The following is a 230686-nucleotide window of genomic DNA, read 5'->3' on the forward strand; positions in this document are numbered from 1 at the left end:
GTACACGCAACAAAATAGAATACCTTTAGGGAATACTACCGTGGATGTATTGAAACATCTCTATTCTTTGTGGAAATTCCCGATTGTTTTGCAAGCAATCAATCCTGAAAATGAGAGCACCGAAGAGTATCATTGTCCACCGTTGAATAGTGCATCAATTTAACGATGAAATCCTTCAATCTCAGGAAAATGAATTTTTTCTTTTTTGGGAGTCCGTAGTATATGAACACTTACACTTAAACGGTATGACTCTTCATCAGGATCTTCAAGGGGTTCTAGGTTGAGCTTCCAAGGATTTAGACAATGGCTTATGTTTATCTTGGATATAAACAATATCATTGATCAAACAATTCAAACAATTATGCGATGTAGCTCCATGTGCTCCCAGCTTAGCTAGTCTTAGCTGAACCTTTGCTGTTTCAAAATCGGGCGGTTCTTTATTCAACTCCGTTGTTACCAGATCTAAGGCATTATCTATAATTTTTTTATTTGCACTACCCATTCGAAACTTAGAAAACCATTGCCCCTTTATGTGGGCCGCATAAGCTTCCTTTATACCTATAACGGCTTCTTTTAGGGTATTCAAGTCTCTTTTATCTACACTGGTTCCGCCTACACTTAAATTTTTTACCGCCTCAGGAAGAACTGTCCTCATCGCCCTCAACGGATGGGCCGCTAACCTACCTTTTTCGGTACAAAAAGAAAAAGTATTTCCATAATATTGTTGAACGGGTGTCTGACTGACTACATCTCTATCCAATCTATAATTACAAAATTGACTAAAATGAGAAGGGTGTTTATCACTCAACCAACGACCATGAAGTGAATCGAGAGGCGCCGTATTAAAAGTTCGAACATGTAGGCTTCTTGATTCTCTTAAGTCTTGATCTTCGGCATAAGCTTTAGCTCCTACATATTGAGCTAAGTGTCCACCCAGAGAATGTCCTACTAATATTATTTCTCTATTTGGAAATTTCTTTTTGGTTTCTGCATAAAAATCAAAAGCCGCTGCCTGTAATTCTATTCCCACTGTACCAGTCAATATTAAATTCATATTAGAAAACATATCTCTAATTGAATCTGTTCCTCGGAAAGAAATGATGACTGGTGATTCATCATCGTTTGGTTCAAGACGAACGGCGGTTAAACCTCTAGAATGTTTTACATCAGCATTGGTTTTCGCGGTAATGCAGTATCCCGAACTATTAATATCAGTTTTTAATTGCGTTGTAGAAACATATCCCTGACGATGCTCTATTCGCAGAGAATTGTCCTTTCCCACAATGCGATAAGCAATATGTGCTGCACTGAGTAATAATCCAATGGTACATTTTGACATAACATCTTCCGAAATATATAAAAGGTATCGTTAGTGGGCAAAAAGACAACTAGATGTCTTTTATATAGTCTAACACATTGGTAACAAATTAATCAAAGCTCGCACAATTTATGAATCAATTTTAAGATGGATAACGAATATCTGAATCCCAGGTTAGGATACGTATTTACCTGGGATATACAATTTTTTATTTATTTTTATCTTCTTCGATAATTTCGGTGCTGGCGTACATTTTAATCGCACCCTCAATATATGGGTCTATATTAAACACAGCCCCAAAAGCTTTAGCCGCTACTTCATTCTTATTAAGATACCAATCACTTGTGTCATCAGCATAATATTGCACAACCATGGGTTTAAATAGTGCATAGGCAGTCCCATCATGTTGTCGTGTGCCAAGTCCTGCACCCACAAAATATTCATTCCCTTTGAGGGCTATATTAATCAGTTCCACAGCTTCATCTGGAGTACTGGGTGTATTTGCTTCGACAGGAATAGAATCAGAATAAACTTTGACCGTAACTGCTAATTTATCTCCATATTCATGCACACGGTTGATAAAAGAGGCTAATGCACGTGCTTTATCCTCATTACAAACTGTAACTTTAATTTCCATTTCAAGCCCATCACCAGCTAAATTACCTACGTGTACACAAGGATCTGCATTTAAGGTGGCACTTAACTGATTGTTTAATAAGTACCAAGGAGGGAGAAGCTTCCCCGCATTCACAACGAAGCTCATACTGCTTAAAAATATACCCAGAAAAAGCCCTACTTTATTTATTGCTCGATTCATCATTACATCTCACATCATTAAAGAAAAACAATCACCTCTATGAACTATATCTTACCCATATCTCAGAAACTCCATCCTTGACTCAGTGTCCCACCGGCCTACCACGAATGAGCCGTGGGAGGCAGGTGAACTAGTAAGCAATCTAGATTATTCTGATGCCATTTCAATAGCAAAAGCCAATGCCAACTTAGAGAAATTAGTCATATGTTCAAGACTTAATCTGTCCATGGTATCTTGAGAACTATGAATGTAGGGGTTGTGATCTTCAAAATTAGACTCACATGGGAATGCAGCTGGAATACCTACTTCATCCCAAGAAGCATGGTCACTGCAACCATAGCCACACTCTGAATAGGCAACGGGAACTTGAACATAATTGTTGATTAATTCGGCTACGAAATTACTTAAACTCTTATTGGTGTAATCAGTAAATACCCACATTGTTGGGTCTTCGGAATCCACTCGATATCCAGTCATATCAAACTGAATGGCCGCTTTTACGGGAATCGAATTATCCATAAAATGCTCAACTACATATTGAGAACCGACCAAACCTCGCTCTTCAGCTGCATACCAAATAATATAAATTGGGCGCTTAAAGGTTGTTTTAGAGGACAGCAAAACCCGAGCCATTTCCATAATTGATGAAGAACCACTACCATCATCTCCAGCCCCTGGCATACGGCCATCCAGTGTATCCATATGCGCGCCAATTACAACAGCTGGTGCATTAATGTCTTTACCAATCACGGTCACTAATGAAGGTTGCTTATAATAAGTGCCTGTTTTCACAAAAAATGTGGCTGTATCAGTGCGACCGTTGGCTTGGGCCATGTCTTCAAAAGTCTTTTTTAGCCAACGTGCAGCATCCACGCCTGTATCTTTGGTAGCGGAACGGTTATGAAACGAAGTAAGTTTTGTCAAAGTATTCCAAATATTAGCTGGAGTTACATCCTGTAATGCCGCATTGACTTCATCCTGGTGTTTAATTTCATAAACTGTACTTTGTGGCTGTAATTTTTTAATTGTTTTTTTCTGTAGAACTCGTTGCGCAGATTGTTTTTTTGCTTGCAGTAAAGAACCAATTATATGGTGGCTGACATTCACAAAACGGCCACAATTTGCTTCATCTGCCAAATGAGTCAGGGCATCTACATCAGCTGCAGCGATATCAATAATCTTAAATTGTTTATTTTCTGCTAAAACCTCATAAGGAGTAGCAATTTTTGCAGCAAGACATTGAGGCACTTGTAACTGCTCATGAACAGGGGCATTAGCTGCCAAAACATTCGCACTTGCAAGCGCTGAGCCCAGTGCAATATAGGTCATCCATTGATTCAAACGCATTTCTACTCCTAAGTTAAAATTAAATTTTAAATATATTTACAGCGTGAAAACTCACTTTACCTAAATTCGGCAGTTGAATCCACTGTTTAATTTAAGTTTTCTTCACTAAAAAAATAGCCACATGTCTTTTTTTTAAACTTATCGCTATTGATAATCATTTTCATTTGGGATAGAGTTGAACCCCAATCCATTAATTGAGCAAATAAATGGCAGTAACAAAAAAAAGATTCAAAAAAATTCCTCGTTACCTTGCTCTGGCTTCTCTTACTGTAGGCGCCAGTTTAATTCTTGGTTTTTTAAGTTTTGGAGGGATGTATGCCTTATATCCCGCTTTATCTCTGGCATTTGCTGCCTTTGGGCTCTCAGTTGCCTATGAAGGTGAAGTTTATTTACAAAACATAAAAGGATCATTCAAAAAACTTTTTAAAAGTAATTACCTGGAGAATCATTTAGCTAAAGAGTATTTGCTTGAACATTTTCCAGAAAATACCGATTCTAAAGAATGCCCTCAGTTTTTCAAAGATTATGAGACTCAACTCAAACTGCTGAGCGAGTTTAACCACAAACACCTCGATAAAGAGAGCAAAAAACACAAAAAACAAATCGAAAAAACTTTGTCGGACATGGAAAAATGGTTCGCATTACAATTATTTGCGACCAAGAAAAAGGAAACAGAGAAATTATCCGTTTATACAGAGCGACTAAGAGACTGGCTTAAACAACGGGGACAAAGTGAATGGCAAGAACGCCTAGAAAAACGCCAATCCACTTTTAATTTTGTTAAAGGCTTTAGTCTTCTTGCTGCAACGTTTATGGGACTTGGTAGCACCTACCTCATTGTTGAAGCCTTTAGCGTGATTCCTTTAATGGCCATGATTCCTTTTGCTTTTTGGCCAATCCTGGTTGTTCCTATGGCAGTAATTGCTGGGGCGGCTTATGGGATGTTGACTTATAACACGATTACCGATCTCATTAACAATGACACCATAAAAAAATGGTACACCAAACTAAGAGATGATCTGAGCGAAGGCTTAACAACCCGTAACCTCTTTATGGCTGCCCTAGCTATATTCTTAGTTAGTTTAGCCATTGCACTTACTGTTTGTACTGCAGGTACTTGGTGGACGGTGGCAACAAGTGCTCGCCCTTTATTTGAGTGGATGAAAAAAATTCCCAGTTTTGTTATGGGTGTAATTAACCCCTTTATCACGGGCTTATCCGCTATTTCTTTTAATGTACAAAACTCTTTTGAATCACTAGAAATGATGTATGAGGCATTGAAAGCCGATTCTGAAAATATAGTGAAGAGTACTTACAAATCACTTTCTTCTGGACTTACCCATATGTGGGAGACAGAAAATTGGCTGCAGATGCTTAACCCATTTCGTATTCTATTAAAATTAACAATTACCCCCTTACGCATTCTCCTTTTCTTTGGTCATTTAGTCAGCGTTGCGCTAACCTCAGATCGCATGCCTGGGGTTCCTCAAATAGTGGCTGCGCTAGTAGCAATTATTAGTGAAGGTTTTGAAGATGCCCACTATTTCGTTGGATCTAATTCTCATAAGAAGAAAACCCTGCTGGAGGAGCGCCTAGATTCTGAAGCGGAAAACGAACATGGGACTGACATTCCAACACTACTTCTTAAATTTCTAGCCTCTCCTATATATTTTCTTGCAGCCAGCTGGGATTACTTAGGAAGTAAAATGAACCCAGCTCCGATTGACTCAGAGCAGGATTCACAACCCAAGGCACTCAGTTTTTCTCAAGCATGGAATAAACAATTAGGAATTCCAGCGGAAAACGAACAGGATACCGACATTCCAACCAAATTTCTTAAATTTCTACCCTCCCCTGTATATTTTCTTGCAGCCAGCTGGGATTACTTAGCAAGCAAAATAAACCCCGCCCCGATTGAATTTGAGCAGGATTCACAACCCAAGGCATTAAGCTTTTCTCAAGCATGGAATAACCAATTAGGAACTCCAAAAGGGGTCCATATTTCACTGGAAAAAGATGCAAAACATCCTTCAAAAGAATGGAATATTGAACATACTGTGTCACTCATAGAAAAATATGAGCGCAAACACTTAGACACTGTGAGTATTAATCCTAAAGTAGCAGCGGATAAAAAAGAACAATTAAAACAATTAAAAAGTAAAATTCGTGCCACTCTTTCTGATAATTCTTCAGTAAACGATGTACTTAATCAGGCCAAAGATAATCCTATTTATGCTCAACCTCGACTATTTGCTTTACGAAAAGGTGGTAAAACTACAACCCAAGAGTTCATGGATGCATTACCGGAACGCATTAATGCAATGTAATAGTTGATTCATAATCCAATGATCCTCCGTGTATCGCCCTATCTTCTATAGATAGGGTGGCTCAACAGCTCTAATATTAGCTATTGGAACTATCGCGTTTCTATGCAAACATAGTCACCTGATATCGAGTTAGTTCGGTTTAACAATTAACCATAACGTTTTACCAATACCATGTTTGGAGTACTATTTTGAAAAAAATTCTGTATCATGCTATTGCTGTATTTTTCCTATTTGCTGGGGTCAGCTTTGCTGAACAACGGAGTGTTGCAATTACCATTGATGACTTACCTCTTATTAAAACACCCTATGAAACTTTTGAAAAAATGGTTAACAGCCTTGTAAAACATCAAGTTCCAGCAATAGGCTTTATGATTGGTAATCGGGTTAATGACGAAACTATAAAACAATTTCAGGTATTTAAACAAAATGGATTGGAATTAGGAAACCACAGTTACGCCCATTTGAAATTAAAACGGGTTTCTTATGACGATTACATTAACGATCTCATTAAGGCTGATAAAGTCCTTGCCCCATTTATGTCACAGCCAAAATATTTTCGTTACCCCTATCTTTCGGAAGGCAAATTTTGGAAAAAAAGTGTTATTCGCCACTATTTAAGTAAAAATGATTACACTATTGCTCCAGTGACCATTGATAGTAAGGATTTCGAATTTAATTCGAAATTAATAATGCTATTGAAACAGAATCCAAATGCCTCATTAACTGAGTTTAAACAACGCTATCTTGAATATGTCTGGCAACGCACATTATCGGCCGAAAAAAATACACCCGGAAAACAAATTTTACTCATCCATGCTAATTTGCTGAATGGTTATTTTTTAGATGATTTACTGCACATGTTTGAAGAACATGGCTACCACTTTATTTCACTTAGTGAAGCATTGAAATCGGCATAAAGATGTACGGCTGGGCTCACTGGTCAACTTAAGAGTGTTGCCAGGGTAAAGTGAAGCGAAACCTGGGCCCCTAGCACATCCCGAGTTACGGCTTACGCCTTCATACAGTTGACGAAACTAAAATTTTTGTCATTCCCTCACGGGAATGACTCCATATATTCAACAGCTCTTAGTTACTTTGTAGTAGCAGTTCTTTGGCATGGGAGCGAGTTTGCTCTGTTATTTTCAACCCCCCCAACATGCGTGCTATTTCATCAATTTTTTCGGTAGATTGCAGTAACGAAATATGGGTAAACGTCTCTTTATTATCACTTCGCTTTTCAACCATAAAATGGTTATGAGCGGCAGCAGCAACCTGAGGTTGGTGTGTCACACAAAATACTTGCAAACGCTCACCTAATTTACGCAGCATTTGCCCAACTAAAGCAGCGGTAGCCCCACCAATACCAACATCAACTTCATCGAATAATAAGGTAGGGGTAGTACCTTGTTGGGCAGTAATCATTTGGATGGATAAACTAATTCGCGAAAGCTCACCACCTGATGCCACTTTACTTAATGAATCCAGCTCCATCCCCGGGTTAGTACACACCTTGTATTCCACTTTATCCAGGCCATGGAGTTGCATTTTTTCTAAAGGAGATAGTTCAATTTCCACCCGGCCTTTAGGCATACCAAGCTGTTGGATACTGGCTGTGATTTCTTTCGCCAGTTTTTTTGCCTGTGCTTGCCGCACTTCTCTTAATTTAAATGCAGCTTTTTCATAGGTTGCAACTAATTGACAATGGTCTATTTTTAATTTTGCTAATCTGCTTTCGCCATCTTGCAGCTGATCTAATTCGTTTTGTAAGTTTCGAGCATGCTCATGGAGTTGACTGCTATCAATATGATATTTACGCGCGAGCTGATGTATGGAACTCATACGGGTTTCGATTTCATGTAATCGCTCTGGATCCAGGTAAATACGCTCCGCAAATTGTTGCATCTCATCAATCGCTTCCTCGCACTGAATTAGTGCCCCATTAATCAACTCCACAGTATTTCTGATTTGAGCTTGTTCTTGTGGTAATTGACTCAGGGAGTGCAAAATCTGATTTAAACTGGTACAAATGTTGGGTTCATCCTCAGAATTTAATAATCCATTAATTTGCTGACTTTTTTGCAAATAATCTTTTGCATGATGCAACATTTGATGTTCTTGATATAAAGTCTCAATTTCATTTTCTTGCAAATTCAACGCTGATAACTCATCAATTTGAAACTGTAGTAATGCAATTTTATCTACTTGTTGTTCCTGGCTTTGCAATGCCTCTATTTCTTGATGTATTTTGTGACATTGTTTGTAGAGTTGGGCTACTTCTTCAAGTAATGGATGATTTTTGCCATATTGATCCAACTGCTGACGATGTGTTCCATGGTGCATTAATGTTTGATGCTGATGTTGTCCGTGAATATGGACCAGCTTTTCACTGAGTTCTTTTACTTTTTGTAATGGAAATGGTTGGCCATTAATATAGGATTTGGAACGACCTTCGGCATAAATCACACGCCGCAAATATATTTCACCATCATCACAAGGAATATCGTGTTCAGCAAGCCATTGGGCAGGTTCCGAACCTGGCCCCACAAAAAATCCGGCGGTGATGTCGCATTTTTCCTGGCCAGGTCTAATAACCGAAGCATCTGCTCGATCACCTAAAGCAAGCATCAAAGCATCGATCATAATGGACTTACCTGCTCCTGTTTCACCAGTGAAGGCAGTCATCCCTTGAGTAAAATCCAACTCCAAGTGTTGTACAATTGCAAACTGTTCAATGCACAAAGTGGTGAGCATGTTCAATCCTATCCTTGATGTTTAGATTCCCAACCAAGTTTTGATCGTAATGTATCATAATAATGATAATCAAGAGGGTGTAGCAGACGTAATTGATGATCATTTTTTTGAATAGCAACTTTTTGTCCGGGTTTGACCATTCTTGATTCATGACCATCACAACTCACTCGCAAATCGGCCTCATTAAATTGGCTGATATGCAGTTCAATTTTAGCTTCGCCGTCAATAACCAATGGACGTGAACTCAAACTATGGGAAAACATAGGCACAAGCACGATGGCATTCAATTGTGGATGCATTATTGGACCACCCGCAGATAGCGCGTAGGCAGTAGAACCAGTCGGTGTCGATAGAATCATACCGTCGGAGCGATAATGACTCACCAATTGTTGATTGACATGTACTGAAAATTCAATGAGATGTGTTTCTTGACCACGACCTAATACTACGTCATTGAGTGCATCACCCTCAAAATAAGTATGATGTTCATCGTAAATTCGAGTATGTAAAAGAAAACGCTTTTCTTCTTCATAATCGCCTCGAAGAACTGCACCGAGCTGCTTTTCCAGTTCATGAGGCAAAATGTCGGTAAGGAATCCCAGGCGTCCGCGGTTGATTCCTATTACGGGTGTATCCACTTTAATCGCCATGCGGGCCGCTGACAGCAAACTTCCATCACCCCCGACAACAATGATCAAATCATTTTTTTTCCCCATATCTTCTCTGGGCAACACGGGAATTTTCACATCAAAGCCCGAAGCGGTATCAATGTCTTGATAAATTTGCACGTCTTGCTTTTCCAGAAACTCAATCAAACGGCCTAAACTTTCATTTACCCCTGGATTGGCTCGGTGCTGACGTGCATACAAAACGATCCGTTTAAATTTATTCTTCAATGTTTGCTGTTCTTGATGCTTTTTTTCGTTCATGTTCTTTCAATGATTTTTTTCTTATTCGAATCGAATCAGGAGTAACTTCCACTAATTCATCATCATCAATAAATTCCAATGCCTGCTCCAAAGTTAATTTGACTGCAGGAGTTAATATAATGTTTTCGTCGGAACCTGAAGCACGAATATTAGTTAATTGCTTTTCTTTAGTCACATTCACAACTAAATCATTATCACGGGCATGGATTCCAACAATCATCCCTTCATAACAAACTGTTTGCGGCTCAACAAATAACCTACCACGATCTTGCAGGTTGAACAAAGCAAAAGCACGAGCCATTCCTTGACAATTGGCAATCAAAACGCCATTTGCACGCTTCCCAATTCGTCCTTTAATGGCCGGACCATAATGATCGTAAACATGATACATTAAACCTGTACCGGAGGTAGAAGACAAGAATTCATTATGAAAACCAATAAGGCCTCGGGTAGGAATCATATAGTCAAGGCGTACTCTTCCTTTGCCATCAGGAACCATATTTTGTAGTTCACCACGACGCTCACCCAGCTTTTCCATAATCGAACCCTGGTGATTTTCTTCGACGTCCACAGTCAAATGCTCATAAGGCTCTTGTTGCTCACCATCGACTTCGCGAATAATCACTTCTGGTTTACTAATCGCTAATTCATAGCCTTCACGACGCATCGTCTCGATGAGAATGGATAAATGGAGTTCACCACGACCAGATACACGGAACTTATCAGGATCGTCACAATCCTCAACACGTAAAGCCACATTATGCAATAATTCTGTATCTAAACGCTCACGAATTTTTCGCGAGGTCACAAATTTTCCTTCCTGGCCTGCAAAAGGCGAATCATTCACTTGGAAGGTCATGCTAATTGTTGGCTCATCAACAGAAAGCACCGGTAATGCTTCGACCTGATTAGGATCACAAATCGTGTCAGAAATTTTAATGCCTTCAATACCTGTAATGGCAATAATATTGCCCGCACCGGCCTCTTCAACTTCAGTACGCTCAAGGCCTTTGAAACCTAATAATTGCAATAATCGACCAGCACGAATGTTGCCGTCTTTATCAATAATCTTCACTGCGGATTTTGCTTTAATTTGTCCTCGAGTAATACGACCTATGCCAATCGTACCGACATAAGATGAATAATCGAGAGAACTAATTTGCATTTGGAAAGGACCATTCGCATCCACTTTTGGTGCTTCAACTTCATCAATAATGGTTTGTAATAAAGCACTCATGTCGGTCGCTTCATCTTCCAAATTCAACTTAGCATAACCATTTAATGCAGAAGTATAAACTACAGGAAAATCCAATTGTGCATCTGTTGCACCCAAATTATCAAAAAGATCAAATACTTGATCCATAACCCAATGTGGTCTTGCTCCCGGACGGTCGATTTTATTAATCACTACAATAGGATTTAATCCACGGGCAAACGCTTTTTGAGTCACAAAACGTGTTTGTGGCATAGGTCCGTCAACTGCATCAACCAGCAACAACACACTATCAACCATCGATAAAATACGCTCAACTTCCCCACCAAAATCAGCATGTCCTGGGGTATCAACAATATTAATTTGATGCTCTTTCCAATATACACATGTATTTTTGGCAAGAATGGTAATGCCTCGTTCTTTTTCTAAAGCATTGGAATCCATTACGCGCTCAACTTTAGGCGCTCTCTCATTTAATGTACCTGTTTGTTGCAGTAATTTATCTACTAACGTGGTTTTACCATGGTCAACGTGGGCGATAATAGCAATGTTGCGAATCTGATCAATCATAAATAACCTTTGAAGGAAAAAGCAGAGTATTTGTTCATAGTTTTGACATTATACATCAATAAGCAGCTAAAACCTATCAGCTTCTTGTATTTTAGTATAGCAAACTCAAATTCCCCCCCCTATTAATTTGTAGCCGGGTGCCGAGTAGCGCAAGTAGGGAATACCTATTGCAACTCAATAACTTGCTTTATAACCTACCAATTTTTTTTTAGCTGCTAAAATAAAAGAGAGGGGTAAAAAATAGGGAGTAATTATGAAACAATTAATTTTACATCCCACTGACATTAGCCAATGGCATGCTTTGGTTAATGAGGCGCAAGCTGCGACACAGCTTATGCTCACTGAAAATACTGAAAGTTATTTGGTATTTTTATTAATGCGTTTTTCTCAAGGACCTAAACTCATCGAATCCATTGTTGCACTCGATTTTCTTGAATCCATAAATAGGCCCAAAACCCTGCAAATGGAATTACTACGCGATGTAGGGGATAAAAGCCTACTCTGTTGCGGTCTATTTCCCGGAATTGCAAAAAGGAGACACGTCAGTCTTGAGTATTTTTCGGAAATGGGACAAGCCGCCTATTTGACTATTGGTGAGTTAGAAGGGAAACACTCAACGGATCTATACACTCAACTCAGCGAGCAATTTATTAGATTACAACATGTACTGCAAGCCATGCGTGGGGAATGTGTGGAGCTCATTCAAGCGGATAAAGGAATGCTATCTTCAATAAAATTTACTTTACAATAATTGAATTCGTAGCCTAAGGCAGCCCGGGTTGTAGAGAATAATTCTACTTGGGGTACGACTTCACACCCAGGCCACCCATCATCATCCCTTATGAAATAACATCGCTACATCAATGGGATCAAACGTATATTTTTTATTGCAAAAATCACATCGAATCGCCACTTCACCTTCTTCTTGTAACAATGCTTTTGCATCGTCCTCACCTAAAACGGCCAATACCTGTTTCATTTTCTCCAGACTGCACCGACACTTGAATTGAGTTTTACGGCTATCAAATATCCTCAACTCCGTTTCATGATAAAGACGATAAAGTAATGTCTCATTATCCAATGTAAGTAATTCATGCTCACTCACTGTTTGGCCTAATTGCACTGCATATTCCCAGAATTGCTCTCTTTGTACGGTATCTTCACCCGGCATTAACTGCAGCAACATCCCAGCTGCGGCATTATCATTCACGGCCAACCAAACTCGTGTGGATACTTGCTCGGATTGAGCAAAATAACTCATTAAATTTTCGCTCATGGAGGTTGACTGAATGGGAACCATACTTTGATAGGAGCTTGTTTGATTGTATTGATTAATGGTGATTACCATCTGGCCTTCAAGGAAAGCTGTGGCATATTCCTTGGTTTCCAAATGCTCAATAAATTGGGCAAAAGCCCTCACATTAAACTCATGGTCACACTGAACCAATAATAAAGGAAGCCGCTTATCTCCCTGAAATTGTAGATTTAAACTGCCCTGAAACTTAATACTGGATGCTAACAGAAGACAAGAAACAATCGCTTCTCCTAACAAATTTTTAACCATGGGTGGATAATCCCGCTGGCTCATAATATTTTGGTACGTATTTTCAATATGAACAATTTCACCACGAATATTGGCATGTTCAAAAATAAAGCGTTGAAGCGTGTCGGATTCTTTCATAATGGGCTCAAATAAAATTACGGCAAACGAGGGTCAGCTATACAATATTCTAGATTGAATCACCCTCTTTATTTTTAATCATCGAAGCACAGCATACATACACGGTATGAGAGTGTGAGAGCACAAAAAATAAGGGATGCGCCAAAATAGGGAGTGAAACTGACCCTAAATAAAATCTCGTGACTGTGCAAAGTATATCATAATTTTTTTGTATTTTTTCCTGGAGAAAAAATGATTTTGAACTATGCTTTTAAAACCTCCCTCCGAAAATATTAAAGGATTAATCATGAGAGATAAAAATATTCTAGCCCCTTTATTTAAAACGATTGATAAAGTCGTTTTTGGTATCGAAGAACCTAAGGAACCAGAAACTAAACCTGAATTCATTGAAATTGATACTGAAGAAGAATTTGACGTCGAACGCTCTATAAATTAGTAGTTGATTCACAATGCCTAAGCGGGCAATAATCGCTCTTTTTTGAGCGAGTCCTTTTAAGATGTTGAATAGCCAACAAATGGCAGCGGTACGCTATATAGATGGACCTTTATTAGTTCTTGCTGGAGCTGGAAGCGGTAAAACACGAGTAATAACGCAAAAAATCGGCTATTTAATTAACACATGTGGCTACGCCGCCAATACAATATGTGCCGTAACTTTTACGAACAAAACAGCCAATGAAATGCGTGCTCGCGTTGCCGCCGTTCTGCCCGCAGCGAATCGTCGCGGTTTAAAAATAGCAACGTTCCATACTTTGGGATTAAGCATTCTCAAACGTGATTATGCCTTATGTGAACTGAAAAAAGGATTTTCTATTTTTGACAGCGAAGATTGTTTGCAAATCTTACGCAGTTTTTTACCCGCAAATAAAGCAACCGAACGAGAATTCATTTTCCAAATCCAACAGCAAATTTCGCGCTGGAAAAACGACCTTCTTACGCCAGACCAGGTTATCAAAAACAGTCCGGACACCCCTTTTTATGAAGAAGCCGCTCTATTGTACCCCCGTTATCAGCAGGCGCTTAAGGCATATAATGCCGTTGATTTTGACGATTTAATTCGTCTCCCTGTCAGTCTTCTTAATGAGCATTCTTCCGTATTAGATTTTTGGCAAAACAAAATCCGCCATTTACTGGTGGATGAATACCAAGACTCAAATACAAGCCAATACCTTTTGGTAAAAAAATTAACTGGAATCCAAGCCCGCTTTACGGTGGTAGGCGATGATGATCAATCAATTTACGCCTGGCGAGGTGCTAAACCTGAAAATTTGAAACAATTGCAGCATGATTATCCGCAATTAAAAATAATAAAGTTAGAACAAAATTACCGCTCGACCAATATTATTTTACACACGGCCAACCATCTTATCGCTAATAACCAACACCTATTTGAAAAAAAACTATGGAGTGAACTTGGTCATGGTGAACTCTTAAGAGTGATCCGTTGCAAAGATGAGAATGACGAAGCAGAACAGGTAGTTGCTGATTTAATAAGCCACAAACTACGAACCAGAACGGAATATGGAGATTATGCAATTTTATATCGTGGCAATCATCAGTCACGTGTATTTGAAAAAGTACTCCGCCATTATAGTATTCCTTATACTATTAGTGGAGGACAATCATGGTTCGCCAAAGCAGAAGTTAAAGACGTGTTTGCCTACCTAAAACTTTTGTGCAATGAAGCTGATGACGCTGCTTTTTTAAGAGTAATTAACACCCCAAAGCGTGGCATTGGCGAAACCAGTCTTGATTCACTGGGGCACTATGCACAAAGCCGAGGGATTAGTCTTTATGCCTCCGCAGACCATCTTGCGCTTAGTGAACATGTTGCAGAAAAGCCTCGAGCGGCATTACAAGTTTTTAAATCATGGATTGAAGAAACAAAAAAACGATTAACCATGGGCTCGATTATAGAGCACTTAAAACAGATGGTAGAAGACAGCGGTTATGAAGCCCATATCTATGAACAATGTGATACTCCTGCAAAAGCACAAAAAAAGATGGACAATGTCTGGGAACTAATAGAGTGGGTCGGGCGTTTATTAGCAAAAAAACCCGAGCAAACATTAGCCGAGGCGATTAATAAATTAATTTTGATCGATATTCTTGAACAAGCAGATGAGCAGGATAACGAAACCTTGCAGCTAATGACCTTACACGCATCCAAGGGCTTGGAATTTCCTTACGTTTATCTGGTCGGCATGGAAGAAGAATTATTGCCGCATCGGGTAAGTATTGATGAAGACCAAATTGAAGAAGAAAGACGCTTAGCATATGTAGGCATTACCCGTGCCCAAAAGGGATTATGTTTTACCTTAGCCAAACAAAGACGTCGTGCGGGCGAATTACAAGATTGCTTACCCAGCCGCTTCCTGGAGGAACTACCCCCAGAACATTTGGAATGGTTTGGTAAAAATGTGGAACGTTCTGAAGAACAATCAAAAAATTTGGCCAAATCTCATTTAGCCGGATTAAAAAATTTGTTAGGTGAGTCCTGATTTGTATTTATAGAATCAGTGACGAGTAACCTAGAATAGTTATCCTTGAAATTTGATCTTCTTGTCCGCAAGATCTAGGAATGAACTAAATCACTTGATCCCGCGGACAAGCCGCGGGACGTTGGAAGAAAGTTAAGAAACCTTAATTTAAAAATGCTGCGGCGCCCACTCCAACGCTACCATTGACTCATCCCTATTTGCTATACTGAACTTATGAAAAAAAATATCATCTTGTTCATTATTTCGTTTGCTATGTTTATGGAAGCGGTTGATACCACCATTATTAACACCGCAATTCCAGTGATGGCGCAGAGTTTAAATGTCAATCCCATTGACTTGAAATTAGCACTAATCAGTTACCTTTTGAGCTTAGCAATCTTTATTCCGATTAGTGGTTGGATTGCCGATAAATTTGGTATGAAAACTGTTTTTATCGCAGCCATCGCTGTATTCACTTTAAGTTCAATTTGGTGCGGGTTTACTAATAACTTAGGACAATTAATCTGTGCACGAATCCTTCAAGGCTTGGGGGGTTCTCTCACCATCCCTATTGGCCGACTCATTATTTTACGAACTTGTGAACGACATGAATTAATCGCCAAAATGAGTATCGTGGTGATGGTTGCCTCATTGGGCATGATGCTTGGACCATTGTTAGGCGGAATTATTACTTATCGCTTTTCTTGGCGTTGGATTTTTTGGGTTAATATTCCTTTCGGAGTACTTGCTGTAATTTTATCAAGCAAATTATTACCCTCTATGCCCCCTCGCCCAGTTCCTCCACTTGATAAACTAGGCTTTATTCTTTTTGGCAGTGGATTAGCTACCTTAACCTTTGGTTTATCCATGGTTAGTGAGTCAACTGCTTCAACCGTAGAAATCTTTACTGCCTTCATGATTTCATTTCTTTTATTGGGTGGATATACCAAACACTCCTATAAAAGAAAGCACCCTATCGTTAAAGTAGAGCTCTTACGTACCCGTACATTTTGTATTTCGGTTGTGGGCAATATATTAGCTCGCCTGGGTTTTGGCGGCGTCCCCTTTTTATTGCCTTTGCTGTTACAAATTGGACTCGGCTATTCGCCCCGCCTATCTGGCCTGCTGCTCGCGCCGATCGCTTTGGGCGTTTTATTAGTAAAACCTTTATCCTTTTCTATACTACGGTGGTTTGGTTATAAAAATTTATTAATTTTAAATACCATCCTTGTGAGTCTTTCTCTTTGGTCTTTTTTCTCCATCAATCAACATTCATCCACATACAGCATCGCATTTTTAACTTTTCTATATGGATTTCTTATTGCACTACAGTATACGGGCATGAATTCTTTGGCCTATGCCAACATTACTGAAAACAATATGAGTGCCGCAACCAGTATTATGAGCACCATTCAACAATTAGCCCAAAGTTTCGGTGTTGCCATATCAGCAATCTTACTTGGTATTTTTACCTCTATGTATTCTGTAGATAATGCGCTATCCGTTGAGATATTCCATGATACGTTTCTTATGCTAGGAGCTCTTACTTTTTGTTCAGGAATTATTTTTACTTTTCTAAAAAAAGAAGATGGTCTTGAGCTCATTGAAATCCCTGGACAATGAGTCCTTCTAATTACTTTAATAAGTTCTGCAAATCCACTGACTCACAACAAAAGGCTAAAAGATTCCAAAGTATTAGAATTTTTAGTCAAAATGCTCTATGATGTGGTAGCATTATTTGCTGTTTTTGCATTAAATGTAAAAAAATTTAAAAATATTTAATAAAAAAACAGCACAATTAATAAAATAATGCTACAATGTCCTGGTAACAATTTAGGAAATTAACATGTCAGAAAAAATTCGCGGTACAGTAAAGTGGTTTAATGAGTCCAAAGGTTTCGGTTTTTTAGAAAGTGGCGGTAAAGATTATTTTGTGCATTTCAGTGCAATTCTAGGCACCGGGTTTAAAACTCTTGCTGAAGGTGCAACAGTAATGTTCAAGCCAAGCAACGGACAAAAAGGTCCTCAAGCTGAAGAAGTTGAAGTAGTCTAATTCATTTACTGAAACTCCCTATTCACTTAAATATGAGAATATTTTAGAGGATAGGGAGTTTTTTATTTAAAATTTACCCCATTAAGTCAAACTCCCCCGATAATCAATATCTTTGCCCAATATTTTTTGCTGGTTTTTCACTCACTATGATACACTCTCGCAAAAATTGTGTGATTTATTATGTCCTTATATTCTCAACTTTGTACCCTGATTGATGCACAAGAACCCAATCAATTAGTGGAGTTTTTATCTGAAAATCCTCACCTCGACTTAAACCATATAACCCCAACAGGTTGTTCTGCTTTATGGTTTGCAATGTACCCTAAAGAAAATAAACAACCATCTGAAGAAATCATTAGACTTCTTATTGAAAGCAAACGCGTTGATACAAGTCAAATGCTGTATGCTCAAACTATTCGCCATGTAGCCAAAGGTTCAATTCTTGAAACAATTGAAAACTTAGGAAATCCCTGGCAAGCATCCGAACAGCCATTAGAAAGTAATGCCGAACCCGTAAGCAACGTCATGAAAGAATACCAGACATTTAGTGCCCAGGTTCTAAAAAATTTGATGCAAGAGAATATCGTTTTATTTAATAAATATCTTTATTTTTATCAACTTAAAGGAACACCTTTAGGAGAGGAAGAGACAGCCCCTGTCGATGAAAAATTGAAGGAATGGGTAACCGAACAACATGAGATTTTTAAAAAAAGTTACCCTTTTAATGATAATCTGCCCTTTGGTCCTGAGAAAGGTTTAAGTGATGCATTATTTCCCTCACTTAAAGCATTAAGTGCTCTGGCGAAATCGTTACAAAAAGGTGCAATATCCTACTATAGTTGTTTGTTACAATATGAAAAACAACCCTATATCGATCTCTTTCATTATCAATCAATCGATGATTTGATCGAAATCATCTGCAATCAATTAAAAAATAAACTCGCCACAAAGCAATACTTGGCAGTATTACAAGACTATCCGTTGATTTATGAGTATATAGAACCGTTTTTAGAAACAGAAAGAAAGGATTTTTTAATAAAACTTTGGGCCGAAACGCTCACTCTTGTAAAAGAAATTCAAGAAATTAATAGTGAGTATGCTTTTCTAAATATTTTGGGAGCCGAATTTTTGGCCCTATGCCCAACCTTGCAGCAATGGTTCATGCATCTTAATAGAGAAGAACGGTATCAATTCCTTAATGATTATGTGCTTAAAATTGGAAGACTGCAGAAAAAAGAACTCATTAATTTTGCATGTTATTGGAGCATCGCAAATCAACATCTTACGCATTTTGATTTGCAGTTACCGATTCAATTGCACCATCTGGATTTGCGTGGACTTGATCTCTCAACTCTTGATTTAACTCATATTGAATTAAGTCATTGTGATTTACGTATAACTAATATCGCTGACAATCCTACGCTCAAAGAGTCTCATCTTGCCAACAGCAATCTGATAGAAGATGAACTTTGGGTGTATGCGTGCTTGCAGCAAAAAATGCCCCTTATTCATTATTTTTTAAACAAAAATCATAACGACGCCTTTCTTACCACCCCCCTTGGCGATTCAAGATCTCCACTATTAATTCGCTTAGCCGCGGCGGGGTGTACTGAAAGTATAAAAGCAATTTTAGCGAAAAATAACTCGCTTGCCGTATTAAATGCTGAAAACGAGGAGCATGAAACCGCCTTGATGGCAGCTGTTCGTGAACACCAAGCTTCAGCGGTAGCAGCCCTACTTGCAGTCGACCACAATCCTGAAACAATTAAACCAAACCTATGTCCTGCATTTGATTATGCACTACAACTTGGTAATCAAGACGTGATTCGTGAATTTTATCGAATCAACATGATTTATCCGAATTCATACAGCCAACTCTATCAGGCTGAAGATGACGACCTAAGCAATGCAAAACGCTTACTGCTTGACTATACTAAGAACGACCATTTACTTTTACGCTGGTTGCATGGGCATTTTATGCGAAATCATGTAGCCAAGGTGACTGCAATAATAAAAAAAATCAGTGATAATGAAATTACCAATATCAATGAGTTATTAAATGAGTTAAAAACCATCGAACTGGTCCGACACGATGGATCATTGGCCCGCAGAATTATGTTTATTGAAGAAAGTAACAAGCTCATTCCTGAAGAATCTTCTTGTTTAATAAGAAGTTGGGGTTGTTTTTGATAATCAATCAGGTATAGCCTAAGTAAGGCTGAACATACAAGGAGTCGTAAATATGAGTAAAAAAATCGCAGTTATTGTAGGAAGCTTGCGCAAAGAATCCTACAATAGAAAAATGGCAAAAGTACTTATTTCTCTGGCACCTAAATCTCTAAACCTTCAAATTGTTGAAATTGGTGATTTGCCCCTATATAACCAAGATCTAGATGACGAAAACAGACCGCCCGTAGCTTGGGTCCAATTTCGTGAACAAATGAAAACCTACCAAGGTGTGCTCTTTGTTACCCCAGAATACAACCGCTCTGTTCCTGGAGTGCTTAAAAATGCAATTGATGTGGGTTCTCGACCCTACGGTAAAAGCATTTGGAGCAAACTCCCTGGCGCAGTGATAAGTGTTTCTCCAGGTGCGATTGGAGGATTTGGCGCCAACAATCATTTAAGACAATCATTTGTCTTTTTAGACATTCCAACCCTTCAGCAGCCTGAAACCTATATAGGAATGGCTGGAGATTTGTTTGATGCGCAAGGAAATATTACCAAGGAAGACACTCAAAAGTTTTTGCACAAATTTATGGAAGCTTATGCCAATTGGGTTGAACTCAATACCAAAGGTTAATACACAAGAAATTGTAGTCCTGGTTAAAACACGAAATTTTGGCAGCGAGTTATCCCTGCCAACGTGTTATTCCTACATCAATATTAAACAGATCAAGTATTCGACCTACGCTGTAATTAATAATGTCATCAATTGTTTCTGGTTTGGTATAGAACGCAGGCGTTGCTGGACACATAATCGCGCCCTGTTGGGTCAAAGAGACCATATTTTGTAAATGCCCCAAATGTAATGGTGATTCACGAGGCATGAGTACTAATCTTCTACGTTCTTTTAAAGTCACATCTGCTGCCCGACCAATAAGATTATCACTCGTTCCATGCGCAATTTCTGCCAAAGTTTTCATCGAACAAGGAGCAATGATCATTCCCATGGTCTGAAAAGAACCACTGGCAATACTTGCACCGACATCATTCCACGAATGATAAACATCAGCTAATGCCTTTACCTCGGTAAGTGACAAGTTGCTTTCATATTTACGCGTCAGTTGGGCTGATTTACTCACGATCAAATGAGTTTCAATTGATGTAGGGCGTAATAGTTCTAAAAGGCGTATTCCATAAATCATGCCTGAGGCACCAGTAATTCCAATAATTATTCGCGGTGTGCTCATAAATAGTTCCTCGTAATTGAATCCTATTAGGTTCTCAGACATAAAAATAGTATAATTATTTCACATAATAGAATCTTCACAAAGTAAAATAAGTGGAAAATACTGGCATAAAGAGGTACATTGCAGGGACTCTATTCTTTTTGGTGTATTTACTACAGATAACGGAGCAGGCATATAATCCATGACGAATAATTATGAAGAGTTTGAGCAACGCAAACAAGATCACATCAAATTAGCCTTAATGCCTGAAAATCAAACCGCAGAACTCAGTACTTTCGAACGCATCAATCTAATCCATGACGCCCTTCCTGATTTAAATTTTGATGAAATCAGTATTAAAAGTTCCCGATTTGGCCAAGCAGTAGAAAAACCCTTTCTCATTAGTTCCATGACAGCAGGCCATCGCCGAGCAAAGCACATCAATCACAACCTCATTGAAGCCTGTGCGTTGAATGGTTGGGCTATGGGAGTAGGCTCACAAAGACGAGAACTCACGGATCCCAAAGCAGCTTTTGAATGGCACGGTTTACGCCGGGATTTTCCTCAAGTCCACTTATACAGCAATCTAGGAATCGCCCAATTAATCACCACATCACTATGTGATATTCAACGCTTAACTGATGCTTTGCAAGCGAATGGATTAATTATTCACTGCAACCCCTTACAAGAGTGCATGCAACCTGAAGGAACAACAACCTATAAAGGAGGCTGGCAAGCCTTAGCTGAATTAGTTAAAAAACTACCTTTACCCATTATCGTTAAAGAAACTGGTTGTGGATTTTCTCAGGCCACGATGACCCGTTTGAATGATATTGGCATTGCCGCAATTGATGTAGGAGGCTTGGGAGGAACTCACTGGGGACGAATTGAAGGACATAGAGCAATCCATGACCCTATTCGCCAACAAGCAGCGATTACATTTCGTAACTGGGGAATTGATACTGTAACCTCTGTTAAACAAGCTGCCGCCCTAAAACCTACTTTCGAAATTTGGGGTTCAGGCGGTGTTACAAACGGCTTAAACGCTGCCAAGCTTTTTGCACTGGGCGCCTCAACCGTGGGTTACGCAAGACCCTTGCTTGAAGCCGCATTGGAATCTTCGGAACAGGTTAGTCTATGCATGCAGACAATTGAGTATGAATTAAAAGTTGCAATGTTTTGTACTGGGAGTAAGAATTTAAGTGATTTGCCCCAAAAATTGGGTTAATACAGTGATTTATATTCCCCTTTACAAAATTTAGCTCTGCTATTAAAGACAGGAACTCGTGCGCATGTCATTCGGAGAGGCCTGAATCACGTCCTCCTGAGGAGTGTACGATGGATCTCCTGATTGTCGGATTAATTTTATTCTAAAGCTCATACGCTACTAATGATTGCATACTTCAGATCTATGTTCTTCATGACAATAAGTCTTCCTTAATCTCTAAAATTTTGACCTGCTCTGAGGCATATATATCGTAAAATTGCCGGCTGGCAATCTTCGTGTAATGAACCCCTTCTAAATAATTATTTAAAACCTCAGGAGGAAATCGCCAAAGTTTCGAAAAATCAAATACATAGTTGGGCGTCCTAATTTTTTCTCCAAAATGATTTTGACCAGGAGCAGAATATAATACATATTCCCCAGGCTTTAGTTGCGTTGGAAATAAATAACCCGCAGAAAATAAACCAAAATAAACGAATCCTTTGGCAAAAGGAACATCCAATACGTGCAGATCCTTTTGTAGTTCAGTAACAATTGTATAACACTTAGGGGTTACATACAGACCACTGAAAGGACCCGGCACATCCACTTTTATCGAATTTTTATAGAGCGCGACCCCGGTATAATTTGCTCCATAAATAAAATTCCATTGAAAAAAAGCAAGCTCCATGAGTCCAAAAATTAAGACCGCTCTTGTTGCAAAATAGTGTAATGAATTTACGGCATTGAAATATTTTTGGAAAATAAAAAAGATAAATAAATAGGTTAATAGAGTAGCAGGGAAAAAACCTATAATCCAATTCATATCAAGCATGTGTGCCGTTACACTAGTTAAAATACCGGCTGCTAAAGAAGGGAGTCCAACAAAGAAGAATAATTTTCTAGCTTCTACATCTTTTCTTAAAAAGATTAAAAAGATAGGGAAACTCAAAAATCCCGTGTAGTTTAGAACAAAAAATGTATCCGTATGGATAGCGTGTTGAATATTAACTTTAAATAAAGGAATTACGAGGATACTGAAAAAACACGTTAATAAAATGAACCAATATTTTCTACCCATATAAGCAATAAATAAGATACTTAACGCAATCAGAAAACTGATTAAATACTTAGAAATTATTCGATGAGTCAACTCGAGAGATTTATCAAATATATTTTGGTTAGAAGATAAACTAAGACGATGTAGAAAATCTAAAAAATTATGCAGATCTTGGGTTGAAACCTCAAAATGATAAAAAATAATCCAAGCCATTGCCAAGCCTGCAAGACTAGAAATCAAAAAATGAAAAAGGAAAATTTTTTTTGAATGCTGACTGAACAAGCAGAAAATCAGATAAAAAGGAATAAGGAAAAAAAGAAATGTAGGATAAGCCATACAGAGAATGAGATTAAGTAATGAGAAAACGACTAAATGGCTTTTTCTTATGGGCTCAATAAATTGAAAACTAAAAAATTGAAAAAGAATATTTGCCCATAGCAGCGTAGCCAAGGTATCGTAATGAAAATTATTTATACCAAAAGGATGAAATATACTCATCCCAAAAAAGATAAAAAACGATAAAATAAGGGGTAAGGTTTTTCTTATTAGTATGAAAGTATAAGCACTAGTAAAGAATACAAAAACAATATAGCTATGCCTTAAAAACAAAATAAGTTCATTATTTCCATGATGCAACCATAAACTTAATTTTACTAAAGGATATAACAGTAATCCAAAGGGAATAAATGCAGAGAAATCATCAATAAAAGGACGTTGACCTTTAATAAAACGAAGTGATGTGGCTATAGGCAGACTTTCATCGCTTAGAGGTCCTACAAAATAACTAATAAAAATGAGCAATGCGCAAAAAAATAAACCGGTAACGAGTATCAAGTAATAATCCATAGTTAATTTTTTTTGCATTGGTTCTCCTTACAATGTCTCCTCTCCCACACTTGAGTGTGTATCATATAATTGACACATCTCAAAGAAAAGCGATTTTCTTTTTTGTTCATAGAGACGAATACTACTGAATGAACTTCATTAATAATTGCCTATAAAATAGGCTCGTGTTAAATTACTACAACAAAAATGCACTGACTTCTAAATTAACTCAGATTATTTATCTTGTTATTATTTTGGAATGTATAAATTGATCCAAAGGTATTTCTCATGGAACTCTATCAAATAGATTGAATGCCTTTTAAGCTACTGAATTTCAATTACAGGATGTAGAGAGAAAATGAAAGGAATCGTTTTAGCTGGCGGTAGTGGAACCCGTTTATACCCTTTAACTAAAAGTGTATCCAAGCATTTGCTACCTGTTTATGATAAGCCTTTGATCTATTACCCTTTATCAGTTCTCATGCTTGCGGGACTTAGGGATATTCTCATCATTTCTACTCCCCAGGACATTCAAAATTATATGAATTTATTAGGCGATGGAGCTGATTTTGGCATCCGTTTACAGTATGAAGTCCAGCCTAAACCTGAAGGCATAGCTCAGGCATTTATAATTGGTGAAGATTTTATTGGCAATGATGGGGTTTGCCTCATTTTAGGCGACAATATTTTTTGGGGCCAGGGATTTACTTCAAAACTCAAAGAAGTAGCCTCACGCACCATAGGCGCAACGGTATTTGGGTATCAAGTTAATGATCCGAGCCGCTTTGGTGTTGTAGAGTTTGATGAAGACTTAAAAGTAAAATCGATAGAAGAAAAACCAGAATATCCCAAATCACATTTTGCTGTCACTGGATTATATTTTTATGATAATAATGTGATACAAGTCGCTCATGATGTACGACCTTCTCTTCGCGGGGAACTAGAAATTACCAGCATTAATCAAACTTATCTTGAGCGTAATATGCTGAATGTTGAGTTGCTTGGTCGTGGTTTTGCCTGGCTCGATACAGGCACTCATGATAGTCTTCTTGAGGCTGCCTCATTTGTAGAAACAATTGAAAAAAGACAAGGATTTAAGGTTGCATGCCTTGAAGAAATTGCGTGGAGAAACGGTTGGTTAAACGATCAAGAAATCTCCAAAGCTGCTTTTGCTTTATCAAAAAATAGTTATGGAGAATATCTCTTCTCTTTGTTAAGAGAGCCTTAGATGATCCAAAAAATTAATCTAAATTGGATTGTTTTTTGCACTATTTTTTTGATTTTGCTCACGTGGCTTTTTCTTCACTTCATATTTTGAGCTTTGATATTATGGACTATCCAGAGTTAAACAAGAGCGTACGATTGCCAAAAAAAATTGCTATTCTGCAATCTAATTATATCCCTTGGAAAGGGTATTTTGACATGATTGCTGCTGTTGATGAGCTCATTCTTTTTGACGATATGCAATTTACTCGACGTGATTGGCGGAACCGTAATCAGATCAAAACATCACAAGGTCCCCAGTGGTTAACTGTTCCTGTGAAAGTTAAAGGCAAATATTTTCAAACCATTCGGGAAACTGAAATTGATGGTAATGATTGGGCACCAAATCATTGGAAATCATTAATGCAAAACTATAAGCGGGCACCTTATTTTGATGAAATTGCTGCTTGGCTTGAACCTCTTTACTTAAGCAACTCATATACGCATCTTTCGGTATTAAACCACCAATTTATAAAAGCCTTATGCCATTATCTAGGGATAACAACCGTTATTAGCAATTCATGGGATTATAATATAGTAGAAGGGAAAACGGAGCGATTAGTCAATTTATGCCTGCAAGCGGGAGCTGCTGAATATATTTCAGGACCCGCCGCCATGAATTACATCGAAGAAGATGTGTTCACTGCACAAAACATTAAACTTACTTGGTTTGACTACTCTGATTATGATGAATATCCTCAATTATGGGGTGACTTTATCCATCAAGTGAGCATCCTCGATCTGCTATTTAACTGTGGTAAAAATTCATCAACTTACATGAAGCATTTAAAAACATGAAACTTTCAATTGTTACTACCCTCTATAAATCTGAGGCATTTATTCATGAATTTTATCAAAGAGTATCGCATATCGCGCAGAAATTCGCGGATGATGATTATGAAATTATTTTTGTAAATGATGGCTCACCTGATAAAAGCTTGGAACAAACAGTACTACTTTCAGAGCGTGATAATCATGTGGTCGTTGTCGATCTTTCACGTAATTTTGGCCATCATAAGGCCATGAGAGCCGGACTGGAATACTCCAAAGGAGACTATGTTTTTCTAATTGATAGTGATTTGGAAGAGGAACCCGAGTGGCTAATCCCGTTTTCTGAACAAATGTCAGTTGCACAATCTGATGTAGTTTATGGTGTGCAGGAACATCGTAAAGGGGGTTGGTTTGAACGGTGGAGTGGGGAAATTTATTATGTATTCTTAAATTGGTTAATCAATATTGATCATCCTAAGAATATAACCACCGCTCGGTTAATGACAAGACGATATGTGAACGCTTTGTTAAGTCATAAGGAAATCGAATCCGTTATTTCCTGTTTATGGGTTATCACTGGATTCAAGCAGTGTGCTTATACAGTAAATAAACATACAAAGAGCACGACCACCTACAGCTTTTTTAAAAAAATTAATCATATGATCAATGCAGTCACTTCTTTTAGTGCAACACCGCTGCATATGATTTTCCTATGCGGTATTTTCGTTTTTTTCGGAGCTATTTGTTACGCATCCTTTCTGATTATCGAACGTTTTTTGATGGCAACTCCTCTGAATGGTTGGACCTCCATCATGGTTTCCATTTGGTTATTAGGGGGGATGATTATCTCGTTTATAGGAGTAATAGGAATTTATTTGGCGAAGATATTTTCTGAAACCAAACAACGCCCTTATGTAATTATTAGGAATATATATGGAAAAAGTGATTGAGGATATTAATACAAAATATGAACGGTATTACGCGAGCAGAAGCAGTTTAAAAGTTTATCCAACTGAGTTTGTGGTGAGGACCATGCTCGCGAATTACCCGGGTTTAAATTTTATAAAACCAGTACCAGGAAATAAAATTCTAGACGTTGGTTTTGGCGATGGAAGAAACACTACTCTTCTTTGTGATCTCGGATTAAATGTGAGTGGCATCGAAATAACCCAAGGAATTGTCGAGCAAACGCAAGCCAGACTAGCAAAAATGGGATATAACCCCGATTTGCGTGTTGGCAGAAATTCCTGTATTCCGTTTGCTGATGCTGAATTTGATTATATTTTAGCATGCCACTGTTGTTATTATTGTGATGAAAATCAAACTCTGCTCGATAATCTTAATGAATATTCTAGAGTATTAAAGAAAGATGGTTATCTAATAGCATCTGTTGCCAATAAGGCCTCTTATATCTTTGATAATGCTCAAGAACTTGAAGATGGAACATTAACTATTGCCCAGGATCCTTATAACAATCGCAATGGGTATCGATTACAAGCTTTTGCAAATAAACATGAAATTGAAGCCTATTTCGCCCCCTTATTTAAAAACTTCTCTTTCGGCTCTGCTGATAATGATTATTATGGGATTACTGAACGTGTATTTTGGGTAGTATGTCAAAAGAGGTAATAAATGAAAAAAAATTTCCACTATTGCTGTCCTGAGTTTCAATGTGAGCGTGCGATTCTATCCAGTCAAAACGATGGATTACATTGTCCTAATGGGCATTTTTTCCCGTATATTCAAAATACAGATGCACCTATTTTTGCGTGTGATGCAGATAATGCAAATGATTACTCCCAAAATGATGCAGTAACGATTCATGACAATTCGTTCCAGTGGGTTTTTCAAACTTTTGGGACAGATGAGTCAACTTTAAGAAAAAATTTGGTTTCTCGTTTGAATTTGTCACCAGGCCAGACCATTCTTGTGACTGGAGCAGGCTCTGGTAATGATATTCCCTTTCTTGCCAAAAACCTTAGTGGAAAAGGAACAATTTATGCGCAAGATATTTCCAAACAAATGCTCATTGCAGGCATAGAAAAATACAGCTCAAGCCTCAATGAGTTTGGTGTGGAAGTATTTTTCTCAGCAAGTGATGCGACGAACCTCCCTTTTGAAGATAATTTTTTTGATGCGGCTTATCACTTTGGCGGCCTCAATTTATTCTCTGATATTCAAAAAGGGATTTCGGAAATGGACCGAGTGGTTAAGCCTGGTGGACAAGTACTCATTTGTGATGAAGGAATAGCTCCTTGGCTTAAGAAAACCGAGCTTGGAAAGATGCTCATTAAAAATAATCCACTGTATGCCTATGAAGCCCCTTTGGCTCTTATTCCCCCCAATGCCAGAGCTGCTAAATTATCATGGGAGCTTAGTCATTGCTTTTATGTCATTGAGTTTACGGTGGCAGATACTCCACTCCCCATTAATATCGATGTCCCTCATATGGGTAAAAGAGGGGGTAGTATTCGATCACGCTACCTGGGACAGCTTGAAGGTGTGGACCCAGTTTTAAAAGATAAAGTGTATGCGATGGCAGAAAAACTCGGCATAAGCAGAGTGGAATATTTAGAACAATTACTTAAAGCGGGTTGTGAGTTGTAAATTGATTTTGGAGAAAAAATGAAGGATCGTCTCAAACATGCAATACCATTTAATTGGCAAAAAACAGGATTAGTTTTTCAACCAAATATGCCAGGTTATACTCATGGATCACATCCTTGTGCAATTCACTACAAAGACGACATTTTTATCATTGCATTTACATGTCGTGATTCAAAAAGCCGCTCAAATATTTTCTTATCTTATGCAACTGTGTCAGATGGACACATGTCGCTTATCGGCACACCTAAATTAGCCCTGACTCCTGGAGCCCCCTGTTACTTCGACTGCGATGGAGTAATCAGTGTTTGTTTTGTGACTAATAAGGACCAACATTATTTATATTATGTAGGATGGCAAAACCTTCCAGAAGAATTATGGATTTGTGATACAGGCAGAGCAATTCTAAATAAAGAGAATCTCACCCTAGAGAAAGAATTCTTAGGGCCTGTTTTAGGCCGAGATAAACATAACCCTCTTTTTGCAGCAGCAACCGCCTTCCATATCACAGGAGATATTTGGCATACCTGGTATAACTCCGGCATTAAATGGGAAAAATTGGAAAATGGGTGGCACCATCATTATGGTATCCATCATGCTCAATCGCACAATGGCATCGACTGGGTTTGTGACCCAGGAATGTGTATTCCATTTGCAGATGAATATGAGTATGCTTTTGGCCGCCCCAGCGTTTATTACAACGAGGGAATCTATTACATGTGGTTTGCTCATCGCGCCACAAAAGATATTGCGACTTATCGAATCGGTTTTGCTTCATCCTCTGACGGATTGAAATGGAACCGTAACGATAATTTAGCAGGTATTGATGTATCCTCTGATGGCTGGGATAGCGAAATGATTTGTTATCCTTATATTTTTGAGCATCGAGATCAGCTCTATATGCTTTATAATGGCAATGATTACGGAAGAACCGGGTTTGGCCTGGCGGTACTGGAGGATCTACAGTGAAAAAAATTATTTTTGCTGGTAATGCAATTACAGCTAACATTCTGCATGGTTACCTGTCACAAGATGCACGCTATGAAATTGTAGGGCTTACAGTCGATGATGAGTTCATTGAAAGTAATGGAGTTCATGGAATTCCCTCAATCCCTTTATCTAATCTTGCTTCTGCTTATAACCCGCAAGACCACTCTGTCATCATGGCTATGGGATATAACGACATTAATCGTAGTCGTGAGTCAATGTTTCATCGTCTTAAAGCAATGGGCTATCGAATCGAGTCTTATATTCATCCGGATGCTAAAGTTTATACCCAGCAACCTATTGGAGAAGGATGTATTATTTTACCCTCAGCGGTTATAGAACCCCACGTCAAAGTAGGAGCAAATAGTATGATCTGGGCTAATGTAACTCTGGCTCATCATTCCAGCATAGATGAGCATTGTTGGGTTGCATCTGGAGCGGTGATTTCTGGGCAAGCCCAAGTGAAACGCAATACATTCATAGGAGTTAATGCAACGATTGTTAATGAAATAGTGGTTGATGAGTACTGCATTATTGGTGCTGGGGCTTTAATAACCAAAAATACAAAACCATCAAGTGTTCATTTAGCACGTTCTGGTGAGGAACTCCGCTACTCGTCCCAGGACTATGTGAAATTTTTTGGAGTTTAAAAACATGAATAAGCGTTTAGTTTCAGTTTTAGCCAATGTCTTTGGTTTACGTGCGGATGAAATAAAAGTTGAATTGACTAAAGCAAATTTAGGAAGTTGGGATTCGCTAAAACAGATGGACTTAGTAGTATCGCTCGAGCGAGAGTTTAATATTGCTTTAGAAATACCTGACATTATTAAAATGGATTCTGTTGGACAAATCATTGACGTTCTCGCAAATAAAGGAGTCGATCTTGGAGCTTAAAGGTGCGATTGCCCTGGTTACCGGGGGTGCAAAAGGACTAGGACTGGCAATCGCTACTTATTTACATGAGTGTGGTACAAAAGTTGTTATCGCGGATCGAGATACCCAGGCTCTAGCGGCTCTGCCCCAAGGTATGGAAGGATATGTTCTGGATGTGACGCATCCCCTCGAAGTAAAAAATGTGATACAAGAGATTATCACCCGCCATGATCGCATTGATATTTTAGTTAATAATGCGGGCGTGATCTTTAGCAAGCCGATGGTGAACATCATGAATTCGCCTGAAATCATGCATGATTATGAGAGCTTTCGTCAGTGCATCACAATGAACTTGGACTCGGTATTCATTATGACCTCTGCGGTAGTCGAGCACATGGTAATGAAAAGAGTAAAAGGAGCCATCGTAAACATTAGTTCAATTAGTGCATGCGGTAATGAGGGACAAATTGCTTACTCTGCCGCAAAAGCAGGAGTTAATGCGATGACTGTCACCCTGTCTAAAGAACTGGGTCGACTGGGTATTCGTTGCAATGCAGTGGCACCAGGTTTTATTGATACCGAATCCACGCGCCAGGCACTTAACGAATCCATAATCAAACACATTCAAGCCAATACCCCACTGCGAACACTGGGGCAGGCAAATAATGTAGCTCAGGCAGTTGCCTCGCTCATCACTAATGATTTTATGAATGGTGTGGTGCTGGATGTTAACGGTGGATTGACCATTTAAATGATCCGATTAGAAAAAAAAGAGTACGCTCCAATATATCAACTTTATTTAAGTAGCCAATTTTTTTTCCCATTAATTGCAGCGGTACTCCTTGATGAACAAGATGGGGTGGTCTATGTTAATGATCAAGGCACCCCCTCCCAAGTTTATGTGGAACATGCTTTTGGGTTTGCTCAAGTATTTGGTAACACTGATCCACTCTTTGAGCATAAATTAGAGCACTATTTACTCCTCGATAAAAATTTTCATTCCGATAAAGTTCGTCTGTATGCTCCTTATGCTCCCGAGTTTATAGTACAACCTCAATACGAGTCGCTGAGATCTTATAGACAACGTTTCGTGCTCGGCGCTGAATATCAAATGGATAAGCCAATCCCCTTGAACCAATCAGACAAGATAAGTTACTCAGAAGTGAATCAAACGAATATTAATCTTATTGAGAGTACATTTGGTTTGGTATCGCGATTTTGGCGGAATGCTAATGATTTCATTCAAAAATCAAATGCTATTGTTATTTTTTATGAGGGAGAAATGGCATCAATATGTTATGGCGCCGCGCAGGCGAATAACTGTACTGAAATCGATGTATTGACCTTAGCTCATTATAGAAATTTAGGGCTTGCAAATAAGGCGGTTGTTTGTTTTATTACTCATTGTTTAGAAGCAGGATTAACTCCCTTGTGGGATTGTTTCACTAATAATTCTGGTTCCATGATGCTCTGTAAGTCAGTAGGTTTTAATGGTATGAATGATCCTTATCTCTTTTTTACCATCAATAAATGAGAGGGTAAAAATGATACAGCGCTCGAAAAAGGACTCTTACGATTTTGAAGAGAAGATATGAATAAATATTACCATAATTTAGGTGTGTTATTTGATGATGTTGTATTAGAGAATGCAACGCAACCCGCTCTTCGTTATCCCGAACAGTCGATTAACTATGCAGAATTAATGGACTGTGCTCAACGATTAGGTGCTTTTTTACTTTCCAAAGAAATGCGGCCTGGTGATGTAGTTGCAATTGGGAGTAGTAAACACTTTTTGACCTATGCACTGATGATCGCATCAATTCGATTAGGTATTGCTTACGTCAACATTGATATTGCAGCACCTTTAGCTCGCAATTTACCTATTCTCCAAGTGAGCCAAGCTGCATTTTTATTCTATGATGATCCGGCTTGCAGCAACCAGATGCACGACTTAGCTAATGCAAGTAAAATTCAAGCGATTGAACTTAAACCGGATATCCTTCCATCAGTTACTCCGAGCGCTCGAGAACAACAAATACAGTTAATGAAAAAAATTGATGGCTCCACTATCGCCTATGTTATGTTCACTTCAGGTTCTACTGGAATTCCTAAGGGTGTTGCGGTAACGCATCAAAATGTACTGCATTTTATCTCTTGGGGTAATCAGTATTTTCAAATAAACAATCACGATAATTTTGCCCATTTAAGTCCCTTGTACTTTGATAATTCAGTCTTTGATTTTTACGTAGGATTATTTTCTGGCGCTTCATTAAGTCCGGTGCCGCGTGAGTTATTGACCAAACCTTATGAACTTGTCACTCATGTAGGCAATATGGAATGCACCATTTGGTTTTCAGTCCCCTCCTTATTAATCTATCTGGTCACCATGAAGGCAATGGAAACCAAAACACTTTTAAAATTACGTCATATTATTTTTGGTGGCGAAGGTTATCCCAAAACAGAATTAAAAAAACTTTATGATTTGTTTTCCAGACAAGCAACATTAGTAAATGTTTATGGACCTACTGAATGTACGTGTATTTGTAGCGCTTATAAGTTAAGTGCGAATGATTTCACACAGCTCAATGGGCTTCCTCCCTTAGGTACCCTCAATCCAAACTTTGACTATCTTATTCTTGATGAACACGATAAGGAAGCGACGGAGGGTGAACTATGTCTTTTAGGACCTAATGTTGCGGCGGGTTATTTTAACGAATTGGAGCGCAGTGCAAAATCGTTTATTACGCTTTCCGAACCACAACGTTTTATGAAACGCATGTATCGCACTGGAGATCTTGTTCAAGAAATAGATGGAGCTTTACATTTTATTGGCCGAAAAGACAACCAGGTGAAACACATGGGGTATCGTATCGAATTAGAGGAAATAGAACATGCTCTGGTAAAGTTTACGCAAATAAATCAAGCGGCTGTTGTTTATCATCGAACCAATGTTGCCTATGGCAAACTGATTGGTTTCGTAGCCAGTGCTGACGATGTTGATGAACAAGCCCTTTTAGTGGATTTAGGTGAATTACTACCAACATATATGATCCCAAGCCGCATTATTGTAAGAAAAGAATTACCTAAAAATCCAAATGGGAAAGTAGATCGCCAACAACTTCTTTTACAATGTGCGGATTAAGAATGAATCGATTAATACAAAAATTTCCGGGCCTATATCAATTCATTCGATACGGTGTTGTCGGCGTGATTAATAATCTCATTGGTTATCTCATTTATTTACTCGTCACTTTTTTTTGGCTTGAACCCAAAGTAGCCATTACTCTTTTTTATCCCATAGGTGCGTTAATAGGTTACTTTAGCCACTTCAAATATTCATTCGCTTACCAAGGAACACATCGGTTTGCCTTAATACGATATGGGATCGCCCATTTTATAGGCTACGGGATCAATTTTATCATGCTGCTACTTCTTGTAGATAAACTTAAGTTTCCGCATCAAGCAATTCAGGGGATCGCTATTTTTGTAGTAGCGTGTGCCTTGTTTCTGATGTTTCGATATTTTGTTTTTCCACAGGTACGTTATCAAAAAGTAAAGCCTCGAAATTTTGAGGTTGTATCGTAAATTAAAGATGAACAGAAAATTACCCTATTATTTGTTCAAATGCCCATTTGAATCTCATCCTTTCCTTGTGAGTCTACTTTTGTTTGGCCAATATATTCACCTAATGCTTAGACCTCTTTGGCTAAAGAATTAGACGCAGAATAAGAAACGGATGCCGGAACTTCTGCTGAGGATTTTTTCCGTTTAAGCCGCATAATGGGTTCTTCAAAATATTTAAATGATAAACCCGAAATACCAATAGTTAGAGCGGCGCATAATACATAAATAAAAGCAACATACCAAGCATTATCATGCGGTACATAATTTCGAATAAACCATATAGTCAAAAATACCACGATGGGATGGAACATATAAATTCCGTATGAAATAGTTCCTAAGTAATTAAATATCTTATTTTCATATTTAAAAAAACTTCGCGGATTACATGAAACATTAAGAATTAACGATAAAAATACGAAAGGGACAAAGGATGCTTCAATGAAGTGGGATACACCCTTAGTGTTACAATAGATTAACCAAGCAATGGATATATAAGTACATAGTTGTGTCACGGGATTAAAAATAATATTTAGTACTCTTTTTTTCTGGGTAAACAATAGCCATGCCCCTAATGCACCAACGGCCATATTTTCAATTGGGAAAAGGCGAACAAGAAATCTCGCAAATAACGTCGTGAATTGATTTGAATAAATATGAGCAATAAATGAGGGTAAAACAAATAATTCCAAAACTAATTTTATTAGAATAAATAAAACAATCATCACCAGTATCGATCGTCTGAATCGGATAAGAAGTAACGGCCATATTAAATAAAATTCATTTTCAACACCCAAAGACCAGATATGAGAGGCTCCATTCACAATATTGTCTACTAACCCAGCAATATTAGGAATAAATAATAGAAGTAGAAATGTTGATAGCGGATGAATGGGTTCATGGTATGAGGGAATCAATCCATAAAAAACTAAAAACATTAGAAAACTTAGCCCTACTATTAAGATCTGTAAGGGGGCTATACGTAATATACGACCACGGTAAAATTTTTTTAAATTAATTTGATCAGTCTGGTTTTGTTCTTCGAGTAGACGGTAGGTAATTAGAAAACCACTCAATACAAAAAATAGTAATACAGCCTCATGTCCGGATAATAATAAATGATTATATTTAGCAGCATTTTGAAAACCAAATAGGCTTAAAAACACTCCTGTATGCTGAATAAATACACATATTGCAGCAATAGCCCGCAACCCATTAAGCCCTGGAAAAAAGCGATGTTGTCCTTGTATCTTCATTGATATTCCATAACTGTTGATTATTTTTTATATACATTATTAAACATCTTGCTCTGTGAAAACGGTAACCGTTTCAAATCATAATAAAAGAGATGTTTGTCGAATAAAAAAACTTCCCAACAAAAAACATCCCGATAAAAAATGAACACCGAATACCGTGTAGGCCACTTTAGCTTTCCAATCTATGGGTTGATTCAAAAGACAGACTGCCGAAAATAAGAATAAAATATAACACGATGAAATTAATCCCCAGCCGTAATTACCGTTAGCCCAGTTAGGATATTCGGCTAGAAAAGAAAAAGAAGCTACTGCCAAAAGGAATGTAAGCCAAGCTAAAGTTAAGTAAAAATCAATTTTATTAAAATAAAAGAACAGTACACATAACGGAAATGCAATTGATAAAATTAGTGAGATCATTATATGTGGGGAAAAATGCGACCAGACTAAAAAAGGGGCAATTATTGTTTTAGAATTGTGTAAAGGAACACTGCTATCTACAAAAGTAAAATACCATTGGTATAGTAAAATGAGGATCGAGGGAATGGCAACCAAAGCGCATTTAACAAATGCTCTAAAATAATGGTATGACTTCAGGTTTAAAATCAAAATAGTCATACATAAAATCGGTAAATAAGCCAAAGAATAATTTGGTTTGCACAATATACTGATGAGACTAAGAACACCCATTATCAGAAATGAAGTTAAACGTTCTGAGCGGATCTCTTTAACGGAATAATAAAATAGTAATAAATTAAAAGGCATAGCCAAAATCAAAGTAGAATTATGCCACTGATTAGGTACAATATTCCCAATCACAACATGATAATTATTTATGCAAACTGGCACTTCTTTACAATTATAATAACTAAGTACTGGCATAACAAAGATTAAGCCCAAACAAATTAAAGCACATACTTTTGGTGGGGCAGGACAATTATTCTGTAAAATTTGATAAGAAATAATATACTTAGCGGCTGTCAGCAGGGCAAGCATCAGAATTGATGCGTAAGCAATATGAGCATACTGCTCTGAAAAACCACTTACAATATAAATCAGCCTGTACCAAAGCGAGTACACTGGAAAATGATGTGTTGTAGCTGCATCTACAACAGCTTGTGCATGCACATGTAGGTCACTTACCCAATGAATATTGCTTCCTTGCCAAACTGCAAACAAAAAGGCACAGTAAAATACTAAAATGCTAACCATGAATATGATAAAAAAACCGAAATACAGATCTTTATTCTTTAAAACTGGAGAAGTACAAACCAATCCGTTGGCACGATAATTCATAAACTATCCTGAATTTCTAGATGATGAGAAAACGCTCTACTCTAACATAAGTAACAAGAATCCCACAAAAAATAATCACAGTCCGACTTTATATTTGGTTCTGGGATTTTAAATATATGTGTGACAAAATACGTTTTAGGCAATTTTTTAGCATAAGTACTGAAAGGCTTTAAGGATTTTATGAACGACATCGGATTCAATCGACCATACAAAACTGGTAAAGAGTTGCAATATATAGCAGAGTCTCACCTTAATAACCAGCTTTCTGGAGATGGACTGTTTACCAAACGTTGCCATACCTGGCTTCAAGAACAGACCGGCAGCTCCAAAGCCCTGCTAACTCATTCCTGCACGGCCGCGTTAGAGATGGCCGCTTTATTACTGGATATAAATCCTGGTGATGAAATCATCATGCCCTCTTATACGTTTGTATCCACCGCCAATGCATTTGTGTTACAAGGAGGAAAACCGGTCTTTGTTGATATCCGTGAGGATACACTGAACCTTAATGAGAACCTTATTGAAGCGGCCATTACGTCACGAACTAAAGCAATAGTCCCGGTGCATTATGCCGGTGTTGCCTGTGAGATGGATGCCATCATGGATATTGCTAAGCAATATGGTTTAATGGTGATTGAAGATGCTGCCCAAGGAGTAATGGCGAACTATAAGGGTAAAACTTTAGGGGGTATTGGTGACCTGGGTGCATATAGCTTTCATGAGACTAAAAATATCATCTCTGGAGAAGGTGGCGCTCTTTTAGTAAATAACCCAGATATGGTTATGCGAGCAGAGATCATTCGTGAAAAAGGAACCAATCGCAGTCGATTTCTCCGTGGAGAAGTTGACAAATACACTTGGCAAGATGTTGGCTCATCCTTTCTACCAAGCGATATGATTGCGGCATTTCTTTGGGCTCAGCTTGAAGATGCAGAACACATTACCCAACAACGTTTAGGGGTTTGGAACTATTATCACCAGCTTCTTGAGCCATTAGAGACAGCAGGTATTCTTCGTCGCCCTATAGTGCCCGCTCATTGTCAACATAATGCACATATTTACTATGTACTTCTCTCTCCTGGAACCAACCGCCATACAATTCTTGCTAAGCTCAAAGAAAAAGGTATTTATGCGACATCCCATTATGTGCCATTACACTCCTCACAAGCAGGTCAGCGCTTCGGTACAACCCATGGGAACTTGACTCTTAGCGATTCGCTCTCGGAGAGAATACTTAGATTACCATTATGGATTGGCCTAACATCTGCTCAACAGGAGATGATTGTTGAGCAGCTTCGTTATGCTATAAATAATTAAGTTTTAAGTGTTCCAGATACCATTGAACAGTCTTTCTTATCCCTGTTTCAAATGACTCTTGAGGTTTCCAGTTCAATTGTCTGGTTATCTTGGTCGCGTCAATGGCATATCGTTTGTCGTGACCCGGTCTGTCTTCTGTAAATGTAATTAAATCTTTAAATCGAAATCGACTAGATCCCTTCATTTCTTCTAAAGCATCACAAATAGCGTGTACAACCTGGATATTTTGTAATTCGTTATAACCTCCAATATTATAAGTCTCTCCCACTATTCCACAACTCACAACTTCTAATAACGCTTTAACATGGTCCTCAACATACAACCAATCTCGTATTTGATTTCCTTTCCCATAGATAGGAATAGGTTGTCCCGTAAGTGCATTTTGAATTGTTTGCGGGATTAGTTTTTCTGGATGCTGGAACGGTCCATAGTTATTGGAACAATTAGTAATCAGGACAGGTAAACCATAAGTTTTATGCCACGCGCGAACCAGATGATCGGAACTTGCCTTACTTGCAGAGTAAGGTGAACTTGGTGCATATTTCGAATTTTCGCTGAATAAAGGTAACTCTATATTGGAGCTTTGGTGATCCTCTGGATGAGGTAAATCACCATAAACTTCATCCGTAGAAATATGGTGAAAACGAAAACTATTCTTTTTATCTGGTGTCAAAGTTTCCCAATATTCTCTTGCTTGCTCCAGTAAATTATAAGTACCCACTATGTTGGTTTGAATAAATTGAATGGGGGTTTTTATGGAGCGATCCACATGAGATTCTGCAGCCAAATGCATGATAATGTCTGGCTTAAATTGAGTGAAAATTCGTTTTATCGCAGACTCATCACAGATATTTTCATGTTCGAATCGGTAACGAGGATGATTCTTTACTGAATAAAGAGCCGCGGGGTTAGCTGCATACGTTAAAGCATCGATATTAGTGACAAAGTGCTCAGTATGATGGATCACATGTCTAATAAGCGCAGAACCAATAAATCCACTACCTCCAGTGACTAAAATCCTTTTATTGTTTGACATGAGTGAACCAATTTTTTAAAAGTAAATGATACAATTCTACAGTTAAAAGAAGTTCAATTGAAAGCTTAAACTGCTATTAAAGGTAGCCTGGGTGCACAGTTCAAGAGATCACTTTTAATTACGCTGCTTTTTCTTCATGTGGCACGATAACTATTTTTTTATTAATGCTGCCATCGGTAATTGTTCGACCAATTTTTTGATTATTATACAGGGTAAACGCATGGTCTTTATCAATATTTTTGAGCAATACTTCATTTTCAGCGAGATAGGATAAAACATAACGGAACAGATTATGGGACGATTTTATACGGCTGTTATATTTTCCATCATATCCGTCACCCCATAAAATTGATAAAAACGCCCCTTGTCGTTCGATAACATCTTCTGGATTTTGGATCCCCTCTCGAGTACATTGTTTAAAAATATAGGGACCATGATCGCCTGCAATAATAATTATCGCGTTCTTATCTCTCGCGCGAATTGTATCCACCATAGCCAATACAAATTGTGACGTAGATGTGATTCGTTGACTGTATTTTTGTATTTCTTCTGCTTCATTACAATGATTAATTGTCTCAGAATTAGTGTCTGAATGAGCAGGAAAAGTAAAGGCATGGATATAAGTAAAATTAGGATGGTCTAGATTCAATTGCTTTAATTTTTGAATGGTTTCTGTAATGAACGCATTTCTGTCATTATAGGCAAGCTCGTTTGGGTCAAAGAATAAAACCTTTTTTTCTTCTTTAAATAAAGCACTAACATTTATAGGAGATAAAAAACTAATTATTGATAAAACCTTTTCTTTGATGCTGCTAAGAGAAGGTCTTAATTTATTGGTAACATTAAAATAGCAAAGGTCTGCTGAACAATTATCTAATAAAAATACGTCCAACTCATGCATGATATTTATTTTATAACCATTATCTCTAAAAATATCGTACAATTTTCCATCATTTAATATGTGACGCAAACGTAAAATAGGATCCACCTGATACCCATGTAGCTCTTGATATTTATAGCTTAGGTTAAAATACGTAAATAAAGCATATTGGGTTGCTTGCAAGGAAGTATAGAAATCCGGGTAATGAACGAACCCTTTTTGTTCTAATTCGCCAAGAAATTGATGATGATCATTTTTTATGCCCAACGTCTTTAAACCATTAATACTAGTTAAGCTGTCTGTCAGGATAAAATATATATTCTTTTTATTTTTTAATACGATTTGTGCTTGATTGTTGCTCTTTTCTTTAGAAGCCTCAAAAGTTAATTTTGGCGTAATAATTTTCCCTAAATTAAAAAGATTAAGAATCAAAAAAATCATAACAAACATTTTTCCCTGCTTTTCAAATAGAAAAAATCCCAGGCAAAAAAATGCTGCACCAAAAAAAGAATAAAGAAGCCATTTTGAATAAACCGAATTATTTTGCAAATAAACCAAATAAGGTAACTCTGGATTATTAAAAACAGAATGCCTCATCATGATTAAAAACAATATCAGCAAGATTCCATAGGTTATTTTTAAACTCAGGTGCTCATTAATTCTCAAGACATTTTCGAGAAGAAACTTTGAGAATAAAAGTCCAATTCCATTTACAAATAATAAAATTAAAAATGAGATAAATATCTCAAATAGAGAAAAACTATTAAAGTTATTTGATGCATAAAACAGTAAAGGGTAAAGAAGCACCAGTAACATTAGTGCATATAAGTTCGAGCTTTTTTTCAAAAAATTGCTCATGATCTTAAGAGTTCACTGCTTTGAGTAAATACAACGTTCGGTGAGAATTTTGGATTTGTTTTTTATTTAAAATATCAAAATTTTTCAAACATTCTTCTTCAAAAGCCTGTTGATTATAAAATGCAAATAAATGTTCAAAACCTCTTTTACGAGCCAATAACTCCTTAACCCAAGAGTCTTCAGGAGAAATGAATTCAATAATTAAATAATTAGACATTTTTTTGAAATAATTTAACACCATTGAGAACGTACAATTATTCGATATGCACAAATGATGAATCAATGCCAATGCCATAATGCAATTAATTTCTTTATTGATAATGCGGCTTGAAAAAGAATCTCTCTCTTGATTATCAAATCCAATACTCGGAGTGGGATTAGTAATATCAATCACTAAAGGAATTATGGAAGAGACATTGGTTGCCCTGTTGATTAAATAATTTTGATCAACCGCTATAGGATCGATATCGGTACTAATAACTAAATCCTTTCCTTCAGCTATTAACCTTGAAAAATGACCATTATTTCCGCCCACATCCCAGATTGTTTTCGCTTCAATAAGCGATATCCATTGAGAAATAATTTCATTTTTTTCTTTAAATGCATCTTCAGAATAATTAGTTATTTGATAATAATTGCTCCATTCAGTCTTTTTTTCCAAATAAGTTAAAGACTTGATAAAGCTTTCCATGTAGTTTAACAAACCGATCAGTTTGGATTTACTCAAGGATCTAACGTTTTCCGATTCTACAGAAGTATTATTAAATCGCTTAAGATTTTTAGCATGTAAATGCACATTTAATTTAATAAATGGTGAGAAATGAGTACTCATGGGAAGCATGCTGCTCACCAAGTCTAAAGGAAATCCATCGATGTAATTGCTTAATGCCTTAGAAAAATTAAGCGATTTATATTTCATTAAGAGTAAAGGCGCTAAAAAATGACGACAGAATTGCCCATATGCTCCCCAAGGTTGATTTTCCTTATAAAACTCAAAAGACAAGGTATCAATGAAAATTGGCTTTCCATTTAATAACTGAATATTAAAACTGGAAGCATCTTTTAGGCACATACCATAAGATAAAGCACGTTTTGCAATATCTAAAGTTAACAAAGCAGCCTCTTTCAATAAATGAAATGGCCATTCATAAGGGTACGTAATAAATGGTATTTCTTGGGGATTAATAATAATCCTCTGTTCTGAATTCTCTACGAGTTGATGGCTGATGAGCTTATTACTTTCACAGAGTTCAGCATATAAACCACTTTCCATTAAGTGCGAATATTGTTGAAAATACACAGGGAAAATAATTCGCTGGATTTTTTTTAGTTCATTATTAAATAACACAAAACCACTTGGGTCGCGGAATGAAGAAGGAACCTGAGTGGCTGCTTGTGGAATCTCCATGATTTACATCCAAAAATTAAGAGTTTTCAATTTCCTTTTTAGGAGCGGGTTGTTTTTTTGAGAATAATTTGCGAAAAAACGCCAGAACCAATTCTTTGATTCGATTAAAGAACATAGCGACCACGCCAAAAAATGCAACAAGTGATTGGATCAATAAACTTCCAGTTCCATAATCAAAATAAGCATAAGCACCTTTAATGACAAGAAGATTCAATATCATTACTTGAGTGATCAAAAACATTACTTTTTTTATTTTACTTATCTTAAATGCTTGCATTATTGACTAACTATACTTTTAAAAAACGCTACTTTAGCTTTGGCTTCTTCTTTTGTCAAACAAATAAACTTTCAATGTAACGTCAACTATGGGATCTCATAGTTCATTCCATCCGGAAAATCTTTTACTGTTTAAGCCTTGTAAGAAATAGTTCAAAAATTTATGATCTATTGACCCTTCTAAGTATAGGACTACTGGAGAGATTATTGTGCTTAAGCGTATTTTCGATATTATCTTATCAGGTGCATTATTAATAATGTTCATGCCGATATTAGTTATTGTTGCATTATTAATACGTTATCATCTAGGCTCACCGATCTTTTTTTATCAAAATCGTCCAGGATTACATGGAAAAACATTTCGACTGATCAAGTTTAGAACAATGAAGGATTCATTTAATAAAAATGGCGAATTATTACCCGATAAAGATCGCGTCACTCACTTGGGTCATGTTTTAAGAGCGTGTAGCTTGGATGAATTACCCCAGTTATGGAATGTTTTTAAAGGTGAAATGAGCTTTGTAGGTCCTAGACCTCTATTAATCGAATACCTCTCCCTTTATAATAGCGAGCAAAAAAGACGTCATGATGTAAAACCTGGCATTACTGGTTTAGCTCAAGTTAATGGCCGTAATACCCTAAATTGGGAAGGAAAATTTGCATTAGACTTATGGTATGTGGATCATCAGTCTTTTTATTTGGATATTAAAATTTTAATGATGACCATAAAAAAAGTATTGATGCGAGAAGGAATTACAGGTCAAGGGAGTGTCACCAACGAAAAATTTACAGGTAATAATCCATGAAATCTCTTGCTGTTCTTGGTGCTGGTGGACATGCTAAAGTTGTTGCTGATGCAGCTCTGTGTTCAGGTTGGCAGAATATTGTTTTTTTTGATGACCGGTGGCCGAACATTGACCGAGTTGGGGCATGGAAGATTAATGGGAATACTCAATCCTTTCTATCCCAGGCCTCTGAATTTGATGGCCTAATTGTTGCAATCGGCGATAATTCCATTCGCATGGAAAAAATGACGTATTTTTTAAATGAAAAAATTCCATTAGCTACAATTATTCATCCCTCAGCAATAATAAGTCCTTCAGCTAAAATAGCAGAAGGAACAGTCGTTTTTGCCAGAGCAGTATTAAATCCTGATTGCACGATTGGGGCCGGCACGATTATTAATACAGGGGCAATTATTGAGCATGACTGCACTATTGGGCATGCAGTACACATTTCGCCTGGAGTCAGTTTAGCAGGGAATGTGAGTGTAGGTAATTTAAGTTGGATTGGTATTGGCTCTTGTGTACGACAATGTATTAAAATTGGCTCAGAAGTAATGGTAGGGGCAGGTTCGGCTGTCGTTAATGACTTACCAGACTATTGTACCGCATTTGGCGTACCCGCAAAAATTTATAAAAAAAATTCAAAGGATTAAATATGTTAAATACAGCATTTTCACCCTGGCCTAGTTACTCTGAAGAAGAAGCAGAGCGAATTCATCAAGTTCTTCTCTCAAATAAGGTAAATTATTGGACTGGAAATGAATGCAGGGAATTTGAAAAGGAATTTGCTGCTTGGGTAGGAACAAAGCATGCTGTAGCATTAGCAAATGGCACTGTGGCACTTGATGTCGCCTTAAAAGCGATTGACATAAAAGCAGGGGACGAAGTCATTGTGACCTCTAGAACCTTCATCGCTTCTGCTTCATCTATAGTAACTTGCGGTGGCACTCCTGTATTTGCAGATGTTGACGAAAACAGTCAAAATATTACCGCCGAGAGTATTCGTGCTGTGGTTACTCCAAAGACTAAAGCAATAATCTGCGTTCATCTTGCGGGCTGGCCTTGTGATATGGATCCAATCCTTGAGTTAGCAGAAGAATTTAATTTATATATTATTGAAGATTGTGCCCAAGCTCATGGGGCTCAATATAAAGGTCGTTCAGTTGGTTCAATAGGCCATATAGGCGCCTGGTCATTCTGCCAAGATAAAATTATGACTACTGGCGGTGAAGGAGGCATGGTCACAACCAATGATGAACAACTCTGGTCATCCATGTGGTCGTATAAAGATCACGGAAAATCTTGGGATGCCATATATAATGAGCCTATTGAACCTGGTTTTCGTTGGGTACATCGAAGCTTTGGTATGAATGGGCGAATGATTGAAATTCAAGCCGTTATCGGACGCTTACAACTCAAAAAAATGCCCACATGGCAGCAACAACGACTAGGGAACTTAAAACAAATCTATGAAGTAGCATCAACTTTAAAAGGATTAAGAGTTCCTCAGATTCCTGATGAAATTGTTCATGCAGCTTACAAATGTTATGTATTTGTAGAGGAAAGCCAGCTGGCCGAAGGCTGGGATCGTGATCGCATTATAAAAGAAATTAATGCGCGCGGGGTTCCTTGTTATCAAGGTTCCTGTTCGGAAGTTTATTTAGAAAAAGCGTTTGATAATACGGGTTGGCGTCCACATAACAGACTACCCGTAGCATCCAAATTAGGTGAAACCAGCTTGATGTTTTTAGTACATCCAAGTTTATTAAAATCAGAAATTGATAAAACCTGCCAAGTTCTTACTGAAGTGATGGAACAAGCAACCCAGGTGTAAGGTGTATGGTGTATGAACGAATTAACTGAAACTATTGATATTAATATACCCTCTCATGAAATAAGAAGCAGTCAATTTAAGCTTGCTGCTATTGACTTATTCGATGCCATAAAAAAGTGGAAGCTATGGACCTATTTAGGCTGGAATGACATAAAAATCCGTTATCGAGGTTCCGTATTAGGTCCTTTTTGGATCACGGCGAGTATGCTGGTTATTATTGTAGCTTTTTCAGTGGTATACAGTCAGCTGTTTCATCAATCAATAGCAGATTATGTTCCTTTTTTCACAACCGGATATCTAGTATGGGTTTTGATTTCAGCAGGACTTGCAGAGAGTTGTAACACATTTGTGGAAGCATCTCTGCTTATTAACGAAATCAAGCTGCCCTACATTTTATATGTATTAAGGTTAACTTGGCGTCATGTCATCATATTTTTTCATAATGCCTTAGTCTATTGTGTTGTTATACTTTATTTTCAAGTACCGCTCCATTGGGCGATCCTGTATGTGGTTCCTGGCTTATTTCTAATTATCTTAAATTTAATTTCGGCCGGCTTAATCTTGTCGATATTGGGTACAAAATATCGTGATATTCCTCCCATCATTAATAGCTTAATTCAAGTAATGTTTTTTATTACTCCTATTTCTTGGAATGCAAATTTACTTCCAAACTCCGCCATCATTGTATTCAATCCATTAAATTATTTTATTGATTTAATTAGAATGCCTTTGCTAGGACAAGCTCCTAATTTGGTGACATGGAATACCTGCATTTCAATCACTATAGTTTTATCTTGCATTTCATTTGTCCTGTTTGCTCGATTCAGAAGAAATATTCCTTTTTGGATTTAATTACGGAGTGCGTTGTGTCTTTTATTGTTTGTAAAAATCTTTCACTCACATATCCTGTTTATGATATTGATGCACGTTCTTTAAAAAGAGGTATTGCCAACATTGCAACTGGGGGCCTTTTAAGTAATGGGAAAAGTGGCAAACTGCAAGTGCAGGCTTTAAATAATATTTCTTTGAACTTAAAAAAAGGAGATCGTTTAGGATTAATAGGTCATAATGGGGCAGGAAAATCCACCTTACTTCGAGTTCTCTCCGGTGTTTATGAACCATTGCAAGGAACGATACACATTAAGGGAAATATTGTTTCGTTAATCAATATCAGTGTAGGCATGCAACCCACACTTACGGGTTATGAAAACATCCGTATGCGAGGACTAATTCTTGGCTTATCCAACGATCAAATAAAAAGCATTATTAAAAACGTTGAAGAATTTACAGAACTTGGTGATTTTCTTTCAATGCCCGTTAAAACCTACTCCAGTGGGATGATGATTCGCTTAGCATTTGGTTTATCAACTGCATTAGTTCCCGATATTCTACTTGTAGATGAAGTAATTGGGGTAGGCGATGCAAGCTTTATTGAAAAAGCAAAAAATCGTATGAATGAATATGTAAATCAATCCAATATAATGGTACTTGCATCTCATTCAAATGAAATCATCAAACAATTTTGCAATTGTGTACTGTGGCTAGAGCATGGAAGTGTAAAAATGTTTGGTGACGTCAATTCAGTTATGGATGTTTATGAAGGAAAAGTACAACCCGCTTAAATGGGTTTTGTAACCCGGGTGAAGCCCCAGGCCGTAACCCTGGAACTATTTGCAAGGAAAACGCGGATTCCTCGCTTCATCCAGGCTACAATCTAATATGTCTTTATTTATCAACTATGAACTATTTAGGGTTCGTTTTATCTTTATTTATGTTGAGTCAATAATGAACAATTCGTTTTGGTGAGACCCAACAATAAATAAAATGGATTAATTCTAGTCTTTTGATTTAAGAGAACGCTTCTCAGCCATCCGCCCTATGCGAGAATAAACTCGATAGAGCAACATCTTTGATCGAATGACTATTTGTTTCCATGGGCGCCATCCCAAATCCCATCGAGGAAGAAGCCAAATATCCAGAACAAAAAAACGTAGGGAAACAAAAGAACCTAAAATACTTAATAAGAGAAAACGATAAATGGTTTTATAGAGCCGATAACCCGTTGGCGTTCGCTCTATATAATATTGATAAAGTTTATTTAAATCACTCACCGTGGAATTTAGTGTAAACTTCTCAAGCATATAGGCTCGCCCTGCCTCTCCAAGTTTTTTTGCTGTTTTAGGATCTCGCAATAAACTTAAAACTCCTTTTGCTAAATCGACAGGATCGGCAACATGAACCTGGACACCTGTTTTTCCATCAATGACGGTATCAACCAAACCACCTACCCGAGTTACCACGGTAGGACACTCCATCAACAAAGCCTCGATTGTCCCACCGAGGTTCTCATTTAATGAGGCTTGTATTGATACATCCAAATCCCGATATATACGAGGAATATCCTGGCGATGTCCTGTAAAAATCACGCTATCTTGTAATCCAAGTTCTGCAACCAATGCTTGCATGGATTGCAGCACTTCCTGTCCTGTTTCTCCCCAGCCACTGCCAATCAAAAGCAATTTTGCATTTGGAAATTCTTTAAGAATCAGTGGAGCCGCACGAATCACATCCTCATGGCCTTTAATTGCTTTTCCATGTAAAAAAGGTGGCGTCCATCTATTTTTTCCTAATTTTGGATAAAAATAGGCAATCATTCCAATTAACGGTGTTTCTTCTGGCCAACCAAATTCTTCTCTCAGGCCTGCAGGGAGTGTTGCTTCTGCATCAAAACGTCGCTCATCAGGACTGTAATAAATGACATGAAGTCGATGTTCTGGAACACCCATTTTCAGATAGAGTTGTTTGGAATAATTACAAGAAGGTATCACAGCCACATCCATCCAGGAGGTTGTTTTATCAATCCATCGAGGTGTATCAGCTTCAAGATGAAAAGGACCGGCAATCATGGAAAGTCGAATAGGCACATCTGCAATCCAGCTCGCAATTCGACCAATAACCATTGATGGAAAAAGATGCGTTTGGATTACATCAAATCTTTTTTGTCTTAATAATTTAACTAATTTTAAGATCTTTTGAGGTAAAAAGAATATGTCAGTGGGACGCATGAAATCGAAATCTGCGGTATAGACAGGAATGTTTTCTGATTTAAAACGGTCAACCAAGGTGCCTGAATCCCCGCTTAAAATTACAGAAACCTCATACTGATAAGTATTCCGAAGCTCACGTAATTGTTCAAAAGCCCATGTTCCTCCTTCCGTGGTTGAGAGCACATAGCAAATTTTTAGTGGAGCCATTCTAAAACATACCCTATTTCTTTTACTAAAATTTGAAAAAAGCCATTATCAATGATAAGCCTCTATTGTGTAAAGAACTTTAAGAATAGGGGCCGTACTACACGCTATAGACTTTCCGTCTATCTCTAGCTATCGGTGTTTCTTGATTGGAAATCAATGCACAGAGGATAGGTTGTTTCCAATTTCCGAAAATTACATAATCTATTGCCAGAGAAGGAGCTGATAAAATACTTATCCAAAACTAGTTGTTCCGCCCAGATGTAGGTCTCTCAATTCTGTTTACTTGCCATAGTAACTGTATTATTTGTCGTGTTACCGGTTTGCTCCAAAACATACTCTTTGATAAAAAAATTGCTATTCAAATTCAATGGAGTATGGTATTTTTACGAGTGGTCAAAAGACCGCTAAATACGCGATTAGGATGCGTGCGCTGTTAATGTTAGTGTTATAGATTTCGACAATGTTTAAATGGATTTTTTCATGACTGTAAATACTCTTTGTGTTTTTGGAACCCGCCCTGAAGCCATCAAAATGGCCCCTTTGGTTCAAAAGTTAGAAGCATCGAAAATTATTCAAAATAAAATATGCATTACAGGCCAACATCGACAACTGTTAGACCCACTGCTGGCACTATTTCACATGAAACCAGATTTTGATTTGCAGGTAATGACAGCGAATCAGGATTTAAGTAATCTCACATCAAGGATCCTAACAGGTCTGACCGATGTGTTTAAAGAGTATCAACCGCAATTAGTACTTGTCCATGGTGATACGACTTCCGCTTTGGCGGCTTCATTAGCCGCTTATTATCAGCGTATACCAGTAGCGCACGTCGAAGCAGGATTACGAACTAAAAATATTTACTCACCCTGGCCTGAAGAGGCCAATAGAAAATTAGCGAGTTGTTTAACACATCTACATTTTGCACCAACCAAACTTTCGCGTAAAAACCTTTTAGAAGAAGGGATTCCTGATGAGTGCATTTTTGTCACAGGAAATACTGTAATTGACGCCCTTTATCAAATTACGAACCAATTGGATGCAGAACCGGTTCTAAGTTTGCTGCTCAAAGAAGAATATTCATTTTTGGATACTGCAAGAAAAATGATTCTCGTAACAGGCCACCGACGAGAGAATTTTGGTTCAGGCTTTAAACGAATTTGTCAGGCCTTGGCAGAAATAGCGAAACGATTCCCGGACGTTGATATTGTTTATCCAGTCCACTTAAACCCGCAGGTTCAAGCCCCAGTTAATTCGTTATTAACCGGAATTAATAATATTTATTTAATTCCCCCCGTAGATTATTTACCTTTTGTATATCTGATGCGTAATGCCTATTTAATCCTCACAGATTCAGGAGGAATCCAAGAAGAAGCACCTTCTTTAGGCAAACCAGTACTCGTTATGAGGAAAACAACTGAACGACCTGAAGCAGTTCTTGCAGGGACTGTAAAATTAGTAGGCTCAGATGTAGATGAAATTATTAATGGTGTAGAGCAGCTTCTTTTAAATGAAAACCTGTATAAACAAATGAGCCAAGCACAAAATCCATATGGGGATGGAAATGCTTCTACTCGAATTGTCGATATTATTACCCAAGTTTACGGTAATTCCACAAACCCAAATTTAAATAGTAAGGAAATGAATTATGCTGGATGAAAACTCTAATAAACTTCAGCCATTTAATCAACAATATTTGCTTATGCATCAACCAACAGATGACCGATCTCATATTGATTTTTTTAATTTATTCTCAGCTCTGTTCAAAAGGAAAGCTTTTATACTCGGGATTACAGGCCTCTGTACTCTTGGTGCTATTTTAGCTGCTTTTTTACTTCCGAAGACCTATGAAGTTAGATCAAATTTAATTGAACCTTATCCATATCAATTTCAAAAAATAATACTAAATACTGATTTAGATATTAAGGGAGGCTTATTATTTAAAAAGTTTGTCAAGCGCTTATCGCAAAAAAGTAATATCATTTCTTTTTTGCAGGAAAATAATATAGTAATCCCTAAAGACAAAGAGTCCCAGATATCCAAAGAAAAACGCGCTCATTTGTTGAACAAGGCAGCCGAAAATTATAAGGTATTTATCATTAATCACTTTAAAGGAGACATAAAAGACAACTTTAAAGATAATAGCCAAGAGGCTGAATTAGTCACTCTTTCACGAAGCCTCGATTTACAAGGGAAGGATAATAAAGCATATCTGGCCTATACGAATCAAAAAGTATTAGAAAATCTTATCTCCACACAACAAGAAGTCATTCAAAGTAAAGTGACCAAATTAACAGAAAAGATAAATACCCGTATTGGTAATGTGACTGCAAGCCGAAACAATGAGATCAAACGACTCATTGAGCAACAGAACTTATCCATTGCTCACTTAAACAACAATATCAATGCGCTCACTAAACGTGACCAACGCGATCGGCAAATTCGCTTACAGGAGTTAAATCAAGCATTACAGACGGCTCAACTTCTGGGAATTAAGTACCCTAACCAATTTCAAGAAATAAAAAATCAAAATGTGGTGGTCGATGTGGCGTCGAATCATAATGATCTTTATTTAAAAGGATCTACCTATCTGAAGAAACAAATTGCTCTTCTAAAAGAAAATACTCATACATTGAAATATGAAAAAAAGCTTTCTGCACTTCAGGAACAATTAGACATTTTGAAAAATAACGCGACAATTGCTGCATTACGCGAACGCAAAGATGATACCCCCTATACAAATAAAATCGAAAAGCTCCAAGCCGAACTAAACCATTTAAACACATTAAACTTCGATGTGAGTGGCGTAACGCTATATGCTATGGATGGTCAACCCTTGATTGACTCCAAACCCATTAAACCTAAGAAGGGATTACTTATCGCCTTAGGATTAATGATGGGATTCTTATTGTCATGCGTGATTGTACTTTTTCAGGATGCAGTTAACAGACGCAATAGCATGAAACTAGCATCCTAGTCCTTCCAAATTAGATTCTGTTCATTTCGATGATACAGAATCTTTATTAGGTATGCTCTTAAATCAGGTGTCTGGTGACTACAATGAAATACAATGCTGACTTTTCTGCGAAATATTTAGAGTTTATTTTATGGATCTTTTTTTTAGTTGGGGTTGCCTCTGCTCTTATTTCTTATGGGTTCGAGTTAAATTCTGAGGTAATCATTTCCTCGTTTTATTGTTTTATTATTGCTACCTTCCTCGCAAGTTATAAGTCAGGTAGTGGTTTCTTCTCTGCTTCAGTCGTTTGTCTCCTTGCTTTTTTCTTTTATTCTATGGCAGTTCCTCTGCATCATCTGTTTTATGGTGATTATAATGAAAGCGGTGTTTCTTTCGTAACAACAATGTGTGTAGTGGGACTTTTAGGACAAATTTTTGGCTATTATGCTATTGGAAAACCCCGTTTTATCGGGATTAACAATGGCAAATATGAATCATTTTTTGGTTTTTTTATACTTTCCCTTGGCATAGTAATACTAATTGCTGCAATTGCGGGCACAGTAGGATTTTCTGCTTATTTTAATGCTGGATATGCAGGTCGAGCCCTTTTAAAACGCGAGGCAGGCCCCTTGGAGTTGGGTTTATATTATTCAATTATTGGTTATCTATTTATGGTTCATAGCTGGTTTTATCAGCCTTCCAAGAAAAGAATAGTATTAGGCCTCTTTTTGCTATCCTTTTTATTATGTTTTGTTGCTTATGTTAGTTTTCTAGGTATTCGAAGACCCAGTTTTTTCATGGTAATTTCCTTTCTATTCATTTATTTTCTGAAAGTCAAAGGTAGAGTACCGTTACTCATTGTATTAACATCCTTGTTTTGTGCTTTTTTATTTGGAATATTTGCAAGTTTCAGACAAGTTTTATCCGATCACGGCGCCTCATCAGCATTGTCTTATGTCTTAGAGAATTTTAATCTGGCATGGTTAGACCTATCAGCCAGTGAACTCGGCGCGCCATTTAGATCAATGCTCGATGTAGACCCCTGGTTTTCTGACAGCTTTTTGTGGGGCCGCAGTTATGTTGATGCGGTTATTAATCTGCTTCCTTCTTCTATAGGAAAATTTAGCGAAAGTTTAAGCGTTAAATACACTCATGAGTTTTTCTCCCCCGAATATATTGCAATTGGTGGCAATATGGGATTTTTCCCAGTCGCTGAAGGCTATTTAAATTTTGGGGCGGTAGGGGTATTTTTAGAGTTCTTCTTTGTGGGAATGCTCATTAAATACATCGAAAATCAAGCGATAAGAAAATCAAATGTCGTGCAAGTAATTGTCTATGCAATCATGGTACCTTGGTTTTTCTTCTTTTTAAGAAGTGATCTTGCTTCTTTTTCAAAATCATTTTTTTATTCTGTAATGCCAGTCTTTTTTGCTTATGGCTTATATTGCCTTATAAAGAAAAATCCGCAAAAGCATAATTCAATTGAGGTATCAACATGAAACAATTAATCCAGGATATGAGTCATGGTAAATCATCAATAATAGAAGCTCCTGCTCCAATGATGGATGATAATAGTATATTAATCGCTACATCAACCACACTGATTTCTGCCGGAACAGAGCGCATGCTGCTTGATTTTGGTAAAGCATCTTATTTTGGAAAAGCGCGTCAGCAGCCTGAAAAAGTAAAAATGGTTTTGGACAAAGCAAAATCCGAAGGCATTTTAACCACTTTAGACGCTGTTCGCTCCAAGCTATCCCAACCAATTTTACCTGGATACTGTAATGTAGGTGTTATTGTTGAGGTAGGTAAACATTGTAAGGGATTTAATGTTGGGGATCGCGTTGCTTCAAATGGCTCTCACGCTGATTTAGTTAAAGTACCTGCAAATCTATGTGCCAAAATTCCTGATAATGTAGATGATGAGACAGCTGCCTTTACTGTCTTGGCAAGTATTGGCCTACAAGGTATACGTTTAGCACAACCAACTTTGGGCGAAGCGTTTGTAGTCATTGGCGCAGGGCTTATTGGTATGCTGACGATTCAATTGCTTAAAGCTCATGGCTGCCGTGTATTAGCAATCGATTTTGACGAAGAAAAATTAAAACTTGCGCAACAAATTGGTGCCGAAACCTGTAATCCAAGTAAAGGAGAGGACGCCGTCACTGCAGGAATGGCATTCAGTCGAGGTTTTGGCGTTGACGGAGTAATTATTACTGCATCTACAAAATCAAATGAGCCACTACAACAAGCAGCACGAATGAGTCGTAAGCGGGGTCGCATTGTTTTAGTTGGTGTTATTGGTCTTGAATTAAATCGAGCTGATTTTTATGAAAAGGAATTGAGCTTTCAGGTTTCTTGTTCTTATGGTCCTGGTCGCTATGATCCGTTGTATGAAGAAAAAGGATTTGATTATCCAATTGGTTTTGTACGTTGGACAGAACAACGTAATTTTCAAGCCGTCCTTGATATGATGGCAAGTGGCCAATTAAATGTGAAACCATTAATCAGCCATCGTTATACCTTTGAGGAAGCATTACAAGCGTATCAGGTTTTGACGGAGAATAAATCGGCATTAGGTATTCTAATGCACTATCCAACTGATAAAAATCAACCCATTAAAAACGAAGTCCAATTAAAAGCTAATCCTGTTTTTCATGCGAGTAAACCAATATTAGGTTTTATAGGCGCAGGAAATTATGCCTCACGAGTGCTAATTCCGGCTTTCAAATCTGCAGAGGCCCAATTACATACCTTGGTTACAGCAGGAGGAGTAAATAGTGCGATTCACGGTGAAAAAGCAGGCTTTTCTTTTGCCTCTACTGACACAGAAAGTATATTCAACAATGCAGAAATTAACACAATGGTTATTGTGACTCGCCATAATACCCATGCTGAATTGGTAACTAAGAGCTTAGCTGCTGGTAAACATGTTTTTGTTGAGAAACCTTTAGCACTCAATTTAAATGAACTTGCAGAAATTGAAGCCACTTATCATACCGCTCATTTATCAAATAAGAAGCCACATTTAATGGTAGGCTTTAATCGTCGTTTTGCACCACAGATACAAAAAATCAAATCGTTATTGCAATCGGTCAATGAACCAAAAACATTTCTCATGACGATGAATGCCGGCGCAATTCCTGCTGAACATTGGACTCAAGATAAACAAATTGGTGGTGGTCGTATTCTCGGTGAAGCCTGTCATCTGGTTGATTTAATGCGATTTTTGGCCGATTGTGAAATTACTTCCGTACAAGTCCAATGTATGGGTGAAAATCCTGCAGTAAAAATTACTGAAGACAAGGCAGCAATTATCTTGGGATTTGCTGATGGATCTTTTGGGACAATTCATTATTTAGCCAATGGAGCTGCAAGTTTTCCCAAAGAGAGGATTGAGGTGTTTGCGGCAGGAAAAATTCTGCAACTCGATAATTTTCGCAAATTGACAGGATATGGTTGGCCAAACTTTAAAAAGCAAAACCTGTGGAGGCAAGATAAAGGACAAGAACAATGTGCCCGAGCATTTTTAACTGCCATAGAAAAAGGTCTCCCAACCCCTATTCCTATAGAAGAGATTTTTGAAGTCTCTAGAGTAACCATCAACATTTCTGACTTATTATCTACAAAATGAGAATGATAGGAATCAAAGCGAAAACACTTTATGCATTAGGCGTTATCAATTTTTTACGGGTAGTACATTATCGATTTCGTAAAAAATTGATTCGTCATGATGCACAAACCATACTACCTCAAGGTACGTTTTTCTCCGAAACTGTCCCTTCCGAGAGCCCTCTTATCGCTACTAAGAGTTGGCAACAACAGGCACACTATTTTGGTTATCAATCAATTCCCATTACGGATAATGCACCAGACTGGCACTTAAATCCGTTCACTGGTATCCGTATGGATGCAACTAAACCATGGTGGAAAATCCCAGATTTTGCTGCACATTGTGGCGATATCAAAGTTATCTGGGAAGCCTCGCGTTTTGATTGGGTATTAGCATTTTCACAACAGGCAAAATTAGGCGACCAAAACTCCTTAAAAAAATTAAATGAATGGTTGAATAATTGGTGTCTACATAATCCGCCTTATTTCGGTGTGAACTGGAAATGCGGACAAGAAGCTGCAATTCGAGTGATGCATTTGGCAATTGCCACCTTAATTGTTGAGCAAATCCAACAACCTTCCCAAGCACTAATTGACTTAATCCATGTGCACCTCCAACGTATTGCATCTACTTTGAGCTATGCAATTGCGCAAGATAATAACCATGGGACTTCAGAAGCAGCGGCTCTTTTTATTGGAGGTAGTTGGCTGGAAATGCTTGGTATTAGCAATGGGCAGAAATGGAACCAATTAGGCCGCAAATGGTTAGAAAATCGAATATCGCATTTAATAGAAGCAGATGGTAGCTTTAGTCAATACTCGGTGAATTATCATCGAGTACTTATGGACACCCTTTGTATGGTTGAAGTTTGGCGACGAAAACTTGCTTTACCTACCTTTTCTGAAAAATGGCAAAGTAAATGTTCTGCAGCTACTTTTTGGTTGTTTCATATGGTAGATGAGCAAACTGGAGATGTACCCAATATTGGCGCTAATGATGGTGCGAGGTTATTACCTTTAACAGAAAGTGACTATCGCGATTATCGGCCCTCTGTACAGTTAGCCATGGTCTTGTTTAATCATCAACAAGCCTATACGAAGAATGGGACATGGAATTATCCACTTCAATGGCTACAAATTGCCATTCCCAACAAAAAAGCGGAATCATTGGAAAGTAAACTCTTTAATAATGGAGGTTATGCCCTACTAAAACGTCCTTCCATATTTCTTTTGATGCGTTATCCGCGATTTCGTTTTCGTCCAAGTCATGCAGATGCAATGCATGTCGATTTATGGGTCAATAGTGTCAATTTACTTCGTGATGCGGGGACCTATAGCTATAATACTACCAACGAATGGCTTAATTATTTTCCTGGTACAGCGAGTCATAATACCATTCAATTTGATAACCGAGATCAGATGCCTCGCCTAGGTCGTTTTTTATTTGGGAATTGGTTAAAAACCTACTCTCTTAAACCCATAACAGAAACAGAGCAATGCAGTACTTTTGAGGCAAGTTATAGAGACGATTTTGGTGTAACACATAAGCGTTCCATCGAACTTAATGACCATTGCTTAAAAGTAAAAGATATCATACATGGCTTTAAAAAAAGCGCAGTCATTCGGTGGCGGTTAATCCCCGGAGATTGGCAGGTTCACAACCGCTCTCTAATAAACAAAACGCATATAATTAAGGTAAATACCAATATCCCTATTAAACGTTTTGAGTTAGTAAATGGGTGGGAGTCCCGTTATTATCACCAAAAAGCGAACCTCCCCGTTTTGGAGATTGAAGTAGAACAATCAGGTGTCATAGAAATGGAATACAACTGGTATTGAAAGTTATATTCGATATATGTTAGCTTAATCATGTTAATGAATAACAAACATTTTTTTAAACTGGATGGTATATATCCCATCAGGTAGATATAAAAGATTTGATATTGTAAAAGGATTTTGGAATTGAATCATATCCCTACACATTGTACACAGAAACGAATAAGTTGTGGCTTTCTTCCAATGCGTAAACCTATCCTTCATCCCTTTTTCCAGAGAGAACTCCAAGATCGGTGTATTCTTATATCTAGAAAAAGCAACAATACGATCAAAAATTGCTCTTGGTTGAATTTATTTAAAACACGTAGACAAATGGCATTGTAAACGAGTGATGAATACTAAAAATATTGGAATCTTTAGAGATCCAAAGTTTACCATTGATTTTGAGGTGAATTGATATGCATGTTCTTTATTTTCATCAACATTTTTCTACTCCAGCTGGCTCAACAGGAATTCGCTCCTATAAAATGGCCAAAAAGCTGATTGAGCATGGACATACGGTGACTGTTGTTTGTGGTAGCTATAAAGGGGCAAATACCGGGTTACTCAACCCTTTTAAAAATAGGGTACGCGAAGGTAATGTTGATGGGATCCACGTAGTAGAGTTTGATTTGGCGTACGCCAATAAAGATTCCCTTTTAAAACGAACTGTCACTTTTTTAAGATTTGCTTATTCAAGTATGAAGTATGCTTTAAGGGCAAAATATGATTTAATTTTTGCCACATCAACACCACTAACAATTGCCTTGCCAGGTTTAGTAGGTAAATGGCTTCGCAGAAAACCTTTTGTTTTTGAAGTTAGAGACTTGTGGCCTGAGTTACCTCGTGAAATGGGGGTCATCACTAATCCTGTCATTTTAAAATTAATGGGCTTAGTCGAGTGGATGGCTTATAAAAGTGCTGACGGGCTAATTGCATTATCACCAGGCATTCAAAAAGGGATTTTAAGATTTAGAAAAGATGAAAAACGCGTCACCATAATCCCCAATGGTAGCGATATTGACTTATTTGCCGAGTCACTTAAATCGATACGACCTAAAGGTGTTGAGGAACATCATTTAATGGCTATTTTTGCCGGCACTCATGGTGTAGCCAATGGTCTTCAATCCATCATTAATTCCGCTAAAATATTAAAAGAAAGGCAATGCGACGACATTCGATTCGTTCTCATTGGTCAAGGAAAACTGAAGGATACTTTAATCAAACAGGCGAATGAATTTGAATTAGATAATATCATTTTTTTAGATCCTGTGGATAAAGATCAACTATCTCAATTACTGGCTTGTGCGGACATTGGTATGCAAATTCTAGCGAATGTCCCCGCCTTTTATGATGGCACATCTCCTAATAAATTTTTTGATTATATTGCTGCAGGTTTACCGGTGTTGATCAATTACCCCGGCTGGCTAGCAGAGAAAATTTCCAGTACAGGTTGTGGGGTGGTAGTGGAACCAGACAACGCTGAAGCATTTTGTGATGCACTAATCAATTTATCAAAAAATCGACATCAACTTTCTCAAATGGGTCAAGCAGCTTTGATTCTTGCTAAATCACAATTTGATAGAGACTTGTTATCAAAAAATTTTGTGACGTGGTTAGAACGTTGGGCTTAAAATTAGGAATATATTATGTTTAATCAGTATACTGTGCACCCCGACTTTGAAACAGTTTCAGTTATTGGATTAGGTTATATTGGACTACCCACTGCTGCAGTGATTGCTTCAAGAAAGATTCATGTGATCGGTGTAGATATTAATGCATCTACTGTGGAAACCATTAATAAAGGGATGAGCCATATTGTTGAACCTGACTTAGATATTTTGGTACATGCCTGCATTACTGAGGGCTATCTACGTGCTACAACCACAGCTCAACCTGCCTCTGCATTTCTAATTGCTGTCCCAACGCCCTTTATGGAAGGAAATCAACCCGACTTAAGTTATATTGAGTCAGCAGCAGCACTCATAGCACCCGTATTAAAGCAAGGTGACTTAATTATTTTAGAGTCCACGTCTCCTGTAGGTACTACCGAGCAAATGGCCGAATGGCTAGCTCAAATACGCCCTGACTTAACCTTTCCACAACAATGCGGTGAAGAGGCAGATATTAGAATTGCTCATTGTCCTGAGCGTGTATTACCAGGGCATATATTACGTGAACTTGTTCAAAATGATCGAGTCATTGGTGGCATGACTGAGGCTTGTTCGGCTAAAGCACAAAAGTTCTATGAAACTTTTGTCGAAGGTGAGTGTATAATTACTGATGTACGCACAGCAGAATTATGTAAGTTAACTGAGAACAGTTTCCGTGATGTTAACATTGCCTTTGCCAATGAATTATCCATTATTTGTGATAAATTAAATATCGATGTATGGGAGCTTATCTCCTTGGCAAATCGTCACCCCCGAGTCAACATCCTACAACCAGGACCAGGTGTTGGAGGACATTGTATTGCCGTCGATCCGTGGTTCATAGTAAGCAGCACCCCAAAGGAAGCCACCCTTATTAGAGCTGCAAGAGAAGTTAACGATAGCAAACCGTTATGGGTTTTGGAAAAGATCAAATTAGCCCTCTCCAATTTTTTACAAGCATACCCCAACAAAACCGTCAAAGACGTGGTTATTGCTTGTTTAGGGATTACATTTAAAGCGGATATTGATGATTTACGTGAAAGTCCTGCCTTGGCTATTGTGAAAAATATTGCGGCTTTCCATGCGGGCTATACAGTGGTTGTTGAACCTTATATTGACACGCTTCCAAAAGGGTTAAATGGAAAAGTAGACTTGCAAGATATGGAGAGCGCATTAGTCGAGGCTGATATAGTAGTATTATTAGTCGATCATAAAGTATTTGCAGCTAAAGACACTTTAATTAAAAAAGATACCATTGTTATTGATACAAGAGGAATGTGGTCAGGACATAATAAATGAAACATATTATAAAATTTATCGCATTATGCATCCAAAAAGGTCAATTGGCCTGGTCAAGATTAATAATGCATGTATATAAAACGAGATTTCGCCGTTGTGGCACCCAAGTTATTTTTGATCCAATCACATCCACGCTATCTTATGACAGTATTGAAATTGGCGACTTTGTTTTTATAGGGCATGGGGCAACGATGGCATCGTCCAAGGAATATCCCATCGAAATCGGTTCCTATGTTATGTTCGGACCAAATGTCTCCATTTACTGTGGTGATCATGAAATGAATCAAATTGGGACACCGATGTATTTTATGAAAAAAGATAAACAATCCACACGCTCAGGGAAAGTCGTTATTAAAAATGATGTTTGGATTGGAGCCAACGCGACAATTCTCAAAGGGGTAACGATTGGTGAAGGAGTAGTCATTGCAGCAGGAAGCATTGTCACTAAATCAGTACCAGATTATTCAATTGTTGCAGGAATACCTGCCAAAGTGATAAAACAACGATTCTCTGAAGAAGAGTTACAACAGCATAAACAAAAAGTAGCTGAATGGAGTTTGAGTTGATACGCGAATCGATTTATGTTGTCGGTGTTGGATGTTCCCGATTCACCCAAATAGCATTAGGCGCCATTCTTGCAAATAGGCTGGGAGCCGATAGTTATGGATTATTTATATTGTTCCTGACCGCAGCCAATACCCTTAGTAATTTTTCTTTAATGGGCGTTTTACCTCGCATTTTATCGCTTCCCCTTGATGCCAAAGAAGATGCAATTATATTACAGTACAGCGGTGCGATGACCCTTCTTTTCTCATTTGTGATTGTCGGATTATTAGGTTATATGGGTATTTTATTTAACCCTGAGCAATATTCCCTAATATTCTTTGTTAGTGTCGTGCTTTATTGTATAGGCTATTTTTTCATATCGTTGGCAGCCGCACTACTTAATCGTTCAGGTTCTCATGAAAGCGCAGGTTATTTATGGATTTTTGTTAATATTATGGTATTAGCTTTAGTGAGCATTCCTCTGTTTTTAAAGGATTACAACCTCTTTTTGATATTGCTTGCTTCAAGCTGGTTAATCACAGGCTTTTTAGCTTGGTTAAAAGTAATAAAAAATCATCATTTTAAGTTTGATAAACAGGTTATTCTAAATAGTAATCTGCTTAATATAATCTATAAATCACTCCATAGTGGGGCATTCGGATTACCCTTTCTTGCGATATTTTTTATGCTAAATCAACACATTGAATTTAGCTCTAATGAGTTTGAAAAAGCAGCATTTTTTTTAGGATTCCAGCTGTTTAATATCATAATATTTATTCCAGGAATACTCGGTGGTGTTTTTGTACCGCAATTAAGTCAAGCGACCCATAATACACAAAAGCAGTTGATTACTCGTCTAAGTCTCGTTTACTTGATTATTGGTTTGTTTTGGATAACGGCCATAGGATTATTTTCACCGTTTATCTTCCATCTTTATGGAATAAAAAACACCTTTGAATCAGAACTAATAGTCCTACTTTGGCAAGTAGCGGGAGTTTTGGCGGCTATGGGGGCAATTCAAAACCAACTTCTAGTTTCTCGCAGTCAGTTCGTGTTTCTGCTGATCGGTAGTTTGGTATGGGCACTCATTGTACTTATTGTTAATTGGCAATTCCAAAATCCAATGTTTGGTTCTGTTATTGGTGTTTTATTTGGTTACTTGATCTTACAGATTTTGTATTGGTACAAGAATAAAAGTTATTTTTATGGTATTGCTTATGAAGCGTAAACAGATTAATTTTTTGGCGAACCCTCATAGTCCACATGTTCGACATTGGGAGGACCTGCTAAATTCTGGCAATTATGAAACGTGCATCTACACGGCGCATAAAATCAATCAAACAATGATTGTAAACGCTCCGGTCAAGGAAATCCTACCAAAAATATTTAATCGTATTCCTATGGCGATAAAATATTTAATATCTGGATTATCACTAAGATTTAGTCGTTCTAAAAGTAATGATACTTTTTTTCATGCGCACAATACCTCAGGTTATGGTTTAATGGCGTATTTATCTGGTAGACCTTATATTCTTACTACATACGGAACCGAGATTTTTAGCACATCGAGTAAAAGTAAAATTTATTCTTTGCTTCTTCGAAAGATATTAAAAAATGCTATGGCTATTACCTCTGCTTCACCAAGTATGACTGATTACCTAATCAATTATTTTGGTATCGAACGCTCTAAAATTCATGAATTCAGCCTAGGGGTTACCAGTTCATTTTGTTTTTCACAAGAAAAGCGAGATAAGATTAGGAATGAATTACAATTAGGAAGTTCACCAGTATGGATAGTTAATCGGCGCATACGCTGTCAATATCATACCCTTGAGTTAATTGATGCTTTTAATCGTTTTAGGAATGAAACAAATACGGGTTTTCTTATTCTTCTTGAAGGTGATTCTGAAGCGAGTTATCTGGAAAACGTTGAACAGTGTTGCGCTCAAAATCCTTATATCCACTTAATTAAAGGTTTTATATCACAACAAGAAATGTCCTATTATTTATCTGCAGCGGACTTTTCGATTTCAGTACCAGAAACAGATCAATTATCAAGCTCCATTCTAGAAGGAGCTTCTTGTGGAGCCATACCACTTCTTACCAATTTGAAATCATATCAATTAGTTAGAGAGTTTAGTAAGCTTTTTGACATTCCCGATCCAAATAATAGTCTGAATTATGATCCGATATTTTTTGAGTCTTACAAAATGTTTTTAACCGAAGAATACACTACATGCCGGGCCAATATGTTTAATAAAATTAGCTCCTTTAGCATGAATAATATTGTTCCTAAGGTTATCCATTTATATGATGCTACATCCAGCGCGTTACATTCGAATTTATAAACATAAAGGAACATTGACTCATCTATGTGGTGTGAAATCTAGAGCGCTTTTTTAATTAACCTTATTCTGGTTAGCTTGTCGCAATAGCCAAACCTCTGATAGAACAATAATTAAACATGCTAATCGCCCCCGCAACTGCTAAAAGCATCGGAATGAAAAAGCTAAAATTGATTCCTGTAAACTCAATAACGAGCACAATTGCAGTAATGGGCATTTTTTGAGCCGCAGCAAGAAATGCTGCGCCACCAATAACGGCAAAAGCAGATATTGAGATACCCGGCCACAAATGACTCCAAAGGATGCCCAAAATGACGGCCATTAACGCTCCATTTGCAAGAGAAGGAGTTAATATTCCACCTGAAGCACCTGCTTGCACGCTAGTACAAACAATTAAAAGTCTTAGTATTAATATTACGGCTGCAATACCGAGGCCTAACATATTTCCATCAAATCCTAATTGAGCTGCAGATCGACCGTTCCCTAATATCTGTGGAAAATAAATAGCTAATAGGCCGATAATAAAAAAATTGAAGAGGCAGGATATGATGATTTTCCAATTTCGCGGCGCCCGACTTTTGGCTCTATTGGTAATCTCTTTAAACCAATAAGCAGAAACACCAAAAAGAGGACCAGCAAGAATAGACCAAACAACTATTGAAGAATCAAGTATTAAAACCGGTATATGATACATCGCCTGATTACCAAGCCCCATCCAAGCTATAACCACTGCAATCGAAGAGGTAGTAATGGCAGGAATCACTGCAAACCAACGAAAAGTACCAAGTAGTACTTCTAAAGTAAACAGAGCACCACCAAATGGAACATTATAGACAGCAGCCAATCCTGCGCCCGCAGCACAGGCCACCAGTACTTGGCTTTCTTTAGGATGTAATTTCATTTTATTGGTCAACCAACAGGCAAACGTTGCCCCTAGTTCTCGAGGAGCTACTTCACGTCCCATTGGTGAGCCCAAAGCAACCGTAATTATCTGCAGCAACACGTGCACTATAGTAGTCTTTATGGGCATATAGGGTCTGGGTGATTTAATTGCATTAGCAATACTCACCAAAGGCCGGCCATAACGAAAAACTGCCCACCAACCCCAACCAGCAATGAGACCACACAATATAAGAGCAATCACCCTTCGTGAGGCTGTTGAACCACTAACAACATCGAGGAAACGCTCACTTTCAATAATAGGAAATACCGTGTGCTGATAGGCTAAGTGTTGGATAAAATGCAATAATAGGGCTAAAAACATCCCACCGAAACCTGAAACAATCCCGATAACGATTGTGGCAAAAAAAAGATGATGCCATCGGGATGTTAAATGCTTGGTCATGAACTACTCCTTAATTCATAACGGGATCTGATCGTTTAACCTTCCTGCAACCTGCAATTGATGAGCAACAATACGTGCCAGGTAGTCAAATTCAATATTAACCTCTTGTCCTTCTTTTAAGAAACTAAGGGTTGTATTCAGCAATGTGTGGGGTACCAGCATTAATTTAATGCGTTTGTCGGCCACCGAATTAATTGTTAAACTCACCCCTTCAACAGTAATACTACCTTTAGGTATTAAATACAACATTGCGTTTGCATCAAACCCACTTATCTCTACTTCAATAAATTCATTAAGATGCATAATAGAATAAATTTGAGCAATCGCATCTACATGTCCGCTTACGTAATGTCCCCCAAAACGTGTTGATGAAAGCATAGCCCGTTCTAAGTTGACTTCATCGCCGATTTTGAGTCGCCCTAAAGTAGTTCGCTGCAAAGTTTCAGGAGAAACATCAAAACTCAAGTCGCTAAGTCCAGTAGGCAATAAAGTTAAACAGACACCATTTACAGCAATGCTTTCACCTGTTTGTAATTGTTTAAAAACAGACGAAATACTCAACCGGTTTGCACCATCATGCTCCGTGTTGGCAACCACTATACCTTTACTTTCAATAATTCCGGTAAACATCGATTTCTCTCATTCCTGACTCAAATGGGTTCGCCGCTCTTGCATGGTTTCAGCACTATTAATTACTGTTTGCCGACAAATTTCTTGCATCACTGGGATTTCTTTCAGAGGTCTTCCTTCATGGATGGTATAGGCAATCAAAAAACTATCGCGCCATATTTTTTCATTTCGTTTTTCTTTGGATTTCATCCATAAAGCTATCCATAAAAAGTGAAACTGCCATCTATCCCGATTCAATTCCATTTCCTCAGCAAAGACAGCCTCCATAGCCTCTTCCATCCGGCATACTCTAATCCCATCAACAAAAGTACTGTTATGATTAACGATTTTATCTACCAAATGATTTTCCAGATACCAAGATTCAGTAAACGATTTGGTTTTGAGCCATGATTTTGAACGTCGTAAGGATCCGGAAATCACCTCTTGAGTAAATGGCGTAATTTGTATGCTTAATTGTTCAAAAAGATAATCTAAATCCAACCTTGAAGGACGTAAGCGTATCCCCAATTGCTCTTGAATTTCCAAAAATTGGACATTGGGAATCTCGCCTTTTTCTATAGCGATCGCTAAGAAATGCTCCACCATCATCTTGAAATAAGATAAATCCACCTCACGCAAAGTTACATTTTCATCAAAAGCCTGATTGTAATAATCTTTCACATCTTTTGATGACAGTGAAGGTGTTATCCACGCATCCTTAAGGCCTAACTCATACTTTAATAACAAACCACAAAGTCTGTTTTTTCTATTTTTACGAACATGTAGAAATACGCCCTGTGACCCGGAACCATCAACTTCAGTAGCTCTAATATTCACCTTGGCTTCTTCAGGTTCTGGTGCAAATACCACACCTTGTTTGCGTTGAATTTTAATCCAAGAATCAAAGAGAGCATGATAACTCTCCGGATACCAATATTTGATCGTCTTTAAACGTGAAAGGGATATCGATGATAGAGTAACCATGCCTATAATTTGACTTAGGGTGTTCACAGCAACTTCGCGTACTTCAGCGTTGGGATGTAATAAAATAAGTAAGGCGATATCCGCACCTTCTTCAATGTTATATAAATCCACCATAAGATCGATAAAAAAATCAGCCGGCATTGCATAACTTTGAGCGAAAAAATTTTCAGCGATTTCAAAAACATTAAGATCTGCTAATTCATGAATTAAATCTCGAATTGCTTCTAGATGTGATATTGGCTCACCTTCTTGAATCGCTTCTTCCTCATCACTGGCAAGTTCGTAATAAGCATTTTTTAAATCTTCAGTCAATTCAACGTGTGATTCATAAAAAGAATTTAATACAGGCAACCAAAAACTCAGTGTATGTTTGCGAAAATTGATCATTTCGGCTAAGTGATTCATTAACTCAATTAAGGTTTTTGCAGTGATCTTATTGTTGGATTCGGCAGCGCCTTGTAATTGAGCGACACATATATCCAAAGCAAAAATACAGGCAGAATAAACTGAAAGTCCTTCATCCAGTTTTTCTTCCAAATTACTAATGATATCCACTAATTTAAAAGCAAGTTCGGGCTGTTGGAAAAATAGAATATATAATTGGGGATCTGGCTCCGCATTTTGCTCAATTAAGGTAGCCATTTCGGTTAGTAAATTGTACAGCTCTGAGGAATTACTGGTCATATTTTTTTAGGTACCTGTCTTGCTTTACCCTTTTCATCTATGGCAACAAAAATAAAAACGCCTTCGGTAACTTGATACGTTTCATTTTGGGTAGCAGGATGCGCCCATACTTCAACACCCAGCGTCATAGAGGTATTACCTTGCTTTATCAGGGTGACATAACAACTCACAAGATCACCGACATGGACGGGTTTTAAAAAATTCATAGAGTGAATGGAAACAGTAGCAACACGCCCCAATGCTATTCTTTTTGCCAATATTCCTGCAGCCAAATCCATTTGTGACACAATCCAACCACCAAAGATATCACCATTAGCATTAGTATCGGCAGGCATTGCCAAAGTCTGGATAGTAAGCTCTCCCTTGGGAATGTTGGTCATGATTCACCTATGTTATACAAGATGCAGCCTTATGGCGCGTTGGTCAGCAGAACTCGGGATTGAACATTTTATTCTGAACCGAAAACCAAGATCCACATCGATCACCCGACCAACGCATCAAGTTTTTAATTACGTTTTAATTTCGCTAAGGCATCCGCCATTGCTGTATTAAATATGGTTTTTTTAGCTGGCTCAACTTTTTTAGCCTCTGGTTTTTTCTTATGCTCAGCTTTTTTAACTTGAGGAGGCCTTTTCACGTCAGATGCTCTTGCAATTTTTTTAGCGGGCTGACTTACAGGCTCGTCTTCCAATTTCATGCTTAAACCAATACGTTTTCTTTCTTTATCCACCTCAATAACCTTGACTGTCACAATATCACCGGCTTTTACTATAGTCCGTGGATCAGAAATGAATTTGTTAGTCATTGCGGAAATATGCACCAACCCATCTTGGTGTACTCCAACATCCACAAAGGCACCAAAATTAGTTACATTACTCACGACACCTTCAAGGATCATTCCTTCATGCAAATGTTCGATGTCTTCAACACCTTCCTTGAATTGTGCCGTTTTAAATTCTGGTCTTGGATCGCGACCTGGCTTTTCCAGTTCACGCAACACGTCTCTTATTGTAGGTAAACCATATTGCTCATCAACAAATTGTTCAGCATTCACACTGTGTAATATTTCTTTATTACCGATCAGCTTCTTAATATCAATGTTCTTATTCTCAATAATTTTTTCTACCAAAGGATAAGCTTCTGGGTGAACACAAGAAGCATCCAGTGGATTATCTCCATTCATGATACGTAAAAAACCGGCCGCCTGTTGAAAGGCTTTTTCACCCATACGATTTACACTTTTTAATTCTGCCCGATTTTTAAATGCTCCGTGTTCATCACGATAAAGCACAATATTTTTAGCCAGAGCTTCATTAAGACCTGAAACATGAGATAACAGTGCAGCAGAAGCAGTATTTACATCAACACCTACAGCATTCACGCAATCTTCTACAACGCCATCAAGACTACGCGCCAGGCGAGTTTGATTCACATCATGTTGATACTGTCCTACACCAATAGATTTGGCTTCGATTTTGACCAATTCTGCAAGCGGATCTTGGAGGCGTCGCGCAATAGAAACAGCTCCTCTTAAGGTAACATCCAAATCAGGGAATTCTTGAGAAGCAATTTCTGAAGCTGAGTAAACAGATGCGCCTGCTTCACTCACAATAACTTTAGTCAGTTTTAAATCAGGATACATTTTTATTAAATCAGAAACCAAGCGTTCTGTTTCACGAGAACCTGTACCATTACCGATACTGATAAGATTAACCTGATGTTTTGCCGCCAATTTAGCTAAATCAGTAATTGCCTGATGCCATTCATTTTGTGGCGCTAAGGGGAAAATAACGGTGTAATCCAGCAACTTACCTGTTGCATCAACCACAACCACCTTAACTCCTGTTCTGATTCCAGGATCAAGTCCAATTGTAATTTGTGGACCTGCAGGTGCTGCAAGTAATAAGTCACGTAAATTTCTGGAAAATACTTTTATTGCTTCTTCATCTGCAATTTCTCGTAAACGAGTCAGCAATTCTAACTCTAACTTGGTAAATAATTTTACCTTCCAAGTCAGACGCACGGTTTCAAGTAACCAATGGTCGGCTTTTCTCTGTTGATCAACGATATTGAAATGAGTTGCTAATTTATTTTCACCATACGCTAAATCGTGTTCAGGTAAGGTCAGCGCGACTTGCAAAACACTTTCTCGACGTCCACGGAATAAAGCTAAAGCGCGATGTGAAGGGATTTTTTTAATCGCTTCTGAATAATCAAAGTAATCTGAAAACTTATTGACGGTTTCTTTTTTCTTAGAGCTACCTATTGATTTGACTATGCTATGTTGCCATAAGTATTCACGTAATTCATTAATTAAATCAGCATCTTCAGCAAAATGCTCCATTAATATATGACGGGCACCTTCTAATGCTGCTTTTGCATCCTCAATACCTGCCTCAGGATTAACAAATTGAGTAGCTTCTTCTTCGGGGTCCAAAGCAGGATTTTTCCAAAGTGCCTGCGCAAGAGGATCTAAGCCTGCTTCGATGGCAATTTGTGCCTTTGTACGACGCTTTGGTCTAAACGGCAAATATAAATCTTCAAGACGAGTTTTTGTGTCTGCTGCCAAAATACTTTTTTCAAGTTCCGGAGTTAATTTCTCTTGTTCGCGGATAGACTGCAAAACTACAGTACGACGCTCATCTAATTCACGTAGATAAAGTACGCGCTCATCAATAAAGCGTAATTGTACATCATCTAGTCCTTCGGTAGCTTCCTTACGATAACGAGCAATGAAAGGAACAGTAGCTCCTTCATTGAGCAGACGAATGGCTGCTTCTGCCTGCGCTGGTTTAACTTTGAGTTCTTGCGCAATAATCGCAGCTAATCTCAACATCTCTTGAGTCATTTACATCCCCGTAAAACATAAAAAAATATAACAATTGATTACTACACCCTAAATATTTAAGGAGTTGGTAACCGGGATTACGCTTCGCGACACGTACCCAAGTTCGGAAAAATACTCTTGGTTACGTGCTACTTTACCTACTATAAACTTAAAGTTCTTATCTTACGCTCTCTCTCTATTTTTAGAGAAGAAGGTCAAGGGTGACTAGTTAAAAAACCGCCACATTATTACTCAACAGTCACAGATTTGGCAAGATTACGTGGCTGATCCACATCAGTCCCTTTAACAACGGCAACATGATAAGCCAACAGCTGTAAAGGAATCGTATAAATAATTGGAGCCACCCATAAACCACAGCTAGGGACCTGAATCAAACGAGCCCCATTTGCTCGCCAACTTTGGGAATCGTCAACAAAAACAAACAGCTGGCCACCTCGGGCACTCACTTCGTGTAAATTGGATTTTAATTTATCCAACAACTCATCGTTAGGAGCAACCGCAACAACAGGCATGTTTTCATCAACCAAAGCTAAAGGACCGTGTTTCAATTCTCCAGAGGGATATGCCTCAGCATGAATATAAGAAATTTCTTTTAATTTCAATGCTCCCTCTAAGGCAACCGGGTATTGTACACCTCGTCCTAAAAATAAGGCATGTGCTTTATGAACAAATAGTGATGCTAGATCTTCAATTTCTTCATTCATTTTTAATGCACGTTCACAACATGCAGGCAGCTCCTGCAATTGTTTTAATACTTCGTTTGCCCTATTATCATGACAAAGCGCTGCTGCTAACATCAAAAAAGCAGCCAACTGAGTAGTAAATGCCTTAGTAGATGCCACGCCAATCTCAATTCCGGCACGTGTTAGAAAAACACAATCAGCTTCTCTGACCAAGGTGCTTGTGGCAACATTACAAATCGCCAAACTAGCCAAATACCCCATATCTTTTGCTTTTTGTAACGCAGCAAGAGTATCTGCTGTCTCACCTGACTGAGAAACAGTAATGAATAAAGTATCTTTAGGAACAACCACATCACGATAACGATATTCACTGGCAATTTCAACTTGGGTTGGCAACCCGGCCAATGACTCTACCCAATATTTGGCAATCATCCCGGCATGGTAGCTGGTACCACAAGCAACTATATGGACTTGCTTCACCATAGGAAATATGTGGGAGGCACGTTCTCCAAAACTGGATCGAAGTACTTCCAGACTATTTACACGACCTTCCAAAGTATCAGTCAGCACTTTAGATTGCTCAAAGATTTCCTTGAGCATAAAATGCCGATAAGGTCCTTTACTTACAGTCTCAGCATCACTGGTTAAAGGATGTAGCGGACGCTCGACCAATGATTTAGAAGAGTCATAAATTGCGATACTTTTTGAGGTAATCAAAGCGCTGTCGCCTTCTTCCAAATAAGTCACTGATTGTGCGAAAGATTTTAATGCCAATCCATCCGAAGCAATAAAATTCTCACCGATTCCTATGCCGACTACGAGAGGGCTACCTTTACGAATAGCAACAAGTTCCCTGGATTTTTGTTGATGAATAACACCTAAAGCGAAAGCCCCTTCCATTTCTGCGGCAGCGGTTTGTACTGCTTGGAGCAAATTTTCGCTCTGAAGATAATAGTAATGAATTAAATGAGCCGCCACTTCTGTATCTGTTTCAGAAGTAAACTGATACCCTCTCTCCGCTAATTCACGGCGCAAATGTTCATGATTTTCAATAATTCCATTATGTACTAATGCAATTTCTCCATGGGATAAATGAGGATGTGCATTTTGTTCTGAAGGCTTACCGTGGGTGGCCCATCGCGTATGAGCAATACCTGTATTACCTGCGACAGCTGTTTCTTGCATGGCATCAGCTAAATTTTGCACCTTACCTTGGATTCGTACGCGATTTAAATGTCCGTTATTATCAATTACTGCAATGCCAGCAGAATCATAACCTCGATACTCTAAACGACGTAACCCTTCCAGTAAAATTTTACTGATGTCCCTTTCAGATACAGCTCCAATAATCCCACACATAACCGGCTCCTCGTTTCAACAACCGCACACGAACGACTTATCAATAAAAAAAGGGCAATTATGCCATAAACATTTATAAATCACTAACATGTTCAGTGTAGTAAAACCGCTCCAGAGGAAGATGTCGCAAAATTCATCCTCTTAAGGTTAACGATTAAAATTATAGGCTAAGTGAAGGCACAGCTTGATCCGGGAATTCTACAAAAAGAAAACCCGGGTTAATGGCTGCGCCTTCACCCAGGCCACACTAGAAAAAACGCGTAACAACTCCCTTTTACTCTATAGGATTTTGACACGTTACATCATATCCATGGTCCTTCATGGCCTTGCATACCTCAAAGGCAAGCAACCCATGAGCACGAGTACTTGGATGAATTTCATCCCAGAATAAATAACTCTCGGGAGTATCACATACTTGATAGTTTTTGTCTCCTGCTGCAAAGCTTGCATCTCTATATTGTAGCACTTGCGCATAACGTAATACGAAGTTATTAGCAAAAGGCGAACTACGGAATGCATCATACATAGGAAGTTTCACATCAATACACGCTTCAGTGGTGTTAGTAAATCCATAATTTTCCGGATTTTTTAAAGCGCGTTCCAAATAATCTCCCATGTCGATATAGAGGAAATTTGAATCAGGATAAATTTTTGCCCATTCCTCCATGCGATTTCGAAGTCGCTCATTGTGCATATCAATGGCGTTATTCAACACCTCGCGATCTGTGGTTTGCACCATGCGGGGAGTATCACCTATATGAGGCAGTCCCATAATAACAAATCGACGCGCACCAGCTTGCATCAATTTCATCACAGCAGAACCAGCACCTGATAAGACGTTATCAACATACGTGCTCATTACTTCTGTGTTGTAATTGTCTTCAAAAAATAAGACATTGACGTAATCATTACTGCCTGAGAAGATGAAAAATACCGTTTCATCACTTAAAGCTGGGTGTTCTAGCAAATAAGCCTGAACAGTTAAACCAAGACTGGGTGGAACCAACTTACCTACAATCAGATTTTTGATTGTTCCTAATGGATGACGAATCAAATTCCACACTGTTAACTGATAATCATAAGTTGCAGTCCAACTCCCCCCAAACGCACGATTTAAATAAACTTCTTCATCATCTGCAGAAATGGATATCATTTTTGCTAAATATTCATTCCATACCTGCCCATTAGAAAAACGTGCATTCCAATAGGGTTTCCCGGGTAATACAGGCACCATTTTGACTTTGCTTACCAAACTGGCGATATAAGGTGCTAATTGATTATCAAAAAAATCAGTAACAATGGCGATACCTGAATCCAAAACCATTTGTGGTACATAATATTCATCCGCGAACTCAACCATTTTGTTGAGCACAAATACTTTAAACGGTGCCACTAAAAAAGCAGGGTCTTCTTCCTGACGCAAACTTTTAAGTAGATGAGTGGTATTTCCTGTATCAGACAAGCTGTCGCCAAAAACAACCATCGATTTTACTGGAGTAGCAGCAAAGCTCATGAAGGGTATAAATAAACAAAGGATTAGGAACCACCGCAACTTCCGACTGTAATAGGCCATATTATCTCCTTATAAAAAGCCAACGGAATTAAAACACAGATAGCTTTGGTATATAACAGTATGATCGCTGGTTAGTTTTTGTCAACGCATTTAATTAATTTTGCTTAATATTTAAACGTAACCTAGGGTGCATTTAATTGAAGCCTATTGATTAAATTCTGTGTAAATGTTAATTTTTGCCAAATATTTTTGTTTATATTTCAGGTAGTACAATGAATAAAATCGTGATTGCTTCATTTTATAAATTTGTTTCCTTAGAAGATTTTGAAATGTTGCGACAACCTTTGCTTGCGAAAATGCATGAAATCCAAATCAAGGGAACTATTATATTAGCCTCTGAAGGGATCAATGGAAGTTTTGCTGGCACGCGTGAGCAAATGGATCATTTTTATCAATTCATCCGTCAAGATGAGCGCTTAGCAGACTTAAAGTTTAAAGAAACTTTTGATGAAGAAAACCCATTCGAAAAATCCAAAGTTAAACTTCGCAAAGAAATTGTCACTATGGGCATAAAAAATGTTGACCCATTGAAAATAGTGGGGACCTATCTTAGTCCCCAGGAATGGAATGAATTAATTCAAGACCCTAACGTCGTGTTAATCGATACCCGTAATGATTATGAATTTGAATTAGGCACATTCAAAAACGCTATTAATCCCACAACGGAAAACTTTCGAGATTTTCCGCAATACGTGCGTGAACAGTTGCTCGATAAAAAAGATAAAAAAATTGCCATGTTTTGCACCGGTGGAATACGCTGTGAAAAATCCACCGCTTATTTAAAGGATTTAGGCTTTGAAAATGTCTATCATTTGCATGATGGTATTCTCAACTACATTGAACAAATGCCTAAAGAGGAATCGCTCTGGGAAGGACAATGCTTTGTTTTTGATAACCGAGTCGCGGTTGATGATCAATTAAATCGGGTTTATCCTCAATTACCATTGGATTACAAACACGATCGCAATAAAGAATAAATATGACCAACAAAAAACAATCCGATTCAACTATTGTGTTGAATCGAAAAGCAGGCTTTAACTATTTTATTGAGGATCAATACGAGGCCGGCCTAGTGCTTGAAGGCTGGGAAGTCAAAAGCTTGCGCGCAGGTAAAATAAATTTGTCGGATGCCCACATCATTATCAAAAACAACGAAGCATATTTGCTGGGCGCCCAGATTCAACCACTCATAACTGCCTCTACTCATTCTATTCCTGACCCAATACGTACTCGTAAGTTATTATTAAATAAAAAAGAACTCAATCACCTCATCGGGAGTGTTGAACGTCAAGGTTATACCATAGTGCCACTTTCTTTATATTGGAAAAAAAATAAAATAAAGATAAAAATAGCCTTGGCCAAAGGTAAAAAAGAGCATGATAAGCGCGACACCATTAAGGATCGGGAATGGGAAAGAGACCGTTCTCGGATAATGAAAAAAACAGGGAGAGATTAATGAATGTAGGCGAATCGGTACCCGATTTTGCATTCGCAGCAACAAGTGGGCTTAATGTCCATCTAAGTGATTATAAAGGACAAACTGTAGTCCTTTATTTTTATCCTAAAGATGCAACCCCAGGATGTACTACAGAAGGACAAGATTTCCGGGATGCATACCCTCAATTTCAAGCATTAAAGGTCCAAATCTTTGGAATTTCCCGCGACAGCTTGAAATCACATGAGAATTTTAAAGCAAAACAAAACTTCCCTTTCGAATTGATTAGCGATCCTGATGAACAATTGTGCCAATTGTTTGATGTGATAAAAATGAAATCCATGTATGGTAAACAAGTTCGTGGTATTGAGCGCAGCACATTTATCATTGATCCCCAGGGGAAACTAATCAAAGAGTGGCGCAAAGTGAGTGTTAAAGGACATGTAGCCGAAGTACTTAGCGCATTAAAATAAATTTGTATCGTTGCACCACCTTTTGCATGCTTAAGAGGAAAAATCAGAGTTGCCTGAAGATAGTTCAAGATGCACCAAATATGGCTTTGTGGTGAACCTGGTGAATAGTTACATCAATTTTATCCTTGACTGAATCTCATCCCCTAAGCAGAATGAAGGAAGCAAGCAAATAATTGTAGGGTTACGGCTAACTTCACTACCATTAAGTTAAAAGCCAATAGTCTTGGATAAGGGCAATGTTATTAACTTCATGGCAGTGAAGCTGCCTTAACCCGATCTACACGTTTTAATCACAAGGTGAATTTATGGATAATAGCAATACCCGTCGGAAGCTGTTTGTACTTGATACCAATATTTTAATGCATGATCCTACAGCCATCTATCATTTTGAAGAGCATGATATCTATTTGCCCATGGTCGTTCTGGAGGAATTAGACAGTCATAAAACGGGTACATCAGAAGTCGCACGCAACGTCCGACAAACCAACCGCATGTTGGTAGAGCTCATGAGCAACGCATCGCATGAACAAATCGTTTCCGGATTGGCTATACCCAACTATCTTAACTCAGATAAAAAGAAGTGCAGTGGAAAGTTATTTTTCCAGACTGATGAGTTCGACCAGGTTGTTCCATCCACGCTTCCAGGGCATAAAGTAGATAATACAATTCTTGCCACCGCTTTAGGATTACAAAAAAAATATACCGGAAAAAAACAGGTAATTATTGTATCAAAGGACATTAACTTGCGGATCAAAGCAGGAATACTTGGGATTCTTGCGGAAGATTATTACAGCGATCAAGTACTTGATGATGTCAATCTGTTACATAGAGGACTACATATTCTTGATAATAATTTCTGGGATACTCATGCTAAAGATATGGGGTCATGGCAAGAAAGCGGAAAAACTTTTTATAAAGTAGCGGGGCCCTTAATCAATCAATGGAATCCCAATGATTGCATCAGTACAGAAGACGATCAATTTCAAGCCATCGTAAAAAAACTTGAAAGTGATCATGCAGTGATTCAATTAGTTCGTGATTACACCAAGCATTCCGTATGGGGAATTCATGCTAAAAATCGTGAACAAAATTTTTCTCTAAACTTGCTCATGGATCCGGATATTGATTTTGTAAGCTTACAAGGCCCTGCTGGAACCGGAAAAACCCTACTCACGATTGCTGCGGGTTTAACTCAGGTTCTCGATCAAAATCGTTATACTGAAATTCTTATGACACGCGTGACCATTCCTGTAGGAGAAGATATCGGCTTCCTACCTGGAACGGAAGAAGAAAAGATGACGCCGTGGATGGGGGCTTTAATGGATAACCTTGAAGTTCTGCACAGCACACAAGTAGGCGGTTCATTTGGGCGTGGGGCAACTCAAGATCTATTGCAAAACAAAATTAAAATCCGCTCCCTGAACTTCATGCGAGGCCGTACTTTTTTAAATCGCTACATTATCATTGATGAAGCCCAAAACCTAACTCCAAAACAAATAAAAACTTTGGTCACCCGTGCAGGCCCAGGATCGAAAATTATTTGTCTTGGGGATATTAAACAAATAGATACCCCTTATTTGAGTGAAACTACCTCTGGTTTAACTTTTGCAGTAGACCGGTTTAAACACTGGGAACACAGTGCACATATGAGTTTAACTCGTGGGGAACGCTCTAGACTTGCATTTTATGCAGCGGAACATTTATAGTATGCACTTTAAGGATTTACCATGACTGACCATGCCATCACATTTGATGACGTTCTGCTTGTTCCTTCATACAACCACCACGAATCTAGAAGAGTTGTAGAAACAACCAGTACCGATCGCCTGGGCAAATTATCCTTGGAACTCCCTGTAATTAGCTCCAATATGGATACCATTACTGAAAGTTCTATGGCGAATTTCATGGGCTCTAAAGGTGCTATGGGCGCCTTACACCGTTTTATGTCCATTGAAGAAAACATTCAAGAATTCAAAAAATGCCAAAGTAACGTATTTGTTTCGATTGGTTGCACTACAGCTGAGTTAGAACGAGCAGAAGCATTACGTGATGCAGGAGCTAACTACTTCTGTGTGGATGTTGCCCATGCTCATGCCAAATATGTGGGGAAAACTCTAAAAAGTTTACGCCATTTGCTTGCGGATCGATGCATTATGGCGGGAAACGTTGCGACCTATGCGGGAGCTGATTATCTTGCTTCATGTGGGGCAGACATCATTAAGGCGGGAATTGGCGGTGGTTCGGTATGCAGTACTCGCATTAAAACTGGATTTGGTGTCCCCATGTTAACCTGTATTCAAGATTGTTCACGCTCGGACCGTTCTATTGTTGCCGATGGTGGCATCAGAACCTCTGGTGACATCGTCAAAGCATTAGCCTTTGGTGCTGATTTTGTGATGATAGGTGGCATGTTAGCAGGTACATCACCAACTCCTGGTGAGGTAATTCAAAAGCAAGATGGCACTAAAGTCAAACGTTACCGAGGCATGGCATCTAAAGAGGCGCAAGAGAACTTCTTAGGGCAAATGCATGAATGGAAAACGGCCGAGGGGGTTGCAACTGAAGTACCCTATAAAGAAAATCCTGATGCGATCATCGCTGATATAGTGGGCGGATTAAGATCAGGACTGACTTACGCTGGGGCAGACACAATTAGCGAACTACAACGTAAATTAAATTATGTAGTAGTAACCCAAGCCGGACGCATTGAAAGTTTACCGCATAAATTGTTTGGCTAGAAATTAATATGGACTTCCCTGGGTTTAATAAACCCAGGGCATGGAAAAGCAAGTTTATCCGAGTTAATTATTTCTTCATACTCATAGAAGCATCTGCTTCCTCGGTGAGTTCTGGACTAGGACTAGGCGATTTTTCAATAAGTGAATCAAAGTCCATTCCTTCAAAGGCTTCATTAAATTCCGCCATTAAATCAGAGGAAGTGCTACTTTCCGGACTACCCATTTCCATTTGTTCCTCATCCTCCTCATCTGGATTTTCAACAAGCTCATCAACATCTTCGTCACCATCACCATTTAGCTTGGCCGTCGCCCCTTTGATCGCGTCCACAAGTCCTGAATTAATTGCGTCTTGGATAGAACTCACCATATCTTTAAATTGAAGGGCTGCTTGCCCTGCTTTAGTACTTTTGAGATCATCCAACTTTTCATCCGCCTTATCCAATAATTGATCTTTTATTTCTCCAGCCTTTTCATTTAAGGCATCTTTCAAACCCCCTAAGGCTTGTCCCAACTCAGTCTTGGAAAATGCATCTAAAGCCATTCCTCCTGCAGCTTTAAAAGCATTGTTTACACTTCCATTGACATCTGAAACCATTTCGCTGAGTTGTTCATTCAATTCCAGGTATGGGTTCTTTTCTTTGCTCTCAGTTGGCTTCTTTTTAGTATCTTGAAGGGGTTTAGACTCCTCTGGCTGAGCTTTTTTGTCTTCATCTTTATCTGGTTTTGGCTTAGGGCCTTCACTAACTTCAGGAGTAATAACATCAGGCTTAGGAGGCGGAGCGCTAACCGTCTGGGTTTCTTCCAGTTTGGGCTTTTCTTTTTCAGTTTTTCCAGTACTCATAAATCTTAACCTCTGTAGTATCTACCCCTATTACGTTAAAGATAGCACATCGTAATAAACATTGCCTTTAAATAGATAGCGTAGATCGAATATTTTCAGATACACTAATCTTATCAAGATCGGTTCTTTGATGAATTGTATTTAGCCATAATTTACAATAATTTTGCAAAATAAATGCAACCTATATGGAATGATATGTTACTATGAATCTTAACGATTTTCGCTACATGCGTCGCGGCAAACAACTGTTTGATTTAAACATGGAAGATTATAAACTTCTTGAACCCATTAGACGGCGAGGCACAAAAACAGATCGAGCGTTGCTCCTTTTACATGGGTTTACTTCTTCACCCGCGGTTTATCGCTACTTAATTCCTCAATTAGATCATTATGATGCTTTAGTTTGTCCTGCCTTACCTGGACATGCAGAGAGCATCGCTGCTTTTGCACAAACCAAGGCTTCAGATTGGATTGAATGTGCTAGCCAAGAATGTGAACAATTATTTAAAGAATATCAAAAAGTGGATGTCCTGGGATTATCCCTAGGCGGAATATTGGCATGCCAGTTGAGTGCAACTTTTGCATTCAATCATATGTTTCTTTTAGCTCCTGCTTTAAAATTACAGATGAATATTTATCGTAATCTGCAGCTTCTTCGGGTACTTAATAAGCTGGGCTTTTGCGAATTACGAGGCGTAGCGGGTAATATGGCAACCAATAAATATGCTGAACTATCTTATCGCAGAATTCCCATTCCTGTACTTATTGAACTGTTCACCATGATTCGCGAATATCGATGGATTACACCAAATTGTCCAATTGATCTCTTTTTTGGTGCTCATGATATTGTTGTTGCCTCAAAGGAAGTAGAACAAATGTTCTCGCATGTACCCAATTCAACAATACACTGGCTTGCAAACTCAGCCCATGTTTTGCCATTAGATAATGATTTGGATCAGCTTGTTCAGTGTATTAATCAACGCACCTCATCTAATCTGAATGAAAAATCTTCTCTTCTGTTGATGGGAGAGAGTTAGGATAGCGTCGAACTATACCTTCATCCCCACTTACGGGCACCTTCTCCCTGGTTGGGAGAAGGGAAATTCTCGTGCTAAAGCCCCCTCTCCCGCTACGGAGAGAGGCAGAGGTGAGGGAAAATTAAACCTAGGGGAATTGCTTATTATACCGATTGAAATCTTTTAATTCGAATTGATTCCACTCACGCATATCCAACACAGAGCCATCAAACGCCATAAAGTCCGCGCGGGTGGTGGGTAGATTAAAATAATAAATGTCACTGGCATCCGTAGCTAAATTACTCTGATGTTTCGCCACTGAAATTTCTGCAACTGAGCGATCATGCGTTTTCACAAAGCTGCGTTGTGCCCGTAAATAACGACCTTTAAATCGTGCATTCCCCCAAAGTTCAACATCGAGCCTATTTACGGCGCCAGCTAATTGAATAGTGGTTTTCTGCTTCGCACGAACAGTCAAGGTATCCGTTTTAACCCAAAACAAACTCAGCCAAGCATTTCCTTGCATGACTAAATTAGCTAGATTAACAACTCCAGAAAGTTGTACCTTGGGACTCCCTTCTAAATTTAGTCGTAAACCTGGGCTGGATATTCCACCAATTTGGGTGAGGCCTTTACCTTTTATATCCAGAACGCGTAAGCCAATGGCTCCACCTAATCTTACAGTTCCAGTATTTACCAAGTACACATCCAACACGCTGGTACGTATCTGATCGCCAGTGATTATTGGTGTGCCATTAGCCATCAAGCGATTAAGAAATCGCCCCCGTATATCAGCATATATTGGCCCATTTAAATTTCCTTTCCCCGCTATAGCTAAATACAATGTGTTTTGTGAAACCTCTACTTTTACTGCTGCCAAATCGCGAGGGTCACCAGATAAAATCACCTGGGGATCTTTATAACCTGTATGCAGGCTCACATTAATTGGTCCTTGAACATTAACCTGATTAAAAGCCGCTACTCGTCTAATTTGTTTTGTCTTAAGTACTTGCGGCGGTGGAGAAAAAGCCTCACTTTTTGGCGCATGATGCACGCAAGCAGTTAATAAAAATACAAAAAGAATCAATAAGTAACACCGCTTTTGCATAGACTTCATTCCCATATCAATAATTCCTCTACATTAGAGGAAGTTCTAACAATGTGCAAGGTCAAGTTATAATGCATAAATACTTCATAAGTAGCCTGGGTAAAGCGATGCGACGGGAATTTGTTCATAGCAAACCTGGGCTTTCACCCAGGCTATTTTAAAACCAAGAACCTTTATTAAAATTTGAAAGCATTACCTTAGCAGGACAAGTATCATTAACTTGTGAGTCAGGAGCATTATCGATTAACGATTCTAAAGGTTCATCGAAAGGAATTAATGCGGGCAGCTGAATATAAATATCAACCAATATACCATTCCTACAACCTAGATAAACTTTTCCAGAATTATTTTTACCAAATGTTTGGGTTACCATGTCGCGCAAGACTGTCAAGGATACCTTTTGTCCTTGATGTTGCGTTAGATATTGTCCCAAAATAGAATTATCAACGGACTCAGTCAAACGCATCGCCAGCGAAAAATACTCATCCGCGGATAAAACTTGGCAACTACCATGCTTATTCCATTCATGGCGCTCCAAACAGCTACCATAATTGTAACTAGGCATCATTTTTTTTAAATGTTCAGAAACTTGTGGTGACAAACTAAGCGGGGGGTAAGCACAATGCTTGGATTTTTGCTCTACCCCACAATATCCATAACTTTGGCCACAGGCATTCTGATTGGGCCATAAACCATGTAGGGTAAGATGTTTTGCTTGATAGGAGTCTTTAGATAGATGCATGCATTCTGGCTTACCTGCTTCATATCCATACGTTTGACAAAAACCAGGCTGCGAGCTAAGCGCTAAAACATAAGAATCGGACATCCCTGCATGTGTATCGCAAGAATCACCGAACTCAATAGAAGCAACAACGTTGACAGAAAAAACAAGCAACAACAGGATAGTGAGCTTTTTCATTAAGACACTCCGGCCAGCTTCTTTCGAAACATTATACAGCAGAAGATAATGAAAGCCAGTCTTTTTATTTCTTATAACTATATTGAATCTTAATGAAAAAATTTTATTTAGGATGTTCATTTCGAACACCAAATAAACCTAAAAACGCGTGTATGGACTTCGTGAAAACCCACATCTAGTTTAGAAGCGATGCCATTTCCTCTAATTCTAGTGCGTCATTATTCTTTCCAGAACCTTTTTTAAAGAACTTAGAACTATTTTCTGGTTTAAAAATATCCTCACAAAACTTATTATATTCATCTGGATTAAACTTTAGCTCTTCTTTTTCTTCGGGTTTAAATAGTGCATCCACTGCATAGTTTGATGCAACTCCCAATGCCACTGCAATAAGAAGCACAGGTACTCCTATACCCAAAGGCACGAACATTAAACTGGCAAAAACAATCGCAGGAATAAACGCTTCAATTAAAATGCTACGTACTAAACTTGCTGTTTGATAGACCCTAACCCTTTTTTGGTATTCTGTTTCTGCCTGGCATTGCTTAATTTCTAAGAAAAGAAATTTTCTTTCCTTATCATCATCGTAATTTTGTTTTAATTGCAGCGTTAAACGGGCTACCTGATCCCTTTGTTCTTGAATTGTCTTTTGCGTCTTATACAGTTCAATACCACCCTTGATTGCATTATTAATAATGGTAAACACTAGACACAATACAGCACCGGCAATGGCCATAGAAGCTAAAACTGGAGCGGCTACAGGCAAAAATGGCATGGTTAAGACAAGAAAAGCCAACATCAAACCAACAGCATAGGCAATATTATTAATTAAAGATATTTTTTGAAGTCGCCAATCTCGTTCGCACCTGGCTTTTTCGTTTTTCAACGTGTGCAGTTGCATCTCTATTTGGCGCTTTTCTGCTTTTTCTTCAACAGTAAGTATTTTTTTTTCCTTTTCTACTGCTTGATATGCTTGAAGTTGTTTTTCCAATCGCTCTATGTCTTCATTATACTGCAGCATCGCCTTATTATGTTTTATTCTTTGCTCTTCAAAAGCCCATACCGATAAAATAATATCAAAGACTAAAAGAGCAAGAGTAACCGCATCTCCGGCCATACCTAATGAACCTTTGCCAGTTAGCCAGAAGAAGCAAACCAAATTCGCTGTCCCCCAAACGGAATCATTCAATAAATCAAATTTTCTTTGTTCCCATTGAGTTAGAAAACGATCCTCCCAAGGCATTTCTGCTTCATCTTTTTCCATCCATGAACCTTTTATCGTATGTCTGAGTAATATACCCAACTCCAGGAAAAATCGAGCGTAATACAAAGTCCAGCTTAGATTACCCGTATAGGGGTCTGGTGTTTTGATTGCTTCAGCTGCTTGTTTGGAATTAAAACGACCTTCGGGAACTAAACCAATTACCGTTTTTAAAAACGTTGAGCCCCATACCCAATATAATCTCTTCTCGTTCAATTTGCCCATGTACTTTTTAATCGACTTTGTAGTACCACCGGACAAATCAACAATATCTTCCGCCAACAATTGAGCTACAGGAATGCCCATATACTTTACAGGTGAATCATTAGAGCTTTCTTGTTGCACCTCACATTCTTTAATTCGTGCTTGATATACAGGATCGAGTAATTTAAGAAAATTCGAACACCTTTGAATCTTTTTGTTATATTCCTTAACATTTTCGACCTTTTTAAAGTCTATTTCATGCTTTTGTTGTGCTAACAACAACAAAAGAGTGATTTTCAGATCGAATGCCCTCTGTTCTTTTTCGAGATCATTCATGTAATCGAACATAACACTATCAGTTTTGTCCAATATATCTAAATAGAAATTCAATGAAGAAAGGAAATCATTGCTGCGATATTCGGTAAAGGCACGACCTGTGAATGTCTTGATCCATTCCAGCTCTTCTCCTCTTGCTCGTTTATAGCTTAGTGAGCACGACTTTTTTAGCTTATTGTATTGAGCCTTCTCTTTATTATATTGAACTATATTTTTATTATATAGTTCCAACTCTTTACGATACTGAACGTATTCAGCAGTGTTAATATATTCCTCATATGCAGGAGTATTTTTTTCCAAAGACTCTGGTTTTAGAAGCTTTAGGGGTTTTTGGGGTTTTGGGGGTTTTCTTGGGGGTTCAAGTAAGCGAATACTGTTACTATTTTTATCACCATAATAGAGTTTATCGTTACATAAAATGATTGCATTACTGCAAACGATTTCATTATCACGCGTTGGCAAATCTTCAATATCAGAAAATTTTTCGGGTAAAGAGTAAACCTCAATAAGACCACATTCAGCTCTGTTGTAATTAAGCAAGTCCCCATAGCTTAAATCAGCAAGCTTCTTTTTATCTTTGAGGGCATCTCTAAGAAATGATTGAAGAATTGCGCTACTCGTTGCCATACTGTCACCTCTGTGCTCATGAATTTCGGCGACTCATTCATTGGATCACAGCAAAAAAAAATTTATATGTTCTTTTTTATAACATAATATTGATTTTAAAAACAAGATGAGCATTCATTGATTTACACTATTGAAACCAAATTTTTCGTAAAAAAGGATAAATTTTGGTTAAAAATGAGATTCTTAGCAAATCTTAGGTGCAACAAGACATAAACTGGGAGTTTTTATTAAGTAAACCCGGGTAGCGCTTTACTGAACCCGGGTACAATTTTATAGGAACAAACATTAGGAGAGATCACGTGCATAGATGTCATCGAACCGTTTTATATCATCTTCTCCCAAATATGCACCACTTTGGACCTCAATAACATATAGAGGCTCAGTACCCGGGTTACTTAGACGATGAAGTGTATTTTGCGCTATATAAGTCGATTGATTTACTGATAAATAAATCGTTTGCGAGTCATTGATTACTTCTGCTTTGCCGGAAACAACAACCCAATGTTCGGCACGATGCTGATGCATTTGTAACGATAAACGAGCACCAGGTTTTACCATCAGTCGTTTTACTTTAAAAGAAGCACCTTCAGCCAGAATCTCATAATACCCCCAAGGACGCGATACGCGCTGATGATCTTGAGTTAATTGATGATGATCTTTACTTAAAGAACTGACTAAATCTTTAACTTGCTGCGAATATTGCTTATCCGCGACCAGAACCGCATCTTGAGTTGCAACAATAATTTGATCTTGTACCCCAATAGCTGTAACCAAAATATCGGTACTATGAATCAGGCAATTCGTACTCTTTTGCGCAACAACTTTTCCAGTGACGGTGTTTCCATCTGGATCGGCAGTATTAGCATCAGCTACCGCAGACCAACACCCTAAATCACTCCATTGCATGGACACGGGGATAACAGCTGCTTTATTCGTTTTTTCCATAATCGCATAATCAATGGACTCCGCCTCACAACGAGAGAACGACTCCAAATCGAGACGTAAATAATCATGATGATTCTTGGCGTTTAATACGGCTTGCTGACTGAAATAATAAATATCAGGTTGGTATTCTGCTAACTCTTGAAGATAGACATCCGCACGGCAAACAAACATGCCACTATTCCAAAAATAATTTCCATCAGCAATAAATTCTTTTGCTAGCTCGAGCTCCGGTTTTTCTCTGAAACTTAAAACGCGTTGCACCTTCTCCGCGATTGGTAATCCTGCCTCAATGTAACCATATCCAGTTTTAGGACTATCTGGATGAATACCAAAAGTCACCAAAGCATGGTGTTCTGCAGCAAATTGTGCGCCTGTTAACATTGCTTCTTGCCATGCCTCATCATCCGCTATCCAATGATCCGAAGGAAGCACCAACATTATTGCCTCGGAACCTGCTATCTCGGATAAATAATGAGCCGCACAAGCAATTGCAGGTGCTGTATTACGTGCACAAGGCTCCAGCAAGTACGTCATTGAATGGGTAAATTGATTCAATTGATCTTGGCAAAGAAAATAATGAGCATCATTACTTACAATAAGAGAATGAGTACTAGTCAAGCTCTGTGCTCTTTTTACAGTTTGTTGCAGAAGGGATAACTCACCATTTAAGGCTAGAAATTGTTTTGGATAATTTTTACGAGACAAAGGCCATAAACGAGTTCCAGAACCTCCTGCAAGAATAACGGGATAAAGAATAGTCGTCATAAAGTTCCATGTTATGGCATAATCGCCGCATTCTAACAGTATTTTTAATCTAAAAAAAGGTAACTTTTCAATCAAATCGGGAAAATACACTCCTCCACCTTCTGCAGATTGGCTCAGAAGGCAGACGCGTTTGTTGCCTAGACTTGTTGAGAGGCTATATAAAATAAGTAATTCTACGGAGCCTTACCTATTATGAAAAAAAAAGCAGTAGTCCTATTATCTGGTGGATTAGATTCAACAACTTGCCTGGCATTAGCGGCATCAAAAGGTTTTTCCTGCTATGCGATTAGTTTTTCTTACGGGCAAAGACACTCTGCTGAATTACTCGCAGCCCAACGGATTGCACAACACTATAAGGTAGCAAAACATCAGATTGTCACCTTAGATACAGAATTATTCCGGAATTCAGCGTTGACCGATTCTACTTTGGAAGTACCGGATTTCCAGGATGGTACTGATATCCCAGTTACCTATGTTCCTGCCCGCAATACCATTTTTCTAGCCATGGCTTTAGGTTTTGCTGAATCGATAGGCGCGCGAGAAATATTTATTGGTGCAAGTTCTGTTGACTATTCTCATTATCCAGATTGCCGTCCAGAATTTATTGAGGTATTTCAAAATTTAGCCAATTTAGCAACCAAAGCAGGAGTAATGGGCGATCGTTTTACGATTCATGCGCCACTACAACATTTAAGCAAGGTACAAACCATTCAACTTGGAGAAAGTCTGGGTGTAGATTACAGCTTAACGGTTTCGTGTTATCAGGCCAATGATAGTGGCGAAGCATGTGGCCAATGCGATAGTTGTACCTTTAGACGACGCGGTTTTCTTGGGGCGGGTATTGATGATCCAACCATATATTGCTCTTCCGTTGCTAGATAAATTGCCATGAGGGGTGTTAATTACTTTTAATATAAACACCTCGGGTGGTCAAAAATAAACCTTAAGGTTTTATTAACAATAAATATGCGCATTTATTATACTATTCACACAAAAAAATCAAATTTTTTTACACTTTTGTTACAACAAATTGAACATTTTTGATTCACATATAGCAAAATCGTTGCTATTATTCGCCCTGATTTATAACCTTGGAGTAACATAATGACATTTAAAGAATTTATGAAGGCCGTTGCTTATTTACCAGCTAATGCTTTTACTGGTTCGGTTAAATTAGTATTAGGATACACAGATGAAGACGGTGAAGAACACCGTGGTTTACTAGGTTTAGCAACTGATGGGATTAAATTTGTTGGCCGTTCAATTTCTGACTTCTTGTCTGAACATAAAAAAGCAATTACTACTGCTGCTTGGCTTACTTTAGCTACTGCTGGTGCTGTTGCATTGACCTTATTCTTATGGCCTGCTGCTTTAACTGCAGTTGCTTCTTTCTCAGTTTACGGTTTGTCTATTGCAGGTATCGCTGGTGCTAATACTCTTGCACAAATCGGTCTTGCTTCTGCATTAGCTGGTGCTGCCGTTTCAGCTGCTACATACATAGGTGCTGCTGCTGGTAATTTCTTTTCTTGGGTGGCTAAGTGCTGCAAAAATCTTAGAAGTTCCACTTCTAAACAAGAAGATCCACAAGACGATGAAGACGACACTTATACAACAGGGAACGAGCAAGGGTTCAAGTCTACAAAGGGTAGTTCATTCGATTATGAAGAGCCAACAAGCGATGATGACTTAACTTATACTGTAACTCAACCCAAAGGCAACCCACTCAGTATCTTGTCAACCTCAGGCGCTAAAGAACCTACAATTACAACAAATGTTGTTACATTTGCTCCTCAGCAACATCAGTCTCCAATACAATCTCCTAAAGTTGTGAAGAAAGACGAAGATGCACCTTCACTAAATCAGACTTCTTCTCTGATCAATTAATCTTCACTAAATTAAGTAAATATTTAAAAAACGCGGCCTAGGCCGCGTTTTTATTTTCCATTTTGATGAATTAGTTTATAAAACACATAAAGAAATATATCTAACTCAGAAGTTTAGAAGCCTTTCCAAGTTAAATGCCATTCACCCGAACCTTAGTTACCTACAGCATTTATCATTCATATGCGTTATAATCAGTCATTTTCAATGAGCAGGTATCTACTCGATGGCGAAACAACGTAAAATGCTGGTTACCAGCGCCTTACCTTATGCAAATGGGCATTTACATCTTGGACATTTAGTGGAGCATATTCAAACGGATATTTGGGTGCGCACTCATAAGATGTCAGGAATCGAGTGCATCAGTATCTGTGGTGATGATGCCCATGGCACCCCGATTATGTTAAAAGCAGAACAAATGGGAATTACGCCCGAAAATTTAACTGCTGAAATCAAGCTAAGCCATGAACGTGACTTCAAAGCTTTCGCGATTGCTTATGATTGTTATCATACTACTCACTCTCCAGAAAACCAGACCCTAGCTGAAGCAATATACGAGGCCTTACAGGCAAACGGTTCGATTATTAAACGAACCATACGTCAAGCTTATGATCCAGTAAAGCAAATGTTTTTACCTGATCGTTACGTTAAAGGAACATGCCCCAAATGCGGTGCTAAAGATCAGTATGGCGATAACTGCGAAGTCTGCGGCGCAACCTACTCGCCAACGGATCTAGTGGATGCAGTTTCTGCTATTTCCGGAGCCAAACCTATAGAAAAAGATTCGGAGCATTACTTCTTTGACTTACCTCGTTATGAACATCTATTAAAGGAATGGACTCGAAGTGGCCATCTGCAAGCTGAAGTAGCCAACAAATTAGATGAGTGGTTTGCTGCTGGATTAAAGCAATGGGACATTTCACGTGATGCACCTTATTTCGGGTTTCCTATTCCTGGCACCACCGATAAATATTTCTATGTCTGGCTTGATGCTCCTATTGGATACATGGCGAGTTTTAAAAAATACTGCGATGAGCAGGGCGTCTCTTTTGCTGAGTTTTGGGATAAAGACACAACCACTGAGTTATACCATTTCGTTGGCAAAGACATCGTTTACTTTCATGCTCTGTTTTGGCCGGCGATGCTCGCTGCCAGTGGTCACCGTATGCCTACAGCAGTTTATACTCACGGCTTTTTGACCGTTGATGGCCAAAAGATGTCAAAGTCTCGAGGAACGTTTCTTGAAGCACGCACCTATCTGGAACATTTACATCCAGAATATCTACGCTATTATTTTGCAGCCAAGTTGAATGGTCGTGTTGATGATCTGGATTTAAATTTTGAGGACTTCACCAACAGAATCAATGCCGATCTTGTGGGCAAAATCGTCAATATTGCCAGTCGTTGCGCCGGCTTTATCAATAAGCGATTTGCGAATCAACTAAGCAGCAGTTTAAGTGCTCCACAATTGTATGCAGAGCTGCTTGAACTGCGTGCCGAAGTTATCGAATCCTTTATTTCTCGCGATTACGCTCGTGCTATTCGTCACATTATGGATGGTGCCGATAAAGTGAATCAATACATCGATACCCATAAACCCTGGGTATTAGCTAAGGAAGAAGAACGCTTACCTGAGGTACAGGCCATTTGTACTATGGGGATTAATTTATTCCGGATCCTAATCACCTACTTAAAGCCCGTATTGCCTCTGATGGCGAGCGCCGCAGAAGAGTTTTTAAATTGCGCTCCTCTTACTTGGGAAGCAATTGATGATCCTTTATTAAATCATAATATCAATACATTCCAACCCTTAATGGTTCGTGTTGAAAAAGAAAAAATACAAGCCATGCTGGAGCAATCCAAACAGGTGAACAATGGCCTCAGTTAAAGAAATTGACGCACTTTTGCCACAAACTCAATGTGGCGATTGCAATTATCCTGGCTGCTTACCCTATGCCGAGGCCCTGGCTCAAGGAACTGCTGCGATCAATAAATGCCCTCCTGGAGGAGTGGATACCGTCAAAGCGCTCGGTGCATTGCTAAATGTTGATCCCGCTCCTTATTTGGAAGAAGCCATGGCCAATACACGGGCACCATCTGTTGCAGTGATTCGTGAAGCAGAATGCATTGGTTGCACCAAATGCATTAAAGCCTGTCCGGTGGATGCAATTATTGGCAGTGGCAAATTAATGCACGCTGTAATTAACCATGAATGTACGGGTTGTGGGTTATGTGTTGCCCCATGCCCCGTAGATTGTATTGAGATGGTTAATTTACCCAATGTAAACTACGATAAGGACTTAGCACGTAAACGTTACAATACCAAACAAACCCGTTTGTTACGTGAAGAACATGAAAAACAGCAAGCGTATCGAGAAAAACGTCAACTTGCATTAAAAGCGGATAAAACTCAAGACAAGCAAGCCAAGCAGGACTATATTCAACAAGCATTGGCACGTGTAAACGCGAAAAAAAATCATGAATAAACTCCAGCGCCACGACATCTTTGTACGTTTTCATGAGCAAAATCCACATCCAACTACGGAGTTGACCTATCGCTCTTCTTTTGAATTATTAATTGCTGTCATTCTTTCAGCACAAGCAACCGATGTGGGAGTGAATAAAGCCACGGCTAAATTATTTCCAGTAGCAAACACCCCTCAAGAGATTCTTGACTTAGGACTGGATAAACTTAAAGAGTATATAAAATCGATAGGCCTTTATAACAGCAAAGCACAAAATATTATGAAAACCTGTGCGTTGCTGGTCAAAAACTATAATGGCGACGTCCCTAATAAACGTGAGGAATTAGAGTCTTTGCCTGGAGTCGGTCGCAAAACAGCTAATGTGATCCTCAATACCGCTTTTGGTGAGTCCACTGTAGCTGTAGACACTCACATATTCCGAGTAGCGAATCGTACGGGGCTCGCCAAAGGAAAAACTCCCTTAGCAGTTGAAAAAGCACTCCTAAAAAACATTGAACCTAAGTTTTTAAAGGATGCACACCATTGGCTTGTTTTACATGGACGTTATGTATGTACTGCACGACGCCCTCAATGTAAAACGTGTATCATTCAAGATCTTTGTGAATATCCTGATAAGAATCTGTCTTAAATTTAGAGATTTTTTTCATGAATTTAGGATTTTGTCATTCCTGTGAAAAGGGATATCTGGTAGCCAAATTGAAGGCTCATAAATCATCCATATTGTCTTATTCAATATAAAATTTTAATAGAATCGTTAGCAAGATGTAATGTTCCTGCACTTCATGCGAAAAAGACTGGCATTTCTGAAATTTTACTCATACAATAAAATTTCGTTGTTGCAGGGAGAGCAATACTATGAACTGGTGGACTTCAGTAGTTGATGGAACCAAGTCGCTTGGTGATGGGGCAACATGGGTTTGGAATAACGCCATAAAGCAAACCGTAGGTTATGCTGCAAATACTGCCTTTTATGTAGCCGAACAAGTCTTAGCTTTACGCGAGACAATTCCTGAAGTAGTCACTCCCCCGGTGATGAAAATCGTCAAAGGAGGAGGAAATATACTCGTTCAAGATATCCTGCCGGTTGTCGGGGCACATTATGCCAGTAATACCATTGATAATTATTTGCGCCCAGAAGACCCCACAGGAGTGTTGGCAACTTACATGGTTGTACCTACCTTAACGTTAATGAATTATGCAGTATGGGGATTTACTTATAGACAAGCATCTAAACTGGTCGTACATACTTTAACCCTTGATGCATTTGGTTCATCCGCTTTTAACGAGCATAAAGGAAAACTTAATCCACAGCCGCCAACACTCTGCGGCGAAAAAGAAGAAGATTGCAATTACAAGCGAAAATTTAAAGGTTCCATTCGCGAACCCTTAGCATTAGCTCTTAATGATCTAGTACTTCTGGCAATTAGTAAATTTGTTCCTTATGGGGAGCAAGTTGCATGGATATTAGGTATCTATTTTTATGGTGAATACATCACACGGATGGCAACACCAGAGCGCTGTGAACGACATAAGGCGATGAAATCTGAATCCATTCTGTCATTAGGGTTATCTTATACAGGAACCTCAGCCTTAATGGATTATGCACTTGAGTCTACTGTAGGTATGCCGCCATATCTATACCTCAGGACATTGCGCCATTTATTACTCTTAGCCCATATTGATATTGCATCGCATATGACTTTACCATTAGTCCGCTCAGCAAAAGATACAATCCCTATTGACCCTTTAGTGATTTATGATCGCACCAAACGATTCGCCATTGACGTCGTGTTTGCAGGATTAATGCAGCGAATACCTATTGATTTTAAACCACCTCCAGGTGCTAAACCCTTTATTCCTTTATCAACGGTTTTCAAATTCCTAACTAAGGTACTTGAAAGTGATTTAGAGCAAGTTAAACCTGTGCCGCCTGGTTTTTTTAAGAAAACGACAAAGTATCTCCTACCCAGCATGTTCCACGGCCCCAAAAATGCAGTCAATGATCCCGTGATCAAAGAGTTTTGGCCTGACATACGTAGTGATTTACTCTATATCTTAGAAATCGTGGAATCCGCAAAACCGGTTAAATCATTAACTACAGCACCAACAGCAATCGCTTCTACGGTTAAATATACACTTCCAGTCGTATTAAATTACCGTTTTGGTTTACCTATAAAATTGTCTGAATTCCTGTTATCTTTGAGTAAAAAAGAGGATTTTTGGGATTTTGTAACTGCCCTAAGATTATGGATTGAACGCAATAATGTATCTTATGAGGTCATTTTGGCTAAAGGAACTCGCAGCACAGGCTTACATGAATCGAACAGGATTATTGAGCTTCCTCAAGAGCCTAAAACCCAAGTTGTACCTTCAGCCCAGGAATTAAAAACACCTAGGACACCATCAGTGCCTGACGCCAAGCAGCTAATTCCCTCAAAAACTGGAACCGTAGTGACTGCAAATAGTTTATTTTCTAAGAAACAACGATCAAGTGCAATAAACCATCATGCTCCACAAAAAGAAGATCGTTCTTCACCGTCTCAAGAGGAATTTCCTTCATCGATTATTTACAATTAATGAATTAAGGGATCGAAAGAATGCCTTTAGCGATTTGGATTCTTTCGATCACCTTGCTTGGAATTGCTATTCGCCGAGTGACTCCTGTCTTTATTCCAATCTGGCTTATTACAACTGGAGGCGCTACTGCTGCATTATTATTAAACCAAATCTCCCCCCTCCAAGCCATTGCAGCAATTGAACCGGACGTGATGTTTTATTTGTTGGGTGTTTTTCTCATCGCACAAGCAGCAGAAGACAGTGGCTATCTAGAGCAATTAACCGATAAATTGTTTTATCATGCTCATACTGGCAAACACGCGTTATTCATTATTCTATTTGTTCTTGGCTTAAGCTCATCCTTGTTGATGAATGATACCATTGCAATCATAGGAACCCCCATTATTCTCCAATTGTGCCGATCCCATAAAAAGCTAATCAAGCCCTTGCTTTTTGGATTGGCATTTTCTATTACCATAGGCAGTGCGCTGAGTCCTATTGGCAATCCACAAAATTTATTAATTGCAGTAAAAAGTGAGATGCCCTCACCTTTTTTTCAATTTATAAAATTTCTAGCGCTACCCACAGTGATAAATCTTGGAGTGACTTATCTCTTCATCTGCTTTTTTTATGGAAAAATCTTAAATGAATCCATTGAGAAACCGATTCCTGCACCAATAAGTGACCCTCATACAGTCATGCTGGTCAAACTAAGCTTAATCACTTTATTTTTATTAATAATCCTTAAAATCATGTTTGATTGCTTCCCATCCTCCATCCACTTAAATTTCAGCCACCTAGCCCTGGTCTCATCTTTGCCGATTTTATTGAGCACTCTTCGAAAAAAACTCATCAAACGCCTGGACTGGGGTACTTTGGCTTTTTTTGCGAGTATTTTTGTATTAATGCAAAGTGTCTGGGATAGTGGTTTTTTTCAAACCAACATCAATCATTTTCATCTTTCGATTACCCAAGTTCCTGTTATTTTGATAATCAGCATTATACTTAGTCAATTTATATCTAATGTACCAATGGTGGCTTTATATTTACCACTTCTCTTGCAACATTCAGTTTCTGATACCAGTTTATTAGCTTTAGCCGCAGGAAGTACCATTGCTGGCAATCTATCCATTTTGGGGGCGGCGAGTAACATTATTATTATTCAAAATTGCGAAAAACGTGGGGTTAGAGGTTTTGATTTTTTAGAGTTTATAAAGATAGGAGCTCCGCTCACGCTTGCTAATATTTTGATTTATGCCTTTTTTCTTTAAAAAATAATAGACGTTTACTCACTGGCATCAATTTAAGCGTGTAGCCTGGAGGTAGCAAAGCGAATCAGTGTTTTGCTGCTCGTCACCCGAAAACCAGATGTTCGCCAAGTTGAATTGCGCAACTACTTGCCATATTAAATACAATGGTGTTATATTTACGCGCGAATTAGTTTATTAAAAAGCAATTGTCAGTAGAAACCAAGGCAAAGTTATGGAAATCCTAAACATATGAATCAATCCTTGCCTTCACAGCGTTCACGCTGTTTCTTGCTCCTGACAGTAAGTGTTATTACCTCTCTTATTCTACTCATCAATGTATCGTTTAAAATCGTTCTCATAGAGGGACTAATGTTCTCTGTGAACTGCTTAATTACCCCATTAATTGCCGGTTTATATTTATTGGCATTAAGAAATTGTACGATAAAAGAACAAAGACATTTGCTAAATATTTCGTTAATGACTTTATATGTATTTTGTATTGGAGTTTATGTACTCATCCATTTACCCGCAGCCGAATACATGCACGATAATCCCGTTTATCAAATTATTTTTGAAGACATTCCTAAAAAATTCTTTGCAACGACCATTTCATTTGCACTTAGCTTCTACCTACCACATCTATTGTTTTATCCTAAGTCGAGTAAAATTTTGCCTTCACCAAAACAATGTATGCTCCTTGCAATATTAGGTGGCGTTAGTTTTTTTGGACTCGATTTTTTTCTCTTATTTTCAGGAGTCCATCTTCATAGTTTCAAACATATTTTTATTGACTCCATGATGATTACTTCACTCATATTGCTTCTTATAGGCGTGTTTTATCTAACCTTTTTGCTCAAATACCAGCATTCGTCTTTCAATCCAGAACATGGCAGAGAAGGATTACCCTTATATCATTACTTTATTTGTGTTGCGATCGTCATCATGCTAATTTGTCTAGCTTGTGAATATAGAATCGTAACGATTATCAATAAATCGATGGTTCTATCAGCCAGTTCTTTATTTTTCCCCATTACGTTAATGATTAGTACCATTCTGGGTGAACTTTGGGGCTATCGTGTTAATCTAAAATTATGTCTAATCCTCATTGCAACTCAATTTACATTTGATGCTTTGCTTATAGGATTCGTTGCTTTGCCATCCCCAACCTTCTTTAATTTGAACCCTTTTTACAATTATATCATGCTAAAAAGACTACCAACGGCTTCGGTAGCGTTGTTTGTTGCTTTTATAAGCAATGCCTTGTTACTCCACTATTTAAAATACTGCAAGTGGAATTTGCATCGCCCCTTACGGATCTTGATTGCTAACTTTTGTTCGAATTCTTTATTATGCTTAATCGACTACAGCTTATTATTCGGAGGCATTTATCCTTATGATCAAGTGATTAATTTGGTAGTTAATGTTTGGCAATACAAATTATTAATGACCCTAATTTTCCTACCTTTTATTCTATGGTTTTGTAAGCACATGGAGAAAAATAAAGCGTTGACTCTGCAGTATGACTGATGGGATTAATGTAGACCGGGTAATGGCTCAACAGAACCCAGGAACACCTAACATACAACCCGGGTTCCGCTGCGCTTCACCCGGGCTACAAAAAACGGTTTATGAAAAGATTGGCGATCATTCCTTTTTCACAGGCCTTTTCCAGCCATAAACTGTTTTTTGCTTTGATTCAGTTAGCGTCAACTCATCGGGAGGAACATTCTTTCGGATGGTACTACCTGCGCCTATCGTTGCATTTGCACCTATGGTCACTGGAGCAACCAACTGAGTATCTGAGCCAATAAAGACTCCATCTTCAATAATGGTTTTGTGTTTATTAACTCCATCGTAGTTGCAAGTAATTGTACCCGCCCCTACATTAACTTTTTTCCCTAAACTCACGTCCCCTAAATAACTTAAATGGCTTGCTTTGGAGCCTTCCGCAAATACAGCTTTTTTAGTTTCAACAAAGTTACCTATTTTGCAGTTTGCTGCTAATTGAGTACCAGATCTTAAACGAGCGAAAGGTCCAATAGCACAATCATTTGCTATATCACAGCCTTCTAAAACACTGTTGGCATAAATTTGACAACCTGCACCTAAACTTACATTAGTGAGGACACAATTAGGTCCAATAGAACAACCATCTCCAATAACTACCTTGCCTTCAATCACACAATTGATGTCAATGAATACATCTTTACCACAGGTTAATTCACCACGTAGATCAAAGCGGTTTGCATCAGCTAGGGTAACACCTTGTTGTAGCAATTGTTCAGCATGCTTTACTTGCCATATTCGCTCTAATTGTTGGAGTTGCAAACGGTTATTTACCCCTTGGATTTCTGCGCTATCTTTTACACTCAGTGTTTTAATTGGGGTTTGACTGGCAACAGCTAAAGCAATAATTTCTGTTAGATAGTATTCAGATTGAGCATTATCATTGTTCAGTCTGGGCAACCACTTAGCTAGATCGTCAGACATTGCACAACAAATACCTGAATAAATTTCTTTTATATTCTTTTCTTGCTCATTTGCATCTTTTTCTTCTACAATGATGGAAACTTCACCTTGGTTGTCTCTAATAATACGTCCAAGACCGCTAGGATCTTCGAGATGAGCAACCAAAAGTGCCAAAATGGATTTATAGGTATTTGCTGTATTACTGCATTCGATTAAAGCACGCAACGTATTGGCTTGAATAAGCGGTACATCAGCAGATAAAACAAGAACTTGTGTTTGTGGCGGAATAAAAGGTAAGGCTTGCATTACTGCGTGCCCAGTACCTAATTGTTCTGCTTGGTATACCCAATGCACAGGTAAGTCAGGGAGTGAGTTCTTAAGTTGTTCACCACCATGACCGTATATAACATGAATTACATCAGGATTTAGTTGTTGTGCGGTTTCTACTACCCGAGTCAACATAGGCTTCCCAGCAATTTGGTGAAGTACTTTAGGGGTACTGGAATACATTCGTTTACCTTGTCCTGCAGCTAAGATAATAATTTGTAAGTTCATGTAGTTATGAGTTCCTAGGTTAAACACAATGACAGCTACGCAATGAAGCAATCTGCCTCAATATTTAAATTAAAGAGGTATGATAACTAAATTACAGTTCAAGGAGTAGAGCGATGACCATATTTGTTAGAACAGCCCAAGCACTTATAGACCGAGTGTTGAATAAATCTATTGAAGATTCGATTGCTGGTGATAATGGGATGATATATGGATGGTTTCGAGATACCAAAAATTCTGAGCAACAAAGAAATGTAACTCGTACTCTGCAAAAATTAGTTGCAGACTTTGAACCAGCAGATACAGATAAACAAAATTTAGTAAACTTGCAGGACCTCATCAGCAAAACAGACGGTGCCATAGAGAAATTACGCGCCCTAAAATCGTGGAACAGAGGTGGTTTGAATGACACTTTAAGTGCGCTTAATTCAAGCCTGGACCGATTCTATCGTTATCTTGGTGAGAAAAGTGAGACAAGTGAGAAAAGTGATAAAAAATTGTTTACTTTTATCGATGTCGCTGATGATGATGATCCGTTTAATCTACTTTGTGCTCATGCAGCTTATTACTTGGGCGAACATATTATTTGTCCTCCAGAGGAGGGTATGCTTGTTAAAATATATGAAAAAGTTGCCAATACCATTAGTAACGCTACAGCAATAGAAATTAGAAGCAAAAAAGAAGAATGTCTGATGAAAAATATTCTCAACTGTAAGAAAAAACTAGAAGGTTTGGATCCAGATAAACCCGATTATAAAGAGTTACGGAAGACATTTGTTATTGAAGCCATACAGGCTATTCATAGAGAAAATGCCGAAATTTGTGAAGAATCAAAACCTATTGACTCGATACCTGTGCAAGTAACTTTGATTGCTGTTGCGAGAGTCAAGGCACCCACCATAAAACCCAGCCGAGGAAGATTAAAAAATGCTATGGATAATGCGTTTGAGGAAATTGAAGCCAGAGCATTAGATAAAAAAGAAAAGGATGTAGAGAAATCAGCGTTAACACTTTAAATTTTTGGACACTAAGATAAGCTGCTTACAGTTCCATACATGCCTAGGTCCTGCTTGCAGCACCTAGGCTACAAATATTCAGACTATGAAGTCAATTCACCACAAAGATCTGTTTCCATCAACTTCTTTATTTCTTCAATTTCTAATCGTTTACTAAGCAAATACAATAACTTGCAATGTGCAGCCTCAGGAGTCATATTATGCCCGCTAATTAGGCCGGCTTCTTTTAAAGAATGTCCTGTAGCATATTGACTCATTTCGACGCCACCTTGTTGGCATTGGGTACAGTTAATAATGATCACCCCACGTGCACAAGCTTCTTTAAGCAGTTTTAAAAAACGAGGATCGTTATTTTGAGCATTACCCGCACCATAGGTCTCCAAAATCAAACCGCATAAGGGCTGATTTAAAATGTAGGCTAAAACGTCGGAAGCAAACCCTGGGAATAATCTGAAGTTGGCAATAAATTGAGGTTCAATCGTTTGTAAATGAAATGACTGCTGCGGTCGTTTGAGCAAAAGGTTCTTATGTACTTTAATGTCTATTCCAATAGCTGCCAAATGTGGATAATTCGGCGAATCGAATGCCTTAAATCCCTGGGAGCTAATTTTTTGTGTTCGATTCCCACGTAGTAAATGCTGATTAAAGTAAATGCATACTTCGGGGATGGGTTGATTGGCACAAAGCCATAATGAAGTAACCACATTATCTATTGCATCATTACGTACTTCCGATAAAGGAATCTGGGACCCTGTAATAATTACGGGTTTACCTAAATTTTCCAACATAAAAGATAACGCCGATGCCGTATAGGCCATTGTATCCGTTCCGTGGAATACTACAAAACCATCAAAATTCCCATAATCATCGGCAATATCTCGAGCGATTCGATTCCAGTCATGCACTGTCATATTAGATGAATCAAGTAAGGGATGGTATTCTTTTATCGAATACTCAGGCATGTCTTGATGCATCAGCAAAGGAATTTGTTGCAATGCAGCTTCCACATAACCCGGGGCAGGCTCATAACCATTTTTTGTTTTAATACTGCTAATCGTGCCGCCCGTATTAATAATTAAGATTCTTTTTTTCATATGAGTGTAAACTGGGGTATTTGTCCTCATTATATAACTAAATGATTTAGAATAGTGTAATTACTTCTATTGAATGTCAGATCATGTAACCTAGCTGCAAGTCCGAAATACCGGAACATGGGTATTCTGTACTCGATGAATCCCCGGATTTCGCGTTGCTACACCCAAGCCACGAATGTGATGTGTAAGAAGAGAAATAAGCTGGATTTTATTGAGTACTGACCTTTTTTCAATAATAATTACATATTTAATTGCCAAGCTCTTGCAGTTTATGGAAAAATCGAGCTATTAGCGGTTTAATCTAAACAGTGACATCATGGTGATTGATCGTGCCGGTTATCGGTTGAATGTAGGTATTATCCTTGTCAACGCACAGAATAGGGTTTTTTGGGGTAGGAGGACTGGTCATGATGCTTGGCAATTTCCGCAAGGTGGCTTGGCCGCAGGAGAAACATCATTAGAAGCGATGTTTCGGGAATTGCATGAAGAAGTAGGTTTGGATAAGGAAGATGTTGAAGTCATTGGTTCTACCAAACGTTGGCTTAAGTACAGACTTCCCAAGCAATATCTACGTCATGGCAGTGAGCCTTTAGTGATAGGGCAAAAACAGAAATGGTATTTGTTAAAGCTCGTTGCCAGTGAGCAAAAAGTCAAACTGGATCTCAGTGATTCACCAGAATTTGACAGCTGGCGTTGGGTTGATTTTCATGAGCCAGAAGGACAGGTTATCTTTTTTAAACGCCAAGTGTACATGCAAGCGTTAAAAGAGCTAGAACCTTTATTGAAAAAGAATCGTCGTACACCATTTGGCATGAAACGAAAAAAGAGATCATAGGTTAGGTGGGATAAAAAAATCTTGGTGAACGGTTGAATTTGAGCACAGGTTGAATGAAAATCGCTTCGAAAAAGAAGCATAGATTACTGGCACTATGTTAAGCAATTTCTACAGAGCCATTAGAGAATTGATATGTGAGTTTTTTCGCAGCGACGATCAAGATCTGCCAAATACAGCTGATTCTTGTTACGGGGTGACCATTTACAAAAGAGGTAATCATAGGCATAGATGCTCAAAGTACTTAAACGGATAGTTCAAGAAGTCACTGCAGCCAAGCAGCTCTCTGAAGCTCTTGGGATTCTGGTGCAACAAATTAATAAAGCCATCAATGTAGAGGCCGCTTCCGTTTACCTCATCGATACCAAACACGCCGAATACGTGCTTATTGCAACCGAAGGTTTAAACAAACAAGCTCAATCCCGAGTTCGTATTGCATTTGATAGTGGTCTTGTAGGTCTTGTCGGACGACGTGAAGAACCCATTAATTTAGAAGATGCCCCCGCTCATCCTGATTTTTATCATAATCCTTTATTGGGCGAAGAACACCTCAAGGCTTTTTTAGGTGTACCTATTATTCAACATAGAAAGCTCTATGGTGTGCTCATTGTTCAACAAACAGAACAACGTTACTTCGATGATACGGAAGAATCCTTTTTAATTACCTTAGCGGCCCAACTGGGGGGAATTATTGCTCATGCCGAAGCAACAGGCGAATTGGCTGAGTTAACCCAACCTAAGCCTCTGGGCGTTACTAAAAAAGTTGACTTAAGCTCTGCAGCCCTGGCAGGAATTGGTTCCGTGCCAGGGATCGGGATAGGAACCGCTGTGGTTGTATACCCGCAGGCAGATATTGATGCAGTTCCACAAAATCCTGTCGAGACTTTGGATGAGGAAATTAATGCCTTTTATGAGGCCCTGGAATCCACTAGAGACGACATGCATCGTTTAAGCAGGCGTATGAAATCCGTTGTTGCAGAAGATGAGCATGCCCTGTTTGATGTGTACCTACGCATTCTCGAGAAAGACAGCTTGGGCATTGAAGTAGAACATGTAATTCGTAAAGAAAAAATTGGCGCCCAGGCTGCCTTAGCGACAGTAATTAAAAAGCACATCGCCCAATTTGAAAGTATGGAAGACTCATATCTTCGTGAACGAGCGAGTGATTTTCGTGATTTAGGACGACGGGTTTTAGCCGCATTACAATGGTCGCAACAGGAAGAAATTGTTTATCCCAAACGAACGGTCCTAGTAGGTGAAGAAGTAACCGCCGCGGCCTTAGCAGAAGTTCCAGAAGGATATCTGGCGGGGGTAATATCGGCTAAGGGTTCTAATAACTCTCATGTTGCTATTTTAGCCCGCGCGCTGGGCATTCCCACCGTTATGGGTGTCCGTGGGTTAAAATTAGATTTGATTTCTCGTCGTGCTATTGTTGTTGATGGATATTATGGGCAGGTTTATATATCACCCTCGAAATCAGTACTTGCAGAATTCAAACTACTCGAGCAAGAAGAGCAGGCATTAACTCAAAGTTTGGTGAGTTTACGAGATAAACCTGCAGAAACAATTGATAATTATAAAGTATCCTTGCAAGTAAATACGGGTTTAGCAATGGATGCGGGTTTATCGATGAGTGTCGGCGCCGAAGGAGTGGGTCTATATCGTTCAGAAGTCCCGTTTATGAGCCGCGATCATTTCCCTTCAGAAGACGAACAAACGATTATTTATCGACAAACCCTGAAAGCTTTTGCCCCACGTCCCGTGACCATGCGGACTCTGGATATTGGTGGTGATAAAGTACTTCCCTACTTTCCTGTAGCAGAAGATAACCCCTATTTAGGATGGCGAGGAATTCGGGTCACCCTGGATCATCCTGATGTCTTTTTGATGCAAATTCGTGCGATGATGCGTGCAAGTGAAGAGTTGAATAATTTGCGGATCATGTTACCTATGGTCACTAATTTAAGTGAGGTTGAAGAAGCCTCTTATCTTATTGATCAAGCATTTACTGAATTATTAGAAGAAGGGTGTGTCATTGAAAAACCCAAGTTAGGTGTCATGATCGAAGTCCCTGCAGCCGCCTATTTAGCACGCGAGATTGCCAAAAGGGTTGATTTTATCTCCGTGGGTAGTAATGACTTGACGCAATATTTTCTGGCCGTAGATAGAAATAATGCTCGAGTGGCTGGCCTTTACGACTCGATGCACCCAGCCATGCTCCGTGTTTTGCTGAAGGTTGTTGAAGGAGGTCATGCAGCAGGGGTAGAGGTCAGTATCTGTGGCGAAATGGCCAGCGATCCTTTATCAGTTATTTTGTTAATCGCCATGGGCTTTGATACTTTAAGTATGAACTCCTCCAGTTTACCGCGAGTAAAATGGGTTATTCGTAATTTCGCCATTGCAAATGCCCGTAAGATTCTTGCCGAAGTACTGGAATTTGAACACCCTGCCCAAATACGTTTTCATTTACAAAAAGCCTTAGAAGACGAAGGATTGGGTGGCCTCATCAGGGCCGGAAAATCTTTATGAACAAAAACCTGATTAAACAATCACTATCTTCATCCCAAAGCTTTTCCGCGGGGTCAAGTGTATTAGCACTGTACGCATGGATTCATTCTTATGTGCATGTAGATAAAAAAGGAACTTAAATAATATGTTCACTTTTCCTTATATAAATCCTGTAGCATTTTCAATAGGCCCGTTACAAGTGCATTGGTACGGATTAATGTATTTGATTGGCTTTGTGAGTGGCTGGCTACTTGCTCACTGGCGAGCGAAGCACTATAAACTGGATTGGACCTCGGAACAAATCAGTGATGTGATCTTTTACGCAGCCCTTGGTGTCATAATTGGCGGGCGCATCGGCTATATGCTTTTTTATAATTTCGCGGAATTGGTGCATGATCCTTTGGCATTATTTAAAATCTGGCAAGGAGGCATGTCTTTTCATGGTGGCTTGCTGGGTGTTGCGATTGCCCTCTGGCTCTTTTCTCGCAAAAGCGGCAAATCCTTCCTGGAAATCGGTGATTTTATCGCTCCGCTGGTCCCCATCGGTTTAGGCGCAGGACGAATTGGTAACTTCATTAACGGTGAATTATGGGGTCGGGTTACTGACATGCCTTGGGGGATGATTTATACCCATGTTGATAATCAACCTCGCCATCCTTCAGAGTTGTATGAATTTGGTTTGGAAGGAATTGGCTTGTTCCTGCTTGTTTGGATTTATGCGCGTAAGCCTCGCCCTGTGGGCCGAGTTTCAGCCATTTTTTTAATAGGATACGCGATTTGTCGTATCATTGCTGAGTTTTTCCGACAACCTGATCCGCAACTCGGCTATCTTGCCTTCGGATGGTTGACTATGGGACAAATTTTATCTATTCCCATGTTATTACTGGGATTTTGGTTATGGTGGATTAAACGATGAAAACTTATTTAAACTTGTTAGAACATATTTTGCAGCACGGCAACCAAAAAACCGACCGCACCGGCACAGGAACTTTATCGGTTTTTGGTTATCAAATGCGATTTGATTTGCGCCAGGGGTTTCCTTTAGTCACTACCAAAAAATTACATATGCGCAGTATTGTGCATGAGTTGCTCTGGTTTTTAAAAGGGGATACGAACATCTCTTATTTAAATGAAAACGGGGTTACTATTTGGGACGAATGGGCTGATAGTAATGGTGAGTTGGGACCTATTTACGGCAAACAATGGCGAAATTGGCCAACACCTGATGGACGCACTATTGATCAACTCAGTGATGTCATCCAGCAAATAAAAACCAATCCTGATTCACGCCGCTTGTTAGTTAGTGCATGGAACGTTGGAGAACTGGATCAAATGGCTTTAATGCCTTGTCATGCTCTATTCCAATTTTATGTAGCGAATAAAACTCTTTCGTGCCAGTTGTATCAACGCTCTGCTGATGTATTTTTGGGAGTACCGTTTAATATTGCTTCTTATTCATTGCTCACTCACATGGTTGCTCAGCAATGCAATCTTAATGTAGGTGATTTTATATGGACTGGTGGTGATTGCCATTTATATCTTAATCATTTAGAACAGGCACGCACTCAATTATCCAGGGACCCGTTGCCATTACCCACCTTAAATATCAAACGCAAACCGCACTCGTTATTTGAATATGTTTATGATGATTTCGAGTTCGTAAACTATCAATCTCATCCTGCTATCAAAGCGCCTATTGCGGTTTAAATGCATTTCTAGAACGACACGGCATTACTATAGAATAGATTCCCGCCTGCGCGGGAATGACAAAAAATATTACCTTAATAGTGGCGTCTCTTTCCTCACCCTACTTGGTTTCAAAAAGTTTACGGATTTCATCCGGTAATGATATGGATTTATTTTTCGTATAATCTACCCAAACAATTTTGCAGCTGCCTTGCGCCATTATGACTTCATCCTGATACAACTCATGCTCCATCACCATACTTGAGTTTCCAAGACTGTGGATTTTAGAACACAACGTTACTGTCGCAGGATAAATTACCGGCTTTAAAAAAGTACATGCGACGTGAATCACTACCGGACCTGTTTTTTCAGTCATACTGATATTCAGCTGTCTTAACCATTCAATGCGTGCCTCTTGAAAATAATCAAAATAGCGGGCGTTATTTACATGGCCTAGTGCATCCATATCGCCCCAAGCTATGGAAAAAACTTTTCTATGTACTTCAAGGTTCAAGTCGGTCATTCTATCTCCATCATGATAAATCCATAGGATCCACATCCACATTCCAACGCACACCATTACCTAATTTATTACCTGTTAACCATTCGCGCAATTGCGTTAAAGTGTTTTTTAGGACTTTTCTGGAAGAAGACTTAAGTAATAATTGCATACGATATTGATTAGCTTTGCGAGGCATAGGAGCAGGTGCTGGTCCCATTACGGTAATGGAAGATGCTAAAATTTGCTCTTTAGCTGCATGCAAAAATTTTAAGACGCTTGCAGCTACTTTCCCCTGAGCTCTAATTACAGCCAAATAATGAAAAGGGGGCATTTGTGCTTGTTGGCGTGTAGCTAATAATGCATCTGCAAATGGATCATATCCTTGTTGAATCAGCAAATTAAGTAGTGGGTGATTGGGTAAGTGCGTTTGAATCAAAACTTGACCGGCTTGCTCCTCGCGACCTGCCCGTCCCGAAACTTGCATTAACAATTGCCCTAAATGTTCCAGAGCCCGAAAATCTTGATTATAAAGTCCCGCATCAGCATCGACCACTACAACTAAAGAAAGACGTGGAAAATGATGACCTTTTGCTAACATTTGGGTACCTACAATTAACTGTGCCTTGCCATTATGGATGTTGTCTAGATGCTCATCCAAAGAATTTTTTTTTCGAACTGCATCACGATCGATACGCACTACCTCTGTTTTTGGAAAATATGCGCTTAAAAACTCATGGATACGTTGCGTACCCGCGCCAACCGGAATTAATTCCATACTATGGCAATTACGGCAACAATCCGGAGTTTTTTGGGTTAATCCACAATGATGACAAATCATTTTTCCTAACTGTTTATGTAGAGTCAGATGACTGTCACACGCACGACAATCAACCATCCAGCCACATTGGTGACATAACAGAACAGGAGAAAAACCTCGGCGATTAATAAATACCAATACCTGGTTTTGTTTAAGTAAATGCTCTTTAATGACATGTAAGGTTGGAGTTGCCAAACCATGTTGGAGTGTTTGTGAGCGCAGATCAATCAGTTGATAATGTAACGGGGTTGTCGAACGTGCTTTATGAGTCAAGCGTAGTAAGGTGTATTTTTGTTGCATTACATTGTACATGCTTTCCAAACTAGGAGTCGCTGATCCCAAAATAATAGGTATATTCGTTAAATGAGCCCGCATTAATGCAGTATCTCGGGCAGAATAGCGCACTCCCTCAATTTGCTTTAATGATGCATCATGCTCTTCATCGATGACAATTAATCCTAAATCAGGCATCGGTGTAAAAATTGCCGCTCGAGTTCCTATCACTATTTTGGCCTTGCCTTCTTTGGCTAATTGCCAAGCAACTTGTCTTTCTGATTCGTTCAAGTCGGAGTGAATCACAGCAACAGCTTGTTTAAAACGCGAGGTAAAACGCGTCACTAATTGCGGGGTTAATCCGATCTCGGGTACCAAAATTAACACTTGTTTTTGTTGCTCAAGCACTTGGGCAATAACATGTAAATAAACTTCAGTTTTACCACTTCCTGTAACTCCTTGTAATAAAAAACACTGATATTGATACAACGCTGCAGTAATTGCCGTTACAGCTGCAGCTTGTTCAGGATTAAGTATTAATGGAGGAGATGGAGAAACATCTGTTTTTTCTGGCAGTATAATTTGCTGAGATAAAGAAAGAACCTGCGCAGCAAGCAAGCTACAGAGCTGGGTGGAATTAAATCCTTTTTGGGTCAAACAATTTTTGGGAACGGGGTCTTTTTGAGTACTCAAGAACTCAACCAGCTCCAGTTGTTTACGGGCACGAGCCGGAATAAGTTTTTTAGCTTCTTCCAGAGGCAATGCCAATTGATAAAAATCACCCCTAGGTAATTGGCTTGCCTGTCCTAATCGATATTTTTTAGGTAGCGCAAGTGGCAATACTTCAGACAAAGGCGACTGATAATAATTGGCGATCCAAGCACACAACGTTAAGGTAGCTTCATCAAGTAATGGTTGGTCATCAATAATTGTGCTGATGCTTTTTAACGAGGCAACATCGTACGAGGGTTCATTTTTACCGACTACTAAACCTAAACGTATTTGTTTGCGAAAAGGAACCCATACTCGCGCGCCAACGCAGGGAGTAAGTTCCTCCGCAATATAATCAAAACAATCTCGATGGGTATGGGGAATGCAGACTTGATAAATAGCATTCCCATTTAGCGCAGTGTATTGCGTCATAGGCACTCCAATATCATGGCGCTCCATCACTTCCAAAGATGCATCAGTAGACAGTGATGAAAAAGCGCTTTTGACAGAATGGTCATGCTCGCTTTTATTCATGCGCTCTTTGCCATTGATGATTGGCGGATTGTCCTGGAGCTGAAAAAACCTTGACCACAACCTTCTCAATACGATGTCGATCCAACTCTGCTTTATCTTTAATCAGTTCTTGCACAAACCAACGCGATAACTCCTCTACCGTAATATTAGTTACTGGTAATAAAGTCACATCTTCTTTAAGAAAGGGAATTTTCTTATGATTAAAAGTAAAGTAATAATATTCATCATCCTCAGCATACTCCAGAAAGGGAGAAAATTGCGGCATCAGAAAAGTTTGATTTAAATAACGACATAATTTGTGGATGCGTTCTTTATAATAGCGATAGTCAAAAGTCATCCCATTTTCTTCAACCCAAGTCGTGAGTGCCAAATAAACCCCATACATATGGCCATGTAATGGTTCTCTTTCTGTGGCAGAAAAAATGGTCGTATGACCAGCAGAAAATTTCATGGACTCTTTTTGTAATTCCACGGTTGTCAGGTATCTTTTTATGTTCATAAACTCACTCGTTTATCATTTAATAGAAATCCGTTTAAGGAAATTTCCACATTTTTACTTAAAGCGATCACTTTAAATAACTCTCCCATTTCACTGGGAAGAGTAAGTTGCTTTATCGCTTGTTTTGCTCTTACTTGTTCTACCTCATCATCCAAAGTATTAATTAAGCTTAGCAAACCGTTGGCCAGCAAAAAAGAGGCTTGATTGGTAAAACCTGCGATATGAAAACCAGCTTGTTGTCCCGCCTCTGCAACATGTGTAAAATCCACATGCGCGGTAATGTCTTGCTCTCCAGGATGCAACAACGGATCTGGATGACTATGATGTTGATAATGACACATTAAAGTGCCCTGATTACGATCAGGATGATAATACTCGTGGCGAGGAAATCCGTAATCAATCAAAAACACCACGCCTTGTTTTAACATCTGATAATTGCTTAAGACCCAATCATCGATAAAAAGATTCACCTCCGAAAGATAAGGAGTATTTTGCAGCGATAATCGCTTATCAATGTAATCCAGCAAACGTTGATTATGACAGGGCTTAAATAATTCTATTAATTGTTGCTGTTCATTCAAAGCAATATAGCTTTCCATAATGCCCTGTTCCGTTTTCATAAATCGATGAACCGGCATAGCATCTAGAACTTCGTTTGCCAAAACCACCCCATTAAAAGGAACTTCTGGCCACTGCTCAAGCCAGGTAACTAAATGAGCGAGATGAGGAATTTTTTGGCCGACAAGTTCCCTTTGACGATGTTGTAAATTAGCGCTGACCTCCAAAATATAATAGGCATCTGGCAACGCGTTCTGCTCCGCTAAATGCTCTAATACAGCAACACAAAGAGCGCCAGAACCTGCACCAAATTCGAATATTCTTGGCGACTCAAGTGTCATTAACACTTGCTGGCACTGATTCGCTAGCGTTTTACCAAATAAGGGAGTCAATTCAGGGGCTGTAATGAAATCACCATGCTTCCCTAATTTTTGCAACCCTGAACTATAATATCCTTCTCCAGGAGCGTACAATGCATATTGCATGAATTCTACAAAGGGAATAGCCTGGCGTTCGGTCAGTAGCGCGTGTAAGGTTTGTATTATACTCATTGTTATACTTTAAAAAATTTAGCTGGGTAAAACCGAAGCAATGCATCTTGACTCTACGTCCCGCGGCTTGTCCGTGGGATCCTGCGATAATAAGGTCTTTGGCTCCCGCAGACAAGCCGCGGGACGTAGGCAAAAGTTCGGAAGCTTCGCTTCGCCCAGAATAATCGAGAATAGGAACATACATTGAATCCGACAAACAAACAAGAAGCGAAAGTTGCTTTAGTCACGGGTGGAGCACGTCGTATCGGTGCCGCGGTAGTCAGAAAACTCCATACCGCAGGATATAAAGTAGTAATTCATTGCCATCAATCATTGTCAGAGGCTCATGTCCTTGCCGCAGAGTTAAATGAGCAACGCGCCTATAGTGCCTTTGTTTTACAAAGAGAATTAACGGAACCATGCGCAGCAGAAGAAATGATGATTACCGTTCAAGATTGGGCCGGGCGTTTGGATTTATTAGTTAATAATGCTTCTGTGTTCATCCGCACCGAATTTACTGTATTTTCTGAAACAGATTGGCAGGCTCTTTTTGACATTCATGTTAAAGCGCCTTTTTTATTGAGTCTCGCAGCACGTCCTTTGTTGGCAAAGCAATCTGGAGCCATCATTAATATAAGCGACACCCATGCAGAAAAACCATTGAAAGACTACTCTGTCTATTGCCAAAGTAAAGCCGCTTTGGAAATGCAAACAAAAAGCTTGGCACGCGAATTTGCTCCTGAAATCAGAGTCAATGCCGTTGCGCCAGGGGCCATTATTTGGCCTGAGCATTCCAATACCTTAACTCTAGAAACACAAGAACAAATTATTGCGAAAACTCCTCTAAAAAAACATGGTAATCCCGAATATATTGCCCAAGCAATTTTAGCCTTGGCCGAAAACCCCTACATTACCGGACAAATCCTCAAAGTGGATGGGGGTAGAAGCTTGATTGGCTAGTTGATTCATCCCAATTGATTAATCACTTCACTTATTGAATAATGAATAAAAATAACAAGGATGATGAATCAATTTATGAAGAACATAGCCACTTTGATACTTTGTACGCTAAGTGTTGGAATAGCCCAAGCTGGCACTATGGGGCCTGTATGCAGCCCTGATAATGTAACCGTCCCTTGTCCATGTAATGCTTGGGATTTAGGTATTAGCGCTTTATATTTACAACCAAACACCAATTCAGCATTACTTAATCCAATTATCAATCCAATCAGCAATGCATCACATACCGTTGATTCGTCATGGGACTGGGGGTTTTTACTTGAAGGAAGTTACCATTTTAATACAGGAAATGATCTTAATGTTAATTGGCTGCATTTTAATCCTGATAATTCGGATCACTTTTCATACTTTTCTGGAGATGTCTTTAATCCAGTTACTACCTTCACCGATTTAAAATTCGATACGAAATTTGATGCCGTTAATTTAGAGTTTGCACAAACCAGTCATTTCGGTAAAAAGAAAACCATTCGTTTTTATGCCGGGGGACAATATGTCAACACCCAAATCAAACGTTCTGACTATGAGTTTGAAAAACTCCCTTCTGATCCTGCACCACATATTATACAAAGATCCGTCGCATACACTAAATTCCAAGGTGCAGGCCCGCGAGTTGGTATAGATATGTCTCGTGATATGAACTACGGTTTCTCATTATTTGCCCAAAGTGCCATGGCCCTGTTAACTGGGCAGGGCAAAGCCAGCCTATCTGGAGCAAACCTAAGCGGTATCGCTTTTCCTTTTAATGCTCAGGCAAAACAAACTCGTCTTGTACCCGAACTAGAAGCAAGATTAGGTGCAAGTTATCAATGGTCGGCAAGTATGGGACAGTTTAGTGTAATGGGCGGTTGGATGTGGCAACATTATTTACACATGTTTCTTCTACCTCCTGGCGGAAACAGTAATCCGGCAACAACTGTAACCCAGCATGATTTCTCTTTGGATGGTCCTTTTATCAAAGGGAAATGGGTTTCTGGATGTTAACTCTTCATGATGTGTGATGTTCGATGAAATACAGGATGCCACTGAATTTTTTGAGTGATAAGAACAATGTTCATAAATCGGTGGGACTCCTGTTTTTTTTGTTAATGATCGCCTCTTTTCTATTTAAGGGAACAAGTGACTATTCCATTCTACTGATTAGTTATGGTGTCATAATTACCACCATTCTTGGTTCTATTGGTTATTTTTGGTCCCTAAAGTCAATTTCTAAATTAACTCTTTTACTGGGAGCTTGGCTCGTTTGGATCATTCTCCCCCCATTAGTAGGGCTGGTTCCTCGCACCGCCCTTTTTGGTATTTTTCAGTGCTCCATGTGGATATTTGGCTTCATTTTATTTAATAGAGATTCTGTTGCTGATTGGTTATGGAACAATTTACTTAAGCTGCTCTGGGTGCTAGGTCTTGTTTGTGCGGTTTATGCTCTGATTCAATTATTTGCTAGAAATGCGATGCCAACCGGTTTTTTTGCCAGCAAAAATACCGCTGCTGCTTTTTTAATGATGATTGATCTCCTATTGCTAGGTAAATTTTTTACTCTAGATTACGCTGGACTCAGGGAAATAAATCAATTTAAATCACCAAAAATCATCACCCTAATCTGCCTCTATATAATTACCTTAGCCTTATTGGCTGCTTTAAGCCGTGGCGTTATCTTGTGTTTTATTTTCTTTGCAGCCCTGGAAATCGTTTTATGCCGTCATGAGATAAAACTCAAAAGTATTTACCAATTATCAGGAATTGTAGTTTTGGCTTTGGCCACTTTGTGCCTCTTTGCTCAACCTGCCATACATCATCGTCTTGATTTACTCGCCCATGAAAAATCACGTCTTATTATTTGGGAGGGTGCTTGGCACTTATGGAAGATAACCCCATGGTATGGTTTAGGTATTTTCAATTTTAAACAGTACTACCCTGCCTTTAGCTTACCAGGTGATGGTTCTAATCTCGAATACGCTCATAATGACTTTTTACAATTATTTGTTGAAACTGGAATACCAGGTATTGTAATTCTGCTTGGAATTATAGTGACGCTGCTCAGCTATTTAAAAAGCTACTTAAACCACCCGAATCAAAACCCTGTAACACATATCCAAGGCATAGCCTGCTTTAGTGCACTAGCGGCTTTAGTATGTCATAGCTTTATTGATTTTAATTTCTATGTATTCCCTATGAATCTCCTCATGGGGTGCTGTTTGGGCTATCTGCATTATTTTCTGAGGACAAAGGGCTGGGTTAAAATTTATTCATTCTCACTAAAAAATATTTGGATCCTGCGTTGTGGAATCATTGTGTTTCTATTCCTGATAAGCTCTTATTTTATTCGCTTTTTCATCCTCGAACATTATATTGAGAATACTGAAGCAGCAATTCAAGCAAAACAATTCAATGAGGCAATTGCTGCAAGCAATCACGCGCTGAACCTATTTCCTTTTGTTGAAATTCAAAGCCTTAAAATTGACGCATATTTACAACTAATCCAACATGCAACATCGAATCGCGAGCGTCATTCTTGGATAGAAAAAACTGAATTTGCAATTAAACAAGCCATTGCAATGAACCCCTATTTTGCACGTCCTTATTTTCAAATGGCATTGTTACAAAGTTTAGAGCGAGATGATGCTCAAAAAGCAAAAGCATATTTTCGTAAGGCTTTAAAAAATGATCCTCATTTTTGTTTAGCGCGACTCACTTTTGCTCGATTTTTAATAGAGCAAAATGAACTGCACCCGGCTCAACAAGTCTTGGAAACCGGTCTTCAGTATCCTATTTCTCCAGAATATATTGAGCTTTACTTAAATTATCTTGCCAAGCTTCGTTTTGCAAATGGCAATCAGGAGGGAGCCCAAAAAGCAGCTCAGCGATTGGAGCATCTTATGATTTATAATCAAGATTATAGTGATTTGATTTAACCTTTCTTAAATAACGCGATGACAATCGCATTAAAACAACGATCGCAAAAAACAATGTATCATCTCCAAAGAATCTAATAAATAAAAACGATTTAGTGCTGATTCATCAAATAATTTGCCAAAATAATAACGAACTAAGGACTTACTTTGTAAAACGGCCTTATACTCATCCTCCAATGCAGCCAATCCATGTAAATGCGTCATAAAAAGACTAATCTTATCCGCTAAACTTATCGAAATACTCTGCTGTTCTAATAACTCTTGATAGAGCCAGGGTTTGCCACTGCCAGCACGTGATATCATATAAGCATCACAATCGCTTAACTCTATTGCCCTATGCAAACTGTGGATATTATTAATATCTCCATTAGCAATTACCGGAATAGCAATACTTTGTTTTATTTTTGCAATTTGTTTTAAGTCAGAAGCTACATCATAATCATCCATCCAACGGCGACCGTGTACGATCAGCGCATCAGCTCCTGCTTCTTCAATTTTTTTTGCCAGCAGAACATCCTTTGCATCGCCTTGAATGCGAATTTTTATAGTTAAGGGGATAGTAATCGCCGTGCGTACTTCTTTGACAATACGTATTAAGTGCTCCGGGTCTTCGAGTAAAGCACTTCCAGCACCTTTTTTACGAATTTTAGGTTTTGGACAACCACAATTGATGTCGATAATATCCGCACCATTAAGTTGTAATCGTTGCCCGGCTTGCGCCAATACAGCAGGCTCAGTACCTGCTATCTGATATGCGAGGATCTGTTCCTGTGGTGCCCGATAAATATAACGTGAATTGGTTGTATGTTTAAAAAGAATATCCGTTGCTGAACTCATCTCCGTCACACAATAAGCGGGAGCTCGATAATGATTAAATAAGGTTCTAAATGGTGCACAGCTATAACCAGCTAAAGGGCCTTGGATTAATCGATTGGATAAAGTCAAAGAGCCTATTTTCAAGGAACTGTTAATAAAAGCGTGCATCAATTTAATTCAGAGATATAATGAAGGCCAATTTTAACATACTTTAAACCCAGAAAAAGCTGTCGAACGCAGTTGTAAAAGCTAAGACCCCCAAATCAAATAGGAAAACTCCTTTATGGACAAACGTTATTTATCCCCATTGGAAATGCTCAATATTGCCACCCAACATGCCTATGCTGCCGATTATTTATTGCAGCAAATCAATGATTGGACATTTAGACAAACTGATCCACTTGCAGTATTAACTCCTGTTACTTCACTGATGTACCAAGCTTTTGTACTGACATTAAAAGCGTATTGTTTACACGAACAGCGCCCAATCAAAGAGCATAAAAAACTTATGGAATTGGTTGAAATAAATAGTCATTTGGGATTTTCACGCCAGGAGCTTGTTTTATTAAAGACACTTGCAAAAGAACAGGTTTTCCTTAAGGGAGCAGATTATGATTTATGGGAGAACCAACAACAATTCCAGGTTTTTTGTGAAGAGATTCTCTCTCTTTATCAAAACCTGCAAACGATGATGCCTTTGGAGCTCCATCCCGATTATCAACAATAATGTAGTCTGGGATGTGCCGCAGTGACCCGCCAAGGAGGACGTGGTCGTGAGTATCTACAATTCTTAGGTTACCTCTGCAGCACTTGGCAGCGAATGTAATTCACGCTAGGATAAGTTTTTTTATTTAACTCTATTCGATGTAATTTAAGATTAAGGTAGAAATTATGGAGCAAGTAGAAGACAGTATGACTGGAAATGCGATACAACGCCAATTATTACAGTTAAGTCATCACTTAAATTCACAAATTTTGGGTCAGAATGGATTAATTTCACGTTTACTTATTGCCTTACTCGCAGATGGCCATTTATTAGTTGAAGGAGCGCCAGGATTAGCAAAAACACGGGCAGTTAAAGAACTGTCTGATGGGGTTGAAGGAAATTTTCATCGCATTCAGTTTACACCTGATTTATTGCCTGGAGATTTAACCGGTACCGATGTATACCATCCACAAAATGGTTCTTTTGTGTTTCAACCAGGTCCTATATTCCATCACTTGCTTTTGGCAGATGAAATTAACCGTGCTCCAGCAAAAGTTCAATCTGCACTCCTTGAGGCAATGGCTGAGCGCCAAGTTACTATAGGAGGCAAAACCTATCCTCTGCCTGAACTATTTCTAGTCATGGCAACACAAAATCCAATTGAGCAGGAAGGAACTTATCCCTTACCTGAAGCACAACTGGATCGGTTTTTGATGTATGTAAAAATTAGTTATCCTGATGCCAAAATAGAGCATGATATTTTAGCCCTATCGCGCAAGGAAGCTTTAGGTGCCGTTATGGCCACTAAACCTGTTACCACTGAAAAACTCTCGCAAAAAACATTGTTTGAAGCACGTAAACAAGTACTGAATGTTCATACAAGCGATGCATTAGAAAATTATCTAGTACAATTAGTGGTAGCAACTCGTAATCCTGGCGTATACAGCGAAGAGCTGGGTCGTTGGTTGCGCTTTGGTGCAAGTCCACGCGCTACGATTGCTTTAGATCGTTGCTCTAAAGCTCATGCCTGGCTTTGTGGAAGAGATTATGTTACTCCAGATGACATTCATGTGATTGCCCATGATGTATTAAGGCATCGCATTTTATTAAGCTTTGAAGCGGAAGCTGAAGGAATCAATAGCGACGATTTTATTGACTCCTTATTGCGTTTAGTTGCTGTTCCGTAGAAAACTGGAGGTTTGGGCCTTGGGCCCAACAAATAGCCTTGAATCTGATGAATTCAGTCCCAATCTAAAGAGACATATGAGGTACACGAGGTTTTTATGGCTAATGGCGTTATTGCAGAATTAAACGAATTGATTGACTTAAGGCGATATGTCCAATCCATGCATTATCAACCTGAAGGTAAAGCAATACAATCAGGAAATCATTTATCCAAATTACGTGGTCGAGGTATGGATTTCGCCGAAGTAAGAAATTATCAGGCAGGTGATGAAATACGCCATATGGAATGGCGCGTTACGGCGCGTACCGGTAAACCTCACATCAAAATTTATCAGGAAGAACGAGAAAGACCAGTAGTGATTCTCACTGATTTCAATCCTTCCATGATTTTCGGTACGCGCATCGCATTTAAATCGGTCATTGCCGCCCGACTCGCAGCGCTTCTTGCTTGGACCGTAATAAAAGAAGGCGATAGAGTAGGAGGAGTATTCTTCTCAGCTACGGATCACAGCGAATTTACCCCTCGCAGTCGGGATATAGGGGTACTGCCATTATTAGCCTCTTTAAGTCGGTATACCGATCAAACTGAAGAACAACGCGAAGCCCAACCAAGACAACTTAGCGATGCATTGGTCCGCTTACATCGCGTAGTGAGACCGGGAAGCATCCTGGTTTTGATCAGTGATTTCTATTCTATGGACCGTGAGTGTGAAAAACATTTAAATCGATTACGTTATCATAATGACATCCTGGCCTATCATATTTGTGATCAAGTTGAGCTTTCTCCACCCAAACCACAGCAATATGCCATCACTAATGGGCAACAAGAGCTAATCCTTGATACCAGCTTGCGCTCTGTGAGCGCAGCCTATGAGCAGTATTGTCAACAACGAATAGAGCACTTGCAAACTCAATTGCAACGCTTACACATCCAGTATGTGCAGGTTACAGCAGATGTTGATTTAGCGCCACTCGTGCGCCAAACGTTTCCCAGGAGGTCCCGTGGTTAATACCGCTCCCCTGGCGCAGTTAAAAGACATTCACCTCCCCCCTCCAATTGGTTGGTGGCCAATGGCTCCGGGGTGGTATATTTTGACTGGGGTTATCTTATTTTTAGCAACGGTACTCGCATATGTTTTTTATAAAAAGCATCGAAATACTCTGGCTAAAAAGCAAGCCTTGCTTTTATTAAATCACTATCAGCATCAATATGAGCAAGAACAAAATGGCGCCCAGGCCAGTGCACATATTTCAGAATTATTACGCCGAGTTGCCCTTGTCTATTATCCAAGAGAGCAAGTTGCTAGTTTACATGGGGAAGAATGGCTTAAATTTTTAAATGAAACGAGCAAAAATATTGATTTCAATTTGGTAAAGGAATTACTACTTGATGCCCCGTTTAAAACACAAGAAAAGATGGATCTCAACCCCTTATTTAACGCAGCACAGCTTTGGATTAAACAAAGAGGAGTGCCATGTTCGAATTAGCTAACCCTTGGGTTTTAATTCTCATCCCTTTACCTTTGATCTTCTGGTTTTTAATGCCAAGAGCTAAAGTACAATTGCCTGCCGCGTTGAAGGTACCTTTCTTTGCTGACATGGTTCACATTGCAGATCAAGAAAAGCGTTCTGTTTCTGCCCAATATTCATTGCTCATCCCCGCCATAATATGGTTATTATTGGTGGTTGCTTTAGCAGGTCCTCGCTGGATTGGTGCTCCCAAACCCATCTCGCGTGAGGGGTTTAACATTATGATGGCTTTAGATTTATCTGGGAGTATGGAAATTCCTGATATGCTTTTCCACGGACGTCCCGTAAGTCGTTTAAGTGTTGTAAAAAGTGCTGCTGAACAATTTGTCCAAGACCGTACCGGTGACAAAATTGGTTTAATCCTCTTCGGTACTCGTGCTTATTTACAAACCCCTCTTACCTATGATCGACACAGCATTCTCTTAAGGCTTGAAGATGCTACTGCAGGACTTGCAGGTAAAACAACTTCTATTGGAGACGCCGTGGGTCTTGCTGTAAAGCGATTAAATAATGTTCCCAAAAAAGGAAGAATTCTTATTTTATTGACCGATGGGGCAAATAATTCTGGTGTACTCGCTCCGTTAAAAGCGGCTGAATTGGCTAAAGAAGAAGGAATCAAAATCTATACCATAGGTTTAGGATCTGAAGCAGATTCAAGAGCGCTTATTAGTGATTTTATGATGCAGAATGCTTCAGCAGATTTGGATGAAGAAACCTTAAGAAAAATGGCCGACATGACTGATGGTCGCTATTTCCGTGCTACAGATACTGAAACATTAAATTCAATTTATCAAACAATTAATCAGTTGGAAACTATAAATCAGGAACAAGCCACCGTTCGTCCCCAAAAGGAATATTATCCTTGGTTTGTCGGTCTTGCATTATTACTTTGTTTCTCTTGGCTACTGAGAAAAGCCGATTTGAGCTTCAGCATACGAGCTAGGATGACCGATCGGGAGGTCTTAAAGTCATGATTGCAACGTTTCATTTTTTAAGACCTTGGTGGCTGTTAGTGATCGTACCCCTACTAGGATTAATTTTGATTTTATGGCGACAGAAACCAAAACTACATGCCTGGTCGGAGGTGTGCGATCAACATTTGTTGAGTCATCTTCTGCAAAAAAAAGGGCAGGGACAACGGATGGGTTCCATGCTCTGTTTGTTTTTAAGTATTCTGTTTATGATTTTTAGTATTGCCGGTCCTGCTTGGTATAGGCTGCCTGTAGCAACCTATAAACCAATACAACCTAGAGTTCTAGTTCTGGATATGTCTGATAATATGATGGCTAATGATTTAACTCCTAATCGTCTAAGTCGTGCCAAATTTAAATTGCATGATTTATTTGCCCACAAAGATGTGGGTCAATTTGGCCTTGTGGTCTTTACTAGCGAGCCGTTTGTAGTTTCTCCGTTGACTGATGATGGGCATACTATTTCCTCATTACTTTCTTCATTAACTCCAGATATTCTGCCAGTTACAGGACAAAACCTTGATAGCGCCTTGGATGAAGCCAGTAACTTAATCAAACAAGCAGGTTATAACCAAGGACGAATTCTGGTGTTAACGGCAGACGCCCCCTCCAGCGCATCGATAGCTCTTGCGAAAAAATTGGCTGAATCAGGGATTTACTCATCTATTATCCCAGTCAAAGCAGATAAAAATTTAAATCCACTTTTTGAGCAATTTGCCGATGCAGGTAGTGGACAATTAGTCAAATACTCCCCCGATTCAAGTGATTTGGAGCAGTGGCTTAAATCCAGTAATAACAATGAATTTGCTCTAAGTGAAGAAAAAGATATCCCTCTTTGGCGTGATGAAGGTCGTTGGCTTTTAATACCTGCGTTGCTGTTACTCTTGCCGGTGTTTCGACGTGGTTGGATACAGAGGGTAGTTGTATGATACGTTTTTTTATTCTTTTATTCGTCTCATTTTTATCGTGTACTACTCATGCCTTTAGTTGGCAAGACTTATGGTCTACACCAGATCAACAAGGGCAAGAGTTGATGAAAAAAAATCAATTTAAACAAGCTAAAGAAACATTTACACGTAGCGATTGGAGCGCAGCCGCAGCATATCGTGCAGGCGATTATCAAAAAGCAGCCGAGTTATATCAAGATTTAAAAAATGAACAAGGTTATTATAACCAAGGCAATGCTTTGGCTCATATGGGACAATACGAAGAAGCAATCAAAGCCTATGATAAGGCACTGGCAATCAATTCAGCTAATCAAGATGCCATTTATAATCGTAAGTTAGTTGAAGACCTTTTGAAAAAAGATAAAGAAAAAAATCAAAACAAAGATCAGCAAAATAAAGATCAGCAAAACAAAGATCAACAAAACAAAGATCAACAAAACAACGATCAACAAAACAAAGATCAACAAAACAAAGATCAACAGAACAAAGATCAACAAAACAAAGATCAACAGAACAAAGATCAACAAAACAAAGATCAACAAAACAAAGATCAACAAAACAAAGATCAACAAAACAAAGATCAACAAAACAAAGATCAACAAAACAAAGATCAACAAAACAAAGATCAACAAAACAAAGATCAGCAAAACAAAGATCAGCAAAACAAAGATCAACAGAACAAAGATCAACAGAACAAAGATCAACAGAACAAAGATCAGCAAAACAAAGATCAACAAAATAGTGAAGCTCAATCTGAAGCAGAACGAGAAAAACAACAAGCTAAAGAACAGTGGTTGCGTTTGATTCCGGATGATCCAGGCGGATTGATGCGAGAAAAATTTTTACGTGACCATTTAAGAAGAGAACGCGGGTGGTATCAATGAAAAAAATAATAATTATTGGTTTCTTTTGTTTATTCAGTTCATTAGTTAATGCTGAAGTACAGGTACAAGTTAATCCTTCTCAAATAAGCATTGATGATTCATTCAGGTTAATTCTAACTCAAGATAATTTACAAAATGGGGGCATTCCGGATCTGACCCCACTACAAAAGAATTTTATGATTCTTGGCACTGAACGTCGTATGAATTATTCGATCATCAATGGCCAAGCCCAATCATCTAGCGAATGGACTATAACTTTAAAGCCACAAAAAGAAGGTAAAGTAACAATTCCTGCGATTAGAATAGGCAGGGACTATACTAAACCAGTGACAATAGAAGTCAGCTCAAGTACCACATCGCAAAATACACCTAGAAATGATTTCGCCAATCAGAACAATCAAAATCTTTATTTAACCACCGAAGTTATCCCCAAAAAACCTTATGTGAATCAGCAAATTATTTATAAAGTGACTTTATACTATTCAAAACATTTCTTAGATGCAGATTATAAAGGCCCCCAAGTCGAAAATGCCCTACTCGTTCCTTTAGGTGAGGAAAAACGATCTCAAATTCAAAAAAATAATATGACTTATCTTGTAGAAGAACAAAATTATGCCATTTTTCCACAAAAGAGTGGTACTTTAAAAATAAAATCACCTGTATTTACAGCAGTGATTTATGATTTTAATCCCGAACGAGTAAAAGCTCAGGACAAAACCACGAGCATCGATGTACAACCCATTCCTAAAGAGTTTTCCGGTAAAACATGGTTACCAGCCAAACAAGTTAAGTTAATGGAACAATATGAAAACTCCGAGAAAACTATTGCTCAAGGCAACACCTTAATTCGTACCGTAATTCTTGAAGGAGTAGGAATTCCAGCGCAACTCTTACCTACACTCAATTTTGCAGAAACAGATGGAGTAAATGTTTATCCAGAGAAAGGAAAAGATAAAAACCGGGTTACCTATGGTGAATTGATTGGCCGCACAGAAATCAAGGTGACCTATTTATTTAATAAAGCAGGAAAAATAACAATTCCAGAACTAAAACTCCCTTGGTTTAATACTGAAACAGGAAAAGAAGAAATAGCAACTTTACCTGCAAAAACTTTTGAAGTAACTCCTTCAAACACTGCACCAGCAACAAATACCACCCCCCAACCCACTATCTCTCAAAATCAGCCTATCACTCAACCCACCAAAGAAGGAAGCGAGCCTATTACTTCTTCAACCAAATTTAATTGGGGTTGGATAGTGGCCGCACTTTTCGCCTTGGCGTGGATCATTACTATTGCCTTATGGGGATGGCAAAAACGCAATAAAAATACGGGAAAAGGTCAATATAAAACCGCTTTAAATAATCTCCATAAAGCGTGTGCGCAAGCTAATCCACAACAAGCACGCGATGCCTTATTGAAGTGGGCAAATCTTTACTGGCCAGATGCACCCATACTAAATTTAACTGATTTAACGCGCCTAACGACCGACGTAACGTTCAAAAAACAAGTGCAAATTCTTTCGCAAGTTTTATATAAAAGCAAAGAAAAAATCTTGTGGCGAGGTGATGAATTATGGCGCAGTGTTCAGCAACTGAAAAAAAATCATCCGCGTAAAAAGGAAAATGAAAATGCTCTGCCGCCCATGAACCCCGCTTGATAAGTCAGTTGATTAAGATATCGTCAAAGTCGAGAAATAAGAACAGAGCACATCAACTTAATTGTAGCCTGGGTGTAGCGAAGCGAAACCCGGGTTTTCGGGACAAAGATTTCACGGGTTACGGCGTACGCCTCCACCCAGGCTACGCGGACACAGTACGTCCCGAACGCAGTGCTTCCAATTCACCTAAGTTTTACCTGACTTAAAGCCATACCCACGTCACGCGGCTTGTCCGCGGGATCCAGGGTTTGAGGCACTAAGCTCGCTTTTTCCTGGATGCTGCGAACAAGTCGCAGCACGTAGGCTCATTGGCGGTCAAGAAAAACTTAAGGTGAGTTGGAAGACGAAGTGAAGGATCTTCTGTAAATGGGATAACATTCTATGATTTTTTAGACTCACAATACTGCGTCGCAAACTCTTCAGATGCCAATCGGGAAACGATTAGATGCTTCTATGCTATGCTAGAATAAAAAGAAAATTGCTCTACTGCATTGATGGATGTTCATCATCTTCTTGTAGTTCCTCATCACTGTTTTTCTTTTTAGCGCCTGTAATTTTTAAACTGGGGGCTTGAGCAGTTGCTTCTGGTCGTTTGGGTGTTTCAATAATTGGAAAATCTGCGACGATTTGTTCTAATCGTTTTGCATCTTTTTTTATTTTATCCATATCATGTTTAACCTTCATAGACGAAGTCTCAAACTCTGTTTCAATCAAAACGTCTTCTACTCCTTTCTCTTCACTTTCTTTTTTAGCGGATTCTGGTTTTCTTGTAATAAGATTAGCTATTTTTCCCGCAAGAAACTTAAATAAAGGATAGGTAACACGTCCAACAACATAAACAACAGCCAATGAAGCAGCGGCTGCAAGTATTGGAAATCCTGCAGGAGGGAATACCAAACTGACTATAGCACCAATTAATGCCAGCGAAGCGAATGCAACACCTGCAGATTTATCCCAAGTAGCGATTGTACCCAGCTTTGCTAATTTTTGCTTACCAAGCTCTTGATCATCATATAGTTTTTGCAACTCGTTTAATTGTTTCTTAATTTCCTGTCGTCCCGTTTTGATGTTGTCCTCTAAGAGTTTAATGTTATCTCTTTGGCCTGCAACCTTCATCTTTTTTGCTTCGGCTTCTAATTGCTCCAAGTTATCAATTAAATGAGCTAGCTGATTTTTTTTAATATCAATATCTTTTTCTAATTGTGCTAACTTATCTTTTACCTCATAACGTTTGTAATAAAGCTTAGCGAGCGTGACGACACTTAAACCTAATGTAGCGATTGAAATAACCAAAGCAATAATAGGAGCTGAGGGAGGAAATGCTACTGCAGTTATCGTAAGACCTAAGAGCACTGCCGAATATAAAAAACGGGCATTACGTGACAAAGTAATCGGTGATTCTTGATTCGCTATATAGGCTGCAATGTAAATACCTGGAATTCGGATAAAATCAATGGCCGCATTCACGAATCTAATGATTAGAAAAGCACTACCTGCTACGTCTGAAGCATGAGTTAGATGTCCTTTGATTTGTACCATGCTGGTAATAGCACTCCCAGCTACCTCTGCAGACTCAATAAACCTGTTAAAAAACGGGAGCGTTTTCAGTATAGATTGCGTAATAGATTTTTTGGACGCTGTAGTCCCTTTCATTAGTTTTAATCTTTTTCTTAAATGCGTTATCGAAAAATCTTCGAGTTCAATTTCATTTTCATTTTCATCAAAAAACATCGCTTATCTCAAAAAAATTATCTATCTATGCATAGTATAACAATTTATTATGATTTAAATATGAACAACAGATATGAATTAATTTCGGTTTGCTTTTCCCATCCCTGCATCAGTTGTATGAGATGCAGTGAATGGTTGCAATTTTTCCACTTCCAAGTAGTTTTGTACAAAGGGTTGCTCCTCAGCCCAAGCAAAATACTCTTTTAGAGGAATAAAATTGCTAGGTACCCGTGTTCCTTCTGTATAAGGTAGAGGTCGCAAGAAATCTGCAACTTGGGTAAAATTATTAACCACACCTTTCTCATGAAGAAAACGAATCAACTGATAAAAATGCAGTGTATCCGGTTTATAGTGCCCGCTGCTGTTACTAATCATCGCCACTATCCCATCTTGGACCAACCACATTCCGGCACAACGCACCTTACGCCCATTAAAAAGTGACGAGTGATGGAAAATTCCAGCCTTATGTGGATGGACATGGAATAAATTGTCATTATATTTATCCCATACAAAAGCCACACCCCCAAATGCCATACCCTTTTTATAAGAAATATTTTTTAAGCGAATTGTATTTAGGGGAAGCAATTCTGCTGAAGTATCTTTGGGAATAATTTTCAATTTCTCATCATCTGTCTTAACGTGAACTTTGTCTCGTAACTCATAATCGACGGAAGTTATCTTCGTTTTATAAGAGTCTCGCCAATTATCACTTACCCCTTCTAATGCCGTTGTCAATGGATGCTCTTCTAACCACAAAAAAAAGGGCGGAGGATCGGTTTCTCTGACCCACTCATAGAATGCAGTATTCATCGGATATTCGGCACGATTTAAACCCTTTTCAATATCACTATAATTAAATTCGATTGTACGATGAGCAGGATCTAATCGCTCAATTAAAGTTGAACCAAAAAGACTTAATAAAGGGTTCTCTCCATGTGTTTTTTCTCGCTGCCTAATTGTTTCCAACATCGCATTTTTTGATAAGTGACGTGGTTTAACATCTTTATAATGATTTTTTAACTTCTCTAGATAGAGTATTTTATTTTCAGCTAGCTTTTGAATAACGCCTAGTGGTTCTACCGCTTTGGGTAATACCTTCATTAATTGAATGCTCATCTCATTTATCTGAGAAAGTAGTTCCATTCTTTTATCCAAGAACTCTAATTTGGTTTTTGGAATTGCATGATAGTCTTGCAAAACTTGGGTAATAGCTACAAGCAGCGTATTAACCTCAATTGCAGTTAGTCCATTCTTCCCACATAATTTTTCCCAATCTTCGAGACTAGGGACGTCGCGCCACATAAGAAAAAACCACAAAAAGTACAATTATTATGATCATAGGACATTATTTGAACAACTAACAAATTTTATGGTATTGAGTGGAAATAAAAATTGATCCACGGAAACGTACACAATGAATGAGTTTGTAAAACTTCAGAGATTATATGGGGTTGATAATGCTGAACTAATTCAGCAAATAATCGATGTGTCCCCATAGAACATCTGCATCTCATTCTTTAATATTGGGACAATGCACAAAAAAGTGTATAATTCCTCTTTTTGTTATACAAATATTGATCAGTCATGAATCTTGAAAAATTATATGATGTTATTGTAGTAGGTGGCGGACATGCAGGCACAGAAGCTGCTCTAGCAGCAGCGCGAATGGGGGCCCAGACGTTATTACTTACTCATAATATGGATTTGCTCGGTCAAATGTCATGTAATCCTGCCATAGGCGGGATAGGGAAAGGCCATTTGGTGAAAGAAATTGATGCCTTAGATGGAGCTATGGCCAAAGCTGCGGATAAGGCGGGAATTCAATTTCGTACTCTTAACGCCTCCAAAGGTCCTGCAGTCCGTGCTACGCGCGCACAAGCAGACCGAGTACTCTATCGCCAAGCCATTAGAGAACAATTACAAACACAACCCAACTTGACGCTGTTTCAACAGGCTGTTGATGATTTATTGATTGAAGGGGAACGAGTAACTGCGGTGGTTACCCAAATGGGCTTGGTCTTAAGAGCACGTGCGGTAGTACTGACTGTTGGTACCTTTTTGGGTGGAAAAATTCACGTAGGTATGAATCAATATGCCGGAGGTCGCGCAGGAGATCCACCTTCAGTAGCCCTAGCAAAAAGTTTACGTGATCTGGATTTACCCGTTGGCCGTTTAAAAACGGGAACACCTCCACGAATCGATCGTCGATCTTTAGATTATAGCCAAATGACGGTACAACCAGGTGATACACCGATACCTGTTTTTTCCTATTTAGGTCATGTGAGTGATCATCCCCAACAAGTACCTTGCCATATTACCCATACAACTGAAGCAACACACGAAATTATTCGTAATAATTTGCACCAATCACCGATGTATGCTGGCGTTATTGAAGGTGTAGGGCCACGTTATTGTCCCTCAATAGAAGATAAAATTGTTCGTTTTGCTGATAAATTATCCCACCAAATCTTTGTTGAACCGGAGGGATTAACTACTGAAGAAATCTATCCTAATGGCATTTCTACAAGCCTTCCTTTTGAGGTACAGGTGCAGTTTGTTCGCACGATTAAAGGTTTTGAAAATGCTCATATTACCCGACCAGGCTATGCCATAGAATATGATTACTTTGACCCTCGTGGACTCACTTCATTTTTACAAACCAAACCAATACCCAACTTGTTTTTTGCAGGGCAAATCAATGGCACAACAGGCTATGAAGAAGCTGCTGCACAAGGAATCATCGCCGGAATGAATGCGGCGCTGCAAGTACAAGATAAAGAACTTTGGTGTCCACGACGTGATGAAGCGTATATTGGTGTATTAATTGATGATCTGATTACATGCGGCACTCAAGAACCTTATCGAATGTTCACTTCGCGTGCGGAGTATCGCTTACTTTTACGTGAAGATAATGCAGATTTACGCTTAACCGCTAAAGGTAGAGAATTAGGCTTAGTTGGTGACGAGCGTTGGCAACATTTTGCTACAAAAAGTGAAGCAATAGAGTCCACGCAAGCATTGCTGCACCAAACTTGGGTTCGTGTAGGACATAATGAGATCTTAAAGGATGTATTACTCAATCCAATGCAGCATGATAATAGAGCCTCAGAATTCTTGAAACGTCCAGAGATTAATTATCAACACTTATTAATGCTCGAGGATTTAAATTTACCTGAACTAGTACCAGAAGTTAGCGAACAAATAGAAATTCAAAATAAATATGCAGGTTATATCGATAGACAACAACAAGATATAGAAAAAATGCGTAAACAAGAAAACACGGCTCTCCCCGAATCTCTCGATTATAGCGATGTCACAGGATTATCTAATGAAGTGATTCAAAAGTTAACGAAGATAAGGCCATCTACTTTAGCCCAGGCTGGCCGTATTTCGGGTGTTACTCCTGCCGCCTTGTCCCTACTTTTGGTGCATTTGAAAAAACAGCGAATTGAGGTATGAAGGAACAAATAACGCGAATACAATCGCAGCTTAAAGAAGGTTTGCACCAATTTGATCTGGATGCGCTTAGTGCTTCTTTGGCGGATTATTTATTCTTACTTAACAAGTGGAACTTAGCTTATAATCTCACGGCAATCCGTGACCTTGAGTCAATGGTTGGTAAACATATTTTAGATAGCCTGGCTATTTTACCTTGGCTTAAAGGCAAACAAATTATAGATGTAGGAACAGGGGCCGGCTTACCGGGAATCCCTCTCGCTATAGCTAGGCCTGATTTTAACTTTGTACTATTAGATTCTAATGGTAAAAAAACTCGATTCTTGAATGAGGTAAAGCGACAGCTCAGTTTAAAAAATGTAGAAATTGTACAATTTAGGGCCGAAAACTACCACCCAACTCAAGGTTTTGATACAGTAGTAAGTCGCGCTTTTAGTAGCCTGGAACAAATGGTTCAGTGGACGCAACATCTTATTGCCGATGATGGAATTTGGTTGGCAATGAAGGGACGTTATCCTGATACCGAATTAAATGAGATAAAGCAGGACTGCTCGATTGAGCGTTATACTGTCGCAGGTATTGAAGGCGAGCGTTGTTGCGTCATTATTGAAAATCAACCGAGAAAAAGTAGTTAACAAGAGCTGTTTAATTTCTCTGACTTGAGCGAAAATTAGAATAGTTTAGCCAATATAGTGAAATTTAATCAGTATTTACTGCTTATTCGGGTTTAACCAAGGAATAAATCATGGCAAAAGTTATAGCCATTGCCAATCAAAAAGGTGGAGTAGGCAAAACCACTACCGCGATTAATTTAGCTGCTTCTTTAGCAGCAAATCGACAACAGGTTTTACTGATTGACTTGGATCCTCAAGGCAATGCCACTATGGGTAGCGGTGTCGATAAAAGCCAATTGGTTCATACAACCAATGATGTGTTACTGCATGATTGTCTTGCAGGACAAGCATGCCTCGCCACAACCAGTGGTTATGATTTAATTCCAGGCAATGATGATTTAACCGTGGCTGAAGTAAGTTTAATGGAGCGTAATCACCGTGAAACCTTTTTGTTTAAAGCACTGCAGCCTATTCAAAATAATTATGATTTTATCTTGATTGATTGCCCACCCGCTTTGAATACGCTGACTATTAATGCTTTTGTTGCTGCTGATTCTGTGTTGATTCCTATGCAATGTGAATATTATGCACTGGAAGGGTTAGCTGCTCTTCTTTCAACAATTGAGCAAGTTAAAGCCTCTGTAAATCCTCGTTTACATCTTGAGGGTCTGTTACGAACCATGTACGATGCTCGTAACCGATTGTGTTCTGAGGTATCAAAGCAACTCATAGAACACTTTCCAAGTAAGGTCTACAGAACCGTAATACCGCGTAATGTCAGACTTGCTGAAGCACCAAGCCATGGATTGCCAGCTTTACATTATGATAAAACATCACCAGGTGCAGCAGCCTATATGGTACTCGCTTCCGAGTTGATAAATAAACAGACTGTAGCAGGATAAATGGGGTAATTTATGACAACAAAACGTAGTAGTTTAGGGCGTAACTTATCCGCGTTATTAAGCCAATCAAGCAGCACGCTTTTAAATGAGAAACCGCAAGTCGAAAGTCTCAAGCTCGCGGTCGACTGTCTGCAGCCTGGAAAATATCAACCCCGTGGTGAAATGGAAGAAGCGCCGCTAATGGAGCTTGCTCAATCAATTAAAAAACAGGGCTTGCTACAACCTCTTTTGGTCCGCGAACTAAGTGATGGCCGCTATGAAATCATTGCCGGTGAACGTCGTTGGCGTGCCAGCCAATTAGCTGGCCTGACAGAAGTTCCAGTGATTTTGAAGCAAGTTGATGATGAAACAGCGATGGCTATGGCATTAGTTGAAAATTTACAACGTGAAGATCTGAATGCTATGGATCAAGCACGTGCCATGCATAGGCTCACGAACGAGTTTTCTTTGACACATCAGCAGGTGGCCGATCTTTTATGTAAATCAAGAGCCGCTGTAAGCAATTTCTTGCGATTATTGGCTCTATCAGCTGGAGTCAAAAAGCTTTTAGAACATGGTGATTTGGACATGGGACATGCTCGCGCTTTACTCATGTTAGAAGAAGAACAACAAAATCAAGTGGCTCAGCTTATCATTGCCAAAAACTTATCTGTACGTGAAACTGAGAAATTGGTTGAGCGCATTAAATTAGGTAAAACAAAAGAACAACAACCTCATAGCGATCTTTCGCTCGTTTATCATGATCAATTAAAAAATATCTCCCAACATTTACAAGCTGCAATTAAACTTAAACCTGGAAAAGCGGGTAAAGGTTCATTAGTTATTCACTATGATAATGAACACAGTTTACAAAACATCATTGAACAGTTAATCGGTGCATCTTAATCATTTTACCTCAATTTGACGTTATGCCCCGGATGTAGCGAAGTAAATTTCCGGGGCAACAAGAACAATTCGATTGTGATGAGTATTTCTATAGCAACCAATTAAGTTATCCGGATCTCGCTTTCAATTCTTATTTTAAATTTAATCTATTGCTTTTTTTGATTTAACCAATAAGAATACACTGTACTTTCGATCACTACAGGAACTAATGATGAAATTAGAAAAAAAGGATTTTCCAAAAGAACTGCAAAAAAATAAATTTTTTACAGCTATTCCAGAAGATAAGGTAGCAAAGTCTATTCCTACTATGAGAGCGGTCATTATTGCTGATATCGAGGACCTAGAAGAAGTTGAATCAATCACTAACCGTTGCCCCTAATTTTGGAACATATTTCGATTTCGAAGGATATAGATTGGAGCGCTTTATCTGCTATTCCAGAGGATGGTGTAGCAGAAAAATTACAACAAGCGTATCAAAACCGATTTATTAATAACTTTCTTGCAGTTATTGACTATGCAGAGCAAGTGCTTGCTGAAGAGTATAACGACACTAAACAGCAATTTTTTTCACTCAAAAAAGAACCGCCTCGATTCATATCCCCGAAACTGTATATGTCCTATTTTAAATTACGTCAAGCAATGGAACAGGATGATGTATATACAGTAAAAACCATCATTTCTTCATTAAATGGGATAAACGCTCGAATTTCAACGTGCGCAATTGAAGCCGGACTTACCAATAAATTGGAGCTTGAGCTTTTTAATGAAGAAGTTCTGGTGTCCTTCGGACTGGATAAGTTTAAGGCATCAACTCCAAATACGCTAAGTCTTAATACGTTTAAAAATAGTGTATTACAAGCTCTTACTTTAATTAAAAACGCCGATCCTATATTTACTCAAGAAATTCAAGCATTAGTTGCGAACATTTATTTGGTAGAGAGTAATACAAATGTCGGGGCAACCTCACCCAAATTTTTTGGTGCTATTTATGCAACATTACCCCCTGACAAATTCCTGACCAATCGAATCCTATTACTCACTGACAATATCGTTCATGAAACGTCCCATTTATACTTAAATGCCATAATGATTCATGACCCTTTGATATTAAATGACCCCGATGAGCTTTATACCTCACCATTACGAAAAACCTTACGCCCAATGATTGGTATCTATCACGCAGCATTTGTGCTAAGCCGAGTCATTCGAGTTTTAAAAAGAATCTTGCATTTGAATTTGCACTCAGAGCAATTTTTTAATCAAACAATAATAGATGAAACCCTGAGGGTTTATGAAGATTCTTACCGTATTATTGATAACCATGCACAATTTACTGAGCTTGGAAAACGTATCCACGAATCCACTCGTGCTTGCCTATCCATAGTTTAGCGTCCCATAGATTTACAATGAATTCCTCATTAAACAAAGAATACGTAGTTGTTTTGGTACTCTCTTATCAGGAACTAACGAAATGTACTAGCGTATGAATTATCTTAAAAGTCCTACATTAAATTTTGAAAGATGTCCAATATTTATACTACAATTAAATTATAAGCTGGTTATGTTGCTTGGAGAACGCAATGTTAATTCAGCCCGTTCAACCAGTACATGTTCTAATGAAGATTGGCGAGATTGAATATATAGGCCAACTACTTAGTTTATCCGAAGAAAGCCTGGAATTAAGGTGTGAGGAATATATTGAAAAGGAAATTGAAGTTTCCTTTTTTGCCAAACATTTTCGCGGTCAAGCAGTTATCGAAGAAATTCAATTCGCTGACTCATTTTTTACCTATCAATTAACGATTCAAGAAATTCAATTTCAACCTGGTTTATTGATTAATACACGTTTGTGAAGTTCTACGCGAACAATCCTAGCGAAGTGCAGTGAACTTGAAATTGGGTTAACTATGAAGAAATCCCGGGTTCGCTTTGCTACACCCGGGTTACATTTTATATCGATTGATTTATAACCAATAAACAAAGACAAACAAGAACAACCAGACCACGTCTACAAAGTGCCAATACCAAGCAACACCTTCAAAAGCAAAATGCCGCTCTGGAGTAAAATGACCAAGCTTGCAACGAACTGCGATAACAATTAGCATAATTGTACCCAGGGTCACGTGCAAACCGTGGAATCCGGTTAACATAAAAAATGTCGTTCCATAAATACCAGAAGATAAAGTTAAATTCATCTCTGTATAGGCCTCATGATATTCATAGGTTTGTAAGGCTAAGAACAACAATCCCAATGAAATGGTTAAAACCATACCGATAAGGAGCTGCTTTTGCTTTCTTAGTTTTAAAGCCCAGTGTGCCCAGGTTATAGTGACTCCAGACGTCAATAAAATAAGCGTGTTCACTGCGGCTAACCCCCAGGCTCCCATTCCTTCATGGGCCCCAGCAAAAGCTTTGTTATTTGGGTTAACTAAGACAGGCCAATTTGCACTAAAATCAGGCCATAATGTAAAGTGGGTAATTGGGTGTACTTCACCGCCCAAAAGAGGAACTGACCACAGTCTGGTATAGAACAAAGCACCAAAAAAGGCACCGAAAAAACAAACTTCAGAAAAAATAAACCAGCACATTCCCCAACGAAATGATCTATCAACTTGTTCGTCATAGACTCCTTTCGAGTTTTCATAAATCACTTGGCCAAACCAACCAAATAACATAAAAATCATGATTCCCAGACCAATAGTGAATATGTAGGGTCCGTACCAATCATTATGAAGCCAAGAAGCAGCTCCTACAAGAGTAGTAGTTAACCCACATGATGCGACCAAAGGCCAATGGCTTGGCTTAGGGATATAATAAGTACCATGTGCTCCCATTATATTTTTATCTCCTGTAATTAATAGGGCCTATTTAGAATTCGCTAGATTGAGCCTTAAGGCTTTGTTCTTGAGCATCAAAGCAAAAAAATCAAACCCTTACGATCAAGGTAGTAGAATTGAAACAGGCATTAATCTGTTTTGACACGCCTCTGATAATCGGAAGCGTGTAACCTACTAAAATTGCCAACTTACATGACTACCCTACGACTATCGCCCAGTTGCCTTCAATCAGGATCGCCAGGTTTAAGCTAACCTTTATCCGTTACATCAAATAAAGTATAAGACAAAGTAACTGTATGCACTTTTTCGGGTAAATCAGCATCCAAATGAAATAATAGAGGCATATTCATTGCCTCGTGTCCATTTAAAGTTTGTCGTGTAAAGCAAAAACATTCAGTTTTTTTCAGATACTTAGCAGCAATTCCAGGTGTAACACTAGGTATTGCCTGTACTGTCATCGGATGATCCGTTTTATTTTCAGCATAAAATGCAAGTTTTGCTATTTCGCCCGGATGTACCGTTATTTTCCGAGTTTTGGGATAAAATGCCCAAGGTACTCCACTGTTATTTGTCGCAACAAACTCAACCGTGATTTCTCTCTTATTATCGACTTTCGCTTTAGCTGCATCATAGGCTACCGCTTCAGGATTTGTTTTTCCATTAATACCCAATGACTTACATAAACTATTATAAATAGGCACTAATGCAAATCCGAAAGCAAACATACCCAGCACAAGACCGGATAAGATAAGAAGTAGTCTGTGATGCCCTTTTTGTTTATTCATACAACAAACCTATAAATCGAGTTTGGGAGGAGTGGTAAAAGTATGATATGGAGGTGGTGAAGGCAACGTCCACTCTAAACCATATGCTCCTTCCCATGCTCTTCCAGCAGCAGTATCTTTTTTAGTACCTCTTTTTCTAACCGTGGCAATCACGTTATATAAGAATAAAAGTTGCGTAAAACCAAAGATAAATGCACCAATTGAAGAAATCATATTAAAATTAGTAAATTGCAATGCATAATCAGGGATCCTTCGTGGCATACCTGCCAACCCTAAAAAGTGCATTGGGAAAAACGCCACATTTACAGAAATAACAGATAACCAAAAATGCCATTTCCCTAATAGTTCATTATACATATGTCCAGTCCACTTAGGCAGCCAATAATAGGTGGCTGAAAATAGAGCAAAAATCACACCTGGGACTAGAACATAATGGAAATGTGCTACCACAAAGTAACTATCCTGGTACTGGAAATCTGCGGGCACCAATGCCAGCATAAGACCGGTAAACCCACCTATGGTAAATAGAAATACAAAAGCTAACGCAAATAACATGGGGGTCTCAAAAGTCATAGAACCTCGAAACATAGTACTTACCCAGTTAAATACTTTAATGCCCGTTGGAACGGCAATGAGCATGGTGGTGTACATAAAAAATAATTCTGCACCCAACGGGATGCCGGTAGTAAACATATGGTGCGCCCATACAATAAATGACAATATCGCAATACTGACCGTTGCATACACCATAAAGTAATAGCCGAATAATGGCTTACGACTAAAAGTGGGAATAACTTCGGATATCACACCAAAAGCAGGCAATACAAGAACATATACCTCAGGATGTCCAAAAAACCAGAATACGTGTTGGAAAAGGATCGGATCACCACCACCTGCAGCATCGAAGAAGCTGGTGCCAAAATGACGGTCAGCCAACATCATGGTTACGGCTCCAGCCAATACGGGCATGATAGCGATTAACAAAAAGGCAGTAATTAACCAAGTCCATACGAACATCGGCATTTTCATTAAGGTCATGCCTGGTGCACGTAAATTTAAAATCGTCGCGATAATATTAATCGATCCCATAATGGATGAAATACCCATCATATGAATCGAGAAAATCATAAAATCGGTACTGGGAGGAGCATATTTGGTAGATAAAGGAGCATACATGGTCCAACCGAAGTTAGGGCCACCTCCAGCATGAAATGTTGTTGAAATTAATAAAGTAAACGCAAAGGGTAATAGCCAAAAGCTCCAGTTGTTTAATCGGGGTAAAGCCATATCTGGAGCACCAATCATCATTGGAATTTGCCAGTTTGCCATTCCGGTAAACGCAGGCATTACCACACCAAATAGCATGATTAATCCATGCAATGTTGTCATTTGGTTAAAGAAATTAGGATCAACAAAACGATGACCAGGCTGAAATAACTCTGCTCGAATAACTAGAGCCATACCACCTGCCAAAAAGAAGCTAATCATTGCAAGCCACAAATAAAGCGTGCCGATATCTTTATGGTTTGTAGTAAACAACCAGCGTTTTATAAAGCCTAAGATGCCTTTACCCTGTTCTGGACCATGATCATCATGTTTTTCATCGTGCGCTAATGTATAACTACTCATTGCAAACCTCCAGCTTGAACTTTATTAACCATGGTTGGTTGTTGATTAGCTTTCTGACGTTGTGAAGCAACTTCCGCGGCTTGAACCACATCATTAGTATTGTTATTCCAGGCATTACGTTCATAAGTCGCAATCGCAGCTATTTCTTCATCGGTAAGCTGATCTTTATAAGGTTGCATTGCAGAACCAGTAATACCATTAAGTATTATATCCAGGTGCCGTGAAACAGGATGCCCTGTTGCCACTGAACTAGCCTTGAGCGCCGGATACATTGGTGGAATACCTTTTCCATCAGGTTGATGACACGGAGCACAGAATTGGTCGTATTTTTGTTTTCCAAATGCTAGTAACTCATCTCGGGTCATCGTTTTCTGACTAGGAGCATTCGCTTCTTGATTCGCATACTGATCTTCTTTTTTTGTTTGCGCTGCGACCCATTTATCAAACTCATCCTGACTGACCGCCTCAACTACTATGGGCATAAAACCATGATTCACTCCACAGAGTTCCGCACATTGACCTCTATATGTTCCTGGTTTGTCTATTGTCGCCCATGCTTCATACATAAATCCGGGTATCGCATCACGTTTAATACCTAACTCTGGAACCCACCAAGAGTGAACCACATCATTTGAAGTCACTAGAAAGCGAATTTTTTTATTAACAGGTACAACCATTGGCTTATCTACTTCGAGTAAATACCACTCATTCTTTTTTTGTTTATTTTGAATTTGTGCAAAAGGTGTAGACAGGGTACTGAAAAAACTAATTCCCTGATCAAGATATTCATACTGCCAGCGCCATTGGTAACCTACTATTTTTATTGTTACTTCGGATTGATTTGTATCATCCATGCGGATTAAAACCCGTGTAGCAGGTACTGCAAGTCCAACAAGAATTAAGAAAGGAATGATCGACCATACAATTTCTAATCGAGGATTATCATGAAATTTGGCTGCCTTATATCCTTTAGATTTTCTATGATGGATCATGGAATAAATCATCACACCAAAGACAACGACTCCGATAATGGCACAAACAGCCATACATACCATATGCAGGTAGTATACGTCTTTGCTGATCGGAGTAACCCCTCTGTGCATATTTAACTGCCAAAAATCCGCAGCAGCGAATAGTGGTCGGCTCGCAACCCAGGCCCCTAGCATCGTTAATAATCTACAGATCTTTAACCTGTTTAACATCCCCATTCCTCGTCTTGTCAAGAAAGCCAGTTTAAGCTGGCTCCAATTTAGTTTTATATATTTTTAATTTGGTCTCCCCTACTCGATGTAGGGGTTCTTGTTCAGCAATACGACACTACCACAATGAGTAATTTCCTTCAGTTTTAGATTTACTAACCATGTATTTAACTGCCTCGATTACTTCATTCGTGGTGCATTGATTACAGCCACCGTTTTTCGGATGATCTTTCCCATGTACAGTGTTTTCAATCAATACATCCATATTTTTTGCAATCAGTGATTTCCATGCCTCTTGATCGCCAATTTTAGGTGCACCATCTTTTCCATCATTATGGCAAGCTGAGCAATGCTCGTTATAAACGGTCTCCCCACTTGCAGGAAATTTTGCAGCGCCACCTGACTTGAGATTTATTAATTCGGTACGAGTTAATGACTCATTTAATATGTAATCCACAGCTGAAATGATGTCGTTATCAGAGCAAGTGACGCAGGCACCTTTTATAGGCATCGAATTATATCCATCAATGGCATGGCGATATAATCCCGTTAAACCGCTATTCTTTAATCGCTCGTACCAGCTCGGTGAACTCCCCAGCAATGGAGCACTCATCACGCCGTCTTGATGGCAAATGACACAAGCAGTGAAATAAACTTGCTTTCCGCGATCCAACGATGGTGGATCATTAGAAGCAGGTAACCCTAGGGGTTCTTCACTTACTACTGTTTTAAGGTATGTAGCTACAGCCATTCTATCTGCATCAGTTAAATACATCATGCTGTTATGATTTACTTCAGCCATAGGCCCTGCTACAGGACCTGCATTATTGAGAAGCTTATTTAATTTGAATACATCAGCGACTTCCTGATGAGTTCCTGACTCCAATCCATACTTTGTAATGTTTGGCGCCCAATATCCATCAATAAATCCACCCGTCAAATAATATTTATTTTTTGGTGCACCGAATACATTTAACGGTGTATGACACATACTGCAATGGCCTAAACCATCAACAATATATTTCCCACGATTCCACTCAGGAGATCTGCCTTTTTCATATTGAAATCCATGTCCTTCAGGGAAAAAGAATAATAAATTCCAGCCCCAAAGTGTAAAACGAGAACCTGGAACATTAAATGGGAAAGGCAATGATTTGTTCGCTAATTTAACCGGAGGCAGACTCATAAAATAAGCATACAGGGCACGTGCATCATCATCCGATATTTTAGAAAAATAAATATATGGAAATACCGGGAAGTAGTTTCTACCTTTTGGATCTCGACCTTCTTTAAGGGCGCGAATAAAGTCTTTTTCAGTCCAGTTACCAATACCAGTTTCTTTATCTGGAGTAATATTGGGACTATAAAATGTTCCAAAAGGAGTATCTATTGGTAATCCACCTGCATACGCAGGGGTGCGTGCATTAACATTGGTATGACAGGAAATACAATCTCCCATCTTTGCCAAATACTCTCCACGCTGAATTAAATTCTGTTGTTCACCGCTCGCTGGAGCAGTCGGTGGATAAGCAGGATAATATCCATTAATAATTGATAATTTCTCTTGAGCAGGTTCATTTTCTGCATGTAATAATTGACCTGCTAGGCCAAGCACCGCCACAGTTGCAGTGACGATTAGCTTTCTTAGTAACAAAGAGCCCACGCTCCCTCCTATTTGTTCTTATTTTGTACGCTTCTCTTGCGGAGACAGAATAATCGACGCATTTTATACTCCACAATGCATAAGTTGCAATGTTATAATCGCTATCTTTGATTATTTTTATATTGTGATTATGTTTGTTTATCTTAATGGCTTACTTTTAGGCTTATCTTTGATTATTGCCTTAGGGCCGCAAAACATTTTTTTGATTAAACAAGGTGCGCAAAAAAATCACGCGATGCTCTCCGCTGTTATCTGTTTTATCTGTGATTTTATTTTAATTTGTTCCAGTATTACAGGCTTACATGAATTGCTCCAACTTCGCCCTGTTCTGCAAATCTGGATGATGGTGTTAGGTACTGCTTTTTTACTTTTTTATTCCGCAAAAGCGCTAGCTAGTGCGCTTTCCAAATCATCCGATGCTGAAGAAAGTACATCTCACCAACCCCGTAACAGGACTCAAATCATTCTCCTAGCCTTAGGATTTAGCATTCTTAATCCACATGCCATTATTGATTCTCTAGTCATTATTGGTGGTGGCAGTAGTGGATATCCCGATCAAGAACATATTTTTCTGCTAGGAGTACTCACATCAAGCTTGATTTGGTTTAGTTCATTAACATTCACTGCGCGATATTTTTCTGATGTTCTGACCAAAGCAAACGTATGGAAAGGAATCGAATTACTCAGTGGTTTATTGATGGCTTTTATAGGTATTAAACTCGGAACAGACAGTTTGAGTTTAATTTCAGAATTAATTGGAAAGTCGATGTGATAGAAAGGGCCAATCAGTGTGTCGCCAATTGACCCAGTGGAATGACACATAGCAAGTCCAACCTCGCAAAACGAATATCTCATAACCATTTATCCATGTCAACCAAAGATAATGTAACAAAAACCGTTCCCATTGTTGTTCGAACATACTTCAGTTAAACTCAAACTTTTATAAATATTGAGCAGTACATGTTTTACGGCGATACCATTCAAGATACGAGACAAATGTTTTTTTCCAGTTGGGAAAAATACCAGCACAAAAAACTATTATCACCTTTAGAAAATCAGATTGTTCAAGTGATATTGGCTCATCCCGAATATCACAAGATGCTTGAAAACCAAAATAAATTTCAACAGCAATCTTATTTTGCTGAAGCTGGAGCCCCTAATCCCTTCCTGCACATGGGACTACATCTTGCGATTAGAGAACAGATAGCCACCGATCGCCCGGCGGGCATTAGTACAATCTTTCAGAATTTAATCAACAAATACCATGATCCATTAACAGTAGAGCATTTAATGATGGAGCAATTAGCTGAATGCTTGTGGCTTTCGCAAAAAAATAATCGGCCTCCTGATGAAACTAATTATCTACAAATATTAGAGGGTCTTTAACGTAGCTTTATACCCTCATCCCTACATGGGAGAGGGGTAATTTTTCCCAAAAGGAGAGACAGAGGATGTTTTCCTAATATCCCATCTCCCCGGTAGGGAGAAGGTGTCCATCAGGGCGGATGAGGGCGTTTCAGCTTAACATTTAATCTAATCCACTCTCCCCATCAACAATTCAGAGGAACGTTCTCTGTGCATTAAGTCCTCCTGCTGTTCCATTTGATATTCAAGGATATCTCCAGGCTGACACTTTAGATAAGAACAAATTGCTTCCAATGTCGCAAAGCGTATCGCCTTCGCCTTGCCATTTTTTAAAATAGACAAATTCGCCTCAGTAATCCCTATTGCCTCTGCTAACTCCTTAAGCCTGCATTTGCGTTTTGCCATCATGACATCTAAATTAACAATAATCGACACGTGCATATTCCTTAAATTGTTAATTGGGTTTCTGATTTCAGCTGATGCGCTTCTTGAACAATCCAGGAAGCAACCAAAATAATAAACGCTGTAATTAAAGTAGATAAATTCGCTGAGTTCAAGGTAATGCTGGCTATACGTTCGCCTTTAGGATTATTAAAAGTAAGCGCGGCCGTCATTAAAGGTTGATAAAATAGTTGTACCAACTCACCAAAAATCATAAAAATACTTACCTGTTTAATTAATTTGATGTTTTCTTCTTCAAATAAATCCCCTTTTTCAAAAAGCCCAAATAGCCTAGCTAATTTATTGCAGATTAAAATAGTAATCGTCATCGGCATCCATTCAATCACCAATAAGATGCTTCGATGCAGCCAAGAAAAATGTGATGGATCACGAATTTGTTCTGCAGAAATCAAAGAAGACCAAGCGCCAATATAACACATCCAATCAAACTTAAATAAAATCAAAACAGAGGTAGTTAATGGAATAAACCAACAAAGACTACGGAAAAGCAGATAAAGTATATGACTTGTATTTTTTATTTTTTGCATGATAAATATCCTTTAGTGTGTGTTCGGCAAGATTAAACCAATTATTATTGTTTTACAATAAATAAATATTAATTTTTAGATATTATTTGTTGATTAAGGATCAAATCAAACTAAGTTGCCAAACCCAACCAAACACCGGTGACTAATCCTTAATTGAAAAGTATCTATGCAGGGCTGGGTATCTTGGCAAAGATCAGTTAATATGGGGCATTCAATAATAAATCCGTGCCCCCTGATGACCGATCAAGAAAAAAAAACCCATTTTGGTTACTCTACTGTTGGTTGGGATGAGAAAGAAAAGAAAGTAGCTGAAGTTTTTCATTCCGTAGCAAAAAACTATGATTTGATGAATGATTTAATGTCTTTGGGCATTCATCATCTGTGGAAGCGTTACACAGTGGGACATAGTCAAGTACGTGCCGGACAGATTGTCTTAGATTTAGCAGGAGGCAGTGGCGACTTAACTCGGTTATTATGTAAAAAAGTCGGCGAAAAAGGCCGAGTTGTTCTCGCAGACATTAATTCAGCCATGCTCAATGTAGGACGTGACCGATTATTAGATGAAGGTTTATATAAGAATATTGATTACGTACAGGGTAATGCTCAATGTCTTCCTTTTGCTGATAATAGTTTTCATTGTATTACTATGGCGTTTGGCTTAAGAAACGTGACGGATAAGGAAGAAGCACTGCGTTCGATGTATCGTGTGTGCAAGCCGGGCGGAAAAGTGATGATTCTTGAATTCTCAACCCCCACATTTCCTGGTTTAAAACCTATTTATGACTGGTATTCGTTTAATATTTTACCTAAAATAGGGGGGCTTATTGCGCAAGACAAAGCCAGTTACCAATACCTTGCTGAATCCATACGCATGCATCCCAATCAAACCAAACTAAAAGAAATGATTGAGAATGCAGGATTCGAAGACTGTCACTATGATAATCTCAGTGGTGGTATCGTTGCCTTGCACATTGCCTACAAATATTGAGTGCATTATGTTAAAAAAATACTCCTTAAAGGCTCTCCAAATAGCCATTAACAAAGCGGCCAAACTGGATGAGCAAATGCCAGCCAAGCTCAAAGCGCTTGATAATAAAACCCTTGAAATAATTATAAGTCCTTTAAACGTTAATTTTTTCATTCATTTTAAAGATGGCGAAATTGTCTTACTTGATTGCTACGACAGCGAAGCAGACACAGTAATTCATAGTAATCCTTTAGGGTTGATCCGTTTGAGTTTATTACCCGCCTCTAAAGCGCGCTCTTTATTTAATGATAAAATTCGCATGACTGGAGATACGGAATTAGGACAACATGTAAAAAAATTATTTGACGAAATGGATATTGATTGGGAAGGGCATCTGGCTCATTTTACTGGTGATGTAGTTGCTCATCAAATTGGTTCTTTTGTGCGTAAAGGAATGGCATTCAAAAAGAAAGTGGATGATTCCTTTCACCAAAATGTGACGGAATATCTACAAGAAGAATTACGCGTTATGCCAACGAAATATGAACTGGAAGATTTTTTTGTTGAAGTCGACGAGTTGTCTTTAAGTGTCGAACGCTTGCAAGCTCATGTAAATCAACTAATAAGCCGCTATGAAATCCATTAAAAAACTCATTCGTCTTATTCATATTAATTATGTTCTAGCTAAAAACGGGCTAGACAATGTAGTCGTGTCCTTGAGATTATTTGCCCCACTACGCTTCATTGTTTATTTAAATCCATGGAATTGGTTTCGCAAAGAGCAGTTAACTCATGGAGAAGCACTTCGTAAATCATTGGAAGTATTAGGCCCTATTTTTATTAAATTCGGTCAAGCGCTTTCAACTCGCCCTGATATTCTGCCCCAGGATATAGCGATTGAACTCAGCAAATTACAAGATAAAGTCCCTCCCTTCCCTAGTGACCAAGCAATGGCCATTATTGAAAAGGCTTATGGCATGTCTCCATATGAAGTGTTTGCTGAATTTGATCCCATCCCCCTGGCATCAGCCTCTATGGCGCAAGTGCATGCAGCCACTTTGAAAACTGGCGAAGAAGTGATTGTCAAAGTGCTTAGACCCAACATGCGGCGCATCATTGAGCAAGATTTGAGTATTATGCATACTATTGCAAAATGGGCAGATCGCTATTGGCCAGAGATTAGACGCTTAAAACCAAAAGAAATTGTAACCGAATTTGAACATACCTTAATCGATGAGCTCGACTTATTAAGAGAGGCAGCTAATGCAGCGCAATTAAGACGTAATTTTGAGGGCTCCCCCATCCTGTATATTCCAGAAATCTATTGGGATTATTCACGCTCTAATGTGATGGTGCTCGAACGAATTCATGGCATCCCGGTGTCCGATCTCGCAAGCTTGCAAGCCCATGGAGTTGATATAAAAAAACTGGCGGAGCGTGGCGTAGAAATCTTCTTCACCCAAGTATTTCGTGATTGTTTTTTTCATGCAGACATGCATCCAGGAAATATTTTTGTTTCTTATAAAAATCCCAAAGACCCACAATATATTTGCATTGATTTTGGCATTATGGGGACATTAAATGACAATGACAAACGTTATTTAGCAGAGAACCTCTTGGCCTTTTTTAATCGAGATTACCGACGAGTAGCTGAGTTACATGTCGAATCCGGTTGGGTTGCTCGTAATACCCGTGTGGATGAATTTGAAAGCGGGATTCGTACGGTATGTGAACCTATTTTTGAAAAACCTTTAAAAGATATTTCCTTTGCGCAAGTAGTACTACGCCTTTTTCAGGTTGCTCGCCGTTTTCATATGGAAGTACAACCTCAACTGGTTTTATTACAAAAAACCCTACTTGCTGTAGAAGGCTTAGGACGTCAACTCTATCCCGACTTGGATTTATGGGCCACGGCCAAACCTTTTCTTGAAAAATGGGTCAGAGATCAAATTGGTCCTAAAGCTTTTTTCACCCAATTTAAACGAAATTTACCTTTTCTTGCGGAACAATTGCCGCATATGCCCAAACTGCTCTTTGATTTTCTAGAGCTTAAAAAAGAAGAATTAATAATAAATAAAGAGCGTGCGAATGCTCAGCCTGAAAATGAAAAACCAGCAGTCCATTGGAGTAGTATTGCAATCGGAGCAGGACTTTCTTTGCTTTTAGTAAGCCTGCTTGACTATGCGCATCTTATCCATCACAAACAGCTCACGCCTCTTGCCCTCACTGGAGCTATTTTGGCAGGACTGTTCGTGCTTATTAACCATAACACGAGGAACTAAACATGGGACTCAGTGGAATCAGCCCTCTTTCTTTATTGTTAATTTTAGTCATTATTATTGCTCTGTTTGGTACTTCCAAATTGAAAACTATAGGTACAGATCTTGGAGAAGCCATTAGAAATTTTCGCAACGCCTTAAATGAAAATCAATCTAATGAGCCCCCAAAAGAGGATAACAAGCACTCATGAGCAGTGGCGAACTTCTGGTTATATTTATTGTTGCCCTCATTGTGTTTGGCCCCAAAAAACTCCCTATGTTAGCAACTCATTTAGGGTTATTGGTAAGATCATTGAACAAACTGAAAGCACAAGCCACTGTACTTTGGCAACAACAACTTAATGCCCTACAATTGGAAGAAAATCAACGTAAGGCAAAAGAGGCAGACGAGCAATATAAAAAAGAACAACCTTCTTAAATTGTAACAATTCAGCCTTACTGTAACTTAGCGCCCATACTCTCTTTAGGTTCATCTTTTGCCGGTAGTGTAAAGCCATCTAAGTCAGGAAGATCCTTCATCGCTTCTTTACTTGGTATCAAAGGTCCCCCCTCGTAAGCTTTAGGTCCATCTTTACTCGTTTGATAAAGCTTGCCATCACCATTTGAATAGGCAATAACTTTATTGGTTTCCGCATCGACCATAATAAAACTTTGTCCTGCTTTTGCCTGCTTTTCAAAAAACGACGCCATATCCTCTTCTGACTTAAAGGATAAGGTTAACCTACCATCCTTGTCCTTCTCAGGCGGATGATCTTTAACCCATTTCGCCCCACAATGTTCTTTATAGGCCGCAAGGAGTGCTTCGGCTTGTTCGCTTTGAATACGAACGCTCTTCTTTTTGCTCTGCAGCTCCTCTTCTTCAGCTTGTATTAAACCGTCCATTTGCGTAGTACTTTGTACCGTTTGTTTCGGAGGAACTAATGGAATTTCTTCTTCACCTTTTGATTGAGACATAATACATTTCCTCTAAAATGTAGGTATTTTGAAAAATACTCATATGTATAAGTATAATTCAACTTTTACGCTTTAACTGTATCCCATACAGAATTTGTTATTTGCTTCAAACCATTAAAGTTGATGAGCCAATTTCCTCTATGAGTATCGTGAGTAGAGGCTAGTGACCCTCCTGTTTTACTGTTCAAATGTTACCATATTCTTATTATTTAAATCCTGCCACAGTTTTTCTGCGACTGGTCCTCTGGCTGGTTTTTGTAAGCGAATCGCGCCTAAAGTAATTAATCGTCTATCGAAATGATTTCCTTGTAAACACTGTAACCTGCCGTCTGCTAACTCTTGGGTTATCATATGCAAAGGTAGTCTACCCCAGCCAAGTCCCGCAACAATGATATCTTTCTTGGCCATGACATCGCTTACGGTCCATCGACGTCCATGTTCAATGACACCAAATGAAAAATCAGATTGTGAGGAGTCACGTAAAATCACTTGCATACATTCAGAAAGCGTATCCAAATCACCTAATTGTGTACTGTAATATTGGATGAATTCGGGAGATGCAACTGCGACCAGAAACTCCGAGCGAAGCGGGATCACTTCGACGGCCTTGTTAGTAATTAAATTTTCACTAATAATCAAGTCAGCTTGATTTCGCAATAGTCGCTCACAAGCCCCGCCAATTGATTCCGAGAAAAAATGAAATTGGGTATTAGGGAACGTATAAATCCAATGTCTTAAAAGATTTTTCAAACTCGATAAAGGAAAAAAAACATCGATGGCAATCGTAATATCGCTCTCGGCTTCGGATTGTAGCTGTTCAGCAAATTGACTAATATTCTTCCAATGACCAATTAAAGACTGAGCCCTTCTATATAGCTTTTCTCCTTCTGCTGTGAGGATCGGTCGATAATGACTGCGATCAAACAATACCAAGTTTAACTGTTCTTCTAATTTTTTTATTGATGAGGTGATTGCAGGCTGGCTTTTAAATAAAGCCCGTGTTGCAGAATTGAATCCCCCGCAATCGACTACCGCAACAAAAACTCGTAGCGCATTAAAATCAATGTCCATAATTTTTTTTTATCAAGTTCATTAAAACTTAATATTATCAATTTATATAGAGTTTACCTAATCTGTTTATTCCAATGGAGATGTAGAAATGTCACCTGGGCGTACTGAGACGAAACTTAATGAACATCGCTGGTTTGCTCCTGCGCCCGGACTTTTTAAAAGAAAAACTATTTGGAGGGTAAAGTATGTCCATAAATACGGTACAAAAAACAACAACGGCTCTATTAGACGTATTGCTCAATCAAAGACGAGTTAGCGAGTTAGCCGAGACAATGTGTAACGGAATTTTATGCCCAGAATGCATTCGTCATCCGCAAGAAAAAATTCAACAGGCAATCAGCGAACAACGAATGCTAACGCTGATTCTTCCTGCCTTCCCTGCAAAATCAGCCAATAGGCGGAAAACGCTATCAGAAAAGCCTGATCGAGGTGAAATCATTGGCTTGAGCAATTTGAATCTGCTTTGTCAAACCATGCAAGAAATTTATCCTGTGGGTATTAAGTTAATCATTTGCTCGGATGGTCGTGTATTTAATGATTTGGTTTTGGTGAGTGATCTTCATGTAGATGTGTACCAAAAAGGAATTCAACAAATCATCGAAGATTATCAATTAACTCATCTATCAACATTTTCGCTTGATGAAGTATATCCCTGTCATAACTATCTGGTCATGAGAGAGTTATTAATGATCGAGTTTGGCCAAACTTTAGATGAATTAAAACAACATATTGCAACCGATCCTATCGCTCGCTATCAATTTAATGGTATTCACCGTTTTATTGTTGAGGATCAACTCGCTTTAAAACCGGAGCAAACAAAAAACAAAACACGCCAGGAAGCCAAACAAATTGCTTATGAAGTAATCCGTCGCTCGAATGCATGGTCGCGATTGTTAGCGAATTATTTTCCACAGTCGGTACGGTTGTCGATTCACCCCCAACCTTGTGGCTCAGAGAAAATAGGGATCCACTTTCTTCCTACATCAAACCGTTGGAGCACGCCTTGGCACAATGTTTTACTTAAGAGCGCCGAAGGGTGGCAACTCATAAAAAGACAAGAGGCTGAACAATTGGGAGCCCGATTAAACCATGATCATTATGTATTGGAGGCCTGTTGATGAAGAACGCAACACAATTTAGTCCTTATCTTATCCAAGCCGATCATCATCGAAATCTGACAGACTTATCGTTGGAAATGCTTTTAAACGAAACGACGCAGCATAAAATTGTCCTTTTACGTGGTTTTAACCTTCTGGAACGTGATGATTTGCTCCATTATTGTCAAAAGCAAGCTCAATTACTTTCTTGGGATTTTGGTCCGGTAATGGAAATGAAAGTTGATCAACAACCCCAAAACTATCTCTTTACCGAAGGAGATGTCCCATTGCATTGGGATGGGGCATTTCATCAAGAACCTCGTTTTTTGCTTTTTCATTGTTTGCACGCACCACAGGCAGGAAGTGGTGGTGAAACCGTATTTGCGAACACCGAACGGGTTTGGCAAGCTGCTAGTGATGCACAAAGAAAAGAGTGGGATGATTACGCGCTTACCTTTCATACCGAAAAATTGGCACATTATGGAGGAACCATTACGCGTAATCTAATCAATAATCATCCAGATACTCAACAGGTTATCTTACGATTTGCTGAACCGGTAGGCGAAGACTATTTAAATCCAGTACACGTCAAAATAATTGATAAAAATGAGGATGAGTCCCATGCTATTTTATCCTCTTTAAGCCAGAGTATGCGGATGCCCGAACATCTGTATGAACACCAATGGCAACAAGGCGACTTTTTGCTTGCCGATAATTTTTCACTCTTACACGGTCGCAACGCCTTTCATCGCCATAGTCCAAGACATTTAAGAAGGATCCAAATATTATGAAGCCCTATACTATAATGCAGTTAAAACAAACAACTACCCCGGAACAATTTAGCCATCATTTACGAGAAATGGGTGAATTATTTTGGTGGGAAGCCGGGAAGTTCTTCGTGATTACTTCCTATAAATTAGCCAAGCAGATACTCACAAGTGAGGATTTTACTTGTGATCGCTCCCCGTTTTTTATTTCGCGCATGCCCGAAATGAACCTGTCATTAATTACTGAGTTTTTTAAGGTGGTTAGCAAGATGATGGTGATGAGTGATGCTCCAGAACATACTGATCGAAGACGAATTTGTTATCATGGCTTTAGCAACAACTGTCTGGAGCAATTAAAACCCTTAATTCAGCAGACTATTACAAAATGTCTGTCTGAATTTACTGCAGACAAGCCTTTTGATTTTGTTGCTCAACTTGCCCAACACATCCCATCGGTGACGCTTGCAGAACTGTTCGCAATTCCAGATAGTGAACGCCTTGATTTTTATCATTGGTCCAATAATATGACTCAATTTTTTGGTGGATCAACAAGTTATCAAGATGAAGATGGCATTAAGGTAAATCATAGTGCCAAACAACTCTATAGTTATTTTTCGAGTTTAATTGTCCAGCGTCGAAAAAAACCAGGAACTGATTTTTTAAGTATCTTATTGGCGCACCAAACCCATTTTGGATTAACGGATGATGAAATTATTTCCCAAGCCATTATGATGCTGGTTGCAGGTCAAGTAACAACAACCGATCAACTGTGTAATAATTTATTTATTTTGTTAAATCAACCAGGACTTTGGCAACAAGTACGAAATAATCTTCCCCGACTTGATGGATATATTGAGGAGTGCAACCGTCTTGATCCTGCAGTAACTTTTATTTTCCGAGTCACAAAAAATGAAACGATGCTTGGCAATCAATTGATTGAAAAAGGTAAGGTGATTTTCATATCGACACACGCCATTAATCGAGATCCCCATTATTTTAACGCTCCAGATGTCATCACCCTTGAGGATAAACAAACCCAACATTTCAGTTATGGTTATGGCAGTCATTTTTGCCTTGGTGCAAAATTGGCACGCATTGAAATGCACAGTATTTTTAAAGCATTGTTAGAGCAATTCCCTTCTTTATGTCTTGATGTCAGCAAACCGCCACAAAGAAAACATCATAGTTTGTCTTTTTCAGGATTTGAACATATGTATTTAAATACTCATTAAGATGTTTATAATAGATTTACCCTTCTCATCTCCGCAAAGGCGGAGATTCATTTTTAAAGTGGCTCGGTGCTGCATGTAGAAATAGATTCCCATCTTCGCGGAAATGACGAAAATCATTATCTTAATGGCAGCGCAGCCATATCTTTCACTTTATTCTTATCACGATGGCTTTATCCGCGCCCCCAAGACTTAGAAGTACATCATGATATCCTTGAAATTAGGGGCATGAGTATGAAACACCGGTTTGGACTATCTTGGTTTTTGGGTAGTGTATTAATGGGCGTACTCTATGATACGTTCATTCTCGCTTTAGTTATTTTTTCCAGTGCCATCCAATTGCTCGCATTTCCTTTCTTGGGAATCGTCATGAAAAAACTGAAATAAAGCCTCTATTTTTGTGCGGCTAATTTCTGCAAATGTTCGTCCGCTAAGCGAAATTGCAACAAATCCGTACGCGGATGAGCCCCTATAAATTCGAAAAATTCAATGCCTTTTTTATTCCAGGTAAACGCATGTCCTTCCATACGACAACATTCTTTCTCAAGTGCGAGCTGCGCAAGATTAGATAACAATGATGTACCCAAGCCATGATTACGATAAAGCTCATCTACAAATAGCTCTTCAATATAAAGAACGGGGGCTCCTGCGGGGACGGAATAAGTGAAAAAAAATAAAGCAAACCCGGCGGGTTTTTTCTGATATTCAGCTAATAATACATAAAAAAACTTATTTCGCCCAAAACCATGAGATTCAATTTTGTCCAGGGTCAAATGAATCTCTTCCGGTTTCTTTTTTTCATATTCAGCGTGTTTCTTGATTAAATTAAAAATCTCTTCTTTATCTTTTTTCTTAGCAATTCGAAAAGTAAATTCCATATTTGGACCTCCACAACCTAAGCCTAATCAAAACGATTTACGGGTTGATGACAATAAGGGGCTTTATGATGTTTGGCATAATAATCCTGGTGGTATTCTTCTGCCGGCCAAAATGTTTGTACAGGAAAAAGGCGAGTCGCAACCTGAAAGCCTTTTTTTTGCAACATTTGGATTAAAATTTCTGCTTCGGCTAATTGTTCCTGATCATAATAAAATACGGCACTTTGATACTGCTGCCCTATGTCAGGACCTTGTCCCGATTTTTGTGTGGGATCATGAATTTCAAAAAACCGTTTTAAAACGTGGTGATAATCAGTCTTGGCTTTATCATAAATAACACGTACTGCTTCATAATGCCCGGTGTTACCCTGACAGACTTGGTCATAGCTTGGTTCTAAAGTAATGCCCCCAGTATAGCCCACTTCAACACGCAGAACACCGGGTATTTGTTTTAAAAAATGATCGACCCCCCAAAAACATCCGCCAGCCATTATCGCTTCTTCAGTATCCAATACCTGACTGTCTGCAACAAAATCAATAGAGGCGGAATTGACGCAATGGCGTAAATTGTTTTGGGTAAAATACTCGCCGGTAAAGACATGCCCTAAATGAGCATCGCATCGCGAACAGAGGATTTCCATACGTTGACCATCAGGATCGGGAAGCTGCTTTACAGCGTGAACAATATTATCATCAAAACTTGGCCAGCCACACCCCGAGCTGAATTGGCTTGAGCCGCGAAATAAGGCTAAGCCACAACGCCTGCATAAATAAGTGCCATTGGTCATGACAAAATTATATGCCCCAGTGTGAGGATATTCTGTGGCTTTCTCACAGATTATCCTTTTAGCTAAAGGGGTTAAACTGGCTGTTTTATCAAGATAATCATCCATAATGCTACCTTTGTTGCCCTTGGCAAATTTTATCCGCTAAGTAACCTATAGCTCCCGCATAATATATTGAATTATTATAGTGTAAAATCATCTTATAGTTGGGGAACGTTAAGAAGGTCGGACCACCTAATGGCTGAACAATACTGGCTTGCAGATTTTGATAAGGCAATGCCTCACCATTTTCGGTACGCACACCCAGCGCACTCCATTCACTCACAGGCTTCACATTGTTTTTGCCTGCCATAGCCATATCAAATTTATGAGGTAGTTTGACTTGGATAGCCCAAGGCTCACCTGTTTGCCATCCATTTTGCTTCATGTAATTTGCAATTGAAGCAAAGACATCGGGCTTACTTCTCCAGATATCTTTTCGACCATCACCATCATAATCAACCGCATATTTCACCCAGCTTGAAGGTAAGAATTGGGGTTGGCCTGAGGCACCTGCCCACTCACCCTTGAAATCGGCTAAACTAACATGTCCTTCATCCAAGATATGCAAAGCAATAAATAATTCTTTTCGGAAAAATTCTTTCCGATTGGAATCATACGCTAAGGTGGCTAAAGCTTTCACTACCGGGAAATTACCCATATAAGTACCATAACTGGTTTCCATTCCCCAGAATGAAACAATGAAACAAGGATTTACCCCATATTTTTTGGCCACAGCCTCCAAAACCTCTTGGTTTTTCTTAAATTCTTTGCGTCCTATAGCAATTCTGTAACTATCAACGCGCGTGTTACGGTATTTGATGAATGTAAGTCGATGTTCTGGTTGCGAACGTAAAAACCCCTTAATTTGATGGCTTGGCTCATGGATACCTGCAAACGCCTCATCAAAAGTTTCAGAGGAAATCCCTTGTTGCAAAGCTTCTGCTCTAACCCCAGCGACCCACTCATTCCAATTCTGTTGTGCGAAGGCAACATGATGTACCAGAACGTATGCGATTATCGCAAGTCCCCATTTTTTCATAGCCTTTCCCCCTGATTTTTTTTGTTACCTGCTTGCCATCTCAAATTTAAGATAGACCATTTATCAAAACAAGTAGCCTGGTTGAACAGCGAATCCCTGAGTGTCTTGCTTATCTTGGAACTCAAGTTGCAACTGTGCTTCACTACCACTTACTTAAGAGTTGTTTGTCATTCCCGCGAAGGCGGGAATCTATTCTTGCAGTAGCATTGTGCCTGATTAGAAGTAGGTTCCCGTCTTCGCGGGAACAACAAAAACCTAAACCGTGGTAGTACAGGCCACCAACGTAAAAGGATTATACAGTGAGTATTAAAGCGCTTCCATAAATGCTGTTAAATCCGCTTTTTCTTCTTGGGTTAACTGTAATTGCAACACCAGGTTAAAAAACTCTACGGTATCGGCCAAAGTTAACAAGCGACCATCATGCAAATAGGGTGGAGAATCTTTAATTCCTCGTAAAGGAAATGTTTTTATAGATCCATCACCAACTGCTTTCATGCCATTAATCATTTGTGGTTGATAGAATCGTTCCGTCTGTAAATTATGCATGGTGTTGTCAGTATAGTAAGGAGGAGTGTGACAACTAGAACATTTTCCCTTACCAAAAAACACTTCTTGTCCGCGTAGCTCTGCTGGAGTTGCTTTGGCAGGATCAAGCTTTCCTTCCCACGTCAATTTAGGTGCTGGTGGAAAATCCAAAATTTCTTGGAATTCGGCCATAAAATGAACTTGGCTGCCACGCTCCAGAATGTTAACGCCTTTTTTAGTTGCAATAACCGGATCTCCATCAAAATATGCTGCTCTTTGTTCAAACTCAGTGAAGTCTTCTACTGTTTTTAGTGCACGTTGCGATCCAAATAATCTTTGGATATTTAAACCGCGTAAGGTTGGAGTATTGATGCGATGACGAAATTCTTGGGGTCTTATATCACCGACCAAATGCGTTGCCTTGTTGGTGTGACCATTCGCATGACAATCAAAACAAGCGACTCCCCGACTGGGTTTGACAGTACGTCGGTCTTCAGTTTGATTAAATTGTTGTTGAGGGAATGGGGTAACTAACAGGCGTAACCCTTCCAGCTGTTTAGGGTTTAATAAACCATTAAACAATTCATAATAATTCTCAATGGTAACCAATTTACCTTGAGAAACATCCCCAAGATCAGGCCGAGTAGTTAAAAAAATAGGCGCAGGAAAAGGGGGTAAAAAATGATCTGGGATATCAAAATCCAAATCAAACCGAGTCAAATCTCTGTCTTCTTGCTTCTTGATTTCATCAATAGCAAATTTCGGAAATAACATTCCCCCTTCTGGATGATTGGGGTGAGGTAACGGTAGGAAACCCTGTGGAAAAAGGCCTTGCTTCTTGACATCGTCAGGACTCATTTTGGCCAATTGCTCCCAAGTCACTCCCTCAGGAAGTTTCACGCGAACACCTTCTTGTATGGGTTTTCCATTAGACATTTTTGCCGTTTTAGAAGGATTATTACTCAAATCATAACGTTTTTTTAACAGCTCTTGTTGTCGATCATTAATTGCCTGTTTTTCACCGCTCATGCGTTGCAAAATACTTTGAAACGTCTCATTAATCACTACTGGCATGTAACTTGAAGGTACTGATGTATTCGCAGGAGTAGGTTGGGGCTGAGGAGTATCAGCAAAAGCAAAAGAAACAATGCCTGCTAGAGCCATCATCCCTAAAGATTTTTTTAACATATATAAGTCCGTTTAGATAAAAAGAATTTTTTCATCATAAAGTACTTATATATTCAGTGCAATAGAGACTGAATTCTAGGCATCTAACAGGGTAGCCTGAGTGCGGCAACGCGGAACCCGTGTTTCGCTTCGCTGCACTCAGGCTACATACTACTCACTACGCAGAGAAACTACGGGCTCTAACTTTGCAGCACGTCGTGCAGGATAAAAGCCAAAGAAAATTCCAGTGGCAGCAGATACCAAAAAGCCTGCAGCAGGGGGCAAAAGAAAGATTGAAAAATTCCAATCACTGAAATAGGCTAAAATACGGGTACAAACTAATCCTAAAATAACCCCAAGTATGCCGCCTAATAAAGAAAGCATGACCGACTCGACTAAAAATAAAGCTTGAATTTCACTATTTTTTGCCCCGACCGCTTTACGAATACCAATTTCTTTTCTCCGTTCACTCACAGAGACCAACATGACGTTCATTACGCCAATTCCACCCACCAAAAGTGAAATTCCTCCAATTACAGCCAGTAATAAGGTAAAGATTTGTCCCTGGTTTTCCATGCTGGCAATAATCTGCTTGGCGCTTCGTGAAAAAACACTTAATTTGGGCGCGATTGAACCAATAATTTGTTTTATTTCCTCAATTACCTCATCGATGGGACTATCTGGTTTCAATTCCAAGACCACATTATTTACCTTGGCTTCTTTGCTAATCATACTAATTCCTGCCAAAGGAACAATCGCCGCCTGGTTGATGTCTTCATTGAAAAACCCGTTTTCCTTCCAAGGTTCAGCTACACCGATGATGGTGTATAAAGATTTTCCTATACGTAATTGCTTTCCTATGGGGTCATCAAAACTGATCTCTTTGATTTGGCGTGCTAAGCCATCACCAATAACACAATAATGTTCATAGGACTCAACAAAAGAAACAAAATGTCCTGCAGCTAATTTAATATGAACAATTTTGGGCAAATGTTCATTGGCCCCGATAACGGCTCCTTGCATTAACTTTCCTTGGAAACTCAAGGGTTGATAGGCCGTACTATAGGGCGCCATATCGATAATATAAGGTATACGATCAGCCATTTGTTCCCATTGCGCGACGGAGATTGACTCCATACTGCCAGATTTTTCTGAAGTTTTTGGATAAACCGCAATTGCTAATAAGTCCGTGCCTAAAGCCTTAAATTGAGATAATGCTTTTTCTGTTGCCAACTGCCCACAGCTAATTAAAGCAACAACCGCAGCCGTACCCACTAAAATACCTAAAACGGCCAAAAAGGAACGCAACTTGGCGGCAGTCAAATTTACTAAAGCTTGCTGACAATGTCCGGAAAACTTCATGCGCCAGTCTCCGTCACAACAACCCCATCTACAAGAGTGATTTTTCGCTGACACAACGCAGCGATCTGTTCATCATGAGTAATCATAATGATACTACGCCCTTGGGCATGCAAACTTAAAAATAAATTCATTACTTCATTACCAGTACGTGAATCGAGCGCACCTGTTGGTTCATCGGCCAAAATTACTTGTGGCTCGGTTACTAATGCACGAGCAATGGCAACACGCTGTTGCTGTCCTCCAGATAATTGTGTAGGTCGATGCTGTGCATATTGACGCATTCCCACACGTTCAAGAGCAGCAAGTACCCTTTCCTTAATTTCAGCAGCTCCAACACCACGATAAATTAAGGGTAATGCCACATTTTGCATGGCACTAAATCTTGGTAATAAATTGAACTGCTGAAAAACAAAACCGATATTTTGATTACGTAATTCTGCTGCTTCATCATCTGTCAAAGCAGCAACATTCCTATTTTTCAATAGATAAGTTCCTGTGTCTGCTTTATCCAGTAGCCCTAGAATATTCATCAAAGTAGATTTACCAGAACCCGAAGCACCTACAATAGCGAGTAAATCTCCCTCATAAACGGTCAGCGATACTTCTTTTAATATAGTGGTGCTAATTCCTTCGAGATGATACGTCTTTACAATATCAGTAAGCTTCATAAGCGGTTGTTGTGTCTTTTTCGCAGGACTACGTTGCGATGTTATTGCGGGACTTAAGAGTCGCTCAAGAATATTTGGATCCTCTGTCACCTCATGAGAGGAGGTATTGCTTTTACTGGAATCAATGACAAGATCACTCATACACCACCACATCACCAGCTTTTAAACCGGTCTCGACGACCACTGAATCTGCCTGGGCGGCTCCTGTTGTAATGACTCGCTTCTCTAGAGCGCCTGACTTAGTTTGTAAACTAACAATACTTTGTCCTTTTTCGCGTTTAATTGCAGCAATAGGAATAATGAGCTGCTTGCCGTTATCCACACTTAACTCAATGGATGCACTCATACCCACTTTGATCCATTTCTGCTCCTCAGGGGTTAACTTTTTCACCTCAACTACCGCTGTAAAAAAGGGTAATCCATTATTATTCGAGGCTTGTGCATTCACTGCTACCAATTGTCCTTTTAATTGATATTTACCAAAGGCAACACCACTCACGATGGCATTCATACCTGCTTGGATTTGGGTTATATCGATTTCTGGAACATCAATTTCAATACTGATCCCGGATAAATCACCAATCAAGCCAATAACCTGACCTGATTTAACTGTCGAGCCTACGGTAGCACGCACACTTTTATCTTCTCCGGCTTTAGGAGGATAGAGTAGGACTCCATCTCGCGGTGATTTTAAATGAATCATATTATGATTAGATGCTAAAATTTTTTTAATTTTATCGAAATCAGCCAAACTTAATGCAGATAAATTTTTGGGGCTATTTTCATCCAGTTTTTCCAACATTTCCGTTAGTTTACGAGTAGATTGCATTAAAGTAACCCGCGCCGTGTCCACATTCGATTTCTCACTCATGTAATTATTTTTGGATAATAAACCTGCATCCCATAAATCTTGAGTCCCAACAAATTTAGCTTTAGCGATGGTGTAACTGTCTTTGGCTTTTAGATATTCCGTTAAGGTGTCATTAAATTGTCTCTGCAACTCGGTTGAGTTTAAAGTTAAAATCACATCGCCTTTGTTAATCAATTGCCCATAATGAAAATTCATTGTTTCGACCACCGCTTCCATTGGACTGGCTATCGTATTTTCATGTAAAGGCTGCACTGTTCCGGTAAAATGGAGCGTCTTATGCATGGTCTGTTCTTCGACTTTATGCTGATGTAACGCCACTTTTTTTTGCTCCTCATGATGCCCGCATGAAGACAAAAGCAACCCGATTAATAATAAAATGATGACTTTTGACGTGATTAAATACCTATTCATCCACCATACCTTAATTTAATTTGCCAATGATTCAGTGTGGTTCCCAAGATTCTTTGCAGGTTGGATATCTGATTTAGATATGCAATTTTTGCATTGATTAATCCAGATTGAGCCTGAATCAGCTGATTTTGAGTGTTATTTACATCCAACGCACTGGATATTCCCGCTTGTTGTTTTTTCTTCTCCAATGCATAAGATTGCTCCGCTAATTTCACTTGTTTTAGCGCTAATTGATAACGTTTTGCCAAACTTCTTATATTATTAATGGTATTGGTTACATTAGTTATTAATGCTCGTTTGGTAGCAAGTAAATTTAACCGGTCTTTTTCCAAGCGCACTTTAGCATTAATTAATTGACTGCGACGACTGATGTCATGCAAGGGAACGGTTAGGGTCACACGAGCTGCCTCGGTGATGTTATTTCCATTATAAATGCCATTAAATCCTCCATTTACACCCGTCACATCATTTACAACCCCACTTTGAATATTACCTGACACATCCAACTGCCATAATTGTTGATTTTTAGCCACTTTATAAGCACGCTCATCGGCGCGTAATGTCATCTTTTGTGCTAAATAAACTGTGTTATGATTCAACGCTTGCTCAATCGACTGTTGCAAATTAGGAACAGCAAGCTTTTCTAATGCAACGTCACTAGGAACGGATATATGCATCTCGGGATCCAAGCCAATAGTTTGCAAAAGATCTTGAGCTGACGTTTCAAAATCGTTTTCCGCTTGTTCCACCATCAAACTTAAGGATTCTATTTGGTAAGACTGCTGAATATTACCGGTGGGTTCTAGTTGACCTGCCTTTATTTTTTTCTCATTAATTTCATACGATTTTTTGGCTTCTTTTAATTGCAAACGCTGATTCTGCAAATTGTTTCCACTTAAAATAAGCATCCGATAAGCCACAATAACTTGGGTGACTTGATCCGCCACCGATTGCTGCAAGTTCAATTTGTTCAGCCATTCGTTGTCCTTAGCATCTAAAAGCGCAGCTTCATTTACTGCCTTTCCAAAACCGCGTAATAATGGCTGGGTCAAAGAAAAATTCAATACGGGATTGTAATTGTTATTTTCATTGACGTTATTATTTATTGATAAATTAGCTTCCGTGCCTAACTTTGTTTTCAAATTAAACTCAGGACTACCTAGGAGCGTACGCGTTGTATCACTACCCACGCCATTAAACCTACTTTTTTGGATTACTCCAGAAGCACCCAAAGCGTATTGCAATTCAAACTGATTATTTGCCAAGCGCAATTGATAACGTTGTACAATTCGATCCAATTCAGCATTTTGAATATTGGAGTTATATCGTAAAGCCAACAAAATTGCTTCTCTTAAACTCAAGTGATGGATGGTTTTACTTCGCGATGCAGGAGAGGTTGGCAGCTCTATCCAATTGTGCAACATAAACTCTGGATTCTCTATTGCTTTTTGTAGCCGTTCCTCTGCTTGTTTTACGTTTACATCTTCTGTAGTAGAGAGACACCAAGCTTTAGATCCAAACAGGCAACAGAGGAAGAACAACATAACTGCTCTCCCCAAAACATGCATATAGGATAAACGTATGGAGCTAAATTTATTTAGTAACATCATTTTTTGTTCCACACTGCAAATCGTTGCATATCCTGCAAGCGCAATGCAGTTAATTGGCCGCCCCACAGACATCCGGTATCTATTGCATGAATTTTAGGATGAGGACATTCCCCCATTAAAGCAGCCCAATGCCCAAATACAATATCCGCATCAATTTCTTTACGATGAGGTACTTCATACCAAGGATAAAGATTTGCTGGCGCTTGAGCAATAGTTCCTTTATAACTCAACTCGAGTTTTCCTTGGGCATCACAAAAACGCATGCGTGTATAATAGTTAGTAATTAACCGTAGCCTGTCCATGCCTTGTAAATCACCAGACCACCTATCCGGCTGATTACCATATAAAAGCGATAAAAAATCGCGATAGCTATCCCCCGCAAGCACTTCTTCAAGTTCTTGGGCACATTGTATTGCTTGTGATAAATCCCATAAAGGACAAATTCCAGCATGACACATCACCACATTAAGTTCTGGTGAGTAATACAAAATGGATTGCATTCTCAACCAATGACCTAGAGCTTCTCCATCACTAGCCTGCATCACTTCGTGCAAGGTATCATCATGACCTTTCCATGGCCTATCACCAAATAATGTAGCTAATAAATGTAAATCATGATTGCCTAAAGTCACTCTTGGCGTAACAGGTAAGGAACTAACAAAACGTAAGACCGCTAAAGAATCAGGACCACGATTCACCAAGTCACCAACGAACCATAAACGATCCGCTTTATCATCAAAATCGATTAACTCCAACAGTCGTTGTAATGGCTCGTAACAACCCTGCACATCACCAATTGCATAATCAGGCACCGTTTTTTGCTCCCGGCCTTAATGCACTCCCTTCGTTTTCAATCGCATGCCATTTTCCAGTGGCATCTAATTTGTGCAACGAGTTGGTCAAACCAATATTTTGTTGCTGGGTAAGTTGACTGCTAAATTGTGCTTTATGAATCAATTCTGTTGCAGACATGGACTCTACTTTTCCTGTATTCGGATTAGCCACTTTTACTGATTCAGGCAAAGCGAGCGCATACTTGGAAAATACAACGCCCCCCTCCATTTTTCCTTTAATATCAAATCGACTTAATACACCACCATCAGCAGCACGATTATGCAAGCCCAAAGATAAAAATCCATTTTGAGCCGCTTGCCAATTTTTATATTCAGGATGTTCGCGTACGAATAATTGAAACATTTCCGCACACATCAATAGACCTCCGGGAACCATAAATAATGGGGCTTTATTGATCATAATCCGGCCTGCGTCCAGAGCCTTAATCATCCATTGAATAAACTCCATGCCTACAGCCTGTTCTTTCTCTAACAAGGTTTCTGGCTGGCCACCAGAAAATGTACCCGCGCGGTAACGCCCGCCCCCATAAGCAGCGGCAAGGCCTCGCGTCATAAATTCAAGTAAATAACGCTGAATCGCAATAGCTTCCGCGCGAATTAATATGGCTCCCAAAGTACCCGCAGAGCGCTCGTCTTCATTTAATAAGGCCAGCCACACTTCAAGAACGTCAGAGTTAGAGGCGATCCAAGCAAAACCACTACCTGGCATTATTGCTCTTGCTAACAATAAATTCAGACGACGTCGAAATTCAATTTCAGGTTCTTTTTGAAACTCATAAAAGTAATAAATCCCCGTGCTGGTCATACTTTCAAGCAAGGGATTCCATTCCTTTAAAAATTGACCATTTGTATCATAGAAGCTAACACGGAAATCAACAAATAACTTGCCTATGCCTTGAAGTAGTGCAGCTGAAAAAAGAGCATATTGCCAAAGTTTTTGCTCCTCGGATAATAATTCTGGCTGATCTTGTACCATAAATTCTTGAAAAAGACTCAACGCCGCTTCCGTACGGTTCAGTGCATGATCCACTAAGCCGCCCTGCTGCGAATAATAACTGTTCGCTGTCTCAGGTAAATTTTGGCAATAGTGAACTAAATTATCGATAAGAATGCCGCATAAGCTATCATATCGTGCCGTTTCCAGACCCGATAACATCCGCATCTTTTTTAATAAGATCTGTCTCTTGTCTTCCGACAAAAGAAGATTCGAATTGACGATGCGTGTTAAATCTTTTAAAGATTTACCTTGTGAAGACAAAGAACCTTTACGCTGACGTTGACGATGAAACAAAGCCATCTCCATAATAATTTAATAACTCCAAGTTGAAAAAATTATATCCATGATGATTAATTTTACACTAATTGGAAATAAATTTCGCTAGTTGAACGTATTCCGAAATGGAAATTTGTTCTGGACGTTTACTTCCATCAACACCTAAAGTGCATAATTGCTCAGCCGTGATGATTCCCTTTAAGTTGTTATTCAACGTTTTACGACGCATGGAAAATGCATTAGCCACCAAACGCTCTAACTGCGCCATAGAAACCTTTTCAAAGGGTGAAACGCGATGGGGTACAAGACGAACCACCGCGGAATCTACTTTAGGCTGTGGATCAAAAGACTCAGGGGGAACGTCAAACAAATGCTCCACAGCACAATGATATTGCAACATTACCGTTAGTCGTCCATAAGCCTTACTACCCGGTTCTGCTGCCATTCGTTCTACTACTTCTTTTTGCAACATAAAATGCATGTCGTCGATACATGAGGCAAACTGCAATAAATGAATGAGCAAAGGAGTGGAAATATTATACGGTAAATTACCTACCACCCGTAAGCGAGGACCAAATTGGCTGTAATCAAGAGTCAACGCATCTGCACCAATCAAATGCAATTTCCCCTGAGCAATAGCTAGTTCCGAAAGATATTTTTGTAAATCGGTATCGATTTCAACTGCAGTTAGATGATTTAAACGGCGCAACAACGGCTCAGTTAAAGCACCAAGGCCAGGGCCAATTTCCAGTATATTATCTTCTGTTTGCGGATTAATAGCACGTACAATGCCATCAATAATATGTCGACTTTGTAGAAAATTCTGGCCAAAGCGCTTACGCGGGCTATGCCTCACCATTTATCCCCATAAAGTAAAAGCCAATTATAACGTGCATCCTCAATAAAAAGTAGCCTCCAGAAAGGAAAGGAACTCTCCCGGTTTACCACTACTAGACGCAATATACGTGGAATCCAAGTAATCAAATTTATATAGCATAATCTTCAAAAATTGGTGTAAAATTCGCCCACTATGAACAAGGCTGGAATCACTATGGCTTATAGAAAAATGTTAAAATCCAAAATCCATCGTGCTTGTGTCACGGAAGCTGATTTGGATTATGAGGGAAGTATTACTATTTCCCCTGAACTGCTTAAGGCAGCAAACATATTACCTTACGAAGCAGTCAATGTCTGGAACATCACGGCAGGAACGCGATTTGAAACTTATGCGATTACCGGCAGACCAGGGTCTACTGAAATTTGTGTTAATGGGGCAGCAGCACATTTAGTAACTCCAGGAGATTTAATTATTATTGCTTCCTTTACTCAAGTACTAGAAGAAGAATGTGAAAGCCTAGTTCCTACGGTTGTTTTTGTCGATCAATTTAATCGTTTAAGAGAAATTCGACCCGAAAAAATCGGAATTAAAAACAAAGGAATTAAAGAGCTTGCCGAGGCTTAAAAAACGTCCCTCTCTCAATTTGGGAGAGGGTGAAGAACAGTTTCTATATTCATAAAGACCCCATGTTAAATCATCTTTTAGAACTACGACGTCGTGGATTGCAAACTCTCATTTGGTTTGGCAGCTTATTTTTTATTTTCTTCTTTCTTGCTAATGATTTATACCAAACCCTAGTTAACCCACTACTGCGTACTCTTTCGGCTCAAGAAAGTTTAATTGCTACCCATATAACATCCCCTATATTTACGCCACTAAAACTTGCTGCTGATGCAGCCATGTTACTTAGCGCCCCCTTTGCTTTATTTCAACTTTGGCGTTTTATAAGTCCCGGCCTTTATCAAAGAGAACAAACCACTCTACGTATCACCCTAATCTTTAGTCTTTTGTTGTTTCTTGCCGGAGTCTTGTTTTGCTTTTATCTGGTTTTGCCATTCATGTTTCATTTTTTCGCACATGCCTTACCTAAAGGAGTGCGTTATATGCCTGACATGGCCTATGCTCTTGATTTTATCACTAGGATGCTCATGATCTTCGGATTTTGCTTTCAGGTACCCTTGCTTTGTTTTGTGCTTGTGCGCTTAAAAATTATTGAGGTAATCACCTTAAAAAAAATCAGACCTTATGTCATTGTTGGCGCTTTTATTGTAGGCATGCTACTTACTCCTCCCGATGTTTTTTCTCAAATAATGTTGGCGGTCCCCCTTTGCCTTCTTTATGAGATAGGCATTATTTTAGCTGTTTACTTTATTTAACTCTTTATGAGTTTATTTTAAACATAATAACTGTTTCTTAATAATCAGTTAATAAATGCGCTCTATAATGCGCACGATTTTATCATTTAGATGTGAGTATAAGAAATGATCAGTAAAGAAGAATTAATCCTCCAGCATCAAAATAAACAAAAACAAATTGAAGAACGAAAAGAAATAATCGTGGGGTTACAGCAGCAAATAGCTGAAAAACAAAAGACATTACAAACACTGAATCAAAAAAACATTACACTTATAGAACAAGACGTTCCCTCCGCTTTAACTCTAGCAAAAACCCTTTTGAACCCATCAGTACGATTAAATACAGACGTGAAACAAGACGTCTTGGATTATATCCAAGAACTAGTAACCACGCTAAGCAAGGAAAAACAACACAATCAAGAACTCCTAGAAAAATCAAGAAAGTTAAATACGTTATTAGAACAAGTCAATGAACATCTAAAAAGCGGCTATAACAAAAACACACTTGTAGATCTTACCGATAAAGCAGAGATTAAAAGTGCACAACATCCGAAAAACACTGGATTTGCCTTATTACTGGAAATACTGGAAGAGAATCCTAGCAAATACAAATGGACTTGGGACAAAACAGATAGAGAGAACTTATTGCAAGTTGTGCCCCAAAAACTTTACCAAGTTGCTTATATGCTTGAAGTGGACCAAGAAACTGCAAAAGACATAACTTTGGGTTTAGAAAAATTAGAACAAATTAAAACAAAATTAGTTAAAAACTATGAGGAACTCGATACAATCCCCGAGGAAATTGTTCAACTTAATAATGAAAGTAGGATACAAACAGAAGCCGTTGAAGAACTTAATGCACAACTTGAAGTACTGGAACGACAAATTAAAGAACTCGAAGAGCGAGAAAGACAGGAACAACAAGAGAAACTAAAACTGGAACAACAAAGACAAGAACCTGAGAACGAAAGGCGAAAACAAGAAAGACCGATTCACGTAAGGAAAGACCATCCGAGTCACATAAAACGGCAAAAACCAAAAGTAGACGAGGTAAAAAAAGAGCGAGAAGCACTAGTCCTTGAGCTTAAAAAGGAACTCACCACGTACGTCAATGGCCGAAATCAACATTATTATCCTAAGGATTTTTTCCTTCCTAGAGATAAAAAGACTCGCGATCAATTTATAGAACTTCTAGTTAATGAAAAAAAGGGGTTATTTAACAAATACATTGCATCCGGCAATAGTCAGGAATTGCTCAAAATAATTACTACTAAAATTGATAAATTTCATGGCATCAAAATGCAAGCCGCCCTTAACCGAATTGTGGTGAAACTTATAGAAGCAGACCTAAAACCGCCAATAATCAACGATCCCGCTGCAAAACCAGAAAATGTGATTTCCTTCTTTAAGAAAAAAGGGGGCAAATATGCACAATATGCTGCAAAAATGGTAGAACTATATACAAATATTGACGGCATGAGGGTTTATGCAAAAACTTTACCTCCCGAAGAACAGAAAGTAATTTCCCAGCTTATTGATGCGCTTAAAAACGATGTCGATCAATTTATCAGTCACAACCCGGAACAACTTCCAAGCAATGTATCCTATCAAAAATTTAAAATGACAGTTAAAGCAAGATTACATAGTCATGATGACCTCATGAGTGGGCACCGCTCATGGCAAGATACCATCCTTAATGTTTTGCTTAGTGTCATTACCATTGGGAAATTACTCTACTCAAAAGCAATAACAAAGAGAGCCTCTTTATTCTTTGATAAGGCTGAAGACCAAAAAGGAATAGAAGCTCCAGTTGATGGGACCCTTGAAGATCTCGGCACCATTTTAACGGCGGGCTAATGGAGCCTAAACTTATATTGTTTTAAGTAATTTATTATCTTAACCCGGGACTCGCTGCCTACCTCGAATTGGGCAACCCGGGTTAACTACACTCTATACCAATTAAAATTTACTGATTCCATTTTTTGATCTTAAGCTTCTTTTATTTTTACCGATATATTATTCAAGACGCCCAACAAAGAGGCTTATATGAATAAAATTGCACAATTCAACATCGGAGATTTAGTGATTCACAAACACAGTCGCTACAGAGCAATTGTAGTGGATGTGGATCCCTTATTTCAGGCATCAGGACGCTATAATCCACAAGCACCAAAACGTGAATTTGCCACTCGAAACCCTTGGTATCGTTTATTAGTTGATGACAGCAGTCAAATTACATATGTTGAAGAGTGCATGCTAATCGCAGACACAAGCAAAATGCCAATTAATAATCCCCATATTGGATATTATTTAAAAGAAAAGGAAGGACATTATAAAAATGCAAATCCTCCCCATTAGTACTAATTGTAACCTTGGTGACGTAAAGCAGGTCAGTGTCACTAGGATACGTCATCTCAAACGTAGTGCTTCCAAATTCACCCTATGTTTTCCTTGATAGCCACTATGCCCTACGTGCTGCGACTTGTTCGCAGCATCCAGGAAAAAGAAAGCTTAGTGCCTCAATCCCTAGATCCCGCGGACAAGCGGCGGGACGTGGGTATTGTTATAGGTCAAGTAAAACTTAAGGTGAATTAGAAGACGTAGTAAGGGATCTTCAGTTGGGTGTGTTAAGAGTACCAAAGCGAAACCAGTTATCTTCTGTACACCCGAGTTCCGCTTTTAGCTCATGTTTCTAGGTGTTTCTTAAAATTAAAACTAAGAGCGCTATGAAACCAATTAAAACAAGCGCCAAAACCCCCATGGTATAAAAACTTTTATTTAGATTTTCCTTACTAAATTGCTCAGGCCTTCCTTTGACTGTGCGGTACAAAATAAAAATGATCATTCCGGCACCAATAAGACCTAGAATTTGATATAAAGTCTCCATAAAAATCTTCCTTATTTTGCTTCAAAACTAAATGCATCTGAAAATAAATATGTAGGTGAAACGCCACTATTTACTAATGCATCACGCGTGCTATACACCATATCAAAAGGCCCGCTAATGACGATTTGCCATTCGCCAAGATCATGCGGATGTTTTGCAAGCACAAGCGAAACAAGAGGCACCGTATTGTCTTCTGAGACTGAAGAAACATAAGTAAACCGACTAACATGTGCCTGCCAGCTCGTTACCTTCTCATCCATATATAAATCATTTTGCAAACGAGCCCCCCAAAATAACTCAAAAGGTCGAGTATCGGAAGTAGATAATAACTGCTCGATCATCGCTTTTACCGGTGCAAAACCAGTGCCACCCGCGATAAATAATATAGGAGGTTGCGGATGTAAATGTTCAATGGAACACTCACCAAAAGGTAAACGAATAGTTACAGAACCATACTCCTTTATATGAGCAAATAGTCGCTGGTTATAAGGGTTGTCCAAACTATGACGAATGTGCAATTCATACTTATGCGATCCTAATGGAGCATTCGCAATGGAATAGCTAAATGCTTCCTCACCAAAAAGAATTTGCAGATATTGACCCGCTTGGTAGGGTATGTATCGTTCAGGTGCTAAAATCAAACGCATTATGCTGTCAGTAAGCGGGGAAATATCCTCTACATGAGCTTTAATTGTTTTTTCCTTCATTCATCTAACCCCAGAGAAGACCAATATCCATTAACCTTTTTTAGAATCTCTTCATCCATCACAATAGGCTCACCCCATTCTCTTTGTGTTTCGCCTGGCCATTTATTAGTTGCATCCATTCCTATTTTTGAACCCAAACCAGAAACAGGTGAAGCAAAATCCAAATAATCAATTGGTGTATTTTCCATCATTACGGTATCTCGTGCAGGATCCATACGCGTAGTCATTGCCCAAATCACATCCTGCCAATTGCGTGCATTAATATCATCATCACAGACGATTACAAATTTGGTATACATAAATTGTCTTAAAAAAGACCAAACCGCCATCATAATTCGCTTCGCATGACCAGGATACTGCTTCTTCATTGTGACTACTGCCAAACGATAAGAACATCCTTCTGGTGGCAAATAGAAATCAACAATCTCTGGGAATTGTTTTTGTAACAAAGGAATAAATACTTCATTTAATGCAACACCTAAAATTGCTGGCTCATCAGGTGGTCGACCAGTATAGGTACTATGATAAATGGGATTATCTCGATGAGTAATACGTTCTACAGTAAACACAGGAAACGATTGGACTTCATTATAATAACCTGTGTGATCTCCGTACGGTCCTTCAGGAGCTTCTACCCCAGGCTCTAAATAACCTTCTAAAACAATTTCCGCACTCGCTGGAACATGGAGGTCATTCCCAATGCACCGCGTTAATCGAGTCCGTTGGCCGCGCAATAAGCCAGCAAAGGCATACTCAGACAAAGTATCAGGTACCGGCGTCACAGCAGCAAGTATCGTTGCAGGATCGGCCCCTAAAGTCACGGAAACTGGAAAACGTTCACCCGGATAAGCCTGTTGCCATGCGAAGTAGTCCAATGCTCCCCCACGATGGGATAACCAACGCATAATCAATTGATTCTTATTCAACAATTGTTGTCGATAAATCCCCATGTTTTCACGGGTTTGATGAGGTCCTTTGGTAGTTACAAGCCCCCAAGTTATTAGGGGTGCTGCATCTTTAGGCCAGCACGTTTGAATAGGTAAAGAAGTAAGATCTACTTCATCTTTTTCCCAAACATGAGTTTGGCATTCTGCACCGCTTACATATTTTGGTGCCATATTTAATGCTTGTTTTAACAACGGAAGTTTATTAAACGCGTCTTTAAAGCCTTTGGGGGGATCGGGTTCTTTTAGAGCAGCCAATAATTTGCCTACTTCCCTTAATGCACTAATACTGTCCTCCCCCATTCCCATTGCTACACGTTCAACGGTACCAAACAAATTGGTTAAAACCGGCATTTTATGATGCGGAAGATTGGTAAAGAGAAGCGCTGGGCCGCCAGAACGTAGAACCCGATCACTCACTGCGGTCATTTCAAGATACGGCGATACAGGGTAGGTTATGCGTTTTAATAAATTACGTGATTCCAATTGTGCAATAAAATCTCTTAGATCAGAGTATTTCATTAATTATCCCCTAGAGTAGCCTGGGTAAAGGCGCAGCTGCATTCCATTTAAGTTAGTAGCTTTTGACTTATCCCTGCGGCGTGTCCTCGGGATATAAAACATTTAGTCCTTGAACTTGATGGTCGTAAGGACAGCCATAACCTGGAGAAAGTTTATAGCAAAACTAAAAAATAAACCTTCTTTCAAAGCTCAAAACTGCTTTGTGAATTCAGTTTTTATCTTACTTATTTTTCAAATGACAGTTCTAAAAAGAATGAAACCATTCCCGGGCTAGGCTACGCCTTCACCCAGGCTACAATTTTTATAACAGATGCTATTCTTGACGTTTCATTGCATCAAAGAATTCAGCATTGGTTTTATGGTTCTTCATGCGCTCAAGCAAGAACTCAATCGCATCGCACTCATCCATAGATTGCAGAATTTTACGCAATATCCAAGTACGTTGTAGATCTTCTGGACTTAATAATAGATCTTCACGACGTGTACCTGAGCGATTAATATTAATCGCAGGGAACACACGACGTTCAGCAATATTACGACTCAAGTGAATTTCCATGTTACCGGTTCCCTTGAATTCTTCGTAAATCACTTCATCCATTTTTGAGCCAGTATCCACTAGAGCCGTAGCAATAATAGTCAGGCTGCCACCCTCTTCTATATTACGTGCAGCACCATATAGACGCTTAGGTCTTTGCAATGCATTCGCATCGACACCACCAGTCAATACCTTACCAGAAGAAGGAATCACGGTGTTGTACGCACGGGCTAAACGAGTAATTGAGTCAAGTAAAATAACCACATCACGTTTGTGTTCAACTAAGCGCTTGGCTTTTTCAATCACCATTTCAGCAACTTGAACGTGGCGGTTAGCGGGCTCATCAAAGGTACTGGCAACTACCTCACCTTTTACAGAACGCTGCATTTCGGTTACTTCTTCAGGACGCTCATCAATCAGTAATACAATGAGGTAACATTCTGGGTAATTCTTTTCTATAGAACGTGCAATATTTTGCAACATTAATGTTTTACCCGCTTTGGGTGGAGAAACAATCAGACCACGTTGTCCTCGACCAAATGGAGCACATAAATCAACAACTCGTGCGGTCAAATCTTCAGTGCTGCCATTTCCTTGTTCCATCACCAGGCGCTCTGTAGCAAACAGAGGGGTAAGGTTTTCAAATAAAATTTTCCTTTTGGCACTATCAGGTGAATCATAGTTGATTTCATCAACTTTCAACAAAGCAAAATAACGTTCGCTGTCTTTGGGAGGACGAATTTTACCGGAAATAGTATCTCCAGAACGCAAACCAAAACGTCTGATTTGGCTAGGTGATACATAAATGTCATCAGGGCCTGCCAAATAAGAACCATCGGCAGAACGCAAGAAACCAAAACCATCCGTCAGGACTTCTAAAACACCATCACCGTGGATGTCTTCACCCTTTAAGGCATGAGCTTTAAGAATGGCAAAAATAATTTCTTGTTTGCGCATACGGGAAGGATTCTCGACACCAATCTCTTGTGCGATGTTAAAAAGATCGGCAATAGGCAATTGCTTAAGTTCACTAAGATTCATACTTCTCACTTGATTTGTTGATTAATCGAATTGGGTATCCGGGAAAAATATTATTAAGAATAGCAGCTAAGGATTCTGCTGCCTATGTGATATATTCAAAATTATATCACATATTGCAGACAGGCTATCACAGCTTTAGTAAAAGATACAACATTTTTTATATAGAAAAATAAAAAATTAAACGTGACTCTCAACAAAAGCACTTAATTGAGATTTTGAAAGCAAACCCATTTTAACTGCTTCAACTTGACCATTTTTAAATAAAATCAATGTAGGAATACTCATCACCCCAAACTTTGCAGGAGTTTGTGGATGTTCATCAATATTGATTTTGGCAAAAGTTACTTGCTCTCCATGAGTAGCAGCTACTTCTTCCAATATAGGGGTCAATGCACGGCATGGACCACACCACTCAGCCCAAAAATCAACTAATACAGGCTTATTTGCATTGATTACATCGTTTTCGAAGCTTGCATCTGTTATCGTTTTAATAAGATCACTCATGTTCAACCTCTGTTGTTTAAAATTCGTTAATTGCCAACCCTCACTGCATCATGGGTAATGGCATAGTTTGAATGAAAAATTTTCTGAATCGATCACATCATCTTAACTATAGTCAAAAGATTTGTCATTCAAACTGCGCCTAAACTCACCATTTTTCACGGTTTTTGCTGCAAGAGAAACTGGCCCACAAATTCTATTATAGATCACCACCTACGGCTTGCAACACACTTAACGCAGTAATCGCAGCAGTTTCCGTTCGTAAAATTCTTGGGCCTAAGGATAGAGGCTGAAACCTGTGCTTACAAGCAAATTGGACTTCATGCTCACTTAGCCCTCCTTCAGGACCAATAAGCAAATCAATCGCAGACGAACCAATCGCATAATCGCGCCAATTTTTATTTTCACCTGGATGTAAGATAAACCGTAACTCTGCTTGCGCCGCATGCATATAATCATCTAGGGACATTGGGGTATGTACTAGGGGAACTGTATTACGCCCGGATTGTTCACAAGCAGCAATGACAATCGCTTGCCATTGGTGCAGTTTTTTTGCCATGCGCTCCTTATCTAGCTTGACGACACAACGCTCAGTAATAATAGGAGTAATGCTCGCTACGCCCAATTCGACCGCCTTTTGCATTACAAACTCCATACGCTCCCCCTTGGAAATGGCTTGCGCTAAATGAATGGCTAAGGGCGACTCTCGGCTTACCTGTTTGCTCGGGCCAATACGTACAATAACCTGTTTCTTCTTAACTGATTCTATGGTAGCAGCAAATTCGTAATCATCACCACAAAATAAAGTAAGCGGCTCACCAGGCTGCATGCGCAAAACAACGCCAACATGCTGACTGGCTTCGGGAGATAATTCTAAATGCTGACCTGGATGATAGTTTCCAGACTGATAAATGCGTACTGCTCTCATGTGTTTATTGATTCTCTTACGTACCCTGGGTTGCGCTTGTTGCATCCAAAGTGCGTATCTGTAATTGCCAATACTATAACAAAAATTACTTATTTTTGCCCCATGTGATAGAATTTTTTATTTCATCAAACGCATTAAGGAAATTAAAAACCATGAGCAAAACACGCATAGAATCTGACAGCATGGGTGAAATTGCTGTTCCTGCCAATAAGTATTGGGGAGCACAAACCGAACGATCATTACATCATTTTAATATAGGCAAGGACATTATGCCGCGCGAAGTCACTCATGCCTTTGGAATCTTAAAAAAGGCTGCTGCATTAACAAACTTAGACTTAGGAAAATTACCTAAAGATAAAGCTGATTTAATTATTCAAGCTGCCGATGAAGTCAGCAAAGGGATGTTAGATGATCATTTTCCTTTGCATGTATGGCAAACTGGAAGCGGCACCCAATCCAATATGAATGCGAATGAGGTCATCTCGAATCGTGCTATTGAATTGGCTGGCGGAACCATGGGAAGTAAATCACCTGTTCATCCTAACGATCATGTGAATATGTCTCAATCTTCAAATGATACATTCCCAACCGCCATGCATATTGCAGCGGCTATTGCGTTCAATAAGAAACTAATCCCCGCAGTAAAAAACTTACGTGATGCCTTTGCTGTCAAAATGGCTGCATTTAAAGATATAGTCAAAATAGGCCGGACTCATTTACAAGATGCAGTTCCTATCACGTTAGGCCAGGAATTTTCGGGGTACGTTGCCCAGCTTGATGCCTGCCTCCATCGCCTTGAAGGGGTATTGCCCGAATTATATGAATTGGCTGCGGGTGGAACGGCAGTAGGAACAGGGTTAAACACCCATCCTCAATTCGCAACCAAAGTAGCCCAACATATTGCGCAAATAACCCAATTACCCTTTGTAACCGCAGATAATAAGTTTGCAGCACTAGCATCCCATGAACCTCTGGTGAATGCGCACGGCGCGATGAAAACACTGGCTTGTGCCTTAATGAAAATTGCAAATGACATTCGATGGTTAGCCTCCGGTCCACGTTGTGGTATTGGTGAATTAGTTATTCCAGAAAATGAACCAGGCTCTTCTATTATGCCAGGAAAAGTCAATCCTACTCAATGTGAAGCCATGACTATGGTTTGTGCGCAGGTTCTGGGAAATGATACCACTGTGGGTATAGCCGACAGCCAGGGTAATTTTGAACTGAATGTATTTAAACCTGTGATCATTTTTAATGTACTTCACTCGCTTAATTTGCTCGCCGATACTTGCCATTCATTCCAAGAGTTTTGCGCTGAGGGGATTGAGGCCAATCACAAGGTCATTGATTATTACTTACATCATTCCTTAATGCTCGTCACAGCGCTCAATCAACACATAGGCTATGATAAAGCAGCGAAAATTGCTAAAACTGCGCATCATGACAATTCTTCCTTACAAGAGGCAGCAGTCAAGCTGGGGATCTTAACGGCAGAACAGTTTGCGGAATGGGTCAGACCAGAAAAAATGATTGCCCCCGAATAATTCTTTTAGATAATCGCTTGAAAAAACTATGTGAATCTATTACATAGTTGCTCTGCTAATTTGGGGTATGTCTCCTTTATGAAGAAAACAGGCATACTCCTTGATAATCATTGGCTTATTCGAAGCAAAAATGGATTTTTTTGCTTCTAAAAATGCAAGGAGGGCTTATTAAAATATATAGGAAAATAAGGTTCAATAATGAAAGAAAAAAGTATTATTCATGCGCAAACTGTACTGCGGGATCATAAAAACGCAAGAACATCTCATCGCGGTCTTGAAAAAGATGGAAAGAAAATGAGTTTCTTTGGAGATTATGCTTCTCGACAATTTGTGCGAGATGAGATGATTAAAGATGGACTGGATTCAATGGAAATACAGAGAGAACTGGAAGAGGAACGTTTAGCCAGGGATGAAGGCTATAGTTTTAAATAGGAAAATTGCTTTCCCGCTTAGCAGCGGGAAAGTTAGATGCGCAACATTATTGTATTACAGGTATTTGTGGTGCAGCATTACGTTTTGGACCTGGAGTTGCTTTTTGAGTAGGATCTTTTGAAGCGTAGGTCTTTTGCGCTTTAGGTTTATTCGCCGTTTGTTGCTTGTTCTGAGTATTCATTTGTTCATAGCCTTGAGAATTCATTTGCTCTGAACGTTGCATATCCATACATGCACATAATCCCAAAGATAAAGCAATACCCAAACACCACTTAAGTGACTTTAAATTAAACATATTTTGCTCCCTGCTTTTGTTGTTCGAAAAATAAATATAAATTAAAAAATTTAAAATCACCACCTAAATCCAACAAGAATTTTTTTTTTTGATTAAAAATCATATAATCAGAATCAAACCACTTTCAATAAAGGACTAAATATGATTTATCCCAACATACTCGCCACCATTGGACAGACCCCTGTGGTAAAAATTAATCGTCTAGGTCGTGATCTCAATTGCGGACTGTATGCAAAATGTGAGTTTTTTAATCCAGGCGGTTCTGTTAAAGATCGTATTGGGTATGAAATGGTTGTTCATGCTGAGCGCGAGGGCCATATCAAGCCTGGTGACACGCTCATTGAGCCTACCTCTGGAAATACAGGAATAGGCATTGCGTTAGCAGGCGCTGTACTCGGCTATAAAATAATCATCACCATGCCCGAGAAAATGAGTCAGGAAAAACAGTCTGTACTTGAGCGCTTGGGAGCCAAAATTTATCGTACCCCAACAGAAGCCGCTTATGACGATCCGGAAAGCCATATTTCTTTAGCGAAACGCTTGCAAGCAGAAATTCCTAATTCTCATATCCTTGATCAGTATGCCAATCCCAATAATCCCAATGCCCATTATTATGGTACTGCTCAAGAAATTATTGAGGATTTTGGCAAAGACTTACATATGGTTGTTGCAGGGGTAGGTACTGGGGGTACAATTACGGGTATTGCCAGACGTCTTAAGGAATATAATCCCGAGATTAAGATTATTGGTGTGGATCCCGAAGGTTCCATTCTTGGTGGGGGTACTGAAATTAAATCCTATGACGTGGAAGGGATAGGTTATGACTTCTTCCCACAAGTTCTAGATAATAGTTTGATTGATAAATACATTAAAACGAATGATCTGGATTCATTTCGCACTGCAAGAGATTTAATTCGTGAAGAAGGTTTACTGGTAGGGGGCTCTTCTGGTGCGGCAATGTGGGCAGCGCTCCACGCGGCAAAATCCCTAAACAGTGATCAAAAATGTCTGGTTATTTTGCCTGACTCAATTCGGAATTACATGTCGAAATTTGCTAATGATGAATGGATGAAAGAGCACGGATTTCTGTAATTTCACAAATCTAGAAGGTAACCGTTCAGGGAATTGCTTGCATCTTGGGGAACGGTTGGATTTGAGTGAGTTGCGCGAAAATAATGTGAGATTTGCGAAGTGTTATTGTCGCGCAAGATATACCGCTCAGTGGATAGGGTGAACGCATACCTTAGGAGCAGAAAAGGGAATGTAGCGTATAAACCAGATTCTGCTTCGCTATACTTAAAAGTTTATCTCAATGTAACAGTAGATTGATTTTCTATTTGATCGAATAAACTATCAGGTTCAACTTGTTTTGTACTGATCCAACTCGCTAACGCATTTACTAGCAGTTCAATCGTTTGTTGTTCTCGTTCTTGTGGAATACCAGCAATAACAGGTTTTCTGTTTGATTGCTCAAGGGCAAACGATATAGTATTGTTCGTTTGCGCAGGTAAAAAGGTAATATAGAGTCCCATTAGTTGTTCCAGGGTTAATTCACCGGCAACAACCATGCTTAAAATAGTCTTACGCCATTGCTCATAAGACTGTAATAGCTGTTTATTGTCTTCTGCAATCAGCGTCATAATATCGCTTAAAGTTTCTCCCTGCTCTTTTGTATTTTCAATAGGTTTAGGAGCATTAATGGCTAATTGACCAACATATGCAAAATCTGCTTTATGTTTTACAGCGGGGAAATACTGATCCCCTTGAACTTGAATTACTAAATTAATTTTATTAGACATCATGCTTCTCCATCATATACATCTCTTCTTCTCAGTTCCTTTCCAAGTTCTTTAAAAGATAGCGTTACACTAATTCCCAGCACCTGAGCTAAGGCCTTTAAAGCACTTGATGGTAGTTCGACCTCTGGATCACGCAAATAACTTTTTGGTGTGTCAGCACTTAACCCATCAAATACTTCACGATACATTAATGGATGAGTATAGATCTCATCCACTGCAAGCTGGCGTAGCACATAAGCCATGCACTCCACTAACTCTGACTTTCGAGAAGTATTGAGCAACATACCCATACGTTCTGAAAGTGTTAAATAAGGTTGGTTACTTATATATTTGGGGAAATGAAGATAAAAGCGCTCCAAAATTTTTTTCAAGGTAGCATCATTACCTCGTTGGGAAATGCTTTGTAACGAATCAATCATTGCGACAGCAACGGCATGAAATTGCTCATTACCAACGTTGATAAAATTGTATTCTGCGCGTGGCCTAGCTTCATGATGTACATAAGCTCGGTTACTAAAAAAACCAGCCATAATGCTCTCCTACCCCTCAATATAACTTCATTCTAATGAATCAAAATTAAGGAAATATTAACTATAAACATCATAAGACATAATTTACAGTTACTCCCGATTTCTAGAAACAAAAACGTTAAACAAAAATAATACTTAACACTATAATTCTATACTACATGCGGAAATTTTACTCGATTATAATGCAATAAGACAGACTATTTATGCTTTATGATTATATGGGGTTAATGAGAAGAAATGCATTATAAGTTCGAAATAATAAGCATAGCCTTCTTTAAACTAATTAAATTGGAACAAAAAAGGATAAAACGAAACCATTTGGATACTTTGGAACAGGTAGCATCTCAACATGAGAATAAGATATACTAATTAGACTCTTATTTTTCTAAGGTTCTAGAGCAACAGCTAAAATCAGCTGCATATTTGAGAAGGATTTTACTCTTGGGCCATTCCATACTTTATTTTATTTGTTTGCTCCTTGTACTCTTAGCCTTACTTCTTCATTTAAGGTGCAAAAGCAAACAGCTCAGTGTTAGCCGGTGGCAAAAATCTTTAAATCTGCTAGAACACGCCCAAGTATTTCACCAAATTTACACGGATTCTAACGGCTTTATTCTTTCTCGAAATGCGCGCCAGAAGCATGATGCAATGGAATATGCTTATGGAGAAATTGAGTTCTTATCATTTATCGCACTGTTGTCCTTAACCAACCCAGATGAAAACACGGTATTTTATGACTTGGGCTCAGGGATAGGGAAAGCGGTTTTAGCCTGCAGCATGGTTTTTCCCGTCCGCAAAAGTGTTGGAATCGAATTATTCCCCGAACTGTACTTTGATGCATGCCTACGGGTCAAGCAATTGGCAGCATTGAAGAACTATACTGAGCACGCTAAAAAGATTCAGTTTATTTTAGGTGATTTTCTTGAAGCGAATCTAACAGAGGCAACGCTTGTTTTTATTAATTCCACTGCGTTTATTGGTCCCATATGGGAAAACCTCTGCGCCAAACTGGATAAGCTTCCACAACTGAGTACCGTAATTACAACCAGCAAAACATTATCCTGTACTCATTTTACTGTAACAGCGCATACTAAAGTTGAAATGAGTTGGGGCGTGGTTTTTGCCTATATTCATACTCGAAAAACAACTTTTGACTAACTGTCTTGAAAATATTGAATAATTTTTTTCCCAGTCTATACTTATAAAACAAGGGACCATTGTCAGCACCTAATCTGTATTGGTAGCAGACTTTGAAACACGCGACAACACGAGGTGGGTATGATCAAATCGGAACTCATTGAACACATCGCTGCTCGAATGACGCATCTTACTGAAAAGCAAGTGGCTGATGGCATAAATAGAATATTGGAATTAATGAGTGATGCACTCATTAAAAATCAAAGAATAGAAATCCGGGGATTCGGCAGTTTTTCTCTTCATTATAGACCGCCACGTAATGCCCATAATCCCAAAACAGGTGAAAAAGTAGTGACTAAAGCAAAATACAGTCCGCACTTTAAGCCGGGGAAAGAATTACGTGAACGCGTTGATGCATCGCGTGATAAGTACAAATTACCTGATGAAGAGTAAGGTGTATTTGTTTTTATATCCTATATTAGCCTGAGCAGGAGCCCCAGGAACTTCATGTCCAAAACCCAGGGCTGGCTCAAGTAAATAATTTGTGTCATTCCCGCGCAAGCGGGAACGAAGCCCTTTCTTAGCCTAATGGCAATAGTTGCCAACCCACCGGGTTACAAAATTTTATTTATTCGCTAAATTTAAGTGCGAGGTAACGTAACGCCTGTTTGCCCCTGATATTTCCCACCGCGGTCACGATATGAAACAGCACAAACTTCAGAAGCCTCCAAAAATAGCATTTGCGCCACACCCTCATGCGCATAAATTTTAGCGGGTAATGTAGTAGTATTTGAAAACTCCAGCGTCACATGACCTTCCCACTCTGGTTCCAAAGGTGTCACATTTACGATAATCCCACAACGCGCATATGTCGACTTGCCAAGACAAATAGTTAGGATATTTCGGGGAATGCGAAAATACTCTACTGTTCTTGCTAAAGCAAAGGAGTTGGGAGGAATAATACACACATCGGACTGCACATCGACAAAACTGTTTTCATCAAAAGCTTTAGGATCCACAATCGCAGAATTTATATTAGTAAAAATTTTAAATTCATTCGCACAACGAACATCATATCCATAGCTGGACACACCATATGAAATAATTCGACCATTGTTATTTTCACGAACTTGTCCGGGTTGAAATGGAGATATCATTCCATGTTCAAGCGCCATTTTTTCTATCCATCTATCTGATTTAATCGACACAATAAAAACCTCATGAATTCTTCAAAAGGAGTGTTCTATCATAAAAGTCGGATAAACGAAAGATTGTATTGATATTGCGCCAAATGATTCATGACTTTCTCTTACAGAAAATCGTTTATACTTATAATATGAGTTGCATAATTACGCGAATCAAATGGATGAAGAAACCCCAAGGTATAGCCATGCGGCAAGACAAATCGGTTTCGTAATGAGGCATCATTACTTAGATCGCTCAGAAATCAAATTAATTAAAAAGCTGATTCAAGACAGTTATAATACTTTTGGCCAATTACATCATAATAAAGTATTTCTGAACTTAGGTTTATGGGATAAAAAAATCCATGAAGAATACAAAGAATTGAATTTTGATTTTTCTAAAATATCTGAGGTACAAGATATTTATTCACAATTACTTCTTTACTCCCTAATAAGACCATTAATAAAAACTCAATTTTTTAATAAGCGACTGCTTGAGATAGGCAGTGGTAATGGCCTTGGTCTTAAAGCAAGTTCTGAGTTACTAAAAACTAATTATGCATTAGGGATTGATTTGGTTAATCGATTAGTAATCAACTCCCATCGTCATTTCTACAAACAAGATAAAGTGAATTACATTCAATCTGACGCGGAAACTCTACCTCTAGGAAACGAATGCTTTGATATTGTCATCAATCTTGAAAGTTCTCATCTTTATCCTCGAATTGAGGACTTTTTTTCAGAAGTGGAGCGTGTCTTATCTTTAGGTGGATTTTTTTGTTATGCAGATCATTATTTTAAAAATAAAGATCAATCAAATAAATTAGAACAATTTATTAAGAGCAGCGATAAATTAAAAATAATTCAAAAAGTGAATATTACCAAGCAAGTACAAGCCTCTCTTTATCAACGATTAATCGTAAATGAAGAAGGATTTTACCGGCAAGCCTTGGCTATTGCTGGAGATGATCTAAGTCAATTCATATCCGAACTTCCAACTATTGCAGCGGTCTGTGGATTAATATTTCTTCCATGGTGGAAGATTAGATTTAAAAATCCTGCGCTTCATTACGTTGCCAAATATGCCCGCAAAGAAAAATTTTGGGGAAGAAAATATTATTTTTATTATCTTATTCAAAAGGTTAATAAATGAAAATAAAAAAAATACAAGAAATTGAGTATGAATACGGTCAAGAAGAATATATTAAACGTCTTATTTATCGCTCAAAAGAACCTATTTTGATAAAAATAAAAAATTTTACCGACAAGTTTTCTATCGATTATTTTGAAAATCTTCTTGAAGGAGTAATCACCTATGATACTTATGAAAATGATAGGTGGAAATCATATGATCGGGGTAATTTTTCAACCGTCATGTCCCAAATTAAAAATAATAAGCCGTATAGAATTTTTGGTCAGACCTTTCCAAAGCATTCCGGAGCAATAGAACGGCATGTGCCACTTTGGCAAAAAATTCCCTTTCGCCCTAGGTACTTTAATAAAAATTTAAAAGTTATTTATTTTTTTGGAGGCAAGGGAGCGCATACAGAAATCCACTTTGATAGAGAACATTGCTGTAATCTTCATCTATGCTTAAGTGGAAAAAAGCAAGTGTTATTATTTACTCAAAAACAAAGCCAATATATTTATAAACTTCCTTTTGTTGGCGACAGTTTAGTGGAATTTGGCCAACCATTGGATTTATTATCACAACAATTTCCAAGATTAAACCAGGCTGAAGGTTATAACATTACTCTCGAACGAGGAGATATGCTCTTTTTGCCTAAAAATTGTTGGCATTATACGAGCTACCTAGAAGCCTCCGCTGCCGCAACCTATGTTTTTTATCCGCGAAAAATACTTCAATTTTATGGGTATTTTACGGGTTACTTTTTTATGGGGTATAAATCACCGAATGGTTTTAAAATTTGCGATTGGCCACTATTTGAAAAATTTAGTCGAAATTACGCCCTGGCAGAAGGAAAAAGAAAGTATTTATTTAAAGCAATTGAACTAGTTTCTTATATCGTTTTGCTCCCAACAATAAGTATCCTTAGTAAAATCTCCTTTAGATTAAAGCCACGCAGAGTTTTTTAATTCCAAACGAAAGAACACACTGATTTAAAATTGACACAACCGCTGGAATTTGCTGATTTTATGAACACCCGGGTTACGGCATTGCCTTCACCCAGGCGATTGTCTCAGCTCAGCTATTTTTTCCTTGACGCTATATTAGATAAAATATCACCCAATTCCATCGGCATGGGGAACACAATGGTAGAATTATTAGTTCCGGCTATCGCCGCCAAGGTTTGTAAATAACGTAACTGCATTGCCTGGGGTTGTTGTGCCAACACTTGAGATGCTTGCAGTAATTTATCTGAGGCTTGTAACTCTCCCTCAGCATGGATCACTTTCGCACGTCGTTCGCGCTCAGCTTCAGCCTGTCTTGCAATTGCACGAATCATGCTTTCATCCAAATCAACACGTTTTATTTCAACATTAGACACCTTAATGCCCCAGTTATCAGTTTGTGAATCCAGTATTTTCTGTACGTCACTATTTAAACGTTCTCGCTCAGAAAGCATTTCATCGAGCTCATGTTGTCCTAATACGGAACGAAGTGTTGTTTGTGCCAATTGACTGGTTGCTTCATAGTAATTTTCTACTTGGATAATAGCATTTTCTGGAACCACCACCCGAAAATATAAAACCGCATTAACTCGTACTGAAACGTTATCTTTAGAAATCACATCTTGGCTTGGTACATCCATCACTATGGTACGTAAATCGACTCGTACTACTTGTTGAATCACTGGAATAATAAGTACTAAACCGGGCCCTTTAACTTTCCAGAAACGACCTAACATGAATACAACGCCCCGCTCATATTCCCTAAACACTTTAACTGCTGAGATCAAAAGCAGTAAAATTGCAACGATTATCACCGTTAAAAATGGTCCCATGTTATCCTCCTCGATTACTCAAATCCTCTTCAATTTCCATTTTCAGTCCTGAAATCCCTATTACTTTTATCGGCGTGTTTGCGGCTATAGGCAGTTTAGAGTGTACGCTCCAAATCTCTCCACGAATCATTGCCTGTCCTTCAAGATTAATATTGCCAAGCGTATGACCTTTGGCACCTATCAAAACGATTAAACCATGTTTTACACTTTGGCTCCTTGCTTTTACCACCATCCCGAGCAGGAAGACAAAAAAGATAATATTTACAACAGCCATTGCTCCGATTACTGACCAAGCGATTTGGTACATTTGATTATCGGTTTCTACTAACATAATGGAACCAATAATGAATGCGATGGTACCGCCAATCCCTAGAGAACCATAAGCCGGCACAAATGCTTCTCCCACAATAAATGCGATTCCCAAGAGAATAAGAAAAAACCCAGCGTAGTTTATTGGTAATAATTGAAGCGCATACAGCGCAATACACATTGAGATGGCTCCAATAACGCCTGGAAATAAATGCCCAGGGTTTACCAACTCAAAGAAAATACCATATATACCCAGCAAAAGAAGAAGATACGCAACTGTTGGATCGGTAATTATCGATAAAAATTGCGTACGCCAATCAGGCTTAATTAATTCAATCTGTGCATTACTGGTATTGAGTATTATTTTTTGATTGTTCTGTACTACTGACACGCCATCTAACTGCGCCAGTAAGTCTTTCTCATCATTTGCAATATAATTAATAACACGCTCCTTTAAAGCCTCGGGAGCAGTCATTGTTTCTGCATTTAAGACTGCTTTTTGTGCAAAATCTGGGTTGCGACCTCGCAATTGAGCCAATGATCGTATTGTGGCTACAGCATCATTAGTGATTTTTTTCTCCATAGTAGTCTGTTTATCTTGGGAGGCTGTATCGCTAAACCCTGTAGCTAAATTGACTGGACTCGCAGCGCCCAGTTGAGTTCCAGGCGCCATGGCAGCCAAGGTACTGGCATAGAGTAAAAAAGTCCCCGCGCTTGCTGCCCGGGCACCATTTGGACTTACAAAAGTCACGATAGGAATATTAGATGATAAAAAACTTTGAACGATAATTCGAGTGGATTCATCAAGCCCGCCCGGAGTATCAAGTGTAACTATGATTAAATCTGCATGCTGTGCATTATCAATGGTACGAATAACATAATCGGCTGTGGCAGGCCCAATTGCTCCTTTAATATTTAATTCAACTACTTTAGTTGCATAGGAACATGAAGTGTAAACAAGTATTAGAATCAACAGAATACTGGATCGCAATAAAAATATTATTCGACCTGTTGGCGTTTCTATGGACCTTGGCATGCTGTAGGATGTACACATGCTCCCTTCCCTAATCAAATACGCTATATGTTAAAAGATAGCACAGTTTGCATTCTTTATTGACGAGTGGGAATGAAAATCAATTGGATTGGCGTTGTGAATAATAATTGATTAGGTTAATGATGCGATACATATCTTAACAATTTTTTAGACAATAAACACCTGGGTTACAGCCTCGCTTTCACCCAGGTTAAAAAATATTATTTTAGAAATAAACCCCAATTTGCGCAGAAACAGTATCCGCTGTACCTCCGGTACCTAGTGTGGGCGCATTAACAAATCCAGGCGCTGAAGCACCATTGGCAAAATCGTTGGATCCGTAATCTATTTCATGTCGGTACTCAATACTTTCTACAGTATCTTTCCAGATAGAAATATTAAATACGCCAATAAAACGGTGTTCTGGTAGATTTAACGCAAGAGCCTCTTTAGTCCGTTGATAACCAATCCCAATCGATGCAGGTCTGTGAAAGGCTCTGAACGTCATATCAATTTCTGTTTGTAATGCCTGTGGTTTTGCACCATGTCCATTAAAACTTAAATCCTGAGTTCTAAATGATTCAATTGTACCAACCCATTCAGCAGCAAAGTTAAATCGGTCATAACCCATGTTACCATAAACATCCACAGCTTCTGTCTTGCGTACCAATTCATTGCCATTAAGTAACGAACCAAAACCGCCAAAAGTTCCGGGGTTACCACCTGTATTTTGCATTCCAGCGGCATCATCGATGGAGCTGATGTAACTTGCTCCTATTTCTCCAGTGGCTTCCGCAAATGCAAAAACATAACCGAGATTCGCACCGCCCACTCCAGCACGTCCTAAGGTAGTATCACTCCGATAGATGTATGTTGCGGCAAAAGGCCCAGTATCTTCTTGTGATTTATAACCTATAATAAAAGGTCTTGTTTTAGTTCGAGCTAAATTTAAAGTCAGCGGCGCACTGATCATGGAACTTGAATAACGTCCGAAAGGCACATACAACTGCCCAGCAGTGAAGTAAAATGGCGTTTTATCCAAGTTTCCTATATTCACAAAACCCATATTGAGGTTAAATGCTGAGTTGTTAATTCTTGGACCAACATCAGGAGGACTCTCATCATAGGCTAGTGCGATATACGCTTCGACATTTTGATTTAACGCCGCAGCAACGTCTACCTCACTCGAGCCTAAGGTTAAATCAACATTTGTTCCTCCAACATAATCACTATTGATCATGCCAACAGGCTCTGCTTTACCACTAAGTGCAATGATTGGCCTTTCGGGAATTGGGTACCCCATATTTCTATAGGCTCTATATAATTTTCGACGTTGTTGCATCAAGCGGATGTCACGGTTAATACTTGAAATATTAACAATATAGTCTGATCCATCAAAAGCAGGTCTGTCGCCCAAATATGGAGAAGTTACAACAGGTGTTCCTGCAATATAAGTAACAACTCGATTTTCTGCCACTAAAGCAGTTGGATAAAATCCAATTGATTCTGGATGCTCCTCAGGGGTATGTACTGAGAGCCTTGACGAATGGTATTTAACCATTTTTTCATGCGGTTCATGTTGTTCACGCTTATCTTTTTTTGCATGTTTTTTATGAACAATAGGCCCTGGCTTTTTAGATTCCTCTTTAGTTGGCTTGCTCGAATGACTCACTTTCTGAGCAACCATTTCTTTCTGTAAAGTATCTAGTTGAGTTTGTAATTGTTGTGCTTGTTTTTGTAAACGAGCTATTTGACGTTGCAACTGCTGATCATGTTCCGCATAGAGTGGCGATGACAAACAGACTAGGGCCAATATGATTTTTTTATATTGCATGCGGTACTCCTGTTCATTATTTTTACTTCCACATCGGAAAGGCAGAAAATTATAGCTTGGTAAACAAGGAGTGGCTAGCTTCTTTTTCACAAATTTGCTTAAAATTTGTTACTTTATTAGAATCTATAAAAAAAAACCCATAGTCTACTTATGGGTTTTAATTGAGTAATAAGTGTGTAGTACGTATTCAGTTTAAATTATGCATTACCAATTAACTTTAGACCAAAATAGGGACCAAATAGTCCATAATCGACTGGACGAATTGGACCAAATAAATTCGGGAAGGGTTGCTCTTCCAAAACGTGAAAGTAATTCACTACTTGGTAACCGGCTTGAATATTTGCAAGACCTATAGGTGTAGGACGGGCATAATTTATACCAAGTTTTGCTTCCAGGCTTGGAACAATACCTCTTTTACGGAAGAATACTTGCTCAACAATTGCTTGCTGAGGTGATACAACAAAACCTGCGTGATAGCGATTCGTTCCATAAAGCACTGATCCGCCCCCATTTGCAGTTACGCTTAGAGAGTCTGTCAGGTAGTAAGCATAGTCAATTCCAACTACTGGTCCAAAACCTTTATAGTCAGTATTGTCGAATTTGCTAAATGGATTTGTCACCAGGGCAGGAATAAAGTCGGTTATGTAATAATTTCTTGCAGTAGATTGGATATTTGCATATTGCATACCACCGTAAAAACGCATTTTCTTCCGCATACTGATGTCAGTATGTTGTCCCATCACTACATTAACTTGGTCTATCCTATTGCGACTAATAAAATCAAATGGAGCAGGGATAGGTGGTAAACCCGTTACAGGTATATTTAGAGTTCCGAAAAATCCAGTGGGATCGGTTGAAGTACTGAAGTGCATCCAATTGACACTAATATCATTTCCGGTATTAAAATGATAAGACCCCTCTAAAAAATACCCCCAGTTCCAATCATTCTTTATTTCTTTGTTTATTGGTAATGTGCCGAATTGGATCGATTTTTCACTACCATAGATGGATCTTAGATAGAGCGCTTGAGCGCTGAAGTCCCAGAGGTTTGTTCCACATGGAACTGTAACATTACTTGGGGTACAAACTGGGCCCATACCGCCAGCAGTTGCTATACTTGCAGCCAATCCCAATACAGCTATAGTTGCTTTCTTAAACATGAATACTCCATTAGAAAAAAAAAGCCCATCATTAATGACGGGCTTTTATAAGATCTTAATCAATTAAGAAATTAAACATTTCCAACATACTTCAGACCGAAGTAAGGACCAGCAGCAGCGAAGTCAGTTGCTGTAACTGGTAATACGGTTGTGTTTAACGCATGGATGTAGTTGAACCACATGTACCCAGCATCCAGAGTTAAGTCACCTTGAGCCATTGCATAAGTATAGTTAGCACCTAACTTAGCTTCTAACTCAGGAACAATCGCTGTTCTAGTTCCGCTAACATCAACAGTGAACACTGTAGGAAGACCAGGAACAGAACCATCTGGGTCAACAAAGTCAACATCATAGCTGTGTTTTTGTGAACCAACTAACAATGCAGCAGCTGCTTTAGCATAAACACCAAAACCGTTGCCGAATACGTAGTTCATGTCGATACCAGTACGTGGACCAAATCCGTTGTATTGAGTGTTACCTTCAAATCCAACAGTGAAATCTGGAACACCTGCATCAAAGTCTGTTGCAAATGCATGAACGCTTCTCTTGATGCTTGCAAATTGGAAACCGCCATGGAAACGGATTTTCTTGTTAGCGCTGAAGTCAACATATTGACCGAATTCACCGTTAACAGCATCCCATCTGTTTTTATGACCAAAACCAATTAATGTATCTGGGTCAAAAGCAGGAGTAAACTCATGGTTGTTCCAACCAGTATCTAAATGATACCAAGTTAAAGTGATGTCGTTTCCAGTATTGAAATGGTATGAACCTTCAATTTGGAAGCCCCAGTTCCATTGAGCGTCTAATTCAGTATTGATAGAAACGCCTGTTGGAGTTACATCGATATCTAAAGAAACATCGTTATCGGTCATTGTTTGCAATACTAGTGCTTGGCCACCGATGTTCCATCCAGTACTTGGGCAAGGAACAGTAACGTTACCTGGGGTACAAACTGGGCCCATGGTACCAGCGAATACTGCACTGCTACCTAAAGCAAGAACAGCTAACGCTGTTTTTTTCAAATTTAACATGCTTATCTCCACTTTTTATTATTATTTCCGTTCGTTACCAATTTAAATTGTTAGCAACGGTACGCATTTTCGCTCTATACCGAGAGCGTACCTTGCTCAATTATCTAACCGGACCTTCATAAAGTCAACAGTATCGATTAAATTTATTAAAATGATAGCGAATTAAATGTTTCCTATATATTTCAAGCCAAAGTAAGGGCCAGCAGCAGCGAAATCAGTTGCTGTAACTGGTAATACAGTGGTGTTTAACGCATGGATATAGTTAAACCACATGTATCCAGCATCCAGAACCAAATCACCTTGTGCCATTGCATAATCATAACTAGCACCTAACTTAGCTTCTAATTCTGGAACGATCGCTGTTCTAGAACCGCTAACATCAACAGTGAACACTGTAGGAAGACCAGGAACAGAACCATCTGGGTCAACAAAGTCAACGTCATAGCTGTGTTTTTGTGAGCCAACTAACAATGCAGCAGCTGCTTTAGCATAAATACCAAAACCATTGCCGAATACGTAGTTCATGTCGATACCAGTACGTGGACCAAATCCGTTGTATTGAGTGTTACCTTCAAATCCAACAGTGAAATCTGGAACACCTGCATCAAAGTCTGTCGCAAATGCATGAACGCTTCTCTTAATGCTTGCAAATTGGAAACCGCCATGGAAACGAATTTTCTTGTTAGCGCTGAAGTCAACAAATTGACCGAACTCACCGTTAACAGCATCCCATCTGTTCTTATGACCAAAACCAATTAATGTATCTGGGTCAAAAGCAGGAGTAAACTCATGGTTGTTCCAACCAGTATCTAAATGATACCAAGTTAAAGTGATGTCGTTTCCAGTATTGAAATGGTATGAACCTTCAATTTGGAAGCCCCAGTTCCATTGAGCTTCTAATTCAGTATTGATAGAAACGCCTGTTGGAGTTACATCGATATCCAAAGAAACGTCGTTATCGGTCATTGTTTGCAATACTAATGCTTGGCCGCCAACGTTCCATCCAGTACTTGGGCAAGGAACAGTAACGTTACCTGGGGTACAAACTGGACCCATGGTACCTGCAAATAGTGTACTGCTGCCTAAAGCTAAAATTGCTAAAGTAGTTTTCTTTAAACTTAACATGCTTATGTCTCCGCATAAATTATTATTGTTTCCTATTTCATTGATAACTCTCTACTAGGAGTTGTCATTAGCATGCCTTCGTCGCTTCAGGTCGATGCATGCAACAGTGTGAGTATTAGCAGCGGAATAGAATAAGTCAAGAAGATTTACAAAAAAAAATTAATATTTTTCAAGTAGATATGCTTTTTTTATGCATTGAATATTTTTTTTGAGCATCATGATGATTCTTTGGTTTTTTGTATTAAAAATTGAAGCCGATGCACCATCTGTAAGAAAAGCAAGAATTACGTGTTCAGGATAACTAATATAGTGTATCCCTTACAACTTGCAACCTTTTTCTAAGATTTTACGACAGTGCTATCTAGTTAATTAGTTTGCCCTAATAACAGCCAGTCCACTTTATTTTTTTATGAGCGTAATCACAACTCTGCGATTCGCTGCGCGACCTACATCAGTATCATTTCTGGCAACAGGATATAGCTCTCCCACCCAGGTCACATGAAGCATTTCTTTAGGTACACCAAGTTGTAACAGATATTTTTGCACAATTCGTGCCCTATTTTCAGATACTGCATTGTTATAACCTTTACGCCCATTAGCATCAGCATAACCAATAATTCTTATTTCATTAATTTGAGCATCCGCCTCTACATATCGCGCAATACGTCGCAATTGATCCTTATCTTTATCGCTCAACTCGCAGCCATCTTCTTTATAATGGAACATACTCTCTCGTACTTGCTCATAGTCAAAGGGTAACAAACTTCCAATACATTCTTGATATCGCGAGTAGGGCTTTTGAAAACCAACAGGTGACAAAGCAACCGTTGTATTAAACCCAGTTTCACCTCGATATACGAAGTTAGGTTCGTAGCCTTGTGAGAGGAACGTAAGTAACTTTAAACTCGCATCGCGTCTTAGATAGATGCCATACTCCCCTGGTTTAACTACTAATTCGCCAGCAAGAGCTGAAGGGCGATCTGGTTTCCAATTGGGAGATTTTATGATGATTTTGGCAGGTAAATACTGTTGTACCTCATCCCAAGTTCGTAAAATAAAATGAGGTGGTTGGGCCGCATATTGTTCAAAATATGCAATACCATAATTAGGAATAGTCAGTGATAATCCACAACGCATTGGGTTACGGCTGACACGCCACCCCTTTGCTCCTAAAGGATTTGCAAAATCAACTTGCGTCATTGCGTGTGCTGTATCTATTGTAAGCAGTGTGCTTAATGCAATACATGCTAGAAATTGTCCTTTTTGATCCACAAATGCCATCTTTTACTCATTCTCGTGACTTGTTTCATGTTATCCTTAATTATCGGCAAGAACGCAGGAATCTTTACTATGCAAACGCTAATAATTAATCGCCCAGACGATTGGCATGTTCATCTTAGGGATAGTGAGATGCTACAACACACCGTGCCTGATAGTGCCCAGCATTTTGCTCGCGCTTTAATCATGCCAAATCTCAAACCGGCTTTAACCTCAGTATCATCACTTAGTGAATATCGAAATAGAATTCTAACCGCACTGCCTAAAGGAACTACTTTTGAACCGTATATGACTTTTTATCTGAATGACTCCGTACGTGCCGAAGAATTACAGCAAGCTACGAAAAACCCTTATATTCTCGGTGCAAAACTGTATCCCGCAGGTGCGACAACCAATTCAGAAGCAGGTGCAAAGTCATTAACCGATCTTTACCCTCTTTTTGAAGTGTTACAAAGCAGTAACCTAGTACTGCAAATTCATGGAGAAGTAACTCATAGTGATATTTTTGAACGTGAGTCCTTATTTATTGATGAGTATTTAAAACCGATCGTACGAAATTTTCCTAAACTAAGAATAGTGTTTGAACACATATCAACCCGTGCTGCCGTCGAATATGTGACTGATGCTCCATCAACAGTTGCAGCAACGATTACCCCCCATCATTTGTTATATAACCGCAATAAATTGCTCGCAGGGGGATTGAGACCACATTATTATTGTTTACCTATTTTAAAGCATGAGCACGATCAAAAAGCATTACAAGAGGCTGCCTGTAGCGGTAACCCCAAATTTTTTGCGGGAACGGATAGTGCCCCTCATATTGTAAGCACCAAAGAAAGTGCCTGTGGTTGTGCAGGAATTTATTCTGCACCATTTGCTCTCGCTCTATATACACAAGTATTTGATGAAATGAACCAGTTAAAACAACTCAATCATTTTCTCAGTCGGTTTGGTGCTGAGTTCTATCAACTGCCGATCAATCAACAACACATTGAATTAGTTAAATCCCCACAAACCATCCCCGCCTTTCTGCCTTTAGGCTCTAATCAAGTTGTTCCGATCGCAGCAGGTGAAACCATTCAATGGAGTATTCATGCGCCCACGCGATAGTGTATTTTATATGAATTTAAAAGAACGATTTCGTGGTTTTTTACCTGTAGTTGTTGATGTAGAAACAGCCGGGGTCGATCCGTGCAAAAATGCATTATTAGAAATGTGCATCGTATTAATTTCTATGGATGAACAAGGTAATTTTTATCGTGGAGCAAGTCATTTTGAACATATTTTGCCTTTTCCAGGTGCGGAATTGGATCAAAAATCTCTAGAATTCAATCAAATAGATCCTTACCAACCCTTGCGTTTTGCCCTAGATGAAAAAATCGCTTTAGAAAATCTGTTTAAACCCATTTTTGTCGCGCTGAAAAAAACTCAATGTCAACGCGCTGTCTTGGTGGGACATAATGCATGGTTTGATTTATTGTTTATAAAGGAAGCCATCAAAAGAACTGGAGTTAAATCACCCTTTCATGCCTTTACTTGCTTCGATACAGCCACACTAGGTGGATTCATGTATGGACAAACCGTATTAGCCAAAGCAGCTCAAGCTGCAGGAATCCCTTTCAATCCTCAGGAAGCTCATTCAGCTATTTATGATGCAGAAAAAACCGCCGATTTATTTTGCCATATGGTGAACATCTGGAAAAGTGCCCAGCAAAATACATAATTAGAATGTTGCGAAGAGTAAACCATACTGCCCGGGACACATTTTTGCACCCCGGGCAACTATTACAATGAATCAGAATGCTCTGATAAATAAGCAGCAACACCTTCTGTTGATGCTTTCATACCTGCTTTACCTTTTTCCCAGCCAGCAGGACATACTTCACCATTTTCTTCAAAGTGTTGAACTGCATCAATGATTCTTAAAATTTCGTCCATATTACGACCGATAGGCAAATCATTCACGATTTGTGAACGAACTACGCCATTGGTATCAATAATAAATGCACCACGGAACGCAACACCTGCAGCAGGATGCTCAACTCCATAGGATTGGCAAATGCTATGAGTCATATCAGCAGCCATAACATATCGCACTGGACCAATACCACCCTTGTTAATTGGTGTATTTCTGTACGCATTGTGAGTGAAGTGTGAATCAATTGAAACGCTAACCACTTCAACATTGCGGCTTTTGAACTCATCAATACGATGATCTAAAGCAATCAACTCAGAAGGACATACAAAAGTAAAATCCAGAGGATAAAAAAACACGAGTCCATACTTACCTTTTAAATGCTCGTGTAAATTAAATTTATCCATAATCTCACCGTTAGGCATAACAGCTGCTACGGTAAAATCAGGAGCTTTTCGTCCCACTAATACACTCATTCTATGATCTCCATCATTATCGTTATTATTATGGTATTAACTCATTATATTAGGCAGCGATTGCATCACGCAGCATGGTTTCTAATTCACCTTGTTGAAATAATTCAGCAATGATATCAGAACCACCGATTAACTCACCCTTCACATAAAGTTGTGGAAAAGTGGGCCAATCAGCATACTGTGGCAATGTTTGGCGAATATCAGGATTAGCAAGCACATCAACATAGGCAAAGTCTACCCCGCAAGATTCAATGCATTGTACTGCACGAGCAGAAAATCCACATTGTGGCATCTTCGGCGTGCCTTTCATATAAAGCAGAATGGCATTTTCCGCAATTTGCTTCCTAATTTTTTCTAAAGTATCCACGCACACACCTTTATAATAAGTTAATTATTGCTCATTATCGCGAAAACGTATAAAACCCGCAACCAATAAATTTTTAGTACAATAGATTAACAGATCTTAGTTTAAAAGCCAACTAATGTTCCATTTGAGCTAATAATAACCAAGTGTACACACTAATGGCACTAAGTTAAGAATATTTTTTAGCCTACGCTCCTTGGATTTCGCAAACAACTCGCGGAACGTAGGCTCTGGGCGAATAAACTTAACTTAGCGCCTGGTGAATACACTGATTATAAATAGTTCCATTTTTTTCAAGCACAAACTGCTTTTTTGTGTATTATGGATAATCTTCATTGAATATCATCCCCTTCCTGCTACACTTACCCGCACAGAATAAAATAATAGGAGATTAGGATGACATTTACATTGCCTGAGTTACCTTACGCCAAAAATGCGTTAGAACCTCACATTTCCAGTGAAACATTAGAGTATCATTATGGCAAGCATCACCAAGCCTACGTTACCAATTTAAATAAATTAATCCCAGGTACTGAATTTGAATCCATGGATCTGGAAGAGATCATTAAAAAATCAAAAGGCGGAATATTCAATAATGCCGCACAAGTTTGGAATCATACCTTTTACTGGCATTGCCTCAGTCCTAATGGTGGTGGAGAGCCCAAAGGCAAGTTAGCTGAAGCAATTAACAAACATTTTGGCTCATTCAGTGCATTTAAAGAAGAATTTACAAAAACTGCCATATCTACTTTTGGATCAGGCTGGGCTTGGCTTGTTCAAGATAGTACCGGTGCTTTAAAATTAATCAGCACCAGTAATGCAGGCACACCAATGACTGAAGGTTTAACTGCCTTATTGACGTGTGATGTATGGGAACACGCCTATTATATTGATTACCGTAATGCCCGCCCCGACTATGTTTCTGCATTCTGGTCTTTAGTTAATTGGGATTTTGTAGTCAGTAACTTTAAATAAATCATTCTTTTTACCATGGATATCTTTCCTCATGTAGCATAGGGAAGAAAGTTATGTCTATAATGTGACCGCACCCGATCTCTCCCTGAAGGGAGAGATAATTTTTGAGTGGAGATCCTTCAGTTTTAAGGAAAACATTATGGCTTTAATTACGAGTTACAATCCTATGCCAATAACTTTCACCCATGGAGAAGGAGTTTGGTTGTATGACGAACAAGGCAAGGCCTATCTTGACGCTTTAAGTGGGATAGCGGTTTGTGGATTAGGGCATGCTCATCCTGATGTCACAAAAACCATCCAGCAACAAGCAGCCAAGCTTATCCATACATCAAACACCTTTCACATCAAACAACAAGAATTACTTGCCGAAAAACTTACAACTATGGCCGGCATGGATCAGGTTTTTTTCGCTAATTCAGGTGCTGAAGCCAATGAGGCTGCCATTAAATTAACCCGTCTTTTTGGCCATAAAAAAGGAATAGAAACACCCTCAATTATTGTTATGGAAAGAGCGTTCCATGGCCGAACAATGGCAACATTGACTGCATCAGGAAGTCGAAAAGTACAAGCAGGATTTGAACCCTTAGTACCTGGTTTTATTCGCGCCCCTTTTAATGATTTGGAGGCCGTTCATACTATTGCAGCCAACAGAGAAGATGTTGTTGCGGTTATGCTCGAACCCATTCAGGGAGAAGGTGGAATTTATGCAGCAGAAGAAAGTTATCTTCGCTCCTTGGCCAAACTTTGTGAACAGCATGATTGGTTGCTTATTTTGGATGAAATCCAAACCGGAAATGGCCGCACCGGAAAACTTTTTACCTGCATGCACTATGACATCCAACCAGATGTTCTTACTACAGCAAAAGGTTTAGGAAATGGGCTTCCTATAAGCGCTTGCCTGATGAGTAAAAAAGCAAAAGATTTATTTAAACCAGGAAATCATGGTTCAACTTTTGGAGGCAATCCTCTTGCTTGCGCTACCGCTTTAACAGTATTAGAAGTCATAGAGCGTGACAAAATTTGTGAAAAAGTCACGAAAAACAGCGCTCTGTTAATGGAAAAATTAATTAAAAATCTGGGCGAACATCCTGGGGTTAAAGCGATTCGTGGTAAAGGATATATGATAGGCATTGAACTGGACCGACCTGCCATGGACATGCGTTTGCTTGGGCTGGACAATGGCATACTTTTTAACATTACTGCAGATACGGTGGTACGACTTTTACCCCCACTCATTATAAATGAAGATGAAATCGATGAATTAGTTAAGCGTTTAACCCTAACGATCAATCAATTTATTCAAAATTAACTACCCTCCATATTTTAGCCTGTATCCAATGACGATTGCTTCGAGATACAGGCTAAATATCAACAGAATTAGATTGTGTTTGCGTACACAATGGACTTTAAACGCTACGAATAGGGATGCAAGTGGGATTATTAGGCCTCTTGCTTCATTATTTCAAAAAAATCAACAACCGTATCATAAATCTTTCTTATCACTTGATTCTTTGACTTTAAATTCAAACACGTATCTTCTTCCACATTGGCTGCTTCCAGTTTTTGACAAATAAGGTCAAACATATGGGCATCCATTTTCTCTAATTCAGGAAGCATGTGGCTAATTCGCTCTAGTAGATAGTTTTTTTTACTTTTTCTTGACCCAAATAACCGTCGCTCCAATCTATCCATTAAGTCATGGAGTTCATTTTCGCGACCGCTGCATGTGATGCGCATAAAACCATCATGTTTTGACAATCCAAAATAGGATAAAGGAGTAATCATGAGATTATCTTCAAACAATAAATAATAGGCTAGCTCTTCATCCGTCTTTACTAAACCCGACCGCTGCAAAACGCGCGCAACATCTTTGGGCAATGGCAAGCCAAACATATCACTAAAATCAGCAAGAACATAAAAAGTGGCTTCTATCTGATATGAAGGATCGGGCATTGCAGCCCCCATGGCTTTTAACCGCGCAACCACATAATCGACCTTTTTCTTATAGAACGTAGCAATATTATTTTTTTCCTCGGCCCCAAAATTCGCCATGGTCTGTGCATAAGCGGCTTGTGCTGAACGCGGCGCATGAATAAAGTAGCTTATGTTTTTATTGAGCATTTCATTCATCAAACTGGATTCAAACACCAAAAGAACTGCCATGCGTTCGCCGGCTGCAGATAAAGCCTTTGTTGCTGAACGTAGGACGATCACTCGTTCTTTAAGATCGGGAGCAATTTTTAAGAACGAAGGCATATCTGAAAAACTCATCTCGGTATAAGCTTCATCGAAAATGATGTACAAATCAGGATACTGACGTAAAACATCCGCAATTTTTCTTAACTCATCTGCATCAATAATGTTTCCCAGAGGATTGGATGGATTACAAATGAGTATGGCCTTTGGCCAACCGTGATCCATTTCAGCAAGGGAATAAGCCTCCTTAATACTTTCTTCCGTAGCCTGTGCGGTGAGTTTATATCCTGGCTCATCCATCACATGAATAGGGTGTAAACAATGCAAGGGGTTATTGGAATAAGCGCTGTAATAAGGAAAAGGGGTAATAATTCGATAACCCGGTACATCTTCATAATGAGTATTAAAAGTTTCAAATAATACTCGTAAGGCACCAATACCTCCTACAGTAAATAATATATTTTGTGCTGTAATTTCTGTTTCATACCAGCGTGACATGATGTCTGCCATTAATTCTCGTGGCGCAAAATCTCCGCGAGGATCGCCATAATCAATAGCAATATCTTCTTCGACCTGGTGAGGGTCTACTTTCCATTTATTGGTTAAATGGTCTAATTTTTGCCAATATGAAAGATAAGATGCAATCGTATGTGAATTAATAGGATAGGTTGGTTTGCCAAGGCCGGCAAAGATTAATTTTTTGGTTTCGGATAAACCTTGCGCCTGTATCTCATCTCTTAAAGCATTTGCCCATAATGCCAACAGCATTACTTTTTCAATTTTATTTGCACAATGTCCATCTGGAGTGAGCATGGTATTACCGGATATTTAATTTTGCTCATTATAACAGAATGCAAATGAAACATGACCTCAATTTTAAGAACAATCAATTCAATAAAAATCCTATATTAATAAAAAGTTAGTAACCTCTTTATCTGCTATGCTTAAAACAAGGGAATACTTCTTTAATTTTTATGGCAATGGAGACGATTGACCAAGCCCTAAAATACAGGATAATTCATGTTTTTTAGATTTGGGCACTCAAAAATACACTGAATTAAAATTTTAATTTATCACGGAACAAAATGGCAAAAAAAGAAACTTCCAGCACTGCTAACTTAATCGCTGATTTAGAAAAAACAGTTCATACGTTACAAAATAAAATCGATCATCTGGAAGCACAATATGCCCAATTAAAAAATCTGCTTGATGCCGTACCAGGAGATGTCTACTGGAAAGACTTAAAAGGTGTCTGGTCTGGTATGAATCAACGATGCGTCCAAAGTCTTCATCATATGAAATTCATTAATCAATGCGATGAAAATGAAGTTCTGGGCAAAACTGATTATGAGATATTCGGTAAACAAACCGCCGATATTTATCGAGCAAATGACCTGGAAGTGATGGAAAAAAATGTTGAGTTGTCACGGGAGGAGAAAACTCTTTTGCCATCAGGCGAAGAAGTGATTTTACTTTCGACTAAAAGGCCTTTGTTGGATAAATCCGGAAGCATTATTGGCATTCTTGGAAATACCATCGACATTACTCATTTAAAAAAAATCGAATCCGAGCTCAAAAGAGCTAAAGAAAAAGCAGAAGCTGCGAACTATGCCAAAGACGAATTCATTCGCAATATGAGTCATGATATTCGCACCCCTTTAAGTGGAATTATTGGAATATCTAGCATTCTGGAACAAGAAGCTCAAAATACCCGCGGCAAAGAACATGCACGCATGATAAACATAAGCGGAGAGCAGCTCTTGGCGCTGCTTAATGGGGTGCTCGATATAATTGCTGCAGGTAGTCAGCAAGAAAACATTATCAATGAATCTGTATGTAATGTGCATGATTTAATCGACAGCATTGCAGATTTAGAACGTCCAACCATCGCTTTGAAAAAATTGGATTTATTAATCAGTATCGACTGCAATACTCCTGAATGGATAACTACAGATGCGGTAAAACTGCATCGAATTTTATTAAATCTTTTAGGAAATGCGGTTAAATTTACGGAAAAGGGGTTTATTGAAATTGGAGTCAGGCCTAAATCACATCATGGCCAAACATTACTTGAATTTTTTGTTAAAGATACTGGTCCGGGAATTAAGCCGAAAGATAAAGACAAAATTTTCAAACGGTTTTATCGGGCAACACCCTCATCTCAAGGTCTTTACTCAGGCCATGGCTTAGGCTTACATATAGTGAAGCGTTATACCCAACTTTTAAAAGGCAAGATACGTGTTGACTCTGCCATCCATGCTGGGACCACATTCACGCTCACAGTACCTATTCAGAATGCAGAAAAACCTGTTCATGAACAAGAGTTGACACCTCTCCCCCTCTCTACGACTTCTGAAGAATTAACTAATGTTCCTATGGTACTACTTATTGAAGATAATGCTATTGCTTTAACCATGATAGAAAATCTTTTACAACAAGTTGGCATCCGCTTTTTATCGGCCTCAACAGGCGCTCAAGCGTTAGAACTATTTCAATCCCATACTTTCGATTGGATATTAAGTGATATTGGTCTACCTGACACCACCGGGATACAATTAACCAAAAAATTTCGTCAGTATGAACAAAGTCATAACCAAACACCCATCCCAATCATTGGTTTAACGGCCCATGCAGTCGCTGATGTTGAAAAGGAATGCCTACAATCTGGAATGAATCAAGTAATAACGAAGCCTCTTCGCACTAACTTGCTGCAGGAGCTATTGATTCGATACAGCAATTCCAAATTTCCCGCGGCTAATTTATCGGCTTCACAGCCTGAATCCATTCTGCAATTTAATGAATATCCCTTATTTGATAGTACTGAGGGTATAAATAATCTAGGTTCAGAAGGAGCCCTAAAAAAAATACTGCACCTTCTTATCGAAGAAAATACCAAAGATTTAATAAAAGCAGCTCAGGCTTGGGAAAAGCAAGATCTGATTGAAATTAACAAGTTAACACATAAAATGAAAAGTAGTGCACTTTATTGTGGTACCATGCGTTTGCGTCATACTTGTGAAGTCTTAGAAAAACATTTTCAAAAAAATCCAGAACTATATCCTCAAACGCTTTACCAACAACTACTCAAAGTTCATCAGGAAACTGTGACGGCACTACAGGATTGGCTTCAGCAATAACTAAATCTCAAGTGAATCCTAACAATTTCGAAACGAATCTCCGTGAAACGTTCCATTTAGAGATCCTTTACTACATTCGAGTGACATATTCTGCGAAGACACCTCCCCTGTGAGCATAAATTAAGCCAACTTAAGGATGCCTTAATATTGATCAATATATACTTTAAAGGTTCAAATCATCTCAAGAGTATCAATGACAGGCTATTTCAAACTGGGTGACATTGTCTATCCGTACTTATTTAAAGAGAATGAGACAAATTTCTCCCCATTAGAGTTGTCCCATGTGCAACGGGGAAACGTGGTTATTGTTCGTAATTCAATACCTGTTGGATCACTTAAACTACTTTTAGGTTATCTCAAGAGGAATAATTTAAACCACATGCATGTCCTTGTTGGAGTCGAAGGTCAAGGGGCTACCGAACAACATATTGTTACGATGCACCTTCCACCTAATGGAGCACAGCCAAAAATCTATGATTCCAAGTACAGCAATCCTGAACGCTTCTTTGCAAAAGATTCTTCAAAAAATACGACAAGAGGCATCTTAGCTGCTGCATTGCATTCTTTAAATCCATTTGCACGCTCAGAGCAAAGTGTCGATTTATCGCATTTAGGTTCTGAAATCCACTCTGCTACCTATTATACTTTGGGAACTCAATCGTTTTTTGATGGCATTACTTGCGGTTATCATACAGGGAGTGTCATCGAAGCTTTAGCAAGTTTACTCGGGAGCGGTGACGATCCTAATCCTACAGAACTATTAGATGCTCTGAAAAATCCAGTAACGGATTCAGCCAAAAAACTTCGCGCACAAGAAGCACCCATAACCCCAGATATGTCAATTTTTTCCTTCTGGATAAAGGCCTGGCAAGATACTTTTTTACCTCTTACTGAACAAGGGGAACGATCTAAGTATCATTTTGGCCATTACTTTCTAGGGTGGCCATCCGATAAAGGCTCAAAAATAGCCTATGCTATTACTTTAAAATTTATTACCGCCCCATTAACCAATTTACTATCGCTTCTTACGGAGTTCCCACTTAATTTTCTTAGTGAAACATGTTCCTTTTTAAAAAATAGGACACTTTCCTGGGCTCCAACTAATTGGTTCACCCAAAGCATACGAAGTGTTTTACTGCTTTCCACTATGGGACTACAGGGACTATTTAAAGGGACCTATTATCTGATTCGAACCGTTACTTCGCCCATTGCAAGCTTTAAGGACGCTCAAAAAGTTCATCCTGCTTTAGGATATCTCAGTGCACTAGCCTCTTTATGCTTTATTGGGGCCGCAATAGGTGCTCTTGCCTTCTTTGCCCCCCCTCTCGCGGCAGCACTTATGCCCTCTATGGGTCCTGGAGCACTTTCCATGTTAAGTACTCTAGCTTATCCTTTTATCGAACTGTTTTCTTTAATCAGTTTATCAATTCCCACAGCTACCGGGGCTATGCTCTCATTAATTACCCTCGCATCTTCTTTTGGTGTTATGCATCTGCTAGGCAGAAAAACTATTTACCCCGAAGAGACTCCAACTCCACCTGTACAGCACAAAGAAATCCATATTGAACCACCCGAAATAGGCAGTAATGTGAGTGCTCTTCTACCTAGTGAAAACGGCCTTTCTAAGGATGATGTTTGGGTGGATGTGGGAGATGACATACCGATAAAGAAAGAACAAAAATCTAACAATGACTTCAAACCCAATGATATTCAGGCTACTATAGTGCTCAAGCCTTAAATAACAAAATACCCAATTCCTATGAGCACGCTGGATACTCTAATCGCCGAAGTAGATAATGCGCTACGTACTATATTTCCCCCTGCACAGCGGATAAGTACTCGTCCATCCCCTGCAGAACCACTTCCTGACATAGCTCTTTCTATAAAAGAAAAGAAACATGTGGCTGGTCTCATGCGCGTCAATCATGCGGGAGAAGTCTGTGCCCAAGCACTTTATCAAGGTCAAGCGTTAACAGCTCGCTTAACCCATATTAAAAAGCAAATGAGTAATGCTGCTGCCGAAGAAATAGATCATCTAGCTTGGTGTGAAGAACGATTAGCGGAGCTCGGTTCAAAACCAAGTATATTAAATCCTTTCTGGTATGCTGGCTCAATTATATTAGGAGCTTTTGCTGGTTTTGTTGGAGATAAAGTCAGTTTAGGTTTTGTTGCAGAAACGGAGCGCCAAGTCTCTGATCATCTGGGGCGTCATTTACAAAAACTACCAACAAAAGACAAAAAGTCTCATGCGATTCTCGTTAAAATGAAAGAAGATGAAGAACAACATGCAGCAACAGCGTTGAACGCTGGAGGAATTGAACTTCCTTACCTGGTCAAACAATTAATGCGTGGTGTATCTAAATTAATGACTAAAAGTAGTTACTATGTATAGTAGTCTGATGAAATAGAGCAAATACACAATTTGAGGATGGAAATAACATAAGATTGCAATAGAAGAACCCCTGGCTCCGCTTCGCTGCACCCGGGCTTTACACTATCTTGTGTTTGCTATGTTTCGCTAAGGCTATAAAGCTATGGCACAAGGAGCTATTGCTATGGACTCAGCCATTTTATTTACACTTTTTGTTATTTTGGTTGCTTATATCTTTGACTTTATCAATGGGTTCCATGATGCAGCAAACTCTATAGCCACAATTGTTACTACTAAGGTTTTATCTCCAAAACAAGCAGTCATATGGGCTGCCTTTTTCAATTTCATTTCATTTTTAGTATTTAATCTCACGGTAGCAAAAACTATTGGTAGTGGTCTGATTGAGTCTGATTTTATTGATACTCATTTTATTTTAGCTACATTGATCGGCGCCATATTCTGGAATCTTGTTACTTGGTATTATGGACTTCCATCAAGCTCATCCCATGCGCTTATTGGTGGCCTAGCGGGTGCCGCAATTGCTAAAGGGGGATTTTCATCACTGAAAATGTCAGGTTTTGCTAAAGTCATTGGTGGGATTTTTATATCACCGGCAATTGGTTTATTAATTGCATTGGCAATTACTTATTTTTTTAATAAATTTTTGCGCAATAAAAAAGATACTCAATTCAAATTATTTAAAGGATTCCAATTGTGCTCCTCCGCATTGCTGAGCTTAACTCATGGTAGCAATGATGGGCAAAAAACGATGGGCATTATTTCCATAATACTATTTTCATCGGCGTGGATTGAAGGCCCTTTTTACGTCCCCTTTTGGGTGATCATTTCATGTCAGGCAGCAATTAGTCTTGGAACCTTAGCCGGAGGATGGCGAATTGTGCGGACTATGGGAACTAAAATCACCAAACTGGATCCCATGAAAGGTTCTGCTGCTGAAACTGGAGCGGCTGTTTCACTTTTTATTGCGACACAATGTGGAATTCCAGTATCAACTACATATACCGTAACGGGAGCAATTACTGGCGTAGGCTTAATAAACGGAGTAGGAGGAGCACATTGGCGCGTTATTAAAAGAATTTTCTTTTCCTGGCTCATTACCATACCTGCAGCAGCAATAATTTCAGCTGCATTGGTATTAAGTCATATCTAAGATTATCAAACAGCATATGATCAGCGACCATCACGCTTTAGTTCTTAGTAGGTCTATCTCTATTTGGTTAATTCAGTTTAGATTGAGTTTCTTCTTCTGCCTGAATGCGCTCCTGTTGGACTTCATATTTTTTCTTTTGCTCCTCAAAAATGTTAGGGCCTTGGCTTAATGACTTCTCCAGTTGCCGGGGTTCAAAAGTCAGACTCCACAAAGTCGGAGGAACTTCCGCTAATACTTTTTGTAACTCCGTGCTATCTTCTTCTGTAGCAAAAGCAATTTTAACCCTGCCATTAGCTAATTCAGTAATGATTGCTTTGGTGTTGTATAAAGCATCCTCAAGATTATTAGAACCTATATATTCACCACTCGCATGTTTTTCCAATATCTCTGCATCAAAGCCATAAGCCCCAGGATAACCTTCAAAATAAGCTGCATATTCAGGCTCTAGTATTATGATCGGTCGATTTGTGTTTTTTGGCTTAATTATGTCTTTTATTTCTACAGATGATTCCATTGCCGCTCCAAACTTTGTTTATTTAATAATCTGTGCGGCGATTATAAATTAAATTTGTCATATTTTTTAGGGAATTAGCTCAAGAAACTACATTTGTTTTTTATACTACATAGATGAGATAGCTTTTTCTCTTGTTAGAAATAGAGAGTAAGGAAGCAGAATGCTCCCCAGGACATAACACGCCATTAAATTATTTTTTTGCCAAAGCACTATTGGAATAACCAAAGATAAAATAAATCACTAATCCAATAACCATCCAAATAACAAAACGGATTATCGTCACCAGAGGTAAATGAATAATTAAATAAAAACAACTGAGCATCCCCAAAATAGGGACATAAGGCATTCCAGGGGTTCTGAACGGCCGATGCATATTGGGTTGTTTATAATGTAAAAAGAGGACGCCCGCACAGACAATAAAAAATGCAAATAGAGTGCCGACATTCACTAATTCGGCCAAAACGTGTATTGGGGCAAAAGCAGCAAGAGAAGCCATTAACACACCACATAGCAAAATAACGCGTATAGGGGTATGAGTATATTTATTGGTTTTGGAAAAAACGTTTGGCAATAGACCATCACGAGTCATTGCGAGCATAACCCGCGTAAGACCATAAAATAAAACTAACATTACAGTAGTCAATCCGGCTATTGCGCCCACACTAATAAAGCTAGCCACTGTTTTATAACCTAAAACCAATAAAGCATGGCTAATTGGCGAAGCAACATTGAGTGTGCTGTAGTGTGCTATACCCGTTAATAACCCTGCAACAATAATATATAAAATCGTACAAATAAATAATGAGCCTATTATTCCTATAGGTAAATCGCGTTGTGGATTGATCGCCTCTTCAGCAGCTGTAGATACTGCGTCAAATCCAATATAGGCAAAAAATATTAATGATGCCCCCTTAATTACACCTTCCCATCCAAAAGGCAAAAAGGGTGACCAATTAGGCGGATACACCTCCCTCGTAGCAATCACAATAAAAAGAAAAATTACGGCAAGCTTGATCATCACCATAATATTATTGACTCGGGAACTTGATTTGACCCCCCAAATTAATAATCCAGTTAAGAATGCAATAATCAGAAACGCCAGCAAATTAAAAACGCCGCCGTTCGTTGGCCCATGCAAGAGCATTTTAGGGAGGTGTATTTTTATAACCATTAGAAAATCATTGGCATAACTACTCCATCCTACAGACACTGCCGACACAGAAATAGCATACTCCAATAGCAAGTCCCAACCCACAATCCAGGCAATTAACTCTCCAAAACCTGCATAAGCATAACCATAAGCACTGCCGCATCCACCGATTGACGCAGCCAATTCAGCATAAGATAAGGCAGCAAAGACACAAGCAAATCCAGCCAAGATATAAGAAAAAACCACTGCAGGACCCGCATCTATTGCAGCTACAACCCCTGTCAAAATAAAAATACCTGCACCTATAATGGCTCCAATACCTAAAAAGGTCAGATCAAAGGCAGTAAGACATTTAACCAGATGGGATTCTCCCTCAAATGATGCATTAATCTCTTTTTTACGTAACAAGTCCATGGTATGCTCACGATGTTGAAACTTCATAGTTCTATTTTATTTATAAGCAAGAACGCTGCCAAAATAGGAAAAGTTAGCTCATAAAATTATATGTGTAGTTTAGATCCCGCATAGGTTTAAAATTAAAATGAACAAAACAACCTTACGAATGATCATTAGTGGTCTATTAATATTATTTTCTCTAAATACTTACAGTAACAGATCCTCTGTAATCTCTTCTACCCCCTCATCCAACGAAACTCAAACATCAATCGCCAATGCCTCAACACCGAATGATGCAAAGAAAAAAGACATCGTTGGGTTGAGTACAGAAGAACCCAAAGGCTGTAAATATTGGCTCCCGATATTTAGGCCTCTTTGTCATCGGCTGCATCAAACATGGACCGAAGGCAACAGAGAACTTTACTTCTCAGGTTATGCCTGGCATAACCGCTTTACTTATTCTGCTGAACGACTCCGAGAAAAAAAATACAATGAACTAGCTTGGGGTGGTGGATTTGGTAAAGGTTTTTTTGATGAAAAAGGAAATTGGCATGGTCTTTATGCTATCGCATTCCTTGAGTCCCACCGTAAGCTTGAACCAACTGTTGGATATGCTTATTTGAAAGTCGCACAATTGACGAAAAATTTTAAAGCAGGATTGGGCTTTTCCGTACTAGTTACTTCACGCCCTGATATCTTACACAGCATTCCTTTCCCAGGAGCAGTCCCATGGGCGGGTATATTTTATAAAAAACTCTCTTTAAAAGCCGCCTATATTCCTGGCTCATCAACCAATGGAAATGTGCTTTATCTGGTAGGGGCATACACATTTGATAAGTAAGTAAATTTAGCCTGTGCTGCGCCGCGCATCACCTAGGCTACATTACAACTGCTTTTTTTAAGAGAATGTGCTATGTTTTATAAAACTCTATTAGTAAGCTTTTAAAATGAAATCTTTTATTGAACAAGCACAGTTTTATGCCGACTATCATCAAAACATCCAAACACGTTATACACATATGGCAGGTGTGCCACTCATTATTTTATCGGTGATGATTCTGTTCGGTTTTGTAAAAATTATCGTTCCCGGTGTCTTTGCAACTAATCTTGCCTGTTTAATGACATTAATTGCCTTAATTTATTACTTCCGTTTAAATTGGCAACTCGCGTTGGCACTTACTCCAATTATGTTTATCCTGTTATTAATTGCAAATTGGTTCAGCCAAGATGGTCCAACGACATTAGGTCTTTGGTCATTTGTTATTTTTTTTATCGTAGGCTGGGGATTACAATTCTATGGTCATTATCTCGAAGGTAAAAGACCCGCATTTATGGATAATTTGAGCCAGGCACTTATCGCGCCATTATTTCTGATTGCAGAGTTATTTTTCATGGCCGGGTTCATGCAGTCTTTAAAAGAGCAAATCTATGGTATGGAAAAAAATGAGTAACCGTACTGGGAGTAGGCTTGAATCTTGGGGCTGTTTGATTTGAGCGCAGATTGCGCAAAATAATGCCGAGGAAACTCAGCATAAATTAATGGCTCTAAATTAAGAATATTATTTTATATATTTTCTCCCTTCCTATGTCCAGCGACTAAGCCTACATTCCTTGGTTTCTACGAACAAGTCGCGGAACGTAGGCTCCAGTAAAATAAGCTTAACTTGCCATTGGATAAATTCGTACGTGAAGCTTTCCTAGGTATTATTTTCGCGCAAGATATGCCAAATACAGCTCAGTGATAGGGCGTGAACGTTCAAAAAAATACTTTTTAATTTGGTTTGTTAACTTTCTTCCTGCTCATCAGAATAGATCGTTTTACTTTCCAAATGAATTTTACGAAAAAACTGATGAATCAGGGGTGAAAGAATAATCACCATAATTGCAATAAATGCCAAGCCGCTAAATAACGCATAACATCCTGCAAAGACTTTTCCAGGGATCGTTACCAAATTGGACGCAGGTCCCATCCCGGAAAGAATCATGGATGCATTCATGAATGAATCAACCCAGGACATATGCTCCAAAAGATGATATCCCAACATTCCGATAAAAAGCGCCAGTGCAGTCATTAAAAGCCCAAAAAAAGCATTACGGAGCATATGTTGGTAGACATTAGTAGGAGTTAATAATCTTTTTCTTCTTTCCTTTCGCTTTTTCATTCTTACTCCCTATACACTAATCCTAGGCTCAAGTACTCGCAAATTGCGGCATCATGATCTTGTAACAATGATGTATTTTTTGATTTCGCTTAAAATCTTGATCTATAGTCTGGGCACTAATATCGTGCACTGAATATTTTTCTTTAAGTTGAGCATCCAATTTAAATTGTCGGAAATTGGTAGAAAAATATAAAACCCCATTGGGATTGAGTAAACGCATGGCAGAATTAACTAAAGAAACATGATCCCGTTGAATATCTAAAGTGTCTGTCATACGTTTGGAGTTGGAAAAACTCGGGGGATCTAAAAAAATCACGTCAAATCGATCGCGAGCAACTCTCATCCATTCGCGACAATCATACTGCACAAACTGATGTCTCGATAAATCAAGATGATTTAATTTGAAATTTTCTTCAGCCCAATGCAAATAAGTATTAGACAAATCAACATTAGTGGTCAGAGCCCCGGCTAAGGCCGCATGAACGCTGGCACTGGCCGTATAACAAAAACAGTTGAGAAAGCGGGTTCCCGGTTTTAATTTACCGAAACTCAAGCGCATTAAACGATGATCCAAAAATAAACCAGTATCCAGATAATCATATAAATTCACTTTAAATTTAGCCGGACCTTCTGTGACTACCATGGTTTTTTTACTTTGTCCCAGTTTTTGGTATTGCTCGCTGCCTTTTTGTTGTTTCCGTTGCTTTACTACGAGTTTATCAGGCTCCAATCCTAATACTCGTGGAGTTACCTGCATCACCTCTAAACTTCGCTTTTCTGCTTTATGAGTGGGAATGCTCGCGGGAGCAGCATACTCCTGGAGAACTACATAATCGTTGTAAATATCAATGGCATATGCGTATTCAGGCAAGTCCGCATCATATACTCGATAACACGAAACTTGGTTATTCTTAGCCCATTTTTGTAAATGACGATAATTCTTTTCCAGTCGATTAAATAACATCTGAGCACTGTCAGATAGGTTATTACCCATGATCCCTTTAAGCTCATTAGTTGCATGAATATCCAAACAATACAGCTTACACTCCAGGGCACCGTTATATATGGTGTATTGTTTACTAGCACGCAATCCTAAAGCTTTAGCTAAAACAGGGTTAGAGGTCAAAACAGCTGCCTTCCAACCTTGATAATGCGCATGTAAAATCTTACCTAGCTGCTGGTAGAGAGGGACTAAATGCGTGGCATCACTAAGGCGTTCACCATACGGAGGGTTGCATATGACCAATCCCTTTGTTGTGGGAGCCTCAATCTCTTTCAATGCCAAGGGTTTAAAATTAACTAACGGTGCAACACCAGCATGTTCCGCATTTGCCCGGGCGATAGCAATTATTTTGTGATCTGCATCAGTTCCTAATAAAGTTACGGGTAGCGATTTAACCTGTTGCAAAGCTTCTACCCTCAATTTTTCCCATAATGAGGATTGATGTTGTGCCCAATATTGTAATGATTGATCCTGACGTAATAAACCAGGAGCAATATGCGCGGCCATCATCGCCGCTTCAATGACTAGGGTACCGGCCCCACAAAAAGGATCATGCAAAGCATAGCCTTTAGCCGCTAACTCTGGCCATTTGGCTCGCATAAGCAATGCCGCAGCGACATTTTCCTTTATAGGGGCAGCACCAGCCTTCTGACGATAACCCCTTTGATGCAAGCTATATCCAGTGAGATCAAAGCTCACTGTGACTACATCATTTTTCAAATAGGCATGAATAAGAATTTGTGGTTTTTCTTTGTCTACTGTAGGTCGTGAATGATCTAACCTACGGAAATGATCGACAATCCCATCTTTAACTACCTGTGCACCAAACATTGTATTGCGAATGTGTTCAGATGCCCCATGGAATTCTATCGCGATTGTTTTGTCATGTGAAAAAACTGTTTGCCAATGAAACTCTGTACACAGTTGATGCAGTGCCTGCTCATTACCCGCATACCCACTAAAAAGAATTAATTGCACGCGATTAGCTATTCTTGACCAGAGGCATAACTCATATATCGTCAATAAATTAGCCTCTCCGTAAACTCCTTGTGGGCTGACCCGCGTAACTGAGAGACCCAAGGACTTTAATTCCTCTTCTAATAAATATTCAAGTCCACGTGGACAGCTTACGAATAAAGAATATTTCATTCTATGATCGACCTCAAATAGCGGAATAGTGCTTTGGCAGCGCCTGTATTTTTTTCTTTCTGTTGATCATCAATTGCTTTTTTAATTAATTGCCTTAAATGTTGAACATCTTCTGGATGATAGCCTTCGATAAACGCAGTTAGTGCATCTTTACCTTCATTGATCAAGCGATCACGCCAATGCTCAACTTCATGGAATGAGGCAGTGACAGCACTTTCTTCTTCAAGCAAACGATCATAAGCGGCCAAAATTTCTTCATGTTCAGCGGCGCGCATTAATTTTCCAATTAATTGAGCTTGCCTTCTTTTTGCACCATGACTTTTAATTGATTTTGCGTCAATGATGGCTTTGTATAGATTGTCGGGAAGCGGAAGCAACTCAAGTTTGGATAAACTCAAGTCGATCAATTTTACACCCATTTTCTGCAAAAAATCGGCATCTCGTTTTTTCTGCGATTTACTGACTGGTTCATCCATAGCGTATACTGTTATTTTTAAAAATTAGCTAATCATACTATATACTTCACACGCTCACCAAATGAGCGTGTGAAGTATCGCTATTATTCTGCGGTTACAAGGGAAGCTGGTGTTGAGGCTTGTACATAATTTTTGCTGGGTCTGGAACGTAAATACGAACGTCCTACAGCAAAGAAATTATAGATCAGAATGATTAATAAAAGAAAATGCAACCAAGTAATGGTTAATTGCATAAAAATGGGGATCGTAATAAAGACGCCTAAACAACCTGAAAGACTTAGAATCATGGTTTTCTTTAAAGGGATTTTATCGTGCTTTAAGAATACCAGAGTAGTTAATGGTTGCTGCATGGCTCCCGCAGTTGTCATAATTGGGAATGCAACTACAGGCGAAATATTCATTAAAAATAATACGCCTTGAACCATCACAAATAAACCGATTCCCACTGAAGTTAAAGCACCGCAAACCACCATTGCCAGAAAGCCTATAATCAATTTCCATGAGTGCAATTCTGTTAATTCACCACCAACAGGCAATAAGCGGAATTGATGAGAAACTAACAGTAAGATAATTAAAGCGAAACAACAAACCATCGCCAAGCGAATCGCCTGCTTGCTTAAGTGACTTACAACAAAACCACCAAGTAGACCACCAACACAAGTACCCATAACTAAAGTTAGAAGCGTCGTTAAATCAACGTCAATCAAGCCCATAAAAAATAAAGATTCGATCGTTCCTGGAATCACTTGGGCGCCATTATTTACAGCAGGCATTTCATCATCACGGAACGTACCCGTCAATTTGGCCAAAGCCACATTCACAGCAAAACTACCCACGCCTAAAGTATCTGCAATAAAAGCGATGACGCCGCTGATGCTTAATTTCAAATATTGCATCAAAGATATAGGCTCAGCAGGTTGGCGAGAGAGTTTGAACACCATCACAGCAACACAAAGCAGGCTTAATATCAGGATGCTTAAAGTAATAAAAAAGATGACCATTTAAAATTTTAATCTTAAATTAAAAACTTGATAATTATATACTAATTATGTTGATCGGGAAATAACATGTAGAGCAAAAAAGATGCTTTATGAATTACCCCAAGACATAAATGGAACACATTTGGGCGATTTATCCAAAAAATTGATCGACGCTTAAACTGCAAGTAACAAAGTGAAGGACTTCCGCCCACCCAAAACAAGTAAATTCGTGTCCTGGGCAGGAAAAGATACTGATTTAATTGACCTTACAACTGGTGGTACTCACCCCTACTTGGCCAAACACCGATTTGACCATTTGCGAATCAATCTGCAAATCTTTAGCTGCATACAACACCCCGCAAGCGCCTTGAGTAAAATTCGTCGTGGGAGTCCAGTATTTGCTGTTGGCAACTATCATCGCCTGGTAGGCCTTTTTAATACCTATATTCTTAGCTAATAAATAAAATGCTTTATTGAACACGCCACTTGCTGTATGCACAATAAAGCTTTGTCTTTCTTGCGGATTAGATATATTTGACTTTGCATAAGCCACTAATTCAGGATAACTGATTGCGCAATAGGCGCCGTGACTTTGAGCTAAATTTTTATCCAAACAATCTGCAGAACTACCATCCGAAGAAGGAAAATCCATGAAGCGCAACGCTTTACCAAATGAATCACGAATAATCGTCTCGCCAATACCCCAAGTTACAGTATTGGGTTCCAGATACAGTTTATTATAAAGTTGAGGGAACTTTTCCAAAAGATAAGCACGCGATGCTTGTCCCGCCATATCAGACAAAGATTCATTAAGAGCTCCGGATTGATCATGATATTCAAGACCTGAATGTTGCTCCGTAAAACCATGCGTTACCTCATGACCTGCGACATCGAGAGAGACTAAGGGGTAAAAGTCTTCACCATCGCCAAAAGACATAAATTGACCATCCCAAAACGCATTGTCATAATGCTGACCAAAATGGACGCGCATAACAAGCTGCATGGGTGCTCCATTCGTTTGTTGCAGCGCATTGAGTCCATACCATTCTTTATACATATCTACTATAGTCTGGCCGAAATAATACGCATCGTTGGTTGGCGAAAATGCACCATTGATATTTTCTTCTGTATTTTTGCTACAAGGATATTGGAATGGAGTAATCAAAAGATCATTCCAATCCCAAGCAGATGCCAAATTAACTAATTTTACCTTTGCAGTATTCATCACACATTGGCTGCCATTTTGGGTTACTTCCAAGAACGGCAATCCATCTCGTCCATACCAATACTCATGAACTTTTTCATTGCCACCAGGGCCAGTGTCCATATAATTTTTTATGTTATTCCACTGTTTGGTTATCTCACCATTTTGTGCATCGATAATGAAAAAGGGCCACGCGGGTTTGTTATCCGTTTGGGTGGTTTTAAACGAAACCTGATAAACCAGTTTCAATTCATTATCTTGGCTTGCCCTAATTTGTAACTCACTCAACTCTTCATGAATGGGTGCTTGAGAATTAAAGCTGAACCAAGATTTTTTGGCCAAATCAATGGCCTGTTTCGAGGTCAGAGCAGGTTGGGTATTGAGCTGAATGTCGTTAAGTAAATGACCATTTACTTGTGCATCTTCTTTAGTAATCATAACTTGTGCACCAACAACTGGGATCCCTCGATATATTTGTTGATACCGCATGATCGTTTTTGAGTGCTCTTGTGTTTGACTTACTTGTTGCAAGGTATTTTTTTCTGCAGTTGGTGCTGCGGTGCGTGCACTTTTATTTGAGGGTTGTTTCACTGAAAATTGATTCAAACTACTTAATGGAGCCTTATATAAATCCACCTCAGTGGCAGCAAAGGCATCATAAGTGATAAAAGCAAGAGTAACGCTCAGAATTTTTTTTAACATAAAAATCACTCAAAAAAGTCACACTGACACCATCATGGCATGAAAATAGACAATATCCAAGTGAATTGTGCAAATATTATTTAACATGCAACCTACTCAGACAAAATAACTCTTTTTTCAAAGCACAAAAACCTCTCTATTACTCTTGCAAAAAATAGAGGCTCTGTATAAGGTGGGGCATTAGTATTATAGGCGGTTAAAAAGCCATAAATACGAAAAAGCTTTATATCACATTAAGGATAATGCATATGATGTTTACTAAAAAATGTACCGTACTTTTCCTTACTCTCTGCACTACTTTTTCTACAGCTCAAGCAGGAGTGGTAGAGCGCTACTTACAAAATAAACAAACAGAAAAAATTCCTTTAGTTGCTGAAAAAACCATTCACCTCAGCTATTTCAAACAGCTAATCGATCATAATGAACCTTCTATAGGAACCTTTTCTCAACGCTACTATATTGATGAAACCTACGGTCCAACTGATGATTCTCCCGTATTTTTTTATATTTGCGGTGAGGCGGCTTGTACTAAACGCGCACTAAATGGTGCAATCAGAAATTACGCACAAAAGTTTCATGCCAAACTCATTGCGCTAGAACATCGATACTATGGTGAGAGTTTGCCCTTCAATTCATTATCCACCCAAAATCTACGTTTCTTAACTACAGAAGCAGCTTTGGATGATTTGGCTTATTTTCAACGCCATATAAGTAACGAAAAAAACTGGACTGGGAAATGGGTCGCTTTTGGTGGTTCTTATCCGGGCTCATTATCCGCTTATTATCGGTTAAAATTCCCATATTTAGTTGTCGGCGCCTTAGCTTCATCCGCACCAGTCATGGCTAAAGAAGACTTTATTGAATACGATGCCCATGTAACTCAAGTGGCGGGACCACAATGCGCCAATCAAATGAGAGAGGCAGTCAGTACCGTGGAGGCCAGTTTAAGTGATGCAACGAAGTGGAGCCAAATGAAAGCTTTGTTTGATGCATCTGCGGTTGATGATCCTGTTGATTTTTTGTACTTGATTGCTGATACCGGTGCTGCAGCTGTACAATACGGAATGCGCGATGCGTTTTGTACCAGCTTATCTGCAAGTCCAACCCCACTTCAAGGCTATGCAGAGTTCGCTAAAAAATTATACCAAGACATGCATGTCAGCGCGGTAGAGATGACTGCGCAGGGCGCCATGAGCGAAAATCCAAGTGATTATAAAGATGGCTTGGGCATGCGTCAGTGGTACTATCAATCATGCAAAGAATACGGTTATTGGCAAAATGCCCATCCTGACGCGACTCTTTCTACGCGATCGTCATTAATTAATATGGATTACCATCATCATGTATGCCAACGCTTGTTTGGTTTATCTCAACCCGCCAACACCATAGAACTCAATAACACTTTATACGTTCCTTTAATGGATATCCTAAGCTCGAATATTTATTTTACGAATGGAGAAAACGATCCCTGGTCTACTCTTTCTTTGGCTGAAAAAAATGGAAATGCAATTAATCCTAGATTGACGTACCAATTGATCCCAGGAGCCGCCCATTGCGATGACTTGCATAGCCCATCTGCGCTTGACTCCGATGCATTAAGAGCGGCTAGAAGAACAATGGAATCGTTGTTGGTTGCGTGGCTTAAATAACCCTTATTCCCTAACCCTTCTCCCGCAAGCGGGAGAGGGGCTGGGGGTGAGGGCTTGCTTAGAATCGACCACTGCGAAAATCGTCCAAAGCTTGTATTATTTCTTCCTGAGTATTCATTACAAATGGCCCATGTCGCGTAATAGGTTCATGGAGTCTCGCCGCTGCAATCAGAATACATTGACTTGCGGTCTCACTTTTCAAAAGTAAATTATCTCCGGCGCCAAGTTTTGCCAAAGTATCGTGCTGTACTAATTGCTCACCGATGCGAACCGTACCCGAAATTACCAGCAGGATGGCCTGGTAATCGTTGGGGATATGTTGCTGCATACTCGCCCCCGGAGGCAAAATAATATCAAATAATAAAGGTTGGGTCGCAATACCTGTAATTGGCGAATTGGTTCCATTATCAGTCTTACCTGCAATAACTTTAAGTCGTGCACCAGAGTCATTTGTTTCGACTGGTAGCTGAGCGCTTTGCATTTCTTGATAGAAAGGAGCCCGCATTTTCTCTGCCGCAGGCAAATTTAACCATAACTGCAAGCCATGTAATTGGCCATTTGCTGAAGGCATTTCTGAGTGAATTATTCCTTTCCCGGCAGTCATCCATTGCACATCACCCGCCGCGATAACTCCTTTATGCCCTTTATTATCTTCATGAGTAATACTGCCATCGAGTAAATAAGTGATGGTCTCAAAACCCCGATGTGGGTGAGAGGGGAAACCCGCCATATAATCCAAGGGATCAGCGCTTTTGAAATAATCAAGTAAAAGAAGAGGCTCAAAATCATTGCTTCTCTCGATACCAATATAGCGATGTAATTTCACACCAGCCCCTTCTCGTACCAGGATACCTTTGATTAATCGCTCTACTTTAATTTCGCTCATGAATACACTCCATGTTTGCTAACAAACAACTTTAATTTCCTTCCGCTAATATAGCATAGTTCAAAATCCATGATTCGATCTTAATGATTAGTTTTCTGCTCCCAAAAGAGCCCTCTAGGACTCCTCTTCGGCACCATGAGACAACAGGATTAAGCCATTTTGTACAAAAAACCCTCTGTGCTATGCTTAACAAATAGGCAAACCAGACAAAGTTGTTTCACCAACTTGAAAATCAGGAGACCTAATCATGTGGAATAAAGCAAAGGAGCTTACAACATTCACTCCTTTAAGTTTTACAGTTTTAAGCCAGATAAACCCTGGTAAATTGGGTTTAATTTTTAGTAGCATGCCTCCCGGTCGAGAGTTAGAGAAACATCAACAGATACCTACCAAAAAGGCAAAGGAAGATCTTCATCAAATGCTTGACCGGTTGCCAAAAGAAAAGGATTTTGTTCATCGCGGGATGGCTGGTTACGATGAAGTAAAAAGTATTGTGACCCATGATAAATTTGGGGCTGGGAAATATACTAAAAGACCAGATTCTTTAGATATTGCAGAATTTGTACATAAACCCGAGAGTTGCTTATTACTTTCTACCTCACCAGACCCTTACACCGTTAGTAAATATATGGTGGGGTTTCAGCTCCTCACTGCAACAGGAGCCATTACATCAATGTGTTTACCCGGAGTATATATTCGTCCACAAACAGCACGACACATCGATGTTGAAACTTTTCGAATTTATCAAAACAAACTCGATGATGATTTGGAAGCAGGACTCCGTGCAAGCGCTGAAAATATTTTTGATCTTGCTGAGGGAAATAATGAAACAACCGTGGTCTTGGGTGCATCAAAAGAAGATGATTGGCGTCCACAATTTAATAGAGATCTCCACAGTATAATCCTTGTGAAAGGTGCTGGACGTATTTTGAGTGGCTTTACAAATGCTAATACATTAGAAACTACAACCATCATAAATCCAAATTTTTGTAAAAGGGTGATGGCAATTGAAATTTTCTCAACTTATTCTGGTAAAGGTGCACTATTTAACGATTCCCTTAAAACAATGACTAGGAGGGCCCAAGAATTAGGATTAATTGCACGCGACCAAAGAGTTTTAACAATAGATGACGCTCAAGTCCTAATGAACTCCAAGGAATATCAAGAGCTTATTGAAAAATATAAGGCCATTGGAGAAACACTAATATTGAATGGTGTTCCAAAGAATATTCCTGTTGGCTCAGAGGAAGTCGTTCAGTATGCAATTTCCTTAATTAATGAATATTCTTTAAAAGAAGAATATAGAGCAGCCAATCCATCAATGCATTTATAAATTTAAGTCTTCAGATAACAATTCTTTTCTTAGCCTCCAGTAAATTAGGTGGCTAAGAAAGGCTTTATTTTTTTACCCCAAGTATGCTGCGCCCCCATTTATTGCTTGCTTTTTGAACATCCCCCCCTCTGTGCTATGCTTAATAAAAGGACATTAAAATTAAAAATAATGATTCTTGACCAATTAACATGCGGAGGTCGAAATTATGTGGAGCAAAGCACGTCAGTTAAGCGTAAATCCATTAAGTTTTGTGCTTTTAAACCAGATAAAACCCTCTTATTTCACTCATAAGTTAGGAACTATTTTTAGCCATACTCTTCGCTATCAAGAACTTGAACATCTTGAAAAGCACGGTCATGAAAGGCATCACATATCTACTACAAAAGCCAAAGTAGATTATCAGAAGATGCTTGATAATTTACCCAAAGAAGCGGATTTCGTTCATCGTGGCATGGCAGGTCATGAAGAAGTACAAAGTATTGCATTAGAAGGGAAATTTGGCGCAGGGAAATATACTAAAAGACCCGTTTCCTTAGATATTGCTCAATTTATACATGATCCCAAGAGCTGTTTGTTGCTTTCGACCTCACCGGATCCACTCACCGTCAAAGAATACATGATAGGATTTCAGCTCATTACTGCAAAGGGAGCTATTGCATCAATGTGTTTACCTGCAGTCTATGTTCGTCCGCAAACAGTAAGACATATTGATGTTGAGTCATTTGAATATTATCAAAAGATTCTTGATGGGGCAGTAGAGTTTGGTAATCGTATACGGTCCGAAAATATTCTTGATCTTGCTCAAGGGAATAATGAAACAACCGTAGTTTTGGGTGCAACCAAAAAAGATGACTGGCGCCCTAAACTTATTACCGATCTCCATAGTTTAGTACTTGTAGAGGGCGCAGGACGCATCTGGGGTGGTTTTACAAAAGCAGACTTTGTAGAGACAACAACAATTAAAAACCCCTACTTTCGTAAAAGAATAATGTCCATAGAAATTGCATCAACTACCACCGCCGAAGGAGACGCGTTTCCAAAACAATTTGATAGAATGAATAAACGAGCACAAGAACTAGGGATAACCAAAACTGGTTTTAGAGTTTTAACTCTTGCGGACGCATCGTGTATGATGAGTTCACCTCAATATCAAGAAATTCTGGGAAAATATACAACCTCAGGCAAGACCATGGTAATGCAGGAGGTTCCCCAAGAAATTCCTGTTGGTTCGGAAGAACTCGTCGAATATGCGCGGCTAATGATCGAGGAAAATCCCGAAAAAGAAGAGTCAGAGATCCTAACCGCCGAAAAAATGGATCATAAATTTTAAGCCATGACAAAAGCCTTACTTAGCATCCAATAGATTAGGAGCTAAGCGAGTTTTACTTCATTTAATATAGATAGTCATTTAATCACTATGCTTTTTTCACGCAAGTCTGCCACCTATATTTCTAATATCCCTATTTCAATAAAGCGTCTTTCGAACAAGATCACTAACTTTCCATAGCGGCATCCCACCCCATTATCGCCTCATTTTTGAACAAAACCCACCCTATGCTATGCTTATAAAATAGACAGCTAAATTTATATTTAGCCAAAATACCCCGGAGGGCCACGTTATGTTAGGCAGAGTCGCTCGAGTTGCACCTGTTAGTCCATGCCGTCGTGTTGTTTTAAACCATTTGACAAAATCTGGCAGCATAGGAAGGATTTTTAGTCGAGATATACCCAAGGAAAGTGCGCATCATCATGTACCTATTAAACAAGCAAAAGTAGATTACCATCAAATGCTAAGCAGTTTGCCTAGAGGATTAGATATAGTTCACCGGGGCATGGCAGGCTTTGGTGAGGTAGAAAATATTGCGACCGATGGAAGATTTGGGGCTGGAAAATACACTAACAGACCTTTTTCTTTAAACATTGCTGAATTTATCCACAACCCTAAGAGTTGTGTGTTGCTTTCAACCTCACCGGATCCATACACTGTTAAAGAATACATGATAGGGTTTCAGCTCATTTCTGCGAAAGGAGCCATTGCATCGATGTGCTTACCTGCAGTGTATATTCGTCCACAAACAGCCCGACATATCGATGTAGAACAGTTCCAATATTATCAAAGTATTCTCAACGCCCAACAGACTCCTGGAGAATACACCAGAGGTGAGAATATCTTTGATCTTGCTCAGGGAAATAATGAAACCACCGCCGTTTTGGGCGCCACAAAAGAGGATGATTGGCGCCCGAAATTTGATCTGGATCTACATAGTTTAGTACTTGTACAAGGCGCTGGGCGTATTTTAAGCGGTTTTACAAAAGCAGAAACCGTAGATACTACAACCATCATGAACCCATTCTTCCGTAAAAGAATAATGTCTATAGAGATTGCCTCAACTACCTCTGCAGAAGGTTCTCTGTTTCATAAGTACTTTGACAAAATGAATAGAAGAGCACAAGAACTAGGCATGACTAAAGAAGGCTTTAGAATTTTAACCATGGCTGACGCAGTGCGCATGATGGGCTCACCTAAGTATCAAGAAGTTCTAGAAAAATATACAACCTCTGGGATGACTATGATTTTGCAGGATGTTCCCAAAGAAATTCCTATTGCCTCTGAAGAGCTCGTTGAATATGCACGACAGTTGATCGAAGACAATCCTGCTAAAGAACTAGTCTCCACCATTGCCGAGGATGCACAACATAAACTTTAAGTCATAGGAAATTCGTTCTTAGCCTCCAAAGGGGCTAAGAACATTTCATCAATATTCTGTCACTTCTTCTGTCATCACTCGAATGATTCCTGGTTCTCGTTGTTTAAAATGCTTTCGACAAGTAGAGGAATACATATCATTACCACCAATAACAACTTGCTCACCTTCAGTAATTACCTCACCTTGAGCATTTAATCGTAAAATCATGGTCGCTTTACGTCCGCAGTGACAAATGGTTTTAAGTTCAACCAACTCATCCGCCCACGCTAAAAGATATTGGCTCCCTTCAAATAATTCGCCACGAAAATCCGTACGCAATCCATAGGCAAGCACAGGAATATTTAATTGATCTGTGATTTCCGTTAATTGATGCACTTGTGCTCGTGTTAAAAATTGAGCTTCGTCAACCAAAATACACGCGTATTTTTTTTCTTGCGCTATGACCTGCTGATACAGATCATCTTCTGGATGGAAAATCAAAGCCTGTTCGGATAAGCCAATGCGAGAATAGACCATACCATGTTGATAACGATTATCTATGGCTGGCGTAAATAATAAGGTATTCATACCGCGTTCACGATAGTTATAACTTGATTGCAAGAGCACTGTACTTTTTCCAGCATTCATTGCTGCAAAATAAAAATAGAGTTTAGCCATTGGAGATCTCGGTTATTTTCAAAATCCAATCATCATACCTAAATCATTGATCACGGGTCTACTATGCAAACAAAACTCATAGAAGGATGCGATTTTAGGAGCATTTTTTGGTATAGTACAAAAAAATATTTTTTCCGGCTCACACTTACAATAAAATAAAGCAGCTTCTGAACAGTGCATGAGATAAACTATGAACTCAAAAATAAAAACCTTATTTGCAGCATTAATGTTGTTGAGCACAGCAGCCATGAGTCAGGCGGATGTTCTACTAAAAGATACTCAAGGTAATACAATTTCTTTTGCATCTCTGAAAGGAAAATGGGTGCTTATTAATTACTGGGCGGGCTGGTGTAAAACCTGTATTGATGAAATTCCTGAACTGAATCAATTTTATCGAAAACACGAAAATGACCCGATCGTATTGTTCGCCGTAAATTATGACGGGTTGCCAATACACAAGCAAAAGAGACTGATTCGCAAATTCAATATCTTATATCCGTCATTAGCTACGGATCCAGCTCTTGCATTAGGATTAGGTGATATTATTGGCGTACCTGTGACCTTCATTATCAATCCACAAGGAGAGCTCGTTAATACACTTTATGGTGGCCAAGACATTAAAACTCTAGATACTGCCCTACAAAAAGCATAATCCTCGTAACTGTAATGTTGGGGCATTTTGACCCAACAATTTAATCGATAGTAAAATAGTTACATCGTAGTCCGGATGCAGCAAAGCAAATCTAAGCTAAAAGCGGTTACAATGAGGGTGGACTGTCCACTGCAAACAACCGTTGTTTTTGCGCTTGGGTAAGGCGGATTTTCAATAACCAATCACCATCTTCATTATGGGACTCACTTAATACAGCACCCAATTCATACAGTTGCGACCGTAATCTTGCCTGGGTTGCTTTGAGTACTACATTTTCAATAAGTACCGCCCCATGCAATTGAGTACTTATGGCCTCTTTGAGCAAATCCAATCCCAAATTTGCGGCGGCAGAAATCCATACTTTACATTTCCCTTCCTGGTAATCAATTTTAGGCGTCCATCCTTCTTGTAAATCAATTTTATTGAATACGAGAATGATAGGGATATCATGTACTCCCAACTCATCTAAAACTTGTTGGACTGAAAACACATTGTCTCGCCAATGGGGATCAGAAATATCGATTACGTGTAGCAATAAATCCGCCTGTTGTGTCTCTTCTAAAGTCGCGCGAAAAGCCTCTACTAGTTGATGCGGTAAATCCCGAATGAATCCCACGGTATCGGTTAAAATCACCGAGGAAGAACCCGGCAAATTCAGCTGGCGCATGGTGGGATCTAATGTGGCGAACAATTGATCGGCCACGTAGATGCTTTCTCCGGTCAATGTATTGAATAAAGTAGATTTCCCAGCATTGGTATAACCTACTAAGGACACGGTCTGTAAAGAAGCCTTACGTCTGGCTTGGCGGTTTTGATCGCGACTACTCCGTACCTTTTCCAAACGTTTGTTAATGTATTTAATGCGTTCTCGCAATAAACGACGGTCGGTTTCTAATTGGGTTTCACCAGGGCCTCTTAATCCAATACCCCCTTTTTGCCGCTCCAAGTGAGTCCAACCCCGAATAAGGCGCGTTGATAAATGTTGTAATTGCGCCAACTCAACTTGCAGTTTCCCTTCAAACGTGCGTGCACGCTGGGCAAAAATATCAAGAATCAAACCACTTCTATCGACCACTCGACATTCAAATAAACGCTCCAGGTTTCGTTCTTGTGATGGGGATAATTCATGGTTGACTAGAACCAATTCGGCATCGAGCGCTTTAACCAGCTGTGCAATCTCTTCTGCTTTACCTTTACCAATATAATACTTGGCATCAGGGGTTGCACGCGTACCTAAAACACAATCCAATAGTTCAGCTTTGGCCGAAAGAGCTAATTCTTCAAATTCCTGCAATGCCTTATCTGCATCAACTCCCGGCAGTGCTAGTTGCACCAATACCGCTCGCTCACCACCTTGAGGACGTTCAAACACTAAGCTGTTCTCCGAAAAATATATTTTTTATTACTATGACTAGAAGATATGAACGATGTAATTATTTCTAATCTCTATAAGGAAAATAAGTTTACTATAATCTTCGTTTATAAACGACCGGCTAGCACTGATATAACTGCGAGAAAAAAATAAAATAGCTCTTTGTTATTTCTCTATACAGCAAATAAAAATATCAAGAACTGTACAAAAAAGAAATAATAAAGAACGTTATGTGGGTAAAAAATTTTTTATCAAATTTTTCAAAGATTAGTCAGATAACTGCATTTAGAATGATATCTACTTTATCATCGATGAGTAGATATCATAACGAAGTGGTGTCTTAAAGGTTTACTTAATAGGGATTATAGGCTGCTGAACTGTCTCAGGCTCTTTAGCCTCTCCTACCTCTCTCTTATACTTAGCCATCATTTCCTTCGGATCCGTATGAGACTCTACAAGCGATTCGTTTAAATTACGCACTTCTTGACCTGAGTTAGTCCGAGAGAAAAAGGTTTTTCCTTTACTAAGGCGACTTAACCCTGTAATAGTAGCAATATTTAAAGCCTCGGCCAAAGTTTCTATAATTGCGATTATCCAAGATCTTTGTTTTACATCAACCACAGACAACATCTTTTGAGAAGCATTATCTATTCTCGCCTCGAAATCTTTTTTGGACATCGGTTTGTCCTGACTATCAAAGACTGCCGCATATAAACCTTTTCGATATTCTTTCTCGGCCCCTTTAAATGACTTAGCTTTACCATCTGGTGCCTCGGTGCTCAATCGACTTCCTATTTGCTTGCAAGTTTCTTCAATTTTAAAAATGGCATTCCTAAATTTCTCGCCTTTTGTGGTGCAACTTCCTTTTGATGTTATTAATGTATCGCCCACTGCAGGGGTATGACCTCCCTTGTTTGTAATGCATGCCATAATTTGAACACCAGTAAGATGCAATGGGTTACCTTTTTGTTTGCTACGGCGATCTAATAAGGTGAAATCATTCATTTTTACTTCTTCAACTATCCCGAGGTTATGCCCTCCGTTTGCTGTGATGCACGAATTAACTTGTTCCGAAGTAAGGTGCAATGTGTTAACGCCCTGTTTTTTAATACTTTTAAGATTTTCATCAAATAATTTAAAATTAGTAATATTTACCTTTTCAGAAGCCCCATCTGGCTTAATATAATGTAAATTTTTATCTTCTCCATCACCACAATAAACATAGCTCCCTTTATACTTTGTCAGATCAGCTGGTAATTCAGGCAGAAAATGAAGGTCACATCTCGTTTTAATATAATACAATTTTCTATTTTCAACATCGTCTTTATTACAATAAATATAGCTCCCTTTATATTTTGTAAGATCAGCTGGCAATTGAGGCAGCAAATGAAGATCGCGCTCGTCGAGTCCATTTAAAAACATACTAAAGACATCTCTGCCTTTAAGAAGAGATTTGCCAGTCACTTGGTGGGTTGGGCCTAACTGAAGCGAACAAAGGGCTTCAATCATTTTGGATTTAGTTTCCAATTCTAGTTCTTTATTTCCATCAATCTCAAACAAAACTTTTCTGAAATTTTTTGCGGTAGGAGTATCCACAAGCGCCCATTGATAGGCCAACCTTTGCTCATCGTTTAATGTCAACGACATTAATATTTCCATAGCTCTGGACTTCTCACTAGTTGGGTCTAATAATCGGCTGAGTTGAGATTTAGAGAGGTCTATATTTGCATCGCGTAAAGTGATTAAACGCTTGTTCCCCAATATCTTTCTTACCCTATCGATTGAAAAATCTTCAGAGCTGAGTTCATCTCGCAGCAACTCATTAATCGAGGGACGCTCAATAAATTTAACGAATGAGGACGCTAATTGAGCATCAAAACCAAAGTGCCGGTATTTATCTAATAGCCTATACTTGCTTAGTTTTTCTGCTAACTCAATCAGGTTTTTACGTTGTTTTTTAGATGTAATTTCATTAATATGTTTAAGATTTTTATCTGTTAGTGTATCAATCGAGCTAGGGAATTGTTCATTTAAATTCTTTAGTTGTGATTCTTCAAGTTGTATATTCAGAAGTTGGTCTTCAGTTTTGTTATAGTATAAAAACTGATTATCCTTAGTGATTATATAACTAGAACTCTTATATGCTCGAAGCTCATCAGGCGCAGGAGTTTTATCTACTCTTTTTAGACCACATACTTGATCTTTATTTACCCTCATTAGAGGGAGGTCATTGACAATAGATAGAAAACTTTTCTCTTCAATAGCTAGTCTATATGCATCTGCTCCTGCATCAAGTGCATCAAGTGTTTTATAAGCTGCTTTAACTTTAGAAAGTAATTCCTTATTTTGATAATTTTTAGATAAAAAATCTACCATATTGTCTCTACTGGAATTAGATTTAGGAGTATCCTGCAGAAACTTAATTATTAAACTGAATTCTTGAAGTTCAATTTTAGGTTGTTTAAATAAAACTTCAATGGCCATAGAGGTGATTGCTGGAGAGGGACTTTTTCTATCCAGCCAATTTAACAGCTTCATCACATTCGGGCTTGAATCCTTTACAAGGTTCTGAAAATATTCAGCAGGCTTACCGCTATAAGCAATGAGTCTTAATATGCCCAGTCCTGGAGCTAATTCAGGTACAGCTAACATCTCTTTTAATAATTTTTCGTTCTCAGCACCAAATGTATGAATCAAATTCAGAAAGCTATTACTATCACTATCTTTAAATTCATCAAAAGATCCCAGAACCCCTAATTTATCTAGATCTATAGCCAATTGATATAAAGCTTTTTCTCTCTTGGCCAGTTCCCCTTCAATTTCTTTAGTAACCGGCTGCGGTTTCTTGGCCAGTTCATCTTTAGTTTTTTTAGTAATCGTATGCAGTTTCTTGGCCAGTTCATTTTTTGGAATTAGGATTTTAGTTACCTGCTCCTCAGTAACTCCGATATTTGCAGCGACTAATGTCTTCAATAAGGAGTTATCTAATATCGGTTTACAGGCTTCGGCAACATTATCAGCGTCTAGTTTTTGAGCCAAAATACCTTTTAATACATTATTTTTTACAAGTTTATTAAATGAACGTACCCATTCTAAATTGGTAGATATTTGGGAAAATGCTGACAAATGCCCTAATTCAAACAAATTTTTTGCCAATTCACATTTGTCTCTGGCATCCTTTTTAACTTCTTTTACATCTTTTACATCTTTTACATCTAAAGCAGCAACTATCTTTCTAAACTCTTCGGATTTTAGAACTAACTCCTCATATGATTTAGAATCCGATATCTCTAGCTCAACTAGTTTTGCTAAAGTTTTTTGAACAGCAGAAACGTCTACGGAAGTAATTATCTCTCTAAACTTTTGAGAGCTTAGAGCCAATTCATATAATTCGGAATTTGATATCTTTAGCTCGACTAATCTCGCCAGAGCTTCTTGAGCTGACTTTAATACTTTCTCATTGTCTATATTTTCAGATAAAAAGCCAAGCAATAATTCTGGTTTAATCTTTTCAATTCCGGGGGTTTTATTTAAAAAACCAATTAGCTTTTTGAGCTTGCATAATTGAAACACGCGGCTTGGATCCAAACCTAGATCTTCGATGTTTGGAATAACATCCTTTAAAAATGAAAATGGACGACCTATTACCTCTCTATTTATTTCTCTATCTGGATACGTTAATAAAAATTGAGTAGTTAATGTCAAAACCATCTCATTTTTAGGTTTATTGGCTGCTTGTACTTTAGAAATAAATTGACTCAGCCCCATCAATTGGTCGATGAGCTGTGCTAGATGCTCCGAATTTTCGAGCAACCTCATCAGCCCAGCAGAGTTCTTACTTTTTTGAATTAAATCATGGATTGAGCGTAAACGATCTAACTTTCCATCTTGTAAAATTTGCTTCAATATTTTATGGTTTTGCTCATTACCTGCCAGTTTATTAAAAAATCTAAAGTAGTCTTCATTTTTTTCAGGAGCACCTACAAACTTCTCGAATTTATCTAGGCAACCTAATTGATATAAATTATGCGTTAATATAAGTAGCTCTTTTTTAATTTTCGGGCGTGTCTTCAATGATTCATTACCTAAGATGATTGCTAGTTTTTTTGATAATTCGCTATTTTCATCCAAGCAAGCTTTAATTACATCTTTACTCAATTTTTTGTGCTCTATTGAGTAAAACAATTCGATTATAAAAGGATTTTTAATTATATCTTCAGCTCTATCTTGCAGAAGCTTCATCCATTCTGCATCGTCATCGAATGGTTCATCTCGAACTATGCGTCCAGTAAATAATTCATGAAGTAACTCAGCATTTTTCTTAATTGTGCCATCAGCATTCAAAATGCTACTAATTATTTCTCCTACGGGTGAATCAGCGAGAACTTTCATTGTATTCACTGCATTTGGGAATGATTGGTAGTCAACTGTTTCAACTTTTTCCAAACCATCTACCATAAAAGCCCTCGGGTCCACTGAAGACAAGATGTGAACCTGGTGTTGATCTTTTGGTAGATGAACATTTCTGGTTACGATAATTAGCCATTGCTCAGGTTTATCTTTTCGATAATAAAAGGAAATACCTGCTGGTACTCCTTGAGAGTCAAGATAAGCACCTCGTGCATCATCTGCATTTCTAAAAGCTGTCTCGACATAATCCTCTGGATCATTCTCATCATAGAAAGGAATTGGCCCCAATATAAACTTTAAACCGGAGCCTTCCATATCCCCCTGCATATAATAGTCGCTAATTTGCTTCGCATCTGCAGACTCAGGTTGAGTTAAATGAGAAAAACCTCCGTTTAATGTTATCAATCTCTTAAGTTGGTCATTAGTAAGCAATAATAGGGTTTTAGTCTCTTCTTTGGTTTTATTGTATTCCCCGATCGCCTTATCAAATTGATTGAAATCAATAATAACTACATTTTCAGCAATCCCATCTGAATTTATATAATAAAGATTTTTACTGTCCTCAGTATTGCAATATATATAGCTCTCTTTATATTCTGTCACATCGGAAGGCAACCCAGACATCAAATGAAGGGGGGGATCAGGTAAAAAATATTGCTCAAGTTTTTTCTTTAACCCGGGTGTATGAAACGTTGGGACTCGTCCATATATATCTTTTTGAATTTCACCAGTACCTATATCCTTTCTTATGTTTACCATTGACTTTAAGCCACAATCACTAAAAAGTTTAGCAAATGAACCTTCAAGATAATAAAACTTAGGTTCAGACTTAGACATAGACATATACGGATTCCTGGTTAATAGTAGTCAAATGTGATCGTTTTATAGCTAATTATAGAATATATTTCATTAACAATTCATTAAGTGTGCATCAAAATAGAAATGTACAACGACTGTCATTGAATTAAAAACCGTCACTCCCGCCTTCGCGGGAATGACAATGCAGGTATCAATAGGGATAATGAAGTTTGGCACTCAATTTCCTAGCCTTCTTCCGGCCCTTCGTTTCCAGAGTTTTCATCTTCCGCTGGCATTTTTATTGCGCGGGAAGGAACGACTGTAGAAATTGCATGCTTATAAACCATTTGAGTGATCGAATTTTTCAGCATGACTACATATTGATCAAAAGAGTCCACGATACCGTGTAGTTTAATTCCGTTGACCAAAAAAATAGATACAGGCACCTTTTCTTTGCGTAATTCATTTAAAAAGGGGTCTTGTAGTAAATGAGTTTTAGACATTGCCCACTCCTTGTTGTTATTGTATTTTTAAAAGGCAAAACATGCATCTGATCACTTATTCGACATTTTTTGCTAAAACTTTAGATTAATTTCATGACAGTTCGATTTTAATCCGTTACTATAGTTTGCAAATTTAACTCTAAATTCTACTAAAAACGGAATTTCGGTAACTTACGCCGGAAGAGAACAAAGGAGATAACTTATCATTTTGCTGGAGTAAACTCCTTTGTATATAGTTCATTACACTTTCTCATCTTCATTAAGGAGGATTAAATGGCATTTACCCGTATCGATTTAACTACGCTAAAAAATCCCTATGAGCACCTCAGCAATGGCGACGCATTGGCAAAGAATGCTAAGGAACTCAACGCCTTAAGTACTAAAGAACAAATTTCTCTTGCTACTAAACTCATTGCGGAATGTCCTGAGTCAGAATTCAAGCAATATGGTCTTCATATTAGATCATTAAGTGGCTTCGTTAAAAGCGAAGGCTCATTTCACTCGATCCTTTCCGAAGCATATCAAGTACGGCGGCGAATCTCCTCGTTACTTGATCCTCTCAATAAGACACCTCAGACCTTATTTTCAATAAGAGAATTTGATTCCGCACCTTTCCATCGTTTCAGCTCCCTCGCCGAGCAGGTATTAGAGGGTAATGAGTCAGCGATTGCAGAACGACTAGCCTTATGCACACCTGAAAACGAACGCAGCTCTATCGCTCATAACATAAGCACCGCGTTCCCCGAGCATAGTCTTGCAGAAAAAACCCAAACTGCATTCATGCTGCGTCGAAATATTGAGCGCTTGTTATTAAAAGAAAATCCAGAGAAATTTTTTACAAGTCGCGATTTCAATAAAGAGACCTGCAAAATGTTCGTAAATATGTGTAGCACTTTATTGAAGGGTCATGAAGCAACGATTGGAGAAAAATTAGGTGCTCTAGAAGATCAGGCGCAAGCATCAATTAAACGTCACTTAGAATTGTTGCACACTGAAGTATTTGACGAGACCAATCCGTTTAAACTCATTGCGGATTCCATGAAAACAAAAGAAAGCATTGAGCAAAAGAAAAATGAATCTCAAGCTATTAATCCAAATGGTTTCTTATTTAAGAGCACGCTAATTCCGCCACTGAGCAGAAAAAAACAAACTAAGGAAGAACTTGAATCAAGTAGTAATACTGATGAAAAGGAGCGCTCTTTTGACAAAGATGAAGAATATGAAGACTCACAGGATAGTTCTCCTACGAACGCTTGGTTTTAAATACATCCGCCCTTACAAAGTAAGGGCACTTTTTTTTGATCCTTAATTTCAAGAGAGGTAAGTTAATGACGCAAGAAAAACTGACTGTCGCATTAGTACAAGAAAAATGGTACGAAAACCCTAAAGAACATCAAGATAAACTGGCTTCCGGAGTCCATGCTGCAGCCCAACAGGGAGCTGCTGTCGTTTGTTTGCAAGAACTAACCCTAAGTCCTTATTTCTGTACGCGCTCAGATGTAGATCCTACTCCTTTTATGGAAGATATTCATACCGGCCCTACCGCCCAATTCGTCAGTAAAATGGCAAAGACTTATAATCTATGTATCACCGCTTCTCTATTTGAAAAAGCAGGTTATAACACCGCTGTGGCCTACAATAATAAGGGAGAACTTGTTGCAGTCACCCGAAAGCAACATATCCCCAGCGGGGAAAAATATCATGAAAACTTTTACTTTAAACCAGGGGACTCCAATTACCCTGTTCATCAAATCGCAGGGCATACCTGGGGATTACCAACCTGTTATGATCAATGGTTTCCAGAGTTGTCACGAATTTATGGCTTAAAAGGTACCGAAATCTTGGTCTATCCCACCGCCATAGGTGGCGAGCCTACGGCTCCTGAAGTTGATACGCAACCTATGTGGCAAAAGGTAATGGTGGCACAAGGAATCATGAGCAATACGTTTATCATTGCGGCCAATAGAATTGGTTGTGAAGATGGATTGGAATTTTATGGCAGCAGCTTCATTAGTACTCCCATGGGTGAAATATTGGCGCAAGCCTCTCGCGACAAACCAGCCGTACTCGTTGCAGAATTAGATTTTAGTCAACGTACATTGTGGGGAAGACTATTTCCTTTTGCACAACAGCGAGAACCTACCACCTACCATGATCTGGTAAAATCACGTTAATCCCTTTGGAATATCGACATTATGAACATCAGTGCACCATCTGAAGAAAATTTATATAATATCAATAACTGGGGTGAGGGATACTTCAGTATTAATGCCAAAGGGAATATTGAAATGAGTAAGGCGCCAGGAAAGCCTGGTGTCGAGTTGCAAGCTATTGTTAATGCGGCGAGCAGGACAGGATTGCATCTACCGCTTCTAATTCGCTGTTCTGATATCTTACATGACCGGGTGCATCGCATTTATGAAGCATTTTCTCAGGCCATAGAAGAAAATGAATATTCTGGTCATTACAAGCTCGTTTATCCCATTAAAGTAAACCAAGAGCAAAGTGTTGTTCGCGAATTGTTGAAATCACCAAATCACTCTATAGGACTGGAAGCAGGCTCAAAACCCGAACTTATGGCGGTCATTGGCATGCTGGGCAATCAACAAAACAGCACCATAGTTTGTAACGGTTATAAGGACAGTTATTATATTCGTACGGCATTAATAGCCCAACAAATGGGGCATAAGGTTTTTATTGTTGTTGAAAAGATATCTGAGTTGGATATTATTTTAAAAGAATCTGCTCGCTTGAAAATAAAGCCCTCGCTCGGCGTTCGTATCCGTTTAATTACTAAAAGTGCAGGGAAGTGGGAACATACCGGGGGTGTCAAATCCAAATTTGGTCTTACTGCAAAACAAGTACTCGAATTAGTGAACTGCTTAAAAGCTCACGACATGCTCGATTGCCTGCAATTGATGCATTGTCACTTAGGCTCACAAATAGCCAATATTCACGACATTCGTCACTGCATGCAGGAAGTGTCTCGTTACTATGTTGAGTTACGCCAGCTTAATGCACCAATAGATACTATAGATGTGGGGGGTGGGCTTAGTGTGGATTATGAGGGCACACATTCAAATCAAGGTTGCTCCATGAACTACAGCTTGCGTGAATATGCCACTCATATTCTCCTCGCCATTCAATATTTATGTCAGGAAGCAAATGTTCCTGAACCTAACATTATTTCCGAATCAGGCAGAGCACTAACAGCTCATCATGCTGTTTTAATTTCTGATATTAGTGATATAGAAATAATTAATAAGTCCCCCTCGCTTCCGGAAATTACCAATGAGGATTCGCATGTAATTCGCGATATTTATGATACCTATCATTCTATTACCGCAAGCTCACCCATTGAAATCTATAACTACGCAGAGCATTCATTAAATGAAGCCCATTCTTTGTTTAAGCATGGGGTTATTAGCTTACAAGAAAAGGCTAAAGTTGAGGCATTTTATACCAATATATGCTTGGAACTTAAAACGCGTCTCAATGTAGAGAATCCTACTGAAGAAGCTTTATTGGCAAAAATCAATGAAGACATGGCAGTTAAGGTTTTTTGTAATATCTCGTTTTTCCAATCAATTCCTGATGCCTGGGCTATAGGACAAATTTTTCCAATTGCCCCCATTTCCCAACTTACTAAAACACCCGCCATGCACAGTGTGTTACAAGATTTAACCTGTGACTCAGATGGCACCATTAAAGAGTATCTTGGCAGTTCTTGTGTGAACTCAACATTAATGTTGCCTCCCTATGATAGTAACAATCCTTACTCTCTAGGCTTTTTCTTAGTAGGGGCGTACCAGGAAATATTAGGTAATTTACATAATTTATTTGGGGATACGAACTCTCTGGATGTCAAACTCTTTGATGATGGACAGTTTGAGCTAAATGATTTGGTTAGTGGCGATACCGTAACCAATGTTTTGAATCTTGCTCATTTTGATACGAAGAAACTTGTTCAATCTTACGAAAAGCAATTAATTCAAGCCGAATTACCTAAAGAAACAACGCTTCTATATTTAAATGAATTAAGAAGTATTTTTTCTCAATTAACCTATTTAGACGAAAACATTCGGAGAAAATAAGATGACACCAAAACAAAGTGGATTTTTAATGCCCGCTGAGTGGCATCCACATGAGCGCTGCTGGATGGCATGGCCCTGTCACCTTGAAACCTGGTCTAAAATAGGCCTACAAAAGGCTCGTGCCGCTTATGCTCGAGTTGCCCAAGCCATCGCTCAATATGAACCAGTGACAATGTTAGTTAATCCTGGAGATGAGGAATCGGCCAAAAGCTTATGTGGTGATGGAATTAGCTTATTTACTCTCCCCATCAATGACTCATGGACAAGGGATACCGGACCTACTTTTTTGTTAAACCAAAAACATCAATTAGCAGGTGTCGATTGGATTCACAATGCGTGGGGTGGTAACTATCAAGATTGCGCCCTGGATAACCAAATTGCGGCCGCAATCATTAAACGAACACATGCTTTATCCTTTTCAGCACCTCTGGTGATGGAGGGAGGATCATTCCATGTAGATGGCGAAGGAACGATTTTAACTACTCGTGAATGCCTACTCAATGAGAATCGAAATCCTCAACTCAGCCAAACAGAGATTGAAAACTACCTGTATGATTTTCTTGGTTATCAAAAAATTATCTGGCTAAACAAAGGATTATTAGGTGATGAAACGGATGGTCATGTCGATGAAATTGCCTGTTTTATTGCCCCAGGAAAAGTTTTATGCCTTATTACCCACGATAAAGAAGATCCAAACTATGCTGCATTACACGAAAATATGGAAATTCTTAAATCAACAACTGATGCGAAGGGTCGAGCGCTAGAAGTTTTTACTGTAGAACAACCGCCAGCGACTTACCTTAATGGCGAACGATTAACTTTATCCTATATCAATTTTTATTTGGCGAATAAAGGGATTGTCATGCCTGCTTTTGGTCATGAAGCACAAGATAAGGCAGCTTATCAATTATTTACCCAATTATATCCCGGTTATCATATTACCCAAATTGATGCCCTGGATGTATTTGCCGGTGGTGGTGGGATTCATTGTATTACTCAACAAGAACCCAAGACAACACGTACTTCTCTTTGAGATATTTCTTACGTTCTGTTGCTCTATCCACGCAATGACAACAACCACCAAAAGACTATACTCTAACTATAAAGGACGACACGGAATTGTCTGACAGGAAGTCGAACTACAGGGACCAGTACATGGGATGTACTCCGCTGCAAGGATGCAGCACACTAAAATGCTTAAAATCTTATTTCTCCGTAAGAAAAAAGTCTCTCTTTCATCAATGACTGAGAAGAAGAGAGACTGTTTTTTATTTCGAAAATTAAAGGATCAGCTCAAACTCCATTTATCTTCATAACTTATACTGAGCAATGATTTCTTCTTCCTCTTTCTCGGTAAATTCTTTAACGAACTTTCCTTTAAAATCTCCGAAAACACCACTAAAATGCCCTTCAAATTTACGAGTTTGAAATAGAGTTCCCGCTAACAAGTGACTTTTAGCAACCAGATCCTGGACATTTGGTGAAGAACTTTTAGGTTCGTTATTATTGTTATCAATATCCTTTTTTCCATCCTGTTTTTGTTCTTTCAGTTTTTTTTCTACTGCAATAATAATTTCATCTGCGGCAGCATCTAGAACTACGTTTTGACCATCTAACCCATCACGATGTTCGTTGATAACATAGATATCGGCCCCCATTGCACTGCTTGCTGTGTATTTGAGAAAGCCTGGACCTACATATTTTCGTTCTTGTTTCTCGCTGTCCTCACGAACACGTCCACGATGTGCTATATCACGACTAATACGACGCTCAAGAATGTCTGAATAACTATCCGTAGCAATATTCGCAGTAACAACGGTCAAATTGGAAGGCCAATATTTTTTATAAAAATACTGAGCAAATATACCTTCCAAAATAATGACATCGGATGGATGAACCTCTTCTTTGTCGATACGACTATTGGTTTTAAAATCAAAAATTGGTTTCGTCACTGACTTGCCATGATGAAGCAACTGAATATGTTCTTGTAATAAATCTAAATAGAGCATATCTGGGGTATCGAAATTAGTGTCTCTGCGATATGCTTGGATATCCACTTCTTTGGGACACTCACGATAATAATCATCCATATTTAGTAGTTGTGCGCTTACTCCATTTTGTTTTAGCTTTTTTAGTACATGCTCAGATAAGCCTGTCTTTCCGGAGCCTGAGGCTCCTCCAATAATTATAAAAATCATATTTCGCCTCAAAGATATGTCAAATTTGGATTCATAAAGCGTGAGGATTATACATATATGCTTTTGATTACACAAACAAAACATTGATGTATTTTCTTGATTTTTATATATATTTGCACAAGTGCCTCAACGTTATTTAAGTTAACGTATTGTGTCCGTCATTCGCTACTCCTGACTCTTAATCCTAAGAAAAGAGCAAGAGTCAGATGTTTACTCGGCAAAAAACACCTATCCGATTATTTATAATTTACCAAATCATGAATTAAGTTACCTAGCTCTGGGGTTCCTAATCCGGTCACGTAGTCATAACCTTTTTGGGCGGTACAGTAGTATCCACATTTTCCATTAGTTCCAATGGTAATATCATTAAAATTGTAGTGATATTTTCCCGGATTTGCTGCAGCGTAGAGCACGCTAATAAAACGGGTACCGTATACTTTAGAATACAGTGAGTTTGTAATCGCCACGATTCCTGCCCATTGTGGTGCACCCGCACTGGTACCACCGACTACGGCCCAACCTACACCATCGCTACTAGGAACTGAGTTATACACTGAAAACCCTGTTTCTGGATCCGCATTATAAGCTACATCGGGAACTCCTCGCTTATTAGTAGATTTTGGAA

Annotated in this window: 207 protein-coding genes and 1 pseudogene (2 of these 208 only partly in view); 117 read left to right on the forward strand and 91 right to left on the reverse strand. The window is 38.9% G+C overall.

Translation table 11 applies throughout. The features are described 5' to 3' along the window. A protein-coding gene (locus tag ACWTEW_RS28135) for a SpoVR family protein (protein ID WP_454781332.1) crosses the window boundary here: on the forward strand, nucleotides 1-163 show its 3' portion. 1352 nt of this gene lie to the left of the window's left edge; only the last 163 of its 1515 coding nucleotides appear in the window; its start codon lies off the left edge, out of view; it ends in the stop codon at nucleotides 161-163. A gap of 102 nt (nucleotides 164-265) precedes the next feature. Here ACWTEW_RS28135 and ACWTEW_RS28140 read toward each other — a convergent pair whose 3' ends face one another. The 3 genes from ACWTEW_RS28140 to lapA form a co-directional block, all read right to left on the reverse strand. Next, nucleotides 266-1339: a lipase family protein gene (locus tag ACWTEW_RS28140; protein ID WP_454781333.1), complete on the reverse strand. Its 1074-nt coding sequence runs from the start codon at nucleotides 1337-1339 to the stop codon at nucleotides 266-268. Nucleotides 1340-1526: 187 nt separating this feature from the next. After that, entirely contained in the window at nucleotides 1527-2138 is a 612-nt protein-coding gene (locus ACWTEW_RS28145; RefSeq protein ID WP_454781334.1) for a group-specific protein, read from the reverse strand. A gap of 144 nt (nucleotides 2139-2282) precedes the next feature. After that, on the reverse strand, nucleotides 2283-3482 hold the full coding sequence (gene lapA / locus ACWTEW_RS28150; RefSeq protein WP_454781335.1) for an aminopeptidase LapA: 1200 nt from the start codon (nucleotides 3480-3482) through the stop codon (nucleotides 2283-2285). 206 nt (nucleotides 3483-3688) lie between these two features. On the opposite strand from lapA, the pseudogene ACWTEW_RS28155 reads away from it, so the two are divergent. Further along, nucleotides 3689-5314 (forward strand): annotated as a pseudogene (locus ACWTEW_RS28155) (hypothetical protein); the annotation flags it as partial. Between the two features lie 683 nt (nucleotides 5315-5997). Further along, nucleotides 5998-6726, forward strand: coding sequence for a polysaccharide deacetylase family protein (locus ACWTEW_RS28160; RefSeq protein ID WP_454781336.1), 729 nt, complete (start codon nucleotides 5998-6000; stop codon nucleotides 6724-6726). A gap of 169 nt (nucleotides 6727-6895) precedes the next feature. Here ACWTEW_RS28160 and recN read toward each other — a convergent pair whose 3' ends face one another. The 3 genes from recN to typA are packed head-to-tail and all read right to left on the reverse strand — an operon-like array spanning nucleotide 6896 to nucleotide 11272. Beyond that, on the reverse strand, nucleotides 6896-8560 hold the full coding sequence (recN, locus tag ACWTEW_RS28165; RefSeq protein WP_454781337.1) for a DNA repair protein RecN: 1665 nt from the start codon (nucleotides 8558-8560) through the stop codon (nucleotides 6896-6898). A gap of 8 nt (nucleotides 8561-8568) precedes the next feature. Continuing rightward, on the reverse strand, nucleotides 8569-9456 hold the full coding sequence (locus ACWTEW_RS28170; protein ID WP_454781703.1) for an NAD(+) kinase: 888 nt from the start codon (nucleotides 9454-9456) through the stop codon (nucleotides 8569-8571). After that, the gene (gene typA / locus ACWTEW_RS28175) at nucleotides 9446-11272 is read right to left on the reverse strand and encodes a translational GTPase TypA (RefSeq protein ID WP_454781338.1); all 1827 of its coding nucleotides are present in this window, start codon (nucleotides 11270-11272) and stop codon (nucleotides 9446-9448) included. The genes ACWTEW_RS28170 and typA overlap by 11 nt, the downstream gene beginning before the upstream one ends. A gap of 253 nt (nucleotides 11273-11525) precedes the next feature. On the opposite strand from typA, the gene ACWTEW_RS28180 reads away from it, so the two are divergent. Continuing rightward, a complete protein-coding gene (locus ACWTEW_RS28180) occupies nucleotides 11526-12023 on the forward strand; it encodes a hypothetical protein (protein WP_454781339.1) in 498 nt (165 codons plus the stop codon). Between the two features lie 81 nt (nucleotides 12024-12104). Here ACWTEW_RS28180 and hslO read toward each other — a convergent pair whose 3' ends face one another. Then, the gene (gene hslO / locus ACWTEW_RS28185; RefSeq protein ID WP_454781340.1) at nucleotides 12105-12953 is read right to left on the reverse strand and encodes an Hsp33 family molecular chaperone HslO; all 849 of its coding nucleotides are present in this window, start codon (nucleotides 12951-12953) and stop codon (nucleotides 12105-12107) included. Nucleotides 12954-13239: 286 nt separating this feature from the next. Between hslO and ACWTEW_RS28190 the strand changes: the two genes are divergently transcribed. The 6 genes from ACWTEW_RS28190 (at nucleotide 13240) to ACWTEW_RS28215 (ending at nucleotide 20289) form a co-directional block, all read left to right on the forward strand. Further along, nucleotides 13240-13389, forward strand: a complete 150-nt coding sequence (locus ACWTEW_RS28190; RefSeq protein WP_454781341.1) for a hypothetical protein — start codon at nucleotides 13240-13242, stop codon at nucleotides 13387-13389. 61 nt (nucleotides 13390-13450) lie between these two features. After that, nucleotides 13451-15454 (forward strand): UvrD-helicase domain-containing protein, encoded by a 2004-nt coding sequence (locus tag ACWTEW_RS28195; RefSeq protein WP_454781342.1) that lies wholly within the window; start codon nucleotides 13451-13453, stop codon nucleotides 15452-15454. Between the two features lie 213 nt (nucleotides 15455-15667). Then, entirely contained in the window at nucleotides 15668-17056 is a 1389-nt protein-coding gene (locus ACWTEW_RS28200) for a DHA2 family efflux MFS transporter permease subunit (RefSeq protein ID WP_454781343.1), read from the forward strand. 223 nt (nucleotides 17057-17279) lie between these two features. Continuing rightward, complete coding sequence (locus ACWTEW_RS28205) at nucleotides 17280-17486, forward strand: cold-shock protein (RefSeq protein ID WP_131778180.1); 207 nt, start codon at nucleotides 17280-17282, stop codon at nucleotides 17484-17486. 180 nt (nucleotides 17487-17666) lie between these two features. Beyond that, complete coding sequence (locus tag ACWTEW_RS28210) at nucleotides 17667-19676, forward strand: DUF5617 domain-containing protein (RefSeq protein ID WP_454781344.1); 2010 nt, start codon at nucleotides 17667-17669, stop codon at nucleotides 19674-19676. Between the two features lie 52 nt (nucleotides 19677-19728). Continuing rightward, entirely contained in the window at nucleotides 19729-20289 is a 561-nt protein-coding gene (locus tag ACWTEW_RS28215) for an NADPH-dependent FMN reductase (RefSeq protein WP_454781345.1), read from the forward strand. 49 nt (nucleotides 20290-20338) lie between these two features. On the opposite strand, the gene ACWTEW_RS28220 is transcribed toward ACWTEW_RS28215, so the two are convergent. Further along, the gene (locus ACWTEW_RS28220) at nucleotides 20339-20899 is read right to left on the reverse strand and encodes a UbiX family flavin prenyltransferase (protein WP_454781346.1); all 561 of its coding nucleotides are present in this window, start codon (nucleotides 20897-20899) and stop codon (nucleotides 20339-20341) included. A gap of 181 nt (nucleotides 20900-21080) precedes the next feature. On the opposite strand from ACWTEW_RS28220, the gene fni reads away from it, so the two are divergent. Continuing rightward, entirely contained in the window at nucleotides 21081-22106 is a 1026-nt protein-coding gene (fni, locus tag ACWTEW_RS28225) for a type 2 isopentenyl-diphosphate Delta-isomerase (RefSeq protein WP_454781347.1), read from the forward strand. Nucleotides 22107-22296: 190 nt separating this feature from the next. Here the strand turns inward: fni and ACWTEW_RS28230 are convergent, their stop codons facing one another. Next, complete coding sequence (locus ACWTEW_RS28230; RefSeq protein ID WP_454781348.1) at nucleotides 22297-24006, reverse strand: hypothetical protein; 1710 nt, start codon at nucleotides 24004-24006, stop codon at nucleotides 22297-22299. A 319-nt stretch (nucleotides 24007-24325) separates the two neighbouring features. Here ACWTEW_RS28230 and rfbA point away from each other — a divergent pair, with 319 nt between their 5' ends. Genes rfbA through ACWTEW_RS28290 form a run of 12 tightly spaced genes read left to right on the forward strand, consistent with a single transcriptional unit; the run spans nucleotide 24326 to nucleotide 34050 of the window. Continuing rightward, on the forward strand, nucleotides 24326-25195 hold the full coding sequence (rfbA, locus tag ACWTEW_RS28235; protein ID WP_454781349.1) for a glucose-1-phosphate thymidylyltransferase RfbA: 870 nt from the start codon (nucleotides 24326-24328) through the stop codon (nucleotides 25193-25195). Between the two features lie 35 nt (nucleotides 25196-25230). Further along, complete coding sequence (locus tag ACWTEW_RS28240; RefSeq protein ID WP_454781350.1) at nucleotides 25231-26028, forward strand: WbqC family protein; 798 nt, start codon at nucleotides 25231-25233, stop codon at nucleotides 26026-26028. Beyond that, a complete protein-coding gene (locus ACWTEW_RS28245) occupies nucleotides 26025-26951 on the forward strand; it encodes a glycosyltransferase family 2 protein (protein WP_454781351.1) in 927 nt (308 codons plus the stop codon). The genes ACWTEW_RS28240 and ACWTEW_RS28245 overlap by 4 nt, the downstream gene beginning before the upstream one ends. Continuing rightward, a complete protein-coding gene (locus ACWTEW_RS28250) occupies nucleotides 26935-27630 on the forward strand; it encodes a class I SAM-dependent methyltransferase (protein ID WP_454781352.1) in 696 nt (231 codons plus the stop codon). Before ACWTEW_RS28245 ends, ACWTEW_RS28250 begins: the two co-directional genes overlap by 17 nt. A 3-nt stretch (nucleotides 27631-27633) precedes the next feature. Further along, nucleotides 27634-28608 carry a class I SAM-dependent methyltransferase gene (locus tag ACWTEW_RS28255; protein WP_454781353.1) on the forward strand — a complete coding sequence of 325 codons (975 nt, stop codon included), beginning with the start codon at nucleotides 27634-27636 and terminating at the stop codon, nucleotides 28606-28608. 18 nt (nucleotides 28609-28626) lie between these two features. Next, on the forward strand, nucleotides 28627-29574 hold the full coding sequence (locus ACWTEW_RS28260; protein WP_454781354.1) for a glycoside hydrolase family protein: 948 nt from the start codon (nucleotides 28627-28629) through the stop codon (nucleotides 29572-29574). Continuing rightward, nucleotides 29571-30242, forward strand: a complete 672-nt coding sequence (locus ACWTEW_RS28265) for an acetyltransferase (protein ID WP_454781355.1) — start codon at nucleotides 29571-29573, stop codon at nucleotides 30240-30242. Before ACWTEW_RS28260 ends, ACWTEW_RS28265 begins: the two co-directional genes overlap by 4 nt. Before the next feature lie 4 nt (nucleotides 30243-30246). Next, nucleotides 30247-30486 (forward strand): acyl carrier protein, encoded by a 240-nt coding sequence (locus ACWTEW_RS28270; protein ID WP_454781356.1) that lies wholly within the window; start codon nucleotides 30247-30249, stop codon nucleotides 30484-30486. After that, a complete protein-coding gene (locus ACWTEW_RS28275; RefSeq protein ID WP_454781357.1) occupies nucleotides 30476-31216 on the forward strand; it encodes an SDR family NAD(P)-dependent oxidoreductase in 741 nt (246 codons plus the stop codon). The genes ACWTEW_RS28270 and ACWTEW_RS28275 overlap by 11 nt, the downstream gene beginning before the upstream one ends. Further along, nucleotides 31217-31999, forward strand: coding sequence for a GNAT family N-acetyltransferase (locus ACWTEW_RS28280; protein WP_454781358.1), 783 nt, complete (start codon nucleotides 31217-31219; stop codon nucleotides 31997-31999). 57 nt (nucleotides 32000-32056) lie between these two features. Then, entirely contained in the window at nucleotides 32057-33607 is a 1551-nt protein-coding gene (locus tag ACWTEW_RS28285) for an amino acid adenylation domain-containing protein (protein ID WP_454781359.1), read from the forward strand. 2 nt (nucleotides 33608-33609) lie between these two features. Then, a complete protein-coding gene (locus ACWTEW_RS28290) occupies nucleotides 33610-34050 on the forward strand; it encodes a GtrA family protein (RefSeq protein WP_454781360.1) in 441 nt (146 codons plus the stop codon). Between the two features lie 107 nt (nucleotides 34051-34157). Here ACWTEW_RS28290 and ACWTEW_RS28295 read toward each other — a convergent pair whose 3' ends face one another. Together ACWTEW_RS28295 and ACWTEW_RS28300 are read right to left on the reverse strand one after the other, a co-directional pair. Continuing rightward, nucleotides 34158-35342 carry an acyltransferase family protein gene (locus ACWTEW_RS28295; RefSeq protein ID WP_454781361.1) on the reverse strand — a complete coding sequence of 395 codons (1185 nt, stop codon included), beginning with the start codon at nucleotides 35340-35342 and terminating at the stop codon, nucleotides 34158-34160. A gap of 78 nt (nucleotides 35343-35420) precedes the next feature. Beyond that, nucleotides 35421-36635, reverse strand: a complete 1215-nt coding sequence (locus ACWTEW_RS28300; protein ID WP_454781362.1) for a hypothetical protein — start codon at nucleotides 36633-36635, stop codon at nucleotides 35421-35423. Nucleotides 36636-36815: 180 nt separating this feature from the next. Here ACWTEW_RS28300 and rffA point away from each other — a divergent pair, with 180 nt between their 5' ends. Then, on the forward strand, nucleotides 36816-37952 hold the full coding sequence (gene rffA / locus ACWTEW_RS28305) for a dTDP-4-amino-4,6-dideoxygalactose transaminase (protein ID WP_454781363.1): 1137 nt from the start codon (nucleotides 36816-36818) through the stop codon (nucleotides 37950-37952). On the opposite strand, the gene rfbB is transcribed toward rffA, so the two are convergent. The 4 genes from rfbB to ACWTEW_RS28325 all read right to left on the reverse strand — a co-directional run bounded on the left by rfbB (nucleotide 37939) and on the right by ACWTEW_RS28325 (nucleotide 42411). After that, nucleotides 37939-38988 carry a dTDP-glucose 4,6-dehydratase gene (rfbB, locus tag ACWTEW_RS28310; protein WP_454781364.1) on the reverse strand — a complete coding sequence of 350 codons (1050 nt, stop codon included), beginning with the start codon at nucleotides 38986-38988 and terminating at the stop codon, nucleotides 37939-37941. The genes rffA and rfbB overlap by 14 nt on opposite strands. A gap of 118 nt (nucleotides 38989-39106) precedes the next feature. After that, nucleotides 39107-40468 (reverse strand): sulfatase-like hydrolase/transferase, encoded by a 1362-nt coding sequence (locus ACWTEW_RS28315; RefSeq protein ID WP_454781365.1) that lies wholly within the window; start codon nucleotides 40466-40468, stop codon nucleotides 39107-39109. Nucleotides 40469-40730: 262 nt separating this feature from the next. Beyond that, nucleotides 40731-42134, reverse strand: coding sequence for a class I SAM-dependent methyltransferase (locus ACWTEW_RS28320; protein ID WP_454781366.1), 1404 nt, complete (start codon nucleotides 42132-42134; stop codon nucleotides 40731-40733). 16 nt (nucleotides 42135-42150) lie between these two features. Continuing rightward, nucleotides 42151-42411, reverse strand: a complete 261-nt coding sequence (locus tag ACWTEW_RS28325; RefSeq protein WP_454781367.1) for a hypothetical protein — start codon at nucleotides 42409-42411, stop codon at nucleotides 42151-42153. A gap of 208 nt (nucleotides 42412-42619) precedes the next feature. Here ACWTEW_RS28325 and ACWTEW_RS28330 point away from each other — a divergent pair, with 208 nt between their 5' ends. From ACWTEW_RS28330 to ACWTEW_RS28350, 5 genes are read left to right on the forward strand one after another with little or no spacing between them, the layout of a single operon-like run. Next, nucleotides 42620-43216 carry a sugar transferase gene (locus tag ACWTEW_RS28330; protein ID WP_454781368.1) on the forward strand — a complete coding sequence of 199 codons (597 nt, stop codon included), beginning with the start codon at nucleotides 42620-42622 and terminating at the stop codon, nucleotides 43214-43216. Further along, entirely contained in the window at nucleotides 43213-43848 is a 636-nt protein-coding gene (locus ACWTEW_RS28335; protein ID WP_454781369.1) for an acetyltransferase, read from the forward strand. The genes ACWTEW_RS28330 and ACWTEW_RS28335 overlap by 4 nt, the downstream gene beginning before the upstream one ends. A gap of 2 nt (nucleotides 43849-43850) precedes the next feature. Next, nucleotides 43851-45029, forward strand: coding sequence for a DegT/DnrJ/EryC1/StrS family aminotransferase (locus tag ACWTEW_RS28340; protein WP_454781370.1), 1179 nt, complete (start codon nucleotides 43851-43853; stop codon nucleotides 45027-45029). A gap of 12 nt (nucleotides 45030-45041) precedes the next feature. After that, nucleotides 45042-45881, forward strand: coding sequence for an ABC transporter permease (locus tag ACWTEW_RS28345; protein ID WP_454781371.1), 840 nt, complete (start codon nucleotides 45042-45044; stop codon nucleotides 45879-45881). Between the two features lie 14 nt (nucleotides 45882-45895). Further along, nucleotides 45896-46651: an ABC transporter ATP-binding protein gene (locus ACWTEW_RS28350; protein WP_454781372.1), complete on the forward strand. Its 756-nt coding sequence runs from the start codon at nucleotides 45896-45898 to the stop codon at nucleotides 46649-46651. Between the two features lie 213 nt (nucleotides 46652-46864). On the opposite strand, the gene ACWTEW_RS28355 is transcribed toward ACWTEW_RS28350, so the two are convergent. Beyond that, on the reverse strand, nucleotides 46865-48283 hold the full coding sequence (locus tag ACWTEW_RS28355) for a glycosyltransferase (protein WP_454781373.1): 1419 nt from the start codon (nucleotides 48281-48283) through the stop codon (nucleotides 46865-46867). Nucleotides 48284-48763: 480 nt separating this feature from the next. Here ACWTEW_RS28355 and wecB point away from each other — a divergent pair, with 480 nt between their 5' ends. From wecB to ACWTEW_RS28405, 10 genes are all read left to right on the forward strand, one after another. Then, nucleotides 48764-49942: a non-hydrolyzing UDP-N-acetylglucosamine 2-epimerase gene (gene wecB / locus ACWTEW_RS28360; RefSeq protein ID WP_454781374.1), complete on the forward strand. Its 1179-nt coding sequence runs from the start codon at nucleotides 48764-48766 to the stop codon at nucleotides 49940-49942. Continuing rightward, entirely contained in the window at nucleotides 49932-51260 is a 1329-nt protein-coding gene (locus ACWTEW_RS28365; protein WP_454781375.1) for a Wzz/FepE/Etk N-terminal domain-containing protein, read from the forward strand. The genes wecB and ACWTEW_RS28365 overlap by 11 nt, the downstream gene beginning before the upstream one ends. A gap of 83 nt (nucleotides 51261-51343) precedes the next feature. After that, the gene (locus tag ACWTEW_RS28370; RefSeq protein ID WP_454781376.1) at nucleotides 51344-52738 is read left to right on the forward strand and encodes an O-antigen polymerase; all 1395 of its coding nucleotides are present in this window, start codon (nucleotides 51344-51346) and stop codon (nucleotides 52736-52738) included. Then, complete coding sequence (locus ACWTEW_RS28375; protein ID WP_454781377.1) at nucleotides 52735-54873, forward strand: bi-domain-containing oxidoreductase; 2139 nt, start codon at nucleotides 52735-52737, stop codon at nucleotides 54871-54873. The genes ACWTEW_RS28370 and ACWTEW_RS28375 overlap by 4 nt, the downstream gene beginning before the upstream one ends. 2 nt (nucleotides 54874-54875) lie before the next feature. Continuing rightward, complete coding sequence (locus tag ACWTEW_RS28380) at nucleotides 54876-56690, forward strand: heparinase II/III family protein (RefSeq protein ID WP_454781378.1); 1815 nt, start codon at nucleotides 54876-54878, stop codon at nucleotides 56688-56690. Nucleotides 56691-57085: 395 nt separating this feature from the next. Continuing rightward, on the forward strand, nucleotides 57086-58300 hold the full coding sequence (locus ACWTEW_RS28385; protein ID WP_454781379.1) for a glycosyltransferase family 4 protein: 1215 nt from the start codon (nucleotides 57086-57088) through the stop codon (nucleotides 58298-58300). A 15-nt stretch (nucleotides 58301-58315) separates the two neighbouring features. Next, nucleotides 58316-59617 carry a UDP-N-acetyl-D-mannosamine dehydrogenase gene (wecC, locus tag ACWTEW_RS28390; RefSeq protein ID WP_454781380.1) on the forward strand — a complete coding sequence of 434 codons (1302 nt, stop codon included), beginning with the start codon at nucleotides 58316-58318 and terminating at the stop codon, nucleotides 59615-59617. Continuing rightward, complete coding sequence (locus ACWTEW_RS28395; protein WP_454781381.1) at nucleotides 59614-60183, forward strand: acyltransferase; 570 nt, start codon at nucleotides 59614-59616, stop codon at nucleotides 60181-60183. Before wecC ends, ACWTEW_RS28395 begins: the two co-directional genes overlap by 4 nt. Beyond that, entirely contained in the window at nucleotides 60168-61391 is a 1224-nt protein-coding gene (locus ACWTEW_RS28400) for a lipopolysaccharide biosynthesis protein (protein ID WP_454781382.1), read from the forward strand. Before ACWTEW_RS28395 ends, ACWTEW_RS28400 begins: the two co-directional genes overlap by 16 nt. Next, a complete protein-coding gene (locus tag ACWTEW_RS28405; protein ID WP_454781383.1) occupies nucleotides 61381-62511 on the forward strand; it encodes a glycosyltransferase in 1131 nt (376 codons plus the stop codon). Before ACWTEW_RS28400 ends, ACWTEW_RS28405 begins: the two co-directional genes overlap by 11 nt. Nucleotides 62512-62581: 70 nt before the next feature. Here the strand turns inward: ACWTEW_RS28405 and ACWTEW_RS28410 are convergent, their stop codons facing one another. The 7 genes from ACWTEW_RS28410 to plaC all read right to left on the reverse strand — a co-directional run bounded on the left by ACWTEW_RS28410 (nucleotide 62582) and on the right by plaC (nucleotide 72593). After that, the gene (locus tag ACWTEW_RS28410; RefSeq protein WP_454781384.1) at nucleotides 62582-63853 is read right to left on the reverse strand and encodes a chloride channel protein; all 1272 of its coding nucleotides are present in this window, start codon (nucleotides 63851-63853) and stop codon (nucleotides 62582-62584) included. Between the two features lie 15 nt (nucleotides 63854-63868). Beyond that, nucleotides 63869-64483 (reverse strand): riboflavin synthase, encoded by a 615-nt coding sequence (locus ACWTEW_RS28415; RefSeq protein WP_454781385.1) that lies wholly within the window; start codon nucleotides 64481-64483, stop codon nucleotides 63869-63871. A gap of 9 nt (nucleotides 64484-64492) precedes the next feature. Further along, nucleotides 64493-66130, reverse strand: coding sequence for a hypothetical protein (locus tag ACWTEW_RS28420; RefSeq protein ID WP_454781386.1), 1638 nt, complete (start codon nucleotides 66128-66130; stop codon nucleotides 64493-64495). Further along, on the reverse strand, nucleotides 66127-66510 hold the full coding sequence (gene yciA / locus ACWTEW_RS28425) for an acyl-CoA thioester hydrolase YciA (protein WP_454781387.1): 384 nt from the start codon (nucleotides 66508-66510) through the stop codon (nucleotides 66127-66129). Before yciA ends, ACWTEW_RS28420 begins: the two co-directional genes overlap by 4 nt. A gap of 125 nt (nucleotides 66511-66635) precedes the next feature. Then, complete coding sequence (locus ACWTEW_RS28430) at nucleotides 66636-68978, reverse strand: Tex family protein (RefSeq protein ID WP_454781388.1); 2343 nt, start codon at nucleotides 68976-68978, stop codon at nucleotides 66636-66638. A 227-nt stretch (nucleotides 68979-69205) separates the two neighbouring features. Further along, complete coding sequence (gene glmS, locus ACWTEW_RS28435) at nucleotides 69206-71020, reverse strand: glutamine--fructose-6-phosphate transaminase (isomerizing) (protein ID WP_454781389.1); 1815 nt, start codon at nucleotides 71018-71020, stop codon at nucleotides 69206-69208. Between the two features lie 274 nt (nucleotides 71021-71294). Then, on the reverse strand, nucleotides 71295-72593 hold the full coding sequence (gene plaC, locus ACWTEW_RS28440; RefSeq protein WP_454781390.1) for a lysophospholipase/glycerophospholipid:cholesterol acyltransferase PlaC: 1299 nt from the start codon (nucleotides 72591-72593) through the stop codon (nucleotides 71295-71297). Nucleotides 72594-72805: 212 nt separating this feature from the next. Here plaC and trhO point away from each other — a divergent pair, with 212 nt between their 5' ends. The 5 genes from trhO (at nucleotide 72806) to ACWTEW_RS28465 (ending at nucleotide 77239) form a co-directional block, all read left to right on the forward strand. Then, nucleotides 72806-73570 (forward strand): oxygen-dependent tRNA uridine(34) hydroxylase TrhO, encoded by a 765-nt coding sequence (gene trhO / locus ACWTEW_RS28445; protein WP_454781391.1) that lies wholly within the window; start codon nucleotides 72806-72808, stop codon nucleotides 73568-73570. Nucleotides 73571-73572: 2 nt separating this feature from the next. Then, nucleotides 73573-74049, forward strand: coding sequence for an SsrA-binding protein SmpB (smpB, locus tag ACWTEW_RS28450; protein ID WP_454781392.1), 477 nt, complete (start codon nucleotides 73573-73575; stop codon nucleotides 74047-74049). Continuing rightward, on the forward strand, nucleotides 74049-74501 hold the full coding sequence (locus tag ACWTEW_RS28455; protein WP_454781393.1) for a peroxiredoxin: 453 nt from the start codon (nucleotides 74049-74051) through the stop codon (nucleotides 74499-74501). Before smpB ends, ACWTEW_RS28455 begins: the two co-directional genes overlap by 1 nt. A 305-nt stretch (nucleotides 74502-74806) precedes the next feature. Then, nucleotides 74807-76207 carry a PhoH family protein gene (locus tag ACWTEW_RS28460; RefSeq protein WP_454781394.1) on the forward strand — a complete coding sequence of 467 codons (1401 nt, stop codon included), beginning with the start codon at nucleotides 74807-74809 and terminating at the stop codon, nucleotides 76205-76207. A 21-nt stretch (nucleotides 76208-76228) separates the two neighbouring features. Beyond that, the gene (locus ACWTEW_RS28465; RefSeq protein ID WP_454781395.1) at nucleotides 76229-77239 is read left to right on the forward strand and encodes a guanosine monophosphate reductase; all 1011 of its coding nucleotides are present in this window, start codon (nucleotides 76229-76231) and stop codon (nucleotides 77237-77239) included. Nucleotides 77240-77306: 67 nt separating this feature from the next. Here ACWTEW_RS28465 and ACWTEW_RS28470 read toward each other — a convergent pair whose 3' ends face one another. Next, on the reverse strand, nucleotides 77307-78080 hold the full coding sequence (locus ACWTEW_RS28470; protein ID WP_454781396.1) for a hypothetical protein: 774 nt from the start codon (nucleotides 78078-78080) through the stop codon (nucleotides 77307-77309). 203 nt (nucleotides 78081-78283) lie between these two features. Here ACWTEW_RS28470 and ACWTEW_RS28475 point away from each other — a divergent pair, with 203 nt between their 5' ends. Then, complete coding sequence (locus tag ACWTEW_RS28475) at nucleotides 78284-79117, forward strand: alpha/beta hydrolase (RefSeq protein ID WP_454781397.1); 834 nt, start codon at nucleotides 78284-78286, stop codon at nucleotides 79115-79117. 127 nt (nucleotides 79118-79244) lie between these two features. Here the strand turns inward: ACWTEW_RS28475 and ACWTEW_RS28480 are convergent, their stop codons facing one another. The 4 genes from ACWTEW_RS28480 to ACWTEW_RS28495 form a co-directional block, all read right to left on the reverse strand. Further along, the gene (locus tag ACWTEW_RS28480; RefSeq protein ID WP_454781704.1) at nucleotides 79245-80204 is read right to left on the reverse strand and encodes a GIN domain-containing protein; all 960 of its coding nucleotides are present in this window, start codon (nucleotides 80202-80204) and stop codon (nucleotides 79245-79247) included. Nucleotides 80205-80361: 157 nt separating this feature from the next. Beyond that, entirely contained in the window at nucleotides 80362-81123 is a 762-nt protein-coding gene (locus ACWTEW_RS28485; protein ID WP_454781398.1) for a ribonuclease T2 family protein, read from the reverse strand. A gap of 175 nt (nucleotides 81124-81298) precedes the next feature. Next, nucleotides 81299-83548, reverse strand: coding sequence for a hypothetical protein (locus tag ACWTEW_RS28490; RefSeq protein WP_454781399.1), 2250 nt, complete (start codon nucleotides 83546-83548; stop codon nucleotides 81299-81301). 285 nt (nucleotides 83549-83833) lie between these two features. Then, nucleotides 83834-85258, reverse strand: coding sequence for a mannose-1-phosphate guanylyltransferase/mannose-6-phosphate isomerase (locus ACWTEW_RS28495; protein WP_454781400.1), 1425 nt, complete (start codon nucleotides 85256-85258; stop codon nucleotides 83834-83836). Between the two features lie 192 nt (nucleotides 85259-85450). Between ACWTEW_RS28495 and queC the strand changes: the two genes are divergently transcribed. From queC to ACWTEW_RS28535, 8 genes are all read left to right on the forward strand, one after another. Next, entirely contained in the window at nucleotides 85451-86140 is a 690-nt protein-coding gene (gene queC / locus ACWTEW_RS28500; protein WP_454781401.1) for a 7-cyano-7-deazaguanine synthase QueC, read from the forward strand. 222 nt (nucleotides 86141-86362) lie between these two features. Then, on the forward strand, nucleotides 86363-87142 hold the full coding sequence (locus ACWTEW_RS28505; protein WP_454781402.1) for a hypothetical protein: 780 nt from the start codon (nucleotides 86363-86365) through the stop codon (nucleotides 87140-87142). A 223-nt stretch (nucleotides 87143-87365) separates the two neighbouring features. Continuing rightward, nucleotides 87366-89027 carry a methionine--tRNA ligase gene (gene metG, locus ACWTEW_RS28510; protein WP_454781403.1) on the forward strand — a complete coding sequence of 554 codons (1662 nt, stop codon included), beginning with the start codon at nucleotides 87366-87368 and terminating at the stop codon, nucleotides 89025-89027. Continuing rightward, a complete protein-coding gene (locus ACWTEW_RS28515; protein WP_454781404.1) occupies nucleotides 89014-89625 on the forward strand; it encodes an RnfABCDGE type electron transport complex subunit B in 612 nt (203 codons plus the stop codon). The genes metG and ACWTEW_RS28515 overlap by 14 nt, the downstream gene beginning before the upstream one ends. Continuing rightward, nucleotides 89618-90253 (forward strand): endonuclease III, encoded by a 636-nt coding sequence (gene nth / locus ACWTEW_RS28520; RefSeq protein WP_454781405.1) that lies wholly within the window; start codon nucleotides 89618-89620, stop codon nucleotides 90251-90253. The genes ACWTEW_RS28515 and nth overlap by 8 nt, the downstream gene beginning before the upstream one ends. 227 nt (nucleotides 90254-90480) lie before the next feature. Then, nucleotides 90481-92202 (forward strand): hypothetical protein, encoded by a 1722-nt coding sequence (locus tag ACWTEW_RS28525; RefSeq protein WP_454781406.1) that lies wholly within the window; start codon nucleotides 90481-90483, stop codon nucleotides 92200-92202. A 20-nt stretch (nucleotides 92203-92222) separates the two neighbouring features. Then, nucleotides 92223-93452 carry an SLC13 family permease gene (locus ACWTEW_RS28530; RefSeq protein WP_454781407.1) on the forward strand — a complete coding sequence of 410 codons (1230 nt, stop codon included), beginning with the start codon at nucleotides 92223-92225 and terminating at the stop codon, nucleotides 93450-93452. A 228-nt stretch (nucleotides 93453-93680) separates the two neighbouring features. After that, nucleotides 93681-94958: a VUT family protein gene (locus ACWTEW_RS28535; RefSeq protein WP_454781408.1), complete on the forward strand. Its 1278-nt coding sequence runs from the start codon at nucleotides 93681-93683 to the stop codon at nucleotides 94956-94958. A gap of 117 nt (nucleotides 94959-95075) precedes the next feature. Here the strand turns inward: ACWTEW_RS28535 and glmU are convergent, their stop codons facing one another. Continuing rightward, entirely contained in the window at nucleotides 95076-96455 is a 1380-nt protein-coding gene (gene glmU / locus ACWTEW_RS28540) for a bifunctional UDP-N-acetylglucosamine diphosphorylase/glucosamine-1-phosphate N-acetyltransferase GlmU (protein WP_454781409.1), read from the reverse strand. 113 nt (nucleotides 96456-96568) lie between these two features. Between glmU and ACWTEW_RS28545 the strand changes: the two genes are divergently transcribed. Then, entirely contained in the window at nucleotides 96569-97468 is a 900-nt protein-coding gene (locus ACWTEW_RS28545; protein WP_454781410.1) for a hypothetical protein, read from the forward strand. 83 nt (nucleotides 97469-97551) lie between these two features. Here the strand turns inward: ACWTEW_RS28545 and ansA are convergent, their stop codons facing one another. Continuing rightward, nucleotides 97552-98562, reverse strand: a complete 1011-nt coding sequence (ansA, locus tag ACWTEW_RS28550) for an asparaginase (RefSeq protein WP_454781411.1) — start codon at nucleotides 98560-98562, stop codon at nucleotides 97552-97554. A gap of 316 nt (nucleotides 98563-98878) precedes the next feature. On the opposite strand from ansA, the gene ACWTEW_RS28555 reads away from it, so the two are divergent. The 4 genes from ACWTEW_RS28555 to thyA all read left to right on the forward strand — a co-directional run bounded on the left by ACWTEW_RS28555 (nucleotide 98879) and on the right by thyA (nucleotide 103609). After that, a complete protein-coding gene (locus ACWTEW_RS28555; RefSeq protein WP_454781412.1) occupies nucleotides 98879-99397 on the forward strand; it encodes an RNA pyrophosphohydrolase in 519 nt (172 codons plus the stop codon). Nucleotides 99398-99625: 228 nt separating this feature from the next. Next, nucleotides 99626-101923: a phosphoenolpyruvate--protein phosphotransferase gene (gene ptsP / locus ACWTEW_RS28560; protein WP_454781413.1), complete on the forward strand. Its 2298-nt coding sequence runs from the start codon at nucleotides 99626-99628 to the stop codon at nucleotides 101921-101923. Nucleotides 101924-102047: 124 nt separating this feature from the next. Continuing rightward, a complete protein-coding gene (gene lgt, locus ACWTEW_RS28565; protein ID WP_454781414.1) occupies nucleotides 102048-102818 on the forward strand; it encodes a prolipoprotein diacylglyceryl transferase in 771 nt (256 codons plus the stop codon). After that, on the forward strand, nucleotides 102815-103609 hold the full coding sequence (thyA, locus tag ACWTEW_RS28570) for a thymidylate synthase (protein ID WP_454781415.1): 795 nt from the start codon (nucleotides 102815-102817) through the stop codon (nucleotides 103607-103609). Before lgt ends, thyA begins: the two co-directional genes overlap by 4 nt. A 100-nt stretch (nucleotides 103610-103709) precedes the next feature. Here the strand turns inward: thyA and ACWTEW_RS28575 are convergent, their stop codons facing one another. The 4 genes from ACWTEW_RS28575 to ACWTEW_RS28590 all read right to left on the reverse strand — a co-directional run bounded on the left by ACWTEW_RS28575 (nucleotide 103710) and on the right by ACWTEW_RS28590 (nucleotide 108033). Beyond that, on the reverse strand, nucleotides 103710-104111 hold the full coding sequence (locus ACWTEW_RS28575) for an acyl-CoA thioesterase (protein WP_454781416.1): 402 nt from the start codon (nucleotides 104109-104111) through the stop codon (nucleotides 103710-103712). A gap of 10 nt (nucleotides 104112-104121) precedes the next feature. Beyond that, nucleotides 104122-106323 (reverse strand): primosomal protein N', encoded by a 2202-nt coding sequence (locus ACWTEW_RS28580; RefSeq protein WP_454781705.1) that lies wholly within the window; start codon nucleotides 106321-106323, stop codon nucleotides 104122-104124. A 94-nt stretch (nucleotides 106324-106417) separates the two neighbouring features. Then, entirely contained in the window at nucleotides 106418-106924 is a 507-nt protein-coding gene (locus tag ACWTEW_RS28585) for a 6-pyruvoyl trahydropterin synthase family protein (RefSeq protein ID WP_454781417.1), read from the reverse strand. Further along, nucleotides 106921-108033 (reverse strand): class I SAM-dependent methyltransferase, encoded by a 1113-nt coding sequence (locus tag ACWTEW_RS28590; protein ID WP_454781418.1) that lies wholly within the window; start codon nucleotides 108031-108033, stop codon nucleotides 106921-106923. The genes ACWTEW_RS28585 and ACWTEW_RS28590 overlap by 4 nt, the downstream gene beginning before the upstream one ends. A gap of 183 nt (nucleotides 108034-108216) precedes the next feature. Between ACWTEW_RS28590 and ACWTEW_RS28595 the strand changes: the two genes are divergently transcribed. The 3 genes from ACWTEW_RS28595 (at nucleotide 108217) to ACWTEW_RS28605 (ending at nucleotide 111941) form a co-directional block, all read left to right on the forward strand. Next, the gene (locus tag ACWTEW_RS28595) at nucleotides 108217-108972 is read left to right on the forward strand and encodes a pteridine reductase (protein ID WP_454781419.1); all 756 of its coding nucleotides are present in this window, start codon (nucleotides 108217-108219) and stop codon (nucleotides 108970-108972) included. Between the two features lie 75 nt (nucleotides 108973-109047). Continuing rightward, the gene (locus ACWTEW_RS28600) at nucleotides 109048-110013 is read left to right on the forward strand and encodes an Lpg1974 family pore-forming outer membrane protein (protein ID WP_454781420.1); all 966 of its coding nucleotides are present in this window, start codon (nucleotides 109048-109050) and stop codon (nucleotides 110011-110013) included. Between the two features lie 35 nt (nucleotides 110014-110048). Beyond that, nucleotides 110049-111941, forward strand: coding sequence for an O-antigen ligase family protein (locus ACWTEW_RS28605; protein WP_454781421.1), 1893 nt, complete (start codon nucleotides 110049-110051; stop codon nucleotides 111939-111941). A 30-nt stretch (nucleotides 111942-111971) separates the two neighbouring features. Here ACWTEW_RS28605 and ACWTEW_RS28610 read toward each other — a convergent pair whose 3' ends face one another. Then, nucleotides 111972-112925 (reverse strand): tRNA dihydrouridine synthase, encoded by a 954-nt coding sequence (locus ACWTEW_RS28610; RefSeq protein ID WP_454781422.1) that lies wholly within the window; start codon nucleotides 112923-112925, stop codon nucleotides 111972-111974. Between the two features lie 115 nt (nucleotides 112926-113040). Between ACWTEW_RS28610 and ACWTEW_RS28615 the strand changes: the two genes are divergently transcribed. From ACWTEW_RS28615 to ACWTEW_RS28650, 8 genes are all read left to right on the forward strand, one after another. Beyond that, nucleotides 113041-113484 carry a hypothetical protein gene (locus tag ACWTEW_RS28615; protein WP_454781423.1) on the forward strand — a complete coding sequence of 148 codons (444 nt, stop codon included), beginning with the start codon at nucleotides 113041-113043 and terminating at the stop codon, nucleotides 113482-113484. A 164-nt stretch (nucleotides 113485-113648) separates the two neighbouring features. Beyond that, the gene (locus ACWTEW_RS28620) at nucleotides 113649-114650 is read left to right on the forward strand and encodes an AAA family ATPase (RefSeq protein WP_454781424.1); all 1002 of its coding nucleotides are present in this window, start codon (nucleotides 113649-113651) and stop codon (nucleotides 114648-114650) included. A 96-nt stretch (nucleotides 114651-114746) separates the two neighbouring features. Then, nucleotides 114747-115658, forward strand: coding sequence for a DUF58 domain-containing protein (locus ACWTEW_RS28625; protein WP_454781425.1), 912 nt, complete (start codon nucleotides 114747-114749; stop codon nucleotides 115656-115658). Then, entirely contained in the window at nucleotides 115651-116136 is a 486-nt protein-coding gene (locus tag ACWTEW_RS28630) for a DUF4381 domain-containing protein (protein WP_454781426.1), read from the forward strand. Before ACWTEW_RS28625 ends, ACWTEW_RS28630 begins: the two co-directional genes overlap by 8 nt. After that, nucleotides 116124-117152 carry a VWA domain-containing protein gene (locus ACWTEW_RS28635; protein WP_454781427.1) on the forward strand — a complete coding sequence of 343 codons (1029 nt, stop codon included), beginning with the start codon at nucleotides 116124-116126 and terminating at the stop codon, nucleotides 117150-117152. Before ACWTEW_RS28630 ends, ACWTEW_RS28635 begins: the two co-directional genes overlap by 13 nt. Further along, nucleotides 117149-118078 (forward strand): vWA domain-containing protein, encoded by a 930-nt coding sequence (locus tag ACWTEW_RS28640; RefSeq protein WP_454781428.1) that lies wholly within the window; start codon nucleotides 117149-117151, stop codon nucleotides 118076-118078. Before ACWTEW_RS28635 ends, ACWTEW_RS28640 begins: the two co-directional genes overlap by 4 nt. Continuing rightward, nucleotides 118075-118980, forward strand: a complete 906-nt coding sequence (locus ACWTEW_RS28645) for a tetratricopeptide repeat protein (protein WP_454781429.1) — start codon at nucleotides 118075-118077, stop codon at nucleotides 118978-118980. Before ACWTEW_RS28640 ends, ACWTEW_RS28645 begins: the two co-directional genes overlap by 4 nt. Then, a complete protein-coding gene (locus tag ACWTEW_RS28650; RefSeq protein WP_454781430.1) occupies nucleotides 118977-120638 on the forward strand; it encodes a protein BatD in 1662 nt (553 codons plus the stop codon). Before ACWTEW_RS28645 ends, ACWTEW_RS28650 begins: the two co-directional genes overlap by 4 nt. A 483-nt stretch (nucleotides 120639-121121) precedes the next feature. Here ACWTEW_RS28650 and ACWTEW_RS28655 read toward each other — a convergent pair whose 3' ends face one another. After that, nucleotides 121122-122369, reverse strand: coding sequence for a hypothetical protein (locus tag ACWTEW_RS28655; RefSeq protein WP_454781431.1), 1248 nt, complete (start codon nucleotides 122367-122369; stop codon nucleotides 121122-121124). Nucleotides 122370-122447: 78 nt separating this feature from the next. Next, nucleotides 122448-123671 (reverse strand): hypothetical protein, encoded by a 1224-nt coding sequence (locus tag ACWTEW_RS28660; RefSeq protein WP_454781432.1) that lies wholly within the window; start codon nucleotides 123669-123671, stop codon nucleotides 122448-122450. A 282-nt stretch (nucleotides 123672-123953) separates the two neighbouring features. On the opposite strand from ACWTEW_RS28660, the gene mnmG reads away from it, so the two are divergent. From mnmG to ACWTEW_RS28695, 7 genes are all read left to right on the forward strand, one after another. Then, a complete protein-coding gene (mnmG, locus tag ACWTEW_RS28665; protein WP_454781433.1) occupies nucleotides 123954-125828 on the forward strand; it encodes a tRNA uridine-5-carboxymethylaminomethyl(34) synthesis enzyme MnmG in 1875 nt (624 codons plus the stop codon). After that, nucleotides 125825-126460, forward strand: a complete 636-nt coding sequence (rsmG, locus tag ACWTEW_RS28670; RefSeq protein WP_454781434.1) for a 16S rRNA (guanine(527)-N(7))-methyltransferase RsmG — start codon at nucleotides 125825-125827, stop codon at nucleotides 126458-126460. The genes mnmG and rsmG overlap by 4 nt, the downstream gene beginning before the upstream one ends. Before the next feature lie 110 nt (nucleotides 126461-126570). Then, nucleotides 126571-127341: a ParA family protein gene (locus ACWTEW_RS28675; protein WP_454781435.1), complete on the forward strand. Its 771-nt coding sequence runs from the start codon at nucleotides 126571-126573 to the stop codon at nucleotides 127339-127341. A 12-nt stretch (nucleotides 127342-127353) separates the two neighbouring features. After that, entirely contained in the window at nucleotides 127354-128226 is an 873-nt protein-coding gene (locus ACWTEW_RS28680; protein ID WP_454781436.1) for a ParB/RepB/Spo0J family partition protein, read from the forward strand. Between the two features lie 208 nt (nucleotides 128227-128434). Next, nucleotides 128435-128605, forward strand: a complete 171-nt coding sequence (locus ACWTEW_RS28685; protein ID WP_454781437.1) for a hypothetical protein — start codon at nucleotides 128435-128437, stop codon at nucleotides 128603-128605. Nucleotides 128606-128607: 2 nt separating this feature from the next. Beyond that, a complete protein-coding gene (locus tag ACWTEW_RS28690) occupies nucleotides 128608-129615 on the forward strand; it encodes an aKG-HExxH-type peptide beta-hydroxylase (protein WP_454781438.1) in 1008 nt (335 codons plus the stop codon). A gap of 191 nt (nucleotides 129616-129806) precedes the next feature. Further along, nucleotides 129807-130079: a hypothetical protein gene (locus tag ACWTEW_RS28695; RefSeq protein ID WP_454781439.1), complete on the forward strand. Its 273-nt coding sequence runs from the start codon at nucleotides 129807-129809 to the stop codon at nucleotides 130077-130079. Between the two features lie 111 nt (nucleotides 130080-130190). On the opposite strand, the gene ACWTEW_RS28700 is transcribed toward ACWTEW_RS28695, so the two are convergent. The 5 genes from ACWTEW_RS28700 to ACWTEW_RS28720 all read right to left on the reverse strand — a co-directional run bounded on the left by ACWTEW_RS28700 (nucleotide 130191) and on the right by ACWTEW_RS28720 (nucleotide 136339). Next, nucleotides 130191-131060 (reverse strand): cytochrome c oxidase subunit 3, encoded by an 870-nt coding sequence (locus ACWTEW_RS28700; protein WP_454781440.1) that lies wholly within the window; start codon nucleotides 131058-131060, stop codon nucleotides 130191-130193. A 251-nt stretch (nucleotides 131061-131311) separates the two neighbouring features. Beyond that, nucleotides 131312-131848 (reverse strand): cytochrome c oxidase assembly protein, encoded by a 537-nt coding sequence (locus tag ACWTEW_RS28705; protein WP_454781441.1) that lies wholly within the window; start codon nucleotides 131846-131848, stop codon nucleotides 131312-131314. Nucleotides 131849-131857: 9 nt separating this feature from the next. Beyond that, nucleotides 131858-133477: a cytochrome c oxidase subunit I gene (ctaD, locus tag ACWTEW_RS28710; RefSeq protein ID WP_454781442.1), complete on the reverse strand. Its 1620-nt coding sequence runs from the start codon at nucleotides 133475-133477 to the stop codon at nucleotides 131858-131860. Then, nucleotides 133474-134679: a cytochrome c oxidase subunit II gene (gene coxB, locus ACWTEW_RS28715; RefSeq protein WP_454781443.1), complete on the reverse strand. Its 1206-nt coding sequence runs from the start codon at nucleotides 134677-134679 to the stop codon at nucleotides 133474-133476. Before coxB ends, ctaD begins: the two co-directional genes overlap by 4 nt. A gap of 115 nt (nucleotides 134680-134794) precedes the next feature. Next, nucleotides 134795-136339, reverse strand: a complete 1545-nt coding sequence (locus ACWTEW_RS28720; protein ID WP_454781444.1) for a c-type cytochrome — start codon at nucleotides 136337-136339, stop codon at nucleotides 134795-134797. A 130-nt stretch (nucleotides 136340-136469) separates the two neighbouring features. On the opposite strand from ACWTEW_RS28720, the gene ACWTEW_RS28725 reads away from it, so the two are divergent. After that, nucleotides 136470-137111: a LysE/ArgO family amino acid transporter gene (locus ACWTEW_RS28725; RefSeq protein ID WP_454781445.1), complete on the forward strand. Its 642-nt coding sequence runs from the start codon at nucleotides 136470-136472 to the stop codon at nucleotides 137109-137111. Nucleotides 137112-137299: 188 nt separating this feature from the next. After that, nucleotides 137300-137725 carry a DUF1841 family protein gene (locus ACWTEW_RS28730; protein ID WP_454781446.1) on the forward strand — a complete coding sequence of 142 codons (426 nt, stop codon included), beginning with the start codon at nucleotides 137300-137302 and terminating at the stop codon, nucleotides 137723-137725. 147 nt (nucleotides 137726-137872) lie between these two features. Here ACWTEW_RS28730 and ACWTEW_RS28735 read toward each other — a convergent pair whose 3' ends face one another. Continuing rightward, nucleotides 137873-138139, reverse strand: a complete 267-nt coding sequence (locus tag ACWTEW_RS28735) for a helix-turn-helix domain-containing protein (RefSeq protein ID WP_454781447.1) — start codon at nucleotides 138137-138139, stop codon at nucleotides 137873-137875. Nucleotides 138140-138150: 11 nt separating this feature from the next. Further along, nucleotides 138151-138693 (reverse strand): DUF2975 domain-containing protein, encoded by a 543-nt coding sequence (locus ACWTEW_RS28740; RefSeq protein WP_454781448.1) that lies wholly within the window; start codon nucleotides 138691-138693, stop codon nucleotides 138151-138153. A 235-nt stretch (nucleotides 138694-138928) separates the two neighbouring features. Here ACWTEW_RS28740 and ubiE point away from each other — a divergent pair, with 235 nt between their 5' ends. The 5 genes from ubiE to ACWTEW_RS28765 are packed head-to-tail and all read left to right on the forward strand — an operon-like array spanning nucleotide 138929 to nucleotide 142357. Further along, nucleotides 138929-139681: a bifunctional demethylmenaquinone methyltransferase/2-methoxy-6-polyprenyl-1,4-benzoquinol methylase UbiE gene (gene ubiE, locus ACWTEW_RS28745; protein WP_454781706.1), complete on the forward strand. Its 753-nt coding sequence runs from the start codon at nucleotides 138929-138931 to the stop codon at nucleotides 139679-139681. Nucleotides 139682-139688: 7 nt separating this feature from the next. Further along, complete coding sequence (locus tag ACWTEW_RS28750) at nucleotides 139689-140306, forward strand: ubiquinone biosynthesis accessory factor UbiJ (RefSeq protein ID WP_454781449.1); 618 nt, start codon at nucleotides 139689-139691, stop codon at nucleotides 140304-140306. Beyond that, nucleotides 140293-141942, forward strand: a complete 1650-nt coding sequence (gene ubiB, locus ACWTEW_RS28755; RefSeq protein ID WP_454781450.1) for a ubiquinone biosynthesis regulatory protein kinase UbiB — start codon at nucleotides 140293-140295, stop codon at nucleotides 141940-141942. The genes ACWTEW_RS28750 and ubiB overlap by 14 nt, the downstream gene beginning before the upstream one ends. Before the next feature lie 2 nt (nucleotides 141943-141944). Continuing rightward, the gene (gene tatA, locus ACWTEW_RS28760) at nucleotides 141945-142130 is read left to right on the forward strand and encodes a twin-arginine translocase TatA/TatE family subunit (RefSeq protein WP_454781451.1); all 186 of its coding nucleotides are present in this window, start codon (nucleotides 141945-141947) and stop codon (nucleotides 142128-142130) included. Further along, a complete protein-coding gene (locus ACWTEW_RS28765; protein ID WP_454781452.1) occupies nucleotides 142127-142357 on the forward strand; it encodes a Sec-independent protein translocase subunit TatA/TatB in 231 nt (76 codons plus the stop codon). Before tatA ends, ACWTEW_RS28765 begins: the two co-directional genes overlap by 4 nt. Before the next feature lie 17 nt (nucleotides 142358-142374). Here ACWTEW_RS28765 and ACWTEW_RS28770 read toward each other — a convergent pair whose 3' ends face one another. Both ACWTEW_RS28770 and ACWTEW_RS28775 read right to left on the reverse strand, forming a co-directional pair. Continuing rightward, a complete protein-coding gene (locus ACWTEW_RS28770; RefSeq protein WP_454781453.1) occupies nucleotides 142375-142893 on the reverse strand; it encodes a hypothetical protein in 519 nt (172 codons plus the stop codon). 177 nt (nucleotides 142894-143070) lie between these two features. Further along, nucleotides 143071-143964: a LysR family transcriptional regulator gene (locus tag ACWTEW_RS28775; RefSeq protein WP_454781454.1), complete on the reverse strand. Its 894-nt coding sequence runs from the start codon at nucleotides 143962-143964 to the stop codon at nucleotides 143071-143073. A 185-nt stretch (nucleotides 143965-144149) separates the two neighbouring features. Here ACWTEW_RS28775 and ACWTEW_RS28780 point away from each other — a divergent pair, with 185 nt between their 5' ends. The 4 genes from ACWTEW_RS28780 (at nucleotide 144150) to ACWTEW_RS28795 (ending at nucleotide 147444) form a co-directional block, all read left to right on the forward strand. Beyond that, nucleotides 144150-145082, forward strand: a complete 933-nt coding sequence (locus ACWTEW_RS28780) for an L-tyrosine/L-tryptophan isonitrile synthase family protein (protein ID WP_454781455.1) — start codon at nucleotides 144150-144152, stop codon at nucleotides 145080-145082. After that, nucleotides 145082-145852 (forward strand): TauD/TfdA dioxygenase family protein, encoded by a 771-nt coding sequence (locus tag ACWTEW_RS28785; protein WP_454781456.1) that lies wholly within the window; start codon nucleotides 145082-145084, stop codon nucleotides 145850-145852. The genes ACWTEW_RS28780 and ACWTEW_RS28785 overlap by 1 nt, the downstream gene beginning before the upstream one ends. Further along, nucleotides 145849-147060: a cytochrome P450 gene (locus tag ACWTEW_RS28790; protein WP_454781457.1), complete on the forward strand. Its 1212-nt coding sequence runs from the start codon at nucleotides 145849-145851 to the stop codon at nucleotides 147058-147060. Before ACWTEW_RS28785 ends, ACWTEW_RS28790 begins: the two co-directional genes overlap by 4 nt. A 66-nt stretch (nucleotides 147061-147126) precedes the next feature. Further along, nucleotides 147127-147444: a hypothetical protein gene (locus ACWTEW_RS28795; protein WP_454781458.1), complete on the forward strand. Its 318-nt coding sequence runs from the start codon at nucleotides 147127-147129 to the stop codon at nucleotides 147442-147444. A gap of 5 nt (nucleotides 147445-147449) precedes the next feature. Here ACWTEW_RS28795 and ACWTEW_RS28800 read toward each other — a convergent pair whose 3' ends face one another. The 11 genes from ACWTEW_RS28800 to rsmA form a co-directional block, all read right to left on the reverse strand. After that, the gene (locus ACWTEW_RS28800; RefSeq protein WP_454781459.1) at nucleotides 147450-147935 is read right to left on the reverse strand and encodes a GNAT family N-acetyltransferase; all 486 of its coding nucleotides are present in this window, start codon (nucleotides 147933-147935) and stop codon (nucleotides 147450-147452) included. 23 nt (nucleotides 147936-147958) lie between these two features. Then, the gene (locus tag ACWTEW_RS28805; RefSeq protein WP_454781460.1) at nucleotides 147959-148828 is read right to left on the reverse strand and encodes a bifunctional methionine sulfoxide reductase B/A protein; all 870 of its coding nucleotides are present in this window, start codon (nucleotides 148826-148828) and stop codon (nucleotides 147959-147961) included. A 4-nt stretch (nucleotides 148829-148832) separates the two neighbouring features. Continuing rightward, entirely contained in the window at nucleotides 148833-149801 is a 969-nt protein-coding gene (locus ACWTEW_RS28810) for a lytic murein transglycosylase (RefSeq protein ID WP_454781461.1), read from the reverse strand. A gap of 306 nt (nucleotides 149802-150107) precedes the next feature. Next, nucleotides 150108-151514: a cytochrome B6 gene (locus ACWTEW_RS28815; protein ID WP_454781462.1), complete on the reverse strand. Its 1407-nt coding sequence runs from the start codon at nucleotides 151512-151514 to the stop codon at nucleotides 150108-150110. 150 nt (nucleotides 151515-151664) lie between these two features. Next, on the reverse strand, nucleotides 151665-152855 hold the full coding sequence (locus ACWTEW_RS28820) for an ABC transporter permease (RefSeq protein WP_454781463.1): 1191 nt from the start codon (nucleotides 152853-152855) through the stop codon (nucleotides 151665-151667). Further along, nucleotides 152852-153523: an ABC transporter ATP-binding protein gene (locus ACWTEW_RS28825; RefSeq protein ID WP_454781707.1), complete on the reverse strand. Its 672-nt coding sequence runs from the start codon at nucleotides 153521-153523 to the stop codon at nucleotides 152852-152854. Before ACWTEW_RS28825 ends, ACWTEW_RS28820 begins: the two co-directional genes overlap by 4 nt. A gap of 133 nt (nucleotides 153524-153656) precedes the next feature. Next, nucleotides 153657-154805 carry an efflux RND transporter periplasmic adaptor subunit gene (locus ACWTEW_RS28830; protein ID WP_454781464.1) on the reverse strand — a complete coding sequence of 383 codons (1149 nt, stop codon included), beginning with the start codon at nucleotides 154803-154805 and terminating at the stop codon, nucleotides 153657-153659. After that, nucleotides 154802-156415: a TolC family protein gene (locus ACWTEW_RS28835; protein WP_454781465.1), complete on the reverse strand. Its 1614-nt coding sequence runs from the start codon at nucleotides 156413-156415 to the stop codon at nucleotides 154802-154804. The genes ACWTEW_RS28830 and ACWTEW_RS28835 overlap by 4 nt, the downstream gene beginning before the upstream one ends. Then, nucleotides 156412-157227, reverse strand: coding sequence for a symmetrical bis(5'-nucleosyl)-tetraphosphatase (locus tag ACWTEW_RS28840; RefSeq protein WP_454781466.1), 816 nt, complete (start codon nucleotides 157225-157227; stop codon nucleotides 156412-156414). Before ACWTEW_RS28840 ends, ACWTEW_RS28835 begins: the two co-directional genes overlap by 4 nt. Then, entirely contained in the window at nucleotides 157220-158572 is a 1353-nt protein-coding gene (locus ACWTEW_RS28845; RefSeq protein WP_454781467.1) for a conjugal transfer nickase/helicase domain-containing protein, read from the reverse strand. Before ACWTEW_RS28845 ends, ACWTEW_RS28840 begins: the two co-directional genes overlap by 8 nt. Before the next feature lie 55 nt (nucleotides 158573-158627). After that, nucleotides 158628-159398 carry a 16S rRNA (adenine(1518)-N(6)/adenine(1519)-N(6))-dimethyltransferase RsmA gene (gene rsmA / locus ACWTEW_RS28850; protein ID WP_454781708.1) on the reverse strand — a complete coding sequence of 257 codons (771 nt, stop codon included), beginning with the start codon at nucleotides 159396-159398 and terminating at the stop codon, nucleotides 158628-158630. Between the two features lie 195 nt (nucleotides 159399-159593). Here rsmA and panD point away from each other — a divergent pair, with 195 nt between their 5' ends. The 4 genes from panD to hspQ all read left to right on the forward strand — a co-directional run bounded on the left by panD (nucleotide 159594) and on the right by hspQ (nucleotide 163093). Then, nucleotides 159594-160004, forward strand: a complete 411-nt coding sequence (gene panD / locus ACWTEW_RS28855) for an aspartate 1-decarboxylase (protein ID WP_454781468.1) — start codon at nucleotides 159594-159596, stop codon at nucleotides 160002-160004. Nucleotides 160005-160066: 62 nt separating this feature from the next. After that, nucleotides 160067-160756 carry a twin-arginine translocase subunit TatC gene (tatC, locus tag ACWTEW_RS28860; protein WP_454781709.1) on the forward strand — a complete coding sequence of 230 codons (690 nt, stop codon included), beginning with the start codon at nucleotides 160067-160069 and terminating at the stop codon, nucleotides 160754-160756. Between the two features lie 105 nt (nucleotides 160757-160861). Next, the gene (locus ACWTEW_RS28865) at nucleotides 160862-162592 is read left to right on the forward strand and encodes a hypothetical protein (RefSeq protein WP_454781469.1); all 1731 of its coding nucleotides are present in this window, start codon (nucleotides 160862-160864) and stop codon (nucleotides 162590-162592) included. 189 nt (nucleotides 162593-162781) lie between these two features. Next, entirely contained in the window at nucleotides 162782-163093 is a 312-nt protein-coding gene (gene hspQ / locus ACWTEW_RS28870) for a heat shock protein HspQ (RefSeq protein ID WP_454781470.1), read from the forward strand. A 334-nt stretch (nucleotides 163094-163427) separates the two neighbouring features. Here hspQ and ACWTEW_RS28875 read toward each other — a convergent pair whose 3' ends face one another. The 6 genes from ACWTEW_RS28875 to ACWTEW_RS28900 all read right to left on the reverse strand — a co-directional run bounded on the left by ACWTEW_RS28875 (nucleotide 163428) and on the right by ACWTEW_RS28900 (nucleotide 168800). Further along, the gene (locus ACWTEW_RS28875) at nucleotides 163428-163622 is read right to left on the reverse strand and encodes a hypothetical protein (protein ID WP_454781471.1); all 195 of its coding nucleotides are present in this window, start codon (nucleotides 163620-163622) and stop codon (nucleotides 163428-163430) included. A gap of 11 nt (nucleotides 163623-163633) precedes the next feature. After that, on the reverse strand, nucleotides 163634-164329 hold the full coding sequence (locus tag ACWTEW_RS28880; RefSeq protein WP_454781472.1) for an NAD(P)H-flavin reductase: 696 nt from the start codon (nucleotides 164327-164329) through the stop codon (nucleotides 163634-163636). Then, nucleotides 164326-165795 (reverse strand): 4-hydroxy-3-polyprenylbenzoate decarboxylase, encoded by a 1470-nt coding sequence (ubiD, locus tag ACWTEW_RS28885; RefSeq protein ID WP_454781473.1) that lies wholly within the window; start codon nucleotides 165793-165795, stop codon nucleotides 164326-164328. The genes ACWTEW_RS28880 and ubiD overlap by 4 nt, the downstream gene beginning before the upstream one ends. A gap of 313 nt (nucleotides 165796-166108) precedes the next feature. Next, nucleotides 166109-167371, reverse strand: a complete 1263-nt coding sequence (rho, locus tag ACWTEW_RS28890) for a transcription termination factor Rho (RefSeq protein ID WP_010652211.1) — start codon at nucleotides 167369-167371, stop codon at nucleotides 166109-166111. Between the two features lie 177 nt (nucleotides 167372-167548). Beyond that, nucleotides 167549-167875 carry a thioredoxin gene (trxA, locus tag ACWTEW_RS28895; protein WP_454781474.1) on the reverse strand — a complete coding sequence of 109 codons (327 nt, stop codon included), beginning with the start codon at nucleotides 167873-167875 and terminating at the stop codon, nucleotides 167549-167551. Nucleotides 167876-168071: 196 nt separating this feature from the next. Continuing rightward, nucleotides 168072-168800, reverse strand: a complete 729-nt coding sequence (locus tag ACWTEW_RS28900; RefSeq protein WP_454781475.1) for a 16S rRNA (uracil(1498)-N(3))-methyltransferase — start codon at nucleotides 168798-168800, stop codon at nucleotides 168072-168074. 152 nt (nucleotides 168801-168952) lie between these two features. Between ACWTEW_RS28900 and fumC the strand changes: the two genes are divergently transcribed. After that, nucleotides 168953-170344: a class II fumarate hydratase gene (gene fumC / locus ACWTEW_RS28905; protein ID WP_454781476.1), complete on the forward strand. Its 1392-nt coding sequence runs from the start codon at nucleotides 168953-168955 to the stop codon at nucleotides 170342-170344. Nucleotides 170345-170542: 198 nt separating this feature from the next. Further along, nucleotides 170543-170776, forward strand: a complete 234-nt coding sequence (locus ACWTEW_RS28910; RefSeq protein WP_454781477.1) for a hypothetical protein — start codon at nucleotides 170543-170545, stop codon at nucleotides 170774-170776. Nucleotides 170777-170822: 46 nt separating this feature from the next. On the opposite strand, the gene ACWTEW_RS28915 is transcribed toward ACWTEW_RS28910, so the two are convergent. After that, on the reverse strand, nucleotides 170823-171071 hold the full coding sequence (locus ACWTEW_RS28915; protein ID WP_454781478.1) for a hypothetical protein: 249 nt from the start codon (nucleotides 171069-171071) through the stop codon (nucleotides 170823-170825). Between the two features lie 141 nt (nucleotides 171072-171212). On the opposite strand from ACWTEW_RS28915, the gene ACWTEW_RS28920 reads away from it, so the two are divergent. Beyond that, nucleotides 171213-172163, forward strand: coding sequence for a pyridoxal-phosphate dependent enzyme (locus ACWTEW_RS28920; protein ID WP_454781479.1), 951 nt, complete (start codon nucleotides 171213-171215; stop codon nucleotides 172161-172163). Between the two features lie 212 nt (nucleotides 172164-172375). On the opposite strand, the gene ACWTEW_RS28925 is transcribed toward ACWTEW_RS28920, so the two are convergent. Beyond that, nucleotides 172376-172873, reverse strand: coding sequence for a hypothetical protein (locus ACWTEW_RS28925; RefSeq protein ID WP_454781480.1), 498 nt, complete (start codon nucleotides 172871-172873; stop codon nucleotides 172376-172378). Continuing rightward, a complete protein-coding gene (locus ACWTEW_RS28930; protein ID WP_454781481.1) occupies nucleotides 172870-173400 on the reverse strand; it encodes a transposase in 531 nt (176 codons plus the stop codon). The genes ACWTEW_RS28925 and ACWTEW_RS28930 overlap by 4 nt, the downstream gene beginning before the upstream one ends. Nucleotides 173401-173832: 432 nt before the next feature. Here ACWTEW_RS28930 and ACWTEW_RS28935 point away from each other — a divergent pair, with 432 nt between their 5' ends. Continuing rightward, nucleotides 173833-174558 carry a class I SAM-dependent methyltransferase gene (locus tag ACWTEW_RS28935; RefSeq protein ID WP_454781710.1) on the forward strand — a complete coding sequence of 242 codons (726 nt, stop codon included), beginning with the start codon at nucleotides 173833-173835 and terminating at the stop codon, nucleotides 174556-174558. Nucleotides 174559-174678: 120 nt separating this feature from the next. Beyond that, complete coding sequence (locus ACWTEW_RS28940; protein WP_454781482.1) at nucleotides 174679-174990, forward strand: integration host factor subunit beta; 312 nt, start codon at nucleotides 174679-174681, stop codon at nucleotides 174988-174990. 188 nt (nucleotides 174991-175178) lie between these two features. On the opposite strand, the gene dcd is transcribed toward ACWTEW_RS28940, so the two are convergent. Further along, complete coding sequence (dcd, locus tag ACWTEW_RS28945; RefSeq protein WP_182392172.1) at nucleotides 175179-175745, reverse strand: dCTP deaminase; 567 nt, start codon at nucleotides 175743-175745, stop codon at nucleotides 175179-175181. 154 nt (nucleotides 175746-175899) lie between these two features. Between dcd and ACWTEW_RS28950 the strand changes: the two genes are divergently transcribed. Together ACWTEW_RS28950 and ACWTEW_RS28955 are read left to right on the forward strand one after the other, a co-directional pair. Continuing rightward, a complete protein-coding gene (locus ACWTEW_RS28950; RefSeq protein ID WP_454781483.1) occupies nucleotides 175900-176874 on the forward strand; it encodes a class I SAM-dependent methyltransferase in 975 nt (324 codons plus the stop codon). Next, complete coding sequence (locus ACWTEW_RS28955) at nucleotides 176871-177818, forward strand: cupin-like domain-containing protein (protein WP_454781484.1); 948 nt, start codon at nucleotides 176871-176873, stop codon at nucleotides 177816-177818. The genes ACWTEW_RS28950 and ACWTEW_RS28955 overlap by 4 nt, the downstream gene beginning before the upstream one ends. A gap of 113 nt (nucleotides 177819-177931) precedes the next feature. Here the strand turns inward: ACWTEW_RS28955 and ACWTEW_RS28960 are convergent, their stop codons facing one another. The 7 genes from ACWTEW_RS28960 to ACWTEW_RS28990 form a co-directional block, all read right to left on the reverse strand. Continuing rightward, entirely contained in the window at nucleotides 177932-178687 is a 756-nt protein-coding gene (locus ACWTEW_RS28960; protein WP_454781485.1) for a slipin family protein, read from the reverse strand. Nucleotide 178688: 1 nt separating this feature from the next. Then, complete coding sequence (locus tag ACWTEW_RS28965; RefSeq protein ID WP_454781486.1) at nucleotides 178689-180050, reverse strand: NfeD family protein; 1362 nt, start codon at nucleotides 180048-180050, stop codon at nucleotides 178689-178691. A gap of 205 nt (nucleotides 180051-180255) precedes the next feature. Next, complete coding sequence (locus tag ACWTEW_RS28970) at nucleotides 180256-181863, reverse strand: LbtU family siderophore porin (protein ID WP_454781487.1); 1608 nt, start codon at nucleotides 181861-181863, stop codon at nucleotides 180256-180258. A gap of 197 nt (nucleotides 181864-182060) precedes the next feature. Further along, the gene (locus ACWTEW_RS28975; RefSeq protein ID WP_454781488.1) at nucleotides 182061-183023 is read right to left on the reverse strand and encodes an Lpg1974 family pore-forming outer membrane protein; all 963 of its coding nucleotides are present in this window, start codon (nucleotides 183021-183023) and stop codon (nucleotides 182061-182063) included. A 71-nt stretch (nucleotides 183024-183094) separates the two neighbouring features. Then, entirely contained in the window at nucleotides 183095-184057 is a 963-nt protein-coding gene (locus ACWTEW_RS28980) for an Lpg1974 family pore-forming outer membrane protein (RefSeq protein WP_454781489.1), read from the reverse strand. Between the two features lie 162 nt (nucleotides 184058-184219). Further along, the gene (locus ACWTEW_RS28985; protein ID WP_454781490.1) at nucleotides 184220-185182 is read right to left on the reverse strand and encodes an Lpg1974 family pore-forming outer membrane protein; all 963 of its coding nucleotides are present in this window, start codon (nucleotides 185180-185182) and stop codon (nucleotides 184220-184222) included. Nucleotides 185183-185581: 399 nt separating this feature from the next. Further along, on the reverse strand, nucleotides 185582-186463 hold the full coding sequence (locus ACWTEW_RS28990; RefSeq protein WP_454781491.1) for a flagellar protein MotY: 882 nt from the start codon (nucleotides 186461-186463) through the stop codon (nucleotides 185582-185584). A 69-nt stretch (nucleotides 186464-186532) separates the two neighbouring features. On the opposite strand from ACWTEW_RS28990, the gene pyrC reads away from it, so the two are divergent. Continuing rightward, nucleotides 186533-187570, forward strand: a complete 1038-nt coding sequence (gene pyrC / locus ACWTEW_RS28995; protein ID WP_454781492.1) for a dihydroorotase — start codon at nucleotides 186533-186535, stop codon at nucleotides 187568-187570. Next, nucleotides 187554-188183 (forward strand): ribonuclease T, encoded by a 630-nt coding sequence (rnt, locus tag ACWTEW_RS29000; RefSeq protein WP_454781493.1) that lies wholly within the window; start codon nucleotides 187554-187556, stop codon nucleotides 188181-188183. The genes pyrC and rnt overlap by 17 nt, the downstream gene beginning before the upstream one ends. A gap of 62 nt (nucleotides 188184-188245) precedes the next feature. Here the strand turns inward: rnt and ACWTEW_RS29005 are convergent, their stop codons facing one another. After that, nucleotides 188246-188851, reverse strand: a complete 606-nt coding sequence (locus ACWTEW_RS29005) for a peroxiredoxin (RefSeq protein ID WP_182392161.1) — start codon at nucleotides 188849-188851, stop codon at nucleotides 188246-188248. 49 nt (nucleotides 188852-188900) lie between these two features. Next, nucleotides 188901-189218: a Grx4 family monothiol glutaredoxin gene (gene grxD, locus ACWTEW_RS29010; RefSeq protein ID WP_454781494.1), complete on the reverse strand. Its 318-nt coding sequence runs from the start codon at nucleotides 189216-189218 to the stop codon at nucleotides 188901-188903. A 393-nt stretch (nucleotides 189219-189611) separates the two neighbouring features. Here grxD and sodB point away from each other — a divergent pair, with 393 nt between their 5' ends. Both sodB and ACWTEW_RS29020 read left to right on the forward strand, forming a co-directional pair. After that, a complete protein-coding gene (gene sodB / locus ACWTEW_RS29015) occupies nucleotides 189612-190190 on the forward strand; it encodes a superoxide dismutase [Fe] (protein ID WP_454781495.1) in 579 nt (192 codons plus the stop codon). Nucleotides 190191-190329: 139 nt separating this feature from the next. After that, complete coding sequence (locus ACWTEW_RS29020; protein WP_454781496.1) at nucleotides 190330-191499, forward strand: aspartate aminotransferase family protein; 1170 nt, start codon at nucleotides 190330-190332, stop codon at nucleotides 191497-191499. A gap of 131 nt (nucleotides 191500-191630) precedes the next feature. On the opposite strand, the gene ACWTEW_RS29025 is transcribed toward ACWTEW_RS29020, so the two are convergent. Beyond that, nucleotides 191631-193199, reverse strand: coding sequence for a pyridoxal phosphate-dependent aminotransferase (locus tag ACWTEW_RS29025; protein ID WP_454781497.1), 1569 nt, complete (start codon nucleotides 193197-193199; stop codon nucleotides 191631-191633). 272 nt (nucleotides 193200-193471) lie between these two features. Between ACWTEW_RS29025 and ACWTEW_RS29030 the strand changes: the two genes are divergently transcribed. From ACWTEW_RS29030 to ACWTEW_RS29045, 4 genes are all read left to right on the forward strand, one after another. Beyond that, nucleotides 193472-195523 carry an ATP-binding protein gene (locus ACWTEW_RS29030; RefSeq protein WP_454781498.1) on the forward strand — a complete coding sequence of 684 codons (2052 nt, stop codon included), beginning with the start codon at nucleotides 193472-193474 and terminating at the stop codon, nucleotides 195521-195523. A gap of 193 nt (nucleotides 195524-195716) precedes the next feature. Further along, nucleotides 195717-197261, forward strand: a complete 1545-nt coding sequence (locus ACWTEW_RS29035; protein ID WP_454781499.1) for a hypothetical protein — start codon at nucleotides 195717-195719, stop codon at nucleotides 197259-197261. 21 nt (nucleotides 197262-197282) lie between these two features. Beyond that, complete coding sequence (coq7, locus tag ACWTEW_RS29040; RefSeq protein ID WP_454781500.1) at nucleotides 197283-197915, forward strand: 2-polyprenyl-3-methyl-6-methoxy-1,4-benzoquinone monooxygenase; 633 nt, start codon at nucleotides 197283-197285, stop codon at nucleotides 197913-197915. A gap of 163 nt (nucleotides 197916-198078) precedes the next feature. Continuing rightward, the gene (locus ACWTEW_RS29045) at nucleotides 198079-199065 is read left to right on the forward strand and encodes an inorganic phosphate transporter (protein WP_454781501.1); all 987 of its coding nucleotides are present in this window, start codon (nucleotides 198079-198081) and stop codon (nucleotides 199063-199065) included. 67 nt (nucleotides 199066-199132) lie between these two features. Here the strand turns inward: ACWTEW_RS29045 and ACWTEW_RS29050 are convergent, their stop codons facing one another. Both ACWTEW_RS29050 and ACWTEW_RS29055 read right to left on the reverse strand, forming a co-directional pair. Continuing rightward, nucleotides 199133-199579 carry a hypothetical protein gene (locus ACWTEW_RS29050; RefSeq protein ID WP_454781502.1) on the reverse strand — a complete coding sequence of 149 codons (447 nt, stop codon included), beginning with the start codon at nucleotides 199577-199579 and terminating at the stop codon, nucleotides 199133-199135. 190 nt (nucleotides 199580-199769) lie between these two features. Continuing rightward, complete coding sequence (locus ACWTEW_RS29055; protein WP_454781503.1) at nucleotides 199770-201143, reverse strand: amino acid permease; 1374 nt, start codon at nucleotides 201141-201143, stop codon at nucleotides 199770-199772. A 127-nt stretch (nucleotides 201144-201270) separates the two neighbouring features. Between ACWTEW_RS29055 and pagP the strand changes: the two genes are divergently transcribed. Beyond that, complete coding sequence (pagP, locus tag ACWTEW_RS29060; RefSeq protein WP_454781504.1) at nucleotides 201271-201966, forward strand: lipid IV(A) palmitoyltransferase PagP; 696 nt, start codon at nucleotides 201271-201273, stop codon at nucleotides 201964-201966. A gap of 106 nt (nucleotides 201967-202072) precedes the next feature. Beyond that, a complete protein-coding gene (locus ACWTEW_RS29065; protein ID WP_454781505.1) occupies nucleotides 202073-202576 on the forward strand; it encodes an Mpo1 family 2-hydroxy fatty acid dioxygenase in 504 nt (167 codons plus the stop codon). A 333-nt stretch (nucleotides 202577-202909) separates the two neighbouring features. Here ACWTEW_RS29065 and ACWTEW_RS29070 read toward each other — a convergent pair whose 3' ends face one another. The 5 genes from ACWTEW_RS29070 to ACWTEW_RS29090 form a co-directional block, all read right to left on the reverse strand. Further along, nucleotides 202910-203287, reverse strand: coding sequence for a hypothetical protein (locus ACWTEW_RS29070; RefSeq protein ID WP_454781506.1), 378 nt, complete (start codon nucleotides 203285-203287; stop codon nucleotides 202910-202912). A gap of 28 nt (nucleotides 203288-203315) precedes the next feature. Further along, nucleotides 203316-205439, reverse strand: a complete 2124-nt coding sequence (rlmKL, locus tag ACWTEW_RS29075; protein WP_454781507.1) for a bifunctional 23S rRNA (guanine(2069)-N(7))-methyltransferase RlmK/23S rRNA (guanine(2445)-N(2))-methyltransferase RlmL — start codon at nucleotides 205437-205439, stop codon at nucleotides 203316-203318. Then, the gene (yjgA, locus tag ACWTEW_RS29080) at nucleotides 205436-205915 is read right to left on the reverse strand and encodes a ribosome biogenesis factor YjgA (RefSeq protein WP_454781508.1); all 480 of its coding nucleotides are present in this window, start codon (nucleotides 205913-205915) and stop codon (nucleotides 205436-205438) included. The genes rlmKL and yjgA overlap by 4 nt, the downstream gene beginning before the upstream one ends. Before the next feature lie 83 nt (nucleotides 205916-205998). Beyond that, nucleotides 205999-206916, reverse strand: a complete 918-nt coding sequence (locus tag ACWTEW_RS29085; RefSeq protein ID WP_454781509.1) for a sulfite exporter TauE/SafE family protein — start codon at nucleotides 206914-206916, stop codon at nucleotides 205999-206001. Between the two features lie 235 nt (nucleotides 206917-207151). Further along, the gene (locus ACWTEW_RS29090) at nucleotides 207152-208801 is read right to left on the reverse strand and encodes a M4 family metallopeptidase (RefSeq protein ID WP_454781510.1); all 1650 of its coding nucleotides are present in this window, start codon (nucleotides 208799-208801) and stop codon (nucleotides 207152-207154) included. Between the two features lie 248 nt (nucleotides 208802-209049). Here ACWTEW_RS29090 and ACWTEW_RS29095 point away from each other — a divergent pair, with 248 nt between their 5' ends. Beyond that, the gene (locus tag ACWTEW_RS29095) at nucleotides 209050-210450 is read left to right on the forward strand and encodes a S28 family serine protease (RefSeq protein ID WP_454781511.1); all 1401 of its coding nucleotides are present in this window, start codon (nucleotides 209050-209052) and stop codon (nucleotides 210448-210450) included. A gap of 58 nt (nucleotides 210451-210508) precedes the next feature. Here ACWTEW_RS29095 and ACWTEW_RS29100 read toward each other — a convergent pair whose 3' ends face one another. Beyond that, a complete protein-coding gene (locus ACWTEW_RS29100; RefSeq protein ID WP_454781512.1) occupies nucleotides 210509-211336 on the reverse strand; it encodes a pirin family protein in 828 nt (275 codons plus the stop codon). A gap of 247 nt (nucleotides 211337-211583) precedes the next feature. Here ACWTEW_RS29100 and ACWTEW_RS29105 point away from each other — a divergent pair, with 247 nt between their 5' ends. The 3 genes from ACWTEW_RS29105 to ACWTEW_RS29115 all read left to right on the forward strand — a co-directional run bounded on the left by ACWTEW_RS29105 (nucleotide 211584) and on the right by ACWTEW_RS29115 (nucleotide 215377). Beyond that, nucleotides 211584-212669: a hypothetical protein gene (locus ACWTEW_RS29105; RefSeq protein ID WP_454781513.1), complete on the forward strand. Its 1086-nt coding sequence runs from the start codon at nucleotides 211584-211586 to the stop codon at nucleotides 212667-212669. A gap of 205 nt (nucleotides 212670-212874) precedes the next feature. Then, nucleotides 212875-213999, forward strand: coding sequence for a hypothetical protein (locus ACWTEW_RS29110; RefSeq protein WP_454781514.1), 1125 nt, complete (start codon nucleotides 212875-212877; stop codon nucleotides 213997-213999). Nucleotides 214000-214288: 289 nt separating this feature from the next. Continuing rightward, complete coding sequence (locus ACWTEW_RS29115; RefSeq protein WP_454781515.1) at nucleotides 214289-215377, forward strand: hypothetical protein; 1089 nt, start codon at nucleotides 214289-214291, stop codon at nucleotides 215375-215377. 48 nt (nucleotides 215378-215425) lie between these two features. Here ACWTEW_RS29115 and ACWTEW_RS29120 read toward each other — a convergent pair whose 3' ends face one another. Then, on the reverse strand, nucleotides 215426-216034 hold the full coding sequence (locus tag ACWTEW_RS29120) for a thymidine kinase (RefSeq protein ID WP_454781516.1): 609 nt from the start codon (nucleotides 216032-216034) through the stop codon (nucleotides 215426-215428). A 190-nt stretch (nucleotides 216035-216224) separates the two neighbouring features. Here ACWTEW_RS29120 and ACWTEW_RS29125 point away from each other — a divergent pair, with 190 nt between their 5' ends. Next, nucleotides 216225-216686: a TlpA disulfide reductase family protein gene (locus tag ACWTEW_RS29125; RefSeq protein WP_454781517.1), complete on the forward strand. Its 462-nt coding sequence runs from the start codon at nucleotides 216225-216227 to the stop codon at nucleotides 216684-216686. Between the two features lie 106 nt (nucleotides 216687-216792). Here ACWTEW_RS29125 and hflX read toward each other — a convergent pair whose 3' ends face one another. From hflX to hfq, 3 genes are all read right to left on the reverse strand, one after another. Beyond that, nucleotides 216793-218058 (reverse strand): ribosome rescue GTPase HflX, encoded by a 1266-nt coding sequence (gene hflX / locus ACWTEW_RS29130; RefSeq protein WP_454781518.1) that lies wholly within the window; start codon nucleotides 218056-218058, stop codon nucleotides 216793-216795. Nucleotides 218059-218406: 348 nt separating this feature from the next. Next, a complete protein-coding gene (locus ACWTEW_RS29135; RefSeq protein WP_454781519.1) occupies nucleotides 218407-223071 on the reverse strand; it encodes a hypothetical protein in 4665 nt (1554 codons plus the stop codon). A gap of 440 nt (nucleotides 223072-223511) precedes the next feature. Then, nucleotides 223512-223769: an RNA chaperone Hfq gene (gene hfq / locus ACWTEW_RS29140; RefSeq protein ID WP_454781520.1), complete on the reverse strand. Its 258-nt coding sequence runs from the start codon at nucleotides 223767-223769 to the stop codon at nucleotides 223512-223514. Between the two features lie 273 nt (nucleotides 223770-224042). Here hfq and ACWTEW_RS29145 point away from each other — a divergent pair, with 273 nt between their 5' ends. From ACWTEW_RS29145 to ACWTEW_RS29160, 4 genes are all read left to right on the forward strand, one after another. Further along, nucleotides 224043-225032 (forward strand): lpg0008 family Dot/Icm T4SS effector, encoded by a 990-nt coding sequence (locus tag ACWTEW_RS29145; RefSeq protein WP_454781521.1) that lies wholly within the window; start codon nucleotides 224043-224045, stop codon nucleotides 225030-225032. Between the two features lie 65 nt (nucleotides 225033-225097). Continuing rightward, nucleotides 225098-225943: a nitrilase-related carbon-nitrogen hydrolase gene (locus tag ACWTEW_RS29150; RefSeq protein ID WP_454781522.1), complete on the forward strand. Its 846-nt coding sequence runs from the start codon at nucleotides 225098-225100 to the stop codon at nucleotides 225941-225943. A gap of 21 nt (nucleotides 225944-225964) precedes the next feature. Further along, on the forward strand, nucleotides 225965-227863 hold the full coding sequence (gene speA, locus ACWTEW_RS29155) for a biosynthetic arginine decarboxylase (RefSeq protein WP_454781523.1): 1899 nt from the start codon (nucleotides 225965-225967) through the stop codon (nucleotides 227861-227863). Nucleotide 227864: 1 nt separating this feature from the next. Next, nucleotides 227865-228896, forward strand: a complete 1032-nt coding sequence (locus tag ACWTEW_RS29160) for an agmatine deiminase family protein (protein ID WP_454781524.1) — start codon at nucleotides 227865-227867, stop codon at nucleotides 228894-228896. A gap of 277 nt (nucleotides 228897-229173) precedes the next feature. Here ACWTEW_RS29160 and ACWTEW_RS29165 read toward each other — a convergent pair whose 3' ends face one another. Beyond that, the gene (locus ACWTEW_RS29165) at nucleotides 229174-230061 is read right to left on the reverse strand and encodes a uridine kinase family protein (RefSeq protein WP_454781525.1); all 888 of its coding nucleotides are present in this window, start codon (nucleotides 230059-230061) and stop codon (nucleotides 229174-229176) included. Between the two features lie 236 nt (nucleotides 230062-230297). Further along, nucleotides 230298-230686, reverse strand: partial view of a S53 family peptidase gene (locus ACWTEW_RS29170; RefSeq protein WP_454781526.1) — the 3' portion only. The gene runs 793 nt beyond the window's last position; only the last 389 of its 1182 coding nucleotides appear in the window; its start codon lies beyond the right edge, outside the window; its stop codon occupies nucleotides 230298-230300.

The sequence above is a fragment of the Legionella stuttgartensis genome (assembly GCF_977063405.2).

Excerpts from the sequence above, each read along its gene's own strand:
- ACWTEW_RS28140 (WP_454781333.1), bottom strand. The coding sequence starts at position 1,339 with ATGTCAAAATGTACCATTGGATTATTACTCAGTGCAGCACATATTGCT.
- ACWTEW_RS28145 (WP_454781334.1), bottom strand. The coding sequence starts at position 2,138 with ATGATGAATCGAGCAATAAATAAAGTAGGGCTTTTTCTGGGTATATTT.
- lapA (WP_454781335.1), bottom strand. The coding sequence starts at position 3,482 with ATGCGTTTGAATCAATGGATGACCTATATTGCACTGGGCTCAGCGCTT.
- recN (WP_454781337.1), bottom strand. The coding sequence starts at position 8,560 with ATGCTCACCACTTTGTGCATTGAACAGTTTGCAATTGTACAACACTTG.
- typA (WP_454781338.1), bottom strand. The coding sequence starts at position 11,272 with ATGATTGATCAGATTCGCAACATTGCTATTATCGCCCACGTTGACCAT.
- ACWTEW_RS28180 (WP_454781339.1), top strand. The coding sequence starts at position 11,526 with ATGAAACAATTAATTTTACATCCCACTGACATTAGCCAATGGCATGCT.
- hslO (WP_454781340.1), bottom strand. The coding sequence starts at position 12,953 with ATGAAAGAATCCGACACGCTTCAACGCTTTATTTTTGAACATGCCAAT.
- ACWTEW_RS28190 (WP_454781341.1), top strand. The coding sequence starts at position 13,240 with ATGAGAGATAAAAATATTCTAGCCCCTTTATTTAAAACGATTGATAAA.
- ACWTEW_RS28195 (WP_454781342.1), top strand. The coding sequence starts at position 13,451 with ATGTTGAATAGCCAACAAATGGCAGCGGTACGCTATATAGATGGACCT.
- ACWTEW_RS28200 (WP_454781343.1), top strand. The coding sequence starts at position 15,668 with ATGAAAAAAAATATCATCTTGTTCATTATTTCGTTTGCTATGTTTATG.
- ACWTEW_RS28205 (WP_131778180.1), top strand. The coding sequence starts at position 17,280 with ATGTCAGAAAAAATTCGCGGTACAGTAAAGTGGTTTAATGAGTCCAAA.
- ACWTEW_RS28210 (WP_454781344.1), top strand. The coding sequence starts at position 17,667 with ATGTCCTTATATTCTCAACTTTGTACCCTGATTGATGCACAAGAACCC.
- ACWTEW_RS28215 (WP_454781345.1), top strand. The coding sequence starts at position 19,729 with ATGAGTAAAAAAATCGCAGTTATTGTAGGAAGCTTGCGCAAAGAATCC.
- ACWTEW_RS28220 (WP_454781346.1), bottom strand. The coding sequence starts at position 20,899 with ATGAGCACACCGCGAATAATTATTGGAATTACTGGTGCCTCAGGCATG.
- fni (WP_454781347.1), top strand. The coding sequence starts at position 21,081 with ATGACGAATAATTATGAAGAGTTTGAGCAACGCAAACAAGATCACATC.
- ACWTEW_RS28230 (WP_454781348.1), bottom strand. The coding sequence starts at position 24,006 with ATGCAAAAAAAATTAACTATGGATTATTACTTGATACTCGTTACCGGT.
- rfbA (WP_454781349.1), top strand. The coding sequence starts at position 24,326 with ATGAAAGGAATCGTTTTAGCTGGCGGTAGTGGAACCCGTTTATACCCT.
- ACWTEW_RS28245 (WP_454781351.1), top strand. The coding sequence starts at position 26,025 with ATGAAACTTTCAATTGTTACTACCCTCTATAAATCTGAGGCATTTATT.
- ACWTEW_RS28250 (WP_454781352.1), top strand. The coding sequence starts at position 26,935 with ATGGAAAAAGTGATTGAGGATATTAATACAAAATATGAACGGTATTAC.
- ACWTEW_RS28255 (WP_454781353.1), top strand. The coding sequence starts at position 27,634 with ATGAAAAAAAATTTCCACTATTGCTGTCCTGAGTTTCAATGTGAGCGT.
- ACWTEW_RS28260 (WP_454781354.1), top strand. The coding sequence starts at position 28,627 with ATGAAGGATCGTCTCAAACATGCAATACCATTTAATTGGCAAAAAACA.
- ACWTEW_RS28270 (WP_454781356.1), top strand. The coding sequence starts at position 30,247 with ATGAATAAGCGTTTAGTTTCAGTTTTAGCCAATGTCTTTGGTTTACGT.
- ACWTEW_RS28280 (WP_454781358.1), top strand. The coding sequence starts at position 31,217 with ATGATCCGATTAGAAAAAAAAGAGTACGCTCCAATATATCAACTTTAT.
- ACWTEW_RS28285 (WP_454781359.1), top strand. The coding sequence starts at position 32,057 with ATGAATAAATATTACCATAATTTAGGTGTGTTATTTGATGATGTTGTA.
- ACWTEW_RS28290 (WP_454781360.1), top strand. The coding sequence starts at position 33,610 with ATGAATCGATTAATACAAAAATTTCCGGGCCTATATCAATTCATTCGA.
- ACWTEW_RS28295 (WP_454781361.1), bottom strand. The coding sequence starts at position 35,342 with ATGAAGATACAAGGACAACATCGCTTTTTTCCAGGGCTTAATGGGTTG.
- ACWTEW_RS28300 (WP_454781362.1), bottom strand. The coding sequence starts at position 36,635 with ATGAATTATCGTGCCAACGGATTGGTTTGTACTTCTCCAGTTTTAAAG.
- rffA (WP_454781363.1), top strand. The coding sequence starts at position 36,816 with ATGAACGACATCGGATTCAATCGACCATACAAAACTGGTAAAGAGTTG.
- rfbB (WP_454781364.1), bottom strand. The coding sequence starts at position 38,988 with ATGTCAAACAATAAAAGGATTTTAGTCACTGGAGGTAGTGGATTTATT.
- ACWTEW_RS28315 (WP_454781365.1), bottom strand. The coding sequence starts at position 40,468 with ATGATGAGGCATTCTGTTTTTAATAATCCAGAGTTACCTTATTTGGTT.
- ACWTEW_RS28320 (WP_454781366.1), bottom strand. The coding sequence starts at position 42,134 with ATGGAGATTCCACAAGCAGCCACTCAGGTTCCTTCTTCATTCCGCGAC.
- ACWTEW_RS28325 (WP_454781367.1), bottom strand. The coding sequence starts at position 42,411 with ATGCAAGCATTTAAGATAAGTAAAATAAAAAAAGTAATGTTTTTGATC.
- ACWTEW_RS28335 (WP_454781369.1), top strand. The coding sequence starts at position 43,213 with ATGAAATCTCTTGCTGTTCTTGGTGCTGGTGGACATGCTAAAGTTGTT.
- ACWTEW_RS28340 (WP_454781370.1), top strand. The coding sequence starts at position 43,851 with ATGTTAAATACAGCATTTTCACCCTGGCCTAGTTACTCTGAAGAAGAA.
- ACWTEW_RS28345 (WP_454781371.1), top strand. The coding sequence starts at position 45,042 with ATGAACGAATTAACTGAAACTATTGATATTAATATACCCTCTCATGAA.
- ACWTEW_RS28355 (WP_454781373.1), bottom strand. The coding sequence starts at position 48,283 with ATGGCTCCACTAAAAATTTGCTATGTGCTCTCAACCACGGAAGGAGGA.
- wecB (WP_454781374.1), top strand. The coding sequence starts at position 48,764 with ATGACTGTAAATACTCTTTGTGTTTTTGGAACCCGCCCTGAAGCCATC.
- ACWTEW_RS28365 (WP_454781375.1), top strand. The coding sequence starts at position 49,932 with ATGCTGGATGAAAACTCTAATAAACTTCAGCCATTTAATCAACAATAT.
- ACWTEW_RS28370 (WP_454781376.1), top strand. The coding sequence starts at position 51,344 with ATGAAATACAATGCTGACTTTTCTGCGAAATATTTAGAGTTTATTTTA.
- ACWTEW_RS28375 (WP_454781377.1), top strand. The coding sequence starts at position 52,735 with ATGAAACAATTAATCCAGGATATGAGTCATGGTAAATCATCAATAATA.
- ACWTEW_RS28380 (WP_454781378.1), top strand. The coding sequence starts at position 54,876 with ATGATAGGAATCAAAGCGAAAACACTTTATGCATTAGGCGTTATCAAT.
- ACWTEW_RS28385 (WP_454781379.1), top strand. The coding sequence starts at position 57,086 with ATGCATGTTCTTTATTTTCATCAACATTTTTCTACTCCAGCTGGCTCA.
- wecC (WP_454781380.1), top strand. The coding sequence starts at position 58,316 with ATGTTTAATCAGTATACTGTGCACCCCGACTTTGAAACAGTTTCAGTT.
- ACWTEW_RS28395 (WP_454781381.1), top strand. The coding sequence starts at position 59,614 with ATGAAACATATTATAAAATTTATCGCATTATGCATCCAAAAAGGTCAA.
- ACWTEW_RS28400 (WP_454781382.1), top strand. The coding sequence starts at position 60,168 with ATGGAGTTTGAGTTGATACGCGAATCGATTTATGTTGTCGGTGTTGGA.
- ACWTEW_RS28405 (WP_454781383.1), top strand. The coding sequence starts at position 61,381 with ATGAAGCGTAAACAGATTAATTTTTTGGCGAACCCTCATAGTCCACAT.
- ACWTEW_RS28410 (WP_454781384.1), bottom strand. The coding sequence starts at position 63,853 with ATGACCAAGCATTTAACATCCCGATGGCATCATCTTTTTTTTGCCACA.
- ACWTEW_RS28415 (WP_454781385.1), bottom strand. The coding sequence starts at position 64,483 with ATGTTTACCGGAATTATTGAAAGTAAAGGTATAGTGGTTGCCAACACG.
- ACWTEW_RS28420 (WP_454781386.1), bottom strand. The coding sequence starts at position 66,130 with ATGACCAGTAATTCCTCAGAGCTGTACAATTTACTAACCGAAATGGCT.
- yciA (WP_454781387.1), bottom strand. The coding sequence starts at position 66,510 with ATGACCAACATTCCCAAGGGAGAGCTTACTATCCAGACTTTGGCAATG.
- ACWTEW_RS28430 (WP_454781388.1), bottom strand. The coding sequence starts at position 68,978 with ATGACTCAAGAGATGTTGAGATTAGCTGCGATTATTGCGCAAGAACTC.
- glmS (WP_454781389.1), bottom strand. The coding sequence starts at position 71,020 with ATGTGTGGGATTATTGGAGCTGTATCTGAAAGGGACATCAGTAAAATT.
- plaC (WP_454781390.1), bottom strand. The coding sequence starts at position 72,593 with ATGGCCTATTACAGTCGGAAGTTGCGGTGGTTCCTAATCCTTTGTTTA.
- trhO (WP_454781391.1), top strand. The coding sequence starts at position 72,806 with ATGAATAAAATCGTGATTGCTTCATTTTATAAATTTGTTTCCTTAGAA.
- smpB (WP_454781392.1), top strand. The coding sequence starts at position 73,573 with ATGACCAACAAAAAACAATCCGATTCAACTATTGTGTTGAATCGAAAA.
- ACWTEW_RS28455 (WP_454781393.1), top strand. The coding sequence starts at position 74,049 with ATGAATGTAGGCGAATCGGTACCCGATTTTGCATTCGCAGCAACAAGT.
- ACWTEW_RS28460 (WP_454781394.1), top strand. The coding sequence starts at position 74,807 with ATGGATAATAGCAATACCCGTCGGAAGCTGTTTGTACTTGATACCAAT.
- ACWTEW_RS28465 (WP_454781395.1), top strand. The coding sequence starts at position 76,229 with ATGACTGACCATGCCATCACATTTGATGACGTTCTGCTTGTTCCTTCA.
- ACWTEW_RS28470 (WP_454781396.1), bottom strand. The coding sequence starts at position 78,080 with ATGAGTACTGGAAAAACTGAAAAAGAAAAGCCCAAACTGGAAGAAACC.
- ACWTEW_RS28475 (WP_454781397.1), top strand. The coding sequence starts at position 78,284 with ATGAATCTTAACGATTTTCGCTACATGCGTCGCGGCAAACAACTGTTT.
- ACWTEW_RS28480 (WP_454781704.1), bottom strand. The coding sequence starts at position 80,204 with ATGCAAAAGCGGTGTTACTTATTGATTCTTTTTGTATTTTTATTAACT.
- ACWTEW_RS28485 (WP_454781398.1), bottom strand. The coding sequence starts at position 81,123 with ATGAAAAAGCTCACTATCCTGTTGTTGCTTGTTTTTTCTGTCAACGTT.
- ACWTEW_RS28490 (WP_454781399.1), bottom strand. The coding sequence starts at position 83,548 with ATGGCAACGAGTAGCGCAATTCTTCAATCATTTCTTAGAGATGCCCTC.
- ACWTEW_RS28495 (WP_454781400.1), bottom strand. The coding sequence starts at position 85,258 with ATGACGACTATTCTTTATCCCGTTATTCTTGCAGGAGGTTCTGGAACT.
- queC (WP_454781401.1), top strand. The coding sequence starts at position 85,451 with ATGAAAAAAAAAGCAGTAGTCCTATTATCTGGTGGATTAGATTCAACA.
- ACWTEW_RS28505 (WP_454781402.1), top strand. The coding sequence starts at position 86,363 with ATGACATTTAAAGAATTTATGAAGGCCGTTGCTTATTTACCAGCTAAT.
- metG (WP_454781403.1), top strand. The coding sequence starts at position 87,366 with ATGGCGAAACAACGTAAAATGCTGGTTACCAGCGCCTTACCTTATGCA.
- ACWTEW_RS28515 (WP_454781404.1), top strand. The coding sequence starts at position 89,014 with ATGGCCTCAGTTAAAGAAATTGACGCACTTTTGCCACAAACTCAATGT.
- nth (WP_454781405.1), top strand. The coding sequence starts at position 89,618 with ATGAATAAACTCCAGCGCCACGACATCTTTGTACGTTTTCATGAGCAA.
- ACWTEW_RS28525 (WP_454781406.1), top strand. The coding sequence starts at position 90,481 with ATGAACTGGTGGACTTCAGTAGTTGATGGAACCAAGTCGCTTGGTGAT.
- ACWTEW_RS28530 (WP_454781407.1), top strand. The coding sequence starts at position 92,223 with ATGCCTTTAGCGATTTGGATTCTTTCGATCACCTTGCTTGGAATTGCT.
- ACWTEW_RS28535 (WP_454781408.1), top strand. The coding sequence starts at position 93,681 with ATGAATCAATCCTTGCCTTCACAGCGTTCACGCTGTTTCTTGCTCCTG.
- glmU (WP_454781409.1), bottom strand. The coding sequence starts at position 96,455 with ATGAACTTACAAATTATTATCTTAGCTGCAGGACAAGGTAAACGAATG.
- ACWTEW_RS28545 (WP_454781410.1), top strand. The coding sequence starts at position 96,569 with ATGACCATATTTGTTAGAACAGCCCAAGCACTTATAGACCGAGTGTTG.
- ansA (WP_454781411.1), bottom strand. The coding sequence starts at position 98,562 with ATGAAAAAAAGAATCTTAATTATTAATACGGGCGGCACGATTAGCAGT.
- ACWTEW_RS28555 (WP_454781412.1), top strand. The coding sequence starts at position 98,879 with ATGGTGATTGATCGTGCCGGTTATCGGTTGAATGTAGGTATTATCCTT.
- ptsP (WP_454781413.1), top strand. The coding sequence starts at position 99,626 with ATGCTCAAAGTACTTAAACGGATAGTTCAAGAAGTCACTGCAGCCAAG.
- lgt (WP_454781414.1), top strand. The coding sequence starts at position 102,048 with ATGTTCACTTTTCCTTATATAAATCCTGTAGCATTTTCAATAGGCCCG.
- thyA (WP_454781415.1), top strand. The coding sequence starts at position 102,815 with ATGAAAACTTATTTAAACTTGTTAGAACATATTTTGCAGCACGGCAAC.
- ACWTEW_RS28575 (WP_454781416.1), bottom strand. The coding sequence starts at position 104,111 with ATGACCGACTTGAACCTTGAAGTACATAGAAAAGTTTTTTCCATAGCT.
- ACWTEW_RS28580 (WP_454781705.1), bottom strand. The coding sequence starts at position 106,323 with ATGACGCAATACACTGCGCTAAATGGGAATGCTATTTATCAAGTCTGC.
- ACWTEW_RS28585 (WP_454781417.1), bottom strand. The coding sequence starts at position 106,924 with ATGAACATAAAAAGATACCTGACAACCGTGGAATTACAAAAAGAGTCC.
- ACWTEW_RS28590 (WP_454781418.1), bottom strand. The coding sequence starts at position 108,033 with ATGAGTATAATACAAACCTTACACGCGCTACTGACCGAACGCCAGGCT.
- ACWTEW_RS28600 (WP_454781420.1), top strand. The coding sequence starts at position 109,048 with ATGAAGAACATAGCCACTTTGATACTTTGTACGCTAAGTGTTGGAATA.
- ACWTEW_RS28605 (WP_454781421.1), top strand. The coding sequence starts at position 110,049 with ATGCCACTGAATTTTTTGAGTGATAAGAACAATGTTCATAAATCGGTG.
- ACWTEW_RS28610 (WP_454781422.1), bottom strand. The coding sequence starts at position 112,925 with ATGCACGCTTTTATTAACAGTTCCTTGAAAATAGGCTCTTTGACTTTA.
- ACWTEW_RS28615 (WP_454781423.1), top strand. The coding sequence starts at position 113,041 with ATGGACAAACGTTATTTATCCCCATTGGAAATGCTCAATATTGCCACC.
- ACWTEW_RS28620 (WP_454781424.1), top strand. The coding sequence starts at position 113,649 with ATGGAGCAAGTAGAAGACAGTATGACTGGAAATGCGATACAACGCCAA.
- ACWTEW_RS28625 (WP_454781425.1), top strand. The coding sequence starts at position 114,747 with ATGGCTAATGGCGTTATTGCAGAATTAAACGAATTGATTGACTTAAGG.
- ACWTEW_RS28635 (WP_454781427.1), top strand. The coding sequence starts at position 116,124 with ATGTTCGAATTAGCTAACCCTTGGGTTTTAATTCTCATCCCTTTACCT.
- ACWTEW_RS28640 (WP_454781428.1), top strand. The coding sequence starts at position 117,149 with ATGATTGCAACGTTTCATTTTTTAAGACCTTGGTGGCTGTTAGTGATC.
- ACWTEW_RS28645 (WP_454781429.1), top strand. The coding sequence starts at position 118,075 with ATGATACGTTTTTTTATTCTTTTATTCGTCTCATTTTTATCGTGTACT.
- ACWTEW_RS28650 (WP_454781430.1), top strand. The coding sequence starts at position 118,977 with ATGAAAAAAATAATAATTATTGGTTTCTTTTGTTTATTCAGTTCATTA.
- ACWTEW_RS28655 (WP_454781431.1), bottom strand. The coding sequence starts at position 122,369 with ATGTTTTTTGATGAAAATGAAAATGAAATTGAACTCGAAGATTTTTCG.
- ACWTEW_RS28660 (WP_454781432.1), bottom strand. The coding sequence starts at position 123,671 with ATGTGGCGCGACGTCCCTAGTCTCGAAGATTGGGAAAAATTATGTGGG.
- mnmG (WP_454781433.1), top strand. The coding sequence starts at position 123,954 with ATGAATCTTGAAAAATTATATGATGTTATTGTAGTAGGTGGCGGACAT.
- rsmG (WP_454781434.1), top strand. The coding sequence starts at position 125,825 with ATGAAGGAACAAATAACGCGAATACAATCGCAGCTTAAAGAAGGTTTG.
- ACWTEW_RS28675 (WP_454781435.1), top strand. The coding sequence starts at position 126,571 with ATGGCAAAAGTTATAGCCATTGCCAATCAAAAAGGTGGAGTAGGCAAA.
- ACWTEW_RS28680 (WP_454781436.1), top strand. The coding sequence starts at position 127,354 with ATGACAACAAAACGTAGTAGTTTAGGGCGTAACTTATCCGCGTTATTA.
- ACWTEW_RS28685 (WP_454781437.1), top strand. The coding sequence starts at position 128,435 with ATGATGAAATTAGAAAAAAAGGATTTTCCAAAAGAACTGCAAAAAAAT.
- ACWTEW_RS28695 (WP_454781439.1), top strand. The coding sequence starts at position 129,807 with ATGTTAATTCAGCCCGTTCAACCAGTACATGTTCTAATGAAGATTGGC.
- ACWTEW_RS28700 (WP_454781440.1), bottom strand. The coding sequence starts at position 131,060 with ATGGGAGCACATGGTACTTATTATATCCCTAAGCCAAGCCATTGGCCT.
- ACWTEW_RS28705 (WP_454781441.1), bottom strand. The coding sequence starts at position 131,848 with ATGAATAAACAAAAAGGGCATCACAGACTACTTCTTATCTTATCCGGT.
- ctaD (WP_454781442.1), bottom strand. The coding sequence starts at position 133,477 with ATGAGTAGTTATACATTAGCGCACGATGAAAAACATGATGATCATGGT.
- coxB (WP_454781443.1), bottom strand. The coding sequence starts at position 134,679 with ATGTTAAACAGGTTAAAGATCTGTAGATTATTAACGATGCTAGGGGCC.
- ACWTEW_RS28725 (WP_454781445.1), top strand. The coding sequence starts at position 136,470 with ATGTTTGTTTATCTTAATGGCTTACTTTTAGGCTTATCTTTGATTATT.
- ACWTEW_RS28730 (WP_454781446.1), top strand. The coding sequence starts at position 137,300 with ATGTTTTACGGCGATACCATTCAAGATACGAGACAAATGTTTTTTTCC.
- ACWTEW_RS28740 (WP_454781448.1), bottom strand. The coding sequence starts at position 138,693 with ATGCAAAAAATAAAAAATACAAGTCATATACTTTATCTGCTTTTCCGT.
- ubiE (WP_454781706.1), top strand. The coding sequence starts at position 138,929 with ATGACCGATCAAGAAAAAAAAACCCATTTTGGTTACTCTACTGTTGGT.
- ACWTEW_RS28750 (WP_454781449.1), top strand. The coding sequence starts at position 139,689 with ATGTTAAAAAAATACTCCTTAAAGGCTCTCCAAATAGCCATTAACAAA.
- ubiB (WP_454781450.1), top strand. The coding sequence starts at position 140,293 with ATGAAATCCATTAAAAAACTCATTCGTCTTATTCATATTAATTATGTT.
- tatA (WP_454781451.1), top strand. The coding sequence starts at position 141,945 with ATGGGACTCAGTGGAATCAGCCCTCTTTCTTTATTGTTAATTTTAGTC.
- ACWTEW_RS28765 (WP_454781452.1), top strand. The coding sequence starts at position 142,127 with ATGAGCAGTGGCGAACTTCTGGTTATATTTATTGTTGCCCTCATTGTG.
- ACWTEW_RS28770 (WP_454781453.1), bottom strand. The coding sequence starts at position 142,893 with ATGTCTCAATCAAAAGGTGAAGAAGAAATTCCATTAGTTCCTCCGAAA.
- ACWTEW_RS28775 (WP_454781454.1), bottom strand. The coding sequence starts at position 143,964 with ATGGACATTGATTTTAATGCGCTACGAGTTTTTGTTGCGGTAGTCGAT.
- ACWTEW_RS28780 (WP_454781455.1), top strand. The coding sequence starts at position 144,150 with ATGTCCATAAATACGGTACAAAAAACAACAACGGCTCTATTAGACGTA.
- ACWTEW_RS28785 (WP_454781456.1), top strand. The coding sequence starts at position 145,082 with ATGAAGAACGCAACACAATTTAGTCCTTATCTTATCCAAGCCGATCAT.
- ACWTEW_RS28790 (WP_454781457.1), top strand. The coding sequence starts at position 145,849 with ATGAAGCCCTATACTATAATGCAGTTAAAACAAACAACTACCCCGGAA.
- ACWTEW_RS28800 (WP_454781459.1), bottom strand. The coding sequence starts at position 147,935 with ATGGAATTTACTTTTCGAATTGCTAAGAAAAAAGATAAAGAAGAGATT.
- ACWTEW_RS28805 (WP_454781460.1), bottom strand. The coding sequence starts at position 148,828 with ATGGATGATTATCTTGATAAAACAGCCAGTTTAACCCCTTTAGCTAAA.
- ACWTEW_RS28810 (WP_454781461.1), bottom strand. The coding sequence starts at position 149,801 with ATGAAAAAATGGGGACTTGCGATAATCGCATACGTTCTGGTACATCAT.
- ACWTEW_RS28815 (WP_454781462.1), bottom strand. The coding sequence starts at position 151,514 with ATGTTAAAAAAATCTTTAGGGATGATGGCTCTAGCAGGCATTGTTTCT.
- ACWTEW_RS28820 (WP_454781463.1), bottom strand. The coding sequence starts at position 152,855 with ATGAAGTTTTCCGGACATTGTCAGCAAGCTTTAGTAAATTTGACTGCC.
- ACWTEW_RS28825 (WP_454781707.1), bottom strand. The coding sequence starts at position 153,523 with ATGAAGCTTACTGATATTGTAAAGACGTATCATCTCGAAGGAATTAGC.
- ACWTEW_RS28830 (WP_454781464.1), bottom strand. The coding sequence starts at position 154,805 with ATGAATAGGTATTTAATCACGTCAAAAGTCATCATTTTATTATTAATC.
- ACWTEW_RS28835 (WP_454781465.1), bottom strand. The coding sequence starts at position 156,415 with ATGATGTTACTAAATAAATTTAGCTCCATACGTTTATCCTATATGCAT.
- ACWTEW_RS28845 (WP_454781467.1), bottom strand. The coding sequence starts at position 158,572 with ATGGAGATGGCTTTGTTTCATCGTCAACGTCAGCGTAAAGGTTCTTTG.
- panD (WP_454781468.1), top strand. The coding sequence starts at position 159,594 with ATGGCTTATAGAAAAATGTTAAAATCCAAAATCCATCGTGCTTGTGTC.
- tatC (WP_454781709.1), top strand. The coding sequence starts at position 160,067 with ATGTTAAATCATCTTTTAGAACTACGACGTCGTGGATTGCAAACTCTC.
- ACWTEW_RS28865 (WP_454781469.1), top strand. The coding sequence starts at position 160,862 with ATGATCAGTAAAGAAGAATTAATCCTCCAGCATCAAAATAAACAAAAA.
- hspQ (WP_454781470.1), top strand. The coding sequence starts at position 162,782 with ATGAATAAAATTGCACAATTCAACATCGGAGATTTAGTGATTCACAAA.
- ACWTEW_RS28875 (WP_454781471.1), bottom strand. The coding sequence starts at position 163,622 with ATGGAGACTTTATATCAAATTCTAGGTCTTATTGGTGCCGGAATGATC.
- ACWTEW_RS28880 (WP_454781472.1), bottom strand. The coding sequence starts at position 164,329 with ATGAAGGAAAAAACAATTAAAGCTCATGTAGAGGATATTTCCCCGCTT.
- ubiD (WP_454781473.1), bottom strand. The coding sequence starts at position 165,795 with ATGAAATACTCTGATCTAAGAGATTTTATTGCACAATTGGAATCACGT.
- rho (WP_010652211.1), bottom strand. The coding sequence starts at position 167,371 with ATGAATCTTAGTGAACTTAAGCAATTGCCTATTGCCGATCTTTTTAAC.
- trxA (WP_454781474.1), bottom strand. The coding sequence starts at position 167,875 with ATGAGTGATCTTATTAAAACGATAACAGATGCAAGCTTCGAAAACGAT.
- ACWTEW_RS28900 (WP_454781475.1), bottom strand. The coding sequence starts at position 168,800 with ATGAGAGCAGTACGCATTTATCAGTCTGGAAACTATCATCCAGGTCAG.
- fumC (WP_454781476.1), top strand. The coding sequence starts at position 168,953 with ATGAGCAAAACACGCATAGAATCTGACAGCATGGGTGAAATTGCTGTT.
- ACWTEW_RS28910 (WP_454781477.1), top strand. The coding sequence starts at position 170,543 with ATGAAAGAAAAAAGTATTATTCATGCGCAAACTGTACTGCGGGATCAT.
- ACWTEW_RS28915 (WP_454781478.1), bottom strand. The coding sequence starts at position 171,071 with ATGTTTAATTTAAAGTCACTTAAGTGGTGTTTGGGTATTGCTTTATCT.
- ACWTEW_RS28920 (WP_454781479.1), top strand. The coding sequence starts at position 171,213 with ATGATTTATCCCAACATACTCGCCACCATTGGACAGACCCCTGTGGTA.
- ACWTEW_RS28925 (WP_454781480.1), bottom strand. The coding sequence starts at position 172,873 with ATGATGTCTAATAAAATTAATTTAGTAATTCAAGTTCAAGGGGATCAG.
- ACWTEW_RS28930 (WP_454781481.1), bottom strand. The coding sequence starts at position 173,400 with ATGGCTGGTTTTTTTAGTAACCGAGCTTATGTACATCATGAAGCTAGG.
- ACWTEW_RS28940 (WP_454781482.1), top strand. The coding sequence starts at position 174,679 with ATGATCAAATCGGAACTCATTGAACACATCGCTGCTCGAATGACGCAT.
- ACWTEW_RS28950 (WP_454781483.1), top strand. The coding sequence starts at position 175,900 with ATGGATGAAGAAACCCCAAGGTATAGCCATGCGGCAAGACAAATCGGT.
- ACWTEW_RS28955 (WP_454781484.1), top strand. The coding sequence starts at position 176,871 with ATGAAAATAAAAAAAATACAAGAAATTGAGTATGAATACGGTCAAGAA.
- ACWTEW_RS28960 (WP_454781485.1), bottom strand. The coding sequence starts at position 178,687 with ATGGGACCATTTTTAACGGTGATAATCGTTGCAATTTTACTGCTTTTG.
- ACWTEW_RS28965 (WP_454781486.1), bottom strand. The coding sequence starts at position 180,050 with ATGTGTACATCCTACAGCATGCCAAGGTCCATAGAAACGCCAACAGGT.
- ACWTEW_RS28970 (WP_454781487.1), bottom strand. The coding sequence starts at position 181,863 with ATGCAATATAAAAAAATCATATTGGCCCTAGTCTGTTTGTCATCGCCA.
- ACWTEW_RS28975 (WP_454781488.1), bottom strand. The coding sequence starts at position 183,023 with ATGTTTAAGAAAGCAACTATAGCTGTATTGGGATTGGCTGCAAGTATA.
- ACWTEW_RS28980 (WP_454781489.1), bottom strand. The coding sequence starts at position 184,057 with ATGTTAAATTTGAAAAAAACAGCGTTAGCTGTTCTTGCTTTAGGTAGC.
- ACWTEW_RS28985 (WP_454781490.1), bottom strand. The coding sequence starts at position 185,182 with ATGTTAAGTTTAAAGAAAACTACTTTAGCAATTTTAGCTTTAGGCAGC.
- ACWTEW_RS28990 (WP_454781491.1), bottom strand. The coding sequence starts at position 186,463 with ATGGCATTTGTGGATCAAAAAGGACAATTTCTAGCATGTATTGCATTA.
- pyrC (WP_454781492.1), top strand. The coding sequence starts at position 186,533 with ATGCAAACGCTAATAATTAATCGCCCAGACGATTGGCATGTTCATCTT.
- rnt (WP_454781493.1), top strand. The coding sequence starts at position 187,554 with ATGCGCCCACGCGATAGTGTATTTTATATGAATTTAAAAGAACGATTT.
- ACWTEW_RS29005 (WP_182392161.1), bottom strand. The coding sequence starts at position 188,851 with ATGAGTGTATTAGTGGGACGAAAAGCTCCTGATTTTACCGTAGCAGCT.
- sodB (WP_454781495.1), top strand. The coding sequence starts at position 189,612 with ATGACATTTACATTGCCTGAGTTACCTTACGCCAAAAATGCGTTAGAA.
- ACWTEW_RS29020 (WP_454781496.1), top strand. The coding sequence starts at position 190,330 with ATGGCTTTAATTACGAGTTACAATCCTATGCCAATAACTTTCACCCAT.
- ACWTEW_RS29025 (WP_454781497.1), bottom strand. The coding sequence starts at position 193,199 with ATGCTCACTCCAGATGGACATTGTGCAAATAAAATTGAAAAAGTAATG.
- ACWTEW_RS29030 (WP_454781498.1), top strand. The coding sequence starts at position 193,472 with ATGGCAAAAAAAGAAACTTCCAGCACTGCTAACTTAATCGCTGATTTA.
- ACWTEW_RS29035 (WP_454781499.1), top strand. The coding sequence starts at position 195,717 with ATGACAGGCTATTTCAAACTGGGTGACATTGTCTATCCGTACTTATTT.
- coq7 (WP_454781500.1), top strand. The coding sequence starts at position 197,283 with ATGAGCACGCTGGATACTCTAATCGCCGAAGTAGATAATGCGCTACGT.
- ACWTEW_RS29045 (WP_454781501.1), top strand. The coding sequence starts at position 198,079 with ATGGACTCAGCCATTTTATTTACACTTTTTGTTATTTTGGTTGCTTAT.
- ACWTEW_RS29050 (WP_454781502.1), bottom strand. The coding sequence starts at position 199,579 with ATGGAATCATCTGTAGAAATAAAAGACATAATTAAGCCAAAAAACACA.
- ACWTEW_RS29055 (WP_454781503.1), bottom strand. The coding sequence starts at position 201,143 with ATGGACTTGTTACGTAAAAAAGAGATTAATGCATCATTTGAGGGAGAA.
- pagP (WP_454781504.1), top strand. The coding sequence starts at position 201,271 with ATGAACAAAACAACCTTACGAATGATCATTAGTGGTCTATTAATATTA.
- ACWTEW_RS29065 (WP_454781505.1), top strand. The coding sequence starts at position 202,073 with ATGAAATCTTTTATTGAACAAGCACAGTTTTATGCCGACTATCATCAA.
- ACWTEW_RS29070 (WP_454781506.1), bottom strand. The coding sequence starts at position 203,287 with ATGAAAAAGCGAAAGGAAAGAAGAAAAAGATTATTAACTCCTACTAAT.
- rlmKL (WP_454781507.1), bottom strand. The coding sequence starts at position 205,439 with ATGAAATATTCTTTATTCGTAAGCTGTCCACGTGGACTTGAATATTTA.
- yjgA (WP_454781508.1), bottom strand. The coding sequence starts at position 205,915 with ATGGATGAACCAGTCAGTAAATCGCAGAAAAAACGAGATGCCGATTTT.
- ACWTEW_RS29085 (WP_454781509.1), bottom strand. The coding sequence starts at position 206,916 with ATGGTCATCTTTTTTATTACTTTAAGCATCCTGATATTAAGCCTGCTT.
- ACWTEW_RS29090 (WP_454781510.1), bottom strand. The coding sequence starts at position 208,801 with ATGTTAAAAAAAATTCTGAGCGTTACTCTTGCTTTTATCACTTATGAT.
- ACWTEW_RS29095 (WP_454781511.1), top strand. The coding sequence starts at position 209,050 with ATGATGTTTACTAAAAAATGTACCGTACTTTTCCTTACTCTCTGCACT.
- ACWTEW_RS29100 (WP_454781512.1), bottom strand. The coding sequence starts at position 211,336 with ATGAGCGAAATTAAAGTAGAGCGATTAATCAAAGGTATCCTGGTACGA.
- ACWTEW_RS29105 (WP_454781513.1), top strand. The coding sequence starts at position 211,584 with ATGTGGAATAAAGCAAAGGAGCTTACAACATTCACTCCTTTAAGTTTT.
- ACWTEW_RS29110 (WP_454781514.1), top strand. The coding sequence starts at position 212,875 with ATGTGGAGCAAAGCACGTCAGTTAAGCGTAAATCCATTAAGTTTTGTG.
- ACWTEW_RS29115 (WP_454781515.1), top strand. The coding sequence starts at position 214,289 with ATGTTAGGCAGAGTCGCTCGAGTTGCACCTGTTAGTCCATGCCGTCGT.
- ACWTEW_RS29120 (WP_454781516.1), bottom strand. The coding sequence starts at position 216,034 with ATGGCTAAACTCTATTTTTATTTTGCAGCAATGAATGCTGGAAAAAGT.
- ACWTEW_RS29125 (WP_454781517.1), top strand. The coding sequence starts at position 216,225 with ATGAACTCAAAAATAAAAACCTTATTTGCAGCATTAATGTTGTTGAGC.
- hfq (WP_454781520.1), bottom strand. The coding sequence starts at position 223,769 with ATGTCTAAAACTCATTTACTACAAGACCCCTTTTTAAATGAATTACGC.
- ACWTEW_RS29145 (WP_454781521.1), top strand. The coding sequence starts at position 224,043 with ATGGCATTTACCCGTATCGATTTAACTACGCTAAAAAATCCCTATGAG.
- ACWTEW_RS29150 (WP_454781522.1), top strand. The coding sequence starts at position 225,098 with ATGACGCAAGAAAAACTGACTGTCGCATTAGTACAAGAAAAATGGTAC.
- speA (WP_454781523.1), top strand. The coding sequence starts at position 225,965 with ATGAACATCAGTGCACCATCTGAAGAAAATTTATATAATATCAATAAC.
- ACWTEW_RS29160 (WP_454781524.1), top strand. The coding sequence starts at position 227,865 with ATGACACCAAAACAAAGTGGATTTTTAATGCCCGCTGAGTGGCATCCA.
- ACWTEW_RS29165 (WP_454781525.1), bottom strand. The coding sequence starts at position 230,061 with ATGATTTTTATAATTATTGGAGGAGCCTCAGGCTCCGGAAAGACAGGC.